The organism is Daejeonella sp. AP26 (assembly GCF_056680515.1).
Map to the genome: position 1 here is coordinate 3,919,685 of NZ_CM155286.1, position 230,686 is coordinate 4,150,370.

The 230,686-nt window shown below is 42.8% G+C and carries 202 protein-coding genes and 1 tRNA gene (1 of these 203 only partly in view); 100 read left to right on the top strand and 103 right to left on the bottom strand.

Annotated elements, in window-relative coordinates:
- The 4 genes from AC1MCB_RS16660 to AC1MCB_RS16675 form a co-directional block, all read right to left on the bottom strand.
- A protein-coding gene (locus AC1MCB_RS16660) for a hybrid sensor histidine kinase/response regulator transcription factor (protein WP_479965846.1) crosses the window boundary here: on the bottom strand, nt 1–4,130 show its 5' portion. It extends 64 nt beyond the left edge of the window; the window shows 4,130 of its 4,194 coding nt (coding positions 1–4,130); it begins with the start codon at nt 4,128–4,130; its stop codon lies off the left edge, out of view.
- A 742-nt stretch (nt 4,131–4,872) separates the two neighbouring features.
- Nucleotides 4,873–5,301 carry an endonuclease domain-containing protein gene (locus AC1MCB_RS16665; protein ID WP_479965847.1) on the bottom strand — a complete coding sequence of 143 codons (429 nt, stop codon included), beginning with the start codon at nt 5,299–5,301 and terminating at the stop codon, nt 4,873–4,875.
- 303 nt (nt 5,302–5,604) lie between these two features.
- On the bottom strand, nt 5,605–6,387 hold the full coding sequence (locus tag AC1MCB_RS16670; RefSeq protein WP_479965848.1) for an HAD-IIA family hydrolase: 783 nt from the start codon (nt 6,385–6,387) through the stop codon (nt 5,605–5,607).
- Nucleotides 6,388–6,660: 273 nt separating this feature from the next.
- Entirely contained in the window at nt 6,661–7,851 is a 1,191-nt protein-coding gene (locus AC1MCB_RS16675) for an MFS transporter (protein WP_479965849.1), read from the bottom strand.
- 1,132 nt (nt 7,852–8,983) lie between these two features.
- Here AC1MCB_RS16675 and AC1MCB_RS16680 point away from each other — a divergent pair.
- A complete protein-coding gene (locus AC1MCB_RS16680) occupies nt 8,984–9,682 on the top strand; it encodes a DUF6629 family protein (RefSeq protein WP_479965850.1) in 699 nt (232 codons plus the stop codon).
- A gap of 62 nt (nt 9,683–9,744) precedes the next feature.
- Here the strand turns inward: AC1MCB_RS16680 and AC1MCB_RS16685 are convergent, their stop codons facing one another.
- The 5 genes from AC1MCB_RS16685 to AC1MCB_RS16705 form a co-directional block, all read right to left on the bottom strand.
- A complete protein-coding gene (locus tag AC1MCB_RS16685) occupies nt 9,745–9,933 on the bottom strand; it encodes a hypothetical protein (protein ID WP_479965851.1) in 189 nt (62 codons plus the stop codon).
- A gap of 348 nt (nt 9,934–10,281) precedes the next feature.
- Nucleotides 10,282–10,755: a pyridoxamine 5'-phosphate oxidase family protein gene (locus tag AC1MCB_RS16690; protein ID WP_479965852.1), complete on the bottom strand. Its 474-nt coding sequence runs from the start codon at nt 10,753–10,755 to the stop codon at nt 10,282–10,284.
- Nucleotides 10,756–10,873: 118 nt separating this feature from the next.
- Nucleotides 10,874–11,380: a hypothetical protein gene (locus AC1MCB_RS16695; protein WP_479965853.1), complete on the bottom strand. Its 507-nt coding sequence runs from the start codon at nt 11,378–11,380 to the stop codon at nt 10,874–10,876.
- Nucleotides 11,381–11,506: 126 nt separating this feature from the next.
- Nucleotides 11,507–11,707, bottom strand: coding sequence for a BON domain-containing protein (locus tag AC1MCB_RS16700; protein WP_479968753.1), 201 nt, complete (start codon nt 11,705–11,707; stop codon nt 11,507–11,509).
- Nucleotides 11,653–12,126, bottom strand: a complete 474-nt coding sequence (locus AC1MCB_RS16705) for a BON domain-containing protein (protein ID WP_479965854.1) — start codon at nt 12,124–12,126, stop codon at nt 11,653–11,655. The genes AC1MCB_RS16700 and AC1MCB_RS16705 overlap by 55 nt, the downstream gene beginning before the upstream one ends.
- Before the next feature lie 500 nt (nt 12,127–12,626).
- On the opposite strand from AC1MCB_RS16705, the gene AC1MCB_RS16710 reads away from it, so the two are divergent.
- Nucleotides 12,627–12,968, top strand: coding sequence for a hypothetical protein (locus AC1MCB_RS16710; protein WP_479965855.1), 342 nt, complete (start codon nt 12,627–12,629; stop codon nt 12,966–12,968).
- A 457-nt stretch (nt 12,969–13,425) separates the two neighbouring features.
- On the opposite strand, the gene AC1MCB_RS16715 is transcribed toward AC1MCB_RS16710, so the two are convergent.
- Complete coding sequence (locus AC1MCB_RS16715) at nt 13,426–13,935, bottom strand: PIN domain-containing protein (RefSeq protein WP_479965856.1); 510 nt, start codon at nt 13,933–13,935, stop codon at nt 13,426–13,428.
- Nucleotides 13,932–14,996, bottom strand: a complete 1,065-nt coding sequence (locus AC1MCB_RS16720) for a helix-turn-helix domain-containing protein (RefSeq protein WP_479965857.1) — start codon at nt 14,994–14,996, stop codon at nt 13,932–13,934. Before AC1MCB_RS16720 ends, AC1MCB_RS16715 begins: the two co-directional genes overlap by 4 nt.
- A gap of 172 nt (nt 14,997–15,168) precedes the next feature.
- On the opposite strand from AC1MCB_RS16720, the gene AC1MCB_RS16725 reads away from it, so the two are divergent.
- From AC1MCB_RS16725 to AC1MCB_RS16775, 11 genes are all read left to right on the top strand, one after another.
- Entirely contained in the window at nt 15,169–15,447 is a 279-nt protein-coding gene (locus AC1MCB_RS16725) for a multiubiquitin domain-containing protein (RefSeq protein WP_479965858.1), read from the top strand.
- Nucleotides 15,422–16,606, top strand: coding sequence for a ThiF family adenylyltransferase (locus AC1MCB_RS16730; RefSeq protein WP_479965859.1), 1,185 nt, complete (start codon nt 15,422–15,424; stop codon nt 16,604–16,606). The genes AC1MCB_RS16725 and AC1MCB_RS16730 overlap by 26 nt, the downstream gene beginning before the upstream one ends.
- A complete protein-coding gene (locus tag AC1MCB_RS16735) occupies nt 16,581–16,928 on the top strand; it encodes a ubiquitination-like system serine protease family protein (RefSeq protein WP_479965860.1) in 348 nt (115 codons plus the stop codon). Before AC1MCB_RS16730 ends, AC1MCB_RS16735 begins: the two co-directional genes overlap by 26 nt.
- Nucleotides 16,929–17,223: 295 nt before the next feature.
- Nucleotides 17,224–17,652 carry a very short patch repair endonuclease gene (locus AC1MCB_RS16740; RefSeq protein ID WP_479965861.1) on the top strand — a complete coding sequence of 143 codons (429 nt, stop codon included), beginning with the start codon at nt 17,224–17,226 and terminating at the stop codon, nt 17,650–17,652.
- Between the two features lie 130 nt (nt 17,653–17,782).
- On the top strand, nt 17,783–18,019 hold the full coding sequence (locus AC1MCB_RS16745) for a helix-turn-helix domain-containing protein (RefSeq protein WP_479965862.1): 237 nt from the start codon (nt 17,783–17,785) through the stop codon (nt 18,017–18,019).
- The gene (locus AC1MCB_RS16750; protein ID WP_479965863.1) at nt 18,020–19,612 is read left to right on the top strand and encodes a DNA cytosine methyltransferase; all 1,593 of its coding nucleotides are present in this window, start codon (nt 18,020–18,022) and stop codon (nt 19,610–19,612) included.
- The gene (locus tag AC1MCB_RS16755; RefSeq protein ID WP_479965864.1) at nt 19,605–21,092 is read left to right on the top strand and encodes an ATP-binding protein; all 1,488 of its coding nucleotides are present in this window, start codon (nt 19,605–19,607) and stop codon (nt 21,090–21,092) included. The genes AC1MCB_RS16750 and AC1MCB_RS16755 overlap by 8 nt, the downstream gene beginning before the upstream one ends.
- Nucleotides 21,093–21,094: 2 nt before the next feature.
- Entirely contained in the window at nt 21,095–24,067 is a 2,973-nt protein-coding gene (locus tag AC1MCB_RS16760) for a Z1 domain-containing protein (RefSeq protein ID WP_479965865.1), read from the top strand.
- Between the two features lies 1 nt (nt 24,068).
- Complete coding sequence (locus AC1MCB_RS16765; RefSeq protein ID WP_479965866.1) at nt 24,069–25,031, top strand: PD-(D/E)XK motif protein; 963 nt, start codon at nt 24,069–24,071, stop codon at nt 25,029–25,031.
- Nucleotides 25,021–27,399 carry an AIPR family protein gene (locus tag AC1MCB_RS16770; RefSeq protein WP_479965867.1) on the top strand — a complete coding sequence of 793 codons (2,379 nt, stop codon included), beginning with the start codon at nt 25,021–25,023 and terminating at the stop codon, nt 27,397–27,399. Before AC1MCB_RS16765 ends, AC1MCB_RS16770 begins: the two co-directional genes overlap by 11 nt.
- Nucleotides 27,400–27,404: 5 nt before the next feature.
- Complete coding sequence (locus AC1MCB_RS16775; protein ID WP_479965868.1) at nt 27,405–27,809, top strand: EcoRII N-terminal effector-binding domain-containing protein; 405 nt, start codon at nt 27,405–27,407, stop codon at nt 27,807–27,809.
- A gap of 347 nt (nt 27,810–28,156) precedes the next feature.
- Here the strand turns inward: AC1MCB_RS16775 and AC1MCB_RS16780 are convergent, their stop codons facing one another.
- Both AC1MCB_RS16780 and AC1MCB_RS16785 read right to left on the bottom strand, forming a co-directional pair.
- Nucleotides 28,157–29,956 carry a hypothetical protein gene (locus tag AC1MCB_RS16780; protein ID WP_479965869.1) on the bottom strand — a complete coding sequence of 600 codons (1,800 nt, stop codon included), beginning with the start codon at nt 29,954–29,956 and terminating at the stop codon, nt 28,157–28,159.
- A 39-nt stretch (nt 29,957–29,995) separates the two neighbouring features.
- Entirely contained in the window at nt 29,996–30,523 is a 528-nt protein-coding gene (locus AC1MCB_RS16785; RefSeq protein ID WP_479965870.1) for a helix-turn-helix domain-containing protein, read from the bottom strand.
- Nucleotides 30,524–31,272: 749 nt separating this feature from the next.
- On the opposite strand from AC1MCB_RS16785, the gene AC1MCB_RS16790 reads away from it, so the two are divergent.
- Genes AC1MCB_RS16790 through AC1MCB_RS16800 form a run of 3 tightly spaced genes read left to right on the top strand, consistent with a single transcriptional unit; the run spans nt 31,273 to nt 37,677 of the window.
- Nucleotides 31,273–35,010 (top strand): SusC/RagA family TonB-linked outer membrane protein, encoded by a 3,738-nt coding sequence (locus AC1MCB_RS16790; RefSeq protein ID WP_479965871.1) that lies wholly within the window; start codon nt 31,273–31,275, stop codon nt 35,008–35,010.
- An 11-nt stretch (nt 35,011–35,021) separates the two neighbouring features.
- Nucleotides 35,022–36,374 (top strand): RagB/SusD family nutrient uptake outer membrane protein, encoded by a 1,353-nt coding sequence (locus tag AC1MCB_RS16795; protein WP_479965872.1) that lies wholly within the window; start codon nt 35,022–35,024, stop codon nt 36,372–36,374.
- 10 nt (nt 36,375–36,384) lie between these two features.
- Nucleotides 36,385–37,677, top strand: a complete 1,293-nt coding sequence (locus AC1MCB_RS16800; RefSeq protein ID WP_479965873.1) for a TlpA family protein disulfide reductase — start codon at nt 36,385–36,387, stop codon at nt 37,675–37,677.
- 35 nt (nt 37,678–37,712) lie between these two features.
- Here AC1MCB_RS16800 and AC1MCB_RS16805 read toward each other — a convergent pair whose 3' ends face one another.
- The 4 genes from AC1MCB_RS16805 to AC1MCB_RS16820 all read right to left on the bottom strand — a co-directional run bounded on the left by AC1MCB_RS16805 (nt 37,713) and on the right by AC1MCB_RS16820 (nt 40,189).
- Nucleotides 37,713–37,982 carry a hypothetical protein gene (locus AC1MCB_RS16805; RefSeq protein ID WP_479965874.1) on the bottom strand — a complete coding sequence of 90 codons (270 nt, stop codon included), beginning with the start codon at nt 37,980–37,982 and terminating at the stop codon, nt 37,713–37,715.
- Nucleotides 37,983–38,190: 208 nt separating this feature from the next.
- The gene (locus AC1MCB_RS16810; protein WP_479965875.1) at nt 38,191–38,559 is read right to left on the bottom strand and encodes a hypothetical protein; all 369 of its coding nucleotides are present in this window, start codon (nt 38,557–38,559) and stop codon (nt 38,191–38,193) included.
- Nucleotides 38,560–38,939: 380 nt separating this feature from the next.
- Nucleotides 38,940–39,530 (bottom strand): cyclic nucleotide-binding domain-containing protein, encoded by a 591-nt coding sequence (locus tag AC1MCB_RS16815; RefSeq protein WP_479965876.1) that lies wholly within the window; start codon nt 39,528–39,530, stop codon nt 38,940–38,942.
- The gene (locus tag AC1MCB_RS16820) at nt 39,527–40,189 is read right to left on the bottom strand and encodes a TetR/AcrR family transcriptional regulator (RefSeq protein ID WP_479965877.1); all 663 of its coding nucleotides are present in this window, start codon (nt 40,187–40,189) and stop codon (nt 39,527–39,529) included. Before AC1MCB_RS16820 ends, AC1MCB_RS16815 begins: the two co-directional genes overlap by 4 nt.
- An 897-nt stretch (nt 40,190–41,086) precedes the next feature.
- Between AC1MCB_RS16820 and AC1MCB_RS16825 the strand changes: the two genes are divergently transcribed.
- The gene (locus tag AC1MCB_RS16825) at nt 41,087–41,311 is read left to right on the top strand and encodes a hypothetical protein (RefSeq protein WP_479965878.1); all 225 of its coding nucleotides are present in this window, start codon (nt 41,087–41,089) and stop codon (nt 41,309–41,311) included.
- On the opposite strand, the gene AC1MCB_RS16830 is transcribed toward AC1MCB_RS16825, so the two are convergent.
- The gene (locus AC1MCB_RS16830; protein ID WP_479965879.1) at nt 41,304–42,389 is read right to left on the bottom strand and encodes a Fic family protein; all 1,086 of its coding nucleotides are present in this window, start codon (nt 42,387–42,389) and stop codon (nt 41,304–41,306) included. The two genes, AC1MCB_RS16825 and AC1MCB_RS16830, sit on opposite strands and share 8 nt — an antisense overlap.
- Nucleotides 42,390–42,652: 263 nt before the next feature.
- Between AC1MCB_RS16830 and AC1MCB_RS16835 the strand changes: the two genes are divergently transcribed.
- Nucleotides 42,653–42,871 carry a hypothetical protein gene (locus tag AC1MCB_RS16835; protein ID WP_479965880.1) on the top strand — a complete coding sequence of 73 codons (219 nt, stop codon included), beginning with the start codon at nt 42,653–42,655 and terminating at the stop codon, nt 42,869–42,871.
- Nucleotides 42,872–43,597: 726 nt separating this feature from the next.
- On the opposite strand, the gene AC1MCB_RS16840 is transcribed toward AC1MCB_RS16835, so the two are convergent.
- The 3 genes from AC1MCB_RS16840 to AC1MCB_RS16850 form a co-directional block, all read right to left on the bottom strand.
- Nucleotides 43,598–45,412, bottom strand: coding sequence for a SusD/RagB family nutrient-binding outer membrane lipoprotein (locus AC1MCB_RS16840; protein WP_479965881.1), 1,815 nt, complete (start codon nt 45,410–45,412; stop codon nt 43,598–43,600).
- A gap of 17 nt (nt 45,413–45,429) precedes the next feature.
- On the bottom strand, nt 45,430–48,831 hold the full coding sequence (locus tag AC1MCB_RS16845) for a SusC/RagA family TonB-linked outer membrane protein (protein ID WP_479965882.1): 3,402 nt from the start codon (nt 48,829–48,831) through the stop codon (nt 45,430–45,432).
- Between the two features lie 107 nt (nt 48,832–48,938).
- Entirely contained in the window at nt 48,939–50,189 is a 1,251-nt protein-coding gene (locus AC1MCB_RS16850; RefSeq protein WP_479965883.1) for an ROK family protein, read from the bottom strand.
- Nucleotides 50,190–50,885: 696 nt separating this feature from the next.
- Here AC1MCB_RS16850 and AC1MCB_RS16855 point away from each other — a divergent pair.
- Nucleotides 50,886–52,061, top strand: a complete 1,176-nt coding sequence (locus tag AC1MCB_RS16855) for a bactofilin family protein (RefSeq protein ID WP_479965884.1) — start codon at nt 50,886–50,888, stop codon at nt 52,059–52,061.
- 568 nt (nt 52,062–52,629) lie between these two features.
- Here the strand turns inward: AC1MCB_RS16855 and AC1MCB_RS16860 are convergent.
- Nucleotides 52,630–53,418, bottom strand: a complete 789-nt coding sequence (locus tag AC1MCB_RS16860; protein ID WP_479965885.1) for a M90 family metallopeptidase — start codon at nt 53,416–53,418, stop codon at nt 52,630–52,632.
- A gap of 482 nt (nt 53,419–53,900) precedes the next feature.
- On the opposite strand from AC1MCB_RS16860, the gene AC1MCB_RS16865 reads away from it, so the two are divergent.
- The gene (locus AC1MCB_RS16865; RefSeq protein ID WP_479965886.1) at nt 53,901–54,299 is read left to right on the top strand and encodes a ribosomal maturation YjgA family protein; all 399 of its coding nucleotides are present in this window, start codon (nt 53,901–53,903) and stop codon (nt 54,297–54,299) included.
- Nucleotides 54,300–54,312: 13 nt separating this feature from the next.
- On the opposite strand, the gene AC1MCB_RS16870 is transcribed toward AC1MCB_RS16865, so the two are convergent.
- Entirely contained in the window at nt 54,313–55,524 is a 1,212-nt protein-coding gene (locus AC1MCB_RS16870; protein WP_479965887.1) for an MFS transporter, read from the bottom strand.
- 200 nt (nt 55,525–55,724) lie between these two features.
- A complete protein-coding gene (locus AC1MCB_RS16875; RefSeq protein ID WP_479965888.1) occupies nt 55,725–56,150 on the bottom strand; it encodes a nuclear transport factor 2 family protein in 426 nt (141 codons plus the stop codon).
- A gap of 264 nt (nt 56,151–56,414) precedes the next feature.
- Between AC1MCB_RS16875 and kduI the strand changes: the two genes are divergently transcribed.
- From kduI to AC1MCB_RS16905, 6 genes are read left to right on the top strand one after another with little or no spacing between them, the layout of a single operon-like run.
- Nucleotides 56,415–57,245: a 5-dehydro-4-deoxy-D-glucuronate isomerase gene (kduI, locus tag AC1MCB_RS16880; RefSeq protein ID WP_479965889.1), complete on the top strand. Its 831-nt coding sequence runs from the start codon at nt 56,415–56,417 to the stop codon at nt 57,243–57,245.
- Nucleotides 57,246–57,253: 8 nt separating this feature from the next.
- A complete protein-coding gene (locus AC1MCB_RS16885) occupies nt 57,254–58,972 on the top strand; it encodes a glycoside hydrolase family 88 protein (protein WP_479965890.1) in 1,719 nt (572 codons plus the stop codon).
- A 40-nt stretch (nt 58,973–59,012) separates the two neighbouring features.
- Nucleotides 59,013–60,413, top strand: coding sequence for a glucuronate isomerase (gene uxaC, locus AC1MCB_RS16890; protein ID WP_479965891.1), 1,401 nt, complete (start codon nt 59,013–59,015; stop codon nt 60,411–60,413).
- A complete protein-coding gene (locus AC1MCB_RS16895; protein ID WP_479965892.1) occupies nt 60,413–61,432 on the top strand; it encodes a PfkB family carbohydrate kinase in 1,020 nt (339 codons plus the stop codon). Before uxaC ends, AC1MCB_RS16895 begins: the two co-directional genes overlap by 1 nt.
- Complete coding sequence (locus AC1MCB_RS16900; protein WP_479965893.1) at nt 61,422–62,090, top strand: bifunctional 4-hydroxy-2-oxoglutarate aldolase/2-dehydro-3-deoxy-phosphogluconate aldolase; 669 nt, start codon at nt 61,422–61,424, stop codon at nt 62,088–62,090. The genes AC1MCB_RS16895 and AC1MCB_RS16900 overlap by 11 nt, the downstream gene beginning before the upstream one ends.
- Before the next feature lie 34 nt (nt 62,091–62,124).
- Nucleotides 62,125–63,432, top strand: a complete 1,308-nt coding sequence (locus tag AC1MCB_RS16905) for an MFS transporter (RefSeq protein WP_479965894.1) — start codon at nt 62,125–62,127, stop codon at nt 63,430–63,432.
- A 47-nt stretch (nt 63,433–63,479) separates the two neighbouring features.
- Here the strand turns inward: AC1MCB_RS16905 and AC1MCB_RS16910 are convergent, their stop codons facing one another.
- Complete coding sequence (locus tag AC1MCB_RS16910) at nt 63,480–64,487, bottom strand: LacI family DNA-binding transcriptional regulator (protein ID WP_479965895.1); 1,008 nt, start codon at nt 64,485–64,487, stop codon at nt 63,480–63,482.
- Nucleotides 64,488–64,789: 302 nt separating this feature from the next.
- Here AC1MCB_RS16910 and AC1MCB_RS16915 point away from each other — a divergent pair, with 302 nt between their 5' ends.
- From AC1MCB_RS16915 to AC1MCB_RS16925, 3 genes are all read left to right on the top strand, one after another.
- The gene (locus AC1MCB_RS16915) at nt 64,790–65,608 is read left to right on the top strand and encodes an SDR family oxidoreductase (protein WP_479965896.1); all 819 of its coding nucleotides are present in this window, start codon (nt 64,790–64,792) and stop codon (nt 65,606–65,608) included.
- A gap of 1 nt (nt 65,609) precedes the next feature.
- A complete protein-coding gene (uxuA, locus tag AC1MCB_RS16920) occupies nt 65,610–66,803 on the top strand; it encodes a mannonate dehydratase (RefSeq protein WP_479965897.1) in 1,194 nt (397 codons plus the stop codon).
- Nucleotides 66,804–66,956: 153 nt separating this feature from the next.
- Entirely contained in the window at nt 66,957–67,412 is a 456-nt protein-coding gene (locus AC1MCB_RS16925; protein WP_479965898.1) for a pyridoxamine 5'-phosphate oxidase family protein, read from the top strand.
- A gap of 38 nt (nt 67,413–67,450) precedes the next feature.
- Here the strand turns inward: AC1MCB_RS16925 and AC1MCB_RS16930 are convergent, their stop codons facing one another.
- The 4 genes from AC1MCB_RS16930 to AC1MCB_RS16945 all read right to left on the bottom strand — a co-directional run bounded on the left by AC1MCB_RS16930 (nt 67,451) and on the right by AC1MCB_RS16945 (nt 71,505).
- Nucleotides 67,451–69,760, bottom strand: coding sequence for a M28 family peptidase (locus tag AC1MCB_RS16930; protein ID WP_479965899.1), 2,310 nt, complete (start codon nt 69,758–69,760; stop codon nt 67,451–67,453).
- A 167-nt stretch (nt 69,761–69,927) separates the two neighbouring features.
- A tRNA-Pro gene (locus AC1MCB_RS16935) sits at nt 69,928–70,001 on the bottom strand.
- A 494-nt stretch (nt 70,002–70,495) separates the two neighbouring features.
- A complete protein-coding gene (locus tag AC1MCB_RS16940) occupies nt 70,496–70,993 on the bottom strand; it encodes a hypothetical protein (RefSeq protein WP_479965900.1) in 498 nt (165 codons plus the stop codon).
- A 140-nt stretch (nt 70,994–71,133) separates the two neighbouring features.
- Entirely contained in the window at nt 71,134–71,505 is a 372-nt protein-coding gene (locus tag AC1MCB_RS16945) for a SpoIIAA family protein (RefSeq protein WP_479965901.1), read from the bottom strand.
- A 373-nt stretch (nt 71,506–71,878) separates the two neighbouring features.
- Between AC1MCB_RS16945 and AC1MCB_RS16950 the strand changes: the two genes are divergently transcribed.
- Complete coding sequence (locus tag AC1MCB_RS16950; RefSeq protein ID WP_479965902.1) at nt 71,879–73,012, top strand: NHL domain-containing protein; 1,134 nt, start codon at nt 71,879–71,881, stop codon at nt 73,010–73,012.
- Between the two features lie 159 nt (nt 73,013–73,171).
- Nucleotides 73,172–74,281, top strand: coding sequence for an NHL domain-containing protein (locus tag AC1MCB_RS16955; RefSeq protein WP_479965903.1), 1,110 nt, complete (start codon nt 73,172–73,174; stop codon nt 74,279–74,281).
- A 73-nt stretch (nt 74,282–74,354) separates the two neighbouring features.
- On the opposite strand, the gene AC1MCB_RS16960 is transcribed toward AC1MCB_RS16955, so the two are convergent.
- The 4 genes from AC1MCB_RS16960 to AC1MCB_RS16975 form a co-directional block, all read right to left on the bottom strand.
- Nucleotides 74,355–74,927, bottom strand: coding sequence for a pentapeptide repeat-containing protein (locus tag AC1MCB_RS16960; protein ID WP_479965904.1), 573 nt, complete (start codon nt 74,925–74,927; stop codon nt 74,355–74,357).
- 21 nt (nt 74,928–74,948) lie between these two features.
- Nucleotides 74,949–75,938 carry a hypothetical protein gene (locus AC1MCB_RS16965; RefSeq protein ID WP_479965905.1) on the bottom strand — a complete coding sequence of 330 codons (990 nt, stop codon included), beginning with the start codon at nt 75,936–75,938 and terminating at the stop codon, nt 74,949–74,951.
- 60 nt (nt 75,939–75,998) lie between these two features.
- On the bottom strand, nt 75,999–76,658 hold the full coding sequence (locus AC1MCB_RS16970) for a hypothetical protein (RefSeq protein WP_479965906.1): 660 nt from the start codon (nt 76,656–76,658) through the stop codon (nt 75,999–76,001).
- A 232-nt stretch (nt 76,659–76,890) separates the two neighbouring features.
- Nucleotides 76,891–78,024, bottom strand: a complete 1,134-nt coding sequence (locus AC1MCB_RS16975) for a hypothetical protein (protein WP_479965907.1) — start codon at nt 78,022–78,024, stop codon at nt 76,891–76,893.
- Between the two features lie 169 nt (nt 78,025–78,193).
- Between AC1MCB_RS16975 and AC1MCB_RS16980 the strand changes: the two genes are divergently transcribed.
- Both AC1MCB_RS16980 and AC1MCB_RS16985 read left to right on the top strand, forming a co-directional pair.
- The gene (locus tag AC1MCB_RS16980; protein ID WP_479965908.1) at nt 78,194–79,204 is read left to right on the top strand and encodes a dipeptide epimerase; all 1,011 of its coding nucleotides are present in this window, start codon (nt 78,194–78,196) and stop codon (nt 79,202–79,204) included.
- An 18-nt stretch (nt 79,205–79,222) separates the two neighbouring features.
- On the top strand, nt 79,223–79,600 hold the full coding sequence (locus AC1MCB_RS16985) for a DUF2784 domain-containing protein (RefSeq protein ID WP_479965909.1): 378 nt from the start codon (nt 79,223–79,225) through the stop codon (nt 79,598–79,600).
- 528 nt (nt 79,601–80,128) lie between these two features.
- Here AC1MCB_RS16985 and AC1MCB_RS16990 read toward each other — a convergent pair.
- The 5 genes from AC1MCB_RS16990 to AC1MCB_RS17010 all read right to left on the bottom strand — a co-directional run bounded on the left by AC1MCB_RS16990 (nt 80,129) and on the right by AC1MCB_RS17010 (nt 82,409).
- On the bottom strand, nt 80,129–80,257 hold the full coding sequence (locus AC1MCB_RS16990) for a hypothetical protein (RefSeq protein ID WP_479965910.1): 129 nt from the start codon (nt 80,255–80,257) through the stop codon (nt 80,129–80,131).
- Nucleotides 80,258–80,262: 5 nt separating this feature from the next.
- On the bottom strand, nt 80,263–80,628 hold the full coding sequence (locus tag AC1MCB_RS16995) for an IS200/IS605 family transposase (RefSeq protein ID WP_479965911.1): 366 nt from the start codon (nt 80,626–80,628) through the stop codon (nt 80,263–80,265).
- Nucleotides 80,629–80,912: 284 nt separating this feature from the next.
- On the bottom strand, nt 80,913–81,818 hold the full coding sequence (locus AC1MCB_RS17000) for a prohibitin family protein (RefSeq protein WP_479965912.1): 906 nt from the start codon (nt 81,816–81,818) through the stop codon (nt 80,913–80,915).
- A gap of 76 nt (nt 81,819–81,894) precedes the next feature.
- A complete protein-coding gene (locus tag AC1MCB_RS17005; RefSeq protein ID WP_479965913.1) occupies nt 81,895–82,086 on the bottom strand; it encodes a DUF6358 family protein in 192 nt (63 codons plus the stop codon).
- A gap of 5 nt (nt 82,087–82,091) precedes the next feature.
- Complete coding sequence (locus tag AC1MCB_RS17010) at nt 82,092–82,409, bottom strand: rhodanese-like domain-containing protein (RefSeq protein ID WP_479965914.1); 318 nt, start codon at nt 82,407–82,409, stop codon at nt 82,092–82,094.
- A gap of 355 nt (nt 82,410–82,764) precedes the next feature.
- Between AC1MCB_RS17010 and AC1MCB_RS17015 the strand changes: the two genes are divergently transcribed.
- The 4 genes from AC1MCB_RS17015 to AC1MCB_RS17030 all read left to right on the top strand — a co-directional run bounded on the left by AC1MCB_RS17015 (nt 82,765) and on the right by AC1MCB_RS17030 (nt 87,585).
- Nucleotides 82,765–83,886, top strand: a complete 1,122-nt coding sequence (locus AC1MCB_RS17015; protein ID WP_479965915.1) for a DUF4407 domain-containing protein — start codon at nt 82,765–82,767, stop codon at nt 83,884–83,886.
- 238 nt (nt 83,887–84,124) lie between these two features.
- Nucleotides 84,125–85,957 carry a M61 family metallopeptidase gene (locus AC1MCB_RS17020; protein ID WP_479965916.1) on the top strand — a complete coding sequence of 611 codons (1,833 nt, stop codon included), beginning with the start codon at nt 84,125–84,127 and terminating at the stop codon, nt 85,955–85,957.
- 43 nt (nt 85,958–86,000) lie between these two features.
- Nucleotides 86,001–87,296: a M20/M25/M40 family metallo-hydrolase gene (locus tag AC1MCB_RS17025; RefSeq protein ID WP_479965917.1), complete on the top strand. Its 1,296-nt coding sequence runs from the start codon at nt 86,001–86,003 to the stop codon at nt 87,294–87,296.
- A 100-nt stretch (nt 87,297–87,396) separates the two neighbouring features.
- A complete protein-coding gene (locus AC1MCB_RS17030) occupies nt 87,397–87,585 on the top strand; it encodes a hypothetical protein (RefSeq protein ID WP_479965918.1) in 189 nt (62 codons plus the stop codon).
- Nucleotides 87,586–87,591: 6 nt separating this feature from the next.
- On the opposite strand, the gene AC1MCB_RS17035 is transcribed toward AC1MCB_RS17030, so the two are convergent.
- From AC1MCB_RS17035 to AC1MCB_RS17055, 5 genes are all read right to left on the bottom strand, one after another.
- On the bottom strand, nt 87,592–88,080 hold the full coding sequence (locus tag AC1MCB_RS17035) for an N-acetyltransferase family protein (RefSeq protein ID WP_479965919.1): 489 nt from the start codon (nt 88,078–88,080) through the stop codon (nt 87,592–87,594).
- 1 nt (nt 88,081) lies between these two features.
- Entirely contained in the window at nt 88,082–88,648 is a 567-nt protein-coding gene (locus AC1MCB_RS17040) for a thiamine pyrophosphokinase (protein WP_479965920.1), read from the bottom strand.
- Between the two features lie 34 nt (nt 88,649–88,682).
- Nucleotides 88,683–89,318 carry a thiamine phosphate synthase gene (locus AC1MCB_RS17045; RefSeq protein WP_479965921.1) on the bottom strand — a complete coding sequence of 212 codons (636 nt, stop codon included), beginning with the start codon at nt 89,316–89,318 and terminating at the stop codon, nt 88,683–88,685.
- Nucleotides 89,319–89,392: 74 nt separating this feature from the next.
- Entirely contained in the window at nt 89,393–91,036 is a 1,644-nt protein-coding gene (gene pafA, locus AC1MCB_RS17050) for an alkaline phosphatase PafA (RefSeq protein ID WP_479965922.1), read from the bottom strand.
- Between the two features lie 123 nt (nt 91,037–91,159).
- A complete protein-coding gene (locus tag AC1MCB_RS17055) occupies nt 91,160–93,529 on the bottom strand; it encodes a TonB-dependent receptor (protein WP_479965923.1) in 2,370 nt (789 codons plus the stop codon).
- Nucleotides 93,530–93,910: 381 nt separating this feature from the next.
- Here AC1MCB_RS17055 and aspS point away from each other — a divergent pair, with 381 nt between their 5' ends.
- The gene (gene aspS, locus AC1MCB_RS17060) at nt 93,911–95,656 is read left to right on the top strand and encodes an aspartate--tRNA ligase (protein WP_479968754.1); all 1,746 of its coding nucleotides are present in this window, start codon (nt 93,911–93,913) and stop codon (nt 95,654–95,656) included.
- Between the two features lie 42 nt (nt 95,657–95,698).
- Here aspS and AC1MCB_RS17065 read toward each other — a convergent pair whose 3' ends face one another.
- From AC1MCB_RS17065 to AC1MCB_RS17075, 3 genes are all read right to left on the bottom strand, one after another.
- Nucleotides 95,699–98,134, bottom strand: coding sequence for an outer membrane beta-barrel protein (locus AC1MCB_RS17065; protein ID WP_479965924.1), 2,436 nt, complete (start codon nt 98,132–98,134; stop codon nt 95,699–95,701).
- A 280-nt stretch (nt 98,135–98,414) separates the two neighbouring features.
- Complete coding sequence (locus AC1MCB_RS17070; RefSeq protein ID WP_479965925.1) at nt 98,415–101,684, bottom strand: S41 family peptidase; 3,270 nt, start codon at nt 101,682–101,684, stop codon at nt 98,415–98,417.
- Nucleotides 101,685–101,893: 209 nt separating this feature from the next.
- Nucleotides 101,894–102,337 carry an OsmC family protein gene (locus AC1MCB_RS17075; RefSeq protein WP_479965926.1) on the bottom strand — a complete coding sequence of 148 codons (444 nt, stop codon included), beginning with the start codon at nt 102,335–102,337 and terminating at the stop codon, nt 101,894–101,896.
- Nucleotides 102,338–102,434: 97 nt separating this feature from the next.
- Between AC1MCB_RS17075 and AC1MCB_RS17080 the strand changes: the two genes are divergently transcribed.
- The 3 genes from AC1MCB_RS17080 (at nt 102,435) to AC1MCB_RS17090 (ending at nt 104,867) form a co-directional block, all read left to right on the top strand.
- A complete protein-coding gene (locus AC1MCB_RS17080; protein WP_479965927.1) occupies nt 102,435–103,022 on the top strand; it encodes a Uma2 family endonuclease in 588 nt (195 codons plus the stop codon).
- A 67-nt stretch (nt 103,023–103,089) separates the two neighbouring features.
- Nucleotides 103,090–104,118 carry a glycosylasparaginase gene (locus AC1MCB_RS17085; protein ID WP_479965928.1) on the top strand — a complete coding sequence of 343 codons (1,029 nt, stop codon included), beginning with the start codon at nt 103,090–103,092 and terminating at the stop codon, nt 104,116–104,118.
- Complete coding sequence (locus AC1MCB_RS17090) at nt 104,118–104,867, top strand: copper homeostasis protein CutC (protein ID WP_479965929.1); 750 nt, start codon at nt 104,118–104,120, stop codon at nt 104,865–104,867. Before AC1MCB_RS17085 ends, AC1MCB_RS17090 begins: the two co-directional genes overlap by 1 nt.
- Here the strand turns inward: AC1MCB_RS17090 and AC1MCB_RS17095 are convergent.
- Entirely contained in the window at nt 104,864–105,784 is a 921-nt protein-coding gene (locus tag AC1MCB_RS17095; protein WP_479965930.1) for an alpha/beta fold hydrolase, read from the bottom strand. The genes AC1MCB_RS17090 and AC1MCB_RS17095 overlap by 4 nt on opposite strands.
- 70 nt (nt 105,785–105,854) lie before the next feature.
- On the bottom strand, nt 105,855–107,375 hold the full coding sequence (gene gltX / locus AC1MCB_RS17100) for a glutamate--tRNA ligase (protein WP_479968755.1): 1,521 nt from the start codon (nt 107,373–107,375) through the stop codon (nt 105,855–105,857).
- 67 nt (nt 107,376–107,442) lie between these two features.
- On the opposite strand from gltX, the gene AC1MCB_RS17105 reads away from it, so the two are divergent.
- The 3 genes from AC1MCB_RS17105 to AC1MCB_RS17115 are packed head-to-tail and all read left to right on the top strand — an operon-like array spanning nt 107,443 to nt 109,575.
- Nucleotides 107,443–108,669, top strand: coding sequence for a sensor histidine kinase (locus AC1MCB_RS17105; RefSeq protein ID WP_479965931.1), 1,227 nt, complete (start codon nt 107,443–107,445; stop codon nt 108,667–108,669).
- The gene (locus tag AC1MCB_RS17110) at nt 108,647–109,153 is read left to right on the top strand and encodes a DinB family protein (RefSeq protein WP_479965932.1); all 507 of its coding nucleotides are present in this window, start codon (nt 108,647–108,649) and stop codon (nt 109,151–109,153) included. The genes AC1MCB_RS17105 and AC1MCB_RS17110 overlap by 23 nt, the downstream gene beginning before the upstream one ends.
- Complete coding sequence (locus AC1MCB_RS17115) at nt 109,150–109,575, top strand: hotdog fold thioesterase (protein ID WP_479965933.1); 426 nt, start codon at nt 109,150–109,152, stop codon at nt 109,573–109,575. The genes AC1MCB_RS17110 and AC1MCB_RS17115 overlap by 4 nt, the downstream gene beginning before the upstream one ends.
- Before the next feature lie 373 nt (nt 109,576–109,948).
- Here the strand turns inward: AC1MCB_RS17115 and AC1MCB_RS17120 are convergent, their stop codons facing one another.
- Together AC1MCB_RS17120 and AC1MCB_RS17125 are read right to left on the bottom strand one after the other, a co-directional pair.
- Nucleotides 109,949–110,314, bottom strand: a complete 366-nt coding sequence (locus AC1MCB_RS17120) for a DUF6249 domain-containing protein (RefSeq protein ID WP_479965934.1) — start codon at nt 110,312–110,314, stop codon at nt 109,949–109,951.
- 158 nt (nt 110,315–110,472) lie between these two features.
- A complete protein-coding gene (locus AC1MCB_RS17125; protein ID WP_479965935.1) occupies nt 110,473–110,982 on the bottom strand; it encodes a hypothetical protein in 510 nt (169 codons plus the stop codon).
- Nucleotides 110,983–111,207: 225 nt separating this feature from the next.
- On the opposite strand from AC1MCB_RS17125, the gene AC1MCB_RS17130 reads away from it, so the two are divergent.
- From AC1MCB_RS17130 to AC1MCB_RS17140, 3 genes are all read left to right on the top strand, one after another.
- Entirely contained in the window at nt 111,208–111,789 is a 582-nt protein-coding gene (locus AC1MCB_RS17130; protein WP_479965936.1) for an RNA polymerase sigma factor, read from the top strand.
- On the top strand, nt 111,786–112,277 hold the full coding sequence (locus AC1MCB_RS17135; protein WP_479965937.1) for an anti-sigma factor family protein: 492 nt from the start codon (nt 111,786–111,788) through the stop codon (nt 112,275–112,277). The genes AC1MCB_RS17130 and AC1MCB_RS17135 overlap by 4 nt, the downstream gene beginning before the upstream one ends.
- A gap of 222 nt (nt 112,278–112,499) precedes the next feature.
- On the top strand, nt 112,500–113,357 hold the full coding sequence (locus AC1MCB_RS17140; protein ID WP_479965938.1) for a DUF2911 domain-containing protein: 858 nt from the start codon (nt 112,500–112,502) through the stop codon (nt 113,355–113,357).
- A 51-nt stretch (nt 113,358–113,408) separates the two neighbouring features.
- On the opposite strand, the gene AC1MCB_RS17145 is transcribed toward AC1MCB_RS17140, so the two are convergent.
- From AC1MCB_RS17145 to AC1MCB_RS17185, 9 genes are all read right to left on the bottom strand, one after another.
- A complete protein-coding gene (locus tag AC1MCB_RS17145; protein WP_479965939.1) occupies nt 113,409–115,124 on the bottom strand; it encodes a sodium:solute symporter family protein in 1,716 nt (571 codons plus the stop codon).
- A gap of 108 nt (nt 115,125–115,232) precedes the next feature.
- Complete coding sequence (locus AC1MCB_RS17150) at nt 115,233–115,415, bottom strand: hypothetical protein (protein ID WP_479965940.1); 183 nt, start codon at nt 115,413–115,415, stop codon at nt 115,233–115,235.
- 1 nt (nt 115,416) lies between these two features.
- Complete coding sequence (locus tag AC1MCB_RS17155; RefSeq protein ID WP_479965941.1) at nt 115,417–117,873, bottom strand: PIG-L family deacetylase; 2,457 nt, start codon at nt 117,871–117,873, stop codon at nt 115,417–115,419.
- A 128-nt stretch (nt 117,874–118,001) separates the two neighbouring features.
- Nucleotides 118,002–118,733 (bottom strand): polysaccharide deacetylase family protein, encoded by a 732-nt coding sequence (locus AC1MCB_RS17160; protein WP_479968756.1) that lies wholly within the window; start codon nt 118,731–118,733, stop codon nt 118,002–118,004.
- The gene (locus AC1MCB_RS17165; RefSeq protein WP_479965942.1) at nt 118,703–120,505 is read right to left on the bottom strand and encodes a glycoside hydrolase family 9 protein; all 1,803 of its coding nucleotides are present in this window, start codon (nt 120,503–120,505) and stop codon (nt 118,703–118,705) included. Before AC1MCB_RS17165 ends, AC1MCB_RS17160 begins: the two co-directional genes overlap by 31 nt.
- Before the next feature lie 438 nt (nt 120,506–120,943).
- Complete coding sequence (locus AC1MCB_RS17170) at nt 120,944–121,528, bottom strand: carboxymuconolactone decarboxylase family protein (RefSeq protein WP_479965943.1); 585 nt, start codon at nt 121,526–121,528, stop codon at nt 120,944–120,946.
- A gap of 85 nt (nt 121,529–121,613) precedes the next feature.
- The gene (locus AC1MCB_RS17175; protein WP_479965944.1) at nt 121,614–122,159 is read right to left on the bottom strand and encodes a peroxiredoxin; all 546 of its coding nucleotides are present in this window, start codon (nt 122,157–122,159) and stop codon (nt 121,614–121,616) included.
- 164 nt (nt 122,160–122,323) lie between these two features.
- Nucleotides 122,324–122,950: a class I SAM-dependent DNA methyltransferase gene (locus AC1MCB_RS17180; RefSeq protein WP_479965945.1), complete on the bottom strand. Its 627-nt coding sequence runs from the start codon at nt 122,948–122,950 to the stop codon at nt 122,324–122,326.
- A complete protein-coding gene (locus AC1MCB_RS17185) occupies nt 122,950–123,582 on the bottom strand; it encodes a response regulator (RefSeq protein ID WP_479965946.1) in 633 nt (210 codons plus the stop codon). The genes AC1MCB_RS17180 and AC1MCB_RS17185 overlap by 1 nt, the downstream gene beginning before the upstream one ends.
- 83 nt (nt 123,583–123,665) lie before the next feature.
- Here AC1MCB_RS17185 and AC1MCB_RS17190 point away from each other — a divergent pair, with 83 nt between their 5' ends.
- A complete protein-coding gene (locus AC1MCB_RS17190; RefSeq protein WP_479965947.1) occupies nt 123,666–125,645 on the top strand; it encodes a tetratricopeptide repeat-containing sensor histidine kinase in 1,980 nt (659 codons plus the stop codon).
- Between the two features lie 158 nt (nt 125,646–125,803).
- Here AC1MCB_RS17190 and AC1MCB_RS17195 read toward each other — a convergent pair whose 3' ends face one another.
- On the bottom strand, nt 125,804–126,400 hold the full coding sequence (locus AC1MCB_RS17195; RefSeq protein ID WP_479965948.1) for a hypothetical protein: 597 nt from the start codon (nt 126,398–126,400) through the stop codon (nt 125,804–125,806).
- A 260-nt stretch (nt 126,401–126,660) separates the two neighbouring features.
- Between AC1MCB_RS17195 and AC1MCB_RS17200 the strand changes: the two genes are divergently transcribed.
- On the top strand, nt 126,661–126,852 hold the full coding sequence (locus AC1MCB_RS17200) for a cold-shock protein (RefSeq protein ID WP_479965949.1): 192 nt from the start codon (nt 126,661–126,663) through the stop codon (nt 126,850–126,852).
- A 519-nt stretch (nt 126,853–127,371) separates the two neighbouring features.
- On the opposite strand, the gene AC1MCB_RS17205 is transcribed toward AC1MCB_RS17200, so the two are convergent.
- Both AC1MCB_RS17205 and AC1MCB_RS17210 read right to left on the bottom strand, forming a co-directional pair.
- A complete protein-coding gene (locus tag AC1MCB_RS17205) occupies nt 127,372–129,741 on the bottom strand; it encodes a S9 family peptidase (protein WP_479965950.1) in 2,370 nt (789 codons plus the stop codon).
- Between the two features lie 239 nt (nt 129,742–129,980).
- Nucleotides 129,981–132,551 (bottom strand): M14 family metallopeptidase, encoded by a 2,571-nt coding sequence (locus AC1MCB_RS17210; RefSeq protein ID WP_479965951.1) that lies wholly within the window; start codon nt 132,549–132,551, stop codon nt 129,981–129,983.
- 110 nt (nt 132,552–132,661) lie between these two features.
- Here AC1MCB_RS17210 and AC1MCB_RS17215 point away from each other — a divergent pair, with 110 nt between their 5' ends.
- A complete protein-coding gene (locus AC1MCB_RS17215) occupies nt 132,662–133,192 on the top strand; it encodes a GNAT family N-acetyltransferase (RefSeq protein ID WP_479965952.1) in 531 nt (176 codons plus the stop codon).
- An 18-nt stretch (nt 133,193–133,210) separates the two neighbouring features.
- Nucleotides 133,211–133,948: an EcsC family protein gene (locus AC1MCB_RS17220; protein ID WP_479965953.1), complete on the top strand. Its 738-nt coding sequence runs from the start codon at nt 133,211–133,213 to the stop codon at nt 133,946–133,948.
- Between the two features lie 53 nt (nt 133,949–134,001).
- On the opposite strand, the gene AC1MCB_RS17225 is transcribed toward AC1MCB_RS17220, so the two are convergent.
- Nucleotides 134,002–134,550: a DinB family protein gene (locus AC1MCB_RS17225; protein WP_479965954.1), complete on the bottom strand. Its 549-nt coding sequence runs from the start codon at nt 134,548–134,550 to the stop codon at nt 134,002–134,004.
- Between the two features lie 50 nt (nt 134,551–134,600).
- Entirely contained in the window at nt 134,601–135,860 is a 1,260-nt protein-coding gene (locus tag AC1MCB_RS17230; protein ID WP_479965955.1) for an FAD-dependent oxidoreductase, read from the bottom strand.
- A gap of 73 nt (nt 135,861–135,933) precedes the next feature.
- Here AC1MCB_RS17230 and AC1MCB_RS17235 point away from each other — a divergent pair, with 73 nt between their 5' ends.
- Complete coding sequence (locus tag AC1MCB_RS17235) at nt 135,934–137,598, top strand: amidase (protein ID WP_479965956.1); 1,665 nt, start codon at nt 135,934–135,936, stop codon at nt 137,596–137,598.
- 446 nt (nt 137,599–138,044) lie between these two features.
- A complete protein-coding gene (locus AC1MCB_RS17240) occupies nt 138,045–139,442 on the top strand; it encodes an aldehyde dehydrogenase family protein (RefSeq protein ID WP_479965957.1) in 1,398 nt (465 codons plus the stop codon).
- A gap of 70 nt (nt 139,443–139,512) precedes the next feature.
- On the opposite strand, the gene AC1MCB_RS17245 is transcribed toward AC1MCB_RS17240, so the two are convergent.
- The 5 genes from AC1MCB_RS17245 to AC1MCB_RS17265 all read right to left on the bottom strand — a co-directional run bounded on the left by AC1MCB_RS17245 (nt 139,513) and on the right by AC1MCB_RS17265 (nt 143,003).
- Nucleotides 139,513–139,905, bottom strand: coding sequence for a VOC family protein (locus AC1MCB_RS17245; protein ID WP_479965958.1), 393 nt, complete (start codon nt 139,903–139,905; stop codon nt 139,513–139,515).
- Between the two features lie 161 nt (nt 139,906–140,066).
- The gene (locus tag AC1MCB_RS17250) at nt 140,067–140,669 is read right to left on the bottom strand and encodes a MiaE family protein (RefSeq protein ID WP_479965959.1); all 603 of its coding nucleotides are present in this window, start codon (nt 140,667–140,669) and stop codon (nt 140,067–140,069) included.
- Between the two features lie 108 nt (nt 140,670–140,777).
- Nucleotides 140,778–141,350 (bottom strand): nicotinate (nicotinamide) nucleotide adenylyltransferase, encoded by a 573-nt coding sequence (gene nadD, locus AC1MCB_RS17255; protein ID WP_479965960.1) that lies wholly within the window; start codon nt 141,348–141,350, stop codon nt 140,778–140,780.
- 148 nt (nt 141,351–141,498) lie between these two features.
- Entirely contained in the window at nt 141,499–142,077 is a 579-nt protein-coding gene (gene gmk, locus AC1MCB_RS17260) for a guanylate kinase (protein WP_479965961.1), read from the bottom strand.
- Between the two features lie 50 nt (nt 142,078–142,127).
- Nucleotides 142,128–143,003: a YicC/YloC family endoribonuclease gene (locus AC1MCB_RS17265; protein ID WP_479965962.1), complete on the bottom strand. Its 876-nt coding sequence runs from the start codon at nt 143,001–143,003 to the stop codon at nt 142,128–142,130.
- Nucleotides 143,004–143,148: 145 nt separating this feature from the next.
- On the opposite strand from AC1MCB_RS17265, the gene AC1MCB_RS17270 reads away from it, so the two are divergent.
- Nucleotides 143,149–143,907 (top strand): peptidase associated/transthyretin-like domain-containing protein, encoded by a 759-nt coding sequence (locus AC1MCB_RS17270; RefSeq protein ID WP_479965963.1) that lies wholly within the window; start codon nt 143,149–143,151, stop codon nt 143,905–143,907.
- On the opposite strand, the gene AC1MCB_RS17275 is transcribed toward AC1MCB_RS17270, so the two are convergent.
- From AC1MCB_RS17275 to AC1MCB_RS17290, 4 genes are all read right to left on the bottom strand, one after another.
- Nucleotides 143,897–144,655 carry a lysophospholipid acyltransferase family protein gene (locus AC1MCB_RS17275; RefSeq protein ID WP_479965964.1) on the bottom strand — a complete coding sequence of 253 codons (759 nt, stop codon included), beginning with the start codon at nt 144,653–144,655 and terminating at the stop codon, nt 143,897–143,899. The two genes, AC1MCB_RS17270 and AC1MCB_RS17275, sit on opposite strands and share 11 nt — an antisense overlap.
- Before the next feature lie 23 nt (nt 144,656–144,678).
- Nucleotides 144,679–145,407, bottom strand: coding sequence for a ribonuclease III (rnc, locus tag AC1MCB_RS17280; protein WP_479965965.1), 729 nt, complete (start codon nt 145,405–145,407; stop codon nt 144,679–144,681).
- Between the two features lie 70 nt (nt 145,408–145,477).
- The gene (fabF, locus tag AC1MCB_RS17285; protein ID WP_479965966.1) at nt 145,478–146,731 is read right to left on the bottom strand and encodes a beta-ketoacyl-ACP synthase II; all 1,254 of its coding nucleotides are present in this window, start codon (nt 146,729–146,731) and stop codon (nt 145,478–145,480) included.
- 19 nt (nt 146,732–146,750) lie between these two features.
- Complete coding sequence (locus AC1MCB_RS17290) at nt 146,751–146,987, bottom strand: acyl carrier protein (RefSeq protein WP_377163853.1); 237 nt, start codon at nt 146,985–146,987, stop codon at nt 146,751–146,753.
- A 147-nt stretch (nt 146,988–147,134) separates the two neighbouring features.
- Between AC1MCB_RS17290 and AC1MCB_RS17295 the strand changes: the two genes are divergently transcribed.
- The 9 genes from AC1MCB_RS17295 to AC1MCB_RS17335 all read left to right on the top strand — a co-directional run bounded on the left by AC1MCB_RS17295 (nt 147,135) and on the right by AC1MCB_RS17335 (nt 157,770).
- Nucleotides 147,135–147,554, top strand: coding sequence for an IPExxxVDY family protein (locus AC1MCB_RS17295; RefSeq protein ID WP_479965967.1), 420 nt, complete (start codon nt 147,135–147,137; stop codon nt 147,552–147,554).
- A 63-nt stretch (nt 147,555–147,617) separates the two neighbouring features.
- Nucleotides 147,618–149,042 (top strand): pyruvate kinase, encoded by a 1,425-nt coding sequence (pyk, locus tag AC1MCB_RS17300; protein WP_479965968.1) that lies wholly within the window; start codon nt 147,618–147,620, stop codon nt 149,040–149,042.
- Between the two features lie 894 nt (nt 149,043–149,936).
- Nucleotides 149,937–153,248, top strand: coding sequence for a vitamin B12-dependent ribonucleotide reductase (locus tag AC1MCB_RS17305; RefSeq protein WP_479965969.1), 3,312 nt, complete (start codon nt 149,937–149,939; stop codon nt 153,246–153,248).
- Nucleotides 153,249–153,397: 149 nt separating this feature from the next.
- Complete coding sequence (locus AC1MCB_RS17310; RefSeq protein ID WP_479965970.1) at nt 153,398–153,577, top strand: hypothetical protein; 180 nt, start codon at nt 153,398–153,400, stop codon at nt 153,575–153,577.
- Between the two features lie 117 nt (nt 153,578–153,694).
- A complete protein-coding gene (locus AC1MCB_RS17315) occupies nt 153,695–154,153 on the top strand; it encodes a DUF1569 domain-containing protein (protein WP_479965971.1) in 459 nt (152 codons plus the stop codon).
- Between the two features lie 233 nt (nt 154,154–154,386).
- Nucleotides 154,387–155,487, top strand: coding sequence for a fatty acid desaturase family protein (locus AC1MCB_RS17320; protein ID WP_479965972.1), 1,101 nt, complete (start codon nt 154,387–154,389; stop codon nt 155,485–155,487).
- A gap of 11 nt (nt 155,488–155,498) precedes the next feature.
- The gene (locus AC1MCB_RS17325) at nt 155,499–156,905 is read left to right on the top strand and encodes a membrane dipeptidase (RefSeq protein WP_479965973.1); all 1,407 of its coding nucleotides are present in this window, start codon (nt 155,499–155,501) and stop codon (nt 156,903–156,905) included.
- A 158-nt stretch (nt 156,906–157,063) separates the two neighbouring features.
- Nucleotides 157,064–157,237, top strand: coding sequence for a hypothetical protein (locus tag AC1MCB_RS17330; RefSeq protein WP_479965974.1), 174 nt, complete (start codon nt 157,064–157,066; stop codon nt 157,235–157,237).
- 149 nt (nt 157,238–157,386) lie between these two features.
- The gene (locus AC1MCB_RS17335; RefSeq protein ID WP_479965975.1) at nt 157,387–157,770 is read left to right on the top strand and encodes a VOC family protein; all 384 of its coding nucleotides are present in this window, start codon (nt 157,387–157,389) and stop codon (nt 157,768–157,770) included.
- A gap of 90 nt (nt 157,771–157,860) precedes the next feature.
- On the opposite strand, the gene AC1MCB_RS17340 is transcribed toward AC1MCB_RS17335, so the two are convergent.
- Nucleotides 157,861–158,874, bottom strand: coding sequence for a YsnF/AvaK domain-containing protein (locus AC1MCB_RS17340; protein ID WP_479965976.1), 1,014 nt, complete (start codon nt 158,872–158,874; stop codon nt 157,861–157,863).
- Between the two features lie 55 nt (nt 158,875–158,929).
- Nucleotides 158,930–159,382 (bottom strand): YsnF/AvaK domain-containing protein, encoded by a 453-nt coding sequence (locus AC1MCB_RS17345; RefSeq protein ID WP_479965977.1) that lies wholly within the window; start codon nt 159,380–159,382, stop codon nt 158,930–158,932.
- Between the two features lie 346 nt (nt 159,383–159,728).
- Here AC1MCB_RS17345 and AC1MCB_RS17350 point away from each other — a divergent pair, with 346 nt between their 5' ends.
- The 3 genes from AC1MCB_RS17350 to AC1MCB_RS17360 all read left to right on the top strand — a co-directional run bounded on the left by AC1MCB_RS17350 (nt 159,729) and on the right by AC1MCB_RS17360 (nt 164,234).
- Nucleotides 159,729–162,251: a M1 family aminopeptidase gene (locus AC1MCB_RS17350; protein WP_479965978.1), complete on the top strand. Its 2,523-nt coding sequence runs from the start codon at nt 159,729–159,731 to the stop codon at nt 162,249–162,251.
- Between the two features lie 170 nt (nt 162,252–162,421).
- Nucleotides 162,422–163,741 (top strand): OmpA family protein, encoded by a 1,320-nt coding sequence (locus AC1MCB_RS17355; RefSeq protein ID WP_479965979.1) that lies wholly within the window; start codon nt 162,422–162,424, stop codon nt 163,739–163,741.
- Nucleotides 163,742–163,802: 61 nt separating this feature from the next.
- Nucleotides 163,803–164,234, top strand: coding sequence for an SRPBCC family protein (locus AC1MCB_RS17360; protein WP_479965980.1), 432 nt, complete (start codon nt 163,803–163,805; stop codon nt 164,232–164,234).
- 3 nt (nt 164,235–164,237) lie between these two features.
- Here AC1MCB_RS17360 and AC1MCB_RS17365 read toward each other — a convergent pair whose 3' ends face one another.
- Nucleotides 164,238–164,714: a hypothetical protein gene (locus AC1MCB_RS17365; RefSeq protein WP_479965981.1), complete on the bottom strand. Its 477-nt coding sequence runs from the start codon at nt 164,712–164,714 to the stop codon at nt 164,238–164,240.
- 86 nt (nt 164,715–164,800) lie between these two features.
- Between AC1MCB_RS17365 and AC1MCB_RS17370 the strand changes: the two genes are divergently transcribed.
- From AC1MCB_RS17370 to AC1MCB_RS17380, 3 genes are all read left to right on the top strand, one after another.
- Nucleotides 164,801–165,244, top strand: a complete 444-nt coding sequence (locus AC1MCB_RS17370; RefSeq protein ID WP_479965982.1) for a nuclear transport factor 2 family protein — start codon at nt 164,801–164,803, stop codon at nt 165,242–165,244.
- A 120-nt stretch (nt 165,245–165,364) separates the two neighbouring features.
- Nucleotides 165,365–165,568, top strand: a complete 204-nt coding sequence (locus tag AC1MCB_RS17375; protein WP_479965983.1) for a hypothetical protein — start codon at nt 165,365–165,367, stop codon at nt 165,566–165,568.
- Between the two features lie 19 nt (nt 165,569–165,587).
- Nucleotides 165,588–165,794, top strand: coding sequence for a hypothetical protein (locus tag AC1MCB_RS17380; protein WP_479965984.1), 207 nt, complete (start codon nt 165,588–165,590; stop codon nt 165,792–165,794).
- A 53-nt stretch (nt 165,795–165,847) separates the two neighbouring features.
- Here AC1MCB_RS17380 and AC1MCB_RS17385 read toward each other — a convergent pair whose 3' ends face one another.
- Both AC1MCB_RS17385 and AC1MCB_RS17390 read right to left on the bottom strand, forming a co-directional pair.
- Nucleotides 165,848–166,249 carry a hypothetical protein gene (locus AC1MCB_RS17385; protein ID WP_479965985.1) on the bottom strand — a complete coding sequence of 134 codons (402 nt, stop codon included), beginning with the start codon at nt 166,247–166,249 and terminating at the stop codon, nt 165,848–165,850.
- Nucleotides 166,250–166,374: 125 nt separating this feature from the next.
- Nucleotides 166,375–166,980 (bottom strand): porin family protein, encoded by a 606-nt coding sequence (locus AC1MCB_RS17390; RefSeq protein WP_479965986.1) that lies wholly within the window; start codon nt 166,978–166,980, stop codon nt 166,375–166,377.
- 493 nt (nt 166,981–167,473) lie between these two features.
- Here AC1MCB_RS17390 and AC1MCB_RS17395 point away from each other — a divergent pair, with 493 nt between their 5' ends.
- The 4 genes from AC1MCB_RS17395 to AC1MCB_RS17410 all read left to right on the top strand — a co-directional run bounded on the left by AC1MCB_RS17395 (nt 167,474) and on the right by AC1MCB_RS17410 (nt 177,342).
- Nucleotides 167,474–169,186, top strand: coding sequence for a glycoside hydrolase family 3 protein (locus tag AC1MCB_RS17395; protein ID WP_479965987.1), 1,713 nt, complete (start codon nt 167,474–167,476; stop codon nt 169,184–169,186).
- Between the two features lie 104 nt (nt 169,187–169,290).
- A complete protein-coding gene (locus AC1MCB_RS17400; protein WP_479965988.1) occupies nt 169,291–172,611 on the top strand; it encodes a UvrD-helicase domain-containing protein in 3,321 nt (1,106 codons plus the stop codon).
- A gap of 15 nt (nt 172,612–172,626) precedes the next feature.
- Entirely contained in the window at nt 172,627–175,506 is a 2,880-nt protein-coding gene (locus AC1MCB_RS17405) for a PD-(D/E)XK nuclease family protein (RefSeq protein ID WP_479965989.1), read from the top strand.
- An 843-nt stretch (nt 175,507–176,349) separates the two neighbouring features.
- Nucleotides 176,350–177,342, top strand: coding sequence for a pyruvate dehydrogenase complex E1 component subunit beta (locus AC1MCB_RS17410; RefSeq protein WP_479965990.1), 993 nt, complete (start codon nt 176,350–176,352; stop codon nt 177,340–177,342).
- An 89-nt stretch (nt 177,343–177,431) separates the two neighbouring features.
- On the opposite strand, the gene AC1MCB_RS17415 is transcribed toward AC1MCB_RS17410, so the two are convergent.
- The 3 genes from AC1MCB_RS17415 to AC1MCB_RS17425 all read right to left on the bottom strand — a co-directional run bounded on the left by AC1MCB_RS17415 (nt 177,432) and on the right by AC1MCB_RS17425 (nt 182,558).
- Entirely contained in the window at nt 177,432–177,905 is a 474-nt protein-coding gene (locus AC1MCB_RS17415) for an Lrp/AsnC ligand binding domain-containing protein (protein ID WP_479965991.1), read from the bottom strand.
- A gap of 300 nt (nt 177,906–178,205) precedes the next feature.
- The gene (locus AC1MCB_RS17420; protein ID WP_479965992.1) at nt 178,206–179,504 is read right to left on the bottom strand and encodes an amidohydrolase family protein; all 1,299 of its coding nucleotides are present in this window, start codon (nt 179,502–179,504) and stop codon (nt 178,206–178,208) included.
- A gap of 45 nt (nt 179,505–179,549) precedes the next feature.
- Complete coding sequence (locus AC1MCB_RS17425; protein ID WP_479965993.1) at nt 179,550–182,558, bottom strand: amidohydrolase family protein; 3,009 nt, start codon at nt 182,556–182,558, stop codon at nt 179,550–179,552.
- A gap of 171 nt (nt 182,559–182,729) precedes the next feature.
- Between AC1MCB_RS17425 and AC1MCB_RS17430 the strand changes: the two genes are divergently transcribed.
- The 6 genes from AC1MCB_RS17430 to AC1MCB_RS17455 all read left to right on the top strand — a co-directional run bounded on the left by AC1MCB_RS17430 (nt 182,730) and on the right by AC1MCB_RS17455 (nt 187,619).
- Nucleotides 182,730–183,176: a cytochrome B gene (locus tag AC1MCB_RS17430; RefSeq protein ID WP_479965994.1), complete on the top strand. Its 447-nt coding sequence runs from the start codon at nt 182,730–182,732 to the stop codon at nt 183,174–183,176.
- Nucleotides 183,177–183,417: 241 nt separating this feature from the next.
- The gene (locus tag AC1MCB_RS17435) at nt 183,418–184,827 is read left to right on the top strand and encodes an anthranilate synthase component I family protein (RefSeq protein WP_479965995.1); all 1,410 of its coding nucleotides are present in this window, start codon (nt 183,418–183,420) and stop codon (nt 184,825–184,827) included.
- 20 nt (nt 184,828–184,847) lie between these two features.
- Entirely contained in the window at nt 184,848–185,486 is a 639-nt protein-coding gene (locus AC1MCB_RS17440) for an anthranilate synthase component II (RefSeq protein ID WP_479965996.1), read from the top strand.
- Entirely contained in the window at nt 185,464–186,276 is an 813-nt protein-coding gene (gene trpC, locus AC1MCB_RS17445; protein ID WP_479965997.1) for an indole-3-glycerol phosphate synthase TrpC, read from the top strand. The genes AC1MCB_RS17440 and trpC overlap by 23 nt, the downstream gene beginning before the upstream one ends.
- A 29-nt stretch (nt 186,277–186,305) precedes the next feature.
- Nucleotides 186,306–186,869 (top strand): NUDIX domain-containing protein, encoded by a 564-nt coding sequence (locus AC1MCB_RS17450; protein ID WP_479965998.1) that lies wholly within the window; start codon nt 186,306–186,308, stop codon nt 186,867–186,869.
- A 12-nt stretch (nt 186,870–186,881) separates the two neighbouring features.
- Nucleotides 186,882–187,619: a lysophospholipid acyltransferase family protein gene (locus tag AC1MCB_RS17455; protein ID WP_479965999.1), complete on the top strand. Its 738-nt coding sequence runs from the start codon at nt 186,882–186,884 to the stop codon at nt 187,617–187,619.
- A 180-nt stretch (nt 187,620–187,799) separates the two neighbouring features.
- On the opposite strand, the gene AC1MCB_RS17460 is transcribed toward AC1MCB_RS17455, so the two are convergent.
- Together AC1MCB_RS17460 and AC1MCB_RS17465 are read right to left on the bottom strand one after the other, a co-directional pair.
- Complete coding sequence (locus AC1MCB_RS17460; protein WP_479966000.1) at nt 187,800–188,519, bottom strand: LytR/AlgR family response regulator transcription factor; 720 nt, start codon at nt 188,517–188,519, stop codon at nt 187,800–187,802.
- A 48-nt stretch (nt 188,520–188,567) separates the two neighbouring features.
- Nucleotides 188,568–189,581 (bottom strand): sensor histidine kinase, encoded by a 1,014-nt coding sequence (locus AC1MCB_RS17465; protein ID WP_479966001.1) that lies wholly within the window; start codon nt 189,579–189,581, stop codon nt 188,568–188,570.
- Nucleotides 189,582–189,846: 265 nt separating this feature from the next.
- Between AC1MCB_RS17465 and AC1MCB_RS17470 the strand changes: the two genes are divergently transcribed.
- From AC1MCB_RS17470 to AC1MCB_RS17485, 4 genes are read left to right on the top strand one after another with little or no spacing between them, the layout of a single operon-like run.
- Nucleotides 189,847–190,017 carry a hypothetical protein gene (locus AC1MCB_RS17470; protein WP_479966002.1) on the top strand — a complete coding sequence of 57 codons (171 nt, stop codon included), beginning with the start codon at nt 189,847–189,849 and terminating at the stop codon, nt 190,015–190,017.
- 6 nt (nt 190,018–190,023) lie between these two features.
- Nucleotides 190,024–190,929, top strand: coding sequence for an ABC transporter ATP-binding protein (locus AC1MCB_RS17475; RefSeq protein WP_479966003.1), 906 nt, complete (start codon nt 190,024–190,026; stop codon nt 190,927–190,929).
- Between the two features lie 3 nt (nt 190,930–190,932).
- Nucleotides 190,933–191,724, top strand: a complete 792-nt coding sequence (locus AC1MCB_RS17480) for an ABC transporter permease (protein ID WP_479966004.1) — start codon at nt 190,933–190,935, stop codon at nt 191,722–191,724.
- Nucleotides 191,725–191,732: 8 nt separating this feature from the next.
- Nucleotides 191,733–192,140: a hypothetical protein gene (locus AC1MCB_RS17485; protein WP_479966005.1), complete on the top strand. Its 408-nt coding sequence runs from the start codon at nt 191,733–191,735 to the stop codon at nt 192,138–192,140.
- A gap of 6 nt (nt 192,141–192,146) precedes the next feature.
- Here AC1MCB_RS17485 and AC1MCB_RS17490 read toward each other — a convergent pair whose 3' ends face one another.
- Both AC1MCB_RS17490 and AC1MCB_RS17495 read right to left on the bottom strand, forming a co-directional pair.
- The gene (locus AC1MCB_RS17490; RefSeq protein ID WP_479966006.1) at nt 192,147–193,523 is read right to left on the bottom strand and encodes a M20/M25/M40 family metallo-hydrolase; all 1,377 of its coding nucleotides are present in this window, start codon (nt 193,521–193,523) and stop codon (nt 192,147–192,149) included.
- 23 nt (nt 193,524–193,546) lie between these two features.
- Nucleotides 193,547–194,518: a glycosyl hydrolase family 18 protein gene (locus AC1MCB_RS17495; RefSeq protein ID WP_479966007.1), complete on the bottom strand. Its 972-nt coding sequence runs from the start codon at nt 194,516–194,518 to the stop codon at nt 193,547–193,549.
- A gap of 132 nt (nt 194,519–194,650) precedes the next feature.
- On the opposite strand from AC1MCB_RS17495, the gene AC1MCB_RS17500 reads away from it, so the two are divergent.
- The gene (locus tag AC1MCB_RS17500; RefSeq protein WP_479966008.1) at nt 194,651–196,219 is read left to right on the top strand and encodes a M28 family metallopeptidase; all 1,569 of its coding nucleotides are present in this window, start codon (nt 194,651–194,653) and stop codon (nt 196,217–196,219) included.
- 732 nt (nt 196,220–196,951) lie between these two features.
- Here AC1MCB_RS17500 and AC1MCB_RS17505 read toward each other — a convergent pair.
- Complete coding sequence (locus tag AC1MCB_RS17505; RefSeq protein WP_479966009.1) at nt 196,952–198,355, bottom strand: MBL fold metallo-hydrolase RNA specificity domain-containing protein; 1,404 nt, start codon at nt 198,353–198,355, stop codon at nt 196,952–196,954.
- A gap of 204 nt (nt 198,356–198,559) precedes the next feature.
- On the opposite strand from AC1MCB_RS17505, the gene AC1MCB_RS17510 reads away from it, so the two are divergent.
- The 5 genes from AC1MCB_RS17510 to AC1MCB_RS17530 all read left to right on the top strand — a co-directional run bounded on the left by AC1MCB_RS17510 (nt 198,560) and on the right by AC1MCB_RS17530 (nt 201,884).
- Nucleotides 198,560–198,751: a hypothetical protein gene (locus AC1MCB_RS17510; protein ID WP_479966010.1), complete on the top strand. Its 192-nt coding sequence runs from the start codon at nt 198,560–198,562 to the stop codon at nt 198,749–198,751.
- Nucleotides 198,752–198,755: 4 nt separating this feature from the next.
- Nucleotides 198,756–198,920, top strand: a complete 165-nt coding sequence (locus AC1MCB_RS17515; RefSeq protein ID WP_479966011.1) for a hypothetical protein — start codon at nt 198,756–198,758, stop codon at nt 198,918–198,920.
- 74 nt (nt 198,921–198,994) lie between these two features.
- Nucleotides 198,995–199,366 carry a BlaI/MecI/CopY family transcriptional regulator gene (locus tag AC1MCB_RS17520; RefSeq protein ID WP_479966012.1) on the top strand — a complete coding sequence of 124 codons (372 nt, stop codon included), beginning with the start codon at nt 198,995–198,997 and terminating at the stop codon, nt 199,364–199,366.
- A 2-nt stretch (nt 199,367–199,368) separates the two neighbouring features.
- Nucleotides 199,369–201,180 carry a TonB family protein gene (locus AC1MCB_RS17525; protein WP_479966013.1) on the top strand — a complete coding sequence of 604 codons (1,812 nt, stop codon included), beginning with the start codon at nt 199,369–199,371 and terminating at the stop codon, nt 201,178–201,180.
- A gap of 209 nt (nt 201,181–201,389) precedes the next feature.
- Nucleotides 201,390–201,884: a hypothetical protein gene (locus AC1MCB_RS17530; RefSeq protein WP_479966014.1), complete on the top strand. Its 495-nt coding sequence runs from the start codon at nt 201,390–201,392 to the stop codon at nt 201,882–201,884.
- Nucleotides 201,885–202,239: 355 nt separating this feature from the next.
- On the opposite strand, the gene AC1MCB_RS17535 is transcribed toward AC1MCB_RS17530, so the two are convergent.
- From AC1MCB_RS17535 to AC1MCB_RS17545, 3 genes are all read right to left on the bottom strand, one after another.
- Nucleotides 202,240–203,004, bottom strand: a complete 765-nt coding sequence (locus tag AC1MCB_RS17535; protein ID WP_479966015.1) for a succinate dehydrogenase/fumarate reductase iron-sulfur subunit — start codon at nt 203,002–203,004, stop codon at nt 202,240–202,242.
- 147 nt (nt 203,005–203,151) lie between these two features.
- Nucleotides 203,152–205,086: a fumarate reductase/succinate dehydrogenase flavoprotein subunit gene (locus tag AC1MCB_RS17540; protein WP_479966016.1), complete on the bottom strand. Its 1,935-nt coding sequence runs from the start codon at nt 205,084–205,086 to the stop codon at nt 203,152–203,154.
- A gap of 42 nt (nt 205,087–205,128) precedes the next feature.
- Nucleotides 205,129–205,914, bottom strand: a complete 786-nt coding sequence (locus tag AC1MCB_RS17545; RefSeq protein ID WP_479966017.1) for a succinate dehydrogenase cytochrome b subunit — start codon at nt 205,912–205,914, stop codon at nt 205,129–205,131.
- Between the two features lie 350 nt (nt 205,915–206,264).
- Between AC1MCB_RS17545 and AC1MCB_RS17550 the strand changes: the two genes are divergently transcribed.
- The gene (locus AC1MCB_RS17550) at nt 206,265–207,149 is read left to right on the top strand and encodes a LytR/AlgR family response regulator transcription factor (protein ID WP_479966018.1); all 885 of its coding nucleotides are present in this window, start codon (nt 206,265–206,267) and stop codon (nt 207,147–207,149) included.
- Nucleotides 207,150–207,328: 179 nt separating this feature from the next.
- On the top strand, nt 207,329–207,985 hold the full coding sequence (locus AC1MCB_RS17555) for a head GIN domain-containing protein (RefSeq protein WP_479966019.1): 657 nt from the start codon (nt 207,329–207,331) through the stop codon (nt 207,983–207,985).
- A gap of 21 nt (nt 207,986–208,006) precedes the next feature.
- On the opposite strand, the gene pdeM is transcribed toward AC1MCB_RS17555, so the two are convergent.
- Both pdeM and AC1MCB_RS17565 read right to left on the bottom strand, forming a co-directional pair.
- Nucleotides 208,007–208,717, bottom strand: coding sequence for a ligase-associated DNA damage response endonuclease PdeM (pdeM, locus tag AC1MCB_RS17560; RefSeq protein WP_479966020.1), 711 nt, complete (start codon nt 208,715–208,717; stop codon nt 208,007–208,009).
- A gap of 15 nt (nt 208,718–208,732) precedes the next feature.
- The gene (locus AC1MCB_RS17565) at nt 208,733–210,232 is read right to left on the bottom strand and encodes a Do family serine endopeptidase (protein WP_479966021.1); all 1,500 of its coding nucleotides are present in this window, start codon (nt 210,230–210,232) and stop codon (nt 208,733–208,735) included.
- 369 nt (nt 210,233–210,601) lie between these two features.
- Between AC1MCB_RS17565 and dapF the strand changes: the two genes are divergently transcribed.
- Entirely contained in the window at nt 210,602–211,408 is an 807-nt protein-coding gene (gene dapF, locus AC1MCB_RS17570; protein WP_479966022.1) for a diaminopimelate epimerase, read from the top strand.
- A 6-nt stretch (nt 211,409–211,414) separates the two neighbouring features.
- On the opposite strand, the gene AC1MCB_RS17575 is transcribed toward dapF, so the two are convergent.
- Nucleotides 211,415–212,902 carry a sensor histidine kinase gene (locus AC1MCB_RS17575; protein ID WP_479966023.1) on the bottom strand — a complete coding sequence of 496 codons (1,488 nt, stop codon included), beginning with the start codon at nt 212,900–212,902 and terminating at the stop codon, nt 211,415–211,417.
- 130 nt (nt 212,903–213,032) lie between these two features.
- Here AC1MCB_RS17575 and AC1MCB_RS17580 point away from each other — a divergent pair, with 130 nt between their 5' ends.
- Entirely contained in the window at nt 213,033–215,933 is a 2,901-nt protein-coding gene (locus tag AC1MCB_RS17580; protein WP_479966024.1) for a DEAD/DEAH box helicase, read from the top strand.
- Nucleotides 215,934–215,944: 11 nt separating this feature from the next.
- Here the strand turns inward: AC1MCB_RS17580 and AC1MCB_RS17585 are convergent, their stop codons facing one another.
- Nucleotides 215,945–216,562, bottom strand: coding sequence for a trimeric intracellular cation channel family protein (locus AC1MCB_RS17585; protein ID WP_479966025.1), 618 nt, complete (start codon nt 216,560–216,562; stop codon nt 215,945–215,947).
- Nucleotides 216,563–216,629: 67 nt separating this feature from the next.
- Entirely contained in the window at nt 216,630–217,265 is a 636-nt protein-coding gene (aat, locus tag AC1MCB_RS17590) for a leucyl/phenylalanyl-tRNA--protein transferase (protein ID WP_479966026.1), read from the bottom strand.
- 118 nt (nt 217,266–217,383) lie between these two features.
- On the opposite strand from aat, the gene AC1MCB_RS17595 reads away from it, so the two are divergent.
- Entirely contained in the window at nt 217,384–217,923 is a 540-nt protein-coding gene (locus AC1MCB_RS17595; protein ID WP_479966027.1) for a hypothetical protein, read from the top strand.
- Between the two features lie 137 nt (nt 217,924–218,060).
- Entirely contained in the window at nt 218,061–218,537 is a 477-nt protein-coding gene (locus AC1MCB_RS17600; protein ID WP_479966028.1) for an OsmC family protein, read from the top strand.
- Between the two features lie 53 nt (nt 218,538–218,590).
- Here the strand turns inward: AC1MCB_RS17600 and AC1MCB_RS17605 are convergent, their stop codons facing one another.
- The 9 genes from AC1MCB_RS17605 to hflX form a co-directional block, all read right to left on the bottom strand.
- Nucleotides 218,591–218,995, bottom strand: coding sequence for a hypothetical protein (locus AC1MCB_RS17605; protein ID WP_479966029.1), 405 nt, complete (start codon nt 218,993–218,995; stop codon nt 218,591–218,593).
- A 480-nt stretch (nt 218,996–219,475) separates the two neighbouring features.
- On the bottom strand, nt 219,476–220,678 hold the full coding sequence (locus AC1MCB_RS17610) for a family 1 glycosylhydrolase (RefSeq protein WP_479966030.1): 1,203 nt from the start codon (nt 220,676–220,678) through the stop codon (nt 219,476–219,478).
- Nucleotides 220,679–220,741: 63 nt separating this feature from the next.
- A complete protein-coding gene (locus tag AC1MCB_RS17615) occupies nt 220,742–221,470 on the bottom strand; it encodes an SDR family NAD(P)-dependent oxidoreductase (protein ID WP_479966031.1) in 729 nt (242 codons plus the stop codon).
- Nucleotides 221,471–221,954: 484 nt separating this feature from the next.
- Nucleotides 221,955–222,404, bottom strand: coding sequence for an IS200/IS605 family transposase (locus AC1MCB_RS17620; protein WP_479966032.1), 450 nt, complete (start codon nt 222,402–222,404; stop codon nt 221,955–221,957).
- A 182-nt stretch (nt 222,405–222,586) separates the two neighbouring features.
- Nucleotides 222,587–223,249, bottom strand: a complete 663-nt coding sequence (locus tag AC1MCB_RS17625) for a TonB family protein (RefSeq protein WP_479966033.1) — start codon at nt 223,247–223,249, stop codon at nt 222,587–222,589.
- Nucleotides 223,250–223,282: 33 nt separating this feature from the next.
- A complete protein-coding gene (locus AC1MCB_RS17630; protein WP_479966034.1) occupies nt 223,283–223,981 on the bottom strand; it encodes a peptidoglycan DD-metalloendopeptidase family protein in 699 nt (232 codons plus the stop codon).
- Nucleotides 223,978–224,607: a PAQR family membrane homeostasis protein TrhA gene (gene trhA, locus AC1MCB_RS17635; protein WP_479966035.1), complete on the bottom strand. Its 630-nt coding sequence runs from the start codon at nt 224,605–224,607 to the stop codon at nt 223,978–223,980. Before trhA ends, AC1MCB_RS17630 begins: the two co-directional genes overlap by 4 nt.
- A 5-nt stretch (nt 224,608–224,612) precedes the next feature.
- Nucleotides 224,613–224,990, bottom strand: a complete 378-nt coding sequence (rbfA, locus tag AC1MCB_RS17640) for a 30S ribosome-binding factor RbfA (protein ID WP_479966036.1) — start codon at nt 224,988–224,990, stop codon at nt 224,613–224,615.
- Between the two features lie 65 nt (nt 224,991–225,055).
- The gene (gene hflX / locus AC1MCB_RS17645; RefSeq protein WP_479966037.1) at nt 225,056–226,243 is read right to left on the bottom strand and encodes a GTPase HflX; all 1,188 of its coding nucleotides are present in this window, start codon (nt 226,241–226,243) and stop codon (nt 225,056–225,058) included.
- Between the two features lie 614 nt (nt 226,244–226,857).
- Here hflX and AC1MCB_RS17650 point away from each other — a divergent pair.
- From AC1MCB_RS17650 to AC1MCB_RS17670, 5 genes are all read left to right on the top strand, one after another.
- Nucleotides 226,858–227,475 (top strand): DUF6266 family protein, encoded by a 618-nt coding sequence (locus tag AC1MCB_RS17650; RefSeq protein ID WP_479966038.1) that lies wholly within the window; start codon nt 226,858–226,860, stop codon nt 227,473–227,475.
- A 706-nt stretch (nt 227,476–228,181) separates the two neighbouring features.
- Nucleotides 228,182–228,406 (top strand): nucleotidyltransferase family protein, encoded by a 225-nt coding sequence (locus AC1MCB_RS17655; RefSeq protein WP_479966039.1) that lies wholly within the window; start codon nt 228,182–228,184, stop codon nt 228,404–228,406.
- A gap of 229 nt (nt 228,407–228,635) precedes the next feature.
- Nucleotides 228,636–228,836 carry a hypothetical protein gene (locus AC1MCB_RS17660; RefSeq protein WP_479966040.1) on the top strand — a complete coding sequence of 67 codons (201 nt, stop codon included), beginning with the start codon at nt 228,636–228,638 and terminating at the stop codon, nt 228,834–228,836.
- Nucleotides 228,837–229,420: 584 nt separating this feature from the next.
- Complete coding sequence (locus AC1MCB_RS17665; RefSeq protein WP_479966041.1) at nt 229,421–229,753, top strand: hypothetical protein; 333 nt, start codon at nt 229,421–229,423, stop codon at nt 229,751–229,753.
- A 131-nt stretch (nt 229,754–229,884) separates the two neighbouring features.
- Nucleotides 229,885–230,565, top strand: coding sequence for a helix-turn-helix transcriptional regulator (locus AC1MCB_RS17670; RefSeq protein WP_479966042.1), 681 nt, complete (start codon nt 229,885–229,887; stop codon nt 230,563–230,565).
- The last annotated feature ends 121 nt before the right edge of the window (nt 230,566–230,686 follow it).

Genomic DNA, 230,686 nt, shown 5'->3' on the forward strand with positions numbered 1-230,686 from the left:
TGGTAGATCTTTTTAAATTCCCGGAAAAAGTAAGACTTGTTGTTAAAGCCAGTACGATAAAAGATTTCTGAAACAGTATACTGCGAGCTGATGAGCATTTCTGAGGCATGTTTCAGGCGGACCCTTTTAATAAATTCCGCAGGGGTCATACCGGTTAAAGACTTGAGCCGCCGGTATAATTGCATTTTACTGATGGAAAGTGCCTCTTCGATAGTTGCGGCATTAAGTTCCGGTTCATTCAGATTGTCGTTTATAACTTTCAGCAGGGTTTCCAGGAACTTCTTATCCGTGTCGGCCAGGTCAGCATCCATAAACTGATTATTTATATGCTGGTCTTTGATCAGATGCTTCATTTTGCTCTGGTAGTCCAGTAGCTTCCGGATCCGTACCAGCAAGTAGTTTATATGAAAAGGCTTTGGGATATAAGCATCTGCCCCAACCTGGTAACCTTCCGTCTTATTTTCAATCGATCCTCTTGCCGAGAGGATGATAAAGGGGATCTGTGCGATAGCGGGAGTGTTTTTTACCTCCATGCATAACTGCAGACCGTCCATGTCCGGCATCATCACGTCGCTGATCACCAGGTCTGGTATGGTCTTCCGTAAAAATGCTAAAGCTTCAGTACCGCTGCAGGCTTCGTAAACGATGTAATGCTCCTTTAATATATTCCGCAGAAGGTATCGTAATTCTGGCTTATCTTCGACAATAAGGATACTTTGCCGGCTTTTTTGATGAAGTTCATCAATCAAACTGTTCTTGTTCTCCTCATCAGCCGAGGGCTGTTCGTGGTACTCAATAAGCGATTTAAAAGCGAGGGATGGGGCAGAGGTGATCACAATTTCTTCCTGGCCCTCAGAGGCTACAACTTGTAAAGGAACGTTTAATGTAAAATGGATCCAGTCTGATTCCGTCGAAGCCCTAATATCCGCGTTTAGCAGCAATACGAGCTCTTTTGTGAAAGCTAATCCTATACCCGTGCTGAATATGTGCTTTTGCGGCTCATTACCAATGAAAAAACGGTCAAAGAGTCGTTCCAGCTCTTCAGGCTTTAACTTACATCCTGAGTTGGAAACTATGACAGTTAAAGTTTTACTTTCAGGATCGTAGTTTGATTTAAAAAGGATACTGTCATCAGGTCCGGAGTGCTTAAAGGCATTTGATAATAAATTAAAGAGGATCTTTTCAAACTTATCCTTGTCAATAAAACCAGCAATGCCTTCCTGGATCTCTCTGCGATACATTCGCCGGCTATCAGGTTTATGGTCGGCAAAGAGTGCAGTCAGGCTTTGGAGCATCTTGCTTATATCAACATACTTATCATCCCTGCTTAAATGACCCGCCTCGGTTTTCCGGAACTCCATTAACTGCTGGACCAGGTAAGTAAGCCTAACCGTATGCTGGTGAACAATAGAAAGGAAATAGCTATTTTCCTTATTTTTTGACAGTTCTGCACTTTTAGATTCCAGGAAATGCTCTACCGAACCCATGATCATGGTTAATGGTGTCTGAATCTCATGGGCAATATTGGTAAAGAAGTTTAGACGCTGCTCGTGCTGTAGCTCATCTTTTTGCCTTAGGCGGTGTTCCATCTCCAGCTGGTACTTCATCTGGAATTTGTTTCTTCGGTTTCTATAGAATCCATAAACCGAAGCGATCAGAATCAAAAGATATAAAGTCAGGGCAGGGTAGGTAAGCCAGAAATACTGTTTAACTTCTAAGTCAAGTACCTTTGTCTCCCCGGTCCACACTCCCTCACCGTTAGACCACTTAGCCATCAGCGAATATTTTCCAGGCGGGATGTTACTGTAGATGATCTTTCCCGAAGTACCGGAGTAATGCCAGATCTTATCGTTACCGGTCAGGAAATACGCATATTCACATTTTTCAGCGTTCAGGAAACTGATGGCCTTCACCTGGATCTCGAAGTAATTATTTTTTCGGCTAAGCGAATAAGCCAACGTTGAGCTACTGTCGGGCTTTAGAACAGCTAAAGTGCTGGCATGTTCAAGGTCACCTCCTAGCTGAATGCCCGAGACCAGCAGGTTAGGTCTGAACTTTGTTCCCTGGATGTTCTTCGGAACAAAATAGTTAAAGCCATAGGTTCCTCCAAAAAACAGGCGCCCGTCTGCACCCTTCCATCCCGCTCCGTCACTAAACTCATTGCTCTGCAAGCCGTCCGTTTGCGGGTAGCGGAAGATCTCCAGATCGTCAGGTTTGATCTTGGCAAGTCCCTTGTTGGTACTGACCCAAATGTTTCCGGAACCATCTTCTTCAATAGCATGAATGGTATTATTCGGCAAGCCCTCGGCGGTAGTCAGCTTTTTAAAGATCGGCTTGTTCAGCGATGCTTCTTTTTGATCGATCCAGTTAAGGCCGTAACTGGTTCCAATCCAAATCCGGTTCTTCTGATCTCTGTATAGCGACAGCACGTCATTATTCGACAGGCTGCCTTCGTAGGTCAGGGCCTTAAACGTTTTGAATCTCTTCGCTTTTTTATCCAGCAGACTTAATCCGCCATACCTGCAGGCAACCCAAAGCTGATCATTATCTCCTTCGGCCAGTGCATAAATTATATCGTTGGCGGGCCCGCTGCTGGTATTATTAAAGGTGAACCGATCGAGAAAAGCCAGTGAAAGCTTGCCGGAGGGATCTCTGTTGATCTTCAAATGAATCAGGCCGTAACCACTGGTGCCCAGCCACAATGAATTATCAGGGTCCTGCAAAATGGCATAAACAGAGCCAAATTCAGGGTAGTCTCCGGAGCCTTTAATATTCGCCCATTTCCGGAATATCTTTAGTTTCAGGTCGTAGACTCCCAAACCCCGGCCATCTGTTCCGATATAGATCAGATCATCCCTCCCTTTCTTCAGCGCAAACACCGAGTTGTTGTCCAGCTCAGGAGTAAGGAAATACTGCTTAGCTGACGAAGCATTCTGGTCCTGACCGAAATTTGCATACTTAATAATCCCGCTCCCTTTCGTGCCGACCCACAGATTACCGTTTTCTTCGCAGAAAGCCCTGACCGCTTTATTATAGGGCATCCCATTATCCGAGGTAGTAACCGTACCAAAGAACTTTGTTTTGGGATATAACTTTATCAACCCATTGCCATCGGTACCGTACCAGAGAATCTGTTCGCTTCCAGAGGCCCAGGACGTGATTTTAATATCCTGCATTTTCTTAACCTCATCATTAAGGAAAGAAGAAGGCCTGAAGTTGCGGTCATAAACACTATATCCCTTAGTCGACCAGGCCAGCAGAAAATAGTCGTTATAGCGGACTAAAGACGAGAGCCCATGCTCCATTTGAAGTAAATTTTCCGGTAGTGATGACTTCTGATCAATCCCAAATAAAGTATGGTCAGCCGTGGTGTAAAATATCCGTTTGTCAACATAGAAGAAGTTAACAATAGGGGTTTTTTCGCTGTAGGTTTTCAGCTTTTTGAACTGCCGTTCCTTGTTCGCGCTGAATCTCTCCAGTCCGCCGCTATTGTTTAGGAGCCACAAATTATTCGACTCATCAAACATGAGTTTGCTGATCTTCGACGCTCCATCTTGCCGGGTGGTACCTAACGGAAGCTCACACTTGCGAAAGGTATCAGCAGCAGCATCGTAATAGGTAAGGCCGTATTTTTTCGTCAGACTGAAAACCGTACCCGCATTATCTATGGCCAGTTGATATTCCTGCTCACTGACAGGACTTCGTTGCTCCTGGTTGTAAAAATAGTTGTAGAATTTCCCCGAATGCTTCTCATAGCGCGAGATCCCCTCGATGGTGCTTATCCAAATATTTCTTTTTTTATCCTCAGCAATTTGCTGAATCACGTTACTGCCAATGCTTTTCGAATCATTCTCCTTACTATAGTTAAATACATGAAAAGAAGTCCCGTCATACATGTTCAGCCCATCCCAGGTAGCTACCCAGATGATATTTTCAGAATCCTGGAAAATATGATTGATAGCGCTGTTAGATAAGCCGTTCCGGTTATCAAGGTGCTGTATAAAGAAAGGTTCGGGTTGTTGCGCAGGCGCGATGTAAGGGCTTAGAGTTAGTGCAAAAGCGGTAATCAGCAGCAGACAATACCTGCTAATTATATGCTTAAGCGAAGTAGGCAATTTATATACCTGCACAGGACGGAGAGTGGTTATGTTACAAACTTCAAGCTACAATTAATAATTGGGATTAGGGAATGTGGTAAGGTGGTAATATGTTGATATGATAATGTGGGAATGTGATAATGTGTTTGTATAGGTTAGGGATACTTTGCTAATCATGGCCAAATCTGTGGTGAGTATCTCTTCCTACTTACCGACCAACTCTCTCAAACGACGAAATCCAACAATTTTCATAATGTTCAAAGGGCTCGTCGGTGTTGTCCTCCGCTGGCGGAGGTGGCTGCTTCTATCAGCAGACGGAGGTGGTTTTCCTGTGTTACTGAGAATTCCTTTTCACATGGAATAACTACCACCTCCGCCCTGTGGGCACCTCCGCCAGCGGAGGACACCACTGATGAACGGCAGTAGATGGTAGAAACTTAGAAAATTCGTACAGACATGAATTACGTTCTCTAATAACAAGAGGATCCTGCGAGACCGAGAACCCTCTTCAACGACGAAATCCAACAAACTTTCATAATCTTTAAAACGCCGATCGGTGTTGTCCTCCGCTGGCGGAGGTGGCTGCTTCTATCAGCAGACGGAGGTGGTTTTCCTGTGTTACTGAGAATTCCTTTCACATGGAATAACTACCACCTCCGCCCTGTGGGCACCTCCGCCAGCGGAGGACAGGAAGATGAGTGGCTTGTGCAAGTAGAAGACAGAGAGAATTCGAGTATCTATAAACTTGTGCTTTTTGAATCGAAATCTACAACGGTTAATCGTTCGAAATCCTGCTTTTATGATCAATCCATTCTTCCAGATATCCTAATACTGCATTAATATCATTTAAGACATCTTCATCTGCAAACCGGATGATGGTAAAGCCGACACTTTCAAGATCCCTTTGCCTTTTATCGTCATTTTTGGCGGTCTCTTCCCAATGATGAGTTATTCCGTCAACTTCTATGATTAGCATTAGTTCCATGCACATGAAATCAGCTATATACTGTAATACAGGTCGTTGCCGCCTGAAAGGATAGCCACGCAGTTTACGGGCTTTTAAAACGAATTTCCAAAGGCAGGCTTCTGCTTTGGTCATCTGTTTGCGTAATGAGGAGGCGTAAGGCTGGAGATGAGGATTGTAGCCGTAAAGATTTTCTTTATTAGCATCCATTAAGGAAATTACAAAAAATTGTTGACCCATTGGAATTTTTACCACCTCCGCCCTGTGGGCACCTCCGCCAGCGGAGGACAGCAATGATGAAAGGAAGTAGAGGGTAGAAACTTAGAAAATTCGAGCGGAGATGAAATCGTTCTTTAAATGAACAAAAGAAATCCTGAAAGACTAAAAACTCCTGAGTCAAAACAATTCTCTTTAGGGACGGAAATTCAACAAACTTTCATAGTGTTCAAAACGCTCATCGGTGTTTTCCTCCGCTGGCGGAGGTGGCTGCTTCTATCAGCAGACGGAGGTGGTCGTCCTTGTTTTTTAAATCAATTCCGCTGACTACTCCCCATCCCACCACTTCAAGGGGAACTGAATATTATCCACCGAGCCCACCACCAGGTCCGGCTTAAAAGCATAGTGATTGAGATCATCTTTACGGGCAATTCCCGAAAGCACCAAAATCGTTTTATAACCCATCTGCACACCGCCCTGGATATCGGTTTCCATGGTATCACCAATAACCGTGGTTTCCCTGGTTTCCAATCCCAAATACTTACGGGCCGAGCGCATCATCACCGGGCTGGGTTTTCCCGTCACAAATGCCTTGCGACCGGTGGCTTCTTCGATCATAGCCGTGGTAGCGGCGATCCCCAGGTTATTCCAGCCTGGCTTCTTTGGCGAAGGATCGCGGTTGGTGGTAATAAACTTAGCACCCGCGAGGATCATATCCACAGCACGCTGAACCATCTCCAGCGTAAAGTTGCGGCCTTCACCAAGCACCACAAACTCCGGGTCAGTATTCACCAGCGTAATTCCGTTGTCATGCAGACTGCTGATCAGCCCGCCTTCACCCAGCACATAGGCCGTGCCGCCGGGTGCCTGGTCGCCCAGGAATTTACCGGTTGCCATCGCACTGGTGTAAACATGGTTTTCGGTTACTTCTATGCCCAGCAGCTTCAACTTCCTGACTACCTCCAGCGGGGTCCGCTGACTGTTGTTGGTCATGAAGGTGAAAGGGATGTCGTGCTTTAAAAGATTGGCGATGAACTTGTCAGCACCGTCAATCAGCAGCTCGCCGCTGTAGACCACGCCATCCATATCGATTAAAAGTCCGTTTTTCATAATGGTAATGTGTTAATGTGGTAATTTGATAATGTGGGAATATGTTAATGCGGGTAAGGTAATAAGTGAATGTGAACTTATGGTAAAGATTCTAATTCTGATAATCCCCGGAGCTGTCTACTTCGACTCCGCTCAGCCTGCCGGCAGGCAGGGATGACAGTGAGCCCGTTAAGAATGACAGTGAGCCCGTTCAGGATGTCAATATTTCACGGAACCGTCTCTATTGACCACCCCCATTTGCTAATTTACCAATTCGCTCATTCGCTAATTAGATTACGCCACCGCACACTGCAATTCCTCTTCTTTCACCTCAACGGTTTCCCGCTTTTGTAATTTATATAAGAACACCGCAAAACCGGCTCCGGTAACCGCCATTACGGCACCAACCAGCTGCGGGGATGCAAATCCAAATCCCATAATGATCGGAAGACCTCCCAAAAAAGCGCCCAGTGCATTGCCGATATTAAAGGCGGCCTGTGTGGCCGAGGCAGCCAGCATCTCCGAACCTTTCGCGGTTTTGATCATCAGGACCTGTATGGGTGAACCGATAGCCATCGACAGACTTCCGGCAACGAATGTCATCACCAGCGACAGCACCTGGTTTCCCGAAATAAAGTAAATGGTCACCAGAGTTGCCGACATGCACAGCAGCAGGATTAAACAGGCCTTCACGGGTTCCACGCGGTCGGCCAGCTTGCCGCCGGCGAAATTACCGAATACCATTCCCAGTCCGGCCAGGATGAGGATGTAGGGCACCGTGCTTGCCGAAAATCCTGACACCTCGGTCATTAATGGTGCGATGTAACTGATCCAGGCAAATAAACCGCCCGTCCCGATCGCGGTGATCATCAGGATCAGCCAGGCTTCCTTCCGCTTAAAGAAGCTGAGCTCAGAGCGGATATTTCCGGTCCGGTTAGCAGGTAGGGCCGGCAGCCACAAATGAATGAACAGCAGCGTGATCAAACCTATGGCCGCGATCATACCAAAGCTGTAGCGCCAGGAATATTCATGGCCGATATAAGTCCCGATCGGTACCGATACCAGGTTGGCTACCGTTAAGCCGGCAAACATCATAGAGATGGTTTGAGCCACCTTACCTTTTTCGGCAAGCCGGGTAGCTACTACAGAGCCTACTCCGAAGAAGGCGCCATGCGGTAATCCCGAAAGAAAGCGCGACACCAGCAGCGTCATATTATCGGGTGCAAAAGCCGAAAAGGCATTAAAGACGGTAAACATCGCCATTAAAGTCCACAGGATCTTTTTAGGAGCGAAGTTACTGCTCACCGCCACCAGCAGCGGCGCGCCGATCACCACCCCTAAAGCATAGGCCGAGATCAAATGCCCTGCCTGCGGAATACTGATGTTGAAATCCCTCGCTACGTCAGGCAGCATGCCCATCATTACAAATTCGGTGGTTCCTATGCCGAGGCCCCCCAGCGCTAACGGTAATATCTTCTTATTCAAAACTTTTTTTTTTAAAACCTGTCATCGTTTATAACACTGTTATTGTTCCAAACCCTGTCAGCGTTTGGAACGCTGACAGGGTTAATACCAGGGTGTTATCCTTAATTCCCCACAAAGATAGTGTATAAAGTACACTAACTTTAATCTTTAACGTAATTTGACCGGTTCATGTTTTTAAGAAACTGATTATTAATTTAATCGCGGCCTATTTCCCGCCAAATCAACATTTCCTGCACATTGCAACCTTAGTTCAGGGCGGCGATTCAGTTGCAGTGCTTATCACCTCAATAATTTTAATTACCTTGTAATTAACCGTCTGAATATTTACAAGCTCAGAACCATGGCTATAAAAAAGCGTATAAATCATAAATATGTGCCCAGGCAGTACACCGGGTTTGGCAGTACAGTGCTAAGCATGTACCCTGACATGTCGATCGATTTTTACTTGAATGGGCGTAACGGCTGTAACTCTGCGGATCCCAGAGTCTATACGGATATCAAGGCAGCGCTTTTCAAACTTTGCAATCGTTTTTTGCTCCGCTCAGGATCATGATAGTCCGGCCAGCCAGCCAGCATATCTCTGTAACGCGGGAAATTCCGTCTGAGGCAAAAGACTCCGGTTAGCAAGAATAGAAGTAATTTTTCAGCCTCCCGGCAAACTCAAATGCGCGTTCAGAGAATTATCCACATCAAAAGCGATGTTTATTTTTTTAATGGTATTAGTGGTTAAATTTTTACCTCTCGTCAAGCTTCCTTCTCAGTAAACGCTTAAGAAGTTCAAAGGATGATTACCGTCAATGAGACCTCTGGTTATGGGGATCAATAGCCAGCGAACCGACAAACGAAGCTCATGCAAACAGTTGATGTTAATCACTATTCCTTCGATGTTATTTATCTTTTTTTGTGAAGTTAGCTACATGTCGTAATAAAACCCCCGGGATCCCGAAAAAGCATTTAATTGTGCTGATAGGCTATGTGCTGCTCGTGTTACTTTCTTCTGGAGTGCTGCCGGAGCGATCAGCAAGACGCTGCGATCCCGCCATAGAAGGAGGCCGGGAATTGATGGTATATATGATACGGCCATATTAAACAGGAACGAAATACCAATCAGTTAAACATTAAACCTCAGACTATGTGTTTTTCAACGAGTGCAAGTTTTGGAGCTGCGGCCGTACTCACGGCTATAGGTACGGCTACATACAAGGAGGCTAAACTGCCAGAGCAGAAAATGTTTGCTTCTATTCCGTTGCTTTTCGCGTTCCAACAGGTCGCAGAGGGATTTATATGGTTATCGTTCTCAAACCCCGATTTCCTGATATGGCGGCAACCCTTTACCTATGGATTCCTCGTTTTTGCGCAGGTTATATGGCCTACCTGGATACCGGTTTCTGTGATGATTATGGGAAACGACCAAAAAGTGGCAAAGGTCCTTAAGCTTTTATCACTGCTGGGCGTATTAGTTTCCCTCTATCTGGCTTACTGCCTGTTCTCCTACCCGGTTCATGCTGAAGCAGTAAGTTTCCATATTGCCTATTTTATCGACCTGCCGGACAATGTATGGCGTGATCACGGATTGGGCTATATATTAGTTACAATTTTACCGCCGCTCGTCACGAAGACAAAAAAGATCTGGATGTTCGGATTAACTGTACTCCTTTCATTCCTGATAACTAAGTTATTTTTTACAGAATACCTTGTGTCCGTCTGGTGCTTTTTCGCAGCTATTACCAGCGGGATCATTTATTATATTGTATACAATATCAATAGAGAATCTTTCAGCCAGGCAATACCTTACGCTTCAAGAAACCGCCCAGGACCGCCAATCAGATAACAGGGCATGATACCCCGATTCTTGTAATACATGGACAATCACTATAGAACCTTGAAAACAGGCTACGGCCCTTCTCCCTCGGGCGGCTGTTCATAGTCAGGATTTTCAAACGGATCCTCAAACGGTATCAGATCCGGGTCGTCCTTTGCAATATCAATTGGTTCTTCCGGATCGTTGGTATGCAGTATTTCTGTTTTTGGAAAGTCTGGCAATGGTTTCACCTCTTCCTCTAATGCCTTTTTCTTTTTCATAGCAATTGTAATAATAGTATATCCTTTGTGGCGAAATATCCCATGCGGCTGATCATTATATTCATGTAAGACCAGCTGTGCGGTATGTATAAGTGATAAAGATCGGCTGAATAACTGTTTTAATGAACAGCTCAGCCGAGGATCTTTTAAAAGAAACCCGATAGTGTACTTCGTCCGGAAGCCCCCATTAGTAACATTATATTCTTCCTTTCAAACAAGCGCTTGATGCTCCGGGTCGGCGCGACCTATTATAAGCTTCAAAACGAATATCCATATAGTATTTCTTTCAGCAATGCCGTCATACGGGCTCGCTTATAATTCTTCCATTCCCCGGCCTCAAGCACATTGCTACACGTCCTTCACTCCCATAGTACCGTTCTCAAATCTTCCTGTTTTAATATCCAGGTTTATTTTATAAACAATAAGGTCAATCGTTGTATCAATTTCACTCTCATTATCAGTAATTCCGTGGGATGGGTGACCGGCCGGATCTGTTACAAAAGGCATAAGTGTGTGTATGATAAGCTGCATGGCCTGTTGTCTTTCAGGCTCGCCTGTTATTTCTTCGTACCGGCCCCATGCAATAATGCTTTGCCATCTGAATATGGTTTGAACGTCATCCACTTCAAAACATACCTGCGGGTTCTTGCGCATCATCTCTATTTTCTTACCGTACGAGGAGTGTGCGTACACGGCATTCCCTTTGTAGACGTAATTAACTGGCACAACATAGGTTTCTCCGTCTACGTGGCAGCCGAGGCGTCCTACAGCCTGCGTTTTCAATAGCAGTTCAATTTCTTTATCACTCAGTTTACCTAACATAAGCTGATTGGTTAACGATATAAAAACACAAACCGGGTAATACTCCCGGGCAGCCTTTGCAGCCGCTCAGAAATATGGACGGCCGCACGAGACCAGGATGTTCGGCCACTTAAGTTCGCTAGAGAAAATCTCCGTTTTCATTTAGCTTTACTCTTATACGATTGTCGCCATTCTCAAGCACAATCTTATACACCTTGCTGACGCTGCCCTCCTCATGATAATTAACCAGGTAAATATCCTTCGCCATGGTCCACTTCGGATACTTTGTAACCACCGCCTTTGCCACGGCTGAAGGAATGCGGATATTTTTGAATTTTTCAGCAGTACGTAACAAATTACCATCCTTATCATATGAGGCCAGTATCTGGCCTTCCGGAATGTAAAATGAGACGAAATAAGTGTCGTACTCATCTTCATAAAATTCCGCTTTCTTAACATCATAGATGGCCGTCTTCATTTCAAGCAGTCTTACGGGCTGTGCCAGTTCTACGCTACTTACGGCATCAAGATACTTGTAAATGGAAGCTACCACTTTTACTTCGGGCAGAACTATCTGCGCCGATGATCTCACAGAGAAAGCGGTGAGCAGTATGCCCAAGGCTAAATAGCTCTTTGATTGTTTCATGATTTTTAAATTAAAGGTTAACAGTACTTATAACTGTTCATGGGCTGCACGGATTTCCGGTCGCCGGGCGAATGTTTTAAATCAATCCAAACCCGCTGGCATTTCAATCAGCAGGTTCTTTTTGCATCAGAAAGCAAACTCGGCTTCTTCTATTTCAAGTTTGTTGTCAGCACTAAGCACGCACGGTGCAGCCCATGCTGCGTCTTCCGCATCTTTACTTTCGGAAAACGAGCGCACTTTGCCGGTCAGCGTAACTTTATTGCCAGCCACAGTTACCTTAACTTTGCTGGCATCGATACTGGCGCTGCGGTGGAACGCAGAACTGATCTTTGTTCCAGTTCAGAAGCAGAGATCTTTGGCCTAACGATGATGAAGTTAATTACCGAACGCACCCCTGAAAGATTCCGGATGGCGTTGGTAGCACTCGACCGCTGGTACTCCCATTCGAGCTCACCTTCAAGGGCAACGACACCGTCATCTACTTTGATTTTGAGAAGATCATCAGGCACCGCCGAATGCCACTTTAGCGCATTGAGAACGGCTTCAGCAATTTCTGTGTCTGTTTTACGATAGCTGGGTGACACGCCGATCTGGATGTCTTCGGCAATCGCCTGTACACCCTTTACTTTCTTTGCAGCTGTCTCAGCACTGTGCTTCCTGGAGTATGAATCCACTATTCCTGACAGAGCCACAATACCGTCTTTTACTGCTACCCCGATTTCGGATGAGTTTAGAATGGCTGCCATTTCAATTCCTCCATCACGTCTTGTTGAATTTCGGTGTCTGTATCCATAATTTGTAAATAAATGTGGGTTAATGTTTGGACAAGTTACGGCCGGAAGAAGCTAGCCATCATGACGGCAGTCAGGTGGCTCTCTGATGTTGCTCAACAAATCTCAGCACAGTAGTTGCAATTGAAGCAGCTGGTAAAATCATTGAAAATCAAATGCAGCAGAAGTCAGAGTTGCCCTTTACCAGCCTCAGGCGAAGACACTGAGAAAGCTTTCCGCGAATCTAAGTGACTGAAACCCGCTTTCTTCTCATTTAACTATGCTAGCTGAGATTAGGAGGAGTGGCGATTCTGATAATCGGGGAGACTGCCTGAACCGTATGTATATCTAATGTGACGGATCAGGGTGCTTTAGATGCTAAAAATGATTTTCAGAGAGATCAAGTTGCCCTCGCCTTTAAGAAAATAATTTTCGTTATATTGTGCTGAACCGGGGGGATAAAAACATAAAGCAACATGGCCATTTTAAAAACCTGCGACAAAGAATCCAGAGGACAGGTTGAGAAAACAGTCGTAGTAAAACAGTATAAAGACGGGCGGACAGTGCTGACTGCCTTTCCGGATATGTCGAAAGTTGAACTATCTCCAGCGCAGCTAGCCCACCGGGTGGCCTTCAGGGAAGCGCAGGAATACGCGGTGCAATTTCTTTCCATCCCCGAAAACAAGGCCGCCTATAAGGCCATGTGCAAACCGGGCCAAAAGCCGCATAATCTGCTGGTCGGCGAGCTGCTGTGGAAGGAAAAATCGGTCAAAACTGAGCCGTCCGGAGTTGTGCACGCTTTTGGCAAGGTCAAATAGGAGTCATCTGTGGCCATCCTTAGATTAAACGGCTTCTGATCTAAGGATGGACGAACATGACCTGAACTTGACCTTAAGCGGACCGGATAAAATGAGCAATTCTTTTATCCCCGGCTTTTCCTGGCATTGGGTTTCTTGCTGGGCGGGATCGTTTCGCCGCCCGACGCCGTAAGCGCAGAGCAAATTGCTAATCCGTGCTATGTTGCAAACTTTTAAAATGCCCTTTGGGTCGGTTCGTCATTGTCGCTAGGTATATAATGGTTCTAATTTAAAATTAACCGCATTGCTTTAGAAGAATTTTGGTATATTGGTCAACAATATTTAAAATAGTGGGGTGGTAGAGTCTGGTTTATTACGTCAGCCTGATAAGCTGATGAACGAGAAATCGTTCCAGGGGTTCAAATCCCCTTCCCAATTTTCCCCCGAGAAATCGGGGGTTTTTTATTTTAGTTCCTAATCATCCCGCCCAGCGGGTAAGTCTTACTGTCATCTCTTTTAGCAATTCAAGATTATTTTGGTAAATAATATTGGTTGAGACAAGCTGCTTGAGTTTTGCCATTGCCTCCGACTTACTAATCAAGTTCTGTTCCACCAGTTTGTCAAAGATCCAGAACATGCCATGATACTCAATGCTCTGTTTTTTTGCTTGTCGTCTCACCGCCTTATCGCTGCTAAGTACCATAGCTCCCATTTTGAACGCAACATACAGGACCGTTTTATCACTTTCAGATAAACCAGTTGGAAACCGGAATTTTTTGATTTCCGCCCGGTCTTTCTCTTCCAGCTTATGTAAATAAAGCTTACCGTTATTCTGGTAAGCCCTTAGTAATTCCTGTTGATGATCAAATAATTCATTAAACACATCGACAGAAGTATGAAGTTCAAGGTCGAGCTGAAAAAAGCTGGAGCTGAGCTGCAGGTCGTACAGGTCTATAAAGATACAGGCATCTGTAACGGCAAGCTTCATGCAATAATTAAGCTTTGCTGACGAAATTCTGCAACCTTTTGATTTTTCAAGGTTGCCGCTTTACTTACAGATATCACCTCCTCCGCCAGTGCACGGAATAAGAGCTGGTCGAAGCGGTTAGATGCTTCGGTGCCATGATATTCAACCGGCTCATCAGCTTTCCAATCCATTTGCCGGAAATAGACAAACAATTGCCTACAGTAATTCTCATTTATTATTCCTAAAACTTTCGCGCGCATAATGATGGCCTGCATAGAAATGCCATATTGTTTTTTCAGCGCCCCAAGTTCCTGTATGTGGATTCTGCTTCTGTGTTCTCCCAATTCTCTTTTTATGGCCTCCGCAGGAAATAAAATAGCGCCTGCAAACTGGTGGCACCAGGTCTCTTTTTGCTTTTCAGGAACGTCCGGATTAATAGGCAAAACGAGGTGGGCCAGTTCGTGCATCGCAGTGAATCGCTTCCGGTCATCCTTTTTTACTTTGCTCTCATTGATTGCAATTACAGGCATTTGGTGATTTGTAACCCAGGTTTGCATGCCATCATAAGTATCAGCCGCATCAATAAAGATAACCTTTACGTGGTTATCCTCTAAGAGTTCGATAGTGTTAAAGATAGGGTCAAGCCCCAGCTTCCAGGCTTTTCGTACTTTTTCAGCAGCTTTTTCAACATCTTCAGATGATTCAATTGGCTTCACACCTTCCAGCGGATTGCTGTAACTCCGCGGTACATTCAGTATTTCTTCAAGTTCAATATATCGGGCCAGGTAATCCCGCGCGTGTTCCAATATTCTATTTTCCTCTTTGGCCGGAAGTTTTTGCAATTTCCTGAATTCAATATCACCGAGCTCTACTTTGGTTTCTCTGAAAAAGTAATCGGGCCGTACACCGAGGGCATTAGCGAGGAAGCCGATCATTTCGCTATCTGGCACAACTTCTCCTTTTTCGTACTTATGAAGCGCTTGTCGCGAGATTTTATTTTCAAGTTTATCCGATAAATCCTGTAAGGAAAAACCGTTCATCAGGCGGGCTGACTTGAACCGCTCTGCAAATATTTCTGACATGACTACCTTTTTTGGGTTGACAAAACTAATTTATAAAACAACAATGTCAATCTTTAAAACAATTTATTAACAATCCTAAAAGCATTTTGATTGCTAATGTGGAAAATTATTGACACTTCTGGTTGACAAATGTAATAATGTAATGTATATTTGTCAATCAAAATATACAATTATGAAAGAAGAAGTTAAAAGGGAAGGAAATCCCGGACACAACAAGGAGTTTAAAATCTATGTAAACGGCACAGAGGTGGTTTTTGCGGGCGATGAGATTACACTCCAGCAGGTAATCGAGCTAGCATTCGGACAAATGAGTTCAGATCCAAACGTCAAATATACCGTAACGTTTGAACGCGGTCACGGAAACAAGCCCGAAGGTAGTATGGTAAGAAGTAGTGTTGTTAAAGTAAAGGAAGGAATGGTATTCGATGCGACAGAGACTGGTAGATCTTAATGAGGACCTTCGTCGACTATGGGATGACGGTTATGAACTGGAGGTGAAGGGTACGCAACTATTTATTCATAGCATTCCATATGTTAATCCGGCAAAGAAACTGGGAAAAGGTGTTTTGCTTGTTAACCTCTCCCTAAATGCCGATGAAACTATTAAGCCAGTAACCGATCACGTAGCTTTTTTTCTCGGAGAGCAGCCGTGTGATGAGAATGGTATTCCCTGTTCCCAAATTATAGGAGTGGAAAATAACCCCTATCAGGTTGGTGGAGATATTAAGCATCAGTTGTCTAGTAAACCCCGGCAGTATGATTTAGATTATTATGCGAAGGTTAAACGATATATTGCACTTATTTCTTCTCCAGCCGAGTTTCTTGATCCAAAAGCAACTGCGAGAACATGCCGGGTTATAGAGTCTCATGATGACGAGTCAGTATTTCATTACCGGGATACAAACGCGGGAGAAGCAGAAATTGATACTCTTTCGTCAAAGTTAGAAAATCAGAAGATAGCAATTGTCGGCTTAGGTGGAACGGGGTCCTATCTTCTTGATTTACTTGCCAAAACGCCGGTAAGCGAAATTCATCTGTTTGACGGGGATAAGTTTATTCAGAAGAACGCTTTCAGGGCGCCGGGAGCCGCCTCAATAGAAAAACTGAAAGAACAGCTTTTTAAGGTCGATTACTATCAACAGATTTACAGCAGAATGCATAAGCATATATTCCCGCATCCTGAATATATCACAAATGCTAATCTGCATAGTCTGGAACAGTTTGATTTTGTTTTCCTCTGTCTCGATACCGGAGACATTAAAAAACCAGTCATCGATTTTTTGATGAGTCGTAACATTCCATTCATTGACGTAGGAATGGGAATTCTTAAGAAAGAAGAGAAATTGTTTGGCCATCTGCGGGTGACTACGGGCACATCAGAAACAAAAGACCACATAGGGGAATGCATCCCCCTGACCGAAGCTCAGGAAAATGAGTATTCAAAAAACATTCAAATTGCGGAACTAAACTCCTTAAACGCGGCGTTTGCAGTGATCAGATGGAAGAAACTTTTCGGATTTTATAGTGACTCAGGGAAGGAATATAACAGTGCTTTTGTAATCCGATCAAATAAAATAATCAACGATGAAGTTACAGGTCAAATTTGTTGAGTTAATTCCGACGGACATTGAAGAACAGACACTCTATGTCTCAATGAATTTTCATACTGCATCGCATAAATGCTTCTGCGGGTGCAATAAAAAGGTAGTAACTCCACTTCTTCCAACCGGTTGGACTTTAATTTATGACGGCAAAGTATCGTTAGATCCCTCTATTGGCAATTGGAGTCTCGATTGCCAATCTCACTATTGGATCGAAAATAACGAAGCTGTTTTTGTGGCTGCCCGTGAGAAATCTAACTCAAGGAAATGGAAAACAAACAAACTACTCAAGTCAAGAAAATGGTGGAGTTTTGTTAAATCGTTTTTTTGAGGCCAGAGGAAATTTCGATCTAAAAAGTATCGTAACTTTCGGGGAAAGATGCCACTTATTCCGAGCGAAGATATTCTGGTACATACTCCTGTGCATAATCTCAAGCTTTACCGATGTGCCGCGGTCGCTTATCCGGCGTACGGGCATCGAGGCTTTGCCGTTTTTCTAAGTGGCGCCACCAAATGGAGTTGCCTGAAAAAAAGTTGATTTCCCTCAGAGCTATTGATTTTATCAAAGTTTTGAACCTGTATTATATCCCCGGTAACATTTTCTGAGATTTCCGGTTATTTACTTAATGGATGTTCATTCTAAAGAAACCCGTTCCTACAACATGTCCCGTATCCGTAGTAAGGATACTAAACCCGAACTGCTGGTACGCCGGTTTCTGCATAGCCAGGGTTTTCGCTACCGCCTGCATGTGAAAGATCTGCCTGGTAAACCTGATATTGTGCTCCCTAAATATAAAACTGTCATCTTCATACATGGGTGCTTCTGGCATGGACATCATGGATGCAGGTATTACGTAATTCCTAAGACCCGTACCGAATGGTGGCTTAATAAGATTCAGACAAATAGCTCAAATGATACTAAAGCGGAAGCACAGTTGGTTGCAGATGGATGGAAAATCATTACGCTATGGGAATGCGAACTAAAAAAGAAATTTCTTGAGCAGTCCCTTTTGGCCATTAAAAACACGCTGTCAGAACCCAAGCTGCTTTCTTAATCTCATTACTTCTGTCGCCTTTATTTTCCCGGTTTCCGGTTCTCTAAGCCCTTCAATAGCATCCGGCAAATTTCCTGCAAGTTCACTTATATCCGATTGACTTATAGTCGAATTACTGATAGATTTCGAAATGGATATTCGGAAGAAAATCGGACTTCGTATAAAAGAACTGCGTACAGAATTAAAGCTCACTCAGGAAGCCTTAGCCTTTACTGCTCAAATAGATAAGACATATGTTAATGAGGTTGAAAATGGCAAAAGGAACATTTCCGTCATTAACCTTGAAAAAATAATAACCGCCTTACAAAAGGATTTTAGCACCTTTTTTAATGCCCCTGCTTTTTCCATCATAGAAATTAAAAACTAGATGGAAGAGAACGAACGAATACCAATAATAGACCTTTTTGCTGGCCCCGGAGGTTTGGCTGAGGGTTTCAGTTCTGTCGCTGATGAGAAGGGCAATCGCGTTTTCGATGTTAAACTATCAATTGAAAAGGAACCGTTCCCGCATCAAACTTTAACACTTCGTTCTTTTCTCAGACAATTCCCTTTAAATCAATTTCCTGAGGAATATTATAACTTTCTAAAAGGGAATTTAAAACTTCAGGAATTATATGATACTTACCCAGAAGAGTTTAAAGCTGCGACAGAAGAGGCATGGAGAGCTACGTTAGGTGAAGTATCAATTGATGAAATTGATAAAAGGATTGAGACAGCGTTACAATCAACAGAACAATGGGTGTTAATTGGTGGGCCACCCTGTCAGGCTTATTCGATGGCAGGTCGAGCGAGGGTTGGTGGTATCTCAGAAAAGGATCACAGAGTGCACCTTTATAAAGAGTACCTGCGGATCATAGCCCGGCACCAGCCATCTGTTTTTGTCATGGAGAATGTGAAGGGGTTACTTTCTGCCCAGCTGAACGGCGAGAAGATTTTTACTAAAATTCTTGAGGATCTTAAAGATCCAGCATCAGTTTTTCCTGAATACACTTCCAATAAATACCGGATTCATTCTCTTGTCACATCAGATTTGAAAAATGACTCCGACTTTCTAATCAAATCGGAGAATTACGGTGTGCCTCAAAAAAGACATAGGGTTATATTGCTTGGTATCAGGGAGGATATTGATATAGAAAAACCAGGAAGTCTTTCAAAGACTGAACAGGTTACTTTAAAGTCGATTATTGGGAAACTTCCTCCGGTACGAAGTGGATTATATCGTGAATTTATCGGTTCAGAAGATAGATGGGTGGACGGTATTTTAAAGAAAAAAAGATTTTACAGACCGATTAAGGATACATTTTCTGAATGGAAACGTCTTACGGAACAGTATCAGAAAGAATTAAAAGATTTAGTTCAAAATCAGGGCAAAGATGTATCGATCCCAGAAACTGTAGGACAGGAATTTAAATCTTATAAAGATTTAGCCCTTTCTAAAGATCACCCACTATTTAGCTGGTACACTGATAAAAAAATCGGCGGCATACTTCACCACGTATCCAGAGCACATCTAACGGTCGATTTGAAGAGGTATTTATTTTCCAGCTCATATGCAACTAAGTTTAAAAAATTTCCAAGACTGAATGATTTTAAGGCCTATGGTGATGATTTGATTCCGGATCATGTAAATGTTGAAAGTGGTAAGTTTAATGATAGGTTTCGTGTACAAATGCCAGACTCACCGGCTACGACGGTAACCAGCCATATCTCTAAAGACGGCCATTACTTTATCCATTATGATTCTGTTCAATGCCGCAGCCTAACTGTAAGAGAAGCAGCCAGAATACAAACTTTCCCTGATAATTATTTTTTCTGCGGAAGCCGAACTCAGCAATTCCATCAGGTTGGGAACGCTGTGCCTCCCTATTTAGCATTTCAAATTGCTGGAATTGTAAATGAAATATTGATAAAAGTAGATGTTGCGGATAATCAATTAATGCTTACAGATTCTGATGGCTAGACATATTCTCATTCCACCGCCGCCGGTTTTCTTTGTAAAATCTATTTCCGAGCAGGGTTACACTCTGGCTACTGCAATTTCAGATTTAATAGATAACTCAATCGCTGCTGGAGCATCACGGGTAGAAATATTGATAGATGTCAATACCAGGCCTTTGCGGGTTTTTATAGCTGATGATGGAAGTGGCATGAGTGGGGATATACTTACTGAAAGCATGAGATTTCCCAGCGCTGATCTGGATCTAAATAGGGCTGCTTCCGATTTGGGGCGGTTCGGACTTGGGATGAAAACGGCTTCGTTTTCGCAAGCAAGAAGGTTTACGGTTATTTCCAAATTAAAGGAGGAAGAAAACTTCAATGAAGGGAGAACCTGGGACGTTGAGTATTTAAAGAAGACAGGAGAATGGACGCTCCTACCAGAGACAAAATATGAAATTGATAGTTTGATTAATCAGTATCGTACGTTAAGCAGTTCCTTTCACTCGTTTGACGATTGTTTTGTACCTCAAACACTAATTATTTGGGAACAACTTCATAAACTGGAGAAATTAAAACATAAGAATGAGCTGAATGATGAGCTTGAGGAACTTCGAAGCCACTTGTCTATGGTCTTTCATAGATTTATTGCGTCTTCAAAGCTTGCCATAAGATTAAATAACACACTTGTTGAAGCGTTTGACCCATTTCCGGTTCAGGGAACTGATGTCCAGTCAGTTGCCGAAAGCTATTGGCAAAATGGAAGTTCATATATAAAATTCCAGGGAATTATTCTTCCAAAAAAGGCATCTGAAGAAGCAAAAAGCGATAATTCAATTTGGTGCATGCCAGGTAAAAGTCTTCACGACTTACAAGGGATTTTTGTCTATAGAAATGAACGCTTGATCTCATATGGTGGTTGGTTAAGGTCTATTGCCAGAGGTATTCACCTTCAATATGGCCGGGTGATGATTGAAATTTCAAACGAAGATGATAGGCTGTTTCATTTGAATGTTGCAAAATCTTCACTTAAACTTCCATTCGGGTTGAGAAGGGCTATGACAGAAATGATAAATTCTGTTGCCCTCAAGGCTTCAAAGGAATATAGAGACCGGCTAGCTTCAGGAGTAATTAAGTCAAAAATCATAAATAAAGGATTGCAGCTAATCACTAAACAGACAACATCTGCGGGTGCGGTTTTGGTAATTAACCCTGAATTCGAGTTAATCAAGCAGTTACAAAGACTACTTAACGAAGAAGGTGAAAACAAGCTTGACATACTTATTAGGCTAATTGAAAAGAAGCTCAATGAGGTGTGGAAAGGTGATTTTTCGCAGACGGAAATGGAGAAACCAGTTACAGATATCGACGCACGCAGAATTCAGAGTTTGAAAGAATATTACGAACAAGCAGAATACTCACCAAAGGAAGTAGAAACGTACCTGCTTGAGTCATTTAGAGAAAGTTCCGAATCATTGAAATTTATCAAAACCTTATTCAATTAATCATGGCTTGGGAAAATTTAGCAGAACCTATAAGGAATCGAGTCGAAAAGTTTAAAACGGTAAATGGGTCTATTAACATATCCAAATTAGAGCAGCTTACTGAAACTTACTTTCAGGAACTCAAAGATCTTGAATATTTTGCGCATGAGTTTGATGGAACTGATCAGTTAACTTTAAAAGGATGGCTGGAAAAGATTAAAGCCAGGTTAAGATCAGTTATAATAACCTCTATAGATCCTGATACTGTAATTAGCGATTCTGATAATTATGAGCGATGGATTAATGAGGAACGTATCGGTGAAGACAACTGGCATTATTGGAAACGATATGCACAGTATTTGAAGAAAATTGGAAGACCTACAGATGTAATTAAAAGTACGGGAAAAAGCACGAAGGAAATTATTGAAAGGCTTGGCGATCCAAAAAAGCAAATTGATGAATTGCAAAAAGGTTTGGTTTTAGGTTCAGTACAATCTGGTAAGACAGCGAATTTTAACGGCGTTTTAAACAGGGCAGTTGATGTCAAATATGATGTGATAATTGTGTTTTCCGGTATCATGGAAGACCTTCGTGTCCAAACACAAAAAAGAATAAATAAAGATGTTATTGGTTTAGGAGAAGTTGCTGGCCAGATTAACCAGCCAGTGGGAGTTGGGGAAATCGAGCAGTTCGGTAAAGGTGGAATTTATCAGGTAACGTCTATTACCTCCACAATAACTGACTTTAAAAAATCATTGATTGATGCCAATTTTGATTTTAGTAATCAGAGAATACTAGTCTGTAAGAAAAATGTTGGTGTTTTAACCAACCTTATATACTGGCTTAAATCATCAATGAGACAAGGACAAGATCAGGTTGATATGTCGCTTCTTGTAATTGACGACGAAGCTGATAATGCGTCTCTTAATAATCTGGGACATAAAGGTTTTGAGTACGCCAGCAAAGTTAATGGCCACATAAGGGCCTTACTTAATCTTTTTAAGAGAAAATCCTATTTAGGTTATACAGCAACTCCGTTTGCTAACATCTTGCAAGATCAGAATGAAGGTAATAATAATCTGAATGCCTGGAAAATTCCCTATCGATATAACGGATCTGTTATGGAATTAAATTGTTCACTAGCTCCAAGCCTGTTCCCTGACAAATTTATTTATAAGCTATCAGCACCCACTTCTTATCTAGGCCCTCAAAAATTTTTCTCAAATGGCAGAGAATTGGAAGGAGATAGAAAGATTCCGTTGGTTGAAACCATTCCCACGGTCGATGAAGATCCTATACTGAAGGTTAATGAAGATTTAGAGCTCCGGAAATCATTGGCAGATGCAATTGACTGCTTTATTTTGTCTATTGCTTTGAGGGAATCCAGAATCTCTGTACTTGAGTCACTTCCTGGGTATACAAAACATCAATCGATGTTAATTCATATATCCAGACTTATCAGTGAGCAAAATTTAATAGCTGATAAAGTCAAGAGATATGTTAAATATCTAAAAGAAGCAATCAATGATGATCGCCTGAATGATCCAAATGGAATTTATGAAAAGCTGAAGCTTCAGTGGAATAGATTTTTTGTATATCAGGTAGAAAATATCAGTTCATTTCTACCTGAAAGTTATAATAGAGATGGTCTGATAGCTAAAAAGTGGGATGATATTTCCGAGCTTTTACCTCGTGCTGTAGCGAACATAGAGATCAGAGCGATTAACTCAAGTACTGGGTTAAAACTTGATTATCCTGATAATGCTTCATTGAAATATATTGCGATCGGTGGAAACCGACTATCCCGTGGTTTCACTCTTGAAGGGTTGACCATTAACTATTTCCTCCGTGATACAAACTACTATGATACTTTATTGCAAATGGGCAGATGGTTTGGCTATCGCCCCGGTTATATTGATGCGTGCCGCCTTTTTATTGATTTTGATACTGAGTTAAAGTACAATTATATAACTACGGCTTTAACAGAACTGGAGGAATTAATTGAAAGTATGGAGGTTAAAAGGCTTACTCCTAAAGAATTTGAATTAAGGATAAAAAAGCATCCAGATGTTTTGAAAATTACACGGCAATCCATTTTAAAGAATGCTAAAGAAGTAAAATTATCATTTCAGGATGAAGTTCAACAAACTACAGTGTTTGAGATTGATAGTGTGCGTTTAAAAAATGCCTGGGTTGAGTTTAAACTATTATTCAAAGATCTAATATCATACTCCGACGACTCTGACAAGGATTTTTATTTGTTCACAGTTGATAAGGAGATTTTATATCGTTTTTTTGATTTACCGAATTCGTTCAAGAAGAATGAAGTAATGTGGAATCACATTAAGACTTATATTAATGTATGCAATGAAAACGGAAAGCTGAAAAAATGGCGAGTGGCGATAAAAAGGACTGGTAAGGGAAATCCTATTAATGAAGATGGTATTTCACTTGATTTGACCCAGCGAGGTGGTCCCACGAAAAAAGAAGGGGAGTACTATAGACAATTGAAAAATGAAATGATATTTAGTGCTTCAGGTAAATCAAGAAACATTATGACGTCTGGTATTGATCAGGCTGTCGGCTTATCAACCAGGTCGATTGAAGAAACAATAATTCTCTTTCGAAATCATAAAAGAGAGAAATTCATTAAAGACGGTCTTAGCGAAGCACAGGCCTCGGAAGAGGCGAATAAGACAACCCTTCCTGGTTGGATTTTCAGGAAGATGAGGTCTGAAGAAGAAGGGCTGCTATTAGTATATCTTATGGATCTTAAAATGATATTTAAGGATAATGATTTAGAAGCTGCAGCTCGGGAAAAGAATATTGACTTATCTATTCCATTAATCGGATACGCATTAAGCTTTCCTGAAATCACCAATGATCCTGGAGCAACTTACTTAGCAAATGAAGTTATTCCAGCTGAGGAACCGGAAATAGTTGAGGACAGTGAAACACCAGAAGATATAGATACTGAAGTTACCGAAATAAATTGAAATGATCTTAAACTGGGCAGCACTTTATGAAGATCATTCCGATCTTCCAAGGACTCTCTTTTTTGATGAGAGTTCATTTATATATTTTAGATATGGTCTTAATGAACAGAATCAACGATGTCTGTTTTTTCATTTACCTAGAGACTCTAACAGGTTGCCGGTGATACCTATATTACTTTCAAATTTAGGGTTAGAAGAACGGCTATATGAGGGGAAAGAAACTTTAGTATTATACCTGTTAAATGAAGATTTCCGGAATCAGTTCGATGATTTGATTACCGATATCGTTAACGAAACAAAAAATGTTCCTGAGGCAAATTTAAAGCAAACATTCATTTCAATTTGTAATAAGTGGTTTGAGTTTCTTCAACCAGGGACGACGAGACTTACCGACCAGGATCTAAAAGGAATTTTTGCTGAGTTAGAATTTTTAAAGTATCTCTTATTAGGTTCAGGTTATCCATATAATGAAATTTTGGACTCTTGGAAAGGGCCATATGGTAAAGGTCATGACTTTGAACTTGGCGAGAATCATTTTGAAATAAAGGGAATTGATTCTTCTATGGAAACAGTTCATATATCCAGTGAGTATCAGCTTGACTATCTTAAGGGACAAACATTAATTCTTGTGGTTTCTAGATTTGCAGATTCTCGGGTGCTGGAAAATGTAAGTTCGCTTATTTCTGACATTATTGGAATTTTGAGGTCCCAAACCGGAATAAAAATCAGACTATTCTGGAGTGCACTACATAAAGCAGGAATCGACTGTTCAACATTAGAACTGTACCGATTGCCAGGCTTCTATATACATCAAACCGAATACTATAAGGTATCCATTCCCGGTTTTCCGTCTCTTACTCGGTCATGTTTACCTGATAGCATAAGAAAGGTACATTATGAGCTGGCCTTAAATCAAATTGAAATGCATAAAATACCCAGAATAGACTTCCATTATGACGCTTAATGAGTTAAACTCCTACTATTCGTCTTTGATAAGTAGTATCACCACAGACGATAAAACTATCAATCGTACCGGTCTTTTGGATTATGTGTTGCCCTCCTTAAATGCTTCAAGATTAACTGACTCGGATGAAATTGACTATTCTTATTACCGGCTTGAAAAGGAAAATGTAGAGATAGATGGTTACACCTTTAATGAATCAGGTGAAAGGTTACAGATTTTCCTTTCGAATTTACTTTTGCCTGGTCAAGGTGATATACATATTTCAAGAAAAGATTATTATGATTCATATTTTCTGAAGGCGAAGAATTTTGTCACCCGATCAATTAAAGGTTATCTTAAAGAAATTCAAGAAAGTGATTCCGCAGCAGTTCTTGTAAGGTTTCTGGAAAACTCCCAGTCATTGAAACAGATTGACGTCATAGAGATTTTTCTCATATCTAATACAATCTCTATAGAGCCGAGGGGGCAACAACAAACACCAAAGGCTTTTCAGTTCAATGATGAAGAGATGATAGTAAAGATTTCGAACGGGAATACTTCTGTCCAGAAAAGCATATCATTTAAATTTCAACTTATAGATCTTAATCGGATTTATAGCTATGAAATTTCAGAAGGAAACTCAGAGCCCATTGTTATAACTTTTGAGCCACCATTACACGCAATTAAAGCTGCTGATGATATGAAAGTGTTTGAATCATATTTAGCAGTTATTCCAGCTTCAAAACTGGTGGAATTCTATAAAGATTATAGCTCTAGGCTATTGGAACGGAACGTCCGCTCATTTTTGTCCTTCAAGGGCGCTAATCAGGAAATGAAAAAGACACTTCAGGAAAGTCCTGAAAAATTCATTGCATATAATAACGGCCTTACTATTACATCTACGTCTTCAGAAATTATTTGTGAAAACGGTATATCAATGATCAAGTCTTTGACGGATTTCCAGATAGTAAACGGGGGACAGACAACAGCTTCTATTTATTTTTCTAGTAAAGAAGGTGTTGATATATCAAAAGTGAACGTAACCGCTAAAATTAATATTGTAAAATCTGAAAACAGGGAAGATCTGGATGACCTTATCTCAAATATTTCTAAGTATTCAAACTCTCAGAGTAAGGTTTCTTCTGTAGACTTAAATTCCAGAAGTACACATCTTGTTAGAATAAAGAAACTGTCTGAAAGCATTACCGATTCTTCGGGGAAAAAGTGGTTTTTTGAAAGAGTACGTGGTGAGTTTAATACCTTGTTGAGAATTAATCCAAAACAAAAGACTCAAATTGAGAAAAGCTATCCGAGGTCGAAAAGGTTAAGCAAAGAACAATTAGCTAAATACTTCGTTGCCTGGGGAAATAAGCCCCACCTGGTGCGAAAGGGTGGTGAAAAAGTATTCAGAGATTTTATGAGTTTCATTCAGCTAGACCATAAAGGAGTGCCGGTTGCTCCCGAAAATTTAGATCGTGCATTCTACGAAGATATGATAGCAAAGGCAATCATCTTCAAAGAACTTGAAACTATTTATGGATCAGGACCTAATGCAATTGGTCAAATAAGGTCTACTGTTGTGCCATATGCCATTTCAATTATCCATACTTTAACATCCGTTAGAAAGGTTAACAGATTTGATCTGGGCCGTATCTGGGCAGAACAAATCTTGCCAGCAGACCTGAAGGATTTTTGTACGGATTTGCTACGATCAGTTCATGACTGGTGCAAAAAGTATAGTAAGAGTGATGACGTTGGGGAATATGCTAAGAAAGAGGAGCTATGGAAGGATATATCAAGTAGTGTAGAGTTTAAGAATCTGACAGAGCAATCTGAATTAAAAAAACTGCTGGATAGATATTTACTGGATGATCATGCTTTTAAAAAACGTTATCAGATAATTGAATTATTTGATTTCTCACAAATCATGGAAAATGCGCGTATCCATAGCAACGGAGCTGCTTTTTATAATAGAATACGCTTAAGCTTTGATACGCTTTTAAGTGAACATGAAAAAAATCGATTTGCTCAAATAGTCCAAAAAATCCAGGTTAAGCATAACCTGGAACCAGGCTTGATTGAATTCGAAAAGCAAAAAGTTAGAATGCTCCAGGAGGATAATCCTGAGTGGTTCCTTCAGATAGATTTAAACTCAGAGGGAAGTCTTTTAGAGGCTGTAGATTGTATTACGAACATTTACAATAAAAACGACGGCCGCTATAAAGAAGCCTTCGAGGCAGAGACTATAAAAGCTTTGAAAAAAGGATTTCAGGAACAAAAAGCAGTAGGTTTTAAAAATATTGGGATTTCAATTTCAAAAAATGCGGAGCCTTTAATAACCGACCTATATAAAGTTTCTGAATATCTGATGCACAATGCCCAAGCTTAAAGCAAATGACAGAAAAATTAAGAGAAGCCATTGAAGTTTACGGTGAAAATAACAGCAAGTTCTATAAACGGATATCTGCAAGTGATGCGGGTAAATCTGGTGGTCATCAATCGGGATTATACATACCGAAATCAGGTGCTAATTTGATGTTTGAAAATGTTTGTTCGAAAGGTAAGAATGTAGACAAGATTGCAACAATTGACTGGTTTGAGGATAGCGAGAGTCCCGGTTGCAGATTTATTTATTATGGGCAGGGTACAAGGAATGAATTTCGGATTACCAGAATTAACAAGCGGTTTGAGATTGATCAGTTTATTGTACTAGTCTTGATTAGGAAAGGCTACTATCAAGGCTTCACCTTTTTAGACGAACTTGAAATAGTGCAGTTTTTGTCGAATAACGGTTCTTAGAAATATCTTAAAATTCATCAGGATAAATACAGCTTCTTAAATATGATTGTTATTAATACAATATACATTATTTAGTTATTTTAAAAATCCTTGTTTCACCAACGCCCTTTGTAAATTTATTTGCATCCATTCTTGAGGTTGAAGATACCGCACTGATTCACCTTATAAACGGCACTGGCAACCGTTTGTAATTTCGATCCCGTAATAGCTAGTTCAAAACTAAAGTTCTGATTGACGAAGAATTCTGATATTGGAGGGAAAGGTATTCCATAATAATATCCTGAAGACTGTCAGAACCGAATTCACAGATTTTCGCATGATTTCAAAGGTAGACAGAACAGAAAGTCTTAATCTTCAATAGCACTCCACAAGTCTTTGAAAACAATTTTTTTATCAGCAACCTTAAGTTCTACTGGAAGGGGACGTACAATTACCACATCGTTCTCCTGAAATTTTAAAGCTTCGAAAATTTTTTTAATAGCTCGATCCGTTGGGCCAATCTCAGACCGATTCCTCACAAACTGTGGCCAACTTGCAACCGTCAAATTCTCAGATGTTATTCTGTAACCATAACCTTGCATTCTGGCGAGACTTACTGAAATGCCAAAAAGGTAGATAGCCTTTACTGGCCTGCCTTTAATTGGGCGTAAACCAAGTCGTTTATACAATTCGTTGCTGTTGTGTATCTTGACCCATTTGGTAATCTTCTCTGCCCACTCATCAAGATCCTGGGTAAGGTTACGAGCTTTACTACGTAGCTTTTGTACATCATTGAAAAAGTAGTCTTGCCACTTAATCTGAAACAATGCAAGGTCGCCAGCAAGATTATCATAGACTATAGCATCAATGTCAGTGATGACAATATTGTTTTCCCTTAACTTAATATTACCGTTTATAGTCTGATATTTATTTCCCAAAAATAGCGCATACAGATACTTTCTAATCCAATCCTCTCTATGCACAGAAATGTTATGTCTAACATTTGGGTCACGGTATTCCAAAAGAGGAATTATGGAAAAGAACGGGTTCCTTATTATGCTGGATACAGGACGTAGAACAAAACCATTACTCATACTAATAAGTAAAGGCATAAATTTCGATGTATACCCTTGAAGTAAAGAAGATTCTTGTGCTTTAAACGTTATGATCTCAAGCGCTTTCGAAACCACTTCACGCGAAAATCTATAAATACTGGTAATATCATCGATAAACGATTCTGAATTCGTCCAAATTGTAAGGCTGCTTGGTATTGATATTTCTGGATAGTTGTTAGCAGCGATTTCTATAAATTTCACATGCTTTAAATGAAGACTTACAATATAAATCATAACACTCATCAACTCACTACCTTTAATACCGCCAATTGTAGCGTGAGGGGACATACCCGCCTCATCTCTCCACTCCTTAACTTGTCGGGCAGCTAATACCATGAAATGATTATCGACCTCCAATATTGCCTCGTAACTCACTATTTTTCCCAAGGGGTGGTCATGTGGCTTTAATAATGGTAACATTAAATCGTCAATATCTTTAACTAAGTGGTTAGAAAAGGGTTCATTTCTATCAAGTGAAAGAAAGCTGCCTAACCGATAAAGAATATTACTTAAATTTCCTCTTTCAACGAGTTCCCACCCAGCAAAATGCCTCTCAGAACTTGAAATTATTTTTTGATTCAGATTTTTAAGATTTGAAACTTCCAAAAAATCCAGAAGTTGGGTATTACCGTTATCCGTTTTACAGAAAGTATAGGTGTTTCCGATTTTATTAACTGTTATGAAGCCCAATTTTAGCATTTCTGCTGTTCGTCTTAACAAACTCGTACAACCTAATGCATATAGAAGACTAATTGCATTTTCTCTTGTTTTTTCGGTAGTAGGAAAAATTGAAATTTGATTAATGTTGATAGACTTAAAAAGGTGGCTGGCAGCAAGATTCCAACCCATTTGAATAATATCAACGAAATACTGACTAGAGGCTTTTTCGTCACTTCGACCCTCTAAACTCACGCTGTAAATGTCATTAACCCTAATAGTTTCAATGAAGAGCTGGAAGCGAGTGGCGGGATCTTTTGGTAACTGGATCTCAATTTTTTTGAGTTCCTGATCAGCTAGGATAACAAGTTCTTCGGAAATTTTATTCGAGTCCATAAACAAAGTTCTTCAAATTTCCAACGGATTTGATGTCCCTTAGGCTTTCTGATAAAGCTTCCAATTTTTATTGTTGGGATGGTTTTCAATTTTAATTAGCCCTTCTTTGGCGAGAGCCTTTAGGGTGTTGGTGAGAGACGAGCCTTTATAAGTCCATCCATATTCAGCCTTTATAAAATCCCGAATTTCTTTTATCTTCTGAGGTTTATTTAAAAAGTTAGCTTTTAAGACCCTCTTTTTTATTGCATAGTTTATTGTAGGAGCTTTTTCTAAATATTCATATGCGGTAGAATTGTGTGCTTTGTGGAACCTTGTGATTTGGCTTCTGAGGACGTTTTCATTCGGGCAAAGGAAATCTTTGCCATCCAAGTCTGTAAGTTCCAATCCAAAAAAATACCCTACAGCGATTATTTGATCTATTCCAAAGCTCGCCTTTCCACCCTCTATCGTTGAAACGCTTCCATTTGAAATGCCTGTTGCAAGAGCAAGGTCATGTTGTGACATGCCTATCTCTTCGCGGAGCAGCTTTATCCTCTGGCCTAATTTTTTCCGTTTTGCAATGATCAACGCTTTCAATAAACAAATAGAATCTTCTACTTGATTTAGTTTTCATTAAAATTTTGTATGTAATTAAATCATTTATATATTTGAGTATGAATAAATGATGTATAAATAAATATATAAAGATGTACCTCAAGATTGAGGCATAAACAAAGAGTCTCGTTCTCCAAGTCTGACAAAAATGAACGCGGGACGGTAGGTTATGCCCATGTCTTAGGTAATGCTATATTTGGCATTGCTATAGACTGGGTTTCCTATCGTATTGCTGTGTTCAAGGCGTCAGACCCCGGGGAAACAGCAAGATAGGATCCCATCTATAGTATTCTATAGAAGTTCCCTCCTTTGCAATAGGCTCATTGATAATTTATCAAAATGAGTGTAAAAGGCCACACCTTCGAAAATCCGTTTAGCAAACCACTCCCTGTGGCTCATCAAATCGGTGTGCTCAATTGTGTACGATGCCTTTCAATACTCTCTCAAACATTTAAAAATCCATTAACCTCCACTCTTACCACCATTCAATTCACTTTAATCAAGCAACCCCCTGATTGAAGATTACGGCCGTCGGCGGCAGGGTTCCAGTTTAGTTGATTGATTATTTCCCTGCCTGCCTCGGCCTTTTTTATTTGCCCTTCGCCCATCGTCCTTCGACTCTCCCGATGAAAAATCGGGACAGGCTGCTCAGGACTTCGATGAAAATCGCGATAGGAAGGTGAAGGTGACCTAATCAATTTCTAACCTAACCAACCAAGAAAATGAAAGCAAAAAACAGCTTAAGGGGCATGTTATGGCCTTTGATAAGCGCAATATTCAAACTCAAATACCGGTTTTTTAATAGCAGGAGGCCACAAAAACCTAATAAGAACCCATTTAATATGGATCTTGAAAAGGTTGCCGCAGATAGCAGGCGCATTGCCGAAAAGATGCAGGCCGCGCAGCTGCTGGCAGAGGAAAGTAAGCTTCAAAATAAATCACCTTCAGGTAGTTTTCCGGGGGACCAAAACAATAATGATCCGGAGAACGGTCGCGTTCTCTGTGGCTGGCGGGAGGATGAGGATGATCGTTTCGATGTTAAAGATTATTCATTTACCTCGTACCGCCAGAATCCATACTGTGATCAGCATCCCGAAAAGATGAAGGCGATTATGAAAGCCTTTTTCATGGCGGATCATGATGCCGCACAACTCGAGCAATATGAGTTGGAGAATGGGAGGGTGCAGCAGCTGGCAATTCAGAAACCTGCGATGACCTTGAGACACGCTCTTTACCGCGGGCTAAGAGCGGGCCTGGTGTTGCTTATCATTATGGGTGGACAATCAGGTAGGGTAAAAGCACAGGAGCCATCTCTTCAGTCGGGACTGGCCAATCAACTGATCCGGGGAACGGTAACAGATGAAAGGAACGAGGCGCTTCCTGGTGCCTCCGTACGGATCAAAGCAACCCAGGTAACTACGGCAACCGATCAAACAGGTGCATTCGAGTTGGCTGGTTCTTCAAACGCCGTGCTCATCGTTTCTTTTATCGGGTATAAAACACAGGAGATTCGGCTGGCAGGTTTAAAGCCACCTTATCGGATCATACTTCAAACAATTACCCAGCAAATGGAGGAAGTGGTAGTAAGTACCGGATACCAGGAAATACCACTGGAACGGGCTACAGGTTCCCTTGTAGGTATCAATAAAGAATTGTTTAACCGGCAGGTATCGACCGATGTGATCAGCAGGCTAAAGGCCATTGCCCCATCGCTTTTGTTTGATGAGGGGAGTGGAAAGACGAAATTAAGCATTCGTGGCCGCAGTACCATCTTCGCCAATGACCAGCCTCTGATCGTGGTCGATAATTTCCCTTACGATGGGGACATCAATAATATCAACCCGAACGATATTGAAAACATTAGCATATTAAGGGACGCCTCGGCAGCATCTATCTGGGGAGCAAAGGCCGGTAACGGGGTGATTGTGATCACGACCAAACGCGGCAGCCAGAATCAGCCCTTAACGGTCGAATTGAACTCCAACGTCAATGTGACGGGCAGGCCCGACCTTTTTTACCAGCCGGCCATATCCAGTTCAGATTTTATCGATGTAGAGCAGATGCTTTTTGGCCGTGGCTATTACGATACCGATCTGAGCAATACGACTGCCAGTCCGCCGATATCGCCGGTAATAGACATCCTGAACATGCAGAGAGCCGGTCAGCTATCTCCCGCGGAGGCAAGCACCCAGATCAATGCGCTGAAAAGCCAGGATATGCGTAATGACCTGGACAAATACTTCTATCGCAACGGAGTGAACCAGCAACATGCCTTAAGCTTCAGGGGCGGCAGTACTCAATCGAACTACTATGTTTCTGCCGGTTATGATGATAACCTTTCCAGCTCTGTAGGAAATGGGTATAACCGACTATCCTTAACCGCAAGGCAGAACTTCAGCCCGGTTAAAAACCTGGAGCTGTCTACAGGCATCACGTATGTGCAGAGCAGCAATGAGATCAATAATACGGCGTCTGAGATCTATACCGGTGGCCCGTCCGGTAAGCTGATGTATCCTTACGCCAGACTGGCTGATGAACAGGGGAATCCCTTGTTTGTAGCAAAAGATTACAGCACTTCATTCAAAGACGCGGCCACAGGGCTTGGCATGCTCGACTGGCAATATAGTCCACTGCAGGAACTCGGGTATGCCGACAATAAAAGCAAACTAAGCGACAGCAGGATCCAGGCTGGAATCAAATACCAACTGATACCGGATCTAAGTGCGGAAATAAAATACCAGTACGAGCGGCAATCGGTTGATGGCCGCGATCTTCGCAGTGCGGAAAGTTACTTTGTGCGGCATATGGTGAACCAGTTTTCTGCGGTTAACGGCACCACGGTTTCACGCAATATACCCGCCGGCGGATTCTTAAATCAATCCGGCAGTATGCTCAATGCGCACAACGGTCGGGCACAGGTAAATTACCGGAAAGACTGGTCGGTTAATAACCTGGCGGTGTTGGCAGGAGTGGAGGTACGGGAAGTTAAAATTGACGGTTACCGAAACAGGCTTTATGGATACGACGCTAACCTGGGATCCTCTATGCCGGTAGATTATCTCACCGGTTATTTGCTGTACCCCAGTGGATTTGGGCTGATCCCTTCCGAAGAATCCGTTAGCGGCCTTACAGATCGTTTCCGGTCATATTTTGCCAACGCTTCCTATACGCTTAAAGACCGTTACACCATTTCAGCCAGTGCCCGCCTTGATCAGTCCAATTTTTTCGGCCTGAACAAAAACCAGCGGGCCGTCCCTTTGTGGTCTGCAGGGTTGAAATGGACCCTGGACCGTGAGTCTTTTTACACTATTTCGTGGCTCCCTTCTCTGGCCATGCGTGCCAGCTATGGTTTCAATGGCAACATCGATAAGTCAGTGACCGCATTAACGACGGCATACTTTAGTTCAAATATTTTAACCGGCATGCCAGCCGCCGGTATCAGCAATCCTCCGAATCCTGATCTCGGGTGGGAGAAGACAGGCATTTTTAATTTAGGCGTTGATTTCGCGGTTAAGAACAATGTTGTAACCGGCAGCCTTGAGTACTATCGTAAAAAGGGAGTCGACCTGATCGGCAATAGTCCGCTGGATCCAACCAGTGGCCTGACTTCTTACCGTGGGAACGTAGCAGGCATGAAGGGGCAGGGGATAGATGTTCTTCTAAACAGTATCAACGTAAATAAGAAACTCCGGTGGGAGAGTTCGCTACAATTCAGCTATACAACGGATGAGATCACCCGTTATGATGTAACTCCGGTCTTTGCAGGATATATGGCCGATGCGAGTTTGGGTGGCGGTGCTTCGTTTTCGCCTACTGTCGGCAAACCTCTCTTTGGCATTTACAGTCGTCGCTGGGCGGGCTTGGATCCGCAAACCGGCAATCCAAGGGGATATGTGAACGGCCAGCCAACATCCGATTATTCAACTATAAATGCAACGGCCGGGAGTTCCTTAGACAGCCTGGTCTTTCATGGCAGAGCCCTTCCATCAATATTCGGCGCATTGAGAAACACCGTCAGCTTCCGTCGCTGGTCGGTATCGGCCAATCTGAGCTACCGCTTCAATTACTATTTCAGAAGAAGTTCAATAGAGTATAGTTCCTTATTTAAGAACGGCAGGGGACATAGTGATTACGTTTTACGATGGCAGAAACCGGGCGAAGAAGCATTCACCGATGTTCCTTCTCTCACGTTACCGGCCAACGAAGCAGGCGACAATTTTTACCGGAATTCTTCAGTTTTGGTGGAAAAGGGTGATAATATCCGGCTCCAGGATATAACTCTTGGATATGAACTGGATAGGGAACGGTACAGCAAATTGCCGGTTCAAGCTGTCAAACTCTACCTGTATTTAAACAATCCTGGAATTTTATGGCGGGCGAACAAGGTGGGTATTGATCCCGACTTTCCGCAAATGCCCCTCTCCCGCAGTATTGCCTTTGGTTTAAGATCAACTTTTTAATCAGATTAAATATGAAAACAATATTCACTTATACCGCAGTAGTGCTCATTTGCATAACTGCAGGCGCTTGTAAGAAAGATTGGCTTGAAGAGAAGAGTGATATCTCGCGTATTGTGCCTACCACCCTGGAAGATATGCAGCTCCTGCTCAATAACTCTGTCCTGAACCAGAATTTCACCAGTCTGGCTGAAGTTTCTGCAGATAACTTTGTATTCAGCCCTGCATTACAGCTTTCCAGCTCGACCATAGAACGGAATGCTTACACCTGGCAGCCAGATGTTTTTATAGGCGTTGGGGATATTCTTCAATGGAATAATACTTATAGTCAGGTATTCATTACTAACGTGGCTTTGGAAGGATTGGAAAAAATTAAAGCAACCCAGGGTCAACAAACGCAGTGGGATGATTTGAAAGGGCAGGCGTTATTCTTTCGTGCAAAAGCCTTTTATGATCTCCTGGTGATATTCACTAAGCCCTATGACGTCGCTACGGCCGGTTCCGATCCGGGTATTCCTTTAAGGTTAAAGTCAGATATCGCCGCGCCTACCACAAGAGCAACTCTGCAGGAAAGTTTTGACCAGGTGATCTCGGATCTGAAGCAGTCTATTGCGCTATTGAAGGAAACGCCTGCACATAAAGCTCACCCCTCAAAGGCGGCCGCTATGGCTTTCCTTGCCAGGGTACATTTGTCAATGAGTCAATATGATGAAGCTTTAAAGTATGCTGACGACTGCCTCAACAAGTACAGCACCCTGATAGACTTCAACACGTTAGCAGTCAGTGCTGCAAATCCGTTTAAGGCATTTAATGATGAAACATTTTATTTCTCACGTCAGGCGCAGGTAAGTTCTATTCCGGCCAGTTGGATCGCTCCGGATCTGTATAATTCGTATAGCCCGAATGACCTCCGAAAGGTGCTTTACTTTAAATCTGCCAGTGACGGTTTTTCTTTCAAAGCCAGTTATACAGGTAGTACTACTTTATTCGGCGGATTTGCCAGCAACGAATTGTACCTGATCAGGTCAGAGTGTTACGCCCGAAAGGGAAATATTCAGGCCGCCATGGATGATTTAAATAGATTGTTGCTGAAGAGATATCAAACTGGTTCTTTCATTCCATTAACAAGCGTCTCTGCTGACGAGGCATTGAAGTCCGTACTTCTGGAACGCCGGAAGGAACTTATCGGAACAGCGCTTCGATGGCAGGACCTTCGCCGCCTGAATCATGACCCAAGATTTGCCACTACCCTCATCCATTCTGCTAATGGTCAGGAACATGTCCTTCCTCCCAACTCTCCAAAATACACTTTCCCAATTCCTGATTATATAATCAATGCAACCGGGATTGCTCAAAACCCACGGTAAAATGAAAATCATGACAAAATTAAAGGTGATTCTTATGGGATTGCTGACCGGTACACAGCTTAGCGTCATAGCCCAGGACCAGGCACTTCATATCGGCGATACCATTCCTGATCTGGAGATTACAGGTATATTAAATTATCCTTCTTCAAGCATTCGGCTCTCTCAGCTGAGGGGCAAGGCCGTTATTCTGGATTTTTGTAACACTTCCTGCAGCTCCTGCACAGAGAATATGCCCAGGTTGATGGCGTTAAAAAAGCAGTTTTCTGGGCAACTGGAGGTGATCAGGATCACCCGTAACACGGAAAAGCAGTTAGACGTCTTATACAAACGGTCAGAAATCGCAAAGAAAAGTAAGCTGCCTGTTGCCGTAGCAGATACCCTGTTCAGTAAGTTTTTCCCAGTTAAAATGCCTCATCATGCATGGATCGACGCAGAGGGCGTGGTAAGGGCTATCACCAATGCCCGTAACACAGTTCCGTCCAATATTTTAACCCTTATAAAAAGAGGTGAAATCAATACGACACCGGTCGCATACCTCGAATCTTTTGACACCAAAAAACCCTTATTTGCTGACAGCCGCATCAATTTGAGCGAGCATGCAAAACAATACTCTATGATAACAAAGTACATTGATGGAATTGATGCCCGGCTTGGATTTTCCGTTGATGCGAAGTCCGGAACCTTTACGCGGAGAGCCTTTTATAATCTGCCCTTGAGGTTACTTTTTAAACTGGCTCATGGCGGATTTGATGATAATCGATTTGGTATCCCTTCTGATAACCGAAAGGTGATCCTTCAGGTTAAAGATACTACGCGTTTTGTCCCACCCGCAGATCGAGCGAAGGTGGTACCCTGGGAATGGAAAAACTATTGGTGCTATGAAGGTCAGGTTACAGAAGACAATTCGGGCAAATTGGCAACAATCATGCAGGCTGAGTTAAGCAGCTATTTCAATCTTGATGCAACTGTTGAAAAGCGACGTGTGACAGGTCTTGCCCTGGTTAAAATAAACAATAACAAAGGTCTGCAAAGCAAGGGCGGCTATTCCCGTGGCTCATATAACGTGCAGACACATGAGTTTGCAATTCAAAATTCGGGCGTAAAGGAGCTGGTTAGTATCCTGGAAAGTATTTTTGAATCTTCCATTATAGTAGATGAAACCGGAATTGATCATAAAATAGACATTTCAATTTACAAATCAAATGATGTTAGGATCGTCCGAAAGGCCCTTCAGGCTTATGGGCTGGATTTAGTGGAAAAGCAAGTAGAAACCGAAATGTTGGTGATAAAAGATAGAATGTAAGGTAAAGCACCGCTTATAAGGCGGTGCTTTATAAATTACCTTGGTCGCATTGCGGCCGGGTCGCCAGTTTCCGAAGTAGGTACACCATTTACGATGTTATACTTCTTGGCACAGAAATCCAAACCGTTTGTACAAAGATCACCGGGATCTACAGACTGATACGGTTGGATTAGATTTCCTGACCGGTCTGTAGCATACCATCCGGTTGCTGTAACAGAACTGGTTTCTGCTTTAAAGGCGCTTGCGCCAAATGTGAGTGCCACGCCCAATGCAAGGGCAGCAACTCCGGTATATAACTTTTTCATATTAATGAGATTCATTTTTTTGCCTACTCTTTTGAAGGTTTTCGGCATCCCCTGATATATAAATCCGGTGAAGGGTAAAATTCAATCCACCGACCGGCAGGTCTTTGATCAGACTGACCGTTTTTATATATTTACATTCTGTGTTGAAGGTTTGCTGTTAAGGTGAGCCTCCCGAAAAAGTCATCCTGCTACAGGGTGGCTTTTTCCATTATACAGGTGCACGAACCCCGCGCCGGAATACCGCAAGTTTTTTGCGGTCGATAATTTGTGGATTGGCCCTGGTGCGGGTACTGGAACAGCGGTGAAAATTAGGCATCAGAATGAAAAGAACAAGTAGAGCACAGTCCCGGATAGACCGGAGCGTAAGAAGCACGAACAGCCAGATGCAGATGATCTGCAATGCTGAGAGTAGTTCAATATAAGTGCTCGTTGTCTTCATAACCTTAACTGCTTTGTTTTTACTGCTTTTGGTTCCCGGCGGGCCCCTGGGGCTTTGCCGCCTGTTCTGTAAGGATATTTTTGCTCTATCGCTGAGCGCCTGCGTTCCTTGCTTAAGATCCGGTTTAAATGTTACCATACCGGCCGGATATTATGAGGATGTCCGCTATATCTTAGGGGACGGGCATCCCTTTACTTCAAGCTTAACCGCCCGGAAAGGGCGTTATGAACTTCCGGTATTCCCCGGGCAAATTCGGATGAGGGAAGCTGGTTCTGATTGGGGAACGGCTGATCTGTTTGTTTTCAGTTCCTGACTTCAGGCTGGCTGAAATTTATTAGGGTTTGTCTTCAGTTAAAGATAAGGCGGCTTTGTAGATCGGCAGGCATCAGTACACTACCTTCGGTGGGAATAATACTACCTTCAACAGGCATAATTCCCTTTTTTGTGAAAGAAACTTTGGAATAGTAATTTGCCAGAAGGCATCCAGGTGAACAACAGACGATTTGTCGCTGGTTAGCCTATTTAGTGTGAAGGCGATGATAGCTCAGGGATTTTGGATGCATTTTTAGAAACGATGCGATATCCTTTTGATTGGCCAGGTTGAAAAGTTCCTTATGAGCCATGTTGATGCTCCGGTACTTGTCTTCATTTCGCTGGGCCAACATATTGCGGTGATGCTTATTAAACCTGCTATAATAATCTTCGATGAGTGTCCTTTCCAGAAGCAGGCATTCTCTGTATTGTACCCGCAAAGCGCTAATATCGGCAAATGACAATAGCAGCAAAGTACTGTCTTCGAGCAGTTCAATACTTTCCCCTGCTTCCAGTTGCCTGAAAAAGCTGTTCATGGAAAACATCATATCCCCTTTGAACCAAAACCAGCTGGTTACCTCGCGCTGCAGGTACTGGTCAAAGTAATACACCCGTGCTGTCCCCTTGATAATAAACCAGGCATAGGTAGGTACCTGCTGCTCATACAATAGAATATGGTTTCTGGGATATGACCGTTCTTTCAACACGGAGTTAAGCAAGTTTTTTTGATCGCCTGTAAAGGCAATTTTTTCAGGGTGATAAGATTCCAGTAGCCGGATAAAGTTATCAGAGTTCATATCTTCTCGATTAGTGGGCCGGATTCAGCACATTCACCGGTGATCACACGGCGAATAGCCCTTAAAACCCTGTCGCGGTCACCCTGGCTTTTGAGATCTATTCCGCAGAAAGTACTGCTATTCGATCTTGAGTGGAGTATAGTATAGTAGATACCTCCTACCAGCAGTGCGCTAACGGTACGGATGTCTGACATGGTATCGTCGAGATACATGTCTGATTTCTTAAAAAAAGTGCTGCCTATATGCTCCCTGACTCTTGAAATACTATTCATAATAGAAGTATGTTCATTAACTTCCTTTAAAATGAGCTGCTGCATTTCGTAACTCTCATAAAAGAAAGTGAACTGATCTTGTAAGAGCTTGATCGCTGTTTCCTGGATATCCTTTTTCGATGTGATCTTTTTTTCCTGGATCTCTGTTTTTTGGGATATCCAGTAATCTTTTTCAATTACATATTGTTCGATAAGGTTGCTGATATTTCCAAAGTACCGGTATACAAGTGATGGATCAACATCGGCCTGTTTTGCAACCTTGGTAATAAGCAAGCTTTCAAACCCCTTTGTTCGCAGTAACACACCTACGGCATTGATAAGGCCACGTTTAGTCAGTTCTTTATTTTTGATCTTACCGGATGTTCCTTTAGTGAGTTTTGTTTCCATAAGCTGTAATTTTAAATGACCATTAAATTTAGTGTCTTATTTTTTGCAAATCGTTGACATGCAGCTTTTTCCAGGATAGAAGGGTTATAACCCCCTGTTACTTTATGCCATTGTCCAGTGGATGTCTGCATCTCATAAAACTGATGACTTTGCTCAGAGCTTCCAACAACTTGTAGTTGTAACTTACAACCTGTAGTTGTAGGAAATCCGGCGCCAAATATTTATAGCCGGTCCGAATCTAATTTGGTTATTCTAAATGTCTAAGCCTATTCCGCATAGCTCTAACTTAGAGCCTGGCAGGTTAGAGAATCTTAAATAATTTGTTTATGGTATTTTCGATCTGGTCAGTACTTGTATTTCTTTTGCCTCATAATACTTCCAATTTAGCTGGTTATTTCTACTAAATATCGCTGTTTGCAGCCTCCTTTTAGCATTTGTGCCTGAACGACAGTATTCGGTACCTGAACCGTAGCTTTCACTTCCTAACTGGTATAATTTAAATGAGATAAAGTTCTTTCGAATGCGGAGGTTCCTGGTGTTTTATGTCCGTATTGTCTTTAAATATGGAAGAAAAGAACATTGGAAAGTAATTTATTTGATAGGTGTGGGTTTTTCCGTGATATCATTGACCTTTCGCGTGATAGGTGTTTTTTACTATCCCAATTATTTACAATTCTTGGTTATATGGCTTGACATAACCCAATTATCCTCGATGTTGGGTTGTGTTTGGATCGGTTGCTCCAAATGTGCTTTATTTTGGGTGACATCTACAGCCTTCTTATTACCCTAATTGATCCTTTAGTTTGAGCAGGCTTACAAGATCCGACTCATGGCTGAAATGCCATAACGGAAAGCGAAAAAACATTAAATTCATCCACAGATAAATGATTCCTCGGAATGAAATTAATATACCCGCTCCTTTCAATGTACCTGTTATCGCTTTCGCTTTCCTGCAAAGATTCTTCCTCCCGTTCCCATCGAAGCGGCTGGATGAATTATGCAGGTCATAAGGACGGCAACCGGTATTCTTCGAATGAAGAGATCAATCTTCAAAATGTCGGGGATCTGCAGGTTGCCTGGACGTACAGCAATCTGGATAAGGATACCGCTCTATTTATTTAGGGTTGATTAAAATGTTGATCAGGGATTTGTTTAAATAAAAGTTGTCACGGCCTACTTTTTTCTTAACTACCAGATTTAAGGCTTCTAATTGCTCCAAATAGCGGATAGCAGTGTTACGACTTATTTGCAAATCTTTTATTAGGTACTCAATTTTGGTGTAGGGATAACGAAAGAGATTATTCAGTAAATCCTGAGAATACATTTTTGGGGTTTTTTCGCGGAGAGTCGTTTTGTACTGTTGCATGGCTGCAGAAATCCCATTAATTACCCCAATGGTATTTTTTGAAGTAACGGCAACAGCATTCAGCATAAATAAAATCCATGATTCCCAGTCGTTGGTATTTCGCACAGCCTGTAACAGGTTGTAATATTCATTTTTGTGGTTTATGATATACCGACTCAGATAAAGGACCGGCAGGGAGAGTAGGTCGTTTTTGATGAGGTAAAGTATATTAATGATCCTTCCTGTCCGGCCGTTGCCATCATAAAATGGGTGAATGCTTTCAAACTGGTGGTGGATGATTGCCATTTTTATCAGAGGGTCAATATCAGATAGTTCCTCATTATTCATGTACTCCTCTAAATTATTCATTAGTCCAGCAATGGAATCATAATCCTGCGGGGGCGTATATGCCGTTTCGCCTGTGGCTTCATTTAATAATTTAGTGCCTGGCAATTTTCTGAAACCGGCCTGATTGCTTTCAATGATACTGTGAATCTCCAGCACATGATTGGACGTTAGAATGCCATTAGTTTTAACCAGGTCGAAGCCAACCTTCAAAGCTTGTGAATAAGCATGCACTTCCTTTGCCGCCGATGAAAGAAAAATAGCGCTGCCGGCGTTTGACTGGTATATATCATCAAAAGTCGAGATGATATTTTCTATAGCAGAGCTTTCCCGGGCTTCCTGCAAAGAGAGTGTATCAATAAGAATGTTTTGGTTTGGAATGGATTGGGCAACCCCTTTTAGCTCAGCAAGGTATCGATGGGCTTCAGCAGCTTTTTTTAAAACAGCTTTTGTTTCTACATTCTTTTTGAGGGGCAATAATTCTATAGAACCCATATAATCAATTCCCATTTATTCTGTAAATATAACCCAATTGTTTACAATTTTGGGTTATATAGGTTTAACATAACCCATTTATCTCTAATGTTGGGTTGTGTTCAGACCGGTTGCTCTAAATATGCTCGATTTTGGGTTACGTTTACCGCTTTGCTTATCACCTGATTGCTTCTTTTATTTTGCGCAGGCCCACAGACCATGACTCATGGCTGAATTACGCATAATGAGAAAGCGAAAAATGTTAGATTCATCAATATATCCATAGATCCAGCTTCGGAATGAAACTAACATCGCGGCTCCTTTTATCCTGTCTGCTATCGCTTTCGCTTTCCTGCAAAGATTCTTCCTCCCGTTCCGATCGAAGCGGCTGGACGAATTATGCGCGTCATAAGGATGGCAACCGGTATTCTTCGAATGAAGAGATTAATCTTCAAAATGTCGGGGATCTGCAGGTTGCCTGGACCTACAGCAATCTGGATAAGGATACCGCTAACTAGAGTCACGCAATGGAATGTGCCGTAGGTACATCTGGTCGGTAGAGAATCATCCTATCGAACATGTGCAGCGTGCCGTAGGTAACGGTAAAGCCGGTGGTGGGTTTCACAAAGCGTTCCGATGGAGCGCATATTTGTTCGCTACGCGATTTCTACCGACAAGACGTTCCTATGGAACGAAAAGTAGAATACTGTTGAAGCCAGGGACTTAATCATGAAATAAATTTGTTAGATGGAATTCACAGATTGGATTTGTGTGGCATCTAATCTGTGAATCTGTGGTCAACGTAACGAATAGGTTTTTTTTAACCACAGATACACAGATTGGATTGGGAGATAATCTGTGATGAACTTAGCGAATAGTTTTTTTTCACCACTGATAGCCACAGATTGGCTTTGTGTAGAGGTTTAACCTGTGGTCAACTTATCGAAGAGTTTTTTTCACCACAGATCGGCACAGCGTAACACAGATTTTAATTTGTATGGAAGCTAATCTGTGAGAATCTGTTAAATCTGTGGTCAACTTATCGAAGAGGTTTTTATTACCACCTGAATTTCAACATCAGCGCATGAATACGACCAAAGCTGATTACTGACGACTGATTGCTGACAGCCGACAGCTTATAAAAAAACGACCCCGACAAATCGCCAGGGCCGTTTAACCAAACTAAACCAATATTTAACAGCTATCAGCCCTCAGCTAAGCGCCGGCCGTTCAACTTTGAGAAATTATTGTTTATCCCACCAGATCCGGCCTTTGGTATCCAGTTCGTTAGTGCCATAAGCAGGGTCTTTAGCTTTCATCGCGTTTACTGCTTCATTGAAGTTGGAAGCATTCGGGTTTGAACCGGTGCTTAAAGAGAGTGCACTGCGACGGGGAATGACCAGGTTTTTATTTCCATCCCACAGATTTTCGAGGTAAGCAATACCTGATCCGTTGCCTATGCGATTAGGTTGCCCTGCTCTTACATCTTCAAACTGCGGATAACCGGTACGTTTCCACATAGCCCATGCTTCATCAGGATTAACCAGGAAGTTAACCCATGCCTGCGCATAGATACCCGGTAAGCCTTGATAGGCCGGAGCGAAAGCACCCATCGTTACAGATGCAGCGTTAGGCACATTGGTAGCAACGGCAAGGGCTTTATACTGGTCGAATGAAGCTTTAACACCTTCGGTAAACCACTGCGCTGCGCCTTTTCCTAAGCTGTTTCCGCCTTTTTCGGCAATCTCGGCCATCATCAGACAAGTTTCGGCATACGTGAGGTAGAATGTTCGCATTTTGATGGTATTGCCATCTACATACGACTCGTCAGAATGCATCAGGTTACGGCTTGAACGGGCATCAAATCCTCCGAAACCACCGTTTTTAATAAACAGGCGGGTTTGGATATTAGAAAGGATCCCGAGGTTCTGTGTGCCTGTTGCTCCGATGGTGAATGTTCTGTCGCGCACACCGCCGGTAATTCCGAAGCCGCCATCAGCCGATGCGGGAAATGCGTGCTTGCCCCAATAGCGCACCATGTTTTCAGGCTCCAGCAAGGCCGCTTTTGAAGTCGCATTGCCATTTTGCTGTACGTTGGTATAGCCGCTGTAGTTGGCCCCCAGATCGTTTTCGCGAACCATGAATTGAATACGTGGGTCGTTTGTTGATTTAAGGAACTCGACAAAGGCGAAACCGGCGTTATAATCTAATAGCAAACTGTTTATATCGTCGATGTTATTATTCCACCCCTGGGTTTGGTTGTAGCCAAATGACCCGTCAATGGTCGAGATAACGTTGCCTGCAAAGTTGGTAGAGACGTCTGTGAGCACACTGGCTAAATGTGCGGCATCCCGCTCTTCGTAACGCTGTGCAATTTTGATCCGTAAGGTATTTGCAAAGGCAAGCCATTTATTATAATCGCCACCGTAGAAAAGATCCTGTGTTGACATGTTAAACTGACCGGTCGGGTTGTCTTTTAACAGCGTAGCGGCATCTTTTAATTGCTGATCGAAAACTTTGTACAGATTATAGTCGTAATCGTAGGCCGGAAGAGGATATTTAGCCCCGTCAAATGCCTGCACATACGGCAGCGTTCCGAAGATATCGGAAACACGCCATGCATGATAGGTGTCAACAATATTGGCCATTGCTTTCAGACCCTTGTATTGTGCCTGCTGGGCCTCCGGAAGCGCATTAATGCGGTCTACCAGGCGATGCATATCCCTCCCGACACGGGTGAAATAATCAGAATAGTACGGAAAGCCGGGGTTGGGTCCGGTTGGCTTGGTAGGATCCCAATAGCGGCCAGTAAGTCCCTCGGGAGTTGCCGAATTTGGAACGACATACTGCATGTAGGTCATCACCGTGCCGTACTTGTGCATGGTTCTGTCGCGGCTGCCCAGGTTTATATCTGTGGTAGCCCCTGCGAACAGGAATTCAGGGCTTACTTCGCTTAACCGGTTCGGGTTGGTATTAATGTCAACGAGCTCTTTTTTGCATGATTGACCCAGTGTCGCGACTGCGAGAACCCCAAGAATATATTTATGTATCTTTTTCATTTTTGACGGTTTAATGGTTAGAACCTTACATTTAGTGAGACGGAGAAGTTGCGGTAATAAGGCACCCCGCCAGTGATATACGGGCGGAAAGGATCATTACTTTGTAACGACTCGGGGTTCTGATCGGCATTTAAAGTTTTGTACAGGTAGCCAATGTTACGTGCCGAGAAGCTCAGGCGTGCGTTTTGCACATGTGCTTTGGCAATCAGGCTGGTGGGCAGGTTGTAGCCTAAGGTTATTTCCCTTAGCATCACCCATGAGTTTTCAGAAACTGCTCCACCGGTGTTGAAGTTGGTTCCCCAGTTGTTGGTGTCAACATGATACCATGATGCTTTCCAGGGTTCTACCAGCCCCTGATCATAGGCTTGTCTGAAGGTCAGACCGGCAATGCTGGTACCGTTTTTCAGAGGGCTCATTTCGCCTTCGGCGAACACTACATTGGGAATAACACCATCATACCTTGTCTGCCCGTTATATGAGTCGGTACGCTGAACGCCACCGTACTCCTGATCGCGGCCATAAAGTGATCCTTCCAGGGTTCCCTGGCTCATACCATAACTGTAAGCCTGTGAGTAAACTGAGCCGCCAAAGCGTCCGTCAACCTGGGTAAACAGGTTAAAGTTTTTCCAGCGAAGGGAAGCGTTAATACCGCCCACCAAATTTGGTTCTACCTTGCCGAGAGGAATTCTTGGCTGTGCGTCTGTACGCTCGTTAACGACGTATGCGTAACGCTGCACATCGTATTTAGTGAGCGGGTTGGTGCTTGCCGCTCTGCTGCCTACAGATATCAGAGGGAAACCGGTTTTGGGATCCGTTTTAACCGTTGCCCAAGGTTCGGCAGTTAACACACCAAAGTCGCCGCCTTCATAAGCATACACATTCGCGCCATCGTAGCCACCGCTTAGTTCCCATTCTTTAATGCCCTGACCAAATTCTACAATCTTGCTTTTGTTATGGGCCAGATTAACCGAGAAGTCTAAACCCCAGTCTTTCTTCCGCAGAGGCGCAACGTTAACCAGGAGTTCATAGCCCTGATTCTGGATATTGCCCGCATTGATAAATAATTTATCAAAGCCTGTTTCCATCACACCAGGAAGGTGAAGAAGCTGGTTGAAGGTATTGGTTTTATACCAGGCAACGTCAACGTCCACCAGGTCTTTAAAGAGGCCGAACTGCGTTCCGAATTCAAGAGAACGTTGTCTTTGAGGCTTCAGATTCAGGTTGGGTTTAACGTTCGCGTTAAACTGGTTGGCAACACCAACCGATTGACCGTTCTGGTTGATAATGGTACCAGGTATGTAACCGGAACCGGTAGAGTATGGTCCGGCAACGCCTGCATTTCCTACAAAAGCTAACGACGCCCTTAAGCGACCTGACGACAGCCACGCTGGCATTTTATCAGACATCTGGTCGTAGAAAGAGTACGAAAGATTTGCGGCAGGATAGAATACGGAGTAGTTGTTTGCGCCGGGCACATCTGCCGGATAGGTTAACGTAGATAACCAATCGTTACGGCCTGACAACTCCAGGTTCAGGAAGTCTTTGTAATTTAAGTTCACCACGCCGCCTAAACCGATAGTAAGCGAAGACGGATATGCCGGGCCCGCATAGCCATTGCTGTTATAGTAAATATTTGTCTGGATATCCTGCACCGAGTTTGCCAAAAAGAATTGGTTGGGTACTGACAACCCGCCGCGGGTACTGGCACCATAGTTTTCGCCCAGCTTGTTTCCGTAAATCTCGTTTATTAAGCGGAAGTCAAGGTTCAAATCGTTGTTCAGCACTTTTGTTGCGGCATGAGCCATAAACAACATCGTGTAGTCGGTAGAATAACTGCCGCCTACAGAGTAATACCCACCCTGGTTGTTTAAGCCATTCCCCATTTCTTTAGTTTCGGAATTGATTTTATAGAAGTTTATATTTCCTCTTCCCGAAAGATCTAACCATGGAGCTACCTGCGCTTTAAGTTGTCCGTAGGCTAGTACCGAATTTTCTCTTTTTTCAAAGTCACGTTTGTCAAAACGGCTGAACGTACCGATCATCCGGTCTAGATTTCCATTACCAGGGTTTTTGGTTGTATTATCCGCATTGCGGTAATTTGCATACCAATCTCCATAGTCAATACTTCTGGGTAAGTAGAACGCGTTAAAGCCAAGGTTCTCACCTCCGGGATGGTAATATCTTCCCTGGGAGTAGAAGTTCTCTGCTATGGTGTGAGCATAAGAAGCACCGATCTCTGAAGAAAAGACTTTGTTGATGTCAGCTCCGATTTTTATATCAAAAGCATTTCTGTTCATTTGATTATTCGGCAGCATTCCTTCTGTGGAGCTGTTTGAATAGGAGAAACGGTAGTTGAAACGATCACCCGCACCACTTAAGGCAAGGTTATTATTCACATACGAGCCGTCCTGGTAGAAGGTCTTCCAGTTGTCGGGCTGAGCTGTATAGGGTACCATTTTACTGGCGTCATAAGGGGCCGGATGCATGCTTCCGTCCAATCTGGGTCCCCAGCTTCCGGCGGTTGCCACCTGGGCGCCATCAGGTCCCCAATTGCCTTCCCTGGAACTAACGCTTCCATGACCGAAGACATTCTGCAATGCAAAAGGTGCTTTGTAAATATTTTGAGTCTGATAGGTTGAGTTAAACTCCACACCTAAACCCTGACCCTGCTTCCCTTTCTTTGTGGTAATAACGATAGCGCCATTCAAGCCACGTGATCCATAAATAGAGGTTGCCGCAGCTCCTTTTAATACCGTAATTGATTCGTAGTCATCCGGATTCAGGTTTTTTAACTGCGATCCACCATCAGCGTTATCAGCATCCTGCAGGTTGTTTTGCAGAACATTGCCGTCAATAACGAAAATAGGCTGATTGTTAGCCTGGCCCGGCGAATTACCTAAAACTTTAGCACCCCTGATTTGGATGCTGGGAGAAGTTTGTACACCAGATGCGGTCATTACGTTAATATTTACCCCTGCCACTTTGCCCTGCAAGGCTGCAATTGGATTGACGGTGTTTGTCCGGGCTAAATCGTCACCGGCTACCTTGGTGAGCGCGTAACCCAGGGTCTTGTCGGCTTTCACAATACCAAGTCCGGTGATGGATACTTCGGCGAGTTGCTGGGCAGATTCATCGAGCGTAACGTTAATTACATTAGAAGTACCTACAGTTATTTCTTTTGGGGTGTAGCCGATAAATTTGAATACCAGTATGCTACCAGCTGGCACCGAAATGGAATATTTCCCGTCCGCATCGGCACTGGTTCCATTGGAGGTTCCCTTTTCAGATACGGTGACGGCTGGCAAGGGCCCCTGGGCATCCCGGATAGTGCCCGTAACGGTTTTCTTTACCTTTACCTGGGCAAATCCCAGAGAGCTGCCCAGCAACACCAGGAAAATGAAGAGTAATTGCTTTTTCATGATTTTAATTTAAGTGGTTTAGGGTTGAGTAAGAGGTTAGTAGTTGTTTGTTTCATTATTCATTGTGGTTAATGGTTAGTGATATTTATGATATTTATGGGAGTTTATTAAATCATTGCTTCTGCGGCTACTTCGATCTTTTCTGAGTGCCAGAAATCTACTTTATGCACACCTTTGCCTACATACTCCATAACCAACGCCGCTGCTCCGACCAGTTCGGCATTAAACCCTAATTCTGAAACCTGGAGTTCGGTGCTCCCGGCCAGGCGTGGGATGGCGTATTTATGGATGGCCTGTTGTATGGTTGCAGATAAAATTTTACCCACTACTGCACCGCGGCCGCTTAATACGATAATCTCCGGATTGATAATGTGAATCAAAACGGCCAGGCCTTTCCCAATAGCGTAACCTGCATCAGAGAGGAGCTCAATGGCATATTGGTCGCCCTTGTTGGCGGCTTCAATAATGGCATCGCCAGCTAATTTGGAGGTGTCTTTAAGGCTGTGCTGTAAACTGGAAACACGGCCATTCTCAATACCGGTCATAGCCTTTTTGGCCAGTACCAAAAGGGATGCATCGGTCTCCAGGCAACCGCGTTTGCCGCAACTGCATAATATGCCGCTTTCTGAAGTTGGTATATGACTGAATTCGCCGGCAAAGCCGCTATGGCCCCTGAAAAGTTCGCCATTTAGGATCATGCCCAGACCGATTCCCCAGGCAACATTCACAACCATTACATTGTGTCTATGCTTCGCCTTGCCAAACTTCAATTCGGCCAAGGCTATTAAACATGAATCGTTATCGATGTAAACGGGTAAGCCTGTTTCTGCTGCTAAGTGCTTTTGGAGACTTTCTCCCCCGGCATCTAAAAAAGAGTAGTTAATTCCCTTTTTGACATCTATAAAGCCAGGCATCCCAATGCCAATACCGATTATATTATTTTTATCAAAACCGGAATCTATAATATAGGAGTTAATGAGATGGATGAGTTTAGGCAATGCTGTCGGGTTATTGTACAGCTCCAGGTCGACGGTTTTGATTTCGGCCAGCAGGTTGTGTTTAAGATCGTAAATAGCAATCCGGACGGAAAGCTGATCCATCGACACGGCTACGATCAATTTGGTGCGGGGCTTCAAAGAATACATTAACGGACGGCGACCACCGCTGGAAGGAGCGTAGCCCTCCTCGATAATAAAATTATCGTTAATTAATTCATTTACCGACTTGGCAATAACAGGCAGACTCTTTTTGATTCGTATACTTAGATCTAAGCAGGAAAGGATTTTTTCAAAGTACAATTCATATAGTATTCTTTGCTTTAGTCTCTCAGAAACTGACTTGCTCGAGGTTGTTTGCATTCGACTGGCTATTACTTCATTAGATTATTATGTCAAACATAATATATCTTTTGGATGATTTAACTACTTCTTAAATATTTTTAGAAACTATTATCAATATTTAAGATGTATGCATTCATTATTACCATTTAATTGATATAAAGGGGGATAATGTTTAAATCTGTGTACAGACTGCTGAATATTTTGCCAATAAGAAAGAATTTTTAACTTTTACACTTTAAGCGATTTTCATCAGGATCGCACGATTAACGGAGATTAGAATCTGAGGTATGCGCAGGGTAATCGGGGAGTTTTTCTTTTCACTACAGATAGCAATCATGAGGAAATGATAAAACAGTGGCGCTAATTTGGAGGCCATTTATTTCACGCAAAGGGCGCAAAGAATAAGACGCAAAGATCGCAAAGTTTAATATTGATCTTCCATTTCAGACCTATTGTAAAGGCTTGGCTTTGCGTGTTTTCCTTATTTGCTTCGCGTGCAACCTGGTTAAATGCTAATGATAATTTGTTCGATGGCCCAGCCACAGACTGGATTAGTGTGGACTCTGTGAGAATTTGTGAAATCTGTGGTCAACTTATCGACGGGGCTTTTTTTTTCACCACAGATGGACACAGATTGTGTACCCGTGCTACACATGTTTTTTGATAGCTTTATATACGTACTTTATTCATAAGTGTCTTAACACCAATAAGATCATGAAGAAAATTGTATTGATGTTGTTCTCGCTGACGCCTTTGTGGTGCACCGCTCAGCGGTTTGAATCCGGGGATAAAATTATTATCAGCAAACCGGTTTATGAAGACGTTTACCTTGCGGGGGGGAACATTACCATCAATGCACCCATATATGGCGACCTGGTGATCGCTGGCGGCCAGATAAACATCAATGATTCGGTAAGCAATGATATTATCATTGCTGGTGGTGAGATCACGCTTGCCGGGCATGCTGGTGATGATATTCGTTTGGCAGGCGGCAGGTTGAATATCAACCAGAATGTGACCGGTGATGTGGTGGTAACTGGTGGGACAGTGATTCTGGCCAGAAATTCTACGGTAGGTGGCAGTTTGATTGCCGGTGGCGGTGAAGTGACTGTTGACGGAACGATCACTGGTTATGTGAGGTCGATGGCGGGCTCGTTCGTATTAAATGGCCGTGTTGGCAAATATCTCGACGCTCGCGGAAAGAATATCGTGGTGAACGGGACCGTAGCCGGTGACGCTGTTTTATCTGCCGATGAGATTGGCGTTGGGCAGGATGCAGTTTTTGGTAACAAGGTGCGGTACTGGAGTGCCGAGCCGGTAAATTTTGGACAATCTGTGAAAAGCGATAACGCGGTGGTTGATGAAAGTCTGAGGATAGATAGGGGGGCAGGAAGATACCTCGGCTTTGCAACGATACTGGGTCTGTTATGGTACCTTGGAGCGGCTTTGGTTTTCATTGTGCTGATCCAGTTCCTGTTCGGAAGATATATTCAGAATGCGTCTGAGAATTTGCGGGAAGGTGGCGCTGGCCGTCCTGTTCTTTACGGCTTTCTTTTTTTCGTACTGCTTCCAGTAGCCATATTAGTGGCCATGCTGACCTTGATCGGCATTCCGCTAGCCCTGCTGGTGATGGTTTTATTTATTATCCTGATCCTGCTGGCTTCCGTTATTACCAGTTTGGTACTGGCTAATTATATAAACATTCGCTATTACGATGATCGCAGAATGTGGCGGCAGGTGTGGACTGCGTTCGGCATCTTCATTATCTTGAAGCTGATTACGTTGATCCCGGTATTGGGATGGCTTCTGATACTCATTGCTGTCTGCCTGGCATTCGGCTTGCTGATCGCGGAGTTTCTGCGGGTAAGAAGGGAAAGGGTGGTTTTGTAGGGAGGGTGCAGCACGTGGATTTTCAAGATAAAACAGGATGCAAACTTTTAGGGTTGAGTCCACCACAGATTGCCCGGATTACACAGATGCAAAGAAGGTATGTCTCTTCGATCGTGCTTTTTTTGAAAAAGGATTAAACCTGTGAAAATCGTGTAATTCCATCTAGCAAATTAATTTTATCACTAAGTTGCCGACTTCAATAGTATCCTACTTTTCGTTCCGCTAGGAACGTTTTGCTGGTAGAAATTAATCAGCGAATATGCGTTCCATCGGAACGCTTTGTGAAATCCATTTCAGGCATCAATGCTAATCACAAAGCGTACCTCACGGCACGCTGAACATCTTCAATCTGTGATTCTCTACCAACCAGATGTACCTACGGCACATTCCATGGCGTGAGATATAAATAGCCTCTTAAAGTAAGCGATCCTTGTTTTACCATTTTTACAAATGAAATTCAAATCTGTGGTGCTCCTCTTCAGATTTGTTAGATGGAATTGCACGGACAGTGACTTAAAATTTAAAGGAAACCTGGTGTCCTCCTGAGCGGTCGAAAGACGGCACTTCATTAGATTTCTACCGTTCCCCTCACCCAATCCTGCCTAAAGAACTGGGTTAGCATTTGATAGATCTCCGGATGATTGGTCGCCATTAGGTGGGGCTGCTGAAAGAAGTATTCGGATACGACGGCGAAGAACTCCGCATCACCGGTTAGCGCATAGGGGTTAATGTCGGATTGGCGGTTATTAATCCGTTCGACCTCCCGATGCATCAGGTTTAACCAGGGTTCCAGGGAGCGTTGTTCCATCAGTTGTTCGGGGATCCCGTCGGTTGCACCGTCGGTTTTATCGAGCAGGTGGACGAACTCATGGATGGGGGTATTTGATTTTGACTCGTCGTGGGAGAAGCCTGCCCGTAATGCTGATTTGCTGAGGATCATTTGTCCGTTCATATAGCCTGTGCCCACCATACCTGTCATGTTGCGTCCGCTGCCCTCAAACTGGAAATCTTCATTGAAAGTGCCGGGGTATAAGATGACGTTCGTGATATTCGGATATCGCCAGTCGCCGAAACCAAAGATAGGGATGATGGCGCTTGCCGCGACGAGGATCTTGTCTATCAGGGTAACCTCTGTGCCCACACCTTCAATGTGCACTTGTTTCAGGAATGCCTGGACTCGTTTGCTGAAGTTTTCTTTTTGTTCGTAGTTGAGATTGCGGTAATATCTAATGTGGGTTTGAAGAAGCGTCGTGTAATCCGCCGGAACAGTCTGCTGGGATGTCTTCGACTTTTTAAGCCAGAGGTAAATGACAATAGTGATCAGGATGATTAGTAAGACAATTTCTAAGAGATTCATGGTGCTGATACTTAAAGGTATTGAAAAATGGATTAGGATTTGAAATATGCAATTGTCGCAATCAGGATTTTCAGGATTTCAGGATAATCAGGATTATGGCGGTAGTTTTACGATGCAATTGTCTGAATCAAAATTTTCGGCATTTCAGGATGGATTGGTTAATGGCGGATAAAACATCGTCTAATTACTATTTTTAATATCTGGCCTTCATCTTTTTCGGGTTAATGTTAGTTGGGTCGTTTCTTTAGTAATACGATGATCAACTTATTATCCCGAAGGGATAACCCGTTTATAGAAGAAATAGGTAGGTAAATCATACGACCCTGAATGGGTCGCAGAAAGGCAGTCATGGTAATTGTTCGTAGGTTAGTGAGCATTGTTCATTGTATTTTACTGATATATTTGATTCTGATTATTGCGGCAATGGCTTTAGGGGGCACCTATAACGTTCTAAACCCTCTAACCCCATAACCTTTCTTCTGATGTTTCTATTCAACACCCGATATTTCGTTCTCAGCCTGATCCTTTTCATTACTGAGGTGCTTATCGCGTTGTTTGTTAAAGACAGTTTTATCCGCCCGTACTTTGGAGATTTCCTGGTGATGATGCTGCTGTATTGTATGATCAGGAGTTTTTTGAATATTTCAGCTCCGTTGGTTGTGATGGTAGTGCTTTTGTTTTGCTACCTGATTGAAACCCTGCAATATTTCCAGATCGTGGAGCGGCTGGGTTTGTCAGGCTTTTCACTGGCCAGGACGCTAATCGGTACGGATTTCGCCTGGATGGATATGCTTGCTTATACGCTGGGCGCGCTTGCGATTATGTGGGCCGAAAAAAGGAAGGTTTGGAATTACACATCTGAAATCGCAACCGGTGATTAATTAATAGTAATTTTTAAGGGGCCGGTTCTGCTATCAATGCCACTGTTTTTCTTTTCCCAATCTTATACATAATAAGCATGATCAGGCCGGACAACAGGATTAATATCAGGTAACTGTAACCCAGGTTTTGTTCGTCTTTGGCAGGAATTATAGTGACGATGCCGTAGCTTAAGAGAGAAACGATCACATAGGAAACTCCGCCCGTTAATCCGCCAGCGATGCCTGCATTTTTGGGGAATTTACTCAGGCAATCCGTAAAATAGTTGCTGAAGGTGTAACCTGCTCCGACATGGATGATGAAGGCAAAAAATACCAGGGAATATAAATTAGTGATCCATTGAAGACTAAGCAGCATAGCAAGGGCCAGAAGGGTCTGGAGCAGAATATTGGCAGTCAATTTTTTAAAGAAAGGCCGGCTGAGGGTCGCCTTGCTCATAAATCCGCCAGTCATCCAGGCGAAACCCAGTATCAAAGAGCTGTATCCGGAAACAACCGGTGATAAGTGAAGATGGTTTTCGATAATAAACGGCCCGGTCATGTTATAGATCATTACCATGCAGTAAGCCAGGCCCAGCATTACTAAGCCTAAAGTAAAACTGGCGGTGGTCAGCATCTCTTTGTAAACTTTCACGATCTTCTCTAAATGAAATTCAGCAGCGTGAACCAGCGTTTCGCCACTGTAAATCAGTTCAAGTACGAATAGCACCATAGCCATCCCGGCAAGGAGATAAAAGTTGGATTGCCATCCGAAGGCGTTTTGGAGGTAACCGCCGATAAAGGGCGCTACAATTGGTCCGGTTGACCATATTATGGAAAACAGGCTGAGATAATGCTTCAACTTTTGGCCGGAAAACTGATCGACGAAGTAAGCTCGCTTTGACACGACAATAATTCCCGCAGTGATTCCGTGTATAATGCGCATGAGGTAGATCAGATAGATGTTTTCAGTGGTTGCGACAATGATACAAGCAATCGCGAAAACCACCAGGGAATATAAGCAAGCTTTATATCTGCCGAAGCTATCCAGAAAGCTGCCTACGAATAGCTGTGAACCACCATAGCTGATCAAAAATAAGGTAAGTGTTAGTTGTACTTCAATGCTGCCTACCTGCAGGTCGCGCGCCATGGTAGGTAATGAGGGCAGATAGATATCAGTTGCAAAACCGGATAAAGGCAGTAAAGCGAAAGCGAGGATGGTGGAGATGCCCTGGTTCTTTGTTTTCATTTTGAAGCTGCAAAGCTATCAAAGGAGAGAATAGGGAAAGACATTTAGGGGTAAAATGGGCAAATTAGCAAATTAGCGAATTAGAAAATTAGCACATGGGGTATTTCGGCCTTTTGGGTTTGGCGCTTTATAAAGGCTTTTGTACCTTCAATTATCCCTTATTACTCATTTGCTCATTTACACATTCGCTCATTTGCTAATTATTTAAACGCCTGCCTTGCCAGCAGTTTCCAGTCGCCATGATCTTTTATAAAAGTTAGCATAACGCCGAGTTTAACGGTACCTGGTTTTCCGCCGTCAACGGTATCGGCACTGAGTTTATGGGTCACCACGGCTGTTTTCCCTGAGAGGGTTATCGTTTGATCTGTTAAAGTAATGCTGACAAAATCTGAGATGCCGCTGGTGAAAGACTCGATGAATTCAGTTTTGTTCTGAATCTTCCCACCCGAATGCACATACACTAGTTTCTCTGAGGCGATAGCATTCAGCGCTTGCTGTTGACCGGAGATCATGGCGTTTTTAAGCTGCTCGACTGCAAGGGCCACTTTTCGCTCTTCTTTAGTCTGGCCCGAAACAGTGATCAGAGGTATCATGAGCAATATGGTTAGTTGAATAATTCTTCGCATGATTCGGTTTTCATAAATTTCAAAAGCAAGTAAATCATTTATTATGTGAATCTGAAGAAGTGTTTCCGCTAACGTTTGCGTGAAAAATTCCCGCTAAAGGCTCTTCATGAGGTGAAATTCTCGCTAAACTTGTTGATTACGACGAACAAGAAGTTGGGACATCTAACTCCGGCTTGATCTCTCAAATATTAACCTGATATTTAATAGCCCCACGGACTTGAAGGGATAACCGGGTTCGCGCTCCGGCAGGTAAAAAATTTTCACATGGAACAACGATATCACAATAGCAGTAAGGAAGTACGGTCAATGTCTACTGATGAATTACGAGCTAACTTTCTGATAGAAGAATTGATGCAGGAAGGAAAGATTAATCTGGTTTACAGTCATTACGACCGAATGATAGTGGGCGGCGCGGTGCCGGGAGCATCGGCACTAACTCTCGAAAATCATCCGGAGCTTCGGGCGGATTATTTTCTGGAAAGACGGGAATTAGGAGCCATCAATGTGGGCGGCCCGGGTAGGATCGTTGTGGACGGTGCTGAATTCGAGCTTGATAAGCAAGATTGCCTGTATATTGGCCGCGGAAGCGAATCAGTGAGTTTTTCTTCGACGAACTTGTCAGAGCCCGCGGTGTTCTATTTACTTTCTTGTCCGGCGCATGCTGAATATCCAGTAGCGCTGATGAAGAAGGAGGAGGCTATGCCTGCACTTGTGGGAAGCCTTGAGACTTCAAACGAAAGGACAATCTATAAATACATTCATAAAGACGGCCTTAAAAGCTGTCAGCTTGTGATGGGACTGACCACTCTAAATACCGGCAGTGTTTGGAATACTATGCCTGCACATACACACGACAGGCGAATGGAGGCTTATTTCTATTTTGATGTGATGCCCGGGCAGGCAGTCGTTCATTTTATGGGCGAACCACAGGAAACGCGTCACTTGATGGTTCACAATCACCAGGCAATTATTTCTCCGCCATGGTCGATTCACTCAGGGGCGGGTACGATCAATTACTCTTTCATCTGGGGGATGGCTGGTGAAAACCAGGATTACGCAGATATGGATCCTGTAGGTATTACAGAACTAAGGTAACAGTAAGCATGCAGACAGCTTTAAATTACGGCCTTGCCATCGCTTTTGCCATTACCAGCCTGAAGTACTCTGCCATTGCGAATAGGGTACGCCAGCTAGAAAATTCTGCCACAGAAGAGATTGTCGCCTATGATCATTTGAAAGAAACGCCAACGCATAAGCGTTCAGGTGGCAACATTGCTCATGGAGTTTACCTGCAGGGATTAGCGAACTCCTGGAAGCGTACCGGTAATGGCGAATATTTTAATCAGATCCAGCGGGATGTGGATTCGCTGGTCAGTCCTGTAGGCAAGTTCCTCTTCGATAAAATTGAAGAGGGTAACCATCCTTTAAATTACGGACGGAGTCTGCTGACCCTATATAGAGTCACTGAAAAACATGAGTACTATAAAGCAGCACTCGAATTAAAAGTACACCTGGAAGAGTTGATCAAAGAAAGCGAGCCTGGTACGAAGAATCTCAGTGAGGAAGATCTCTTTATGAGTTTCCCCTTCTACACAGAATTTGCGGTAACCTTCAGTGAGCCGGAGGTCTTCGAAATGCTCGCTAACAGGTTCGCTCTTGCGGACACGAAGCTGAATAAAGCATCTGAAGTAGCAATAGGTTCTATAAGTTGGTTTGGCGCATCGCTGGTCGAGGTGCTTGAAGCATTCCCGGAAGGTCACCCGAGAAAGAATGAACTGCTCGCTTTGTTCCAGCGATTTGCTGATAGAGCTATAAAAGCACAGGATCCGGCTACCGGATTATGGAAGCAGTCGGGCGATATGCCCTCAGAAATTCTTAAGATTAAAAATGCCGAAGCATCTAACCTTGTTATTTATGCTTTAGCGAAGGGATCGCGCCTTGGGTATCTGAGCGATAAGGCGGATGCTGCAGCACTAAAATCTTATCAGACTATACCTGGGAATTCTAAGAAAACAGGCATTGACATTCTCACTGCAGCCAGTAGCGCCTATTTACTAGCCGCCAATGAGATGCTAGTAAAGAAAATTGAACAGGTCGGAAAAAGAAAAACAATACTTCTGGATGGTTATTTCAACAATGAATTCAAAAAGGATGTAACCGGTCGTACGATCAGCTGGCATTACAAGTGGGAGGAGCAAGCCAATGGGGGTTTCTCATTGCTGGGTGAGCATGCGCGTTATATGGGGGCAAAAACCGCGGAGTTGAAGACCGCGCCTGTTACTTCTGCCCTCAAAGGAGCCGATGTTTATATCATTGTTGATCCGGACACAGAAAAAGAAACTGAGCAACCAAATTATGTCCGACCGGAGGACATCAGGAGTATCGCGCAATGGGTGAAAAAAGGCGGGGTGCTTTTGCTAATGTCTAATGATGTTCCCAATGCGGAGTTCGATCATTTCAATCAGCTGGCCGCTAAGTTTGGAATTGTATTTAAAAAGGAAACAAAAATGCCGGTTAAAGGCACGCAATGGGATATGGGGAAGGTAATGGTGCCTGAAGGAAACCGTATATTCTCTGCTGGTTATCCGCTTTACCTTAAGGAAGTCAGCACTCTGAATTTATCTGGTTCTGCAGCGGCTGAGCTGTCGCACGGGGGCGATGTGCTGATGGCGACTTCGAGGTACGGCAAGGGTACCGTCTTCGCAATAGGCGACCCATGGCTGTATAATGAATATATTGATGGCAGAAGATTACCATCAGAGTACAAAAATATGGAAGCAGGTGTGGAGCTGATAAAGTGGCTGCTACAGCAGGCTAAGTAAATATTAAGCGAGCAAGGGCAGCAATAACCGGGAGAGTATTATGAAGCCATTTTTAGACGAGAACTTTTTACTAAACAGCAAAACGGCGCAAAGGCTCTATCATGAGTTTGCAAAGGATATGCCCATAATTGATTATCACAATCACCTGCCACCGGATCAGATTGCGGGCAACATTAATTTTGGTAATATGACCCAGGCCGTATTGTATGGCGACCATTATAAATGGCGGGCAATGCGCGCAAATGGAGTTGATGAGGCTTATATCACCGGCAGTAAGAGCGATTGGGAGAAGTTTGAAATGTGGGCTGCAACTGTTCCTTACACTCTCCGAAATCCTCTTTATCACTGGACTCACCTTGAGTTGCAGCGCTATTTTGGGATCAGTGAGGTACTCTCGCCAAAGACCGCCAGAAAGATCTATGATAGTTGTAATGAGAAACTACGGTCCCCCGAATATTCAGTGCAGGGCCTGTTAGGCAGAATGAACGTGGAGACTCTTTGTACCACCGATGATCCTTTGGACTCGCTTGAGCACCATCAAAATATTAAGAATGCAGGCGTTGCAATGCGGGTTCTTCCGGCATTCCGTCCTGACAAAGCGATGAACGCCGAAAATATAGAGGCATTGAACGCATACATTGATAGGTTAGAGCAGATCGCTAATGTAAACATCAGCAGTTATGATAATTACCTGGATGCATTGATGGGGCGTCATGACTATTTTGCTCAAAACGGTTGCTCAGTTGCAGATCATGGTTTGGAAACTATGTATGCGGAAGACTATACCGAAGCGGAGTTAAGGATCATATTCGATAAGATCAGAGACAGGTCTGTGCTTTCTGCCGAAGAAGTTATAAAATTCAAATCAGCCCTTCTTTTCCAATTTGCGTTATGGAATCATGAAAAAGGCTGGGTTCAGCAGTTTCACCTGGGTGCCCTTAGAAATAATAATTCGAGAATGCTGAAGCTTCTGGGACCGGACACAGGCTGGGATTCCATAGGTGACTTTAGTCAGGCAAAGCCTTTATCGAAGTTCTTAAGCAAGCTTGACCAGGACAACCATCTAAGCAAAACCATTATTTATAACCTGAATCCTGCAGATAATGAAATGCTGGCGACGATGGTTGGCAATTTCAACGATGGCTCTACGGTCGCGAAAGTGCAGTTTGGTTCAGGCTGGTGGTTTTTAGATCAGAAAGATGGCATGACTAAACAAATTAATACGCTGTCGAATATGGGACTTTTAAGCAGGTTTGTGGGTATGCTGACAGATTCACGCAGCTTCCTCTCTTACCCGCGCCACGAGTATTTCCGCAGGATCTTATGCAACCTGTTTGGGGAGGATATTGAAAACGGGGAATTGCCCGACGACATTAGCTGGACCGGAGCTGTGGTTCAGGACATATGTTATAATAATGCTAAGAACTATTTCAATTTTTGATGAAGGGGAAGGTTTTATCTTTCGGCGAGCTCTTGCTGCGCATTTGTCCGGATACGAATGGTCAGTGGACTGAGGAGAATAGGCTTCCTGTTTATATCGGCGGCGCCGAATGTAACGTAGCTACGGCTCTTGCATTATGGAAGGTACCTTCCGCTTATTTCACCGCGCTTCCTGAGAATTACTTTTCAGAACAGATTGTTCGAGCGCTCAAAAAACGGAATATTCAAACAGATAAAATTCGTTATGAAGGTGACCGTGTAGGATTATATTATCTTCCCAAAGGTAAGGATCTGAAGAATGCAGGTGTGATCTATGATCGGGCCGGATCTTCCTTTACCGCGCTAAAACTTGGCTTGATCAATTGGGATGATGTTTTTGAAGGCGTTTACTGGTTTCATTTCAGCGCTATTTGTCCGGCTATCAGCCAGCAGGCTGCTGACGTATGTGAAGAGGCCTTGCAAGCCGCATCCGCCAGAGGAATTAAGATTTCGCTTGATCTAAACTATCGCGCCAAGCTGTGGAAATATGGTAAAACTCCTGTTGAGGTAGTGCCAGGGTTAGCCAGGTACTGCAATCTGATCATGGGCAATATCTGGGCCGCCAACTCCATGCTGGGCATACCTGTTAAGCCGGAACTTGTAGAAGGAGAGGAACGAAGCAAACTTGAAGCCCATGCTAGATTTACTTCTGAAGCCATATTGGAACAGTTTCCGGTGTGCACCGCTGTTGCAAACACGTTCAGGTTTGAAAAGAAGGGCAGTATCAAGTATTTCACCACTCTTTACGCAGACTGCGACCTGCATGTCTCAAAGCAATACAACTCTGAAGAGATCAAAGACATGGTTGGCAGCGGCGACTGCTATATGGCGGGGTTGATCTACGGTTATTATCATGATCATGCGGTCCTGGATATAGTTGAATTCGCCACAGCAGCAGCTTTTGATAAACTTTTTATAGAAAACGACGCCACTTCATCAACTGTAGAGGAGATTAACATCAGGAAAACATATGGATTCTAAAGAAAAATCATTGCAGTTAATCTTAGACCAGGGTATGTTGCCGCTGTTCTTTTATAAAGATCCCGAAGTATCATTAAAAGTGGTTGAAACCTTATACAAGGCTGGTCTTAGGTCTTTGGAGTATACCAATCGCGGAAAAGAAGCGCTGGATAATTTCAGGTTTTTAAGGTCAGAGGCTGAAACCACTTGTCCGGGTATGGAATTAGGTGTCGGAACCATAAAAACGGCTGATGAGGCTAAGGCTTTTATAGACGCAGGGGCGCGGTATTTGGTGGCCCCGATAGTTAACCCGGAGGTGGGGCAATTAGCTACGCAGGCTGGGTTACTATGGATTCCTGGTTGTATGACACCTACGGAGATTAATGCAGCTCAGCAGGCAGGCGCAAGCCTCATTAAGATCTTTCCGGCAAATATTCTGGGTCCTGAGTTTCTGTCATCAATCCGGGAGCTTTTCCAAGGCCAACTTTTTGTGCCCACCGGGGGTGTTGACATAGATAAACAGAACATTAAAAGATGGTTTGATGCCGGAGTTTGTGCGGTTGGTATGGGAAGCAAAATGATCAGTAAACAAGCTTTGGAGGACGGAGATTACGATGGTATATATAAGCTTGCGCAAAGGGCTATTGACGTAATAAATGAAGTAAAGCAGGAGATTTAACCAAGAAACCAATATAACCACCTAACCCTTATACATGAATATACCGCAAATTGGCAAGTACCGGTGGACCATCTGCTCCCTGGTGTTCTTTGCCACTACCATTAACTATCTCGACAGAGCGGTGATCGCCCTGTTAAAGCCATATCTGGAAGAAGAATTTAACTGGACTTCGGTTGACTATGCTAACATCGAAATTGCCTTCAAAATATGCTATGCATTAGGATTGCTTGGAGTAGGAGGAATTATTGATAAACTAGGTACAAAGATCGGATACGGTGTGTCTGTATTGTTATGGAGTATTGCTGCGGTGGGCCATGCCCTGGTAACCACTACCATGGGTTTCATCGGGGTGCGGGCACTTTTAGGTTTAACTGAAGCAGGTAACTTTCCTGCTGCCATTAAGGCAACTGCGGAATGGTTTCCCAAAAAAGAACGAGCCCTTGCTACCGGGATCTTCAATTCAGGGTCAAATGTCGGCGCTATTATAGCACCATTGACAGTGCCCTTTATCGCTGAATCAATGGGATGGCAGTGGGCTTTTATCCTAACCGGGAGCGCCGGTTTTATATGGCTGATATTTTGGTTTATCCTGTATGAAGTTCCTGCAAAACATGTGAAATTAAAAAAAGCCGAATTCGATTACATCCATAGTGATGTTGATGATATGGCTGCTATTTCCATAGGCACAGAACCGAAAGTCGCATGGTCTAAATTACTTAGCTTTAGACAAACCTGGGCTTTTGTAATTGGTAAATTTCTGACAGACCCTGTCTGGTGGTTCTATCTTTTCTGGTTGCCCGATTTCCTTAATAAAGAATATGGTTTGACGGGAACACAGGTTGCTTTACCGGTAGCCCTGGTTTATACTATGTCGAGCGTTGGAAGTGTGTTTGGCGGATGGCTGCCATATAGACTAATACAAGGCGGATGGCAAGTATTCCGGGCAAGAAAAACATCGATGCTGTTTTATGCAATTGCCGTATTACCCATTGTTTTCGCTCAGTACCTCGGCGAGATGAACATGTGGCTAGCCGTGATCGTCATTGGTCTAGCTGCCTCGGCTCACCAGGCGTGGAGCGCCAATATCTTTACAACGGTTTCGGATATGTTTCCCCGGCATACTGTAGCAACAGTTACCGGAATTGGAGGAATGGCAGGCGGTGTGGGAGGTATTCTACTTTCTGTGATGGTACAAAAGGGAATGTTCGGCTACTATGAAAGTATCGGGCAATTAGATAAGGCCTATTTTATCATGTTCCTGATCTGCGGCGCCGCCTATTTGCTGGCCTGGTCCATTATGCACATACTGGTCCCTAAAATGAAACCAATTGAATTAAACTAGAGAAGATTATTGCACCGCTGACCGCGTTATATCGGGTCAGCGGTTTTTTATATTGCTGTAGAGGTTCTTTCTACCAGGTCAGCGCTCAAGATCACTCGCTCATCCCCGTAATTACGGTTGTTTAATGTTTTAAATAATATGGTCGCTGCTTGCCGCCCAATAGCATAAGCCGGTTGGCGGACCACTGTAAGTGGGGGATCTAGAATATGTGCCGTCTCCAGGTTGGAAAAACCAACCACTTTAACATCTTCAGGAATTCTAAGATTCAATTCCTTACAGACATTGTAAGTAGCGATAGCCAGCTTTTCTATCGATGCAAAAATTCCATCGGGACGATTTTCTGACATGAGCAGTTGTTTAATCTTCTCATGATTTTCTTCATTATTATTTCCGCAGAAAACAACATTTTCATCGGTGGCCGCTATTCCATGCTTGCTTAATGCGCCCAGGTAACCTTCCTTCCTTTTTTTGTCAATAGATAAATGCCGGGAAACGGATAGATATGCGATATTTTTACACCCTTGTTGTATTAGATGACTGGTAGCTTTTAACCCGCTTTCATAATCATCCGTGGTAACGTTAGAAAACTCTAAACCCTCCAATACGCGGTCGAAAAAAACAATACTGATATTCTTTGCGTGAAGTTCGTAAAGGTGATCCTTATTATCAGTCTCGCTCGAAAGCGACATTAATATTCCATCTACCCGTCCGCTGGCCAGATGCCGGGCGATTGCTAGTTCCTTCTGGTAATCTTCGTGGGTTAAGTAGATTAGTACATGATACCCTTTTTCCTGGGCAATTTCTTCAATGCCATTGATGGCCAGTGAGAAGAAGTTGTTTGCTATCTCAGGAATCACTACCGCAATGGTCTTGCTTTTTTGTTGCCTTAAACTGCTGGCATAGGGATTCGGGTGATAATTCAATTCTTTTGCCAGTGCAACCACCCTTGCTTTGGTTTCCGCACCGATTTCATAACTGTCTCTTAATGCTTTAGAGACAGTTGAAACAGAAATATTTAGCTCCCTGGCCAGGGTCTTTAGATTTACCGGCTCCATTTACTCAGATTACAAAATTTGAAGAGGTCGCGTCGCCAACGTTATCGTAAAAACATTGGTTTTTTCCGTCCTCACTGTGATATTTTCAACAACTTAAGCATTCAAAAATATTTAAATAATACGCTTCCGCACTATTTAATCATGATTAAATAAGCGGAGTGTATTATCTTGTTTGATAACTGCTACGTGGCACTGCTTCATAGTTCAAAGAAGCCGCCAAAAAGAATTATATTAATAACTGGAATACTATGAAGGAATAACCCGGTTGGTTTTCCTTTTATCACATTGCATAATTAGAGAATATGAAAAATCAATTTTCCCTTGAAGGTAAAGTCATCGTTGTAACTGGAGGCACAGGAATTCTGGGCAAATCATTTATCAACGGGATTGTGGAAGCCGGTGGTGCTGTTGGTGTGCTAGGCCGGAATGCTGAAGTTGCCGAAGAGCGTGCAGAAGAAGTAGTCAGGCAAGGTGGAAAAGCAATCGCTCTGATTGCAGACGCAATGGACGAATCGCAGTTAACCGCGGCACGGGATAAGATGTTAAAGGAATTCGGAAAGATCGATGGCCTTGTGAACGGAGCTGGGGGTAATCAGCCGGAGGGAGTACTGATGCCTGATCAGGGGATCTTCGATATGAATGTAGCGGGCATGAAAAAGGTGATGGAGCTGAATGTGTGGGGTACGTTGATCCCTACGCAGATCTTCGGGAAAACTATAGCTGAAACTTCCGACGCCGGAAGTATAGTAAATATATCTTCAATGAACTCCAAACGCGCAATCACAAGAGTTCTCGGATATAATATGGGTAAAGCTGCGGTGGATTGTTATAATCAATGGTATGCCGTTGAACTGGCTAAACGTTACGGCGACAAGATCCGGATGAACGCGCTTGCGCCGGGATTCTTTCTTACCGAGCAAAACAGGAACTTACTAACCCGTCCGGAAGGTGGTTATTCAGAGCGCGGGCAACTGGTAATTAATCAAACCCCGTTTCAGCGTTTCGGCAATCCGCAGGAACTGGAGGGAGCACTGGTTTGGCTTTTAAGTGATGCTTCGAAGTTTGTTACCGGTGCCATGATCTGTGTAGATGGTGGCTTCTCAATTTATGGGGGAGTTTAGAATGGCTGAGCTCAGTTTTTCGATGCAGCAAAGCATGCGCTGGTATGGACCTGCAGATCCTGTTAGATTGTCGGACATACGGCAGGCAGGCTGTACAGGAGTCGTTACAGCGCTGCATCATATTCCTAATGGTGAAGTATGGACCACTGATGAGATCCTGAAAAGAAAAAGGGAAGTTGAAGCTTACGGGATGATATGGAATGTGGTAGAGAGTGTGCCGGTACACGAAGCTATTAAGACCCAGTCGGTCGGCTTTGAACAATATATCGGGAACTACAAAGAGAGTATTAGAAACCTGTCGGACTGCGGGGTGAATATTATTACCTACAATTTTATGCCGGTGCTCGACTGGACCAGAACAGATCTCGCTTATACTGTAGAAGACGGATCAAAGGCCCTGCGGTTTGAGAAAGCGGCGTTCGTGGCGTTTGATGTGTTTATCCTGAAAAGACCTGGTGCAGAAATCGATTACTCAGAGAAAGATCTGCAGCGTGCCAGGGAGCGATTTGAAACAATGACAGAAGCTGATCGCTTACAGCTTCAACGAAATATCATAGCAGGGCTTCCCGGCAGTGAGGAAAGCTTTACACTAGAGAAGTTCCAAGAGGCGCTGGATAGCTATGAAGGCATAGATGTCTCCAAACTAAGGTCTAACCTGATACACTTTCTTCAGCAAATAATACCGGTAGCAGATGAATGCAATGTAAAATTAGTTATCCACCCGGATGACCCGCCTTACTCTATCCTGGGACTTCCAAGGGTGGTAAGTACTGCTGCTGATGCAGAGCAACTCTTTGAAGCGGTTCCTTCGCTGAACAACGGTCTCTGCTTCTGTACCGGTTCCTTTGGTGTAAGATCAGATAACGATCTTCCGGCAATGGTAGCAAAGTTCGGCAGCCGCATTAACTTTATCCATTTAAGAAGTACCCGCCGGAATGAGTTTGGCGACTTTTATGAGGATAATCACCTGGAAGGTGACGTAGATATGTACGAGGTGGTTAAACAACTGGTGGCCGTTGCCAGAGAACGGAATATTTCTATACCCATGAGACCAGATCATGGGCATCAGATGCTAGATGATCTTAACAAGAAAACCAATCCGGGCTATTCTGCTATTGGCCGACTGAGAGGTCTGGCAGAGCTTCGCGGACTGGAGATGGGAATCATTAAAAGTCTGTATCCTGAACTCAAATAAAGATTCAAATAAGCTTACGATTTCGTTCTTTTCGGTGATTTCAAAACTTCACAGCGTGTCACGGATGAAGACAAGGAAAATGAAATAAAAAGTTACAACATCAACAGTATTTATTTGTTATGCAATAAGCGTTTACTTATTAAACGACATGCTATGCTGGGCGAGCTCAATGAGACTGAAATACAGGAGATCTTAAAAACTTCATACATAGGCCGGATTGGTTGCACTGACGGTGATGAGGTCTATATAGTACCCGTGAATTACCGGTATGAAGATAATAGTGTTCTGTGTTATTCGCTGGAAGGATTGAAAATAGCCCTGATGCGTAAACATCCTACTGTCTGCTTTGAAGTGGACCAGATTAAAAACTCCTTCAACTGGAAGTGTGTAATTATTAACGGTGCTTTTGAAGAAATAACCGATCCGCAGGAACTTAATGAAATTAGACCCCGGTACACCGAATACATGCTCCGAAAGAAAGTTAGCCTTACTGCGTTGCCCGAAACTGATGCCAAAGAAGTTGCGGTTCCAACCCACAGTCATGATCAGGTTTTCTACAGGATACGCTTTAAGAAAGTGACCGGCCGTTTTGAGAATGGCTTCAATTAGTTGACTTCGACGGCTTCTACATCTTGAGTTTAATTAACTCAATTCTCTGAGACCGTATCCTCAAGTTTTATCCGCGGCCCCCCTCTTATGTTTTTCTTAATGATCACGGCACCGTCCAAGGGACGAAAGGTAGGCATCATCCACGATTCTCTTTCTGGAATATGGAAGAGCGGGTGGTTCAACAGGTCGAAAGATGATTCATAGACAGTCATTTCTATAGGCGTATCGCGGTTAATGCTGAATTCCATCTCTAAGGGCTCGTTATTTAAAACATAATAGCTGACAACCACCCTGCTCTTTTCAGACGCAGAGCCTGGCTTGGTAATCTTCTTTACTCCATTCGCAGTAAAATCATGAAGGATCATATTTTCGTTAGATGTGATCAGATAGGAATTAACCTTTCGGTTTGGTACAATACTATATTTCAGGTGCCGTGCATCACCGGCAAGGCTATCTCTCAGAAGAGTGATTACCGGTTCGGCTAATTTTTTTACTGGAGCTGGATAGACATAAGTCAGGCGAGGATGATCGGCCCTTAACTCATTGATAGTACGCTCACTGCTTTTAAGAAATTTCTTAGTCCAGTCATCCAGCCGCTCATCATAGGTTGTCCAAACGGCGGTCCGGGCATCTGCGTCCAGCATGTATAACAGGCTGTTTGGTTTCGCTTTTCCCTTGCTGTATCCTGAGTTACTTTGACCGTAAATTAAAAATACGACAGCTATAACCGCCATAAACATAGCCCAGTAGCGTTTCTGCCTGTATGAAGCAAATTCGGGAAGCATGAGCATAAAGAGCACTACGGTTAACACTGAGCTTCCGGAGAGAAGTGCCATTCCAAGGCCTACAGGCAATGCAGTTATAAAGGGCGTGAATATTACCAACGCCGGTACGCCGAGAATAAAATTTAACATCCAACTGGTCTTCCCGGTAAGAATATAATAACCCAGCACGATCAAACTGCATAGCACGGGGATAATGAAGAAACCGCTTCCCGCTACACCGATCATCAAAGCGGAGATGACTAAAAGCAGGATAAACACAGGAACAACAAAATAACTGAGCAGCTTACTCTCCGGAAGATCATCGCCATAAAAGAAAAAGCAAAGAGCCAGACTAAAAAACGCGGTGAAGCCGATATAGGCATGCCCGTTATAAGTAAAGCCCTGCGGGATATCTTTATATTGGGGGTTAATGATCAGAATCCCCTGCCATATCAGGAAGGTGCCGAGGCTTGACAGTATCAGGGCAGTGAAGAATGGCCAGAAACCTCTCAGCATGTCTTTAACAGACAAAACTTTTTTTTTAATACCAATTGTGATAAGGATGATCAGGGAGATGAAAGCAATGATCATTAATACGGCGTTCCACGCAAACGGATAATTGATGAACCCGAGCGGAGTATTAAAATACACATGGTCGGTATCTGACTTCAGATCATTTAGGTCTGCGTTGGAAAAATAGGAGAGTAAAGGCATCAGGTAAGTTCCCTGGTGAATTAAAGTCTCGGAACTCAAATGTGCAAGATCATCCTGTTGGGTGTGGTAATTAAAATGATCGTCAATGAAGGCAAAGTTAAATCCTTGAATATCTCCAATTTCCCTGAAGACTGTAAAGTCCGTATCATTCGGCAACATTTTGTAAATGCTGTACATTAGCGAATTGGCAACCGGGTAGTCCGGACCGGCGGCTTTAAATCCCCTGATCATCGCCGAATTACCGCCGTTGGTTTCCATCAGCATGTACGAGGGGCCACCAGTGCCACGAGCTTCAAAATTCAGTATGAGACCGGTATCCTTTAACCATGGATGCTTCCTTACAAAAAGCCCTGCGCCATTAAGTCCCAGCTCTTCGCCATCTGAAAATAAAATGATGATATCATTTCTATGTATCGCCTTGCCTTCTATGAATGCCCGAAGGCCTTCCAGTATGGTTGCCACACCAGAGCCTGCATCGGCAGCCCCATACGAATGAACGGCGCAGTCGTAATGAGAAAGCAGCATTAAAGCTTTACCGTTGCCGCTGCCTTTCAAACGGGCTACGATATTCCTGGCTTTTACAAGAGATCCCCTCTTTGAAAATGCATAGCCCTCCTGGATATCTGGTTCGAGACCTAGCTGTTTTAATTCATTAACAAGGTAGGCTGCAACCGTATCGTGATTGACCGAACCTGCGTAATGGGGAGCCTTTGAGATTTGAGCAACATGCTCCAATGCCCTTTTTGTGGAGAACTCAGATAAAGGCACGTTGTCTTCAGGCAGACCATGGGGCATGGCAGAACGAAAGATCCAATAAACAATGGCGCAAATAAGCAAAGGAGATAAGAGGAACTGAAGGTTCTTGTTCATATTCCTGGCCTTGGGTTAAATAAAAGGACTGTTAACTAGGTAGCACGTAACGGGTACAGGAATTTACGATTTTAAATTTAAATGTTAATAATGTGGTTACTTACAAATCAATTGGATAAGATGCTGCCAGAACGGTCAGTTCTTCGCCGTTATTCCTCGTCTTTTTGTCGGGATGGCGGGATTCGAACCCACGACCTCCAGCACCCCATGCTGGCGCGATACCTGGCTACGCTACATCCCGAGGAGGCAATGCAATGTGTAACTATCCTTTAGATAACTACGGTTGCAAATATAAAATTTAGAAGGAAAAATTCCATTATAAGTTACCTGTAAGTTGCGAAATCGATAGCGCATTCATTTAGCTTTTTCGGTTAGTTACTAGTAGAAATGCAAGAAACAGCAATGAAAAGAATAATGGAATAAGCAGAAGATGCCTTAAAGTGATTATGAAATACGTGTCATAAAAATTAAAGTCAAGGATAGTCCCCTGTGTTACAAAAAAATATCCGCACATGAGTAGTTGAAGACCTAAGAAGAGCAAAATCATGGGGTATCTTATCGCCTTTTGTAGTATTCTCATAAACAGACATGATATTAAAAATTTAAGGAAGACATTACGGGATATCCGATAGAGGTCTACAATATATCGCTAATTAATCAAAAGCTTAAAACGATCCACTACCATAGTTTGGACATCCAAAAAATGAGTAATCCATAAACAAATTGGGCTGGCTTTTAATTTTCAGTCTTACCTGAAACGACACTGATTGGGTAATATAACACCAGCGAAGAAGGATTAATTGATAATTCTTCATCAAGAACGCTTAAAACACGAGTGATGGCCTGTGTGGGAGAATAATCAACCTTTCCTGTATTGCACGTGCGCCAGTTATCCAACTCCACGGTTAAAATAAAGATTATTGCTTTTCCTTTATAAGTCTGATTAGAACCAAATGAGTAGCCTTTGATAAAACTAAAGCTTTCTTTCATTTCTGCTTCTACTTCATTTAAAAGTTTCAAATTTTCTACTGTATTATTCGAACCGACCGAAGCTTTGACAATTGCGTAATTCCAGTTACAGTCATTCGAAACCGTGTTTGGAATGCGATAGTTTTTTGCAATAAAGGATTTAAATGATTTAATAGAGGTTGCCTGGGCAAACACGGTATCGGAAGTAAAAACTAAAGTCATCAAAACCAGCATGACTTTGTATTTATGGGCAAGGCGTGTCAAAAGTTTTATTATATGTAAGTTGTTCACGTTTCAACGAAAATGAATTTTAAACATATCATTATAATCCGGAATCGCATGACAAAAAGGGTGAACGGTATATATTATTGAGGGAACGGTTTCGCTGCTCAGGTTCTTCTAATTTACCTAAACGGCTCCGATACCCAGTCTCTGGCGGCATCGTATTCGCTTAACTTATAGCCCCTTACTTCTCCATGCACCAGCGGACCCAGGATTTGATAACCTTTGCGTACCCATTGCTGGTCGGTGACAATTGCCATGTGGTTCCATTTATTAAAATGGCGGAAGCTGATCCGTAGATAATCAATAAATGCGCCGACACTATAATTATCGATGTCGGTTTCCAGCAGAACCAGAAAATTGATGCGCCCGTATTCTGAGGCAACTTCATCCACCCTGAACATCACAACCTTTTCAAATTCTTCTTTACTTATTGCGCCCCACGCCCGGTAAGCTGCCACATGCGGAGGGAAATCACTCAGTATCTCGACCATTTTTGATTCTTTAACGAGGTGCAAGGGGAGTAGGAATAACGCTCTCGAGTGCTATGGGAACAACTCGCAGGGCGGAAAGGTTTCGACTGAGCCTTTAACAAATCAGATACCGGAGAGACCTTTTTTAATGGCGGTCAGGATAGACGATTAAATATGCTTACTATGTCATCGTTCGATCAGGATATAGTGAGCATCCCTGTAATCACATGGCTAGGATATCACCAATAAAAACCTGACTCTAGAATGTGGGGGACTTTCAAACAATTCCTTTAATCCTCTGGTACTATTGAATGGATTGTGCAAAGTTCTGATTTTGAAGAAATTACTTGACAAGAAAGTCAATTATGGGTAACTTCTAATATAATCTATCACTATGAAAAAGAAATTTTTATTAAGCCAGTTTCTGGTTTTAATGATGGTATTTGCCATTTCGTCGTGTGAACAATCAGGGGTCGAACCTGACAACCCTAAGCCAGCCGACACTGAAGGGGACGGCTTATTATTACATGCCGGAAGCATTCGCGGGTCGCTGGATGGCCCTGCTCTTCAGGCGCAGTTTGACAGTCCATATCTTCTGGCTGAAGGTCCTGATAAATCCTTGTATGTATATGATTGGGGGTTCTGGCTGGAAGTGGTGGGAAATAATCCCGAAAACAGAAAAATTCGTAAAATAAGTGCCGATGGTCGGATGACTACGATTTTTGATTTAAGCAAATCTGGCTACGGCCTCAGGGAGGGGTTCAATGGGATGACTGTTGATAAAAACGGAAACATATATGTATCACATGAGAACCAGATCAAGAAGATTAGTCCTGATGGGAAGGTCGTAACAGTTATTGCAGGAACCGGGGAGGGGGCTGAAGTACCGATGAAGGACGGGCCGGCGTTACAGGCAACATTCCTTGGTCCCGCTGGCTTAACTTTCAGTAAATCAGGTTGCTTATATATCATGGACAGCGGAAATAATGCAGTCCGGCTGCTGGTTAATGGCAAAGTTTCAACCGTTGCAGGTGGAATTCGAGATTATCTGGGTCCTGATGACGAACAAGATGCACCTCCTGATGACGGTGTAGGGCCGAAAGCAGAATTTGACCACCCCTTGTTTATAGCCGTGGATAACAATGACAACGCCTATGTAACAGGGGGTAAGTTCGAATTGATCAGAAAAGTTACACCTGGCGGTGTGGTTTCTGACTTTCTTAAAAAATGGTATGAGTTTGATTCAGATTACTATGAAACTTATACAGGCATCACCTTTGCCAGAAATGGCAAATTGTATGTAAATCATAACCGTGCAAACGGAAAAGGCGCTCCTTTTCATTTTTCAACCAATGAGTTAACACTATCTGGTGAGTTGATTCCAATAGTCTCCAGAACATATGATCAGCAATATCCGGAAAACAATGTTCCCGGTTTATATTTTCCGACCGGCCTGGCGGTAGTTGGCGACACCATTTACACGACATCCACCAGCGATCATCTTATTAGCAAGATAAAATTAAAATAACTTTAAAGGTAATTATAAGTACCACGTGGAGTATCTGAAGATGTTATTTAAAAGAATTGCCGGATAAAATGATAACTAGCCTTGTTATATCTTTCCGATAGTGCCTTGTACACAATTGCCGGTAGATCAATTGGATAACTTATCTAAAAATCCAACACTATGAAAAAGAAATTTTTATTAAGCCAATTTCTGGTTTTAGTGATGGTATTTGCCATTTCGTCGTGTGAACAATCAGAGGTAGAACCAGAGAATCCCAGGCCAGCCGATACGGAAGGGGACGGCTTATTACTGCATGCTGGAAGCATTCGCGGATCGCTGGATGGCCCTGCTCTTCAGGCGCAGTTTGACAGTCCATATCTTCTGGCTGAAGGCCCTGAAAATTCATTATATGTATATGATAGAGGTTCGGATGGCGAAAATAGAAAGATCCGTAAAATAAGTGCTGATGGTCAGGTTACCACCATTTTTGATGTGAACAAAGCTGGCCTTGAGAATGGCTTTGGTGGGATGACCATTGATCAAAAAGGATATGTATATGTATCGAATGGATATCAGATTAAAAAGATTAGTCCAGACGGGCAAAATATAATCGTTATCGCAGGAACCGGGGAGGGCTATGAAGTGCCGATGAAAGATGGGCCGGCATCACAGGCAACATTTGCTGGTCCCGCTGGCTTAGTTTTCGGTAAGTCAGGTTGTTTATACATCATGGACGCCGGAAATAATGCAGTCCGGCTTCTGGTAAATGGCAAAGTTTCAACTGTAGCAGGCGGAATTCGAAATCATCAAGGTTCATACGATGAAGTAAATTCATTTCCGGAGGACGGGGTAGGGCCGAAAGCAGAATTTGACTTCCCCTTATTTATAGCCGTTGATGACCATGACAACCTCTATGTAACAGGAGGCAAGTTCGAGTTAATCCGAAAAGTTACACCCGGGGGTGTCGTATCTACTGTTAATGACAGAGCAATGCTTTCGTATAATTCAAATTCGTCTGAAACCTACACGGGTATCACCTTTGCCAGGAATGGCAAGTTGTATGCAAATTGGCAGTTTCAACACTTTTTACAGCGCAGAAGTTCGTATTCAGTTGTTGAAGTCACATTAGCTGGTGTATTGACTCAACTTGTCTACAGCAGCTACAGTGAGGATTTTCCTGAAAATGATATCCCCGGTTTGAATGCTCCTTACGGGCTGGTAATAATTGGCGATACTCTTTACACGGCATCTACCGGGGATCATCAAATTAAAAAGTTAAAACTCAAATAATTTAAGGTATTATAAAGTGCACTTGGTGTTTCCCTAGGAGTTATTTGCAGAAATTGGGCAAAGAGTTAATAAGCTAGCTTATTTCTATATCATGCCTGTCTAATAGCCCGGCAACGCCCTGTAGAGAGAATTTGGCCTTCCTTAATCGGTTCGATTCAGGGTGGATGGAATAATTATAAGCGGTGCGGAGATCGGCTTTTTCTAAATTGGTGTTATCAAAAGTTGCTCTTGTGAGATCACAGCTGTCAAAAGCCGACTGGCTGAGATCAGTCTCTGAGAAATCAGCTTCCTGAAGGCTTGTGTTTTTGAAGGTTGTTTTTTTAAGCTTCAGCTTGTAAAAAGATGCCAGGTTGAGATTACAGTTTTCGAAATAAACCGAGAGAAGAAATTCGTTGCAATTCTGGAAGTGAAGGCCTAAAAGTTTGCAATCTTTAAACTTTACATCCTGAAACGCAGTTCTGTTTACATTTGCCAGACTCAGGTTGCAGTCGGTAAACTGGCAGTCTGAAAAAGTTATGTTCGAGAGGTCGGAGTTTTCAAAATTGCAATTGATGAATGTGCACCTTTCGTAATCGCCCTTTGTAAGGGCCTCCTTACTGAAGTCGGTTTTTTGAAAGGTCTTATCTTCAATATATACTTTGCTCATGCTTGTTGTGGACAGAAGTCCTTATGATTGATCAGCGAATTTAATATCTCCTTCCGGGTTATAATTTCCATCGGCATCAAGGAGAAAACTGATTGGGTTTTCAGGATCTTTGATGATCTCGAAAAGGGTGATTCCCCATGGTTTCCAAAAGTTCTCGAGCACCTGTGCATAAGGTTTGGCTGTCCAATGATCGAACAGGGGTTTGCTGCTTAACCCGCGCAGGGGCATTGCCTCTATGTAAACCATGTCTGCCGTTGGAATTATGGTGTATTCAGGCAAACGGTTGAAAAGATAGTTGGAATAATAGAACCGGGCGATCACTTCTTCGTACTGAATGGCTTTCAGTTGATGTCCTTTGATCTTTTCAAGAACTTCTTCATGATAGATCGCGTTAGCGCCATTATCCTGGAGACAGGCGATAATGCCAAAGTTATTCATGGCCAGCGAGAAGGTGAGCGTATTGATCTCATCGCGGTAGTTAAAAACATCAGCCAGATTATCGACTTTTAACAAATTGATAGTCCATGGCGTCCGGTTTTCAAATTCCATAGGCCGGATGAGCGATTGAAGCATCGTATGCAGATTGCCGAACTTATGGATCAGGCCTTCGGATAGCAGGAATGGTTCGCCGTTAGCCTGCTGCTGGCGCATACCTATGCGCAGTTCATTGTAAATAATGCCATACACTAACTTGCCAATCCATTGAAAGAGCTTGATTTGTGGGAGGCTTTTTACTGCTTCATACCCTAAATTATAGGCTTCCTTTATCTCCGTTTCAAGAGAATCAAGAACTTGTTTGACAGCTGCAGAACAAGGCACCTTCAGGTCACCGTAAGTGGCCATGCTTTCGTCGAGTAATTTTAAAGGTTTATTAGTTAATTGAAACTGCTCCATCAACCAGTTCGGGAACACGGTTATTTCTTCACCGGGCTGGGTTTCAACTCCGCTTAAAAAGCATTTGCTACCTCTGAAATCTAGTTTTTTAAAAGGATTGTAAAGTGAGTGATCCATTAGCGGCAAAGGTAAACCGAAAATTGGTTTACGATGTAATTTGTTCAGAGGTTTATGCCACTAGTTACGGTAGTATGACCGTAATTCGGTGGATATCCTCTGCACGGCTTCTCCGGAAAGTTGAAAAAGAAAGTCCATAGTTTCGGGTTCCATAGCCGGACTTCTTGCAAAATAAAGACTCGGATCAACCGCCCTGGGGTCGCCCTGTATATTATCAACGTAGGTTGCAGAATAGTTGTAGTTTGGGGCGAAGCTTCGTTTGAATTTTTTGCCGGGGGTACCTTTCACCTCGAGGTTTACTGAAATGCGCGCATTGGAGCGCCTTTGAACTTGCACTATGTCTACAGAAGCACGGACTGTTTGGTAAATTGGTTTACCAGCAGCATCTGTACCGGTTTGAACCACCCTTGATAACGTTCTACGGCTTCGTCTTTCGTCCCGGGGCCACAGGGTGAAGTTATCGATATTTAAGTCAATAACTACTTCCGGCTCTTCATCAGCTTCGGCGAGTGTAAAATCGACGCTTTGAAAATTCTCGAGCTGATCAAGAACTTTCAAACGGTAGTAGTCCATATTAACAAAGTTTAAATCAGAATTTCTATTCGGAATCCCAATATTGAACGTAACCGGAACCACACGCTCAGGCGCTCGTTTGCTTTTGCCGGTAGTACCGCAGGCAGCGATAGTAAACAACAAAAAGATAAGGAGTATCGGTTTCATGTTGCGAGTATTTAGTACTTAGTATTTAATAGTTAGATCTGGCATCTGATGAAAGCATCGACATGATTAGATCACCAATTTATTGGACGTGTCCAGCTGATATAGGTTTAAAATCTAATATGTTAGCCCACTTAAGTATCAAGACCCTGCTTACTGATATCTATTATAAACTTCCTGATTTGGTCAGCTACTCATGTCTAAGTACTTAATACTAACTACTGTGTACTCCCCTCTAATATCTACTATAAAACTTCCTGATCTTATCAGTAAGCTGAGCATATAAGGGTTTCGTAAATTCAAGAAATAATTCCTGCGGTGGGGGCGGAAGGCTTTCACGTTTATTAATCAGTAATTTTTCTTCTTTGCTTAATGCGCGCTCATCACCTTTATAACTTCCCCACTTATCCTGCCAAACGAAGGTGCCCTGCATCTTCTCCTGGGTAAGCGTGTTTTTGGTGTGCCAGTCGGTTACTACAACGTCTAACAACCCTGCCGAGCTAATGGTTTTTTCAAAGGTGCTGACCTTTGCTTTGACCGTACCGAATACATCTTTGCCATCGCTGGTGCCTACTTTCACACTGTCGCGCCGTACTTCTTCAACCTTTTCTTTTACATAGGTTTGGCCGACTACAAAGTCGTCGAAATTTAAACTTAGTACCTGGTCTGGGATCAGGTCTTCCCGGCGTGCTTCTTTCGGCGTGTAAAATTTGATGAAGCTGCGGCGCTCGTAATTTTCGAGGTATTCGTAGATCTTATTTTGAAAATATTCATTAGTGTATTTGTAAACACCGCGGCTAAGCTTTACCGGCTCAACAACCACCTTGATGACAGCGGCCCAGTACGCTTCGTCCATTTTTTGCACAGCATCTTTAAAACCTCCCGCGAGTTGATCAGCTTTTTCGAAATCATAGTAAGCTTGTTTTGCATCCAGGCGGTTTTTCTCCTCAAGAAGCTTCAAGCCCCTTGCGTAGCGAATTGTCGCAGCATTTAATTCAGCCTCTGCAATCTCGGAAATGTATTTTTCGGGAAGCTGAACGGCTGTGCGGCAAGAAGGACATCTTTTGATCGCGTCTGACAATGCGTTTAAGGCTTGATATTCGTTGATCACGGTTTCCCAGCGGAGTACATTAGATGATAGCTTAGCTTCCCGAATATTTTGCAGGTGATCAGAGGCAGCAAAGCTGTACGCCTGAGTAAGAGCTTTCAAAGCTTTCCGATTGTTGGGATCTTTCTGCAAACGGTTCACTGCCTTGTAAACGGCCTGATCATAATTCCCTTTTTCAAGAGAACGTTTGCCGGCGCTACAACCTAAAATTAAAAGACAAAGGATTAACAGAGATAATCGGGAGACTCGTGGGGGTATCATAATGAAAGTTTATACTTTGGGAAATGCGATGCTATATACCGCGACAATTTTATTTGAACATTTCAGCGCTTTCATTTATCGTTTTGTCACCAAAACAAGATGACTATGCACTTGCATATTAACAAATTCGCACATTTGCATATTGCCGCTCCCTTATAGACGAAAAATAATGAAGATAGGTTACAAATCCTTTGATTTAGAATTAAAATATCCCTTTACGATCGCCCGTTTCTCGCGGACATCGACCCCGGTTATGCTATTGGAGATTTCGTATGATGGCTTAACCGGACACGGTGAAGCCTCAATGGTACCTTATATGGGGGAGAATATTGAAACGGCCGCGGAATTCCTGTCAAAGGTTGACTTGTCGTGGTTAAAATATCCCTTTCACTTCGAAGAAGTGACTGCATATCTTGACCAAATATCTGCCGGTGATCCCAATGTAAAAGCGGCCATTGACATTGCTTTGCATGACCTGGCCGGTAAAATCAACAATATCCCCTGCTATCAAATGTTTGGTGCTGATCCGGCGTTGATGCCAGAAACATCTTATACGCTGGGTATTGATTCTCCGGAAGTAATCATTCGCAAATTGCAGGAGGCTGGAGATTGCAGGATCATAAAAGTGAAGTTGGGTCGGGATAACGACAAAGAGCTGATCGATACGATCAGGTCGGTCACGGGTAAGCCGCTATTTATTGATGCTAACCAGGGGTGGAGAACCAGGGAGCAGGGATTGGAAATGGCTTGCTGGCTGGCCGAGCAGGGGGCAGTGCTTATCGAGCAACCACTGTCTAAAGACGACCTCGACGCGAATGCCTGGATTACGGAAAGGAGTCCTATACCTATTCTTGCCGATGAAGCGGTACAGCGCCTTGCTGATATTGAAAAAATCAAAGGAGCTTATCATGGTATTAATATGAAGCTTATGAAAAGTGCCGGCATGAACGAAGGTTATCGCATGATTAAAAGGGCAAAGGAACTAGATATGAAAGTTTTGATAGGGTGCATGAGCGAAACTAGCTGTGGCACGCTCGCCGCTGCTGCCCTAGCGCCCCTTTGTGACTGGGCTGACCTGGATGGCCCTTTCCTTACAAGCAATAATCCTTACCGTGATCCTGAATTTAAAGACGGGAAATGGGTGTTGACTGAGGATGTGGGGCTGGGTATTAGGTTTTAGGCATTAGGTATCTTCATCATGTATATTTTGGTGGATCTGTTTTTTACTTTCCTGCATATTGCCATTATCGGCTTTAATATCCTGGGCTGGATCTGGCCGAAAACCCGTAAAGCACACTTTATCTGTGTGATACTAACCTTGTTTTCCTGGTTAATTTTAGGGCTCTGGTTTGGTATAGGCTATTGTCCGATCACAGACTGGCAATGGCAAGTGAAAGAACACCTGGGTGAAACGCATCTTCCTAACTCATTCATCAAATACTTTGCGGATAAGATCAGTGGGAGAGATATCAATGCTGATTCTGTGGATACATTGACAGCTGGAGGTTTTGGGTTTGCTGTGGTGATGGCGGGGTATTTTAGGATTAGGAAGGGAACCCAAAAAATCAAAAATTGAGTGGTGGGTGATTCCATAGATGAACCTATACTTCTTTGACCACGAGGCAATATTTCATATTGATCCTAGCGGCTACCGACATTTTGCCCGAATGTGATCCAAGCCGGGCGATACCTCTTAAACTCCGAATTCCGATCTTTATCATCGTAAATGGAGTTGGCCTGTAGCCGTGATGGTGATTACCTTAGATGTCGGATGTTTTTACCTTCATTTCAAGCCGATCGATTCGTCGTAGACTCCGCATACCGATCAATAATTATTTTATAGAATAGCGATTTTACACGCAGTAATGTACTAGTATGTGAGTGTCATAAATTCACGTGCGCTAAGCTGCCTCGTAGAGGCAATAGGTCGGTAGTACAAACGATGTACGTAATTCATTGCCCCGTAAGGGCAAAAGATAACTTGCGCGCTAGTAAGTGAAATTAATTTATCACCATGGCTCGTGTAGGCAAACTAGTCCTTAATTGGATCACTCTGTGAAGTGAGCCTGGTCGTCAAAACATTAATAATAGCTGGTTTCAACGCTCATTCTAGCTCTTTGTATACATAACGATCATCATATTCAATTTCAAACTGATTTAAAAAGCTTTTATACTCGTCCACAAACGTCTTTCTGCGATGATGTACCTGCTGGTTTTCAATGTAACGTGCCACAGAGCTTATTTGAGATCGCGAATATGAAAAAGCACCATAACCTCTTGCCATCGAAAAACAGAAGTGTTCAATTTTTGACTGTTTATCCACTCAGATGATTCGCCTTTGACCATTCTTATTAAATCTGATAGGCTTTGGTTGGGTCTGAATCCAAAGAAAACATGCAGATGATCAGACATGCTGTTGACGGCGATTAACTTATGTCCGTTGTTTTGGATAATACCTGTAATGTACTGATTTAAGCGTTCCTGCCATTCAGGTTTGATTACAGAATCTAACAGCAAAAATACAGTGAATGTGAAGTTGCGTATAGGTATTTGCCAATTTTGGATTTGTGAAGTTGAGAGTGATTTAGCCTTAGCTGTATACAATATAACATTTATTAAAATATCCCGTACCTGAAGATTAAGCAATTATACGGAAGTTAGAAGATTATATTCACAGCACTACGTCGATTTCTTGGGTAGGAGCACTCCTTTTGCCCCTACGGGGCAACTTTTAAAATTATACTATTTCTACCGACATTTTGCCCCCAACGGGGCATTTATAAGCGTTTTAAGTGGTGTCCGAATTAATGCAACGCAAAGCTGATTCGAATGTCATTACCCAATCACCATTCTTTAAAATTATTCATTGCACAAAATAGAAATTTCTCCTAATTCCCCCCAAGAATAATCGGCGTGCCCTTGCTATTACCCATGATGAGGACCTTGGTGTTTGGTGATTTTGCGATCTCTTTTTGGGCAAGAATGCTTTCGTATTGCAGCTGCTTATCACTTAAACCAGTAGAAAGAATCCGCTGATAATCAGCGATACCTTGTGCTTCCACCCTTTTGCGCTCTGCTTCCTGACGTTCCTTCTGAAGTACGAAGGTCATCTTCTGAGCTTCCTGCTCAGCATTGATCTTCGACTCGATAGTAGTTTTAACAGAGGCAGGCAGGGTGATGTTGCGGACAAGCAACTGCTCTAACTCCAGACCACGTGCGGAAAAACTCTTGTTAATCGTGTTGAATATTTTAGCCTGAAATTCATCGCGTTTGCTGGAGAACAGGGCAACTGCGTCGTACGCTACTGCATTATCACGAATAGCGGTTCTGGAAATCGGCCTTACTACTTTATCCAGGTAGTCTGTTCCAATCTCACGCAGGATAATGGGGGCAGAAGCTGCCTTCACACGGAATAGCACCGAGAGATCAATTACAACCTCCAGTCCGTCTGCAGATAGGACCCTGAGTGCATCATCTGCAGACGGACTTCCTTCATCAGTGGCTCCGGACATGGTGTAATTTTGTGTTTTTACATCAAAGGTGGTGATCTCGGCAACCGGATTCACTACATTTAAGCCGCTGTAAAGCACATCATTGTCAACCTTGCCAAAGATTGATTTAACCCCAACCGTACCCGCATCAATCACTTTAAACATGGAAGTTAGAGCGCCGGCAATAATAACGACCAAACCGGCTATCCGGATGAGGTTGCCAAATCGTGCGGACTGGTCATGTTGACGGGAAACGAAGATGCCGGCCAAAAGGACCAGAACTCCCAATACTATTAGAAACATTTGAGTAGGATTAAGCTTTAAAGATAGAAATTAACTTATGACACCAGTGCGCATAAATAAAAAGCGATGGAGCTGCTTATTTATGCTTTTTAGTGAATTCTCTAACGTTTTTTACCAGGCGCACTTTTAGATAAATGCACATAGCAATCGCGAAGATTGCGATTACTCCGTAAGCGTAAAAGTTATTTTTGAAGGACCATACGATGGAAAAGCCCAGAGTGATGATGGCAATATTTAAAAAAATATTGGCTATTACTTTCTTTACCATAGGAATTAATAAACCTGCATGTCAGGATCGTATTCTGCTGCCCAGGCCAAAATCCCACCTTTAAGATTATATAAATTGGTAAAGCCGTACTTTTGTTCCAGTTGCATAAGGGCTGCAGCACTGCGCGCTCCGCTGCGGCATTGAATTACAACCGGCTTGTCTTTGGAGATCTTTCCGGCTTCGATCAGAACGCCGGCAAGCGGGATATTTTCTCCATTGATATTCGACATTTCATATTCAAAAGTTTCACGAACATCTATCAACTGGAAATCTTCTTTATTGTCGAGCTTTTGTTTTAATTGTGCTACTGTAATTTCTTTCATGATATTGATGACTGATTAGTCAAAGGTATTGATTTTTAAGGATAACAATTAAGACCATCAATTGGTGTATTGATTTATGATAATGTGATGGTAAACTATTCAGATAATTATATTTGTAGTGGCTGTGTAACATGTTTAACTCCCGCTCGTTTTATTAATGATTTATTTCGATTTTTAACACCCTGATAATTAAGGAGAAAGAGGTTGCGTAAGGCTGGTAAAACACGAGGACAGTCTCATGATGTACTGGTGATCTGACCTTAAGTGATTGGTAAGAAACAATGTTTTTACTTGCTTAAGGATTGGCATGATATTGAAACAGGGAAGCTAACGGCTTTAATAGCATAAACGATTAATGAAAAGAATAACTGACTTTTTTTGGTTCTGTTCCGGAGCTCATGTGGGCACCTTGCAAAAATTCCCGACAGAACACAATAAATATGTGGGCATAGGCGCCACTATATTTTTCACGGCACTTTTCGCAGCTCTATCTGGTGGATATGCGATGTACTTTGTTTTTTCAGGGAGTGCGGGCGCGGTGTTTTTTGCTCTTTTCTTTGGAATAATCTGGGGGCTGGCCATCTTTAATATGGACCGCTATATAGTCGCCAGTATCAGCAAGAGCGGAACCACTAATCAGCAGATAATGCAGGCTACGCCGCGGATATTGCTTGCCATTATGATCGGTCTGGTTATTTCAAGGCCGCTGGAGTTAAAGATCTTTGATAAGGAGATTCGTCAAAAACTAAAAACCAGCTACTTGAACGGACAGCGATCCAAGATTGACACGTTGAATAAAACCTTCAATCTGAAATACGGATCAGAGCTGGGTAAGATTGATGAGCTAAAGAAGGAACGGGATTCGCTTCAGGCAGATATTAAGCAAAGCCGCTATATTTTGAATCAGGAGGTATTTGGAGATAAAACAAATCAGACCTCTGGAATAACAGGTTATGGGACTTATGCGAAGCAGAAAGAATCGCTGGTTGTGCAAAAAGAACAGCGTCTTGAAGCGGTGAGGACGGAGATCGCGAGCATGGACAATTTCTTTAATCGTCGAAAGGAACTTGACGGAATTTCTGAACAGCGTATGTTTAGCGGCAGGCAGCTCGACAGCCTGTCAAACGTCGCGGGGTTCGCTGATCGAAATTGGGCTTTGGGTCAGCTCACCTTTAAGGAAGATGGCTCAAGAGATCTTGATAATTACCTGGCGATATCTTTTATAGGGTTTTTGTTCATACTCTTTGAGTGCTTACCCGTTTTTGTGAAACTGATGAGCAATAAGGGTCCTTACGATTTTGCTTTGGAAAACGTTGAGGAGTCAGCTGTTCACGGCGCTTACAGAGGAAAAGACTACGATATTGCTGTCACGGATGGAGTGTACGAGACTAAGGTAGACACAGAGATTGAAAAGCAAAAGGAGCTCATACGAAGAAGATCTACACGAGAATTGCGTGAGTACGATGTGGAAGTCTGATTTTGACTTTAAGTTCAGACCTTTTGGTGAGCTTCTCTTCGGCATCACGGTCTCCAGACGTTTGATAGGCTGCAAGGGATCCTCGAAATGACGCAGTAGTGGAAATTCCTGCTTCTTAAAGGACCAGTAAACTTCTTTGTAAAATGTTTGATGCATGCGCCTGCATTAAGAGCATCAGCATAAAGTCTATTTCTTTTTATCAGCTATTAAATTTAATTTCAGCGGCATATTAATAATTATGATCCGACTAAAGTTTTTTGCCGCTGCTTTCTTATTGTTTTCAACAGGTCTGGCTTTCGGTCAGAACGAACTTCAATACGAGATATCTTTTCCAAACGCTGTTCACCATGAGGCTGAAGTAAGTTTACTTGTTCCGCAGATTCCGGCTGGTCCGCTTACGGTGCGCATGAGCCGTTCTTCTACGGGCAGATACGCAACCCATGAGTTTGGCAAGAATATCTATAATCTGCAGGCATTTAATACTTCCGGAAAACCTCTTAAGGTTAATCAAATCGAGGGTGACGTTTACCAGGTGGCGGAGCATGACGGAACTGCTCGAATAACTTATACCATATTTGGGAATTGGGTTGATGGTACCTACCTGGCCATTGATAAGACCCATGCTCATATGAATATGCCTGCCACCTTTCTATGGGTGAAGGGGATGGACGACCGGAAGATCACCGTTAAATTTAATGACCTGGAAACCTACGGGTGGAAGGTTGCCACACAGCTTATCCCGGGCAATAACGATACTTATTCTGCACCGAACCTGCAATATTTTATGGATAGCCCGACGGAGCTTTCAGCTTTTAAATCAAGCAGCTGGGAAGATATCGATTCCGATAAATCAAAACAAACTATCAGGGTATCGATACATAGCATTGACAACCAGATCGTGGTTGATAATTATACTAACATGATCCGCCGTATGGTTGATGAGTCGAAAGCAGTTTTCGCTGAGCTGCCAAGGTTTGATTATGGGGAGTACACTTTTTTACAGGATGTAAATAAGGAGAATGGCGGTGATGGAATGGAACATCGTAATTCTACTGTTATTGTGGAGCGTACAGACAAAGTGGAAGGCAATGAAGATGACCTGCTAAGTACTTTTTCTCATGAGTTTTTTCACGCCTGGAATGTGGAACGTATCCGTCCGAAAACATTAGAGCCTTTTAATTTTGAGCATGCTAATATGAGCCATGAACTTTGGTTTGCGGAAGGTTTTACGCAATACTATGGTTCGCTGATTTTGAAAAGGGCTGGCTTCCGCGACTTGGATTCTTATTGCAAAACTATTGCCGGCCTTGCTAATAATGTGTTGAATATGCCGGGGGCTAACACGTTTTCGGCACCGCAGATGAGCAGGTATGCTGTGTTTGCTGACGCTGGTGTGGCGGTGGACCAAAACAATCAGGTAAACATGTTCACTTCTTATTATACCTACGGGGCAACAATCGCTCTTGCTTTGGATCTTCGGTTGAGGTCTGAATTTAAGTTGACCCTTGACGATTACATGCAGGCGGTTTGGAAGGCCCATGGCAAAACTGAGATACCCTACACAATGGAGGACCTGGAGAATGTGCTGGCTAATTTAACCAACAAAACTTTCGCTGGTGACTTCTTCACCCGCTATGTGCATGGCATCGAAAAGAACGATTATGTGAAATTACTTGCGAAAGCTGGCCTGGCACTACGCCGCGCGTCCCCGGAGCAAGCATCTCTGGGCATGTTACGCCTTGTTGCGGCCAACGGAAAGCTAAGGCTAGCAATGAACACCTTGAAGGGCTCGGCAGCCTATCAGGCGGGCTTGGATAACGGAGATTATTTCCTGAAGATCAATAGTGACGAGTTGAAAGTGCCAGCTGATTTGACCACGTTTTTAAGCAAGTACAAGCCAGGTGAGGAAGTAACATTAACATTTGAGCACCGCAACGAAGTACAAACAGCCAAAGTAAAGCTTCAGCCTAATAACGCCTTTGAAGTGGTGCTGATTGAGACCACCGGTAAGAAGCTCACTACAGAGATGAAAAAATTCAGAGCTTCATGGCTGAACAGCCAGGTTAAATAAGTTTGTATTAGCTCTTCAAAAAACTCACCCATATTTAGACTAAATGAAAAAAATTTTAGGAACTGCACTGTTGCCATTGCTGGTTATGTCGGCCTGTACGGTTCAAAATCCAGACCGGTTGGTCAATACTAACAATGTGGAAAGGATTATTCGTACTCTCTCTGCAGATGATATGCAGGGTAGGGGAACATTCACGCCGGGTATAGAAAAGGCCGCTGAGTTTATAGCAAATGAATTCAAGGAGATTGGGTTAAAGCCTTTAACAGATACAGGTAACTTCAGGCAAGAGTTTACCATGACTCGTATAAAACCCGGTGTGCAGGAAGTATCTGTAAATGGTATCAGTGTGGCAGGGACTTCAGTGCTAACGGTAACTGAAAATGCTTCTGTCAAGTGGACAGAGAGTTCGGGAATTGAAGTACTTAACGTAAAGGCTGGTGAAAGCTTTTTTGATCGGTACAGGGCAATTTCCCGGGCGGATAAATCTGTTTTAGTTTTAGTTGATGCGTCACACGCTGATGCATTCAAGCGCCTTTACGAATTCAGCAAACGTGGTAAAATAGTAGATGAAGCTACCGAAGGCAGTGCAAAGGTTTTTATACTGGGATCAAATGAAGCAGCTACGTTTTCTGTTAAAATCACAAATACTATTGAAAAACTGAAGCTGGCTAACGTTGCCGGAATTCTGCCAGGTAAATCCAGGGAGAAAGAGTTCGTTGTTTTCAGCGGACATTATGATCATATTGGCATAGTTAAAGGTCAGGCAGACACGATTGCAAATGGTGCTGATGATGATGCTTCCGGGATAACAGCCGTCATTTCGCTGGCCAAATACTATAAAAAGCTAAACAGTAATGAGCGTACGCTGATCTTTGTTGCTTTTACAGCCGAAGAGATAGGTGGTTTTGGTTCCCGTCATTTCTCAGAGCAGTTGAATCCGGATGATGTGGTCGCGATGTTTAACATTGAAATGATTGGCAAGGAATCAAAGTTTGGCAAAAACGCTGCGTTTATCACCGGCTTTGAAAAGTCTGATTTTGGTGAGATACTTCAGCGTAACCTGGCCGGCACAGCCTTTACCTTCCATCCTGACCCTTATCCTAAACAGAATCTTTTTTATAGAAGCGATAATGCAACCCTGGCGGCTTTGGGAGTACCTGCACATACTATTTCTACCGACCAGATTGACACGGATAAATTCTATCATACGGTAGGTGATGAGTTCTCAACCCTAGATGTAAATAATATAACGGCGACTATAAAAGCTATTGCTTTAAGCTCCAGAAGTATAGTGGAAGGGAAGGATTCTCCTAAAAGAATACCGAAGCTTGAGAAGTAATTTTTAGAGGGTTTCAATTTTTACGACAAGCCTGAGAAAGTGTAAAGCACTTTTTCAGGCTTTTATGTTTTTGTATATTTAGATACCTAAAGCATCGGTCATGATAAATATCCGTAAAAGATACATTGTTGACGAGAACAATAATAGAATTGCCGTTCAGCTAGATTTGGATACTTATGAAAAGATTGAAGAGATCCTTGAAAAGCACTGCTTGAAGCAGGAGATTGAAAATCAAAAAGATGATATTGTGTGTGATAAGTCCAGCGGAGTTTACAATAAGTTTGGCTAGGCTTAGTTATAGTTCCTGCCTCATGATGTAATCGTTCAGCACAAATTGCTGATAAGGAATGTCGACTATTTTATGAACTGCAAAACCTAATTTAATATAAAAATGATAAGCAGAATTATTGCGATTAACATTCAGCTCCAGTGTTTTCCCGCCAAGTTCTTTAACGATCTTCATCACTTCGAAGATCAAGGCCTTTCCGGTGGCTTTACCTTGTTCTGAAGGCAGAACGTAGAGCTTTTCCAATTTATAGACCGAGTTTTCGGGATCCGTGAGTGAATATGCTGCAAATGCTACTGGTGTTTCGTTCCTTTCGGCAATCAGGAAAGTCATACCTTTATTCATCTGCATTTCCAGTGCATCTTCGGAGTACATATTTTCAAGCATAAACCTGATTTGTTCCTCAGGAATGACCCCGGTATAGGTTGGCCACCAGGTTTGATGAGCAAGCCGGTTAATTGCCTCAATATCTTTCAAGTTTGCCTGCCGAATAATCATTTTAGATCGTTTCAGAGATAAATAAAAAGGGTTGGTCGAATGTCAAGGTATAGAATCCGTCCTTCTCGGTTTCAAGAACAGTATCGCTGATGTGCTTTAAACCTGAGGTTTGCAGGTTCTGCACGTCATGAAGAAGGACGATTTTTTCGCCTGCAGACTGCCATTTGCTAAAGCCGGAATGCACCGGGAAGATCTTATGGTTAGATATGAAGATCACAATATTGATGTCTGCTTCATATAACGCATAATCTTTGAGGGCGAATTCATTAGTAACAATGTTAACTGCCGGGAATTGCTCGCTCACCAAAAACTTTAACGCATCTTCAAGCTGCTCTGATGAACTAGGGATTATCCTTGTATTCTCCTGAGCATAGAAATCAAGATTGGATGTCAATACTCCATCGATCTTGATACCGAGTGATTCGGTGTGATCGTACATATCTTCGGCTACAATAACCATTGGACTCCACTCTAAGAGCTGACCAAGGTTTTCTGCAAGGAATCCCTCGAGACTCATAATGAGTAAGGCTGGTTCTTGTTTTTCGCGTACTATGTGGTGAGATGACATGCAGCAAAAATAGCGAAGGAATCTTTATAATGCGTTACACGATCTTTTTATAGATCTGGCGGAACGCCTCCCCCGGATCAGATGACATATTCACAGCAGCGGAAACAGCAATCCCATAAATTCCAGTTTCCAATAATGCATCCACATCTTCTACTTTAATGCCGCCCACAGCGACTAATGGGAGGTTTAATTCTGCCTCGGACATCTGCGCCATAATTTCCCTGTAACCTTCAAAACCGAGTAGTGGGTAATCATTGGGCTTAGTTTCAGTTAGAGCAAACGGTCCGCAGCCGACATAATCAACAACTCCGGAAAGTGCTATCCTGCGGATATCGTCAAAAGAGTTAGCTGAAGCTCCTAGAGTTTTTTCATCCGTGATGATCTCACGGATAGCCGCAAAGTCTGCCTCCATATCTTCAAGGTGCACACCCTGAGCATCTACTTTATCAAGTAAATGATAGTGGTTTGTTAAGATCAGCGTTGCCCCCCAGTCGTCGCAGATGGACGCAACGTGGTGGATTTCAGGGATCATTTCTTCATCTGTCTTGCTCAGGCAACGATATTGGATCCAGTTAGCACCAGCTTCACAAGCTATTTGCGTTTGTTCTGCGTGACTGCGATGTGGGAGATCCTGCGTTAAGTAGTGGAACCTGGAAATGTATTTCCTCATAAAATGATATATTAGCTATTCTGAGGGAACTGAAAACATTTCCGGTTCCCTCAGAATGAAAAGATCTTAAATTCCTATTTCAGGGCTTCTGCAATGGGCTGACCAATAGAGCCATTGGGCACCTGGATCTTCAAAAGGGCTGCCATCGTGGCCGCAATATCTGTCATTCCCGTTGCTTTGTATGTTTTTCCCGGTTTTATTCCCCAGCCCATAAAGACTAATGGAATGTGCGAATCATAGGGATTCCAGGAGCCATGGGTAGAACCAGTAGTGCTGTAACCGCTGTAATAACCTGGTTTCAATATTAGTTGTATTACCCCGCTCCGCTCTCTGTTATAAGCATTGATGATTTTTTCTTTGAGTATCTTTGGAATAGCAGCTGCTCCGACTTCGTCCATATCAAGGGCATAGGCCACGCCCGGTTGTGTGCGTAAAAATGAAACGGTTAAGTTTCTTATTTCAGACTCCTTTAGTTTTTCAGCCTCAATAAGCTGATTGTTGAAAGTCACCTGGTAGTTACTGAAGCTAAGAGCCAGGTTCTTAGTTTTAAACTCGTCTTCCAGTGCAGCGTTCAAATCCTTCAATACCTGGCTGGTCGGCCAAAAGCCTGCGGCCAGCTTATTGTCAATCATAAAGTTCGGGTTATGTGCAACTCCGTGGTCTGCTGTTAAAAAAGTTGTATAATTTCCCTTACCAAGCTTTTCGTCAAGATAGTCCAGGAGGTCAGCCATATCCCTGTCGAGGCGTAGGTAGGTATCTTCAACGCCTATAGAATTGGGACCTAACTGATGACCAATATAATCAGGAGAAGAAAAACTTACCGCCAAAAAATCCGTTACGCCATTATTGCCAAGATTTTCATTATCGATAGCTGCCTTCACCATATCAAGAGTAAGCGAATTTCCGTAAGGTGTACTGCGAATAATACCTACCCCTTTGTCGATCATGTTTGAGGTCTTTACTGGAAAGGTACTTTCAGTGGTTCCGGAAAACTTTCCTTCGTAGCGATTATTTTGAACTGAACTCTGGATATAGCTCTTAATAGGGTAAAGCGTGTTCCAATCTTTCTTCAAATATTTCTCAGGAAGATTCTGACTGTTTAACTTTTTAACCCAGGCTGGTAATCCCTGCATGTAGTAGGTAGAGGTAATCCATCCACCACTTGCATCATCAAACCAATAAGCGGCGTCCGCCGAGTGACCAGCTGGTAATATAGCTCCACGATCTTTTAAAGAAATCCCGATAACTTTTGAGCGGAAATTAGTGGCTAATTTCAATTCATCGGTAATTGTACTTGTTAGCATATTCCTTGGAGACATCTGGCCTGCTTTGGAGGTACTGCCTACAGTTTGCACTGTTGTATCACCTGCACAATACATTGTTTTCCCGGTAGCCTGAATGATAAAGTCATTACCGGCAATACCATGCAGTGCAGGTACAGAGCCGGTGTATACTGTTGTATGCCCGATACCGGTTACGGTTGTTACATAATCGATATTGGTGTTTTCAGCTGCGAAGCCTTCATTCAACATCCGTTTAAATCCACCCGCCTGATAACGATCATAATAGCGGTATAGAAAGTCCCAGCGCATCTGGTCAACCATAATACCGACCACCAATTTTGGCCGGGCTAACGGTGCTTCTGTTGGCGATTTAATCTTTTGAGCTGAAACACTAAGAGGTAATAAAAGTGCAATTAGCAAGTGTCTGATCTTCATTGTATCTGGATTTTAAATCCGGCTAATATCGGTTATTACAATTAATTGCAATGTGAAATTTGTGTTATATAGATATTCGGAAGAACCGCGGACTAAATAGCAGCCTCTATCCGCAGTATTTTTTTAAAATCTCAAATTCAGGGATAAAAGAAAGTTCTGTTTAGCCTGAGGGTAATAAAAGTTTTCTGTTGTTGAAACTGCTTCGTAAACGTAGCTGAATGTATAGCCGTTTGTTTCGTATAACTCGCCAAGTACATTATTTACCAGTAACGTTAACCCAATATTTTTAACTCCCTTAAGAGCAGTATTGTAGTTTAAGCGGAAGTCGTTGACAAAGAATGGATTAATGCAACGGCTGTTGTTAGACGTGTTATCAAGATATTGCTTGCTAACATACTTGCTTAATAATGCGACTTCTAAGTTTGCCAGCGCATTAAAACTTAATTCACTCGAACCGACAAAAGAGGGTGAAAAAGTGATCTCGGTATCCGTATAATCATTTTGAGCTTGAATACCAGTATCATAGTTATCTACGAACTCCGAAAAGCTCTTGATCTTATTCCGGCTTAACGCTGCGGTAGCGGTCCAGGAGAACCGGTTGCTGATCTGCCACTTTCCATCGAACTCCAGGCCTAAACGATAGCTGTCGGGTACGTTCTGACGAATATACTCGCCTACATCATTAACTTTTCCTGTAAGCACTAACTGATCTTTATAAAACATCGCAAAGCCGTTGATACCAGTACTGAAGTTTTGACTGCCAAGACGATATCCGGCTTCAATGTTTTTCAGGTTTTCTGATCTAGGCGCTGCCAGAACAGGGGCATTAACATAATCATCCCGGTTGGGCTCTTTATTGGCTACGGCGAAGGAAGTGTATAGGGTACTGCGATCATTTAGCTGATAGCTGACTCCCACTTTAGGATTGAAGAAGTCTAATTTATCGGAAATGTCAAGAGTACTTCGGTTTTTATCCGTTCCATCGATGGTGTAATCTAAACGACGGTATTGAAGGTCAGCAAAAAAACTTGCTTTACCAACCTGGTAAGAAGCCTTTCCGAAAATATTGAAGTCAGTCTTGAAGCCTTTCCCATTATAATAGCGCTCGCGAATATTGCTGTTGGATGCATACTGTGCCCATATAACCTCACCAAAATGCCCTCCGTCGTATTCGTTGTAGGCTCCGCCAAGTGTAAAATTGAATCGGTGGGATGGAGTATAGACCAGTGAGTAGGTTGCGCCATAAAAATCATTGTCTAACCAGCGACGACGGATCAGATCAGATGACTCTATTGTTTCACCTCCAATAATCACATTGTCGATGCCGTAATCTGATAGACTTGCTTCTTCTCTATATTCTTCATAGTATCCACGGCCACGAGTATAATGTAACGCGGCATTAGCAGCCACTTTTGGCGAGAAGGAGTGAGAATATAAAAGCTGGTAATGATCCTGCGTGTAATTGTCAGTCTGATCATCATAAGTAAAACCATTATAGGTACGGTTGCTCTCTAACAGGTTTTGAGGAACGCCATTCCAGGCCTGGTAGGTTTTCTCAGTTCCTGAAAATACGTTGGCTCGCAACAGGCTGTTCTTACCATAGTAGGCGCCACTCAAGAAATAGGATTTCAAGCGCGAAGAAGCCCGGTCAATATATCCATCAGAATTAATACGGGATAGTCGGCCGTCGAAACTAAATTTGTTGTTAATCATTCCGGTTCCCACATTCACGGTATTCTTTAATGTGTTGAAAGAACCATAAGTGTTGTTCAATTCTGCGTAGGCAGAATCCCGGCGGTTGCTGGTCTGAATGTTCAGGCTGGCACCGAAAGCTCCGGCACCGTTGGTAGATGTTCCAACACCCCGCTGTATCTGGATATTATTTATTGAAGATGCAAGATCCGGAAGGTTTACCAGGAAACTCCCCTGGCTTTCAGAGTCATTATACGGAATTCCATTGATGGTCATATTGATCCGTGTTGGGTCACTCCCACGGATGCGGATTCCGGTGTACCCAACACCAGCGCCTGCGTCGGAAGTAACTACCGCCGATGGGGTATGGTTAAGTAAGAAGGGAAGATCCCGACCTAAGTTGTTCTTTTCAATTTCCGCTTTGCTGATATTTTGATAAGTGCTCGCTGACTTTTCGGAAGCACGGGTGGCATAAACGATCACTTCATCAGCCATCAGATTCGTTTGTTCAAGGTGGAAGTCGGCGGTTAGGTTTTCGTTGACCGTAATAGCTCGCTCAATTGTTTTGTAACCAAGGTAAGATACCCGAAGTGCTTGAAGACCTTGCTTTGTGTTATGAAAACTAAAATCACCATTAACATTGGTTCTCACGCTGACAAGAGAATTGTTCAGATTTACACTTGCGCCACTGAGCGGCAGCCCGGAATCTTTGTCAGTAATTTTTCCACTCACAGAGAATTGTGCCATCGCAAATGCGGGCAACAGTACCGTCACAAGGACGATCATTAGAAAATTTTTCACGCTTTATGTTATAATTAGTTAAACATCCTGCATACAGGGGTTATATGCAGATATTAACTTTACCTCTCCCTACGCCGGCATTACCCGGATCAGGTGCTCTTGAAAGTGGCAGTTGCAGGTGTGTTAAGTTGCAGACCTTACTGCTGCTAAACACTGCTACTATACTTTCTCGATGGGTATGATCTCAGCCTGTTTTTTGTGTTTGTTTCACAAACAAGGCACCCCTTATTGACAGGACAAAGGTACTACCATTTTTGGAAATAGAAATAAAATTGCTAAATGATTAGATCGAGGGAGCAGGAGCCAGGCAAAGGACGCTGGTGTACAGCCGCAATATCGGCAAAAATCATACTTTTGCAGGAAGTTAAAATTGATATTGAAATGCACAGAAGTCATACCTGCGGGGAATTAAGTATTAAAGATTTAGGTAAAGAAGTAAGCTTGGCCGGTTGGGTGCAAAAATCCCGGGACTTGGGAGGAATGACCTTCATTGATATGCGTGACCGTTACGGTATAACTCAATTAACTTTCGACTCTGAAGACAATGCTGGTCTGAGAGCACAGGCACGTGAAGTCGGCCGTGAGTTCGTAATTAAAGTGACCGGCAAAGTTATCGAGCGTTCAAGCAAGAATTCAAAGATAGCTACCGGGGAAATTGAAATTAAGGTCACTACCCTTGAGATACTAAATCCAGCAAAACTACCACCTTTTCTTATTGAAGATGAAACCGATGGTGGTGATGATTTGCGCATGAAATACCGGTACCTTGATCTCCGCCGGAATCCCGTAAGAAACAACCTGGTTCTCCGTCACAAGATGGCGCAGGAAGTGAGAAAATATTTAGATGACCTTGACTTTATCGAGGTAGAAACACCGGTGTTAATCAAGTCTACGCCCGAAGGTGCACGTGACTTTGTGGTGCCGAGCCGAATGAATCCGGGCGAGTTTTACGCGCTACCACAATCTCCTCAAACCTTTAAGCAATTGTTAATGGTCTCTGGTTTTGACCGCTATTTTCAGATTGTAAAATGTTTCCGTGATGAAGATCTTCGTGCTGACCGCCAGCCAGAGTTTACTCAGATAGATTGTGAAATGGCGTTTATTGAGCAAGAGGATATTCTTAATGTGTTCGAAGGTTTGATCCGCCAGCTATTTAAGAACGTAAAGGGTGTTAACCTGATTGAAGTTCCGAGAATGAAGTATGCAGAAGCCATGCGTCTTTACGGCTCCGATAAACCCGATACCCGCTTTGAGATGAAGTTTGTGGAACTTAACCACCTGGTTAAAGGGTTTGGGTTTCCAGTTTTTGACAATGCCGAACTTGTTGTTGGTATTAATGCTAAGGGAGCTGCCGAATATACACGTAAGCAACTGGATGAGTTGACCGATTTTATCAAGCGTCAGCAAATTGGCGGTACGGGACTGATCTATATGCGGCACAACGCCGATGGAACATTAAAATCCTCTGTCGATAAATTTTACAACGAAGAAGAACTTAAGAAGTGGTCTGAAGCATTTCAATCAGAAGCAGGTGATCTGATACTGGTTATGGCAGGCGCCACTGAGAAAGTTCGCAAGCAACTTAATGAGCTCCGCCTGGAGATGGGAACCCGTTTAGGGCTGCGCGACAAAAATACCTTTGCACCGCTATGGGTGCTTGATTTCCCCTTACTCGAATGGGATGAAGAGAATGAGCGTTACCACGCAATGCATCATCCATTCACTTCACCTAAGCCGGAAGATATTGTACTGCTTGATACCAGGCCGGGTGAAGTTAGAGCCAATGCGTACGATCTTGTAATTAATGGAACGGAGATCGGGGGTGGGTCAATTCGTATCCACGATCGTAAATTGCAGTCCTTGATGTTTGATCATTTGGGCTTCAGTAAGGAGGAAGCGCAAAATCAATTCGGATTCTTAATGGATGCTTTTGAATACGGAGCTCCCCCACACGGAGGCATTGCTTTCGGCTTTGACCGTTTGGTATCTATTTTTGCAGGTCTGGATTCAATACGCGACGTAATCGCCTTTCCAAAGAATAACTCCGGAAGAGATGTCATGATAGACTCTCCTTCTATAATTGATCAAAAGCAGTTGGACGAACTGAAGATCAAAACCGTTAGTTAAGTGTCAGAAACACTGGCATCCATTATCAGGTTGCCGGTGTTTCTACGGAGTTACCCTACTTCGTTCTTCCTCCGAAGCTGTCTTACGTTCACGTTTGCCGGTTAGTTTATCATTACCAAACTGGTGAGAATAACTAACCTTAAATGTCCGTGGCTCAAATCTTCCTTTAAATGAAGTATTTACATTTTGTTCAGGTAGAATTGAGTAAACGGTAAATTCGCCAGTATTTAATACGTCACTGATATTGAAGCTCAGTACATTCTTTTCTCCGTTCAACTTTTTTTGTATGCCCAGATTAACTATTCCAAAGGGCTTTAAGATCGCTTTACCGAACAGATCGGAAGTCAAATAGAAACCTGTCACTTCTACTGAAAAATCTCTCGGCAGTTTAAAGTTATGAGTTGATACTGCCTGCAAATTTTGCTTCTCAATCCTTATAGGTTCGTTATTAAATTTAGCATTCACCTGCTGCCACCTGGCGATCACATTATTCTGAACATTCCACCAGGTGGTTAGGTCTACAGGAAGCGCTAACGTGGCAGAAATAGTCTTAATGTCTTCCAGGTTTTCTGACGTTAAAATCTCACGATTAATAGTCGAATCAATGTGTGATTGGAATCGTGCGATAGCAAATTTATCTTGACTATATGCAATGGAAAATATATAGCTTTTATAATTATACGAGCTGCTGATCGAATTGGAAATGGATGGCTGTAAAGCCGCGTTGCCCGAAAAGAAGGTGTTCGGATCAATAAAAATAACAAATGGGGCCATATCATTAAAAGTAGGCCGGGTGATACGTTTTGCATAGGTAAGGTTCCAGGATCGCTTATCACTTATTTTACGGGAGATGTAGAACGTCGGAAAGAGTTTCCCGTAGTGACGGTCAACTATGTTCTGCTGTTCCACGCTACCCAGGTTAGAACTGGTATACTCATACCTCAGGCCAACTTTCATATCCACTTTCGAATTCAGCGGCAGATTCAATGAGGTATAAGCAGCAGCAATTTGTTCTTTGAGGTTATATCTTGCCGTTAGCGAGTGGTCTCCAATCCAGGAATCGCTGATTAGCCGGTCAACCCGAACATCATTGGTGAAGCGGTAAATTCCGGCTTTCACACCCACTTCAAGGTCCATTTTTCCGCCAATCTTCTTAGAATAATCAGCATTCGATACCCACATCGAAATGGGGGTTTTCTTTCCACTTTTGGTTTCATTGTCAAAAAGGAAACCGCCGGAACCACTGTAATAGGAGTTCAAATAGTTTGACGGATTGTTCTGGTCATAATGCAGGTAGTCAAGATTAATACTAATTACTCCTGTATCCTTAAACGTATGCTGTGCATTCAAATTCATCGAGTAGTTTTTCCATCGGTTCAGCTCATCATTGATTATACTAAGAGTAGTATCAAGCTGACTATTGTATAAGATGCGTACATCGTTGACCGCATCCATGGTCCACTTTCTGTCATTGAGCGTAAAAAGACCTCCCAGTACAGTCTTTTTGGTTACCTGGTAATCTACACCCAGTCGGCCATTATGCATATTTACAATTGGATCCCGTTCTGAAACCGACGCATTTTCAACGGATACCCCATCGTTCCAAACCTGCCGGTAAGAGTTAAACGACTGCAACTGACTGTTTCTGGTAAAGGAATAGTCTCCATAAAAATTCACTTTGGCCTTTCGGTGGTTAAAGTTGAGGCTCGCCAATGATATTTCGCCCTTGCCGTAGCCCATACTTAGAGAATAAGAACCATTTGTGCCCAGGTCCGGATTGTTAACCATGACAATATTAATGTAGCCTGCATTTCCCTCGGCATCATACTTCGCGGGTGGCGTAGTAATTAGTTCAATTTTTTCAATGTTTCCGGCATTCATGCCATCCAGAAGCTGGACCACAGCAGATAAGGGCATATTACTTACTTTCCCATTAATCATGACGACCACACCATCCTTTCCATTCATCGAAATAGTATTGTTTTGCTTATTTACAATAATTCCGGGTGATCTTTCAAGAACATCAAGCGCAGTTCCCCCTACTGCAACAATGCTACTTTGGACATTAATAACCATCCGATCAGCTTTGAGTTCGTACAATGGTTTTTTTGCCGATACAACGACCTCATCAAGGTTCACACCCAGTTCTTTCAGTTGGATAGGTGCTCGCCGGAGTTCTCCAGCCGCAGTTATATTGAACGGCTCCGTATAAAATTGCAGATAACCTATAAAACTCGCTGTGATACGGTATTTTCCTGGCAGAATGTTCTCAAAAAAATAGCTCCCTTTAGCATCAGAAATAGTTCCTTTTACCATAACTGAGTCAACAGACTGGATTAATATCACATTCGCAGACGGAAACGGTTTGCCCGATATGTCCGTTATCAATCCCTCTATTCTTGTTTGAGAGAAGCTGGCATTGAGGATGTGCGTAGTGAAAAACAGCAACACACATAGTGATTTGAGCGATGTTTTCATTTTTGATTTTCTGGAAAGCGGTTGAACTCAAGAAAACTATATGAAACGCGGCAACTGGCCTTAATGACGGGGCTAAGATTTAGAAAGAACGTAAGGATTAGAGGATCAGGAATATCTCTGAAGTATCAGATGAAATGACAGGTTGATACCTGCACGCTGCTATTAAAGTTAATTTAATATTTCCAACAGGTGAAAAATAGAATGTAACATTTTAAGGTCTGTACAAATAAAAAACGCTGACAATTGCTTGCCAGCGTGTCAATCAAGTACATACAGGCTTCTAATTTTTAACTCTTACGGGATAAGCTGGACGCACAGGCGCTATCTGCGGATTTTTAGCCAATTCTTTCAAAGCGACCTCGATAGCTTTTTCAAGTTGAGGGTCCTTGCCTTTGAGCACTTCTGCTGGCCATTGCTCCACCTCTATGTCCGGTGCGACCCCCACATTCTCCACAATAAAACCATCTTTGGTCCAGATAGCAACATTAGGTGCAGTGACAGAACCTCCGTCAATAAACTCCGGAAAGCCTAAAATGCCAACTAGACCACCCCAGGTACGTTTTCCAACAAGGGTACCTACATCGAATTTTCGAAACATCCATGGCAACATATCTCCACCAGAACCGGCTGTTTCATCAATGATCATCACTTTGGGTCCCTGGATAGACGCGCTAGGAGATTTCAGGTCCTTGCCGTAACGCATATTCCAATGCGCCTGGTAAGGTTTCTGAAGCAGGTCAATGTAATAATCGGCAAGCTGACCGCCCCCATTAAAGCGCTCATCAATTATAATAGCCTTTCTGTTGGCTTGCGGATAGAAATATCGTTTGAAATATTCATGACCCAATTCAGCAGTGTTTGGAACATACACATAGGCAACCTGTCCTTTCGTAGCCTCGGTTACTTTTTTAAGATTCTCTTCAACCCAGTCTCTGTTCCGTAATGCATATTCATTATCAACGGGCACCACTTTTACCACCTTTGAACCGGTATAGCTAGGGTTGGGGCCAATGGTTAACTCAATAATTTTCCCGGCGGTATTCTCAAAGAACTGGTAAAGATTTTCCGAAGATTTGATGTCACGACCATCAATTGCCAAAAGGTAATCTCCAACCTTCGCGTTTACACCAGGCTCTGTTAAAGGAGATCGAAGGTTCGGGTTCCAGTTTAAACCGCCATAGATTTTTTTAAAGCGGAAGCGATCATTCGCCACAGTGTAGTCTGCTCCAAGTAATCCACCGGGTACCCGGGCAGGATTATTCAACCTGTCGCCAGCACCGGAAATACGGTGATGACCAACCGACAATTCACTGCACATCCATTGAATCAACATATTCAAGTCGCTCCGGCTTGCAAGGTCGGGCAGAAATACTTCGTATTTTTTCTTCATAGCCGCCCAATTAGTTCCATGCATTCCCGGATCGTAAAAATAATCACGATTTACACGCCATGCCTCATCAAATATCTGGGGCCATTCGGCTGCCGGATCAATTTTTATCTGTAACTCTGATGTATTAATGAGGCCTTTGCCCGTTTCAGGCTTTTCGCCGGAGTTGCTGATAAACCAGGAATCGCCCTTTACATAAAGCATCTTTTTGCCATCGGCGGATAGAGTATAACCGTTCATCTCGGTAACTTCCGAATCCTTGCGCTTTTTCAGATCATACGAATGCAGGGTGCCGGGACCATTATTATCATACCCGTAAGAAATATATAATACCTTACTTTCATCCTCTATCCCCAAATTGCCAAGATTACCGGCGGGTAAAGGCAGATCAACAATCCGGTTTTGAATCCCTTCCCAGTCAATACGTAAAGGCTTTGTTTTACTTTTCGCCGCGGGTTCAGCCTGCTTTTTATTTTTCTCGGGCTTATCCGAAGTAACCTCTTTTTTGGTACCCTCTTCGTCGCTTTCTTTAGCAAAGGGAGAAAACGTTTCTTTTTGAAGAGTTATAAGGTAGATCGAACTGCTGGCTCTCATATCTGCATTTGATTGGTCAAACCAATTGATAACTGGTCCTGCATTGGTAGACGCGAAGAAGAAGAGGAACTTGCCTTCCCTGTCAAACTTAGGTTCAGCTGCATCACTTAGACCATCGGTAAGGGCAGTTGACTTACCCTCATCCACAGAGTATATGTAAATTCGTTTGAATTGGGTCTCGGTCACTTTGGTATAAGCCAGCCATTTTGAATCCGGTGACCAGTCACTGGCAATTTCCCTAAACGGTCCGGGAACATATAATTCATCGGAGTCAATCTTTTCTGACTTACCTGATGCAACATCCAAAATATATAGATTTCGCCCGTTGTCTGTAAAGCTGATTTTCTTACTATCCGGCGACCATTTAATAAAGGCATAGAAACCGGTCCCTGTGAGCTTATACGGTTTCGCGTTACCTTTCCCATCCTGTGGAATTATATGCAGCTGGTATTCGCCGGATACATCAGAGAAATAAGCGATAGACTTGCCATCTGGTGACCATGAAGGATACTTTTCATGCGCTGCCGTAGTCGTTGTAAGATTACGCGGATCCCCCTTTTCCGCAGGAGCCGTTAGAATGTCACCCCGAAAGTCAAAAACAGCCCGGATACCAGATGGAGAGATGTCCGCGCTCCGGATATAACTTCCACCTTTTACAAACCGCGGTCTCAACTCTAATAGATCCGCAGCAATGCCGACTGTAAGCTTAGATGACCGCGATGAAGAAGGGTCGAAACTATGCAGATAACCCGCTTGTTCAAATATTATCTTTCCGTCTCCGCCTGACGCATTGAGAATCGGGAAGTCCTTAAATTCTGTGAGTTGTTTTACTGCATTTGATGCTATGTCATAGGAATAGAGATTGAATTCTCCGTTACGATCACTCCTGAAATAAATGGTATTGCCTATCCAGATAGGACCGGTATCATTACATCCTGATTCAGGCTGCGGAATTTTGACAACTGAATTATCAGAGAAAGAAATAATCCAGATAGTAGCTATGGTGCCCCCCCGGTAGTTTTTCCACTGTTTAAACGCGTCATAAATCGGAGTATACGCCATTCTTGTCCCATCAGGTGAATACACCGCATGGTTGGCGTTCGGAATGTTGAGCTTTTGGGCTAGTCCACCGCTTTGCGCTACTGTAAATAAATGTGCATACCGGTTGGTGAAAACTTCCCTTTGAGAGCTGAATAGAACCGATTTACCATCTACTGTGAAACCTTTCACAAGGTCTGCACCTGGGTGCCAGGTTAAGCGCCTTGGATTCCCACCTTCTACCGGTATTGTGAAAACATCGGTATTCCCATCGTACTGTGCACTAAAGGCGATCACTTTGCCATCCGGGGAGAACATCGGGCTTGATTCAATGCCTTCGTCAACCGTTAGTCTGCGCGGTTGTGATCCATCAGAATTAGCTACCCAAAGGTCTTCGGCATAGATGAATGCGATATGATCTTTACTGACACTAGGCTGCCCCAGCATCCTTGTATCTTTGATATCAATTGCAGACGCAAATAGCGGCCACAAGAAGAAGCCACTAAAAACAATTGTTAATAGTCTTTTCATAAAAACGGGATTTATAAGTTGATTTAGGGAATGGCTTGAGCAACCGTTTTAAATTATCAACTCTAATCTACACGTATGACGGCATAATAGCAATAATGCAGAATGAAAACGCTGACAGGAATTGTAGATCCTGTCAGCGTCTGTATAAAGTAGTTGATCGCTTAGATGAAGGTTACCGTATAAACCCGTCAGGGTTTTACGGATCCATATCAACCGGTAAAACTAACCTGCAGTGTGATTGGAACTGCTGACAAAGCTTTTGAAACCGGGCAGCCAGCTTTCGCCTTCTCAGCAAGCTCTTTAAATTGAGCTTCATTCATTCCATCGACTGCTCCCTTCAAATCAAGGAAAATTCCGGTGATTTCGTAGTCATTACCGATCTTATCAATTGTTAGGGTGGCAGTCGTTTCCAATTCTTTGGCAGTGAACCCTGCACCATCGATCTGAAAACTCAGAGCCATATTAAAGCAACCTGCATGTGCAGCCGCTATTAATTCTTCCGGATTTGTGCCTGCTAGGCCTTCCTCATTCTCAAACCGCATTTTGGTATTATAAGGAGTGTCTTTTAAAACTCCGCTGGGTCCGTTCAACGTACCACTGCCTTGCAGTCCGCTGCCACTCCATTTTGATGTTGCTCTTCTTTTTAGTGCCATGATAGGAAAAGTTTTTTAAGTTTTTAATTGTTTAATTAACTCTATTTAAGCCATCGGGTTTTAATCAGACCCAAGATTAAACCTTGATTTTTTCAGGTTGAAGATACTCAATTCAAATTCAGTAAATTTGAATATGCTTACCGCTGAGAAAAAGAAATATACAAAGGAAGATTACCAGTCACTGGATGAACGTGTGGCATTTCAGCTTATCAACGCAGATTTAGTTATGTCGCCATCCCCCACCAGTTATCATCAGATATTAGCAGCCCGGCTTTATAAACTGATTGACTCGTATCTTGAACGGTCCCATGTTGGAGGAATTTGTTTGTTTGCGCCTTTGGACGTGCATCTGGACGATGAAAACATTTTTCAGCCAGATTTAATTTACATCTCTGAAGCGAGGACAGCGGATTTGATCCAAGATTATATCGTAGGCGCTCCTGATTTAATAGTCGAAATACTCTCTCCCGCCACCGCTTATTACGATCTACGCCAAAAAAAGGATATTTACGAGCGCTACGGTGTTAAAGAATATATAATCATTGACCCCATACAGATGAACGCTGAAGTGTATAATCTCGAAAATGGGCGGTTCATGCTAACGCAAAAAGCCGGCAATTTTGAGCTGCTGCAATCACGTCTTTTAAAAGATCTTGAAATTGATCTCGGCTTGCTCTTCAAATAATTCTCCATTCCTGCATTTGTCTACTGTTGATGGTACTCCCGTATTGTGGATTTACTATATTTAACCCATGTTTAATCGCCGAAAATTCATAACCACAACTTCCGTCGCTGGTGCTTCCCTGATCGCAGGTAATGCTTTTGCAGATGTGATCCCAGAAGATAGATCGATAAGAAATGTCGAGAACAATCCGATAGTAATATCAACCTGGGATTTCGGAATCGCCGCTAATGCTGCTGCATGGAAAGTGTTAAAAAATAGTGGACGAGCTTTGGATGCCGTGGAGTTGGGCGTACATGTTCCAGAAGCGGATCCGAAAAATTCAAGTGTTGGTTTTGGTGGTTTACCTGACCGAGATGGTAAGGTCACTTTAGACGCCTGCATTATGGATGAATTTGGGAACTGCGGGAGCGTTGCCGCACTCGAGCATATCCTTCATCCAATTTCTGTTGCACGGAGAGTAATGGAGAAAACGCCACACGTGATGTTAGTTGGCGACGGCGCATTACAGTTCGCCTTAGAACAAGGGTTTAAACGAATCAACCTGTTAACTCCTGAGTCAGCCAAAGCCTGGAAAGAATGGCTAAAGAAAGCAGAATACAAACCGGTTATAAATATTGAGAACAAATCCTTCAGCCCCCGCAGATTGCCCGGTAACGAGTATAATCACGACACGATAGGCATGCTCGCAATGGATGCAAAAGGAAATCTTTCCGGCGCCTGCACAACCAGTGGTATGGCCTATAAAATGCATGGTCGGGTAGGCGACTCTCCGATCATTGGTGCAGGCCTATATGTTGACAATGAAATTGGAGGGGCCACGTCAACCGGGGTCGGTGAAGAGGTCATCCGTAATGTGGGCAGTTTCCTGGTAGTTGAGTTGATGCGGCAGGGCTATCCTCCTGAGGAAGCTTGTAAAGAGGCCGTCATGCGAATTATTAAGAAGAAACCGGAAACGGCTAAAGAGATACAGGTAGGCTTTCTTGCCTTGAATAAGAAGGGTCAGTATGGCGCCTATGCGATCCAGAAAGGATTTAGCTTTGCAGTATGTAATAAGGAAAATCAGGAGCTTCTGATCAAGGGCAACAGTTACTATTAATGGACTTTGAACTAGAGATATGCGTTAACTCCATCCAGTCTGCTCTGGCAGCCCAGCAGGGTGGTGCCACCCGCGTTGAGCTTTGCGATAACATGGCCGAAGGGGGAACCACTCCTTCAGCAGGGATGATCAGCTTGTGTAAAAAGATGCTCGATATTCCGGTATTTCCAATAATACGGCCGCGGGGTGGTGATTTTTTGTATTCTGAAGACGAATATGAGGTGATGAAGCAGGATATATTGTTTTGCCGGCAAACGGGATGTGAGGGTGTTGTTATTGGTATCTTGAAAACAGATGGAAATATTGATACTCAACGCTGTGCAGAACTTATTGCTTTAGCAAGGCCGATGCAGGTAACTTTTCACAGAGCTTTTGACCGCTGTAACGACCTGGATCAAGGGCTGGAGGCCATTATATCATTAGGTTGTGAACGACTGCTTACCTCCGGTGGTGAAGTTACAGCTCCCGAAGCAGCTGATAAATTAGCTGAGTTGGTCAGCCAGGCAAGCGGGCGTATCGGTATAATGCCTGGTTCGGGCGTTAATGAAAATAACATAGCTTCGCTAGCCATCAAAACAGGAGCTCGGCAATTCCATAGTACCGCAAAAGAAATAGTCACATCTGCCATGCAGTTCAAAGCAACAGGAAACCTTGCCGACCACGATGGAAGTTTCCCAATTATGCAAACCAGTGCCGAAAAGGTTCGGATGATGAAAGAGGCACTCTCCTCTTCCATCAGTTCCATTTAGCGTATACTCTTCGGAAAATATTTGCTGAGGTATTGGTTGATGGCTGTTTCAAGCTCGGTCTTAGCCTCAACAAAAGGCAGATGACCGCAATCGGCTTTAACAAGCAACTGCTTCGGAAATTGGATCAATTTATAGTGTTCTGGTCCTATAGCATAATCTTTGTTTCCACCAAATACTAGGACCGGAATCTTTATAGTTTTTGTTAGTGGAGAGAAATTTGCAAAATACTCCGGGTAGTTATTTACCTGGGCCGAAAAATCGCTGTTCCAGTTAGAGATTTGATTCATAACCGCGATCATCGTGTCGGAAGAGGCTTTCTCTTTATAATACATCTTATAAACATCTTCCCCGAGCGCACGATGACAGATCATCATCTTTTCCATCAGCGATTTATCCGGGTCATTAATACCTTTTAGTGAGTCTGTAGGTACTCGACTGCTAGCATAGGCGATAACTCCCTTTAAAGATTCGCGAACGTTTACGGTGCCATTTATCATCATGATACCTGCAACCGCATTGGGGTATTTGGCCGCATAGGATGTTTGGATGCCCGCCCCAAAAGAGTGCCCGAGTACAAGCCATTTTTTAATTTGTAGAGCTTCTCTGACTTCTTCAAAATCTTTAAGCATCCTGGCAAGCGAAAAATCTTTATTCTTAGGGCTGCCAGACCGGCTCACTCCACGCTGATCCAGGTAGATCATTTTAAATTTTTTTTCCAGCATTTCGCCACTGAATGCCTGAAGCCAGTACCCTCCGGAACCCGGACCTCCATGAACATAAAGGCAGGGAATACCTTCGCCCTTAATGGTTACAAAAAGTTCTACGTCATCGCTGGTGGTTATTTTCTTATCGAGGGCTTTAACCGCAACAGATGGTACTAAAAATAAAAAGATCAGCCAGGTAAGTTTAGTTTTCATACTTACTTTGACTAATCTTTTTTTAAGCGGGTTACAGAAGAATTTATTTTTTCATCTTCTACAAGGCAACCTATAAAGTGAACTCGAGAAGCGCTTTGTCAATTCTTTTGCCTATTTCTTCTTTCCCTAAAAGAGCTGCAATATCAAATACTCCCGGACCAAATTTTCCACCAACAAGCATCACCCTAAAGGGCAGCATTAGCTCGCCAACCTTAATGTTTCTGCTTTGCGCCAGATCTTTAAATTTCGCTTCCAGTTCAATAACCGGAGTTAATCCATTAGGAATGCTCTCTTTATACTCGTTGAAAAAAGCCGTTTTATCCTCATTCCATTTAGGTTTCACGGCGTTCAGATCATACTCTTTCGGCTGCTCAAAGAAGAAGGATGCTTGCTCCCAAAAGTCTTGCAAAAATGTTAAACGATCTTTAACCATTGCAATCACTTGCTCCAGGTAGTCATCATCAGTGATGGAGATTCCATTAGAAACCAAGATCCCCAAGATTTCACTCTTCAATTTGCCGGCATCCGTATGTTTGATATATTCATGGTTGAACCACTTTGCTTTCTCAAAGTCGAACTTCGCACCAGCCTTACTCACTCGTTCAATCGAAAACTTCTCAATCAACTCATCCATAGTGAAGATTTCTTGTTCCGTTCCATCATTCCAGCCTAAAAGGGCCAGCATATTGACAAACGCTTCCGGAAGATAACCCATTTCGCGGAAGCCTTTTGTGATCTCTCCGGTAACTGGGTCTTTCCAATTCATTGCATAAACCGGGAAACCAAGGCGGTCGCCATCCCGCTTACTTAGTTTTCCGTTGCCATCAGGTTTTAAGATCAGAGGCAAATGCACCCATTCGGGCATGTCAGATTTCCAGCCTAAATACTCCCATAGTAAAATATGAACGGGCGCCGAAGGCAACCATTCTTCGCCACGAAAAGCATGGCTTATCTTCATCAGGTAATCGTCAACTACCACTGCTAAATGGTAAGTGGGCATGCCATCAGCTTTCAGCAGAACCTTATCATCTACTAAATTGGTTTCAAAACTTACCATACCGCGAATCATATCATTGAAACTTATCGTCTCATCGGAAGGCACTTTAATACGAATTACATGCGGAACATTTTGTTCAAGTAATGCTTTCACTTCCGCTTCAGGAAGGTTTAGCGAATTTCTTAAGCCCTGGCGGTTATCATGACCATATCTGAAATTAGGTATGAGTTGTCGCTGAGCATCCAGTTCTTCGGGAGTGTCAAATGCGTAGTAAGCAAAGCCATCCTTCACTAGTTGTTCTGCGTATTGTCGGTAATTGTCTTTCCGCTCACTTTGTCTGTAAGGAGCAAAAGGACCTCCTTTTTCAGGACTTTCATCAGGGTTTAATCCGCACCATTTTAAGCAATCGGAAATGTATTGCTCGGCACCGTCCACATAACGATTCTGGTCAGTATCTTCTATTCGCAGAATGAAATCGCCGCCATGTTTGCGGGCGAATAGATAATTGAATAAGACCGTTCTTACACCACCTAAATGCAGACCGCCGGTTGGACTCGGCGCAAAACGTACCCTCACTTTTTTATTGCTTAACATGGCGCAAAGATAGGGCTGGACAATCAAATTTATGCGCTTTGCCATTCCTTTTTGTAATTTGGCATCAATGAATCCGTACGAACAGAAAAGGCGTTGGAAATTTATATTGCTGGCATTTGCAATTGTTATTGCAGCTGCTTCTCTATGGTATACCAATTATCTGGTAAAGAATCTTTCTGAATCTGAGCGTACACGGGCTGAAGTCTGGTCGAAAAGTACCCGTAATATTATCGACATGCCGGATGTCAATGATGAATATATTACTTTCATTTACTCCATTCGGGATAGTCTTGCTGTTCCAGCTATTGTTGCCGATTCGGCGGGCAATATCACGTCTTACAGGGGTCTTGATAGTACCAAAACGAACTTTGAATTGGAAGCTGACAGCGTTAAAAAATACGACTCCACGTATTTTAAAAATCAGCTTCGCGAGATGAAGGAGCAGCATTCACCTATAGTCATTGAGCTTGCCAGGGGTGGGAATGAAAAGCTCTATGTCTATTACAAAGATTCCATGCTGCTTACACAGCTTCGCATATTCCCTTATATACAGCTTACGGTGATTGCAATTTTCCTCCTGGTAGCTTACCTCGTGTTCAGTTCTTCCAGACGTTCTGAACAGGATCAGGTGTGGGTAGGTTTGGCAAAAGAAACGGCTCATCAATTAGGCACCCCGATATCAGCCTTAATGGCCTGGGTGGAATTGTTAAAGGCGAAGCTCAATACCGACACTGACCCGATAGTAATGGAGATGGAAAATGACGTCAGACGGCTCGAGATGGTTGCTGACCGTTTCTCAAAGATCGGTTCTAAACCCGTTCTTCAAAATCACGGCGTTCATGATGTAGTGGTCGAATTTGTTGAATACTTCAAAATCCGTGTAAGCGATAAAATTCAATTCGAAGTAACCGGAGATACTCAGGTAGAAGCTCTGGTTAACGTGCCACTGTTTGACTGGGTACTTGAAAATTTGCTTAAGAACGCTGTAAATGCTATTGACGGAAGCGGTAAAATTGAGATAAGTATTGCCGAAAACCTTGTTAAAGAGCAGGTTTTTATTGATATTACTGATACTGGAAAAGGGATTTCACGATTAAAGTTCGACACAGTCTTTCAGCCTGGCTATACAACCAGGAAGCGTGGCTGGGGACTTGGCTTATCTCTTACCAAGCGTATCGTTGAAAATTACCATCAGGGGCAGATCTTTGTTAAAGATTCTGAACTTGGAAAAGGAACTGTTTTTCGTATTGTTTTAAAAAGTAATCTGACCTATGAAGCGACCCCAACCCGATGAGTTTGACCCGTATTATGGGACCTACATCAACACGGTATCCGAGAATGTTTTAGGTGAACTGGAACACCAGGCCGTCTCTTTGCCCGCATTTATAAAGCAGATTCCCGATATGAAAGCCTACTATGCGTATGCAGAAGGTAAGTGGACGGTTAAAGAGGTCGTGGGCCATATGATCGATACTGAACGAATCATGGCCTACCGGGCGTTGCGGATTGCACGGAATGACCTAACTCCACTGGCATCATTTGACGAGAATGACTACGTAGCCAACGCGACTTTTAATGATCGGAGCCTTGCCAGTCTTGCTGAAGAGTTTGAAGCTGTAAGAATCAGCAATATCTACCTGTTTAAACATCTGACTGAAGATGGATTTAGCCGCCGCGGCACCGCAAGCAATAAGCCGGTGAGCGTACGGGCTTTATTATACATTCTGGTCGGTCACGTTAATCATCACCGCAATATAATTGAGGAAAGATATTTATGATCTGGTTTCGTAACTACACGATTGACGAATTGAACGACCGGCCTAAAAATCACATGGGTGCTCTTTTAGGTATTGAATTCACCTCTCTCGGCGAGGACTTTATTGAAGCCCGAATGCCTGTAGACGAACGCACCCACCAGCCTGCTGGTATATTACATGGTGGGGCATCGGTAGCGCTTTCCGAAACTTTAGGCAGCATCGCTTCAAACATGATCATCGACGATTCGAAATATATGGGTGTTGGCCTTGAGGTCAATGCCAATCATCTGAGGCCGGTTAAATCCGGATTTGTTACAGGTGTTTGCAAGCCGCTGCATATCGGTGCTAAAACACATGTATGGGAAATCAAAATGATGAATGATAGGGGTAAGATGAATTGTATCAGCAGACTCACGGTGGCTATTATACCTCTGCAAAAATAGTCTGAAGCTATTACAGGCAATTCCACTATTGCAAAGATCTTCTCCTGCGTTATTAGAAAACGGCCACTCCCTGGCTCGACATACCAATCAGCAAACATTATTTCATTTAACTTAGGTTAGCCGCAATACAACTACTGGACTTTTATCGCTTTGCGCGGATTCAAGATCTCCCTAGCAAACCGGGCTTATTCCTCAGGTTCTTTCAGCCTTAGACGGTTCTGCTTAAGTTATTGGCAGCAAAACGGACACCAGAAGGCTTAGAGTGAAGAGAAGCAGAAGTGAACGAACTCACTCTATGGGCAGACAAAAAAAGAGGCAACCCAGACCATCTGAACAGCCTCTTTGGCTTTCTTGTTGAGAAAGCAAGTCTATGTTATTTATCCAGGGTTTCCTTCTTTTCGATCAGGTAGGAAATAAATAATCCAAGCCCACCAAAAATGCCGATTAAAGAAAAGTAAATAGCTGCACTATCTTCATCACTGCCGTGCTGACCCGATGTGAAGTTAAGAACCGTATGGTCGAGTAGGAAAGCCAAAAATAATCCTAAGCCGGCTCCCATCAACAATAGTCCCCATTTCAAAACAACATAAGGTTGGGGTTGTGCACGTTTCAGACCTGGATCCATGCCGTTTTGAATCATGGCCATCCGTTCTTTGTTTGAGAAATAACGGAGGGAAAAGACAATTGCTAAAAAGCAAATGAATAAGGTAATTGGGATTAAAATTTCTGGGCCGTTCATGACTTTAGTATTAAGGTTATAAAAATGATTTAATGTCTGTAGATTTTCGCAATCTGTAATCTATGACAACATCATTTTTAAACAGGTTACAGCAACCATGATTTTTTTAATGGCGTTAAAAGAAAAGTTCAAAGAGGCAGGGATCGTAAATTAAGATGTTATCCCATTAATGATATTGCAGTTATTTGATTTTTGGGGTTAAAATCAAATAATATTTGGGTATTAATTGGATCTCCGTTATAGCTAAGGCTGATTAGGATTTGTCGGTTTGAACGTTCAGCAAATGAAGCGGGAAACAAATCTTTCAGTTTGCTGATATCTTCACCAACTTTGATTACATTTCCATTGAATACAAATCCGTAGGCGGCGGTTTTAAGGTCAATGTCCACCATTCTGCCAGCTTGCAGATAGATAGTAGCGCCCTTATATATCCACTTGGTACAGGCTAATTTGTTGACCGCTAGAATATCGTCTTTCACCACTGCTGGTTCACCGAATGCAAAAGTGATGTTTCCTTCGGTGGCTGCCAGAGGAATACTGTTGCTTGACTCAACTTTAAAAAAGCTGAACGACGATACATTTACCTGATCAAGATTTAAATTCCGATCTTTCTTTTCGGAGCATGAAATTGTAGAGAGCGTTAAGATAAAGAACACAAACTTCTTCATAGGTTTTGTGAGGTTAAGAGATCAGTCCTCTCATATTTTTTTATAATTTGTAACTTATAAGATTTCAACACATTAGCAGGTTATGAATGTACTTGTTATAATTAGTTTATTGCAAAAAAAGGGGTGAACGGTAGGGATTTTTTAGTAAACGGTAATTGCTAAGCTAAAATAATAGAAGAACACCTGTAACCTTTAGTCTTCATGTGTGGTCAGAGTCATTAACTGATGCAACAAAAACTTACGGACATAGAGCTGATCAAGCTGGTGCTGGCAGGCAATCAATCGGCCTATGCCGAGTTGATCAAACGTCATCAGCGTTTTGTATTTACACTAGCCCTCCGGTTTACTAAAAATCGGGAGGATGCTGAAGAGATTGCTCAGGATTGTTTCGTAAAAGCCTATCGTTCTTTAAATAATTTTCAGCAGACAGCCAAATTCAGCACGTGGATGTACACGATTGTTTATACCACATCTATGACCTTTTTACGCCGGAAGCGACTTGATACGCAGTCAATAGATTCTGAAGAGTCGCACCTGCAACTGGAGAATCATGTTTCGGCTTTTAATGCCGACCAGGTAGAGCAGAAGTCGAAATTTGTTTATTTAAATTTGGCTATTGATCAACTGTTACCCGATGATGCAGCCATAATTACCCTTTTTTATAAGGGCGAACAGTCTTTGGACGAGATCTCCAAAGCACTGGACATGGAAAGTAATACCGTTAAAGTAAAGCTGCACAGAGCACGGCACCGGTTAAAGGAGAAGCTTGAAGGCTTATTACATCACGAAGTAAAGGAGTTGTTATGAATAGGATAGAACAACGAATCTGGGATTACCTGGATGGAACCTGCAATGAACAGGAAAGGAAAGAAGTAAAACATTTGGTGGCAACTGATAGTGAATGCCAGGCAGTATTTTCAGAACTGGAAAGTTTACATCAGGATCTTGCGAAAATAGAATTGGATGAGCCGTCCATGAGCTTCACCAGGAATGTGATGAGTCAGATAGAGTCGATACCGGTCCCGGGGTCTGTAAAATCCTCAGTTGATAAGCGGATCATCTACGGAATTGCTGCTTGCTTCCTGATTTCGATAGTGGCTTTACTGGCCATGGTTTTTAAGCAGATTGATTGGGTTCAGCCAGTGACTAAAGCCTTGCCCGGTTATAAATTGCCGGAGGTGGATTACTCTTTTTACATCAACAGTGCATATCTGCGCCTTTTTTTCTTTGCAGATATAATTCTGGGGCTATATCTTCTTGATGGGCTGTTGCGAAAAAAGATGTTATCAGAATAATTTCGGAAAAATATTTTATAGAGCCCACAACTTTTTTGGGTTATTAGGGTTTATATGTAGAACCATTTTTGGTTTAATTGTGATAAGGTTTAGGTTGAAGCCCTCTGCAAAAGCAGGGGGCTTTTTTTATACCAGCTAATTCAGTTTTTGAATTTTTTAGCGAACTTTTTATGGAATACCTGTAACTTTCTGCTATCATTGGTCAACCATAAATTAAAGTATATGAGAAAAATTGCATTCCCAATGCTACTGACATTGTTCATTGCTCCTGCGATCATGAGTCAGCTGCAGGCACAAACAATTAAAATGCCGCCTGCAAGTCCCCTGCAAACCATTAAACAAGAGTTTGCCCTTTCTGAAATTTCAATTTCGTACTCTCGCCCTTCTGCAAAGGGACGTAAGATAATGGGTGACCTGGTGCCTTTCAACAATCAAGTGTGGCGTACAGGCGCTAATCAACCTACTAAAATAACTTTTGGAGAGGATGTTAAAATATCTGGTAACGCCGTTCCCAAAGGAGAATACGCACTTTATACAATTCCGGCTAAAGACGAGTGGACTATTATTCTGAGCAAGAATACAGCTTTGTGGGGCTCAATGGGTTACAAGCAGTCAGATGACCTGGTAAGGTTCAAAGCTAAGCCTCTAGCATTGCCTTATGACGTTGAATCATTCACGATTAATCTTGCTAATGTAAAGCCTCAGTCTCTGGATGTTCAGCTGATGTGGGAGAGAACCGCTGTGAGTTTTACAGTTAATGCGGAGATCGATAGCCGGATCATGAAACAGATACAAGCAGCGATGTCACCAACAGATAGTCGCCCATATTTTGAAGCAGCTACTTACTATTTTGAAAAAGGTCAGGATTTAAAGCAAGCGCTGGAATGGGCTAACAAAGCTGTTGAACAAAATCCCGAGAGATATTGGGTAGAGCATCTGAAAGCAAAGATCCAAATGAAGTTAGGCGATAAGAAAGCCGCAATTGTCAGTGCAACCAATTCTTTGAAAAAAGCTCAATCACAAAATAATCCAGACTATGTTGTATTGAATGAGAAGCTGATCGCGGAAGCCAGAAAATAAAATGTTTGCATCATTCATTGAAGCCCTTTAGTTGTAAAACTGAGGGCTTTTTTATTTATAGGTGACCACCTCAGCTGGTATTGGGACTGGTCTTTTAGTAATGGATTCTAAGATCCAGGCGATAAGCACTAAGGCCAAACAACCTGCTACGTTGAGCCATAAGAAGGCCATTGCGTCTGTCAGCCAAAGCGTAAACACAATTACTTCGGTTATCAGCGCCGCTTTGAATGTAGCAGATCCTCCGATTCTTTTGAAGTAAAAAGCGACTATGAAGATCCCGAGAATGGTGCCATAGAATAAAGAGCCAAGTATGTTTACGGCTTCTATAAGATTGCCCAGTTTACTGGCATATAATGCCATCAGGATACAAAAGAGGCCCCATACGATGGTTGTCCATCGGGAAATGAACAGGTACTTCTTATCTGAATCTTCTTTATTGATCAGCCTTTTATAAATATCAATGACTGTTGTTGATGTTAGTGAATTTAAGGCGCTTGCCGTTGAACCCATGGATGCCAGAAAGATGATGGCGATAAGTAATCCGATCAGGCCCTGAGGCAGATAACGCGTAACAAAGCTTAGGAAGATATAGTTGTTATCATTTGTATCCGCATTCGGATCGTTCTTCAGCATCAGATCTACAGCCTGCTGACGAATGGCCCTGGTCTTCTCATCGGACGACTGCAAGATCTGCCGGTTGCTGTTAATAGCGGTTTCATCCCCTTGCTTTAGTGACTCATTTAACTGAATGATCTGCTGCTGCTTCTCTTTGAAAATTTCGGAATAATCAGATTTGATCCTGGTTAGCTCGCCGTTGTATTCGCTCTTTTCAACTTTGTTTAACTCGTAGCTGTTGAAGAAGATTGGGGGTTGATTGAACTGGTAAAAAGCAAACACCAGAACACCGATCATCAATATCAGGAACTGCATTGGAATTTTAACCAGTCCGTTCATTAGTAATCCTAAACGACTTTGACTTACTGAAGAGCCGGTAAGGTATCGGCCAACCTGGCTTTGATCGGTTCCAAAGTAAGATAATTGAAGAAAGAAACCACCTATCAGCCCGCTCCAAACCGTGTATTGATTATCCCAGTCAAAAGACCAGTCTATAGCATTGGTCCTTCCCATCTTACCGGCGATCTGCAAAGCATCACCAAAGCCTATATTGGAAGGAAGCAGGTGGATGACCATTACGCCTGCGGTAAACAATCCCAGGAAGATAATACTCATTTGAAGAAGCTGGGTATAAGAGACCGCTTTTGAACCTCCCCAAACGGTGTAGGTAATTACCAGTCCGCCTATAAAAAGAGTAGTGTAGGTAGTATCAATATCTAATATCGTTGAAAGGATGATCGACGGCGCATAGATGGTGATTCCAGTTGACAAGCCCCTTTGAATCAAGAACAGGAAAGCGGTTAAGGCCCTTGTCTTCAAGTCAAAGCGCTTTTCTAGAAATTCGTAAGCGGTATATATGTTTAGCTTATGGAAAATTGGCACGAAGGTGATACACAGAACGATCATAGCTAGTGGAAGGCCAAAATAGAACTGCACGAAGCTCATCCCCTTGGAGTAGGCTAACCCTGGAGCAGATAAAAAAGTAATGGCACTTGCTTGAGTGGCCATTACTGATAATGTCACATGGTACCAGGGTAATGTCTGATTACGTAAAAATCCCTCAACATTCTGGGTGCCCCTGCTTTTGTAAACACCGTAAGTAACGATGGATAGGAGGGTGAAAATTAATACGAGCCAGTCAATGGTACTCATTCAAATGTTTTGGTGAACACGTAGAAAAGTACAATCAAAAGTATCAGCCACAAAATTAACAGGCCATAAAACTGGTTCCAGCTTTTAACGAACGGAGGAAGTTCCGGATCAAACCTCACGGTCTTTGACAAGCACGTTAACAAAAAAACCGGCAGACAACAGGCCCAATATAGCACCAAGCAGTACAAATAAAATTGAACCTGTAATCACCCAGGCGGTTAATACGCCACAGATTACAGCCAGGATATAAAACAAAGAGTAGTTAACTTCAGGATTGTTGTGTTTGTCCATGTTATTTTCGATTTTTATTAGCGATCAAATTTACAAATAATCTGTAAGCGCCCGGTACACCCGCTGGCAATTGTCTGAAAAATACTAAACCAGTATAAATAAACCGGCCTTTACCGTAATCGGCAACTACGAGTGACCCCGGGCTTTGTTTTTCATTTTTATCGTTCATTCCCAAAATCGGCGTGTAATGAGGATCAAGATCTGAGAGAAAATATATCCCCCGTTCCTGCACCCATCCTTCAAAATCTTTGGCCGTAATTTTATTGGGATAATTAAGTACCGGATTATCGGGCGTCAAAATTGAAACCTTCGAATCTTCTTCAGTTACGCGGTCTCTAGAGATCTTAAAAGGATATGGACCGATGTCCGTAAGCACCAGCGGGTTGCTAACGTTGTACTGAACCAAATAAGTTCCTCCCCCTTTTACATAGTCCATTAATTTTTTTTGAACATACTTCAACCTGCTGTTTACGTTGTAAGCTCTGATTCCGGAAATTATGGCGTCGAATCTGGAAAGATCTCCATTGATTATCTGATCTTCATTGATGATTGTTACCTGGAATCCAATTTGTCTCAGCGATTCAGGGATCATATCACCTGCTCCAGAAAGGTATCCGATCTGTTTGCCGGCAGTCTTCAAATTCAGCCTTTCAACCCTTGCTTCTGCGAGGGGAAAAAGTGTTTGGATGGGGATATGTTCATATGATACAACCTTTAATCCCTGGTTGTAAGTTTTCCCTGCAACGGCCAGCTTCATAGAGATAGAGCCGCTATTTACATTACCCGCGGGAGTTAAAGTAAAGTTCACGGTTTGCTCATCCCCTTTATTTACAAGCTTGAAATCAATTTTATCAGGACTGATTTTCCACCCGGAGGGAATTTGAGGCTTCAATGTGCCCGTCGCGTTGTCAAGGAAACCCTTTAATTGTACCTGAATATTCCTTGAACTATTTTCGTTGAATACGTAGGCATTTTCAGTAATGGTGGCTGTAACCGGTGGAGCTATAACCAGGGGTTGATAGACCTCACCACGCACCGGATCGGTCGATTTGAATACAACCGGGCGTTTAAATGAAACGGCCTGTCCATTGATCACGAAGTTAAACCAAATGCTGAGGGGATCGGTATTTTCCGGAGAACCAACCAGTTGCTGATCAGCAAAGGTGTAGGTGCCGACTGAACTCTTTTCTGCCAGCCAATAGGGTTGAGATAGTTTATTGGCTTGCAGGGTATCGGTGTGAAAGACCAGGATGCCCTTGGGTAAGTCGGTAAGTTCAGATTTCATACCTGCAGTCTGCCCGATTGTAAAACTGGCTTTCAAGTCGCTGTTCATGATAGCCTGTGCTGTCACTGCAAACGGCTGCTCAATTGCCTGAACTGGTGCAGCAGCGTTTGCTTCAAACCATAAGCCGGCAGTAGCTGCGATTAGCTCTTTGGTTTCCTTTTCCTTATGTGATCGCCAGTAGGAGTCTTCTAACTGGCTTAAACTTTTTAAGATGTTCAATAAAAGCGGTACCGACGACGAAGGCTCCTCCAACGAGTAAGCGTGGTTAGCCTGGTTAATTAAACCCGCCACTTCATTACTCCCCTTAATGCGATTCCAGGTTTGATCTATCCCTTCGAATAAGTCTTTACGGGCTTCGTCTCCGGCAATAGGAGCAAAGAATTCAAATGACTGCCCTCGCTGACGGGCGCTGCCAAATCCCTGGCTCTTATGGTTTGACCGACTTTCTGCGGCAATCTCACCATATCCTTTTCCAAGCAGAGGGTTGAAAGTACCTACATTAACTTTTAGCTGATCTTCCGAGGTAGTATTTGTTCCACCAAAATTAAAGGTATTCCAGACAACGCGTCTGGCTTGCCAAGGCTTTACATATTTCAGTTGTTCAGGAAAACGCTTAGGGTCGGCTGCTGCGGTAAAGGCTTCATGAGCAATGATAGCAGAGGCAGTATGATGGCCATGTCCGGCACGGCTATCTTCCGGAAAGCGGGTAATGATCACATCGGGCCGAAAACTGCGGATCACCCAAACAGCATCAGCAAGGATCCGCTCTTTTCCCCAAACTTCAAAAGTTTCATCAGCTGTTTTCGAATAACCGAAGTCTTTAGCTCTTGTAAAAAATTGTTCCGCACCGTCGGTCCGACGCGCGGCTAGCAATTCCTGAGTTCGTATTAATCCAAGTAGTTCTCCTTGTTCAGTACCGATCAGATTCTGCCCGCCGTCTCCTCTGGTCAGAGAAAGGTAACCGGTACGAAGTTTCCTTTCTTTTGCCAAATAGGATAAAAGCCTGGTATTCTCATCGTCCGGATGTGCGGCCACATACAACACGCTCCCTACCGTATTTAACTTTTCAAGGGCTAACTTAATCTCTGATGAACTCGGCTGAGGAATATATTGAGCTTGCAATGCAAAAGGAAGAATCAGGAGTAAGCCTGAGAGAAAAGTACGTATGTTCATGCCTGGGTTTTAATCGTTGGTAAAATAGCCAAAAAATCAGAGCATCATAAAAGTGTACAAAGAAATTACAGGATGGGAAGGATGATCTTTAATGTATAAAAGAATAAATAGGATACGAACACTGACACCTAATTAAGCATTCTATCTATTCGTTCGAAAGAATATCCCCGGTTTTTTAATTCCTTGATCAGTTCGGGTAACTTTTGATAAAACTTATCCTTTCTCCCTGGATCGGTGCCGATGTGGATCAGTAAAATAAAGCCATTTAAGCCGTTTGCATCGTCCTCCTCACGGTCAATGATCGATTGGTAGATCTCATCTGATGGCCGGTAACTTTTGCCTAATTCAGGCCATGTGTAATCAGCTGCGGAGCGGGTTCCGGGGGAGAAGTTAACCAGTTGAAGTCCTTCCTGTGCAGTCCAGTTCACAATGGTTGAATTATACCATTCATAGGGAGGCAAAAAGTACGGAGCATCTGCTTTTTGAACGCCATACTGCTGCATTCGCCTGTAGTTATTATTTAAATCTTCGCTGAACTGCTGATATGTTACCAGCAGGCTATCCCTTTTTGTCCAGTCGCAATATAGAAGGTGCTTGTCGGAGTGTGCTCCCAGATAATGGCCTGCCGCTTTCAACTTTTTGATAAGCGGCTTAAATTCAAGTGTTGAGTAAAATGTTCCTGTCAAAAAGAAGGAGGACTTAATTTTCTCAGCCTTTAATGTTTGTAGAATATTGGCGCCTCCATCAGCGAATTCATTACCTGTAAATACCAGGGCAATCTTCTTTGACAGAGTATCACCCCTGATAATAGTCCCGTATTTATCTATAACTACTTTTTTGAGGCATTCACCTCCCGGGATTCTTTTTCTTTAGCGGCCAGTAAGTAGATTAATGAAGCTGTTCCATCCATGGTAGGCTCGTTGGTACTGTAGTCGCCATAATCATCGTGATATACCACCAGGTCAGATTGGAACTCAGCATATTCATCAGGTTGATACAAGGTAATACCGATCAGGTTATTATAAATGCTGCCATAAACGGGACCATCGATCAGGCCCCCGTCAACAGGGAATTTATACTTTGCTGTCAAAGCAGAATGCGGATCTTCCGGCGTATCTCCATGCGACGGTAATCCATAAACCATACTTGTACCCCAGGGGTTAACGCCGAATAGCCAGTCGAAACTTGCCTGTTCTAATTCCAGATAGGTCTTATCACCGCTTAATTCGCGATATAAATAACATTGAATGGCGAACGATGTAGTCAGGTTGTTCGAGCACCAGATGAACGGAATTCCACGATAAAATCCATTTTCCTGAGACTTGTTCCACACCTTTTCTATTCCTTCTTTGTAATACGCAATCAGTTGATTCCGGTTCTCACCATCTGATTTCTTGGCAAGTTCATAATGGCCGAAATTATGGAACGGATACCATTGATAGTGCCGGGCAGTATCAGCTCCCATCCATGGTGTAACAGTTTCCTGCTTCCCAAAATCGAAAGCTCGTGTGTAGTATTCTTTCTCCCCGGTAAGTTGGAATAACGCTGCAGAGCCCAATTCCATATCATCAACCCAATTGTCCTCTTCATAAAAATAGGGAGCGCCATGCGGCGCTGTCTGAGCTACACCGGGTTTGTCCATTCCCAGCTTATAAGCCGATAATGCCTTCTGTTTGAAGAGATCTGACAATAGTTTATCTTTTTGATCATAGAGTTGCGATGCCAACGCAAATGAGCTGGCAAACTTACCTGCTATTGAAGCTACACCTGTCGCCCTGTTCTTGTGCTTTTTGAGCCCCTGGGGCTGTCCGCTTGCAAAATAGACAGGCCTTGCCTTTCCCGGTCCCATGCCATAGTCAACCAGGTCATCGGTTGGCAGCCTGAAGCTCGTATGATCGCGGTCATCAGCAAGCTGATTAAATAGCCAGTCTTCTTTAGGATGCATTTTTAGCAGCCACTGTAAACCCCACCGAGCTTCGTCCAGAACATCAGCTGTGCCGTTAGTACCCGTTAAGCCGTTCGATAAATGCTGATCAGAGAAGACATTTGGAAAATCGCGATAGGCTGCCAGAAGATGATAAGTCGCGTTCGCGGAAGTAGTTGAATACTGCAAATAATCCGAAGCGTCATGCCATCCGCCAGACACGTCAATAATTGTGCTATCCGGCATCGGACCGTACATGGTATAGCCATCGAAGGTGTGGCATGAATCTTTTAAATACGGGTTGAACCCGCTGCGTTGCTGACGCATATAGCGGAGGGCAAAGTCGGCCAGTCCGGCATAAACATCATTGGAGATTCGAAAGAAGGGTGATTTGACCTTTCCTGATTGGATGTAATAAGTGCCTGGTGCTTTAACTTCGGAAAAGTTTAACCGGCAAGTTTCGTTAAATGGTCCGTAAGCACCAAAAGCCTTACCAACCTTAGATTTGAAAACCACTTTGTTGGTAGCCGAATCAATAACCTTAAAAGTTTTCAGCTTATTTGGCGATTTAGAAGCCCAGACAGCTACCTTCGGACTATTAACAGAATACCCAAGCTGGTTAATTCTGATCCAGGAAGTCTGTGGCTTTTTAACGTTAAAAGATGTCAAAACAAGGAACAGAAAACTTAGCTGTATAATTCTTTTCATAAAACCAGTTTAAGTACAATATAACGGAAAGCCTAAATTTAAATTTAAAAGTCAAGCTGTCCGTGAATGCGAAAATGCCCGTTAAATGAAGTTAAAAATTCTGCCAAATAAATTACCCAGTACTTAATTCTCAGTTTCCCGGTTCTAGGTGTGGATCGTTTTAATGATTATGGGTGGTAATTGATGTTAAAAAGAAACGGTCAGATAAGTTAATTATCTGACCGTTTAACCCAAAAATTACATAAAAAACTTATTCCTTAAAGGGACTTCAGGGTCGAAATACATCACTGCATGTCTTTAAAATACCTGATTGAGTGCCGGCTTCAAGGTTGATTAACCTTTAAGCTTTAAAATTACAAAATTACTTTTGTGATTTCAATATGTTTACCGCACATTTTAATTTTTTTATTGACAGTTTCTTTTTTGATGCTTATGAAGTTAATAAATGATCTTTCCGGTGGCTGTAATTATCGAAGCAAGTCTCACAGCATCAAAAATTCGTTCCTCAGAGGTGCCCAGTTTGATGAGCGAATCCTCGTGTGAATTGACACACATCTCGCAGCCATTGACCGCGGAAATTGCCAGACTCATAAGTTCAAAAAATTCTTTTCCTGTAGCCGGTTTCATCATGATTTGCATGCGAATCCGGGCAGGTATCTGTGTGTATTTTTCTTTTTGAGTAAAGTGACGGAAGCGGTAGAAGACATTATTCGAAGCCAATAGCGAAGCACAAGCAGCCGCCTCAGCAATCTCTTCCGCTGTAGCTTCATTATCAAGAGCAAATTTTTTGAAGAAATTAATCAGCACGTTATTCCGCTCATTAACGGCTACGCTGATTCCCAACAAGGCAATTTCCTTTGGAGATAAGTGTTCAGAGGTTAGTGTGCTGCTAAAATTTAGCTTAAGGTCCCGCAGGTACCGAGAATTGCCTTCTTCCAACAGGGTCAGGCTATCTGTACGGTAGTCACTTTCAAAATTTATATTCGCAAGCAATTCCTGGATCACTTCAGTACTTTCATTCATTTTTATAGAATTTATAGGTTCATAAAAAAACTCCTCTTCATCCTTGCTATTGAAAGGATAGAGAGGAGCTCGCAATAATTTAATATTAAACAGTTAACGTTTCCTGGCCTTTTTCCCAGTTACAAGGGCAAAGTTCATCTGTTTGCAAACCGTCCAGAACACGTAAAACTTCCTTAACGTTACGGCCAACATTTAAATCATTTACACTTACCCAACGGATCACTCCAGTTGGATCAACGATATAAGTAGCACGATAAGCAATCTTCTCAGTCGGCTCTAAAATACCCAGTTCTTCAGCTAATGACTTTGAAGTATCAGCCAGCATCGGGAATTTAAGATCACGTAAATCATCATGGCTATGTCTCCAGGCAAGGTGGACGTTTTCGGTATCAGTAGATGCACCTATCAGGCGTGCATCGCGATCGCGAAACTCACCAAAGGCGTTATTGAATTCCTTAATCTCGGTAGGGCAAACAAAAGTAAAATCTTTTGGCCACCAGAATATTACCGTCCATACGTTATCTTCATTGGTAAAATAGTCAGAAGAAATGGTTTCGAATTCTTTGCCTTTTTCAATACTTACTACTGCTGTCTTTTCAAAAGAAGGGAATTTTTGTCCTATGCTAATCATAATTTATACTTGTTATGGGTTATTAAAATCTGACGCAAAGGTAAGCCTATTGGCCTCGCCAACCAATCATCGGGAAGTAATTACTCATACTTTTTACTGATAGCATATAGACATAATCTATATCACCTGAAAAATCATTGATGCAAACTATAAAGCAATAAGTCTTATAACTTGATTCTTTCGAACAGGTATGACACCAGCCTGGGAGAGGCATTTCGATCTTCAGTATCAAACCATTCTTGCAGGCTGATGCAGTTGAAGTGATTATTAAACGCCGCCTCCATGTACTCGGATATGTGATGAACAAAGTATTCGAGGTGTAGAACATTCCCGCCTTCTTCAAATTTTGCGCGGCTTCCCTGCAACTGTTTGTAGGGATGAAGTTCGCAGATGTAGAACTGCCCGCTGGGATTAAGATGTGCGGCTGCCTGCCCGAATATAAACGCAAGATCAGCAATATGTTCTAACACAAGGCTGCAGGTTATCAAATCAGCAGGCTGCATATTCCACGGCTTTGTGATGTCCGCCTGTCTTATAGTTACTTTAGGGTCGGAGATCTTTTGTCGCATCAAACTTAACATCTCATCGGAGAAATCAGTTGCTGTAAGCTTCTTGCAATGATCGGCTAACCAGGCTGTATTTTTGCCGGTACCACAACCAATTTCTATGATGTGGTTACAGTTGATTTCTTTTAAAACGTCGCGAATCACAGTTTTTTCCAGATCGCGGGTTTTATTACCGACCGTGTCGTAGGTCTGAGCCCAACGGTTATAAGCCGCTCTGGTTTCCATTAGTGGCTGATAAGTTTTTGAGAATAGGCATATTTAACTAAACCGACTGTATTTTTAGAATTGGTCTTACGGAGCAGATTCTTTCTGTGTGTTTCTATGGTGCGTTCGCTCACAAAAAGTTTTTCCGAAATCTCCCTTGTGGTCATCTCCAATACCAGCAATTTTAATATTTCAAGTTCGCGGGCCGAAAGTTCATGACTTTTTTCTTCCGGTCTTTTTAAGCCGCGAATTAATATTTGATTAATTTCCGGACTCCAATATTTACCTCCATTGGCCACAATATTAATAGCCTGAATGATCTCTTGTTGAGCGTATTTTTTCAATATATATCCGTCGGCACCAGCGGAAATTACTTCCTGCACCATATCCGCTTCATCGTGCATGCTCAGCACAATAACGCCTAACTCTGTCCTCATTTTTTTGGCTTCCAAAACCAATTCCACGCCGCTCATTCCGGGCATGCTGTAGTCGGTGATGAGCACGCGAATATCTTCCTTTCGAAGATAGGCCAGCGCATAGTTAGCATTGGTCGTTTTAGCCACCACGTGCAAATTATCCTGCTGCTGAAGCAAGGCTTCCAGGCCGTCGAGCATGAGGGCATGGTCATCTACAATTAAAACCGTAATACTCATTCGTATGTGATGCAAAATTAGAACTAAAAAATTTCAACTATCAATATTTAATCATTAATTAGTTGAACGGAATATACATACTTATGCGAATTTTCTTCATCGTCTTTTTTCTAGTTCCATTTTTTTCACCCGGGCAACAGTTGCCGGCCTTAAGAACTCTTGAAAAACGACTTCAAGTGCAGCCTGACGGAATTGAAAAGATTCATTCTTATCATCAGCGGATTACAGCTTTACAGGGACAAGATCCAAAACTTTCGCAAAAGCTAATAGATCAGTTATTCATTTTATCCAGCCGATTGAAATCTCCGGAAGGAAAGGCATGGGCAAACTACCAGCAGGCGTTTTACTTTAACCTGAAGGGGGAGTATGATTCCCTGAAAACCTACGCTGACCGGTGCTTACAACTTGCCCGAAAGAACAAACTGCCTAAAGCCGAGGCTTCCGGCCTGCATCTGGTAGCTACCTATCATTGGCAGATCGGGAATTTCGATCAGTCACTCAATAGCCACTTCTCCGCTCTTAAGATCCGCGAAGCTATAAAGGATTCGTTAGGAATCGGCTCAAGTCTGGCCAGCCTCAGCGTGGTGAATATGAGTAACAATAAGCTGAAAAAGGCTAAATCATACATTCAAAAGGCTCTCACCATCGGCAGGCGCCTTAACGATGATAAACTTATCCTCCGTGGTTTGCACACACTGGCTAATATTTACGGCATGGAAGGAAATTATGCGGCAGCTCTGAAAGTAGATTATGAAGCCTTAAAGATCTGCGCCAGGACCAACAATCGCCGGAACTATTCAGAAATTTATTCCAATATGGCCCTTTGCTTTTTTTATATGGGAAACTATGATGCCTCCCTGAAATATCATTACAAAGTATTGGAGCTTGATCGATTTTTTAGGGATGATAAACAAATTGGAGATACGTACCTCAACCTGGCCTCAGTGTACAGCGCGAAAAAGGAATATCCGAAGGCTGAAGCACTCCTCGGTGAAGCCCTTCTGCTTTTTAAAAAAACACATTATAAGTATGGGTCTCGAAACGCTTACCAGTCGCTAACTAAACTCTATGAGCAAAAAAAGGATTATCAAAAAGCGTTTGACGCTTCGCAGAAATATTTGAAGGTGGCAAATCAGATCAGTAATGAAACCAACGATCGAAACATTGCCAGGCTCAACATTCAATATGAGACAGACAAAAAAGAGCAACAGATCAAAGATTTGAACCAGCAGTCAACTATACAGAAACTGCAGATTGAAAAAAGAAATGTCTTGCTGGCCACCGTAGTAGGATTGGTGATCGTTAGCGGCATCTTCATTTATATGATTTTTAACAGTCGGAAGCTATTGGAAAGCGCCCGATTGCAGAAGGCAATACATAAGCAACAAGAGCTTTCCGCAAAGGCTGTTTTCGATGCGGAAGATGATGAACGCCGCCGGATAGCTGCCGAATTGCATGATGGCGTTGGACAGGTATTGTCATGTGCGTTGATGAACCTGAACGGCTTGTGTAAAGAGTTGCCTCAAATGACAGTCCAGCGCAAGCTGGCCGAACGAACACTCGCCCTTGTAACCGAAAGCTACGACGAAATGCGGGCGATCTCTCATCAGATGATGCCCAATGCCCTGTCGAAAAAAGGATTGGCACATGCGCTAAAGGAGCTTGCCAGCAAGGTGGATAGTAGAGGGCTCAGCGTGAACCTTGACACTGGCGGACTCGTAATTTTACCTAATCCGCATACCGAGACTGCTTTATATCGCGTAATCCAGGAAGCCCTTAACAATGTCATTAAACATGCGAAAGCTACCAAACTTTATATCTCGCTGATCAGTGACCAAGACGGAATTTCTGTCACCATTGAAGATAATGGCTGCGGTTTTAATGTTTCAGACTTTGAGAGTAAGAAAGGGATCGGCTTAAAAAATATTCAATCGAGAGTGGCCGCCTTAAAAGGAACTGTTGAGTTTGAGTCAAGCCCAGGAAGAGGAACATTGGTGACCATTGACTTGCCTGCTGCATTAACAGAGAAGCCAGAGGTGCCTCCGGCTTTACTAGAAGTATAAGTTCTTACCCGATCACTTGTCGGGGAGACAGAACTTGCAGAAGAAGAGAGATCAATTGGATGTTACCAGACGGTTGAAAGTGGAATAAACTGGATAGTATACACTAAAAGCCACACGGTTTCCCACGTGGCTTTTTAGAAGAGAGCATTTCACAGGCACTATCTGTATCTGAAGCCGGAAGCGGATTTTCCTGCGGAGTAAATTACGCCGTCTACCGACGTTCCGTTGCCCTGGATCTTTTTAATCATCCGCTCTATATCTTCCTCGATCGAATTATTGATCAATCCACCGGTCACATAGGATTTCCATTTGATACCACCGCCTTTACTTGTCAAGACCTCATAATCCTGTAAAGGTTCAGCCAGAATATAGGTATCCAGACCATTTATCTTCTTCACCCGGCCAATACCTTTGGTCGAAGGGGTTGGTGTATCTTTAAAACGAATGCCTACAACCCGCTTACCCGATGAGTAAATTACCGCATCAATGCGCGAATTCTCTTTCATTGCCCTTCTGACAAACTTGGATGCTTTATCGGCAATGCTTTCGTTGACCATTCCCCCGGTTACCGCAGAACTGGCGTTGATACCATTGTTCACGTCGCTGATCACTTCATAATCTCTTACCGGTTCGCTTAGCATATAGATCTCGATACCCTGGATCTTACTTACCCGGGCTAGACCCTCTTCGTCTTCTAATTTAAAACTCGAACAGAATAATGCAACTCCAATTAATACCGTACAGATCGTCTTCATAAGATTTAGTTATTTAGTAAAGCTAAATTAGAGCAGCCAGACGATGGAGGATTCAGTATTAATACGGATCGGGAAGGGATAATTCTACGGATTTTCAAAGCTGCAGTGTAACCAAGCCCCGTAGTCTACCCTCAATATAAGCCTGTTGCCCGCGCTTTTAAGGGTTTTGTCTAAATAATATAATATAAAATGCTATTATTACGGTTATAGTAGTAATGCAATAAATTAGTTTACCTTTGTTAAAATTAATAGTAAATAAAATGCAACAAGGTACAGTTAAATTTTTCAATGAAACCAAAGGATTTGGATTCATCACTCCAAACGCAGGTGGTAGCGAAATCTTCGTTCACTCATCAGGTCTTATCGATTCAATTCGTGAAAACGATCAAGTTGAATACGAAGTAGAACAAGGTCGTAAAGGCGAAAATGCGGTAAATGTAAAAGTAATCTAATAAGAATTATATTTATTAATCGTATTAGCCTCCGCTTTTCAAGCGGAGGCTTTTTTTTTGTCCTGGTTTTTTGCAAGACATGCCTGAAGCTTGCTTTGAAAAAATATCTCGTACATGGCAGTCACGTACTTTAACCTACCGACCGGCCGTAATTTAGGTTCGGGACAAGGGCTGCCATTTTCTTCCTTACTATTCCAAATTTTTCCAGGACTAATCATCAGCGGTGTTTATTTATGAATATCGTCAACGTGCTTAGCGGGCAGAGTCCATTACTTCCCAGAGCCACACTGTTCGGGTCTTGCTTTGGTCATGTTCGTGTCAGGCCGTCAAATTGACGGCCTGACACGAACATGATAGGAACAAGGATAATAGAAGTCCATACATTATCTATCTCAAGGCTCTTAACTGATTTGGTTATATTCAGATCAGCAATTACAATCCTCAAAAACTTAGGCAGAATAAAAAAGCCTGATATTTCAACGAATGAAACATCAGGCTCAGTTATTTAGCAGCTATCCGCTAGTTCTTCAAAGTTTCTTCAAATAGTTTAAAGATCCGTTTGTATTCATCCGTCCAGCTGGAAGGCTCCACAAAACCATGATCTTCTACCGGATATACGGCGAGTTCCCAATTATCTTTCTTCAGTTCAATAAAGCGCTGGGTTAGGCGTACAATATCCTGAAAATGAACATTTTCATCCACCATGCCATGCGCCATCAACAGATTTCCTTTCAGGCCATCGGCGAAATAGATTGGAGAGCTTTTGCGATAGGCTTTCTCATCAGTGTACGGCTCATTCAAAATATTTGAAGTATACCCGTGATTATAATGTGCCCAGTCTGTCACAGAGCGTAACGCAGCCCCAGAAGCAAACACATCCGGTGTGGTGAATAATGCCATCAGGGTGATAAATCCGCCATACGAACCTCCGTAAAGTCCAACTTTTTTCGGATTCACACCATATTTGTCAACCAGCAGTTTTACGCCGTCTACCTGATCGGTCAAATCCTTTCCACCCATATGTCTGTAAATGCCGGTGCGATGATCCCGGCCATAACCTGAACTGGCTGTATAGTCTATATCTAAAACCGTATAGCCATTGTCAACCAGGAAATTATGGAACATGTATTCCCGAAAATATTGACTCCACCAGTAGTGCACGTTTTGCAGATAACCTGCACCGTGAACGAAAACAACAGCCGGTTTATCAGGGTGTGCTGTCGCAGGACGATAAAGCCGAGCATGGACATCTGAGCCAAAGCGGTTTTTAAAATTGATCATCTCCGGATCTTTCCAGGCGTAAGCGTCGAACTCTGCAGTGGTAGATTTAGTGATCTTTACAGCTTTTGCTCTGGCCTTATTAGGTTGCAAATAAAGTTCCCAGGGTTTATTTGAGTATGAATAGCGGATCGCCAGCCATCTCTCATCGGGCGAGAGAGTAACTTCATTTCCGCCTTTCATACCGGTAAGCTTTAAAGGTTCGCCACCATTTACCGACATACGGTAATAATGAGTGATCCCCGGATGTTCGATATTGGCTGAGAAGTAAAAGTGTTTTTTATCATTTGATAAGCGAAGCGATTGTACTTCGTAGTTACCCTTGCTAAGCTGCTTTTTAACCCCCGAATTTAAGTTTATTGTATAGATATGGGAGTACCCAGAAGCTTCGCTCTGGAAATAGAATGTATTATTATCGATGAAGCCCACATTACCGGCTCCAAAAGCACCGCCAATCCCCGGGCCGCCGATCCATGCCTCATCACGCTGACGATCTAAAGGACTTAACGTTCCACTTGCTGCATCAAGCTTCATAATCCAGCGGTCTTTATTATCCATAGCCGTGATCACTACCACAGCCTGAGTACCCGGATCGTTCCAGAAAGGGCCAGTGATAGCTACCTTTCTATCATCGTTCTTTTTTTGTCTTTCTTCCAGTTGCTTCGGGTAATCTTTCACATAATCCGGTAGATCTTTAATGCCAGGGATTTTATCTGTAGCAATGCGGTATATACTATCCCGCTGCTGATCGTAAATATAACTTTCGTAAGTTGTTAACGGACTGCCAACTTTGGTACGGGCGGCAATGTCTTCGGTGTATCCCGACCCGGTTACATAGTTGGGTACGATAGTTTGCTTGCTGCCCTCTGGTTGTTTACTGATGCGGAAAGTGAGAAACTTTTCATCAGGACTTAACCGGATATTGTTTATAGAACTCCGTTCATCGAGGTAGAATTCTTTAGGGCGTTTAATCTCCAGGGCCGTTCTTTCGGCTTCATTACGCTTTTTAACATCTTCCTTTTTGCGGATGATTTCAAACTCTTTGGTTTGGTCGAGCTTTAGCCAGTTATCCTGGGCGCTTATCGTGCTCTCGGGACGTTTCTTTGTGCGGGTGAAATTCGTTAGCTGCACTAGCTGGCCTCCTTCAGTTGAGATGCTATACAGGTTGTCGCCACGCTGAAAGATTACTTTACTTTCAGTTTTGCTGAAAGAAGGATTACTTTCCCGTTCAACCGTATTAGTAAGCTGCCTTTCTTTTTTGGTTTTCAGCGAATAAATAACCAGATCGCCTCCGCGTTCAAACAGCATTTTAGTGCGGTCAATATTATAGACAATCGCGCCCCTGTTAAGTGATTTTTTGTTCTCTATATCTACTTTAAGTGGGGTGTGCTTGTTAATGCTTATCTGGTACATTTCGTCAATGGGGGCTTTGTCAGGATTCCAGTGAAAGTAGACGACCTGGCTGTTTGCATCCCACTGAATATTACCTGGTGATACCCCCATCCACTTAGGATCCTGCATGATCTTGTCGATGGTTAATCCAGATTTTACCTGTGCGTATAAGGAAGAAATTGGTGAAAGGAGAATAAAAAGGAAAAGAATTTTTTTCATGTGCGATTAAAATGGTTTAATAAGTTAAATCTGATGTTTTTATTTGACTTGACAAGTAATATCATTGTTTCTATAGCTTGTAAAAGTCTGAATGTTTTGGGTTAGAACGATTACCTGAGTTCCGATAATTGAAATCAAAACAAGCGACCTTCCGAATGGGTGGGTTATCCTTCAGGAAGAATATAATACGGTAGATAAACACTCCTGTAAATTCGATCCGAATCTACAAGTTGTTTACTTTATTCATTTGCAGCGGAGCTTCCGCTTATGGTTGATCCGAAGAAAACTGCATTCATAAAAAGCTTACTGGTACCAAACCAGAATGCCCTAAAATTGGGGTTGTCTGAAAAAGAAATCACTTGACCACGGCCGAAGCTGCTGCAAATGATGGATGCGGATCCTTTCAATAGTTTTTCATTGTCTTTGGAAATATAGCCCGCCAATAAGGGCTTATCGGTATAGGCAACCGGCGTTGCGAATGGACTCTTAGGTTTTTCGAACATCCCGGTCCCTTCTCTAAATACTGGAACAGTATTTTCCCTGATACCATAACCGATCGGATGGGTTTTATCCAGACGAGTTTGAAAAATAGCACCCGGGATGTATTGCGCTCCGGCTACTTCCTGCTGCGTATTGTAATCCCGGAAAGCTGTGGTGTCTTTATTAGATACTTCCTTGTATTTAATTGAGTTTATTCCTGAACCGGTGGTCCAGCGGTTGGCAGTTCCCTGGGCAATTAACACGCCACCGTTCTTAAGCCATCTTTTTATCTCTTCTTTACCTGCGTCGCTGATCGAAGAGTAATTTCCGTCGGCCATAACCAGAACGTTATATCTGTCGAGATTAACACGGTTAAGGGAAGTTAGCTCGAGGAGAGTTGGGGGCATGTTAAAACGCTGATCGAGCAAATGCCATACTTCTCCGGCATCATTGTTATTGACACCGGTACCAGTCAATAAGGCTATTTTCGGCTGCTCAATGTTTTTAAAATTACTGCTGCCAAGGTTTATCCCAGTGGTCATGCCGGTAGTCACCGAATAAACATCTACTGCATTTTCTGCTGCGAGCCTCGAAAGTAATTGATAAAGTTCATCGGCGCCTATCGTTTGACTATTCGTTTGCACCAGGATGGTCCCGTAATCAAAGGTCCTGCTGCCAGTTGATAAATTCATAGTGAAGTTACGCTGAGAAACTTTAGCTCGCACTCCGGCCTTTAACAAGCTGTTCAGTAACTTTGGAGCGTAAAATTCGTTCCATTCGAACAAGTAAGCATACGGGCTCTTTGCTCCGTACATCGTTCCCTGCGGCAGTGTAAATTGCTCAATTTTAGAACCCGTTAAGTTGTTCAATGAAGAGACCTCGGCGTAGGGGAGGTTGAAAGCCAAAGGAAAAGTCCAGGCGGAGATATCATAAAATAAGCTATCGCGAAATTTCGTTTGTTTGCTGAAGATTGCCTTAATGGTGGTGTATTGGGGCTGATTAAGGGGCACCACAAACGACTCCCCCTTTTTGAATTCCTTACCGGCTTGCGAAGTAGTATTCGCCAGGCTGTAAACTTGTATTTGATGGCGGCGCAGAATATCCAGTAGATGCCAGGACGTTCCTTTATTGGCTGAGTTTCCAAACACATAGCCCTTTACCGGGTCAGATTTAGCTTGGGATAGTGCATTTTCGTAGAACTCGCGCTGATTATTGAGTAATTCTACGCGCATTTCCTGTGCAGCTTTCAAGGTTGAGAAAGAAGTAACAACCTGGTTGCGGATAGTGAAGGGAAAAGTGAGAACTCCGTTTACGCTTTCCTGCGCATGACCACGAGAACTTGCTTGTTCAAAAAGAATCCCGATGGCCCCGTTAATGTCAGGGTAGGTAGAACCTTTGCCATAATAAAAATCATCGTAGGCTTCCCTGGTGAAATACAAAGAGCCGATCTTATCTAGTGCTTCCGCATGGTAGTTACCAATTTTGGCAGTTAAGTCTTGGTTCTTTTGGGGCGTTAAAGGGTTAGTTCTTGATGGAATGCCTGGCTGGAAAAAGAACGTGGAGTTAGTTCCCTGCTCATGATGATCCGTCAGTATCAAAGGCTTCCACTCGTGAAACTTTTGCAGACGTCCTTTAGATTCATTGTGCTGTAGTGGCAGCCAGTCGCGATTCATATCAAACCAGTAATGATTTGTACGGCTGCTCGGCCATGGTTCAGCAAATTCCCTCGAATTGATATCACTTACCAGCGTATTGCTTTTGTTGGCGTTAGCCCAGGAGGCAAAACGCTGTATCCCGTCAGGATTGATAGCTGGGTCAATAAGTATCACGGTATTCTTTAGCATCTGGTCGACATCGGCACCCTGGGCTGCGGCTAGGAAATAGGAGACCATCAGGTTAGCGTTCGCGCCGCTGGGTTCATTACCATGTACGCTGTATCCCAGCCAAACCACCGCCGGCATATCCTCTACATTGATACCGGATGATTGAGCAGGATCACTCAGCTTTAAGTGCTCTTTCCTGAGGCTTTCAATATTTTTCTGATTATCTGATGAAGTTATTGTCAACAGCAAACAGGGCCGGTTCTCATAAGTCCGTGCGTATTCCTGCAACGTAACACGTTCGGAAGTCCGATCCAGCTCTTTCATGTACGCAACGATCTGATCGTGGCTTACATGCTGATCTCCTACCTGAAAGCCCAGGAACTGTTGCGGACTGGGCACTTTTTTATCATAGGTAACATTCTGGGACAGGTAATAGGATAGTGGAACCTGTGACAGTGCAATGGTGCCGGTGAGGGAGAAAAAAAGAAGTAGGAATAGCTTACGCATGTGGGGAGTTTGAATTGCAAGTTAATAAGTTTCTGTATTTTACCAGCTGGCGACGTCAAATAGCTATAAATTAGCGTTGCACTGATTTCTGCAAAAGTCTATTTTTAATTATGATCGTATTATCAACATGTGCACTTCGTGGTTTCAAACATGGCGATGAGACTTCATTACAGCAGAATGCCAACAATATAGCTGTTTCCCAAAATCTCAGGGATTCATTTCCTAACCCATTTTCAACAAATGATGCCTTTCACTGGATTAGCCTGAACAGAGGTTCTCAGATTCCTTTAAATCTGGCCATTACCGTAAATGACCGGGTGGTTGGAGGAATCGGGATTATTCAGCAAACAGATATTTACCGATTAAATGCAGAGATAGGTTACTGGCTTGGTGAGCCATTTTGGAACAAGGGAATCATGAGCGAAGCGGTAAAAGCTATGGTAGATTATACTTTCGCCCATTTTCAGATCATCCGAATTTATGCCGGTGTTTTCGATCATAATTATGCATCTATGCGCGTGCTTGAAAAGGCAGGGTTTCGCAAAGAAGCAATCCACAGGAAAGCGATCATCAAAAACGGACAGATACTGGATGAACATTTGTATAGCATTTTAAAATTTGGCGAAGAAAAAGCGCTTTGAAATTATTAAGAGAAAATCATGACACCCTACGAACATAATGCGCAGCATGAGTTGCTTTTATGGCAGCAAAAAATTCAGAAGAAACCGTCTTTCGTCAATAAACTGGCAAAAAACGTCCAGACTCGTATTAACAGTTACATTCCCGAGAAAATACATAAAGGTATTACTGTTACTATCCGGAAGATGGTCGAAGGGGTGCTTTTCGGTGCGAAATATACCAATCCGGACATCAGGACAGAGGGATCCCTACAGCTTCGGGAGGCTCATGTAAAAGAACGGATTGAATTTTACCGTAAAACAGCCTCTGCGGAGGGCGCAGTTACCGGGGCTGGCGGAATTTTACTGGCCTTCGCTGACTTTCCTTTGCTAATTGGTATTAAACTGAAACTGCTTTTCGAAATAGCAGCCTTGTATGGCTATGACGTGAAGAACTATAAAGAGCGCGTATATATTCTGTATATATTTCAGCTGGCTTTTTCAAGCCAGCAGGGCAGAAATGAAGTGTATAAGCATATTCAAAACTGGCAGGGCTACAGCAGCACACTGCCGGATAATGTATCTGAATTTGACTGGCGGTCTTTTCAGCAAGAGTACCGGGATTATATAGATCTGGCAAAAATGGCTCAGCTGATTCCGGTAATCGGCGCTGCTGTTGGTGCAGTTGTCAATTATAAGCTGATCAATCAGCTTGGCGAAACTGCTATGATGTGTTACCGAATGAGAAAAGTGAGTGCCTTGAAAATTTTGAAGCAGTAAACAATAACCAGACTTACGAATCGAATTGCCCCTAAGCCTGGTTAATCATAATATTAGAAAAGCCTTTCCTGCGGAGGAGTAACTCCCATCAATCTTAAATATACCGTGCACTGTCCGCGGTGGTGGGTCTGATGCTCAAACGTTTTATCTATCCAGTCAAGTTGGCTGGTTGTAACTTTAAAGCTTTCCATGGTCACCTTGTTACCAAACTTTGACACATCCATCTTTTTAATCCCATTAATAACAAAATCATAACTGTCCATAACAGTTTTAGTGAGTGCGGCTTTCGTTTTTAATTCATCCATTTTCTCCAAATCTTTTTCAGGGTTCATAATCTTTGCGCCTGTTCCGAATGAAGATAAACCCATATTGGCATTTGCGAGGTGCAACATTTGCTCAGCAAAGCTGCGCATTTCAGGGGTAGGCTTAAATGACATCCCTTTCTCGGGCATGGCATCGATATATTCTTTGGTGTAGAGCTTGGCTCTTTCCCAGTCCTTAATAGCCTGGTTTCTCAAACTATCATTAGTTAAACTTTGAGCAAAGCTGCTGGCAGAAATAAGGATCGCCAGTAAAGTGAGAGTTAACTTTAATGCTTTCATATCAGTCTGTGATTAAGATTAATACTAAAGATAATCCTTTTTTCAAAAAATTAGTTCAGCAGGTTTCCGCTTAAATCGACCCGCCTATTAAAGGGTTGCAGGTAAGTATCCGTGAGCACTGCAAACTCACGGCGGGTAATAGCTCGCTTGGGATCGAAAGTGCTGTTGAACTTATGGCTGTCTTTCCAGCCTTTTTCAATTTCGCGGCGAAGTTCCTCGCCACGTGTTGCTGTAAACATTAACAGTTTAATAGTATCATCTATGGTCAGACTGTCTTTTTTATGGTCAGCGAACCAGATCTGGCTTCGCGAATAGAACTCTTTCATAGGCAGGCGTAATTCTTCTGATGAAATTGTTCCCAGTGTATCGAATACAAAGCCTTCTTTGCCGTCAATATGGGTGGGCCTGGCTTTAAGGATCCCGCTTAGGCCTGTATGCTGAAAAGCGATGGCGTGACGATCATCAAAGTCAATATCACGGTATGGGATTAAGCGTGCATCGTACGCTAGTAGTTCACCCTGAGTTATCCGGATGTTCAGGTTTTTAGAGGTTGTTTTAAAGAATGCACAAAAGGCTGCTGATGCACCTGCAGCCTGTCCGGCAAGCATCGCTTCAGGATGTAAATCTTTGGTGGCCTGTGGTACCAGGAAGATGTTTTCCAGCCCAACTGGCAGTAGTGTAGCTGCGGGAATCAGGTAACTCGCATCTTTATTGCTGCGCTTCACGGTGCCATTTGCCATACTTGTACGGAACAAGCGGGGCGCAGATTGGGGGATGTTCAGCCAATTGCTGATCATTATGATAGTTTTTTGCGGTTCTATTTTAAGTAGGGCAGAAATTGACTGAGTTTTACTAGCATCAATGATCACATCCGTTTTAATGGTGCGACCATTCTGGAGTTTAATTTCCCACCCTTTGCCGTCTTTCTTTATCTCCCTGATACCGTTATTGAGCATAACAGTTAAATTTTTAACCGTATCAGTGATAGACTTGATGAGTTTAGAAGAATCTTCTGGACGGATGCGTTCCCGTTTAACAGAATCTTTCACACCTTCGTCAGCCTCTTTTTTGTAGATGTAATGATCCCGGATTCTTTCAAGAACCACCAGATCGCCGGAAGAAAATTCAGGGCTAAGGGACTGGCCTTGTTCGAGAATCAAAGCTTTAACACCGGACCGAGCGGCTTGGATACCTGCAGAAACCCCTGCCGGACTACCTCCAACAATGGTTACGTCAGTACGGATGGTTTGTGCAGATAGGCTTAGAGAACCGAAAAGTAAGAAAAGGATAGAGGCTAAATTTCTAATCATAGTGATATGTACGCTTGGGCTGAAAATACGGTTTCTTTAATTAAATTTAATGCCATTGTCAACGTGATCGTTTATGAAATTATTTAAGAGTAAAAATATAGTAATCGCTTCGGCCCTTATTTTAAGTTTTTCGCTAGGCGGATTTATTACGAAAACACTTGATGATCATAAGATCACGCCCAATATGGTTAAGCAAGCTCAGGCTTTGTTCGGACTTGAATTTACGGATACAGAAACTGATTCAATGCTTAAAGACCTTGACGACCAGCGGAAGAATTTGGTGGCTATACGTAAACTGGAAATCCCAAACTCTGTTTCACCGGCACTCCAGTTTAACCCGGTACCTGCCGGTTATAAGTTTCCGGATAAGGTCAATTATTTCAAATCTGGAGATGTGAGTGAAGTTTCGCTATCTGCCGACAGGCAAGAGCTAGCCTTTTACAATGTCAGAGAACTTGCCTGGCTCATAAAGAATAGAAAGATCACTTCAGTGGAACTAACCAGGTTTTTCATTAATCGCTTGAAAAAGTATGATTCCACACTTCTCAACGTGATCAACTTAACTGAAGACCGCGCTTTAAAACAAGCCGCTAAAGCAGATGCAGAAATAAAGGCGGGAAAGTATCGCGGCGTTTTACATGGTATTCCCTTCGGAGCTAAGGATCTGCTGGCTGCCAGGGGAGCGAAAACTACATGGGGATCGGTACCGTACAAAGACCAGCAGCTAGATCTGGATGCTACCGTTATAACACGTCTTGAAAACCAGGGCGCAATCTTAATTGCTAAAACTACCCTGGGTGAGTTAGCGATGGGGGATGTATGGTTTGGGGGTAAAACCAAAAACCCATGGAATATTAAGCGTGGATCCAGCGGATCTTCTGCCGGCTCAGCTTCTGCGGTTGCCGCGGGTTGTTTGCCGTTTGCAATTGGCTCTGAAACCCTGGGATCTATTGTCTCACCTTCAACCGAATGTGGAACCACCGGTTTGCGTCCAACCTTCGGCCGCGTCAGTAAGCACGGTGCAATGGCTCTGAGCTGGAGCATGGATAAGCTCGGCCCTATTGCACGCAGCGCGGAAGACTGTGCCATTGTTTTTAATGCCATACTCGGCGCCGACGGTAAAGATCTCAGTGTTATCGAAGCGCCTTTCAATTATACCTCGCCAGGAAAAAGCCTTAAAGGAATGCGTATTGGATATATAAAATCGGCATTTTCTGCAAAAGGAGTAAACGATAGTCTCAGTGTGCAAAAATTGAAAGATCTGGGAGCCGAACTTATACCGATAGAACTTCCTGAAATGCCCTACAGCGATATGCTTATTATTCTGATGGCGGAAGCTGGTGCGGCATTCAACGATCTTACTTTGAGCAACCGGGATGACTTGCTTGTTGAGCAAGGTCGAAGTGCATGGCCGAATGCTTTTCGCACAGCAAGATTTATTCCTGCGGTGGAATACATTCAAGCAAACCGTGCACGAACTATGCTCATCCAAAGGCTTTCCGGAACATTTAAGGGACTTGACCTGTATGTAGCGCCTTCATTCGGCAATAACTTGCTTGCCACCAACTTGAGTGGTCATCCTGCGGTAGTATTACCTAATGGTTTTAATAAAGATGGTTTGCCAACCAGTATCACCTTTACCGGTCAGCTTTTTGGCGAGGGTAAACTATTAAAGGCTGCAGAAATTTATCAGCAGGCGACGGGATTTCATAGGAAGCATCCGTCGATGAACTTTTAAGATTAGCATAGTAAGGAGCTTTTAATTTTTTTTAATTATTTCAAGGATCTCATCATCAAATTGAACAGAATCCAGAAACTGAAAAATTGGCTCTCTATTTTTATTTAAAAGCTTCACAACAGACTTGGTCGATTGATTTCCGGTTTTACCATCCCGAGCATATTGAGTTTAGTGAAACCGAAGAGAATAAGCGCTCTTCGACCTATTATATTCTTGAAAAAATTGAGGTCAATAAAACCCGCCTTACCTTAGATTATTATCTTGCTAAAAGTATATCCACCAGTTTTATATTTAAATTGTTGAAAAAAAGGAAATTGGAGGCTTCTTTTCACCGATCATTAAAAAATATTGAAAAGGTGGTCAAAGAAATTAACTTGCCGACACAAGTGGGAACACAAAAAATCCCATCATGAACTGTTCACCTCACGATCAATAATCTCTATCACTTGAAGCTAACTGTACAAGAAACCTTTCAGCTCCAGAAAGAGCATAGTTTTTCTCTAAGAAGCACCAACTCATCACAACGAAAGGACAAACTCCGAAAATTAAAAAGTGCTATTCATTTTTTCGAATCTGCCATTTTTGAAGCATTACAAAAAGATCTTGGTAAAGCTGATTTTGAATCTGCCTTATCAGAGGTTTATATAGTCTATTCGGAGATTGATAACGCCATAAAAAATCTTGACCAGTGGATGAAACCACAAAAAGTAGGTGCTCCACTCTCCAGCTTACTGAGTAAAAACAAGATCTACCTGGAACCTAAAGGAGTTGCCCTTATTATTGCCCCCTGGAACTACCCTTTCCAGCTTCTGATGAGCCCACTGGTATCGGCCATAGCTGCCGGTAACTGCGTCATGCTTAAACCATCAGAGGTTAGCCCATATACAAGCAAGTTGCTTGCTAAAATAATCACCGAAAACTTTGATGAAAAAGAAGTGGCCTGTTTTGAGGGTGACAGCACAGTTGCCGGACAGCTGCTTGAACTGTCTTTTGACCATATTTTCTTTACAGGAGGGACAGAGGTTGGCAAAGTCGTGATGATGGCAGCGGCAAAACATCTCACCTCAGTTACGCTGGAACTGGGTGGCAAGTCTCCGGCGATTATAGATGAAACCGCCAACCTGGAGAAAGCTGCTGCAAAGATTATGTGGGGAAAGTTTCTCAATTCTGGACAAACTTGCATTGCACCCGACTACGTGTTGATTAAACCGGCGCAGCAAGAAGAATTTTTGCACTTCGCTAAGCTTTCGCTCCAGAAGCATTACTATGCAAATGGTAAACTGGATGAACTAAGTTACGGCAAGATCATCAATCAACGTCACTTCGATCGTTTAAGTGGCTTGCTGAAGGATGCCGTGGCTGACGGCTCTACTGTTGCAATCGGCGGCACCTCATATCCGGATAAGCAGGTTATTGAGCCTACCGTGGTTTATAATGTTAAAGCTGATTCCGGTTTGATGCAGGAAGAGATTTTTGGGCCTCTGTTACCAATAGTCAATTACAAAGACTTGGAGGATGCAATCAAATTCGTAAATGCGAGGCCCAAGCCACTGGCTTTATATATATTCTCTGAGAACGAGAGCGCCGTTGAACGCATCATAAAAGAGACCTCGGCAGGGGGAACAACCGTAAACGATATCGCCATTCACTTTGCCAATTCTGCTTTGCCGTTTGGCGGAGTGGGGGCAAGTGGCATGGGGAGTTCGCACGGTTTTTACGGATTTAAGGCCTTTTCGCATGAGCGTGCGGTAGCCTACCAGTCACGGATAGATTTTAACCGGTTTGCCTATCCCCCTTACGGCGAGAAGAATGGTCTGTTAAAGTGGCTTAAAAAAATACTTTGATTCGCCAATGGGCTGAACAAACCTCTTTGGTCAACATATCTCAACTGGACAAAGAATCAATATTATGAACTCAGTTCTTCGAGCTATGAACAGCCAGGCGGTTTCCTTCGGTATCTGTAAAGAAACCACAAAAGCCAATTTCTGGAGATATTTGAAAAGCCGGCCCGGTGACTTTGCCGCCGTTCTCTTCAACGCGTTTTAGAAAAGCGTCGCAACCACCGGTCTCATTAGCGTTCAAGTACACGAGTGTATTATTCTCGCCTGGATTATATCCCTCACCTTGCACTAAGGCACCACCCACATCTTTGCGGTCCATGGCCTCGGTAAAGATCATTCCCATCTTTAAACCAGGGGCTGTTTCTTCATCTATCTGAATCTGAGCTGGTAATACCTTCTCGTAGAAGTTCTTTGCCCGTTCCAGATCTGATACAGGAATCTCGAGCCAGTTGATAAGATTTGCCATTTTTTAATGCTAATATGTTAATTTGTCAATGTCAGAATCTAATTCAATTTATGAATTAAAGACCAGTATTGAAAACGAAAGCTCTGACAATAGCAATTCGTTCAAATGGAATAAAGCGATAACCATTGCCAAATTAGCACATTAACAAATTAGCAAATTGACTACCCGTGGATGGTTTCTTTCTTCCCGTAATTTTGAATAACCTGGGCTTCGTACGCAAGGAAGTCTTTCCAGCGTTTCTCTACGTCGATGTTACCGGCGTACTTTCTGGCCAGCGTAATGAACATGGTATAATGACCTGCTTCGCTGATCATCAATTCATGATAAAAATCTGCCAGCTGCTTGTCGTTTATATTCTCTGACATCACTTTGAAGCGTTCACAGCTTCTTGCTTCAATCATCGCAGAAAGCAATAACCGATCAATTAAATTCTGCTGCCTGCTGCCTCCTTTGACCATGAACTGCATCAGCTCATTCACATAATTATCTTTGCGCTCGCGCCCAAGGGTATAACCTCTTTCCAGGATGATATCATGTACCCGTTTAAAGTGGTCCATTTCCTCCTGAACCAGCATAGCCATTTGTTGTACCAGGTCAGAAAGATTAGGATTCTGAACGATTAAAGTGATGGCATTACTGGCCGCTTTCTGCTCGCAGAAAGCATGATCCGTCAGGATCTCTTCAATATTACTTTCAACTATATTTTTAACCCAGTTAGGGTCAGTTGGAAGCTCAAGCTTTAGGATGGTCTTTTCGTTACTCACAGGGGCAAAGTTAAGGATGTTTGTGAAAGGAAGGAATAGTTGACGTATTTGTACCCGACTCCCCGGACCAAGCTTTTAACCAAATTTCAATATTGTCCGAATTATTTTTTACCTGTACAAATTCTTCCCCTCTATAAATTCTAACACTTCATCCGGAACAAAGAACTGCACATTCTTGCCTTCTTTAACCGACTTGCGGATAAAAGTGGCAGACAATTCCATCAGTGGCGTTTTAGTAATCGTTATTGACGGGTGATCAGCATATTCATGGTTTTCATAACCCGGGCGAGGGTAGATATGGATATGGTAATCCCGTAAGATCAACTCGTAATTTTTCCATTTCTTTAAGGAGACCAGGTTGTCCGATCCCATGATCAGACTAAACTGATGTTCCGGATATTTTTCGTGCAGGTAGGCCAGGGTATCAATGGTGTAAGATGGCTGCGGTAACTTCAACTCTACATCACTCACACGAATATTCTCAGCATTCTCTGTAGCCAGCTTAGCCATTTCAAGCCGGTCGTACATATTGATCAGGTCACTCTTCTCCTTAAGCGGATTGTGCGGCGAAACCACCAGCCATACCTGGTCAAGATGAGTGTGATTAGCCATATAATTGGCAATGATCAAGTGGCCGATATGAATCGGATTGTAAGAACCGAAGAAGAGACCGATTTTCATTCTGTAGTAATTAGTAGTTAGTAATTAGTAGTTAGTAGTTAGATAGTACATCGGTCAGTCTAACTCTACTCATACAGTAAATGAGAAGTCTCATTTAAGCTCTAAATACATCTAATATGTAATCTTAAATTATCAGGAAATATCTGATTTACGCTTGAACCCTACTCAGGAAATTACTCACCAGTTCCAATGCTTCAGAACAAGCAGTTTCAAGTTCATAGTTTTTCAGGATCACATCAAAGCGATCTGCATACTTTAACTCTTTGTCAGCTTTTACAATACGTTCTGCAAGCTTCTCTGCACTATCTGTCCCACGGCCGGTAAGTCGTTCGATTAACACTTCGAGTGAAGGTGGCTGAACAAAAATTGCCAGTGCCTGATCGCCAAACTTTTTCTTAATGTGTAATCCTCCTTCAACGTCGATATCAAAAATAACGTGCTTACCACTACTCCAGATTCGTTCTATCTCCGAACGTAAGGTGCCGTAAAAAGTGCCGGTATATACTTCTTCAAATTCAATAAACTCCTTCTTTGCTATCTTATGCAGAAATTCTTCTTTGCTGATAAAGTAGTAATCAGATCCGTGGATTTCATCCCCACGCTTTTCGCGGGTAGTTGCAGAAATGGAAAATGCAAGCTCAGGAATCTTACCCAGGAGATGATGTACGATGGTGGTTTTGCCAGCCCCGGAGGGAGCCGAAAATATAATAAGTTTTCCTTCTTGCATGTCGTTATTGAGAGCCTAAGCCATCCCTCAGGAGGTTATAGTTCCCAGTATTATAATACGTTTAATAATTGTTCTTTGATCTTTTCAAGCTCTTCTTTCATACCTACAACGATCTGTTGAATCTTCGCGTCATTTGCTTTAGATCCCATGGTATTAATCTCACGGCCAATTTCCTGAGAAATAAAACCCAGCTTTTTCCCATTAGCGTCAGTACCTTTCAGGGCATCTATAAAATAATCGCAGTGGCTTTTCAGACGAATTTTTTCTTCGGTGATGTCCAGCTTGTCGATATAAAATATAAGTTCCTGCTCAAAACGGTTGTAGTCTATATTTTCTTTGCCAACAGCTTCTGCAAGGTAATGGTCCAGGCGTTCCCGAACCTGAACAAGGCGGTTAGGCTCTTGTACTTCAACCAGTTTCATGCCTTCTAAAATATTACTGATCCGAAAAATAAGATCCTGTTTCAGTACATTACCTTCATCAACACGGAAGTTCTGAAAGTTCTTCAGGGCTTCCTCAAACGTTTTGTAAACAGCCTTCCATTCGTCTTCACTCACTGCATCAGATTCGTATTGTATTACGTCAGGAAAGTTTAAAGCCAGCTGCAGAAGGTTACGGGGCGTGTCACCAAGTTCTGCCGCCGTAGCTTTTAATTGCTGATAGTAAACTTTTAAAAGTTCCTGGTTTATTGTAGCTGTTTTGGAAGTTGCTTCGGGATATTCAACATAGATGCTAATGTTAACCTTCCCCCGTTCGATTTGCTTGCTGCATTCGTTTCGCAACAAAAATTCTTTATCAGAAAAAGCTTTCGGGATTTTCAGTGCCAGCTCGAGGAACTTGCTGTTTAATGATTTGATCTCAACTGTATATTTCGCCTGCGCAAAATCATTAGCAGCCAGGCCATAGCCGGTCATTGATTTTATCATCGGGCAAAGATAAGATTTCTTGGCAAAAGGGTTGAATAAGAATCAAAGCCGACGATATCCATTTGATTTAACATATTTTAGCATCTCGCAGCGTTATCATTGACTAAGTTTACAAATTATTTTTGACGAACACTTGATCCAACCAATGAGACTTGCGCTTTTTACCCTTCTGCTGATCATTGCGTCGAGTCAGTCAAACGCTCAAAACAGAAACATTCAGGGGGTGATCTTTGACGCTGGCACTTCAATTCGGGTGCCCAGAGCCACCATAAGCAATAGCAGTCATCAGACCACATCCCAAACCGATGGGCTCGGAGTATTTACAATTCCGGCATCTATTGGAGATACGCTAAAAGTTTCTAAAGAAGGATTTACAGATCAATCCCTTATTGTTTCTTCTTATCAGGATCTGGTTATCCACCTTTCTAAACCTATTATGCTGAACCAGGTTACCGTTACGGGTCAATCTAAGAAGCAGGAGTTAGATGAAATTAAACGGGAGTACCGTCGAAAAGGATCTTATTATGCCGGCAAACCTCCGCTTCTTTCCTATGTGTTTACTCCATTAACGGCAATATATGAGCTGATCGGTAAAACTCCCGGGCAGGCCAGGCGCTTTAATCAATTCTATTCCAGAGAACTCCAGGATACAGAGGTTGACCGCCGGTTCAATGCATCAACGGTGAAGCCACTCACGCTCTATGAAGGGAAAGACCTTCAGAACTTTCTGGAAACCTATCGTCCGGGTTTTAGTGAACTATCAGGTTGGGCAGATTACGATCTTGTAAAGTACATTCGCGAATCGGCCACCGCATTTGAGGCTGCCGGAAAGCCTGCGCCTAAGGCATTACCCAAACTGCCGAAGGCACCGGATTTGAGTAAGGGAGTTGTGATTAAGTATTAGTTATTTCCCGGCCAACTATCGATCTTTCCATATGCTCGTAAACACGGGTTTTTAAATCAGGAAGGTCCGCTATGGTCAGACCTTTAACTTCGACAGGTTCCAGGAACCTACAGTCTATAAAACCCGGTTTGATTTTTAATGGGCTATTGCGTGAGAATAGCTTCCGCGCATTTAAGATAACCATTGGAGCAATTGGAGTCTGTGTTTCTATGGCAAGCCTGAAGGCACCATCATAAAAAGTCGCCAGCGGCTCAGTGCTTCGGTTCATAGTACCTTCCGGAAATATCAGAACAGATTGACCTTCTAAAAGTTGATTGCGAAGATCCGCCTCACATTGTTTTCTGTTTTCCGGTGATTTACGATCGATCATGATTACCAGTCTGCGATAGATCATCCCGAAGATCGGAATTCGATTCATCTCAACCTTACCAAGCGGCTTGAATGGCTGTGGAACTGCTGTTACCACCGCTACAGAATCAAGATATGAATTATGATTGCTGACAAAGATGTAAGCTTTGTCCTTGTCATAGATGTTACGATTTCTGGCGCGAACCGGGAAAAGACAGAGGATCGCAACCAGCCATCCCCATACTCTTAAAAAGAAAAATGCACCATTATGCCCAGCTTTTCCTTTCACACGCGCCGTTATAATGACGATAAACGGCAGAACAACGATCATCACAATGGTAAAAATGAGCAAACACCAAAATAAGAATACGGCCGAAGCAAAGCGTTTGAAAACACTCATGAGAAGGATGAACGAAAAATGATTTAGATTTTTAGCGCTTCGCAAGCCTTTTCAGCCGCAAGTTTTTCAGCATTTTTCTTATTGTAATCCCGCCCTATTCCACAGATTTCGCCGTCCACATTTACCTGGATAGTAAACAGTTTGACGTTTTCGCCCTCAGAATTGGCTATCACTTCAAAAGTGATGTCTTTACCATGCCGTTGACACCATTCTATCAGCTTGCTTTTAAAATTTGTCTCTGTCAACTCCAGCTGGTGGATATCCACATGAGGTTTAATGATCTGGTCGATGAGAAATTCGCGGGTGTAGTTATAGCCCTTGTCCATAAATATGGCACCCACCAACGCTTCAAAAGCATCGCCAAGCAGAGATCCCTGCTTGTTTGGAAAGTGCACCATCCGGTTATCATACTCAATCAGCTCATCGAGTCCGAGCTTTTTAGACAGCTGGTTTAAATTAACCCGGCTAACTATTTTCGAACGCATCTCGGTAAGGAAACCCTCTTCCTGGTAGGGGTAGCGCTTGAAAAGAACTTCGGCAACTACAGAACCTAAAATAGCATCACCCAGAAATTCCAGGCGTTCGTTGCTATTTTTCGAACCGTTTTTTGTAGGCGTAGACACCGATCGATGACGAAAGGCCATGCGGTATAAGCGGATATTTCCCGGAACAAAACCCAAAAGGTTTTTTAAGGTTTTTATGTAGTGCCGGTGGGGTGATAGATAAAGCTTATACAGTCTGGATACGGGCATATAGGATTTTGGGAGACAATTTAACTAATATAGCTTTTCATCAATCCAAAAACAAGAGCCATACAACAGGCTATTCCTCGTACTTTTTGAAAATAACTGAGGCGTTATGCCCGCCAAAACCAAACGTATTACTTTGCGCCGTCCTTACCACGCGTTTCTGCGCTTTATTGAAGGTAAGATTCAGCTTTGGATCCACCCGAGGATCATCGGTAAAGTGATTGATGGTAGGTGGGATAATATCGTTCACCACTGCAAGAATGGAAGCAATTGCCTCAATGGCACCTGCTGCTCCTAGTAAGTGACCAGTCATAGACTTGGTTGAACTGATATTAAGCCTGTAGGCATCTTCACCGAATAATTCGACAATGGCTTTAGATTCACTGATATCTCCCAGCGGTGTTGAAGTTCCGTGGACGTTGATATAATCAATGTCTGCGGTAGTCAGACCGGCATCCCTTAAGGCATTAGTCATAACTAAGCGAGCACCTAAGCCTTCTGGATGGGGAGCCGTGATGTGATTAGCATCTGCACTCATTCCACCACCAATAAGTTCGGCGTAGATTTTAGCACCGCGTGCTTTAGCGTGCTCTAATTCTTCCAGAATGATAGTGCCAGCACCTTCGCCGGCAACAAAGCCGTCGCGGTCGTTATCAAACGGGCGGGAAGCAGTTGTTGGATCATCGTTTCGTGTTGAGAGTGCATGCATTGCATTAAATCCGCCCATTCCGGCTTCATTAATGATCGCTTCAGAACCGCCGGATAAAATGATATCCGCCATGTTTAAACGGATGTAATTGAACGAGTCAATCAATGCGTTGGTAGAAGAAGCACAAGCTGATACGGTCGAGAAGTTGGGCCCTCTTAATCCGTATTTAATAGAAATATGACCCGGAGCAATATCCAGGATCATCTTTGGAATGAAGAAAGGGTTGAAACGGGGAGTCCCATCACCTTTGGCAAAATTCGAAACTTCGTCAAAGAAAGTTTTTAAGCCACCTATCCCCGAACCCCAAATAACACCGATACGATTAGTGTCGAATTTTTCGAAATCCAGACCGGCGTCTTTTACAGCTTCAGCTGTAGAGGCCAGGGCATACTGTACAAACGGATCTAACTTGCGTGCTTCCTTCTTATCCATGAAATCTTCAGGATTGAAGTTCTTCACTTCACAGGCAAACTTCGTTTTGAAGTGTGTGGTGTCATACTTTGTTATAGGAGCAGCGCCGCTTACCCCGTTGATTAAGCTGTCCCAAAATTCTGGTACAGTATTTCCAATCGGAGTAAGCGCACCTAATCCCGTAACAACAACTCTTTTTAGCTCCATTTATTCGAGGTGGCGTAAATTACTTTACGTTTTTTTCTAAATAGGCAATAGCTTGACCAACGGTACCGATAGTTTCGGCTTGGTCATCAGGAATAGCTACGTTAAATTCCTTTTCAAACTCCATGATTAATTCCACGGTGTCTAATGAATCAGCACCAAGATCATTAGTGAAAGATGCCTCCGGTGTAACTTCGCCTTCGTCAACACCTAATTTTTCAACGATAATTGCTTTAACTCTTGAAGCGATATCAGACATGGTTTTTATGTTTTAATGTTTAAATAATTCTGTGCAAAGAAAATTAAAATCTACCAATATTCAAACCTTTTTGTTTTAAGTCACATCTATCATACAATTTACATCGTAAAGCGTTTTACTTTTGTAATTTTGTTTACTTTTTTCAGTTTGAATAGAACCACCTTAAAATACGAGCTCGATCTTGATTTTGTGCTTATCGCCATCACGGCTCCGCTCAAAGATTATCGGCTGTGTTTTAAAATTAACAAGGGGTTACACATTGAATTAAGCCGCGTAGATGACCTGGAGCTAGCTTTTAAGGCCGATGGTGAACCTTGTTATTTTAGCAGGTATAGTTTTATAGAGCCAAATACCGAAGTCGAATTTAACCTTCTTGCCAATAAAGGAACAGAAGGTTTTTTAATTCTGGAAATGAAGAAAGTTGATTATTTTTTACTTATCCACAATTATATTGATCATGATGACCTCAAGGAGGTTATCGCCGGGTTAAACCGCATCCCCGAAGTCGCTGTCGCAGCAGAAGTAGACCCAAAGAAGCTGAAATCTAAAGAAAATCTCATAATTTAGCCAACTGGTGTAACTATTACACCAACTCAGCTCGTTAAACATTTCAAATTAAATATAAAATATATGGTTCACAACAGAACTAAAATAGTAGCCACACTGGGCCCTGCGTCATCTAGTAAAGAAGTTCTATTATCGATGATTAAAGCCGGCGTAGACGTCTGCCGGTTAAATTTCTCTCACGGAAGCCAGGCTGATCATCAGAAAGTAATCGACGTTATTCGCGAAATCAATCAACAGTATAAAACCAATGTAGGGATCCTCGCCGACCTTCAAGGACCAAAAATCCGTATAGGATTGGTTAAAGATGGTGGTATCAACTTGGTCAGCGGCAATAAAATTGAGATTACTACCCACGAATTGATCGGAGACGATAACCAGATCTATATCACTTACCAAAGTTTTCCAAAAGATGTAAGAGCTGGAGAGATCATCCTTTTAGATGATGGAAAGATTCAAATGCGGGTTATTGAGACTAATAATAACGATACTGTTCTTTGTGAAGTGGTTTATGGCGGTATTCTTACTTCTCGTAAAGGAGTCAACCTTCCGAATACCAAGGTGTCAATTCCTAGTCTGACGGAAGAAGATCTTACAAACCTTGCTTTCGCATTGGAAAACGACGTAGAGTGGATCGGCCTTTCATTTGTGCGTTCGGCAGAAGACATTATTGAATTGAAGCGCATCATCGGTCGCAGTGAGAAAACTGCCCGCGTAATTGCGAAAGTCGAAAAGCCTGAAGCCATAGACAATATCGATGCAATTATAAATGTGAGTGATGCTGTAATGGTTGCACGTGGCGATCTTGGTGTTGAGATGCCAATGGAGCAAGTGCCGATGTTACAGAAAATGATCATCAGGAAGTGTACCGCTGCATCAAAGCCAGTTATTGTTGCTACGCAAATGCTCGAGAGTATGATTACCTCTGCACGTCCGACCAGGGCAGAAGTAAATGACGTGGCCAACTCGGTACTAGACGGTGCAGATGCGGTAATGCTGAGTGGTGAAACGTCAGTAGGCGAATACCCTACTATCGTTATCGAGACTATGCAGAAGATTGTTCGCAACGTTGAAGAAAATGAATATCCTTTCAACATTCCGAAAATACTTAATCCCAATTCAACCACCTATATGGGAGATGCGGTGTGTGGATCAGCAGTCTATCTGGCGGAGAAAACCAACGCTGTAGGTATTATATCAATGACTTCATCTGGATATACAGCTTTCGAAATCTCAAGTCATCGTCCAAAAGCGGCTACGTTTATCTTTACCAGTAATCGTAAACTGCTAAACACTCTGAGTCTTATCTGGGGCGTTAGAGGGTTCTTCTACAATAAGTTTGAAAGTACTGATAAAACCATCAGCGAAGTAAATAAGATCTTGAAGGCCGAACGTCTAATCGAACCGGGCAACGTAGTGATCAATACTGCAGCTATCCCGATCGAGAAAAAAGGTAAGACCAACATGATCAAAGTAACGTTAGTAGAATAATATAACCGTCCTTCGGTTACCGCCCTTATTTATTTAGGAGATCGCTATTGATTTCGAGAATAGGTAAGGGCTTTTTCTTGTCGGGGGCTTAACGCTAATTCCCCGCAGATGCGCGCTGTTAGGAAAGGCTGATTTACGTAGAATCTAAATCTGCGGTCATATGCGGAAAAGTTAAAAGTTTCTGATGTATGATTAAGAATTGGTGAAAAACCCAAAGCTTTCGTGCTAAGCAAAATAAGAAGGAAGCAATAACCGTAAAGTTTAGCTCCTCGGTAAATTAACCTAAAAGAAAATGAAATTTACTAAAAGCGACTCGCAAATGGTGGGTTTAAGCCTTGTTTTTGGACCGGTTTTGAGATCGCGTTAACAGGGTGTTAACAGTATGATAACAGTATCATAACAGTATGCTAATCATATCACGAAATAGTAAGCATACTATGATCACACTGTGAAGATATGATCCGGTCATTATTAACTATACCGAAATATGTCTACCACCTTACATCTGGCAGACACACTTCCCGTATTCCGACTGCTATATGCGCCTTTTTAGGCCATCAAATGCCGGTAGGATTTGGAAGGTATTCGATACAGTATAATAGCCTAAAATTGGTAACATTTAAGGCCCTGGTTTCGTTTATAATTTGACGGTGTTATGCCCGAAAATTGCGGGCAATTTGCTAAATTTTACTTTAGTTTTTAAGTTATCCACAGTCTAAAACGCTTGTTTTGAATGGTTTGGCCGAGAAGAAACGCTGTAGGGCAACTTTGCCGAAACTACTGTGGAAAACATAAATAGCACAGCGAGGTGGGATGCTCTAAATTTGGTTAAAAACCCCCAAAGTTTTTTAGCAACGATAACAAACTTACAATCAATACTATAATATTCCCAAGATGGCTAAATCTTCTACAAAAAGCACGTTTAAAGCAACCGGAAAAGGTCTGGGCTTTTCACGCTACTTCACAAAACCCAATGTGAACGTGTACGATCTGTTCACTTATGAAAAGCGCAGTTCAATAATTCGTAACCCGGCAGGCGATGCTGTTTTTGAAATGAACGATGTAGAAGTACCTTCAACATGGAGCCAGGTAGCCACTGACATTTTAGCCCAGAAATATTTCCGTAAAGCCGGAGTTCCTAAACCCGATGGAACAACCGGTTCTGAAAACAGCATTAAACAAGTGGCGCATCGTATGGCCAATTGCTGGAGACAGTGGGGAGAAAAATACAACTACTTCGCCTCGCCGGAGGATGCTCAGATATTCTACGACGAACTGGCTTATACCATCGTTGGTCAGCATGCAGCGCCAAACTCGCCGCAGTGGTTTAATACCGGTCTGCATTCTTCATACGGAATCACGGGAAAGCCACAAGGTCACTACTTTGTAAATCCGGATACCGAGAAACTGGAAAAATCTACATCTGCATACGAACGTCCGCAACCACATGCCTGTTTCATCTTATCCGTGTCAGACGACCTGGTGAATGATGGCGGTATCATGGACCTTTGGGTTCGTGAAGCACGGATCTTTAAATACGGTTCAGGTGTTGGAACCAACTACTCAGCTATTCGTGGCGAGAATGAAAAACTTTCCGGGGGTGGTTATTCATCTGGCCTCATGTCATTCCTTAAAATTGGCGACCGTGCAGCAGGTGCTATTAAATCAGGTGGTACAACCCGCCGCGCCGCTAAGATGGTTTGTTTAGACATGGATCATCCGGAGATTGACAACTTCGTAAACTGGAAAGTTGAAGAAGAAAAGAAGGTGGCTGCTTTAATTGCTGCCGGCTATTCATCAGATTACGAAGGTGAAGCATACCGTACTGTTTCAGGTCAGAATTCTAACAACTCTGTTCGTATACCTAACTCATTCTTCCATGCTCTTGAAAAAGGAAAGAAATGGGATCTGATTGGCCGTATTAGCGGAAATGTTGTTAAGTCGATCTCTTCAGAGAAATTATGGCAGGATATCGCATTCGCTGCATGGGCTTGCGCCGATCCGGGTGTACAATATGATACTACTATTAACGAGTGGCATACTTGTCCGGAGGGTGGACGCATTAATGCATCTAACCCATGCTCAGAATACATGTTCCTTGATAACACAGCCTGTAACCTGGCTTCTATCAACCTGGCGCATTTCTTTGATCCGCAAACATTAGTTTTTGATGTGAAAGGTTTCGAGCATGCTTGCCGTATCTGGACCGTTGTTCTGGAGATCTCTGTGTTGATGGCGCAGTTCCCTTCTAAAGAAGTTGCGCAGTTATCATACGATTACCGCACATTAGGTCTTGGATATGCTAACCTTGGTTCAATGCTGATGGTTGCAGGTATTCCTTACGATAGCGATAAAGCACGTGCTATTGGTGGTGCAATCACCGCGATTCTTACTGGTACCGCTTATTCAACTTCAGCCGAAATGGCCAGAGAGTTGGGTACTTTCAGTGAGTACGAAAAAAATAAAGAGCACATGCTGCGTGTGATGCGTAATCACCGTTATGCGGCTTACAATACCGATTCATACGAGGGTCTGGAGATCAATCCTCAGGGAATTAACCAGAACCATTGTCCGGATTACTTATTATCTGCAGCTTGTAACTCATGGGATAAAGCAGTAGAGTTGGGCGAGAGATACGGTTACCGCAACGCTCAAACAACCGTAATAGCTCCAACAGGAACAATCGGGTTGGTAATGGATTGCGATACTACAGGTATCGAACCGGATTTTGCACTAGTGAAGTTCAAAAAGCTTTCAGGTGGGGGTTACTTTAAGATCATCAACCAGGGAGTTCCATCCGCTTTGCGTAACCAGGGTTACAAAGAGCATGAGATAGAAGCGATTGTAAATTATGCTAAAGGTTCTGCTACTTTAGATAAAGCTCCGCATATCAATTTTGACAGTCTTACTGCCAAAGGATTCAAGCAGGATGAACTGGAGAAGATCGACAAAGCTTTATTAGCTGCCTTCGAGATCGGATTCGTATTCAACCAGTGGACTTTAGGTGAAGATTGTTTGAAACGCCTGGGCTTCAAGCCGGATCAATATAATTCACAAGACTTCAACTTTTTGCGTGCTATCGGCTTCAACCGTCAGCAAATCGCGGAAGCCAATGAGTTTATTTGCGGTACCATGACCATTGAAGGTGCGCCTTACTTAAAAGAAGAGCATTACCCAATATTTGACTGCGCAAACAAATGTGGTAACAAAGGTGAGCGTTATATCCATGCTACCGGTCATATCCGTATGATGGCTGCTGCACAGCCTTTCTTATCAGGTGCGATCTCTAAAACGATCAACCTGCCAAACGAGGCAACCGTTGAAGAGATCAAAGAGTGCTACGAGTTATCATGGAAATTAGCGCTGAAAGCGAATGCGCTTTACCGCGATGGTTGTAAGTTATCTCAGCCATTATCTACCAAATCATCTGACTCTAAAGAGGACAAATTAGACACGGTTGAAGAAGTATTAGGCGAGGCAGCTAATGTGCGCTTAAGTGACCTGACTCCAGAGCAGGTGTTAGAGGCTGCCAGAGCGATCCTTGCCCGTTCAACAGATACTAACTTCAAACGCCAGCTATCGTCTGTAGTAGAGAAGAAAAGCTTGCCTCACCGCAGAGCCGGCTTCACTCAGAAAGCATCCGTTGGCGGACAGACCATCTTCGTTCGCACCGGTGAATATGAAGATGGAACCTTAGGTGAGATCTTCGTGGATATGCACAAAGAAGGTGCAACCTTCCGCTCTTTAATGAACTGTTTCTCTATTGCGATATCGGTGGGAATGCAGTACGGTGTTCCATTGGAAGAGTTTGTAGACAAGTTTACATTCACCCGTTTTGAGCCAAGCGGAATGGTTAGCGGTCATGAAAATATCAAGAGCGCTACTTCCATCATCGATTATATCTTCCGCATGCTGGGTTACGAATACCTGGGTCGTGAAGACCTGGTACACGTGATCACTGAGCAAAAGGTAGTTTTGGGAAACCCGCAAATGGCTGATGAAGACCGGAATACTGAAGAGAACAACTTCGCACCTGCTCCTAAAGAACCTAGGGTAGCGGCAGATAAAAAACTGAAGCCTGTATTTGATATTTCAGGCGGTGGTCAGTCAGATGCCCCTGCTTGCGGTAACTGCGGACATATCATGGTGAGATCTGGTACTTGTTACAAGTGTTTGAACTGCGGTACGCAGGGAGGATGCTCGTAAGGGGAGATGTGAGAATTTAGATTTGAGATATTCGATAAGCTCTGCCAGAGATGGTGGGGCTTTTTTGATAGACAGACATTTATGGGATGTCAAGATAAATGGTGAAATGGGCCGCAAAAAAACAATGGAAAATGCGTTATCCTCAACACATGAAAACATACTATACGGAAGGAAATATTCATTATGGAAATGAAAAAATTCCGAAGATTGAGCCCGGCGATTTAATTTGTTATGGTTGCTTTAATACTAATAATCCGATCAGGCCGACTGATAAGAACCAGAATGCTGTTAATGAGAAACAAAAGCTGATCAGTATAAGCCAGAGATAGAGACTGCTTAATCCGGCAAGTAGGATGATTTTTAAAATTCTGTTCACTGTTGAAAGATATATACAACTTAGCATTTTGTTTCTACCTTGGACATCCTTGGACATATTAGATAATCAAATGGCACTTCCAAACATATTCAGCACCGAGATCTCTGATCAGATAATAGATAGAATTAATTCCCTTAGCCCTGATACCATGCCACAATGGGGCAAAATGAACGTTGCCCAGATGCTGGCTCATTGCAACGTGACTTATGAGATGGTGTACGAGAATAAACATTCTAAGCCGAACTTCTTTATGGGTTTCATTCTTAAAACCCTGGTTAAAGGAAAGGTAACTAATGAAGTTCCCTATAAAAGAAGTATGCAAACTGCGCCTGCTTTTATCATTAATGACAGCAAAGATTTTGAGACTGAAAAGATCCGACTGGTCAGGTACATTAAAAGGACAATGGAACTAGGGAGAAAGTATTTTAATAAAAGAAGTTCACACTCTTTCGGGGTTCTGTCTTCAAGCGAGTGGAACAATATGTTTTACAAACATCTTGACCATCATTTAAGTCAGTTTGGCGCTTGATCGTTAAAATCACGGCATAAGGTTCCAGACGACCGCCAACTCATCCTGTGCGCTAATAATTGTCTGTAGGGAGCCCGTTCCTTTATTCGATAGCTGGGCTGCTGGCTTTTAAAGGTCATCCATTCTTATGCCCGATAACTGCAGATATTATTTAACAATTCGACACTTATCCATATTTATAATCCTAAAAATTAATATATTTAACAAGTAGTTTTTATGATGAACGTAGGCTTATGTCAACCGCGTATTGTAAAACACCTAAATTCCTGAAAAGTGAAGACGACTCAGCACATTTCATGGAATTAAAAAAGCTTGTGCGCGCGGTTGTTGCAACTCTGCCGCCTTCCAGGCTTCGTACGGCAAGGTTTAAAGCGTTTTTTCTGCCGGCATTTTATTTCATTGTATACTTCTTTTCCCTGTCTCTTACTAATTATCTTCTATATCTTCTGGCTTATTCCATTTTAGGACTGACATTGGTCGTCATGTTTCAAAATCTGATTCATGAGGCCTGTCATGACAATCTTTTTAAAGGCAAGAGAATAAATCAATTGTATATGTTGCTGATGGATCTGATAGGAGGCAATAGTTATATGTGGAAAAAGAGGCACATAAACCTGCATCACAACTATATTAATGTTGACAATTGGGACAGCGATATAGAGAAGAGTAAGTTTTTGAAGGTACACCCTAAGGACACCACAAAAATGCTTAACCGATACCAGCATCTGATGATGCTACTCTATCCTCTATTTGTAGTCAACTGGTTTCTTGTTCGCGATTTCAAAGATTTTTTCAGCAGTAAGACGATCGTTAGGAAGTTGGGAGACATCCCGGTTCAGGAGTACTTCAAACTCTTTGCGTTCAAACTTATTTTTATCAGTTACTTGGTTATTCTGCCTGCCTACATTACGCCATTTTCAGGGATACAAGTGGTATTTGCTTTTTTCCTGATGCTTGTGACAGCCGGGTTTTTCGCATTGTTTATCCTCTTGCCGCCGCATGTAAATACAAGCAATGAGTTCCCCACTGTTGATAAAAATATGAATTTGAAATATAGCTGGTTGCGTCATCAATTTAATACGACTAATGATGTTGACAATTCAAACTGGTTTACCAGGCATATCATGGCGAACTTTAACTATCATTTAGCACATCATTTATTTCCAAATGTCAGTTATGTGTATGCAAGAGAAGTAACGCAGGTTATTAAAAATTATGCATTGAAAGCGAATCTGCCTTACCGGTCTTATCCGCTTTTAGCAACCTTGATAAGTCATTATCAGTTGATCAGGAATAATCAAAGCATTGCAGACGTATTGGAAGATGATATGTAGAATTAAAGAATATGGACACCTCTCAGTTTAGATATTCAGATCTTCATTGCCACCCTAATTTAAAGCCCTATGGCCATAGCTTTGATAAAAAGGAAAGTTTAAGAAGTGACTTATGGGCGACCTTTCTACCAAATTATATCTCAAGGAAGATTCATAAGCTTACCGGGGTAACGAGGTTTTCCCAATCCGATTTTAGCACTATGTCCAGAGCCAAAGCGAAGATTGTTTTTGTTTCGCTCTATCCTTTTGAGAAAGGTTATTTTGTTAATAAGATACCCTTGGTCATTGCCGCCCTAATGGGAGATTGGGGCAGTGAAATCGGGTATAAACGGGTTCGCAATGTTCAAAATCATAGTGATTATTTTAAAGACCTGATTAAAGAATACAACTTTTTTATATCCTGTCGCAATAACCATGTAGTAGATGGAAGACACTGCAAATTTCAAATTGCCAAAGACTGGAAAGACGTCGAATTTGTGCTTGATCAGGATGATACCATCGCTGTTATTCTTACCATTGAAGGCGCTCATGTATTTAATTGCGGGCTTGAAGATTATCAGCAAAAAGTATGTGAAAACGAAATATTAAATAATATAGAAGATTTAAAGAGGTGGGATTATTTGCCCATGTTCATTGGTTTGGCCCATAATTTTAATAATGGCCTGTGCGGACATGCAAGGAGTTTGCAGCGGCTGGGAAAATTGGTTAGTCAGGAAACAAATCTTAATAGTGGGCTGAGTAATTTGGGAATTAAAGTAATTCATGCCTTACTCGATAATAGTAAGAGGAAAAGGATTTATATCGACTTAAAGCATATGAGCTTTAAATCCAGACAAGAGTATTATGAATTGCTAAAATTGGATTATGCCGGTCAAAGAATTCCTCTTATTGTTAGTCATGGCTCTGTAACAGGTCTCCCGATAAAGGAAAGGAGCCGCCAATCATCTGCTGTTGATGTTTTTAATACAAATGATCTGAACTTTTTTGATGAGGAAATAATCTGCATAGCCCGATCAGGCGGCTTATTCGCGATACAAATGGATGCTGGTGTCAACACCAATAAGGTGAAGCTGAAAAGACATCTCGCGAATTTAGCGGCTGGGGAGAGAAATCACTGGCCGGTAATGATCATCTGGAACCAGATCCAGCATATTGCGGAAGTATTGGATCGAGCTGGTCTTTACGCCTGGGATACTGTTTCTATTGGAAGCGACTTTGACGGCAGCATCAACCCTTTTCCCGGGATTCTGACAGCAGAAGGGTTAAAACCCCTGGCCAACAAGCTAGTAGTTTTTGCTGATCAGTATCTTAAGACTGCAGATTTCAACTTACCTCAAAACAAAAATATAACGGCAGAAGCGATAGTTGAGAACTTCGTATTCAATAATACTCTAAGGTTTTTGAAGGAATTTTATTGATATTCTATTTCTGTGTGATCTGCTTTGTAAACCGGGTAGGCGTAAGCTCTTAATTGAGTTAATATTTTTGTTTATTTTGATGTATTGGCGGACGTTTTGAAACAGAACAGACCAAATCACAGGGAGCAGCTATTGCATCGGCTGTTTTATTTGGCGGATTGGGCGGAAAAACCGGAACAGGATCTTTGACCCTTACACTAAACAACGGATCAGATGGTGAACTCTTGTGGCGTTTCTTCAAAACAATGGATGAAGGAATCATGTCATCGACCGATGATCTGGTTGAACGAATGATGCGGAAGGTGTCCCGCAATTTCCCATACTCCAGCTAAAAGACCGCTTTATACCATTAGCCCCGATGAAGATTAACGGGGCTTTTTTGGTAGTAAACTTCAAATTGATCATGGCTGGCACATTTGAATAACTGTAATCTATGCTGCTTATTTATTATCTTTAATAGGAGTTAATTAATCACAAAGACATGAACAACAGAGTAGTACACTTTGAAATTCCTTGTGATGATCCGGAGAAGACAATGGAATTTTTTAAGCAGGTGTTTGGATGGAAATTTGAGCAGTTTGGAAATGAAGACTACTGGTCGGCGACAACTGGCGAGGAAGGTACACCTGGTATAAACGGGGGAATTCTCAAAAAAAGAGATCCGCAACAGCCCGTAGCAAATTCTATTGAGGTTTTTAACCTTGACTGCACAGCGGAGGAAGTTGAAAAAGCCGGGGGAACTATTGTTGTTTCCAAGATGCCTATTCCGGGAATTGGCTGGCTGGCCTATTTTAAAGATCCGGATGGAAACATACATGGATTGTATCAGAATGACCAGGCTGCCGTTTACATTCCGCCATCTTGATAAAAAGTTGCTAAAGGTATATATAAACAGAAGGCCGTAACGCACTCGCATTACGGCCGTCTGTTTAACTAGCCTTAATAAATTAGCTTTTTATATAATTCCAGGGCGCTCTCCCCGAACGTTATCTCTGCGTTTGTCGTCAGTAATATCATCGAGATCATCAGTGTCGCGTTTGTTATTCGAAGTTGTAAGTTCGTCAGTATCAACCTCCGTATTACGCAATGTTTCCCTGACTACTTCCTGAGTTTCGTCCACATTCTTGTAAATATTTACTTCTTCCACAACTCTTGATTGTTTTTCAACCACCGGAACTTCCTTATGTTCAGTGACTTCAATGGTGCCTTCCTTGAAAGTGCAGATATCCTGATCAGTAGCTTCTCTATCGACAGCGTTTCGCTCCACATTAACGTGCTCTTCTCTTAAACGAATGGTTTCTTCAACCGGACGTTCAACAATCCGGCTGTGGATTCGCTTACCGCCAGTGATTACATCTTTCTTCCCAACAGTCATATTTTCTTCGATTATCGGAATAGACGTGTTTTCGTTTATGTCTCTGCCGATGTTCCTCTCAGTCAGGTTAGCATCTCTGTCTGAGTCGAGTCGTCTATTGGTGATATCGGTATCCATGTCATCCCGTATTCCGGACACTCGATCTGAATCCATATCCGTACTTCCAGTTACCCCGGCGCGACCACTGTTAACACCGCCCATTCTATCCATTTCTGAAGTGGTGGTAGTGCCTGTACTTCCATAAGCTGCGGCATATTCATTAACATCCACCGCGCCATAATCGTCCAGAATATCCGCGGCTGTTTCGGCTTCTTCTGCACTCATAGCATGCACTGTTACTACAGTTCCATGAGATGCCGCGCGTGAGTAACTTGAAGCTTGTTCCTCGTCGCCGAACAGATTTCTAAAAAACCGGCTAACCCGATCACCAAAATCCTCATCCTGACTAGTTCGCGTCGTGTCATCTGAATAGTTGGTAGCCGACTGGGCTGCAAGATCTATCCTGTTATCACTAAAGCCGTTTGACAGCAGATGTTGTCTTGCATTTTGTGCTTCAGTGGAGTCTTTGAAAATTCCAATTACTGTTTGTGCCATGATTTGTCTAATTAAAAATGATTAACGGATTAACTGGTGAAAGCTTTTTCTATACTTATTCTATTTTATTTATTTTGATATCTTCCTTACGAATCTTGTCTTTTACATTCACACTAACTTCCCTACTTGTTTTGGTTACGTGAATTTCTTCAACCAACATTAACTTCTTCTCCACAACAACTTCTTCTTTTATTACCGGGATGATCGTTGTATCACCTTCATACCTAATATCGGGTATGGAGTCGATATATTTATTGACCTGAACTCTTCGGATATCGACCCTCTCATGCATGGTTGGGATATCTTCAGAATAATCTTCCTGGCTCACTGTTTTTTTGATCTGATACCTGGCTGTTTCGACCGTCTCTTTATCTATGTTTAAGAACTCTTCTATTACCGGTATTGAAAGATTATCTGTATTATCCACCGTGTCAGGATGATTTTCCGCCCGTCGTTTCGGACTGGTTTTTCTTTCAACTTCCCTGATAACTGTTTTTTTATTTTCCATCGGAATGGTTGATTTTTCAAATATTACGCTCTGCAAAACAATAGACAGGTGCCTATTTTTGTTTTCAATTTTATCAGAAAAGGGAGGATGTGTGCTTCAGACAGCGTAAACTTTGGATGGTTAAACCGATATTGCACAGGGGTATTTCATTACAGGATTCTACAGAAATTTACAATTACATCGTGTAATCTCCTGAATAACACAGCTATTTTACAGTATATTATCAATTGAATTTCTAAATTCACCCTCATCTCAAGAAAGCCAATTTTCAACTAGCCGATTGCTTAGGTTATGTGCATTCTGTTACACGCTTGCCCTGACTTAAGATACTTTAACCCTGTTATTCATGAAAACGATTAAATCATTACTTCTCTTAACATTATCCATAATTGTCTTAGAATCCAATGCTCAGGTGAGTCCGGGTCCGGCATCAATAGCTTTAGATTATCGGCAGACTGCTGCTAAGACGAATAACCTTGTTCACACGAAACTTGATGTGCGCTTTGACTATGCTAAGCAATTTATGTATGGCAAGGCATGGATCACTTTAATGCCATACGCTTACGCCTGTGATTCGTTAATGCTCGACGCAAAGGGCATGGATATCAAAAATCTGTCAATTGTAAAAAGCGGTAAGATCGAGGCATTAAAGTATTCTTATGACAGTTTGCAATTGCACATTAAGCTTGATAAAAGCTATAAACCCGGAGAAAAGTATGTAATCTTCATTGATTATACGGCTAAGCCCAATCTTTTGAAGGCCAAAGGAAGTGCTGCAATAAACGATGCTAAGGGCTTATATTTCGTTAATCCGGATAGCTCGATAAGAGGGAAACCGGTTCAGATCTGGACACAGGGAGAGACAGAAGCGTCATCTGCCTGGTTTCCTACGATCGATAAGCCAAATCAGAAAACGACGTCTGAGATAAGTATGACTGTTCCATCAAAATATGTGACGCTGTCAAATGGCCGTCTGGCTTCGCAGAAGGCGAATGGTGACGCTACCCGTACAGATACCTGGAAGATGGAATTGCCACATGCTCCCTATTTGTTTATGATGGCGGTTGGTAATTTTAAAATAACAAAAGATAAATGGAAAGATAAGGAGGTTAGCTATTACCTGGAACCTGCTTATTCTCCCTATGCCAGACAGATCTTCGGGCATACTCCCGAAATGATAGATTTCTTTTCGAAGAGGTTGGGTGTAGACTATCCCTGGAATAAGTATGCGCAAATAGTGGTGCGTGACTACGTCAGCGGAGCCATGGAAAATACAACGGCGACAGTTCACGGTGACTTCGTACAGCAAACGAACAGGCAGCTAATTGATGAAAATGCCGGTGAAGATGTTATTGCTCATGAGTTATTCCATCACTGGTTTGGTGATTATGTGACAACAGAAAGCTGGAGTAATCTTACGGTTAATGAATCTTTTGCCAACCTAAGTGAAACACTCTGGCAAGAGTACAAATATGGGAAAGATGCCGGCGATTATGTAAATCATAAGGATATGGAAGAATATCTACAAGTTCCAACTGAAGCAAAGAAGGAGCTCGTTCGTTTTAAATACACCGATAAGGAAGACATGTTTGATTTGGTAAGCTATCAAAAAGGGGGACGAATACTGAATATGCTTCGTCATTACCTTACCGATGATGTGTTCTTTAAAGGGCTGAATATTTACCTTAAACAGAATGCTTTTAAAACAGCTGAGGCACACCAGGTACGTTTAGCGCTGGAGGAAGCGAGCGGTAAAGATCTGAATTGGTTTTTTGATCAATGGTACTTTAGTAGTGGTCATCCGCAATTGAAGATCGAGTACAAGTGGGATCCTGCCAAACAGATTCAAGCGGTTTATTTACATCAAACACAGGAAGGGAAACCGTTCGAATTTCCGCTGGCAATTGATGTGTATGCAGGGGGTAAGAAACAACGTCATAATATGTGGATGAAGAGCAAGGCTGACACCTTCGCATTTGAGTTGGCGGTGAAGCCAGATCTTGTGAATGTTGATGCTGATAAAATACTGCTAGCTCAAACAACCGACAAAAAGACCATAGAAGAATATGCTTTCCAATATTTCAATGCACCGCTATACGTGGATCGCTACGAAGCGATAGAGGCTGCTTCTGCTCAGCAAAACGATGCTGCTGCCCGGAAAATCATCATCGCGGCACTGAATGATAGATTTTTCAGGTTAAGGATTAAAGCTATCAATAACCTGGGCCTGGAAAATGCCATCGTGTTAACAGAAGCCATTCCAGTACTAACTGGTTTGGCTAAGTCCGACAGCTCAACGCTTGTACGCGCAGCAGCCATGATGACCCTGGCAAAATTAAGGGATGCTGGCAATCTGGCCTTATTCCGTGAAGGTTTAACGAGTCCGTCGTACTCAGTTCAGGGTGCCGCTTTAATTGGAATTGCCGCCCTGAATCCTGCCGAAGGACTGCCTTTAGCGAAATCTCTTGAGAAAGACAGCAAAGGGCCGCTTATACAAGCCGTACTGGAAATTTATAGCAACTTAGGAGGAGCTCAGGAAAGGGCATTTGTGATTGAAGCATTCGACAAGGCCACCGTAAATGAGCAGTTTCAGTTACTGGAAAGCTTTTTTGTAGTGCTGGCCAACACAAACGATACCCCGACTTTTAAACATAACTTTGAAAAAATATTGAGTTTGATTGAAAAGTATAAGCACTTCGGGATTGGGAGACAATTGCTTCCTTTATTTAATATGCTTAAAGATCAAAAAGTTGCGAAAGCGAAGGAATTGAAAGAGCTAAGCATAGAGTTGAAAATCCAGGCCAATATGGTTAGTAAAGCTATGGCCGAGATTCAGAGTGGAAAATACGATTCGCCGACTGCTTTTTAGCGATCCCTACATGAATATAAAGATTTACCGGTTTAATCACTTGCTTTGAATCCATGATTAGAGCTTCTTATGTAAATGGATTCTGCGCTAAAAACTGAACTGGGATTTTTTTGTTGCTGATGATAATTAAATGACTATTAATTAATCATAACTCACTTAAAACTACGGCGATGGATTTCATTGAAATGTTAAAGAATGAAGTCAGTAACAATTCCATTAACGTAATTAGCCAACAAACAGGAGAAGGTGAAGAGAAAACGAAGGCTGGAATTTTTGCTGCGATACCTGCGGTGTTAGCCGGAATCATGAAAAATGGAGCAACCGGAGGTGCTGGTTTTCTCAACGGCATGCTGACTGGGCAGGCAACTGATATGACGGGAAGTATTTCGGGGTCTAATCTCAACGATCCTGCTTCGCTGTTAAACCAGGGTAAATCAATGCTCGGCAATTTGTTCGGAGAAGATACAGATTCAGTTGCAATTGCGGTTTCTGATTCAAGCGGATTAACCCTGGAAAAATCTTCAGGTTTATTAACAATGGCCGCTCCTGTAATAATAGGTGCTATCACCCAATTGATGAAAAGCAAGGGTTGGAGTATTTGGGATCTGCTGCGAAAATTGTTTGAAAGCAAATCAGAAATAGCATCATCATTGCCGGGAAATCTGGGTTCTACTTTCGGACTGGCCTCTTTGCATACACCTGATTTAAGTTCCTTTGATCTCCCTGGAAGAACCGCCCATGTACCCCCTGTGAATGTACCGCCTGCTACCAGCCGTACCACTGTTCCGCCAGTCAGAGATGTTCAATATAGCGAACCTGCAAGCTCAGGAATGGGATTTCTTAAATGGTTAATTCCGCTGATTCTTATAGCATTGGCAGCATGGTGGTTGTTGGGCCGAAACAATGATAGCAAGTCTGAAGTAACTACCACCGATTCTTTAGACAGAGCGGCAGATACGTCTGCCATGGAAGGCGCAGCGGGTAGTGTTACAGGTGCCTTAAATGAAGCAGGCGACTATGTTTATAACCTCGGAAATCCCGTTCAAAAGAAACTGCCTGATGGAACGGAATTAAGTATCGGAGAAAATTCGGTGGAGAACAGGCTTATTAATTTCATTGAAGATAGTAGCCGTGCGGTTGACAAGACCACTTGGTTCTCCTTTGATCGCCTGTATTTTGAAACTGGTAAAAGCACCTTGAAGCCGGAATCTAAAGAGCAACTTTCAAATATAGCAGCCATTATGAAGACCTATCCTAAAGTTAAGATCAAACTTGGGGGTTATACTGACAGCACTGGAGATGCGGCTGTTAATAAACGGCTGTCGAATGATCGGGCAGTTAGTGCAATGAAAGAATTGACCAGTCTTGGCGTGTCTGCCGACAGATTAGAAGCTGAAGGGTATGGTTCAGAACATCCCATAGCGAGTAATGAGACTCCCGAAGGACGGGCTCAAAACCGTAGGATTGATATCCGGGTCACCGAAAAATAGGTAAATTTATTTAAAGGCTCCTTACAGACAATGTGGGGAGCTTTTTTTTTAAATTGCTGACATGGAAAAAGGACGTGTGATTAAAGAAGTAGTGCTAGATGCTCCCGTTAATAAAGTATGGACTGCCATTACCGACAAAGAGGAGATGAAGGAGTGGTATTTTACCATAGAAGAATTTGTTGCCCGCCCGGGCTTTCAGTTTAAGATGTACGGTGAGAAGAAAGGAATAAAGTTTCCGATCTCCTGCACTGTGAAGGAAGTGGAGCCGAACAGGAGGCTTTCATACACGTGGAGTTACGATGACTTTCCCGCTGAGACACTGCTTACCTTTGAGCTCATGGAAAATGGTGACCAAACAGAATTGCATTTGACACATGAGGGATTAGAAAAGATCCCGCCGGAGAATGCCGATGTTTCGATTGAAAATCACTGGGAGGGCTGGGAGTTTATTATTGGTACTTCCCTAAGGCAATACGTCGAGAAGGAAGTGTGATAACTAATCTTGTTTTTTAGAAAAGATAATTACGGGCTCCCGGTTAGCTAATTTTCTTTCTTCCGTCTGAATCTGGGTGCGAGTTTCTTCAACTTTGTCCAATAGCTTCTGTAACTTATCCTGGGCATTCTTCACGTCCTTTGAACTTCCAGTAGCTTTCCGGGACATTTTTTCTACCTTTTTTACATTGGTTTCTCGACCTGCCTTAAGAGCCTCGGATAAGCGATTGCTCTCTTCAGCGGTTGCCTTTTCAGTTGAAATAAGGTCTGCTATCTTCAGCTCCTGTTTTCGTATATCCGCTTCCTGTTCTGCCTCTGAAATTTTTAGTTCATTCAATTTCGCGGCGCTCTTTAACACCTCTACACGCGCATTTAGCACAGCTACAGAATCACTGGATACCTTAGATATGTAACTTTGAGCAAAGCCAGAGATGCCTGCCATACAAAGGGTAAGCGTGAATAAGCATTTAAATATTTTCATTTTAAAGAGCTTTAATTTTTATATAAAGATACTTAATAGTGAAATTGTGGGAGCATCTTATTATCTTAATTAAAATTTAAACTGCTATGAAAAAGATCTTTATTCTTTTGTTTATATGTCTCGGGATGAGTCGTGTAAACGCTGCTCCGGTGATTGAGACCGATGAGGAAACCCTGGTAAAATTGATCGATAGCTTATCTGCCGCATTGGTCAAACAAGACAAGGCATGGCTGAGTAGTAATTTAACGGAAGAGTGCGGTCTCACGGACCCTACAGGTCAAACATTGAATAAGGATCATATAATAAAAGCGTTTTCTGCTGAAGGCATCTATTCGTTAACTAAAATGGAACCATCAGATATCAAGTACACCATTAATGGAACGGATGCCTCGGGAACTGGAAGTATAAACATTGAAGGAGCTATGTCTACCCCGGACATTGTTGATGTTTCAGGTACCTACGGGCTACAGGCGGAGTTTAAGAAAACCGACTTAGGTTGGAAAATTAGCGCAATAAGAGTAAGCCAATAGCGAACAATTAATAATGCAGGAGGAGAGTGAATTTTTAATAGTCTTCAGTTAAAGTAAAAAAATGTAAACCCTTACTATATTAATTTGTTAACACAGAAGTATTTATCTTAAAACCACGTTATGAAATTGAAAATAATCTTTGCCCTGTTATTTGCCGGAACGGTTATAACAGCTTGCGGTTCAACCCAAACTACCGGTTCAGATACCGATTCGACCGCTATGGATACCACAATGAGAGAGACCGCACCGGCTGACACCACTATGCGCGATTCCGTGCCAGCAGACACTTCGAAACGGGATACCACACGCCGTGATTCCCTATAAAACTTAGATTTAAAATTTAATGGGGAATACAATAAGTGTGAGGAAACACATAATCCTGATATTGCTTATAGCCAGCGGAAGTTTGGTTATGGGATGTTCATCGAATAATTCGAACAGTAGTACTGACAGTGCGGACGTTATGGTATCTGATACCGCAACAAGCGGAATGGGTGCCGATACAACCAGTGCGAAAACTGATTCTCTCAGAGATTCACTGAACCGCTAAAGTAAGTCTCTTTAAAAAAGAAAACCCGTAAGCTATTTAGCTTACGGGTTTTCTTATGGGTTAACTCTTAATGCGCCGTCTCCCGGCCCAGGTTTCATAGAATAAATTGAATCCACAACGTATTTACTGAATCCTCTCCAGGGGAGGGTAGCATGATATTCTTTGTAATGAAGATCAAGAACTTTACCGGAGTTTTTCATTAGTGTTTCGGCTATTTCTTTATTCACTACTGAAAACTCAAATTCATAGGACTGTACAGAACCACTTGTGCCAGGTCGTAAACCGCTTTGAATAAGCTTACCCTCGTAAGTTTTAAACACATTCCCCTTCTTAACCAGGTAATTTAATTCGCCGGATTTAACCCCTTCACCAAAAACATAATAGAATCGGAAGAAAACGAATAAAGTAATAGCGAGGGCTACTACGGCTAGAGCTATCCATGTAAATTTTCTCATTTTTAGTTAATAGTTATTGAAGGTAAAGACTCGGTTATTATTAAATGTACTTAGTATAGATTTAGTATGCAACAAAAAAGCCCGTTAACCTGGAGATTAACGGGCTTAAGTTGAATTTCAAAAAATTAGAATTTAAATCCTAAACCTGCTTGAACAACCTGGTTTTTAAATTCAGGTGTTTCGTTAGTTCCATTTTCATTGTTTTTCTGAAAGTCCAGTGCATAACGTGCGCTAAGGCTGATTTTTGGCGTGATATCAAAACCAGCTCCGATTACACCGCCAGCAATGCTTTTCTTAAATTTATCAGAATCGTCTTCGATACGGGTTTCTTCTACCGAACCAAAAGCACCGTCAAATTTGTTAGTGGTTTTAGAAAGAAAAGATACTTGCGGACCTAAAAATATATTGAACTGTGGCGTTGCTTGAATTTTAGCCAGGATTGGAATTTCAATCCAGTTAGTGGTTTGTGTTAAAGTTCCACCGAAACGATCTGCCTTATAACCCTTCTGAGAGAACATTAATTCAGGTGCGAAGGAAAAGGTATTACCCAAACCAATTTCCATTGTTAAACCTGCATGAAATCCCGGTTTGAATTCAGTCTCAAAACTCTCGTCTCCTGTTTTGATGATGTTAGACATATTAGCACCGGCTTTAACTCCAAAACTTACGTCCTGAGCATGAACTGCACCTGCAGCAAAAACTCCTATAGCAATAATCAATAATTTTTTCATTTTCATGTGTATTAGTTTCACGTAGCGCTTAAGAAATAACTATGCCAAAAACCTTTTTCGGGTTAATATGTACAATCATTAGATGCTATCTTCAAATTCATCAGGTATTTAAAAATTTGGGCTTTTTACTAAGTCGGAGTGGTAGTTAACGCCACTTAGCAACCTTCGCTGTATTAATTTGAATACAATCAGTCATCACTTGCAAAACTCATTGCTAATAGGTTTCTTTATATAATGTTTTGGTACGCTATAGGCTTTGCTTTTCTTCTAACCAGCGCAGTGGCCGTATATTTCTTGCGGCAGTTTTTGAAACCACGTATCGCGAATACTATGCTGGTTTGGCTTTTTAGTATCTCTTTAAGCTTAAGTCTTAACTTTCTGGTACTTTTGTTGGCGATCAGTATTTTTTTAAAGATCCCAGTCAAACTTTAGTTTATTCGTCATTTTTCAACTACTAGAGTCAAATACCATAGCCTAATTTTATCCTATATTAATGAAGTTTAAACACCTGTTAATCATTGTCATCCTTTCAATTCCTGCTTTAGGATCAGCTCAAAACTTAAAACCTTTTATCAAATCAATTGGCGAACCGAACGCCTGGGTCGACTCAATTTATGAGAAATTGAGTCGCAGAGAGCGTATTGCTCAAATGTTTATGGTGCGCGCTCATACAGATAAAGGGAAGCGCTACGAGGATTCCGTTGCCAACGTTATCAAGAAAGAACATATTGGAGGTTTAGTCTTTTTCCAAGGTGGTCCTGGTAGACAGGCGGCTTTGACCAATCATTATCAATCGATTTCAAAGACACCGCTTTTAATAGCCATGGACGCCGAATGGGGCTTAGGTATGCGGTTGGATAGTACAATCTCTTATCCTTATCAAATGACCCTTGGCGCTATCCAGGATACTGGCCTGATCTATAAAATGGGTAAACAAGTTGCTAATGATTTTAAGCGCCTTGGAATGCATATCAACTTTGCACCTGTTGTTGACATTAATAACAATCCTAAAAATCCGGTAATTGGCTATCGCTCCTTCGGAGATAACAAATACAATGTGACATTGAAAGCCGGTGCTTATATGAAGGGCATGCAGGAAAATGGCATTTTAGTGAGCTTAAAGCATTTTCCGGGACATGGTGATACAGATGTAGATTCTCATTATGATCTCCCGCAATTAACCTTTAACCGTACCCGCCTTGATTCTCTTGAGCTGTACCCTTTCCGTGAACTGGTTCGCGAGGGAGCTTCTGGAGTAATGATAGCGCACATGAACATCCCCGAACTCGACAAGACACCTAACCTGCCTTCAACGCTGTCGCAGCCTATAGTTACCGGCATCCTAAAAAATGAAATGTTGTTTAAAGGGCTTGTCTTTTCCGATGCTATGGAAATGAAGGGCGTTGTGAAATTCTTCCCTAATGGTGAAGCTGATCTAATGGCCATAATTGCCGGAAATGATGTAGTAGAACTTTCAGAAAATTCTGAGCGTGCCGTGCGCATGGTCCGAAGAGCTGTTCGAAAAGGACGTATAAGCCGTGAACAGATCACGTCAAGTGTTAAAAAGATCCTGCTTGCCAAGTATTGGGCAGGATTAAACGATTACCAGCCTGTGAAAACAACCGATGTTGCCAGGGAACTTCAACGTCCGGAAGCACTAGCTCTTAAGCAGGAGCTTGCTGATGCGGCAGTTACTGTTTTAAACAGTGACAGTTTGATAAACAATATTGACTATAGCAAGCGGACCGCAATTATTAGCATCGGGCCAAAAGAGCTTACTCTGTTTCAAAAAGAGCTAACCCCTCGTTTCAGTAATGCGATGAATTTTATAGTTGCAAAAAATGCTACCGGTTCTGACCTAACTAACGTTATACAGGAACTTAAGAATTACGATCAGGTGATTCTCGCTTTATATGACACCCGGAAGCGACCAAATCCGGTTTTAGATTACAGCAATGAAGTAAAATTACTGGCAGCTCAAATCGCAGCGATGAATTCAGTAGTAATAGTTTTTGCCAATCCCTATACTATTGCCGGCTTGCCGGGAATCGAATTTGCAAAAACCTTAATCATGAATTATCAGTCAGGCGATGAAATGCAGAAAGCTTCTGTAAAAGTTATAACGCGGCAAATAAAAGCATCGGGGAGAATGCCAGTTACTGTTAATACCTTCTTTAAGAACGGATACGGTATAGCCCAGCAATAAGCCGGATAATTATTTGTTGAAAAGCAGGGAAGTTTCTTTCCTGCTTTTTTTGTTGATTAGCAGATCATATCCTTACTTTAAGAGTTCCTCCTCCTATCAAAAACATGGCTCAAAAACCGCTAAAAATACTTCAGGCATCTGCTGGTTCCGGTAAAACCTTCAGCCTGACGGCTCATTATCTTACCTTGCTATTTGCCAGCGAAACCCGTTACCGGGAAATCCTGGCGGTAACCTTTACCAATAAGGCTACAGAAGAAATGAAGTCCCGGATACTGGAGGTGCTTAAAGGTCTGGCTTTGGGCGACGCAGATGTGGACATTTTTCGGCAGATCGTCCTTAAATCACATACCGACCTGAACGCCGAGAGCCTTCAAATTAAAGCTAACAACATATACAGGCGTATCCTTCACGATTACAGCCGCTTTGCCATCAATACCATCGATGGATTTGTTCAAAAGGTAATCCGGAGCCTCTCATTTGAGCTTGGTCTGGATGCCGGTTATAAGCTGGAGATGAACACAGGGAAGGTAAAGGAGGAGCTGGCCAACAAACTCAATAAAAAACTAGACAGTAATCCGGACCTCCTGGAATGGATCATTAACCTTGCTCTTGACCGTATTCGTGCTGACAAAAGCTGGAACTATCGGGATACCCTATTAAGTCTGGCTGGAGAGATCTTTAAAGAAAGATATCAGCCCTTTGAAAACGCTTTAAAAGAGCACGATCCGAAGCAACTATTCAAAGATCTGCAGGACTTTACTAAGCAGAAGATCGATTATATCGAAGACTCCTTATTGCAACTTGCTAAAGATGCCTTAACGGTCTTTAAGCAATCGGGTGTAGAGCTCCCCGAACTGAAAGGCAAGAGCAAAACCCCTTTAACCAACCTTGAAAAAGTAAGTGATGGTAATTTTGCAAAGATCGGTGCTTTAGCAAAATTAATTGATGATCCGGAGGAGTGGCAGAAAGGCACTTTGTCAATGTCGGTTTCAAACTTGTATGATTCTCTGAATCCCTTACTAAAAGGAATCCAGGAGTTTTACGCGGAACATCTGCCAGCATATGAGATGGCAAAAGCCATCAGTGCAAACCTGTATTATTTAAGGCTGATGCAGGAAATGGCCGGCCTCCTGAAGGACTATCGGCAGGAGAACGGGGCTTTGCTGATCAGCGATGCGCAAAACCTGCTTAAGGGAATCACTGGCAATCAGGATAACAATCCGTCATTTGTATGGGAGAAGCTGGGCAGTCGTTACAGGCATTTCCTGTTTGACGAATTCCAGGATACCTCCTCTATGCAATGGGAGAACTTCCTACCCCTTGTTAAAAATGCTATTTCAGAGGCTAACGGAACTCTGATCGATCATTTGATAGTTGGCGACGTAAAGCAGTCTATTTACCGCTGGCGCAACGGCGACTGGCAGATCCTGCTTCAGCGGGCAAAAGCTGATGTTGGTGCTATACAAGTATTGGATGATTCACTGGCCGAGAACTATCGCAGTGCATCCAATATCATTGATTTTAACAACTTCCTGTTTAAGCATTCGCCTGCCATGCTGCAGCGTGATTTAAATGAGAAAGTTCGTGCTGAAGGAGGCGAAGCAGTATTCGTCGATTGGTGGGAGAAAAATGGATTTAACGACATCATCGTTAAGGCTTATGAACAAAGCCATCAGCTAAAGTCGCCGGTTACAGCTAGCGGTGGTACAATAGAGGTTAATTATCTGCCCGTTGCTAACAATAAATACCGTGATTCTCAGTGCCGCGACAAGACCTTAGAACATCTGGCAGAAACGATCAATGGCTGGATAAGTACGGAGCGTTATACTGCCGGACAGATTTGTATCCTGGTAAGATCTAATAAAGAAGCGCGGTCGGTCATCGAGTTTTTAATGCAGGATCAGCAGAACCGTCAGAATCAAGGTATCCCGGGTCAGTGGAAACCATATGAGGTCTTGTCTGGCGAAGCCTTGCTGCTGATTAATAATTCGGCTGTCAGGCTCCTGATTAATAGCTTACGGGCAATGGTCGCCAAACACGATCAGTCTGCATTATATAAGCTGAATATGCTTCAGTTGTACGCACGTTATCAGCACAAAGAAGTAAAGCCGGAAATTCTACTTAGGCTAAATCAAACGTCCGTAGAAAATCTTAAAGGGTATCTTCCCGACACATTATGCGACAACTGGCTAAGATGGCAGCAACTGCCCTTGTCAGAAATGGTCGAGCTGCTTATAGGTGCATATAAATTAGATACATCCGAGTTGCACCTGCCATATCTTCTGGCTTTCAGAGACATGATCAGCAACTTTTCAAAGCAGGGTGAAAAGGGAATTAATGCCTTCCTTGACTGGTGGCATGAGGAAAGCGAACAAAAAGCGCTCCCTTCTTCCGGACAAAGTAATGCGGTCCAGGTGATGACCATTCATAAATCAAAGGGACTTGCTTTTGACGTGGTCATGATCCCTTTTTGTAGCTGGGACCTCGATGGGATGGCCAATAGCATTTTCTGGGTCGACACTGCCAACACGCCTTACGCGATGTTAAATACGGTGCCGGTGAACTATAAGAAGAGCCTTGCACAATCAGCCTTTGCGCAGGCCTACTTTAAGGAGCTTCTTTTCAATTATATGGATGCGCTTAACATGTTATATGTGGCCACCACCCGTACACGCAAACACTTGTACATTTCTGCGCCTGGTAAAGCACCCGACAAGGATGAGCAGTTCAGCATGGCGGGAGATCTGATTCGGGTTCCCTTGCAAACTTATGCTTCGGAGTTAAATGCTGAATTTAAAGACGATAAGTTTCTGATTGACGAACCCGTTATCAGGCAAGTTAAGCCAGAGCCGGAAGAAATGGTAGCAATAAGCCGTTTTACTTCCGGAAGCTGGAACCTGCGTTCTTATCCATTATCTGATCGACTGAATGAAGCTCTGCGCGATAAAAAAGTCTTTGAACAACTAGATTTATTGAGTGGGAATGTTTCGCAACGCCGGGGTATTATCCTGCATGAGGTGCTTGCCCGGGTTAATGACATCAATGATCTTAAGGAAGCTTTTAATCAAATGCATAAAGAAGGTTTCTTTCGTAAATCTGAAGAACCCGAATTGCTGCAGCTGGCCGAGAGTGTGCTAACAAACCCCGATTTGAAAGCGCTGATGGATAAGCCTTACACAACGTTAAACGAGCAGACGATTATCAGTAGCACCGGCGAAAGTTATCGTCCGGATAAGGTTTTAATAGGAGAAAATGAGGTGGTGGTGATCGATTTTAAATTTACGGGAGAACCAAATCCTTCGCATTATAAACAGGTTGATGATTACCGCAACCTACTTAAAGAGATGGGTTACGAAAACATCGAGGCTTATCTGTATTATGGATTTTTAAAAGAACTTAAAGCGGTGTATTCAACCGTTCAATAACGCTGCAATTTTTATATGAACTCATTTTTAAAAGAAGTCGCAACAGATCTTCACCATCGTTTTGGGGCAGATTTGAAGGATGTAGCTATAGTATTCAACAACAAGCGTCCGATATTATTCCTGAAAAAACACCTGGGAACACTTGCCGGAAGAGCATTCTGGAGTCCTTCATTTTTTACTATCGGGCAGTTCGTAGCAGAGCCATCGAAGCAGGTTGTTGCCGATCAGATTCAGCAATTCTTCATTCTTCACCACGAATTTAACAGGCTGCTTGCGATGGAAGGGAATCCATCAATCACACCGGACGCCTTTTATCCTATGGCAGAGATCATCTTAGGGGATTTCTCCCAGATTGATTATGACCTCGCTGATGCGGATCAATTATTCTCTGAGCTATTTGATATCGCGGTACTCCAAAAGCAGTTCTCCCATTTTACTGAAGAACAGCAACAGTTCTTAGAGCGCTTCTGGGCGTCCTTCTCTACCAATAAGCATCAGGAGCATCAGCAGAAATTTATTGATCTGTGGAAGCGGTTGCCTTTGCTTTATAAAGGATTCCATCAGCATTTAAGTAGTCTTGGCTTATCCACTACAGCCAATTTATACAGGGAATTCGCTCTCGGGCGAACCAGCGAAGCCAGATTTTACGATCAGTATAAAAAGGTTGTATTTATTGGCTTTAATGCGCTGAATAAGTCCGAAGCAATGTTGTTTATGCGTTTGCAGGAGGAAGAAAAGGCATTGTTCTACTTTGATACAGACAGCTATTACTTAGACGACAATCTTCAGGAAGCCGGGTTATTTATCCGAAGGAATCTTCAGCAGCACGGGCTGATTAATGCTTTCAAGCCATCCCATGAATCATTGTCTGTGCAGACAAAGCAGATACAGGTAATTAAAAGCCAGGGACATACCGCACAAGCCAAAGCAGTGAAGGAAATTATTCTTTCAGGAGAAACTGAGATCAATACAGAAGATCCGGAATCAATTGCCATAATAATTGCTGATGAAAGCCTGCTCATCCCTGTGCTGCAAACCATACCACCTGATGCCGGTAAGGTGAACGTTACCATGGGTTATCCGCTGGCTCAATCCACTGTCTTTGGCTTTATAGATTTATGGCTTAATGTGCAGGAGCAACTCAATAAAGAGCAGAAGGACACAGTTTATTATCGCGACGTGGAAGCCTTCTTATCCCACCCGCTAACCTCAGTGAAAGAGAAGGAAAGAGAGCTTCTGCAGAAAACTATTTTAGATAATCAGCTTCTCGAGGTGCCATTAACCCAATTGCATTTTGCAGCTGAATTAGCGCCCAATTTCTTCACCATTAAGCTCCAGGGGCTGCAATGCATTGATGCCTTATTCACTCTTTTAACAAGGGCATTGGAGTTGCGTCAAAAGAGAGGCATGTTGCAGCAACTCGAAGCTAACCTGATCATTTCTGTCGGCAGCCAGTTAAACCTGTTGTACGATGCCCTGGCAGATTACGCCGCGAATATTCCTTTAACCTTTGTGCTTTCCCTTATCCGGAAAACATTGCAGGGCCTTTCGGTGCCGCTTGAAGGTGAACCCTTGAAAGGTATCCAGGTGATGGGATTGCTTGAAAGCCGTTGTCTGGATTTTGACAAAGTGGTTATTCTGGGAGTAAATGAAGGGGTGATGCCGAAACTGAATATTTCGCCAACCTTTATTCCCGACAGTATCCGACGAGCCTATGGCCTGCCGGTAATCGAGAACCAGGACGCCATCTCTGCTTACTTATTCTACCGATTACTTCACCGCTCAACTGATGTAAGCCTGATCTATAACTCTATTGTAGACGAGACGAATACCGGCGAACCCAGCCGGTTTATCAGGCAGCTCGAGTTTGAAAGTAATCTTCGGTTTAATTACCAGCAGCAGGAGCAGGCGGTTAAAATAGAGCCAAGACCTCCCTTGGCAGTAGCGAAGACGGGTAAGGTATGGCAGGCGCTGGAACGTTTCTTACAAGCGCGGGAGACTGAAAAGATATCAGCCACAGTTATTACCACCTACATGAGCTGTCAGCTGCAATTCTTTTACCGCTATATCGCCAAGATCAGGGAGCCTGACACAGTCAGCGAAACCCTTCAGGCTAATCAGATTGGTTCTGTATTTCACCAGGTAATGGAGTGGTTTTACCAGGATCTTTCGAAGGAGAAGGCAGAAATAACATCTCGTGCAATTCAGCAAAAGCGCAAAGATATTCCGCTTTTATGTAAGCAGGCATTGTCTAAAGAGTTATTTAGGAGCAAAGACCGGATCCATAAACCCAACAGTATGCAGCAGATTGTGCTGCGTATCGTTGAAGAATATGTTGACGCGGTTCTATTGCATGATGAACAGGCAGCGCCATTTCGCATTGTAGAACTGGAAAATAAGAGCGATTATAAGTACCGCTTCCCGATAGAGGTGAAAGGAAGTACTCACGAAGTCTTTTTATATGGGATTATCGACCGAGTTGATATAAAAAACGGTATAACCAGGATTGTCGATTACAAAACCGGGAGCAGGGATGAAGTGAAATTTACCTGCCTTGACGACCTGTTTGAACCTGAAGGTAAAAAACAAAACAAGGCCATGGTGCAAACCCTGTTCTATACTTTCATTTACGAACAGGTTAAGGGCCTAAAGCATATAGAACCTAACCTGTATATAATCCGGAAGCTGAAGAACGACGGCACTTTGTTTTTTTCAGGCGGCAGGGGCGGCAAAGTAGTCCTGCAGGCCGAACATCTTGAGGATCTGAAAGGTGGCTTCCAGGTTCAGTTAAAGGCTATGCTGGAAGAACTTTTTAATCCGGAAATACCTTTTACAGATAGCGTAAGTAAAGTAAACTGTGGATTTTGCCCTTATAAGGAGATCTGCCAGGGATAAATATAACGAATCTAAGTGTATCCGGTACTGGATACTATTATCCCAAACATTAAATCAAACTTCAAACTCTAAATTTGATGCATGGCACCATACCGTTTATACCGTAGTCAATTCAAAACACAAACGGCGGAAGAAGCACCTAAGTAAACGCTTACCTGGCAGGAAAGACTACGAATACCCAATTATTTAAACAGCGTTGCTTTTGGCTACCCAGTAGACAACCCCCCAAGGCTGGATAAAACGGCATTCTCCGTGCGGTCAATGAAATAAATAGTGAGAAGGGGGTTCTGTCGCATCTTAACACATTTCCCCTTATCGAAAAGATTGAGGTTCCCTCAAATTTTCCTGGCTAAGCCTGTTTTCCAAAATAATTATCTAGTGGTAAATAACTCTGAAACCGAGACCCTAAAAACTCGCATTTTCTTTTGCGCTTACCATATGCTTACTATGTACTTACTATGTGCTTACTATGTCATCCTTCGATCAGGATATAGTGAACACATGCTAATCACATAGTGAGTATATCGTGAGTACCGATCCGGTCTATAGCGAATCCCTGGCAATTCCAGCAGAGTCATGTCATTCCTGCCTGCCGGCCCGGCCGGCTGAAGCGGCGTCGAAGGAGACTCTGCAGAATTTATTGAAGCAAGAAGCAAATAGGTGGTGGGACACCCTGGAGGCAGCCCTTCGACTCCGCTCAGGGTGACAGTGCCCAATAGGCTATTGATAGCCAAAGAAAAATTTGACATTGTGTCGAAGATGTTGCCGATTAGTGTAGGCGTTACACAGTTTATTCTCAACTTAAAACTTATATTTGCCCTTCCAAATTTTGATTTATTACACATGAGAGAAATACAGTTCAGAGAAGCGCTTCGGGAAGCATTAAACGAAGAGATGCGGAAAGACGAAAAGATCTTTTTAATGGGCGAGGAAGTCGCCGAATATAACGGGGCTTACAAAGTCAGCCAGGGAATGCTGGATGAATTTGGCGCTAAACGAGTGATTGACACTCCAATTGCTGAACTGGGCTTCGCCGGAATCGGTGTTGGTGCAGCAATGAATGGTTTGAAACCCATTGTTGAGTTCATGACTTTCAACTTTTCACTGGTGGCAATTGACCAGGTTATTAACGCTGCGGCTAAAATACTTTCTATGAGCGGCGGAGAATTCTCTTGTCCGATTGTTTTTCGTGGGCCAACGGGTAATGCAGGTCAATTGGGTGCACAACACTCTCAGAACTTCGAAAGCTGGTATGCCAACTGTCCGGGATTAAAGGTGGTAATACCATCAAGTCCTTACGAAGCAAAAGGCTTGTTGAAACAATCCATCATTGATCCTGATCCTGTTATTTTCATGGAATCAGAAGTAATGTACGGTGATAAAGGAGAGGTGCCTGAAGAAGAGTATTACATCCCGTTAGGAAAAGCTAATATTGTCAAAGAAGGTACCGATGTAACTATTGTGACTTTTGGCAAGATGCTTTCACGTGTTGTAATGCCTGCAGTTGAGCAATTAACTAAAGCAGGAATCAATGCTGAGGTGATCGATCTTCGTACAGTACGTCCGATTGATTATGAAACTGTAATCAATTCTGTGAAGAAAACAAACCGGATGGTATTTGTAGAAGAATCATGGCCATTGGGATCTATCGCAACTGAAGTTACTTTCAAAGTGCAGAAAGATGCATTTGATTTCCTTGATGCTCCGGTTCTGCGTGTAGCTTGCGCCGATGTACCACTTCCATATGCTCCGACGTTAATTCAGGAGGCATTACCGAATGCTGAAAAGGTGATTAAGGCTGTAAAAAGTGTGCTTTATCTTAATACAGAAAAGTAAGATTGAATTATTCTATAATTAGAGTCATCCGGAGATATTCGGGTGACTTTTTTATTTAGGGGCTATGTTAATAATTTCCTGTAATAGCATCAAACCAGAGTAATCTGCCTTTTAATGCTTTCTTCGAGCGAAATAAAGGTCTCGGTACGCTGGATTCCTTTTACAGCCTGGATGTTCTCATTTAGCACCTCCCGCAAATGTGTAGTGTCGCGGCAAATGATCTTGGCGAAAATACTATAAGCGCCGGTACAGTAATGCATCTCCACTATTTCTTTGACCTTTTTCAAGCTTTCTACAGCGTCGTGATATTGTGATCCTTTTTCGAGATAAATTCCCAGGAAAGCACAGATATCATATCCTATCTTTTGCGGATCTATAATTAAATTAGCGCCCCTGATAATTCCAAGCTCATGCATCTTTTTCATTCTCACGTGAATAGTTCCCCCGGAAACAATTAACTTCTTGGCGATCTCCGTATAGGGAATCGTCGCATCCTCCATTAAGATGCTGAGGATTTGAGTATCCAGATTATCAAGTTCGAAATTTTGGCTGCTTTTTTCCATATAACTTTGAAATTCTATTATCGATTTCAAAAGTAGTTAACAGAATTGTAAAATTACATTTGTTTCCTTAAAAATCTTGCAACGATTTTTATAACTCCTTACATTTGTACTAAGTAAGTGAGTTATCTCCCCGGTTAGTCGAGAAGAGGTTGTTATCCGGAGATTGTGCTTTATAGAACTGTTAGAAATGCGACAGTTTCTTGAAGAACCTTTTGAACCTACACAGTGTAGTTTTTTTAATTAGTTGGTTAGAATAAGCTCCTGCAGTCCAGGAGCTTATTTTTTTAGCTTCAATTTAATTCACTTCTTTTCACTCTCATATTTTTCTGAATACCTCTTAAACAGTTGTTTATGCAGATTATCCAGATCGAGCGATTTACCCCTGATAAACGCAGTTTCTACATCATTACCAATCATATCTAAAGCGTCTCCATTGGAGATAAACAGAGTAGCATCCTTACCAACTTCAAGGCTTCCTGCGGTTTTATCAATGCCGAGTATCTTAGCGGTGTTTAAGGTAATAGTTGCTAATGCTTGTTCTTTTCCAAGACCATAAGCTGCTGCCGTACCGGCCATAAAAGGCAGGTTGCGTTGCTGCCAATAGCCCTCAACACTGATAGCGAAGTTGACACCTGCATCATGAAGTATCCGCGGTTGCTTGTACGGCAGGTATACATCATCACTTACCCTTTCCGGCAGGCTATGAGGCTGACGGATGATCACAGAAATGTCGTTCTCCTTTAAAAACGCTGTAATTAGATGTGCTTCACCTCCGCCAACAATTACTGGCTTAATTCCAAAACGTTTGAAGAAGTTTACCGATGCAATGATGTCTTTCGCGCCATCAGTTTGCACAAATAGTTTTTTACTTCCTGTGTACAGGCCATTCATCGCGCTAAACCGTGCATTCGTTACCTCAGGCTTTACAATTTGCTGATAAGCCTGGGCTTGCGAAAAGTAGCTCTCTAAATTGCTCAGCGCTTTCTGAATGTTCTCACGTTGAACTTCTGCTGTCGGGGCCATCGGACTTGAAGATATTCTACTGTTTGGCCAGTTTATATGCACCGCCATATCAGTTTTATAAGCGGCGTCTTCCCAGTTCCATCCATCCAATTCAACAACTGTAGACTGCCCGGAGATCAAACCACCCTGCGGGGTAATCTGTGCCAACAGTATCCCGTTCGAGCGGAGTGTGTTCGGCACCTTTGAATCTGTGTTATAAGCAATGATAGATCGTACATGTGGATTTATATCGCCAACTTCCTGGAAATCATGAGTAGCCCGAACAGATGCAACCTCGGTTAGGCCCAGCGTAGTGACAGGGGCGATGAAACCAGGATAGATATGTTTCCCGTTTGCCGTGATCAGTTGAATGTCAGAGCCAAATTTAACTACCCGCGCATCCCCAATGCCGGTTATTTTCCCGTTCGCAAAGGATATGTACCCATCCTCGATCACCTTGCCGGTGCCCGTATGTATGGTAGCGCCAATAATGGCTATTGGCTTACTTTGTGGTTTTGCCGGGTATATGGTCGCCTGTCCGTAGCTGAACTGACTGGCGGCTAGTAATCCCAACAAACTAAATATATATTTTTTCATTCTGATGATTTTAACTGTTGCTAGATCTGATAATGCTGAGATTGATTAATGGGAGTGACCTTCTTCAGAAGCGATTCCTTCTATGCTTTCGCAATCATAAAGGGTTGCTTTGGTAAGCACCGGACGTTGAACTGAAGCTCCTTTTCCTTTCGCTTCCATCATTTTCTGAATTAATCGGGCTTCTTCTTTAACAAGCTCTTTCTGCTTGCGGGCGTCGTCTTCCATGTCCCAGTATGCAATACCATCAACATAAGTTTTTTCTGCCTTGGCGTAGATAGAAAGAGGACTGTCAGACCATAGCACCAGGTCGGCGTCTTTACCGGCCTTAATGCTGCCCACCCGGTTATCTATATGGAGCATCTTAGCAGGATTCAGGGTAACCAATTTCAAGGCTTCCTCCTGAGACATGTTACCGTATTTAACCGCCTTTGCAGCCTCCTGGTTTAACCGGCGAGCCATCTCTGCATCATCGGAGTTAAATCCTGTGAGTACGCCCACCTTGCTCATTAAAACGCCATTGTATGGAATTGCTTCAGCGACCTCATTTTTGTAAGCCCACCAGTCGGAAAAAGTTGATCCGGCGATACCACGCTTTGCCATCTTGTCCGCTACTTTATAGCCTTCAAGAATGTGTGTGAAGGTGTTGATTTTGAAACCCATACTGTCGGCTACATGCATCAGCATGTTGATTTCAGATTGAACATAGGAGTGGCAGGTAATGAAACGCTTATCTTCAAGGATTTCCACCAGCGCATCAAGTTCAAGATCTCTGCGCACATTGTTCCCTTTCTTAGCTTTTGCTGCCTTGTATTCTTTGGCCCTGGTGAATGCATCCACGTAAACCTGCTCAACACCCATGCGGGTTTGAGGGAAACGGGTCAGATTGGTAATACCCCAGTTGCTTTGTTTTACGTTTTCGCCTAGCGCAAACTTGATAAAACCATCGCTGCCGGCAAACTTCATTTCCTCCGGAGATTTGCCCCAGCGAAGTTTGATCAACTGCGACTGACCGCCAATTGGATTGGCAGAACCGTGCAATATGTGTGAAGTGGTAACCCCACCGGCTAACTGGCGATAGATATTTATGTCTTCAGGATTGATAACATCAGCAATGCGGACTTCAGAAGTTACAGCCTGGGTGCCTTCATTGATCCCTCGGGTAGCACCAATATGCGAGTGCTCGTCAATGATTCCGGCGGTTAAATGTTTTCCGGTGGCGTCGATCACTTTTGCTTTACCTGCCGCAAGGTTTTTGCCTACGGATTTAATTTTACCATTCTCTATCAGGACGTCAGCATTGGCTAACTTTCCTTCTGATTCATTAGTCCAGACCGTTGCATTTTTGAATAATACAGCCTCCTGTTTCGGTGCTTCAGTATATCCAAAGGCAAGAAAAGGGTAAGTTACTGCTCCAACAATAAGTGCTGGCTTGGCTTCATCTTTTTTGACAGGTTCTTTAAATGCTTCCGAATAAGTAGCAGTCCAGTTTACATTGCTGCCATCGGCATTAGTGCCGTCACCTTTGAAGACGATCGGTTTCAATGAATGAACGTATCCATTCAAGCGGACATTTCCTGCGGGGCTTTTCTTCGGGTCGAAATAGATACTAACCAAGTCTCCAGAACGGGTGAAGGTAGCTTTTGACTTCAGACTATCCTGTCCTTTGCGTTCTACACTCACATCGTACGAGCCCGGGGTTCCAGCAATCTTCAAAGTCAGAGATGCTGACCCTTCCATCGCCATCGTATATGTTCCGCGCAAATCCGTTATATCCATTTTGCTGACAACAAAACGGTCGCCCTGCACCCAGTTTTCGTAAATGATATTGTCTTTGTTGAAGAGGTTTCCGGAAGTGATAAGAAAGTTTGCAAGTTTTCCTTTTGATAGTGAGCCTACACGATCACTCACACCGAGCATTTCGGCTGGAATCTCTGTTAAAGATCTTAAGGCTTGCTTCTCTGTTAATCCGAATTCGATGGCCTGGCGTAGGTTGGTCCAAAAATCTGCCGGCTTGTCAAGTCCTGAACTTGTTAAGGCAAACTTGATCTGTGCTTTCTCTAATGCAGCCGGGTTTGAAGGAGCTAACTCCCACATTTTCATTTGTGTGAGGCTGATGTTTCTTGCATCTGCAGCATCTTCAACATCGTAAGCTTTTGGGAAATTTAATGGCGCTATGAAGCTTCCACCGGTAGCTTTAATCTCTTTAATACGTAGAAAGTCATTGCCTCCTGATTTGAAGATATATTGTTTTCCGAACTCATCGCCTATTTTATCGGCACGCAATACATCATAAACATCGTCTACTTCGAAGATCTGGGGAAGACGCTGTAACTGGTTGAACTCAGCAAGCGAAATATTGTATTCCGACTTTTGATTTTTGTACCACTCGGCATCATAATAAGTTTGGCGTAGCAATGAAATGGCACCCATTAATGATTGCGGATAATCTGTAGCTGCAGTGCCTTTACTAAACGAGTAATGTGCTGCTGCTTCTCCATTTAAAACAGCATCGTTCGCCTTGCCGGTATTAAGCGTAGCTATCAGCGAGCTTCCGCGGGCAATACCGTCACGAATAATTGATTGCACTGTACCAAAGCCGGCTTTTTTCAGCTCTTCCGCCTTTTTAACGTCAGTGGCGAATATAGTTTTAGCACTCATTTCTGGCCTGATTGATTCGTTCCAGCCATAGGCGCCATTCTTGGTGGAAGTGAACACTTGCTGACGGTTGCGGTTAAAAGCAGCCCTCGGAATCTCGGGCATACCATAGGTACTGAATGCGTCAATAAGAGAAGGATAAATATATTTTCCTTTCAGGTCTATAACTGTATAGCCTTTTGGAACTGACGTAGCTGACCCTACGGATTCGATCTTCTGGCCTTTAACCAGCATAGTGCCGTTTTTGATGGTCTCGTCAGCATTAATAACAATATTTGCATTGGTAAAGGCAACCAGACCCGGACGGATATCATAGGAGCCATTCACCGGGTAACTATCCTGACCATAAGCCTGGCCAAGCATCGTCAGTAAAAAACTAAACAGTAAGATTTTCTTCATTTGCTGAGATTTATTTTGGAAGCACAAAATAGAAGTTAATAAAACGCTGAATCTTGCGAAGGAGTAACTTTTTCGTTACTTATGAAGCCAATACGGTCGCTTCTCAACATTGAGGCACATAATTTTTGTTGTCATTACTATTAATGGTACTTTCAGCCTAAACTTAAAATCATGTATAAAATTCTATTAGGCCTGCATTCAGGTATTCGTTACATCGTAATTATACTATTCGTTCTAGCCCTGATTATGGCATTAATTGGATTGTTTGGTCGTAAACCTTATACTGAAGCTAACCGAAAGATTAATCTTTTTGCAATGATATCTGCTCATATTCAATTGCTTACCGGCCTGGTTCTTTACTTTTTCAGTCCCAAAGTAATGCTAAGCGATATGGGCGCAGCTATGAAAGACACTGTGCTGAGATACTGGACTGTTGAACACATGGTTATGATGATATTCGCGGTAGTACTGATCACTATCGGCCACTCCCGTTCCAAAAAGGCTGTTGACGCATTATATAAGCATCGTGCAATTGCTTTATTTTACGGCTTAGCGTTGCTGGTTATTCTGCTAGCCATATACCAAAGCGGGCGCCCGATATTCGGAAGCAGTATGTAATTGCCTGAAAATTTTGAGGTTTCAATATTCTTTATATTTTTGTAAACGATGATGATACAATTGAATACCCGCAATTGGTGGTGGCCTTCTCTAGAAGAACGCGCCGGTACAGGTATTTAAATTATAATCAACCTAAACTTAATTAAAACCCGACGCTTCAACCACGTCGGGTTTTTTTATACCCGAGTGTTAAGCTTGCAGGTTAGACGAAAACTGTTGCTATTACATAATTCCTGTTTCGATGAAAAGATTTAAACTTTATACCGCACATAAGCGAATGCTTGCCGACACTACAACTCCGGTAAGTATTTACCTGCGACTGCGGGATGTATTTTCAAATAGTTTGTTGCTGGAAAGTTCCGACTACCACAGCCGTGAGAACAGTATGAGTTATATCTGCTTTGATCCGATTGCCGGTATAACGCTTGATGGAACCTCGTTAAAGGCGTATTTCCCCGATGGGACTACTCAGCAAACACCTGCTGAAGGATTAGATCTGAAAAAGAAGGTCTCAGATTTCCGGAGTTCATTTGAGCCGGTCGGGCCTAAAGAATTTAAATTTATTTCCAATGGCTTGTTCGGTTATTTCAGTTATGAGACTGTTGAGTATTTTGAGGATATCAAGCTGAACTCTCAACAGAGTCCGGGTCGCCAAATTCCTCTACTGCAATATCACATATACCGCTACATTATTGCCATCGACCATTTCAAGAATGAGATGCATCTGCTGGAGCACCGGACCGATGAAGAAGCTCCTGATGGGTTAGAAAGGATCGAGTACCTTATTCAAAATAAAAACTTCCCGGAGTATAAGTTTAACTGTAATGGTGAGGAGCAGTCTAATTTAACGGATGAGGAATTTATAGGAATCGTTGAAAATCTAAAGAGGCATATCTATCGGGGTGATATTTTTCAAATCGTACCTTCGCGTGCCTTCTCAAAACCTTTTCTGGGAGACGAATTTAACGTTTACCGCGCCCTGCGTTCTATCAATCCATCTCCCTATCTCTTCTATTTCGATTACGGAAACTTCAAGATATTTGGCTCATCACCAGAGGCTCAGCTTACTATCAAAAATAATGAAGCGGCTATTTACCCCATAGCAGGTACTTTCAAACGGACCGGCAACGATGTACTCGATGCGGAGTTAGCAGAAAACTTAGAAAAAGATCCGAAGGAGAACGCCGAACACATTATGCTGGTCGACCTTGCACGCAATGATCTGAGCAGGCACTGCGAGAAAGTGGAAGTGAAATCGTTTAAAGAAATTCAATATTATTCACATTTAATACACATGGTATCAAAAGTTGCCGGAACTTTGCAAAAGGGGGTAAATCCTTTTGAAGTAGTCGGCGACACCTATCCCGCCGGAACACTTAGTGGAGCCCCCAAACATATGGCGATGCAGCTTATCAATAAGTTCGAGAAAGGAGACCGCAGCTTTTATGGAGGCGCCATTGGGTATATGGGGTTTAATGGAGACTTCAATCATGCAATAATGATCCGTTCTTTCTTGAGCCAGAATAACATATTGCATTACCAGGCCGGGGCCGGCATCGTTGCTGATTCCGATCCGCAGAGTGAATTAAACGAAGTGAACAATAAAATCATGGCTTTACGACGGGCGCTTGAAATGGCGGAAGGTTTGTAGAAAAGATAAGCAGAAACTATATGGCAAACAATATCACCAATTCCGCTATGGAGACTAATAAGAAGATCCTGGTTATTGATAATTACGACTCATTCACTTTCAATCTGGTTCACCTGTTGAATGAAGCAGGTTATGAGGCAACCGTCTGGCGAAACGACAAGTTTGAGCTTGGTGATGTAGCCGCCTTCGACAAAATACTTTTATCACCCGGACCAGGCATTCCCTCCGAAGCCGGCCTTTTGCTTGACGTGATTCGAACCTATGCGCCAACGAAAAGTATTTTAGGTATTTGCCTGGGAATGCAGGCGATCGCAGAAGTGTTTGGGGGTCAATTATATAATCTGTCACGTCCGGTACATGGCAGGGCGACGGTTATAAAAGTTTTAGATAAAGAGGAAAACCTGTTTACCAATTGTCCCGATGGATTCCTGGTGGGGCGTTATCACTCATGGGCTGTAAGTCCGCAGGATCTACCGGTCGATATTAAAGTAACGGCAACAGATATTGACGGAGTTATTATGGCATTGTCACATACTTCGCTGGACGTAAAAGGTGTACAGTTCCATCCGGAATCTATATTAACAGAAAATGGCAGACAGTTAATCGATAACTGGCTTCTTACTCAAAATAATTACAATGAATCAGACAAAGCAGGGTAACATTCTGGATAAGATAGTTGCTAAAAAAAAGGAAGAGATAGCGGTAGCAAAGCGACAGTTATCCGGATTGCAGCTTAAAGAAAGTGAATTGTTTTCGAGAGAGTGTTATTCTCTTCGTAAGTTCATAGAAGATCCTTCGCGCAGCGGAATCATTGCTGAGTTTAAACGCAATTCACCTTCAAAGGGAGTGATCAACAGCCATTCGTCCGTTAAGGAAGTTACAAACGGTTATTCGGCGGCCGGGGCTTCAGCGTTGTCCGTACTGACAGACAGTAGTTTCTTCGGCGGAAGTTACATCGACCTGATTGAAGCGCGGCAATCTAACCAGATCCCGATCCTTCGAAAAGATTTTATACTCGATGAGTACCAGATTCTCGAGGCGAAGGCCTGGGGAGCTGATATTATCCTGTTAATCGCATCAATATTACACCCCGATGAAATCAAAAGAATGGCTTCCCTGGCGAAAAGTCTTGGAATGAGCGTTCTGCTGGAGGTCCATAATAAACGCGAGCTTGAGCATAGCCTGTGTGATGACCTGGATGCCGTGGGCGTCAATAATCGTAATCTTGGAGACTTTTTAGTTTCCCTTCAACATTCCTACGATCTTGTTTCACAGATTCCCGATCAGTTTATTAAAGTTTCAGAAAGCGGCATCAGTGATCCTAAGACTATCGTAGAACTAAAGACAGCGGGATTTAATGGATTTCTTATTGGCGAGAACTTCATGCGTGAACAAAATCCCGGAAAAGCAATGGAGGAGTTTCTGAAAACTATCAAGGAAATACAATAGCAATTATTAGTAGCGATTACCTATAAAATATGAAGAGTGAAACCGAAAACCCCTGGCAGGTCATTTCAAGCGAATCCAAATACGATAACCAATGGATCAACTTAACAGAGCACCAGGTAATTAATCCCGGCGGGGGTAAGGGTATTTATGGGCAGGTACATTTTAAGAATCTGGCCATAGGCATTGTTGTACTCGATGGAGAAGATCAAACCTGGCTGGTAGGGCAGTATCGCTTCCCTTTAAACCAATACAGTTGGGAAATACCTGCAGGCGGTTGCCCCCTGCACTCAGATCCCCTAACAACGGCCAAAAGGGAATTATTGGAGGAAACCGGGATGACTGCAGAATCGTGGACAGAAATTCAGCAGATGCATCTGTCAAATTCCGTCAGCGATGAGCTCGCAATAATTTATTTAGCCCGCCGGTTAAGCTACGGGACAGCTGAGCCTGAAGAAAGCGAAGAACTACAATTAAAAAAGATGCCTTTTGACGACGCATATCAAATGGTAGCAGGCGGTGAGATCACCGATTCATTAAGTGTGGCTGCCATACTAAAGTTGAAAATAATGAAAGCCGAAGGCGATTTGCTTTAGTACTTTTAGCGCATGAATAAATTCCTCGGGTATCTGTTCACACCTATTCACTATATTTATTTCGGATTACTGCTCGGTATATTTCATCCAATTCAGTGGCTCTCGTTGAAACTCGGTGGCTATAAGGCCCATAAAGTTTCGGTCGATATATTGAATTTCTTTTTGATGAGTTCATTATACATCCTGGGCACAAGGATAACCTTCACTAACCATCAGAACCTGCCTACTGACCGACCAATCATTTTTATTGCCAACCACCAGAGTATGTACGAGATTCCACCGCTTATTTGGTTTCTGCGTAAGTATCATGCGAAGTTTATTTCTAAGATCGAACTCACTAAAGGTATTCCCAGTATTTCCTTCAATCTTAAATACGGCGGCGGGGCTAATATTGATCGTAAAGACAGCAAGCAGGCTGTTGCCGAGATCATTAAATTAGGTAATCGTATGAAGGAAAATAATTGGTCTGCCGTTATTTTTCCTGAGGGAACAAGATCTCGCAATGGGCATCCTAAAACCTTTCACATTGGCGGAATCGCTACATTAATTAAAAAAGCTCCTAATGCCTTACTGGTGCCCATTGCAATTACGGGCTCCTGGAAAATAGTTCAGTATGGTATGTTCCCGTTAAGCTTTGGAGAAAAGATAAATTTAACGGTACTGAAACCTTTCGAGCCAACGGGTCTTCCAATGGAAGAAGTGGTGTCACGTGCAGAGAACGCGGTGAAAGAGCAAATGGAAGCAAGTTAATTCCAGCTAACAATTTGAAGAGCGGGGCACCAGATTACAAGATTTTCACAGATTGATGTTTCTTCAGTTGAATCACGATTAAAGAGACAAAAGCTGTGTAAATCCGGGCAATTCCATCAAACAAATCTGCGGGCGAACATCCAATCGGCGCGATTTAAAGAAAATCGGTGTAATCATTTCCTAAATATTCCGATTGTCTACCAGCTTAAAAAAGTATTCCCTGTAAGTGTCTCCAACAGGTATGATCTTATCCGTTATCTGGATACGACTCCGCTCGATGGAGTCAATCTTATCAAGAGCTACGATGTAAGATTTATGAACCCTGACGAATCGGCCGGTAGGTAAGGCATCCTCCATTTTCTTCATATTCTGTAAGGTAATCACCCGTTCAGACTTCGTGAAAATGGAAATATAATCCTTCAACCCTTCAATATACAGGATATCATCGAGGTAGATCTTCTGGATCTTGTGTTCAGTCTTTACAAAAATAAAGTTATGAGGAGTGCTTGCTACGAGGGTTTCGGGTAACGGGAGCGGGGAACTATTTTGCTTCTGCTGAAGAACTTTCTGCGCAGCCTTGTAGAAACGATCAAAAGCTATCGGCTTCAACAGGTAATCGGTTACATCGAGTTCGTAGCCCTCCAGTGCATATTCAGAATAAGCGGTTGTTAAAATCACATCGCACTTGCCGTTCATGATCTTTAAGAATTGCAGACCGGTCAATTCAGGCATCTGTACATCCAGAAACACCAGGTCAATACCGTCATTCTGCACGAGCGACAGTCCTTCAATAGCGCTGGTCGTAGTCTTAACCAATTCCAGGAAAGGTACCTTGGAAATATAATCTTCCAGAATATCAAGGGCTAAAGGCTCATCATCAACTACAAGGCAACGTATCATATCGTAAAAATAGTAATTACTGGTGCTTGGTGTTATAAATTTTTATGGTCACAGTTCTAGCACCAACTCAGAGGTGTAAATCTCCGAATGGTTGCTAATGTCAAGGTTATATCGGTTTTTGTAGAACAAATCCAGACGCCTTTGCACGTTTATTAAACCGATGCCGCCTATCTCGTCTTTATTCAGTTTGCTCACCTTATTTGATAGCTTAAATTTAAGCCTGTTGGGTTCAATACAGATAGAAATATCGATCGGATTATTTTCATCTGTTGCTACTCCATGTTTGAAAGCATTCTCAACAAAGGAGATTAATACCAGTGGCATTATCTTTTGATTTTGCGCCTCGCCGCAGATATTCAGACTCACATAAGCGTGATTCTTAAATCGTAGTCGCTGCAACTCGATGTAATTCTCGAGGTATCTGATCTCTTTTGACAGATCAACCATATCCTCGTTGCTTTCGTAGAGCATATACCGCATAATCTCCGACAATTTTAATATAGCTGCGGGAGTTTGATCTGACTGCTGGTAGGCAAGCGAGTATATGTTATTCAGCGTATTGAAAAGAAAATGTGGATTTATCTGCGACTTTAGAAACGCAAGTTCAGCGTTCAGTTTTTCATTCTCAAGTGTCGTTTTTACCTTTTCATTTACGAACCAGTCTATCATGAATTTAAACGCGGTGCTTAAAAACAGGAAGAAACAGCCAATGAAGGTCGCGCTTAAGAAATAATCCTTAAATGTTAAGTGGTACTGATTTTTATCACCACGCACCAGAACAATATCATTGAAAATTACAGCCAGACCATATTTAAAAATCGCCGCTGCTAATACCAGCAGTACCATGCTGATACCACACCACAGATACTTCTTTTTATTGAGCAGCTTTGGAAGGATGATCAGGTAATTGATATAGAAAATAGCAATGTTAATCAGGCCGAAGTAAATGATCATTACAAAGCCTTTGTAAGATATTTTCCCATTTCCGGCTAATAGCATGAAAAACAATAAAATGGAAACCCATACTGCGGCGTGTAAAAATATCTGTCGGGCTTTAGTCATTTGTCTGGATTACGTGTTACGGCATTCTGACCAACAGAATGTTTTAACAACCGCCAATATAATATTTAGCCCTATGGTTTTCCTGCGATTTCTACCAACATGGCTTTACGATCTGCCAACGCCTTCTAAAATCTTACCAACCAATACTGAACATAGAATACCTGTTCGTCTTTAAATAAGGCGGGTTGGTCTAATAGATTTTAGTGGGCCAGTAATTTAATAGTTCTTTGAATCACCAAACAAACAACCTCTTAAAACTTAGGCCATGAAAAAGCTAAATTCAATCTCGCCCTTTATCGTCCTTCTCACACCGGTCATCCTGATCATTGGCTTACTGATGATGAACCTAGACAATGAAATTCCGGCAGAAAGACAAAATGCCAGTTTGAAATTGCAGGTACCTTCATTTAAGGTAATGGTTAGCAATATCTTCTAATTTAAAGTGACTTCGCAATTTATTATTGAGACCCGTGATCTTTCGTATAAATTCGGGAATCAATTAGTGCTTGATCATGTTTCGCTGAAAGTACCGAAAGGGACTATCTATGGTTTCCTTGGTCCAAACGGAGCAGGAAAAACTACAACTATAAAAATTCTTCTAAACCTGCTTAATTCAGCAGAGAACACTGTTTTCCTGTTTGGGAAAGATATAAAATCAACACGTATCGATGCCTTATCGCGCATCGGCTCATTAATTGAACAGCCCGCCATTTACCCGCATCTCAGCGGTAAAGAAAACTTGTTAAACCGGGCGATGCTTTTAGGGGTTAATAGAAAACGGGTTGACGAAATGCTGCAGTTGGTTGATCTGACCGATAGCGCTGCAAAGAAAGCCGGGAAATATTCCCTGGGAATGAAACAACGACTGGGGATAGCCCTCGCACTTCTGCCTGATCCGGAGCTTTTAATCTTAGATGAACCCACCAACGGTCTTGATCCCAACGGCATTCTCGAAGTGCGTAAATTGGTTCAAAAGCTGACGGCTGAACATGGCAAAACAGTATTTGTATCCAGCCATCTGCTGGCAGAAGTAGATAAGATGGCCAATTACGTTGGAATCATCAATCGTGGTAAGCTGGTATTCCAGGGCAGCATCTGCGAACTCCACAGTGCAAATGCAAGTACGGTTTCTATACAGGTTAATGATACGGTTGCGGCAAGCAATATGCTGCTCAAAAAAGGCTACCCGGCCGACATAGATGACGACAGCATTCAACTTCCTTTTTCAACCAAAGAAGAGATGGGAAGTATCAACAATCTCCTGGTTACCCAGGGCTACACGGTGTTCAGCTTAACGCAAACTAAACACGATCTCGAAAAACTATTTCTTGACATCACCAGGAATTAAAATATGTACCCTTTCCTTATTTCACTGCGATCCGAATTCTTCAAATCACGGAAGACACTTGCTTTTCTATCGGCAATCTTATTACCGCTTATACTGACTATGCTGATCAGCATAGGTTTTTTTGTCAATGCCGAGAAGATGGTTCCCTACACACCCGTTATGCAATGGATGCGATTTACCGGGTCGTTTTTAGGTGTAATGGGATTTTTACTGCTGCCCATGCTGGTTATTTTCCAAACCTATTCAGTCAATAATATGGAGCATAAATCGGATATGTGGAAGAGTCTCTTTTCTTTACCGCTGCCTAAATGGAGTATGTACAGCAGCAAATGGGTATATGCTGTTTTATTGAATGCTTTATGTCTTTCCTTATTTGCCACCTTCGTTTTAGCTGCCGGACAATTACTAAGCCTGCTTAAGCCGGAGTTTAGATTTAACGAATACAGTTTCAGTGCTATCTTATTTAAAATTCATATTAAGATGTTCCTGGCCTCACTGGGCATTTTGTCCATTCAGTTCTTATTAAGTTTAATCTGGGAAGACTTTCTTAAACCCATGGGTATTGGCTTTCTACTAACAGTTTTCGGGATCATCTGCTCGAACCTGGGATGGAAATACACCTTCACAATTCCATATGCCCACCCAATGATCGCATTAAAGAGCATAATGGATTCGGCATCAACCAAAGATCTGGAATTTGAACTGTTCACCAAAGAAGTTTATATAAGCATCGCGATCTCCATAGTGACTTTTATTGCCGGATACTATGTCATCAGCAAGAGAAGTGTGAAATAAGTTCAGCTATGAACAAAATAACTAAAAGACAGGTATTTACATCCGTTAGCGTTCTGTTAGTAAGCCTCTGTTCGCTGTTACTTTATATTTTAATTAATGCTAAAGTCATCGCAGAGTTCACAGTAACAAATAGCACGCTTCGGCGGATTGACTCCCTTTCCATCGAACCGAACGGAAATTTAACAGCTAAATTCGTTAACCTCGAGCCTGATGAGAACATTGAGTATGAAGCCGATATGACAGGTGGTGCAAAAACTGATGGGTCTTATCAATTAAACTATAAATTGAACAGCTCAGCCTTTAAACACCATTTCGGTTATTATAGTAACGGATACCCTTCTGACGGGGTAACAAAAATAGTTATCCAATTGGATACGGTAATAATCACCTATAATACGGGAACTTCATATAAGTGATTACCCTTACCTTACCGCCTTCGGTATCACCACTAAACTTTCATGTCCAACACTATCCACAGACTGCACACCAAAAAAGTAGTTGTCTTTAGAATAGTTAAGGGTAGTCTTTGTATCCGTTACGTAAAACTTGCGCTCCCACGTCGGGCTGCTGGTCTCCCGCATAACTACATAATAGCCGGCTGGTTTTTCACCTTTTGGTGCTTCCCATTTCAAACTTGTTTTGTTAGTCAAACCTGATGTAATTACACCGACGTTCTCCGGTTTTTGCGGTGCCAGTGCTAGGTTGGCTAATACCGCTAAATTCAATCGAGCAACTTTTTGGGTGTATTCATAATCCACGAAATCAGGAGTATCTCCGTATTCAACCCCGTTTTCAGTTCTAAGATCCTGATGCTGACGTTCAAAGTTCTCATTCATTTCGGTTACCCGGATAGCAGCGAATCCTTCTTTAGAAAAAGGGGTATGATCACCACCCCTCAAATAACGGTCGCGACGGTAGATGAGCTTTACATCCAGCTGGTCAACATACCGTTCGCCAACTTCTTTCAGGTAGCGGGCGAACTGCCGTGCGCCACCATCGTTCTCACTGCCGGTACTGGCCCGTGAAGCGGCGGCTTCTGCTGTTTCATTGCCTGCAACACCTTCGCTGAAGACCCGGACACTGCGATTGTCTTTCAGACCTGTTTCCATACCGTAAGTATTTCCGACTATGTCGTTGGTGATCATACCAGCCACATTCCACTTCAGTTCCTTTGCTTTTTTAGCCAGGTTGGTTGCTCCGTATAATCCCTGCTCTTCACCTACCATAGCCACAAAGATCAGCGTGGCATTAAACTTCTGCTTTGCCATTATGCGGGCAATCTCCATCGTAGCGGCAGTACCTGATGCATCATCGTTAGCCCCGGGAGCTTTTATCTTTGCATCCATAACATCCGAAGCTCTCGAATCATAATGCCCGGATACGATAAATACCCGGTCATCTGCCGGATCCGTTCCTGGAAGGATAGCCAGCACATTCTTCATCGAAGTCGGAACAGTTACCCGTCTGCCATCTGCCGGCTGGGTGAACGTATCAAACTCTACCTTCATACGGCCGCCGGACTCTTTCGCATAGCGTTCCATTTCTGCTTTGATCCAGTTACGGGCAGCACCAATACCTGTCTTTTTACTTACGGTATCACTCAGGGTATGGCGGGTTTCAAAACTGACCAACTTCCTGACAATGCTTTCTATATTTTTTGATGATACCTCATCAACCATTCCGCTGATTAGCGGATCTTGCCTCAGAATAGCAGGTTGGGAGAACGCTTTTATCGACACACAGGCAAGGAGGAAAACGGCTATGACGTATTTAGACGGACGTAAGGGGGTACAGGGCATATATCAATTCTTATTGAAAGTTTTTACTTTTTAATTATTCGGATCTCGTCGTTAATAGCCTTTAGCAAAGACTTTTTCGGATCGCTTACATCATGGGATAGCTCCCAGAACATAACTCCACCACAACCTTTCTCTAATGCAAGGCGGGTCTTCGCCTTAATCAGATTCGGCCCGTTATATAAAATGCCGGCTACCGAATCTTTCTGTGCTGCCATCGCATCCTTTTCTAAAATCTTATTGTAAGCCGTTGCCGGATATTTGCCATAAAAAGGCAAGCCGAGCACCGCTTTATGTGCCGGTAAATTCCGCTTATTTATCCAGTAATCCAAACAGTCGATCGCGTGCTGGTAACTGGAATGATTCTTCTCCTTCGAATTATCATAAGACATGATGTTCACCCAATCGACATATTTGTACGTTTCTTTGGGAATTCCGGCACCAATTGAATCATTATTCCCGACCACGGCAATAGTCAGCAGTTTGTTTTTTGTGTTTAATTCTGACCGCAACTCTTTCATCAATTCTATAAAGTACCATGAAGATTTCTCTTTCTGCCCGGCGCCGGTGTTTACAGAGTCATCCGGATACTCCCAATCCAGGTCAAGCCCATCCAGTTTATGCTGATCAATGAATTTGGATACGGCCAAAACAAAGCGCTTACGGCTTGCAGGTTCTGAGGCCAGCTTTTCAAACCGGTAGTCGTTTCCGCCGCCGTCACCAAGGCCCCATCCGCCAACAGAGATGAAAACTTTAACCTGGTGCTTTTTAGCGGTCGCAACAATTGCATTTAACTTTGCTGAATCATTGAAAGGAGCAAGACTGCCATCGCTTTGCGGAATCGCAAATGCATAGTTGAGATGAGTTATCTGATCATACCGGATCTCATTTGGATTAGTTGCGCCAAAGGAGTAAGCAATTACTTTAAAATCCTGGGCTAATACTGCTGCTTTTAAACCAAACAAAAGCATAAAGGTCAACAATAGTTTTTTCATCATCTGAAAGAAGCAGGTATAACTAAATCAGGATTAATCTACAAAGTTAAATTCATGTAACGAATTTGTTAACACCCCCTATAGTAATTGACGACAGGAATAAATAGGTTTGTTATAACGATAACCCAAAGTTACATGAGAAAAACCTTTCTATTTTCTGCACTGCTTTTAACCGGCATGTCCTTTACGGCATTAGCCCAGCAAGCTGTAGATCCTCAAATTACCCAAAAGATCAGAACAGAGGGAATGAATAATTCCAAAGTAATGGAAACGGCATTCTATCTGACTGACGTAAGTGGTCCGAGGTTATCCAATTCGCCAGGCTTGAAAAGAGCAGAAGAGTGGACTGTTAACACCTTAAAGTCATACGGTTTGCAGAACGTAAAACTAGAGCCCTGGGGTAAATTTGGCAAAGGTTGGGAAGTAGAAAAGAATTATTCGGCTATGACCAGCCCGTACTATCATGCCATTATTGCCACGCCTAAGGCCTGGACTCCCGGAACCAACGGTCTGGTTAAGTCTGAGATTGTGATCGTAAAAGCTGATTCTCTAAGCGACCTGGATAAGTACAAAGGGAGTCTGCAAGGTAAGATTGTAATTTTTGACAATGCTGCAGCTTTGACGACTTCCTTCAAATCCGATGGAAATCGTTATACAGAAGAAGAGCTAGCAGAGATGACTGGTCCACCAGCAGAGAGAAACAGTAGCCAGGCTAATACAGCAGAAATGGCTAAAAGGCGCGAAGCATTTGTGAAGATGCGTGCTATGCGGACTCAAATGAGCGAGTTTCTTTTGCAGGAAAATGTAGGCCTGCTATTAAGCAGCGGCCGTGGTAAGCACGGAACCCTCTTCACAAGTAATGGTGCTCCATATGCCGAAGATGCAAAACCAGTAGCCCCTGAACTGGAGATTGCGGCCGAAGATTATCTGCGTTTACTCCGTTTAGTGAAGGCAGGCATCAAAGTGCAATTTGAAGCAGATATCAAAACGCGTTTCTACGACAAGGACACGCAAGGTTATAATGTAATAGCAGAGATACCGGGAACTGATAAAAAGTTAAAAGACGAAGTGGTGATGTTAGGTGCACATATTGATTCATGGCATGCTGCAACCGGTGCAACAGATAATGCTGCAGGAACCGCTGTAATGATCGAAGCTATGCGGATCATCAAATCGTTAAATCTAAAGCCAAAGCGTACCATCCGTATTGCTTTGTGGAGTTCTGAGGAACAGGGTTTGTTCGGTTCAAGAGGTTATGTGGCCAATCACTTTGGCGACCGGACTACCATGGTGTTAAAACCTGCACAGGAGAAAATATCCGCCTATTACAATTTGGATAACGGTACAGGCAAGATCCGGGGAGTATATCTGCAAGGAAATGCCGCCGCTGGTCCAATTTTTCAGGATTGGCTGGCACCATTCAAAGATCTGGGTGCTACAACAGTAACTATCCGCAACACAGGTGGTACCGATCACCAATCCTTTGACGCCGTTGGAATCCCGGGTTTCCAGTTTATCCAGGATGAAGTGGAGTACAACACCCGTACCCACCACACGAACATGGATACCTATGATCGCCTGATCGAAGACGACTTAAAACAAGCCGCAACCATCATCGCGTCATTTGCCTACAACACAGCCCAACGCGCCGAAAAGATTCCCCGTAAAGAATTACCTAAAGCACAGGTGCAAGGATCAAACTAACTCGCTAATACTTATAGGTTAAAAAGGCCTCCTTAATTTATTTAAGGAAGCCTTTTTCATTAGGCTTCATAGCGTCCAATCAAATTTTCTAAACTTCGAGTGACTTCTTCTCCGTTGAACCCGGATAGCCCAACCTGCTGATACAAGTTCCATTCGCATTTCTATCAATTTTAAATCAGGCCAAAACGGAATCGGGGATCTGTCGGGCTTTCTAGTAGTTTCCTAGTAGTTTCGTAGTAGTTTTCTAGTAGTTTACTAGTAGTACCCTACTAGTATAGCCCTATGAAACTACTATGATTATTTAGTGAAGGTTTTTTAATTTATGGTCGAGGCTCAGACTCTTTTAACTACTGAGTTTTACCGTGCAGGAAGCACCTCCGAGCTGAATGGGTATTTGTAAGATTTGCTATAAATAGGTTGCTCCGCCGGAGCATTTGGGCGGACAAATATGTGGCGAACTCCATGCCCGTGATCAACATCAATTCATCGGACCAAAAATTATGAAGAAGTGTCTTTAACGCTGGAGAGCTCCGTGTTAATAGGAATAAGGTCTGCTGCAGGTTAGCTCCGGGAAGGGCGACTCTATGAAAATCTGTGTATCTGTGGTGAAACTCCGCCTGATCCATGTCGGGCGGCTTATGTGCAGCGGTAGTCATTCACCACAGATACACAGATTAAGAATTGTTAAAATTTATCCGGTAATCGGATTGCAGGTAGTCTAACTCTTCCTAACTAATCCAGATCAAATCTCTGGTGTCTTTCCGGGATCTGCACATCTGCGAAACCTTTGGCCATTAATTTCTCCCTGAATCGCTGCTGCACGTCATACTCGCCATGTACCAGGAAAACAGACTGTACACGCGATGGGTCCTGACAAGACACAAATTTTAACAGGTCTTCGTAATCACCGTGGGCACTCATAGATTTGATTGCCCTTACCTCGGCTTTCACATCATATTGTTTTCCGAATATGGAAACAGAGGGTTGCCCTGCAATCAAGCGACCGCCCAGTGAGTTGGGCTCGCAATATCCCACCATCAGAATGGTGTTCTTATGATTGTTGATATTATTTTTTATGTGATGTTTTACCCTGCCGGCTTCAGCCATCCCTGATGCCGAGATGATAACACAGGGTCTTGGGTCGTCGTTAAGGGCCTTCGACTCGACGACACTCTGGATGAATTTCAGGTTCTTGAAACTAAAGATGTCGTGATCTTTTTTCTGCACTTCTTTTACGTCAGGGTTATAGATATCCGGATGATCTCTTAAAACCTGCGTTGCTTTTTCAGACAGCGGACTGTCAATATAATAAAGCACATCCGGCAGGCCTCCGTGAACATCCATGTAGTTCAGAGCATAAATAATCTCCTGGGTACGACCAACACTGAAAGCCGGAATGATCACTTTGCCACCTTTAAGGATACAGGTCTGGTTAATTATTTCCTTTAACTGATCTATGGTTGATCCAAGATCCTTGTGGAGCGTGTCACCGTAGGTTGATTCTAAAAGAATATAGTTTGCTTGCGGAAAGTTTTGTGGTGATCTAAGAAGCATATCCTGGTATCCTCCAACATCTCCGCTGAAGGTTATGGTGGTAACTTTTCCATTCTCGCGAATGCTGAGGTTCACTGCGGCACTGCCCACAATGTGTCCCGCATCAGTAAAAAGCAGGTCTACATCCGGATCTACTGCAAATACTTCTTTATACTCTACGATTTTAAACCACCGGAGAGCTGTAATTACATCTTCATCTGTATAAAGCGGTTTTATGGGCTCCAGGCCTTTCCTGCTGCGGTGCCTATTGGTGTACTCGGCATCCTGCTCCTGTATTTTTGCGGAATCCATCAAAAGTATTCGGGCTAAATCCATAGTTGGGGCGGTGCAATAAATCGGGCCGCTAAAACCTTCTGCGATTAGCCTTGGAATTAAGCCGCAGTGGTCGATATGTGCATGGGAGAGTATCAGCAGGTCTACTTCGGCTGGATTAAAACCAAACTTTTCGTTCATCTCATCGGTATCATCGCCCATTCCCTGGAACATCCCACAATCAAGTAATATGTTAAGACCTTTATTCAGAGAAAGTAAATGTTTGCTGCCGGTAACGTTGCGGGCAGCACCGTGGAAGGAAATATTCATGGGATCAGTGGAGTTAGGACCAATTGAAATGATTAAAGGACAAGGAACAAAGAGTAAAAACTAAGAACACTTTACTTAACAAGACCGATACCAAAGATATTATCCCGGAGCAAACGAGCAATGATTTTTAAAAATAAAGGCGGCAGAAAAGTAATAAACTAAAGAAATAGTTGCATAACTATATTATTAGTTTTAAATTCGATTATGCTTAAGCCGATTACTTATCTTCTGACTGTTTTTGCACTGTGCATGGTTGCTTACTGCAAGATCAACCAAACAAAAGGCGGTCTGAGAACCGGTTTATGGATCACTAAAGAAGGCAATGGAGAGGAAGGCTATAAAAGCAGGGGCTGGTATAGGAGGGTAAAGAAAAAGGTGGAAATATTTTTACAATGACACTTTGTACCAAAAAGACAAGTATTCCGGCAACAGTGTCCGGGTCAGGTTTTATCATCCCAATAGAAAGATTAGGGCAAGTGGGAGTCCACTGCTGGATTATGATGGAAAGCTGGCTCATTGGTATTATAACGGTGACTGGAAATACTTGATGATCAAGGGAATTTAACTAAAACAGTCACCTATAAAAAGGGAGTTTATATTGTTGAAACGCCAGCTAACAGACAAACTAACAACTAACATATGGAGATCAAAGAATTAACGCGGGCCGAGGAGCAGATCATCCAGGTGTTGTGGACACTGGAGAAAGCGTTTGTAAAAGAGATTATTGATGAGCTGCCGGAGCCGAAGCCGGCATATAATACGGTGTCCACCATTATCCGGATCCTGGAGACGAAAGGTTTTGTTTCCCATGAGGCCTTTGGCAAGAGTCATCAGTATTTTCCGCTGATCAGCAAAGAGGAATATAAAAGCTTTGCAACCGGTAAACTGCTTAATAATTATTTCGGTAACTCGGTAGAGAGTATGTTTTCCTTTTTTATAAAAGAGGAAAAGATCGACCTTAAAGAAGCGGATGAGATAATGAAGCTGATGGAAAAACTTAAAAAGAAATAGCTATGGATACCTTAAACTATCTTCTGCTGGTTAACATTTACCTGGTTTTATTCTATGCTTTCTATGCGCTGTTTCTAAAGGATGAGACCTTCTTCAAGCTAAATCGGTTTTACCTGGTAGGTGGCGCAACGATGTCCTTCCTGATTCCTTTTCTCCAGTCTGACTGGATTCGGTCGCTGTTCATCACCAAACAGGTTGAAGAGGTCACACAGAATATAACCTTTGTGTTTGGTGGGCCGGAGCTGGTGATTCAGGCAAAAGATACCACTTGGGAAACCGCGGATGTCCTTCTCTTTGTTTACCTGGCAGGTGCTGCTTTCTTTCTGCTGCGTTTCCTATGGCAGTTGTACGAGGTGCAGGCTTTATTGAAATCTGGTGAAAAAGATCAGGCACTTTCATTTTTTCACACAGTGAAAGTAGGCACTGAGGTTTCAAACCGCGATACGGTATTTGATCATGAGATGGTGCATGCCCGGCAGTGGCATTCGGCTGACGTGATCCTGTTTGAGATTATCAGCATCGTAAACTGGTTCAACCCGGTAATCTACCTGTATCGAAAAGCCATTAAACACATCCACGAGTTTACCGCTGATGAAATTGCAGCTGCAAACGAGGAAAGCAAAGCTGCTTACGCCATGCTTTTAGTGAGCAAAACGTTTGGCATCCCAACGCACCAACTAACCAATAGTTTCTATAACCAATCACTACTAAAACGAAGGATCATTATGTTACACAAATCGAAGTCAACCCGGAATGCCCTGTTAAAATACGGACTTTCGGCACCGCTGTTCGCTGCCATGATGATACTGTCATCGGCAACTGTAAGTAACAAGATTGGGTCTATGGACGAAAGCATCCAGCCTTCAAGTGTAATACAGGTCGCTTCATCTCCAGCCAACACCTATGGCTCGTTAGATAGCGAAGCGATCATCATGCATGAGGACGTCAACAATCTACTATCATTAAACGAAACGAAAAGACCTCGTGAAGGCTCCTTAATGGATACAGTACCTGATGTTACTTTTACCCAGGTGGAAGTTTCTCCAGAACCAGTAGGTGGATTTAAAACCTTTTATGATTACATAATTAAAAATTTCAAATATACTGACGCGGCTAAAGAGAAGAGCGTAGCTGGCAAAATCGTCTTGCAGATGGTGGTAAAAGCAGATGGTAAACTATCTGATATAAAAGTTTTAAGAGGCTTGGGTAGTGGGTTAGATGAAGAGGCAGTCAGGGTGTTAAACCAATCTCTAAAGTGGAAACCAGGGATTCAAAACGGTAAACCGGTAAGCGTTCAATTTACCCTGCCGATCTCGGTCAATCCTCCGGGGCAAAAGACAGGCGCAACTGTTGACAGGATAGAAGATGGCATGTGGGTAAGCGACATTCCTGAAAGTGCTTTGTTCATACTCGATGGAAAGGAAGTAGAACGCGCAGCCATCATCGACCTAGATACAAAGTCGATTAAATCGGTAAATATTTTAAAGGGAGAATCGGCGCTTGAACAGTATGGTCAAAAAGGAAAGGATGGAGTGGTGGAAATATTTTTCAACAACACGCCTCCAGCTACTGCCAGCACCGCAACTAGGAAAATAGGCTCCACCGGATTAACCGTTAAAAACAACAAGATGGACGGAACTAACTATAAGGGCCTGACCGTTCTTGACGGAGTTGAGATTACTAACATAGCCTTAAAGGAGTTAGATCCCAAGACAATTCAGTCAATGACTGTACTAGACGCTGAATCGGCAGTAAAAAAGTATGGAATCAGAGCAAAGGAGGGTGCAATTGAAATTACATCCAAAGAGATGTAAGCAATTATGTGATTTCAAAAAAATAGATAAAAGAATTAAAGGGTCGGGTGTACTGGCCCTTTGATTTGGAATAGCAAGCTTTCAAAAAATCAGATTAACTAAATATTTATTAACTTTAGTAATAGACGGGTTTAAGTATTTGCGTATCTATTCTACGTAAAGTTCCCGGTTAATTGAGTTTTGATCGGCTTGTACTTTAATTCCAATTTATGAAAAACGTAATTTTCTCTCTGGTTATTCTTGCATCTGGATTAATATCTGCTTGTAATCAACCGAAACATGACAGTGATAAAGTGGCCGCAGATAGTATTTCAGCTGCTTCAATGAAAAACCAATGTTACCAGGCGGTTTTTGAAAAAGACACTGGCGAGCTAAGTATAACGACCGGGAAGGACGGGAAAGTTACTGGCGATCTGATAATGAAGTATGGGCTGAAGCCGAATCAAATAGAAAGCGTCGTTAATAAAGGAAAAGTCGATGGAAGCTTTCGCGGGGATACTTTATTCCTAAACTATCTATACACAGCCGGTGAGTTAAATAAAACGCTTTACCAAAACCCATTAGCATTGTTACGGACGGGTGATCAATTGGTAATGGGTGTTGGTGAAATTGAAACTTCTGTTGGCCGGTCTTATTTTGTCGATGGTAAGCCGATTGATTTTGAAAAAGGAAGGTTTAAATTTGATCCTGTTGAGTGTAAGTAGTTACTGATGTAAACATTTACGGTTGGGCAAAAGCCACTGAACCGCATTTCAATGGTTTTCCACTGGCTAACTCCAGGGGCAATTGATCGGGAATCTCGTACCATCCATGACTCAAGCAGTCTTAGATTCCACTTGCTTCAATTGCCTCCAGCTTTAGCTGGAGGATAAATGAATAAAACGGCTCTGTCGGCTTTAGCCAAAATATCGCTTTGTTTAATGATGGTTTAAAGGTTTGAGCCGAAGCCTCTGAAAGGATTTTGATAAAAATCATTAATGATGTAATGGATTTTCTCCCAAATAAAAGCCCCTTCAATAAATTGAAAGGGCTTTTATTTTATAGATGATCAGACAAGTACTAAAATTCGTCTTTAAACAATTTAGCTGTGAAATATTCCCTGTTCATGCGGGCAATATTCGTTACTGAAATTTCCTTAGGGCATTCGGCTTCACATGCACCGGTATTGGTACAGTGTCCAAATCCTTCAGCATCCATCTGTGCTACCATGGCCTGTACGCGTCTGTAGCGCTCAGGCTGACCTTGTGGCAATAAAGCGAGTTGGGAAACCTTCGCAGAGACAAATAACATAGCCGAAGCATTCTTACAGGCTGCTACGCACGCACCGCACTGAATACAGGTAGCACTATTGAATGCCTCATCGGCAACTACTTTGGGAATTGGGATATCATTCGCGTCAGGTACTCCACCGGTGTTAACGGATACAAAACCTCCGGCTTGCTGAATCCGTTCAAAAGCCTGGCGGTTGGTAGCCAGATCCTTAATCACAGGGAAGGCAGCAGCACGCCACGGCTCGATCACAATGGTCTCGCCATCGTGAAAGCTACGCATGTGCAGCTGACAGGTAGTAATACCTTGCTTAGGACCATGAGGACGACCATTAATATGCAGGGAACACATACCGCAAATACCTTCGCGACAGTCATGATCGAAATGGATGGGATCTTCGTTCTTCTTGATCAGTCCTTCGTTCACTACGTCCAGCATTTCAAGAAATGACATGTCGGGAGAAATGTCACTGGCAGGATATGTAACCAGTTTGCCTTTATCTTCTGCATTTTTCTGACGCCACACCTTTAACGTCAAATTCATATTTCCACTCATTTTTCTTAAGTATTAAGTAGTTAGTACATAGTATCCAGATCTGGCCGATCGCATACACTATACTTTCTTCAATTTTAGCATCAAGCATTTAGTACTCAGACTATTTTGTCTGGTGGTTTTTACGTACTAAATACTAATTACTTTGTACTATTTATAACTTCTCTGTGTCAGTTTAACATTTTCAAATACCAGCTCTTCTTTGTGAAGTTCTTCCGGCTGATTGTCGGCTTTGTACTCCCATGCAGATACAAAGCTGTAGTTTTCGTCGTCACGAAGGGCTTCGCCTTCTTCTGTCTGACTTTCTATACGGAAGTGACCACCACATGATTCCTTGCGATTTAAGGCGTCATCAACCATCAGTTCGCCAAGTTCAATAAAGTCGGCTACCCGGTGCGCTTTTTCAAGAGACTGATTCATCTCATTATTAGTTCCCGGAACAATGGCATCTTTCCAGAAGGCCTCCCGAAGCTCCTTGATCAACCCTTTTGCTTTAATCAGCCCTGCTTCGTTACGGGCCATTCCACAATACTCCCACATAATATGACCGAGTTCGCGATGGAAATCGTCTACTGTGCGGGTTCCTTTTAACGATAAAAGCTTTTGTATACGAGCTTCTACATTCTTTTTAGTTTCTTCGAAAGCCGGGTGACTTATATCAACTGCTTTCGGACCAATTGTAGCCAGGTAATCACCAACAGTATACGGGATCACAAAATAGCCGTCAGCTAATCCCTGCATTAATGCAGAAGCTCCTAAACGGTTAGCACCGTGATCTGAGAAGTTTGCTTCTCCTAAACAATATAAGCCTTTAACGGTGGTCTGCAGGTTGTAGTCAACCCATAAACCGCCCATAGTATAGTGTACTGCAGGATATATACGCATCGGCTGCTTGTACGGATTCTCATCTGTGATCTGGTAGTACATATCAAACAGATTACCGTATTTAGCGCGTACGGCATCTTCACCCAGGCGAGAGATGGCTTCTGCAAAGTCAAGGAACACTGCTACTCCTGAGGCTCCTACGCCACGCCCTTCATCTACCATTTCTTTGGCATTTCTGGATGCCACATCACGGGGCACCAGGTTACCAAAGGCAGGGTATTTACGCTCCAGGAAATAATCCCGGTCTTCTTCCTTCAGGTCAGTAACTTTTAGTTCACCTTTACGCAGTTTTTGAGCAAGCTCCACTGTCTTGGGTGCCCAAACCCGTCCATCGTTACGCAACGACTCAGACATCAGCGTAAGCTTAGACTGATGATCGCCGCTCACGGGTATGCAAGTCGGGTGAATTTGAGTGAAGCAAGGGTTTGCGAAATAAGCTCCGCGTTTATGAGCCTTCCAAGCGGCTGTAACGTTACAACCCATTGCATTTGTAGAGAGGTAGAAAACATTTCCGTAACCGCCGGTACATAATAAAACGGCATGACCAGCATGACTTTCGATTTTTCCGGTAACGAGATCGCGGGTTACGATACCTTTAGCTTCGCCGTCAATAGTAACCACATCCATCATCTCGTGACGGTTATATTGCTGCACCTTGCCTAAGCCAATCTGACGGCTTAACGCTGAGTAAGCACCTAATAATAATTGTTGTCCGGTTTGGCCCCGCGCGTAGAAGGTACGGGATACCTGTGCGCCACCAAAAGAGCGGTTATCGAGTAATCCGCCGTATTCGCGTGCAAAGGGTACTCCCTGGGCAACACACTGGTCGATGATGTTGACAGAAACATCGGCTAAGCGATAGACGTTGGCTTCGCGAGCACGATAATCTCCGCCTTTTATCGTATCATAAAATAAGCGGTAGACACTGTCACCGTCATTCTGGTAATTCTTGGCGGCATTGATCCCACCCTGTGCGGCAATGGAATGTGCTCTGCGTGGACTATCCTGGAAACAGAAAGATTTAACATTATATCCTAGTTCAGCAAGTGAAGCTGCTGCCGAAGCACCCGCTAAGCCGGTACCAACTACTATAACGGTATACTTACGTTTATTAGCAGGATTAACCAGCTTCAGGTTGAATTTATGTTTAGGCCATTTTTCGGCTAATGGACCTTCAGGGATTTTAGAATCTAATTTCATTACAGAAATTTATTGTTTGAACCCCTTGCGGGGAATGATCATCTATCTAAACAGAAATATAAAAACTGGCATAGCAGCAAATGCCAAAGGGATCAGCACTCCGAACACCCAAACACCCAGAAAGCGGATCAGGGGAACGTATTTGCTGTTATCCCAGCCCAGGGTCTGAAACGCGCTGCGGAAACCGTGGATTAAATGGAATGATAAAGCAGCCATGGAGATAACATACAAAAGCACATACCACCACTGTTTGAAAGATTCAACTACGATCTTATAAAGATCTTTTGCAATTAATATCTGCTTACCGGCCTGTGCATCCACATAATCAGCGTGTGCAATCTCCGTTCCGTCAAATGGGATAGGGGTTACCACTACATCGGTAGGATTGGTAAGGCTTACTTCGTAACGGGCATGTGGAAGTTCGCCCCAATGATATTGTGCCCAGAAATTACTCATGTGCACAACCAGAAATATCAGGATAATGGTTCCCAGAATCCCCATATTGCGGGAAGTCCACGGACTGTTGGCATCGCCTTTAAAACTGGCATAAGCTATTGGGCGGGCCTTTCTATTACTGATAGTAATAATTAAAGCATAAACTGCATGAATAACGATGGACAGATACAGCAGATAGGAAACGATTTTAATTGGCGGGAAATGCGTCATAAAATACGAGTAGGCATTGAAAGCCTGCCCGCCGTCGTCTTTAAATAGCTGAAGATTTCCGATAAGATGTACAACTAAAAAAAGGGACAGGAACAATCCTGTTAAACTCATTATAAATTTCTTCCCCAGGGAGGAGGAGAAAGTTTTTGCGTAATTACTCATTACCTCGTGAAAATTATTTTGTGATGCAAAAGTATCTAATAAATGCTGAATATTAAGATGTGATCGCCTTTTGCAACTATATTTAAACTATTTAGAAACAGTCTAAAGGTTATGCGGTAATTATTTTAGTATTTTATCTAAACATTAACGATCATTTCAGTCTAGAATATTGAAGAAAGGAATTTTGTTTTGCTTCTGTTTTATCACCTTGACATCTTTAAGAAATAGTTAGCTTAGATATACCCTCAGGCATTAGATATAGACTGTTTCAACAATGAACTTGGGAAAAATGCTTAATCCCGTTTAAGATAGTCCGGGAATCCAACTCCGGGTGAATTAAAAAGATGCTTATGAACCTTGGAAAGTTTTGGCTCTATCTGACGATTTCATTACTAGTATCATCGTTGTTTATTTTTTCAGGTACTGATTCTATATCCGACATTATAAATAGCAGGTACTTTTTTAGTGATCTGGGTATCGCTATAGTGCTGATCTTAGCGGTCCTCCTCTACATTTCCGCGGTTATTCAATACCTAGAAAAGAGGTATAGATGGCAGGAACATTTTGCTGCCCGAGTAACCTATCATGTTCTTGCGGGCGTAATCCTTCCGGCTCTTTTTGTATTTGTAGTTATGTACATCTACTTCTTTTTTATTTATCAGTTTGAGCCAGACGAAGTACATTTTTTCTACACAGAGTATCCCTTTTCTGTACTTCTTATTATTGCGATCAATGTAGGATATAGTGCGTACTTTTTCTTTCAGGATAATCGAAGGCACCGGGACGAAATGCTGGAACTTAAACATCAATTATACACGCTTCAAAACCTTCCTCTCAATCAGGCCGCAACCACCAGAGTGAAAGTTAATGATAATGGCGAAGCTGTTCCTGCCGAAAAGATTCGAACATTTATAGCGGTATCAGGAAATAAAAATATCCCTATTCCGGTCGAAGAGATTTCTTGTTTTTACAAGGACGGAAACTATACGCAACTAAAAACCTTTGCATCAAAAACCTGCCTGCTTAATCATACGCTGGACGATCTGCTAAAAAGTCTTGATGACCAGCAGTTCTTTCGGGCAAACCGCCAGTATATTATTAATCGAAAAGCTTGCGATTACTTTACCAATGAAGACAACGGTAAGCTGGAGCTTTTTCTTCTCCCCAAACATGATCAGGAAGTAATAATCAGTCAAAAACGAGCTGCTGCTTTTAGAGAGTGGATCAATAAATAGTTGCCACAAATATTTCGACCTCTTTTCTAAATACTTCCACAAGTATTTTATGGCTTCCGGTCTGTATTTCCTATACTTTACGGAAAACACATTTGAAACCCATTTTACCTTTATATCGCCGGCAGGGTCAATTTAACCTGCACTGATAATCAGATGACTAAAAATTAATGATCAGAAAAATGAGATACATTATTTTAACATTCGCCGTAATCTCTCTTACACTTACAGGTTGTAAAAAAGAGAATATCACAGGTGACGGACCTGTGCAAACTCAGCAAAGAGTAGTGACTGATTTTCAACGCATCTTCGCAAGCGGAGCTTCGAAAGTATTTATAACAAAAGGTGATCAGATCAGTGTGGTGGTGAAGGCCTACGGAACGTTGCTTCCTTATCTGGAAACCACCGTATCTAAGGGCGTGTTGAAAATAGCTTTTAAAGACGACACCAGGGTCAGAAATGATAATTCGGAGATCTTTATCACCATGCCTTCACTCAACGGAGTGACCACAGGGGGGAGCGGGTTGATTGATATAAGAGGAGACTTTAATGGGAACAATCGTTTTGATCTCAAAATCTCCGGATCTTCGGATGTTAATCTTGAGATGGGCAGCTCTAAGATTTTTTCTGCCAGTATTGAAGGTAGCGGAGACATTAAAGCTTTTGGGTTTGAAGCTGAAGAAGCAGATGTTAAGATTTCTGGCAGTGGCAATACAGAGATTAGGGTATTAAAGAAATTAGATGTGAAGATCTACGGCAGCGGAAATGTATATTATAAAGGTAATCCTGCCATAATTGACAGTGACATTTCGGGGAGTGGAAAGGTTATAAATCAGTGAGATCGATTACGAGTATGAGCTTTACAGGGCCACAACCGAATCCTTCAGTATCCCGAAAATAGTGTCACTTTCATCGCAAGCAAGGCAAAACTTACCGGTAAACTTACCAAAGGCGGGAAGTACCGCCTGGCGTGTGCCGAAATGAAAGCAGGGCAGGGTAAGAAACTGCCGTCCTTTTCCACGGAGCTTGATTCCCGGGTGGATATGTCCGCTAATAATATAAGGAGTGTCAATCTGGATCTTTTTTAGGGCTAAGGGCTCGTGAATGAAAAGAAAAGGTCCAAGATTGTAAGTATCGTGCAATACAAAGCCGGAAGCCAGGTAAAACTTATCGGCGATGATATCATGATTTCCCCTCACTAATATCATCTCGACATCTTTAAACAGATCACGCCATAGTACCATCCAATCCCAGTCGTTGTTATGATCGCTGTGGAACAAGTCGCCTAAAAAAACGATCTTTTTCGGCTTGTAGCTGTGTATAATGTCGCTCAATGCTGAGAGGTCTTCCTGCTCTAATGAACGCGGTATAGCAATACCAGCCTTGCGGAAATGGCCGACTTTCCCAAGGTGAACGTCAGCTACAATGAGCATCTTTTGCTGCTCCCAGAATAGAGCCTTTTGAGGAAGCAATAGAAAATCTTGTCCCAGTAAAGTGTAGTGATAGGGTATTTGAATTGGCATTGGCGCAAAAATAACAAAGCCCTCCCGAAAACGGGAAGGCTTTATCATTAAATAAAGAAATAATTACTTAACCTGGAACTGGTACCTCATCTGGTAACCCTCAGGAGTGATGGCATTTATAGTAGCCATATTATTTCTAGACGCTGACATTGCTGCATCGATATCTTCTGCCTTGTTAACGGCACGACCGTTTATAGAAACGATAATTGTACCTTCTGGTAATTCAATCTGGTCAAAGAAACCTCCTTCTTCAACTTTAGTAACTACCAGACCTGAAGTGATATTATACTTCGATTTCTGTGATGCGTTGACCGGCGCGAAGGAAGCGCCAAGGTTTTTCTTCACGGTTGATCCCGAATTGCCTGTGCCGGCAGCTTTGGTAGTTGACTCACTCTTTAGAGTTACACTAGCGTTACGCTCTTTACCGTCACGTAAATAGGTTAACTGCACTTTATCGCCAGGGCGCAAACGTCCTACGCGTTCCTGAAGATCGGAGGAGTAGTAAATATTTTTACCGTCAACTTTGGTAATGATGTCACCTTGCTTAATTCCTGCTGCATCAGCACCACCACCTGAAACTATTTCATTAACGTACAGACCGTTGATCACCGACAGATTGAATCGCTTGGCTTGCTCGGCATCGAGATCCGTAAACTGTATACCTATATAACCTCTTTTTACAGAACCGAATTCTTTGAAATCGTCAAGAATCTTCTTAGCCAGGTTAATTGGAATAGCAAAACCATAACCTTCATAGTTTCCTGTTTGGGAAGCGATGGCAGCGTTTATTCCTATCAATTCGCCACGGGTATTAACCAGGGCTCCACCGCTATTACCTCGATTAATGGCAGCATCTGTCTGAATAAAGGACTCGATAGCGGTATTTAATGCCGGTTCGCCGGAAGGAGATCTCTCGGATTGGTTCAGAATACCAATTGTACGTCCTTTAGCGCTAACAATCCCCGCTGTTACAGTTGTGTTTAATGCAAATGGATAACCAACGGCAAGCACCCATTCACCCACTCTAACCGCATCCGAGTCGCCCATTTTCACAACAGGGAATCCTTGGCCGTCAATTTTAATTAAAGCCAAGTCTGTATTGGCATCACGGCCAATAACTTTAGCAAGCAGAGACCGTTTATCCGGAAGAACGACATTGATCTTATCAGCATTTTCAACCACGTGATTGTTGGTTACGATATAGCCGTCATCAGAAATCAGAACACCTGACCCGGAACCCATAGATGGACCTTGTGAGCGACGACGGTTACCGAAGAAATCTTCAAACATATCCTGAAATGGATCCCGACTTTGGGCATTGGTCTGAGCACCGTAGGTAGTTTTAATATGCACTACACCAGGAGTTACCGCGGCGGCTGCTTGGGTAAAATCCAGATCGCCTGTTGAAGAGACAACTGAAGCAGGATTATTAGTAAAGTAGACCTTTTGTTTTTCCGCTAAGGTTAATTTGTCGTTGTAATTGTTTTCCACCAGCTTATAGGCGCCAATGGCGACTGCTCCTCCAAGGCAAGCAGTTAAGAAAGTAATACCTATCTTTTTCATTCGTTAATTTGTTTTAAGTGCCAATGATTTAGTCTGCACAGAATTGATCCCTTTTTGGAACCTTACAAGACGCCTCATAATTACTTTTGTTAATTGATTGCTGAAGAATCCTGAAAGGTAATTGCAGGATGTCTTCTGATAAAGTTTAATTAAGATACAATGTTCAAAATTAATACCAGTTAAACGAAATACCGGTATAGGAGGTACTCTAAACTATGTTAAAATATGTTAAAGGTTCAGGAATGAGATTACTTAAAATCAAACACTTCTCTTATTACAAAAGTTAAAGGTTAAAATAGTTTGTTGTCGGCACATATAAGTCTGGAAAGACTGCTGATTTTATTCATAAGATTGCATAAAATATAAACCATGAACATTCGGTTTTTTAAATATCAAGGTGCTGGTAACGACTTTATTATAGCGGACAATCGCGATAACGGCATTAAACATAACAACCCTGCGCTTATCCAGCAGTTATGCAATCGTCGATTTGGTATCGGTGCAGACGGCGCGATGTTTCTTCAGGAAAGGGAAGGCTATGATTTCGAAATGATCTACTACAATTCTGACGGTCAGCCAAGCAGTATGTGTGGTAACGGGGGCCGGTGTATTATCGCCTTTGCTAAGTACCTCGGGATCATACATACAGAAACTAACTTTTTGGCAGTTGATGGCCCTCACTATGCCACAATTTCAGACGATGGCGACTGGGTGAGTCTGCAAATGATTGACGTAGACTCTATAACTGAGGATGCGGAAGCCTTTGTGCTGAATACCGGATCACCACATTATGTATCGTGTGTCAGGGGTCTAAACCAGCTCGATGTTTACACAAAAGGACAGGCCATACGAAATAGCGAGCCTTATGCCGAAAAAGGGATTAATGTGAACTTCGTTGAAGATTTTGGAGATCGGTATTTTGTACGTACTTATGAGCGTGGTGTTGAGGATGAGACCTTTGCCTGCGGCACCGGGGTAACGGCAGTCGCCCTGGCGATGGCCAAAAAGAAGAGTCTGGCGGGCCAGATCAATACTGCAGTAAGCGTTAAAGGCGGACAGCTAAATGTTCGGTTCAATTACGATGGAGCCCGTTTTAGTAATATTTTTTTAGAAGGCCCGGCTACCTTCGTATTCAGTGGCGAGATCGAATATTCAACCGCTATCCCAGCAATTTGAGGGCGTTTAGATCAGGGTGGTTTCATGTACTTTAGCCAATGGGAGGCTAAACCAGAAGGTGCTGCCTTCTTCAAGAACACTATCCGCTCCTATTTTTCCCTGGTGGCTCCCAATGATGCCACTGCATATGTATAAGCCTAAGCCAAGACCCTGCACTACATTCCCATTTTCTTCGATCCTGTAAAAGCGTTTGAAGATAAGTGGGATTTTCGCCTTCGGTATTCCAATTCCAAAATCCTGAACATAGAACTTGACACTGTCCTTATCCTTCACCATTCCGATTGCTATATCTGTAGATCCCGGCGAAAACTTAGCAGCGTTTGAAAGAAAATTAACGATTACTTGCTGTATACGTCTCGAATCGGAGACTACAAAGGCATCCGGTAATTCTCTGATCGTATAAATATGATGCGAAATGTGCTGCATATCTTCAACCGTTTCCCTCACCAGTTCATGCAACGGTGTTAGTTGTTTGTCCAAGACAAGCCGTCCGCTTTGAATTCGTGTAACATCCAGAAGTTCGTTGACAAGGTCAGTTAAACGGTTGACTTGTTTGTTTGCGCTACTTACAAACGGGCGCATAGTGGCGAATTCCTTGCTGCCTTCTACCTTTCGCTCGAGTATTTGCATCGATGCTTTCATACTGGTGATAGGTGTTTTCAATTCGTGGGAAGCAATACTCATAAATTCATCCTTTGCAAGATTCTGATGTTTGATCAGCTTTTGTGAATCCACAAGCTGTTGAATCAGGTCAGAAACGAACCATCCGGCACTTCCCAATATCACCATAATAAATATCACGTTCAGGTAAAGGAGCAAACTGGTGATCACCCGCGAGGCTTCACCCAAGATCCCTGCGAAAGCACGAAGGTGTTGGGTAAGTTTGCTATTAATTTCCTCAATCCTATTTAAATAGTCTTTACGTTTTGCTACGGTGAGCGTATTTAACACGTTATCCTTACGGATCGATAAGCCTATTTGTTGAAGCTCAGCGATATGACGGTCGGCTGCAGCCCATTCATGGACTGTACTCTTGAAGTAAGATACCTGGTTGAAGTTTTTAAAGAGCCAAATCATATTGTCTATATCAGCTGACTGATTTCTGCCTTGAAGAAAGCCTTCCCTGATCTTAGATTTCGGTGAGTTACTCTGCAATCCACTGCGTGCTATACTGTCGCCAATGGGTACTGCAATCTCACTTTTAAATTTCAAAAAGTAGTGGCTGTTGGCTGTATCGAGGTAAGAAATAATATAGCGGGTAGCTTCTTTCTGACCTTTTGAATATTCTGACTCCACATTCGCAAAAGCCCGTATGGTCGAAAGTATCCGGATGGAAAAGTAATTCAACGAAATTATGATGACAGCAGAAAGCAGGATTACCAGGCTGGTAATAAGCGCATAACGACGATTCTCCTGAAATTGCTTCATGCTGGTTATAATTCCCACAGGTGCTTGATTAAGCTTTTTACGTAGCTGATAAGAAAAAGTTAGCATTTATAAGTTAATAATAATTAATTAGTCCGTCGTGCTTCAGTTTTTCGAAGAATTTTCTTTGCGATCGCTAAATTCTGCTTAGGTTTAACATTTTTTAGCTGCTTAGATTGTTTAAATTTTTGTAGAAGGGATGTTAAGAGTTGATAGCAGCAAGCCATGTAAGATCGTTTATGCCATTTGTAAGCATGAATATTTAGGATATTTAATTGAACCTCATGTGGTTCAGTTGAACGCCAATGGCGACTTTTCCCTGACCTTTCAACGCCTTTTTAGTACTACTGCAAAGGAATTTTCAAGCATTCTGGACGAAACCGACTATAAGCTGATTAAGCTTTTGGAAGAAACCGAGCAGGGTCATCTGATTAAACGCTTCCATAAAAAGCCTATCCGGCCCCTTGAATACTTCGGAACGATATTCAACGATCAGCTTTTAGAAGTCTTTAGACCAAAAATTGAAAAGAAAATGGTTGACGCTCTGGCGCTGATGAACGGGAAGGAGCTTTTTTTAATGGGTAAAGAAGGCTGGCCTGTAGAACGGCAGGTTCAGATTGCCAGCGAGCCTGCTTCTGTGTTGTTCCACTTTCGTCGTAACGAAGCAGAAACCCGATATTTCCCAACGCTGAAGTATAAAGGACTTCGTATTGAATTTATGTTCAAAGATGCGATCCTTATTTGTAATCAACCTGCATGGCTCCTGCTGGATGACGTATTATATTATTTCAACGAAGAGCTGGAAGGTAAGAAGCTTCAGCCTTTTTTGAATAAACGGTACATCTCCATTCCCAAAACATCAGAGAAAACCTACTTTGAAAAATTCGTAGCCCCGCTTATTGAAAAGCATTCAGTATATGCCGAAGGCTTTGAAATACGTAACGAGAGATTTGAAGCAACACCCATCCTCAAGGTTTTATATGTAGACGGTGGCCTGTCGCAGCTTCAGCTTTATTTCCGTTATGGAGGTTTTATATTTCCGGCAGGCAGTGACCGGCGGGTTTCGGTACGTACCGAAAAACAAGGCGATAACTACATTTTCCATCGCGTTAAGCGCTCTCTTACCTGGGAGAAAAACAAGCTGGACATTCTTAAAAGCTTAGGATTAAAAGCTGACGGTGCGATCTTTAACAACCTTGAAGTTGAAGGCGATAGCCAAGCGGAGCCGGAGAGCGCTCCTTTCAATGTCATCAACTGGCTTAATGAACATCATGATGAATTGCTCGAGAAAGGCTTCAACTTTGAACAACCTGAAGGAGGCAAACGTTTTGTGCTCGGTACCAGTAAAATCGATCTTGAAATAAAGGAAAATAACGACTGGTTTGATATCAATGCCATCGTCCACTTTGGCCCTTATCAGATCCCCTTCATTCAGCTTAAAAATCATATTCTTAATAGGATTCGCGAATTCAAATTGCCGTCAGGAGAGATTGCTGTTATTCCGGAGAAGTGGTTCGCACAGTTTAGTAACTTGCTTCAGTTCACTGACGGTGCCCATGGCTTAAAACTTAAGAAACACCATATCGGCCTGGTAAATGATTTTTATGACAGCGAGCTTGCCGGTATCACCATGGACCGCAAGCTGCAAAAGCTTGCAGGCTTTGAGGAGATGGATGAGTTGGCTGCCCCGGTAAATTTCCACGGAGTTTTGCGGCCATATCAAACCGCCGGCTATAACTGGTTTCACTTTTTGCGTCAATATAACTTTGGCGGCTGCCTTGCAGATGATATGGGACTGGGTAAGACTGTCCAAACCCTGGCACTGCTTCAAAAAGTGAAAGAAGAGAACGAGGCGGCCGGAACCCATGTGACCTCGCTAATCATTATGCCTACTTCCCTGATCTATAACTGGCAGAACGAAGCGCAGAAGTTTGCTCCACAGTTGCGCATTCTGGTACATACCGGAAGTGTCAGGAGTAAAGACGCCGAGTTGTTCTTTGAGTACGATCTTGTCATCACTACCTATGGCATCACACGCGTAGATGCCGAACTTCTAAAAAGCATCTACTTTCATTATATAATTCTGGACGAAAGCCAGAATATAAAGAATCCGGCATCTAAGTCATTCCGGGCGGTAAAAATGCTTAAGTCAAAGCACAAGCTGATATTAAGCGGGACGCCGGTAGAGAATTCGGTGAATGATCTCTGGACACAAATGTCGTTCATAAACCCCGGACTGCTCGGCAACCAGACATTCTTCCAGACCGAATTCGTATTGCCAATTGAAAAAAGGAAGGACGAAGAAAAAGCCCGTAAGCTGCAGGCGATGATCAAGCCCTTTGTTTTAAGGCGAACCAAGTCACAGGTTGCCACAGAACTGCCTCCAAAGACTGAGAACTTGTTTTATTGCCAGATGAGTGACGAGCAGAGCGAATACTACGAGAAAATTAAGTCGGAATATCGCAATGAATTACTGATGGGACTTGAGGACGGAACCTTCAGCAAATCGCCAGTGCAAGTTTTACAGGGTTTGACCAAATTACGGCAAATTGCCAACCATCCCGGAATGATTGACTCCGGGTATGAAGGAGATTCCGGTAAGTTTGAAAGTGTGATCCATACATTAGAGAACGTTCTGTCGCGTGGACATAAGGTGTTAATTTTCTCACAGTTCGTTAAGCAGCTCGACATCTACCGCCGCCACTTCAATTCAGAAGGTATCGCATATGCCTACCTTGACGGCACGACCAAAAACCGTGGTGATGTGGTTAAAGAGTTTCAGCAGAATGACGACATCAAACTATTTCTGATATCCATAAAAGCCGGCGGTGTCGGTCTGAACTTAACACAAGCCGATTACGTTTTTATTCTTGATCCATGGTGGAATCCGGCAGTAGAACAGCAGGCTATTGACCGGACGCATCGCATCGGGCAAACCAAAAGTGTGTTCATCTATAAGTTCATTACGAAGAATACAGTGGAAGAGAAAATACTGGCGCTTCAAACCCGCAAACAACTAGTAGCCGAATCATTGATCACCACAGAGGAAAGCTTCGTGAAATCCCTGACCGCCGGCGACATCCGCGAGATCCTAAACTAAACGCAATACTCCTATGACTTTGCGGTTCCAACCTTCGGTAACGTCCAGCGGAACTTAACTGCTAGCGTACGAACCAGAAAGATCAGAACAACTCCGGAGATCGCATTAATGTTATCGTCTACGCCTAAAGCTCTTAGAAGAACAAACAAGGCAGCACCAGACAGACAGGCCGTTGCATAGATCTCTTTACGAAAGATCAGCGGGATTTCGTTGATGAGGGTATCCCGGATCACGCCTCCCATCACTGCCGAGAACATCCCCAGAATGATGGCCGCCAGCGGAGATACACCGTGTTCAAGTGATTTCTGAACCCCTACAACCGTATAGAGAGCTATTCCCATCGTATCAAATATAAAAAAGGTGCGTCGAAATTTAAAGATGTAGTATTTATAGAATATAGCGATCAAAACTCCGATTGTTATTACGATCAGGTAGCTGCCATCAGCCACCCATACAGGCCGCGTTCCCAGGATCATATCCCTTAAAGTTCCTCCGCCAACAGCGGTCACAAACCCGGTGAAGGTCACTCCAAAAACATCCCTGTACATATTCTTGTCCGAGGCAGCAAGCGCTCCGGAAATTGCAAATACAAGGGTTCCCAGAAGGTCGATATAGTATGGTAACTGCATTTGCTATTTAAGGATTTGGATAAAGATAGTATTAAGCCAATCCAGTTTGCGTTTCATCAACGTTGGTTTATGTTTCCGATAACATTTCAATGTATTGCTCTCTGGAGATAAATTCAGCACCGAGGCTTTCGAGATGAGAAGTGTACATCTGGCAATCAATCATATGGAAATCGAAGTTTTTGCATAAAGCAATCAAAGCAAATTTTGAAGCATTACTTACCTTACTAAACATGCTTTCGCCGCAAAATACATGATTGATGATTACCCCGTATAAGCCACCAACCATGGTATCATCATGCCAAACTTCTATGGAGTGAGCATACCCTTGTTTATGCAGATTGGTATAAGCATCCTTCATATCTTCCGTGATCCAGGTTCCCGGCTGACCCCTACGATGGGCAGCCGCGCATGCATCCATCACCTCCTTAAAGTTTTGATTATAAGTAAGTTTAAAGCGCTTGCTGCGGATAACCTGTTTCATACTTGATGAAATCTTAACCTTCTCAGGATAGAGTATGAAACGTTGGTGAGGTGAATACCACAGGATTGGGCTATCATCTGAGAACCATGGGAAGATACCATGGCTGTAGGCCAGCAGCAGTCGCTCGACAGAAAGGTCGCCGTCAATAGCTAGTAGACCGTCTTCATCTGCCAAAGCGGGATCAGGAAACCATATTTCGTCATTTTCTAAGCGATAAACCAAGGCTGAGGAAAGTTAATTTATTAGGTAAAGATGCATTTTTGGCCTTCTAAAGTCCATACTTTTATTAAAATTGAGTAGTTAAGGTCCGGAGCCTCTAATAGTCCAACCCATTTTACTAATGAAGCCGCTGGAAAAGATGTTAGCCGGTGGAGACTTGCGGTCAATTGGCCAGGTCACTTCCGTGATTCAGGTAATTCATAATCGGCATGACTTTGATGAGTTATTCAGATATTTATTTCATCCCGACCGCCTGATCGTGATGCGCGCAGCCGATGCCATTGAAAAGCTAACCTTAAGCAGGCCAGAATACCTCGATAGGCATAAGGCGCAAGTTCTGGATCTTTGCAATACCGCCGGAGAGAAGGAATTAAAATGGCACCTGGCATTATTGCTGCCTCGCCTTCCGTTATCTTTCGCTGAGTTCGGACAAGCATGGCAAACGCTTACAAACTGGGCGAAGAACCAAGCAAATTCCCGGATCGTCAGAGTGAATGCTCTTCAGGGCCTTTTTGAGCTGTCCACCCAAAACCCAGATCTGTCCGCAGACCTTCATCACCTATTACTACAAGTGGAACAAGAAAATATACCCTCTATTAATGCCCGAATAAGGATGATCAGGAAACTCTTCGAAAAGCGGCAGCGTAGAGAGAGTAAATAATCTTCATCGTACTCCTTTGGAAAAAGCATCCGGCTGGCTTTGCATATCTTTGATCATCCGAAATCATCGTATTAAAATCTCGGGTTTTTTTATCGCCCGTCGTCACTAACAAACGGTCAGAACCACTAAATCAGGCAATGGGAAAGCAACACAATTATAATCTGACAATTAAATGGACCGGAAACAAGGGAACCGGCACAAGTAGCTACACTGCTTATGACAGAAGTCACTCAGTTCGGATTGAAGGGAAGCCGGAGATCAGCCTTTCTTCAGATCCCGCATTCCGTGGCGATAGATCCCGGTATAACCCGGAAGAGCTGTTCCTTGCATCGTTGTCGTCCTGCCATATGCTTTGGTATCTACATCTCTGTGCGGAAGCCAGCATTATCGTAGTCAATTACTCAGATCAGGCTACCGGTATTATGGAAGAATCCTCAACCGGGGCAGGCAGATTTTCTGGGGTGATTTTGAATCCCGTGGTAACTGTTACGAAGGATTCAATGGTCGATAGAGCCTATCAATTGCATCAGAAAGCTAATGAACTATGCTTTATCGCCAATTCTGTCAACTTCAAGGTTCAGCACTTCCCTGTTTTCAAGCTTGCAGATATTTGAAAGCTGAAGGCTGATTGCTGAACGCTGACCGCTGATATCTGAACCATTATCGCTTAACCCGGTTTCCTCAAGCCTCTGAAGTGTTGACGGTGAATCTGAACGGTGAAATATAAGCGGAAGAATTCGAGAACAACAGCAGTTCTGAACAACCAGTCAAACACCTGGGGATGGTTGAAATACTGGCTGATTAGTGTTAAAAAGCCGAAAGAAAAGACCCAGACAAACAGCCGCATTGGAAATTGAATATAATAGATAAATAAACCCAATTTCCTGATCCGGTACAGAGCGTAGGCTGAAATCAACAGTAACGGATACATCACTAATAACGCGCCCATGCGAATACCCGAAGAGGCAGTCGACCAGCCCTCCGTGTTAGATAGCATATTAAACACTTGCTGGCTTAACAGTATGAAGCTTAAAATATCAAGGAAAGCAAAAAAGCGTAGGGTAGATTTCATCAAAAAGTTCAGCAAGGGATAATCCCGGAGGCTAAAATAGCTTTTTAACAATGCTGCGAACAGATGAATCTAAAATATCTGTCACCAATTCCAAAATCATGTGTAAATGATAAAACCATGTGTAAATGATAAAACAAGGATACTAACTCTTTGTAATTAACGATTATTGGTAAACATCAGGAAGCTCCGCCCGAGCTTGGATGTTTACAGAGCATATTCTATAAACACGGAGCTCCGCCGGACCTCAGGATCCTTAGCGCAAAGATTTAGACTTGTTTATACATTGTTGTCGTTCCCTATAATGCTCCAGAAGAGCAACCTTTTTAAATTGACGAACGCTTAGTGCAGCTCCGGAGGAGCTTCCTGCATTAGTCAATTTCAGCAATAGTGACTTCCAAGTTAGTTTTGCACATGCGTTTATCCAGTATTGCTTTTTCGCTTTTCTATTGCTGCTTTTTTATCACAATCTGTGATGAACTGTCACCGGTAACTGAAATGCAGACCGTAACTTTCCTCTCCAAGCACATCGTTCCACATAGCGATCAACTTTTTGTAGGCTTCGCCAACGGGCCTGATCTTTCTATCCAAATCATATAATCCCAGCGGGTTTACATTGCCGGCATTATTTCTCAATGCCGAGTCCCAGTCGACTTGATCAACCAGGCTATACCAGGTAAAGCCAACGATAGGAAAACCATCCTGTTTAAAGCGATACAAATTCGCCCATTCTTTTTTAAGCCATGCTACCGAGTGGGGCTCAGATATATTGGTCTCGGTGTGCATTACCGGGAGGTTATAGCGATTGAAGTATTGATGGGTGATAATGTAATATCCGAAGATCTCGCCAGAGGGTGAAGTGGTGCCGTCGGCATGTACCGTGTGTTCATTGGTTACATAGTAATCGTTTCCCATAATACAACGGGCCTTTATATAACCGGTCTCAAACCATTGATACTCTTGGTCAGTTAATCCATTTGCCAGCAGGTACTTGTACATCTTCACATTTACCGGATATCCATAGGTAAAGTCGAGTGACAAAAAACGTTTCTCGTTCAGAAAGTCTGCCTGCTCCCGGCAGGCCGGACTTTCCGCATGAAAATACTCGGTAGATTCGCTTTGGATAAAGGTAGCATCTGGCTGAACGGTCAGAATCGCCTGCATGGCTAATACATTTGCTTTGCAAAGATGCTTTAGTGCAGTCACAAAATCCCGGTCGCTGGATAAGCACTCGTTCCACCAGCCATATTGGGCAGAAAACGTAGCGGCTATGAAAATCTCGTTTACGGGCGTATAGAACTGAAGATCGGGAAACCGAAGGGCAAAGGCTTTCGCATATTCAGCAAAGTATTCCGGCCAGTCAGGATTCTGAAAATCACCAATCCAGTCAGGAACACCGAAGTGACAGAGGTCAACTATCGGATTGATCTTCAGTTGCTTCATCTCATTGAAGGTTTCATCAGTGAATGCCCAATCATATTTGCCTGGACCAATATGAGTGCTGTATAAGGGCGGACCGTAGCGAAGAAATTCTATCCCCAACTCTTTGACGAGCTTAAAGTCTTCTCTCCAGCACTTATAATGACCAGTTTTCTCCATTTCATCTATCCGAATCTTCTTTCCATTCTCTATAATCGTTGGGTAACTGTTTTCAATGCCTGTGGCAAACATGAATTTGTTTCTCATAGTTACTGATTTGACATACTGGATTTGAGATTAAGACCTTAGATTGGAGAAGCAATTAGCAGATCAGAGGATATCAAGTCTTCCTCCGTCAACCACCAGCGTGCTTCCATTAATATATGATGCTTCATCGGAGGCTAGAAAGCAGATCGCTGCGGCCAGTTCCTCTGGTGTACCAATGTCGCCTTCAATCTGTTCCTTTCCGCTTTTAACATTGGGGTTTGACCATAGCATGGGCGTGTCAACAGCCCCGGGAGCAACCGCATTAAAACGGGCAGTTTCCGAGGGATATTCTCTGCTCATGCCACGTGTGAAAGCCTCTATTCCGCCCTTGCTGGTAGCATACGGAATTACATTTGGAGTAGTTTGGTGGGCGTGGACAGAACTGAGGTTTACCACAGATCCTTTCTTCATATAAGGGATCGTGTACTTGCAGAACAGGAACAATGAGCGGAGGTTGACTGCCATCAGCTGGTCCCACTGCTCGATTTTCAGCTCTGTAATAGGATCAAAGGTCATCATAGCGGCATTGTTCACCAGCACATCAACCCTTTCATATTTTCCAATCACGGTATCTACACCAGCTTTTACCTGGTCCGAATGCCCGATATCGGTTTCAATGCAAATAGCTTCTCCATTTTCTTTGCGGATCATTTCTACAGTTTCTTCTCCGGCGGCTTTATCCCGGTCGATAATGATCACCGTCCCTCCCTCTGCAGCCATGCGCAGGCAGGTAGCTCTTCCTATACCCGAGCCACCGCCCGTTACAAGGCAAACCTTGTTTGAAAATCTCATTTAAGGAATGTTAAGATGGTTTAATGGAGATAACAATAGGTTGTGTAAGAGGTTTTGATTGGCGGAATTAGGTTTGTTGATTTGAAACTCTTATTTCCCTTCAGGCAATATATGGTGATATTTCTAGGGGCGTTGACCCTAGTTTTGGTGTGTATGCCTTTCAGGCAATTAGTCAGCCTGCGTAATAGAGATGTCCTGGGCTGAAGGCCTTCAATAGCAAAGCTTGAGACAACGTCCCAAGAGGAAAATAGAATAAGCCCCTGGTTTCGGTGTGTATGCCTTTCAGGCAATTAATTAGCCAGTCTGCGTAACAGACATGTCCTGAAGGCCTTCAATAGCAAGTTGGGACAACGTCCCAAGAGGAAAATGGAATAAGCCCTGGTTTTGATGTGTATGCCCCTGCGACACCAATCTATGTAACCGACATGTCTAGGCTGAAAGCCTTTCACAGCTAAGCTTGGGAAAACGTCCCAAGATGAAACAACTAATCGTAAAAATACTTTGCGTCGTATTCACTCATACCAGACTCTTTAAAAAATTCTTCAATTTCTTCCTGATATGTTTTTTTATTGTGATGTTCTTTCTGCTTGACAATATAATTTGAAACGATCTCCACCTTTGAACTGCTAACGGAGAAAGCTCCATAGCCTATCTGCCAGGTAAAGCCTTCTACACCTTCGGCTTTCATCCATTTTGATGAGTCTCTTTTCACTTCCTCCACCACTTTGAACAAAGGGAAGTTTTTTGAAAGTCGAAAAAGTATATGAATATGATCTGGTACGGAATTTATCTTCAATGCCGGGCTTTCCATCTTCTTAAGTATTCCCCCTATATAGTCATGAAGGGAGGATTCTACTTCTTCCTTAATAAATGGAAATCTGCCTTTGGTGCCAAAGACCAAATGAATATACATGCCCGATAATGATTGTCCCATATTATTAAATTAAGTAAATTAATTAAAGCGGGTGTTAAGACGAAGTCATTCTTACTTCCGGAGACAGCTCACTTGTTTTTCTGAACAAATCACTTGCCTGAAGGGCAAACACATCGGAACTAGGGGCAACGTCCCTAGGCAAACCTATGTCATGTGAAGTATTGCCTGAAGGGGCATCTTCTTCACCTGCAATTCACCTCAATACTTTTATCAGCTATGTCACTGCCAAGGCGGCGAACTAAAACGAAATCCTCACAGGCGCTTTCTTTATCACCCTGCTTAAGTTTACGCAGCGCCCGTTTATGCAGACGGGCTATATAATTTTCGTCGTAGCCGAGTTGGGCTTTTAATGAAAGTATTTCCTTTTCATCCCCGGCACTAGTCTCTCCTGCATACTTCTTATCATAAAAATTAAGTATCGCTCTGGTAAGATCGGTTCTGGCATGATAAGCTGAAATTGCAGCTTTTATCTGGTCCCGGTCCCGCCGTTCGCAATCATAATTTCTAAGGGAGAAATTTACCGGGAGCACCAGTGCGGTAGTTGTATCGTATCCCTGCGGTATAATCCATCTGCCGGAACTTAGGCGCACAATTCTTAAGGCTTCAAGATCGAGATCTGTCCCGAAACCTTTTTGAACCTCTGAATCATAGATCCTGCCATTCCTGCTAAGCTTAAAGCTGACATTAACTGTCCCCTGCAGGCAATTATCTTTGGAAAACTCGGGGTAGATCAGGTTATTTTTGATGAAAGCATATAAATTATCCTGCCCGCCTTTAAAATGGGGTTGGGCGGGTTGGAAGATACCTGCCATACCAAACAGGAGGGTAAATAAAGAGATGTACATCACCTCTAATTTAACGAAAATTTTGATGATTTGTTAGAAAGTAAAAGCTAGCAGATCATTGGGATCCGGACAGTTTAGCAGATATTCTTCCCGCTGCGGGAAAGCACATACTCCGGGATAATCACCCTCATAATTGCCCATGTCAAAGATGAGCTGAAGATGTAGATGCGGAGGCCAATGGCCGTTTTCTGCCGCTATACCAAAGTCTGCAAAGTGACTTCCTTTCGAAATCATTTGACCCTTATTCAAGCCGTTTAAGCTGGCCAGGTTTAAATGCCCGTATAAACTATGAATTGTCAGATCGCCGAGTTGATGCGCTAATATGATCGTCGCACCATAATCGCCAAACTGGTTATTGAAGTGAAAGCTATGTACCCGACCTTCCAAGGGATTATAGATTGGAGTTCCGGATGGTCCCCATATGTCAACACCTAAATGTAAACGGCGAGGCTCGGTGTCAACTCCAAAAAGACTGCTGCGGGCGTAAAGAGTGCGGTGTTCATTATAGCCTCCAATTCCGTACCGGCTGTTGCACCGGTTCAACTGCTCTTCAATCCATTCTGAAAAGAGATCGGTATCAGCAATAGTCTCCGGACTTAATGCCGTGTTATTGGCTGTAAAATCAAAGCTCATTAGCCGATCAGTTGCCCGGTTGAAGTCAACCACTTTTCCAATCTTATCAGAATGACTTAACAGGTATTCTTTAAATGCAATGGCTTTGTCAGCGCTCATGAATATAGATACTGGTAGTTGAAAATGTAATGAGATACCGCTCCGGCGATCACAAATAAATGCCAGATCTCGTGGGTGTGAACATAGCGGCTGAGCGGCTTATCCTGGTAGTAAAAGATGGTGCCCGAAATGTAAAATAAACCACCGGTCAAGATCCAGCCGATGGCTGCAAAGGGTAGCTTTTCTACTATATTATTCATCAGCGGAACGATCAGTGCTCCCATACTGATATAGATAGCGAGTGAAATACCGTCATGCCGCAGCCTGTTAAATATTTTCAAGAGGCCGCCTGTAATGGCTATCAGCCACACCACACCAAACAGGGCCCAGCGGATCCAGCCATCAAACACCAGTAAAGAAATCGGAGTATAAGAACCAGCGATCATCAGGTAAATGCAGCAATGATCAAATTTCTGCCAGTACCTCACACTATGCTCGTTATTGGGATAGCCATGATAGATGGCACTGATGCTAAAAAGGAGGAACGAACAGATGCTGTAAACCCAGGCTGCGGTAGTTTCTGTGGGAGTATCTGCCATCTGCAGCAGCGCATAGCCGGCCGGTATAACCAGTATGGCAGGTATTGCATGGGTAAAGAAATTTACTGGTTCGCGGATAGCCCTCATTCGGATTATTGTTCAGGCTCTTCCGGCTGGCGGGGTTCTTTACTAATCTTATCAAAAATCTTATCCATACGTTCCACATATTCGCTGGTATCATCTATAAAGAAGTCAAGCTGCGGAACGATGCGCGCCTGGTCTTTGATGCGCCCACCCAGCTTATACCTGATCTCCCCGGCGTGAGATTTAATGGTAGCTATCGCCAGTTCCTTGTTCGGACTATTAAAGAAACTAAGATATACCCGGGCCAGAGCCAGGTCAGGCGATACCCGCACTTTTGTAACGGTTAGCATAGTGCCCGGAAGGTAGTTCATTCCTTCACGTTGAAATATCTCTGCCAGGTCTTTTTGAATTACACCGGCAAATTTTTGTTGTCGTTTACTTTCCATGAGTGGGTCTTCTATTTAATGACTGGCTGAATGATCAGGCCGGTCATTAAAATTGGGGATGTATTTTAATATAAGAGTTTGTCATACGGATAGCGCTTCGTATGAATTGCTTTGACCTGCTCATAAAGTAACGCTCTGAATTCATCAATATTCTCGCGGTTTAACGCGGAGATGAAGATTGCAGGGCTATTATGTTTATTCATCCAGCTGTTTTGAAAATCAGCGAGCGTTGGTGGCGGCACATCATCCTGCGGATCAAAATCTGCAGGCTTATAAGCATCAATTTTATTGAAAACAGTGATGATCTGCTTATCAATGGCGCCCAGTTCTTTCAGCGTCTCATTAACGGTAAAGATCTGGTCTTCAAAATTACCATGCGAAATGTCAACTACATGAATCAGTATGTCCGCTTCTCGAACCTCATCTAGTGTCGATTTAAAACACTCTACCAGGTGATGCGGAAGTTTCCGGATAAAACCTACTGTATCTGAAAGCAAAAACGGCAGGTTCTCGATCACGACTTTTCGGACGGTGGTATCGAGCGTAGCAAACAACTTATTCTCAGCAAACACGTCCGATTTGGAAATCATGTTCATGATGGTCGATTTCCCCACGTTGGTATAACCAACCAAAGCCACACGAACCAGCTGAGTTCGGTTTTTCCGCTGGGTTTCATTCTGCTTATCAATTTCCTTTAAGCGCTCCTTCAATAAAGAGATCTTATTCAGAATTAATCGTCTATCCGTCTCAATCTGGCTCTCACCCGGTCCACGCATCCCGATTCCACCTTTCTGACGCTCAAGGTGAGTCCACAAACGTGTTAAGCGGGGGAGTAGGTATTGAAGTTGCGCCAATTCCACCTGCGTTTTAGCTTGGGAAGTTTGTGCACGACGTGCAAAAATGTCCAGGATCAGGTTGCTTCGGTCAAGGATCTTTACCTGCAATTCGTTCTCTATATTTCGCAGTTGCGACGGAGATAGCTCATCATCGAATACAACGATGTCGATCTCCTCGGATTTTACAAAAGCGTTAATCTCTTCCAGCTTCCCGGTACCTACAAAAGTCGCTCTATCCGGGCGTTGCATTTTCTGAGTAAAAGAACGCACAGTTTCTCCGCCCGCCGTATCTACCAAAAACTCCAGTTCATCAAGATATTCTTTAGTTTCTTCTTCTTTTTCACCAGGGGTAACAATTCCAACAAGTATGGCTCTTTCAGGCTTTATCGCGGTATCAAAAAATTTTTGTCTCGGCATATGGTATTAACAAGCTACAAAGATAAAGTTTTCAGGGTTAACAGGTTTATCCGGTTACAGTTATCCCGGGACATTATGATTTTGGGAGTATATTCTGAAGAATGTCTGAACTTTGTTATTGTCTGAACTGTGATTTTTATGATTGAATGAAAGAGACTATGATTCAAGGAGGTTATCATCCTTACTATAAATCATAGCCTTCATCAAATCATTTCCTTTAACGCTGAAGCTTTAGCTGCTATGAAATCATAGATTTCATTAAATCTTTCTCATCAGAGTTCAAGACTTAGCCGCTAGATAATCATAGCCTTCATTGAATCATTCCCATCAAAGTGCAAGACTATGCGCGCCGCAGATCATAGCCTTCATCAAATCATTATCATTAAAGTTCAAGACTTATCCACAATAAAATCATAGTCCTCATTAAATCATTCCCGTCAAAGTTCCAGACAACTTTACCGCCGCCCTCGGCGGATCCATGGTTGTCTCCCATTTCAGTTTCCTACTAGTTTCTTAGTAGTTTCCTAGTAGTTTCCTAGTAGTCTGGTAGTAAGATCTTACTAGTAGGTTACTATTAAAGTATTATCATTATATTACAAAAAATTAATTAATGTATGGCAATTTTAAAATATGGTATAAACGGTCCCTTTAGCGGGAAAGTCGGGTCGGTTGTTGGAACCACCTGGAAAGGGAAAGATATTATTCGGTCGAGGCCCAAACCGCCCACCAGTTTCAGTGATCCACAATTGGCAAACCAGATGAGAATGAGAATGGTTCAGGCTTTCCTGGGAAAACTGATTGAACCGCTGCGCATTGGCTTTCGCGATGACTTCATTCTGCCGGCTGCTTATAACAGCGCCGTGTCCTATCACAAAAAGTTTGCTTTCGGAGGCGAGTATCCGGACCTTTTCATCGACCTCCCTAAGGTTAAGATCGCCCAGGGAATGCTTTGGATCCCCGAAGAAATAACCGTGCAAAACGACGATGCCCATATTGAACTGAGCTGGTCGACCAGTCTGGAAGATAACGCCCGGCATGACGACCAGTTATTGGTGGTTCTATGGGATGAGACGAAGAACTTAGCTCAATACAGTCTGCAGGCTTATCGATCTGCGGGGACGTTTATCTGGGAGCCGGCTTCTCAAAGTGCTGGAGGTTATGTGTGGGCGGCATTTGTTCGTCAGGACAGGAGTATGCAGAGTGAGAGTAGGTATTTGGGGGTGCTGGGTTAACGGGGCATTTGTATTTTACCCAAACGATGCCGAAGGTATCGCAGGTTTATAGAGAGCATTTCGGTGGTCAGTTCGACCCCGAAGGTGGTCGCAGGTTCTTCATCGGTTGAATTGTGCTAATTGTATGACCCCTTGAGGGTCGATTCATCCATTATAGGTTTTTCTATAAACCTGTGATCCTGAAGGGATCATTATGTTGTTCTCAGCAAATGACATTACTAAGAGCGGAGCAGATAATTATGAGCTAATGATGCTTACATTTTCACGTAACGATGCCGACGGTATCGAATGTTTGTAGAGAATATTATTGGGTGGTAGTTTGACCCCGAAGGTGGTCGCACTATTCCTATCAGATACCAAATCTGGTAGTTGTACGACCCCTTCCGGGTCGATTCATCCATTATCGGTTTTTCTATAAACCTGTGATCCCTTCGGGATCATTATCATCACCGACGGAATGGAAAATGCCAGCAAGCATTATTCAAAAGAACAGATCCGGAAAATCGTGGTCAATCTGACCAGCCCAAAGGCTGGGAATTTCAATTCTTTGGCGCTAATATCGATGCCTTCGCCGAGGCTGAGAATATCGGGATCACCAGAGACAAGGCAGAGGCTTGGGATTATAATCAAGCGGAGTGAGGGAAATGATGAATAAGATGAGTGTGAATACGAGCGGACACTGCTTCCACTTATTTCTGCACAGTTTATGCAAGCACTAATTAAAAACAGCCTTCCGGAAGTAAAACAATTGATGCGTACCTACAGCGTAGAAAAAGCTTGCGTTTTTGGCAGTGCGGCTCGCGGAACGATGGAGGAAGACAGCGATGTAGACTTTCTTATCCGCTTCCTTCAGATATGGATTTTGAAACCTATGGGACTAACTACTTTGATCTTATGTATTCGCTGCAGGATTTATTGGAAAGGGATGTAGAGCTGGTAGCAGAGGAGACTATTAGTAATTCGTTTTTATTGGAAAGCATTAATCGTGATAATCTGATCGTTTTATAGATCGATTAAAGAAGATGATTTCCTGGAAAGGACGGTACGGGCTAAGAGAGCTAATTAGTTCGGAGAATTGTAAGGTTTACCGGTCAATATCCAATAATAATTCTCTTTGGTGTATATTTGTATAGGAAGTACTTAACAAATTGATGTCTAGCATGGGTGTGCATTTTGTATCAGACGAAGACGGCCGAATTACAGCCGTTCAAGTGCCTATCAACGTATGGAAGGAGCTGGAACGGAAGGCAGATGCTTTTGATGTTGCTGAAAGCATTAGAAAAGGGTTAAAGCAAGTTGAACAAATAGAGAACGGAGAAATTACCGCTAAATCATTTGAGCGCTTGCTGAATGAGCTTTAGCATTATACCCACACCTAATTTTGAAGTCGAACTTAAAAGGCTGTTCAAAAAGTATCCCTCAATTAAATCTGATATTGCTATTCTGGGTGAATCTCTCATGGAGTCTCCACTTCAAGGAATTTTGATTTTTAAAAGTTGCTATAAAATCAGGTTTTCTATTAAAAGCAAAGGGAGTGGGAAAAGCGGTGGCGGTAGGTTAATCACCTTTGTAAAAGTTCAAAATGAGCGCATTTACCTCCTTTCTATTTACGATAAGTCAGAGAAATCCACTGTTTCAGATAAAGATATTCGGAATTTGTTGCGCGATATACTTAGATAGGTTGATGTGGCTTGTGTATCTGACCTTATTTCCTATTGCGTGATTTCCACCAATTATTTATATTCGTTCTGCGTTGTAAACAGGTCTCTCTTTTTCTACACCGCATAGATTTCGCCGTACCCTTTAGATAAGCCGATTCTCGTCCAGCGTTTAGTTTTATGTGTCAACCCACTTAAAAAACGAGGATTTTATAACAGATCCAGTTTATCAACGGATCTGACCAGTATACACACAGATTATTCATTAACACAAAAACCTTACAGCAATGGCAAATCGTCCAATTCGCATTACAGGAATCGAGTCTGACGGCTCCCTGATTTTATCAGATCGTGGCACTACTCAGGTTAATCCGGGAGATACCGTCACCTGGATAATAGATCAAAATTCGGGCGTTGCGGAGATCACCGGAATCGATAATACCGGTCCGGATGATGTGTTTGCACCTAACGATCCGGCACCGGTTGGGAATTCATCAAACTGGCAGGGCATGGTTAATCCGCAAATACCACGCGGCTCTGAAGAAAATTATGTCATCAATTATTCCAGGGGTGGTGGCGGTGGAGGAAGCTTTGATCCTAAAATTCAGGTTAAGCCGTAGTTGCTCTTCCGGTCTCTTAAATGAAAGCCTGTAATTTTATGACAGGCGTTTATTGTTATTATCCCCTGTGGATAGCTATTTTTTTTCTTAAATTATGCTTAATCTGCCAGGTTATCCCCTAAGCATCTCTTATGAAAAAAAATTCTCAACAGAACGAGCGTGTCAAGAAATGTCTTGCACAGATTGCTGCAACTGCGGACATGGTTCCGGGTGTAATTATTGTTCATAGTATCCCTGAATTGCATATCAAATATATGTCGCCGCAAGGCCTGCGCGATTTGGGAATTTCCTTTGAGGAATTACAGAACCTGGGTCCGGAATATCATAACCGGTTTTTCAACCCGGAAGACGCTAAGCTTTACGTTCCGCGGATCCTGGCTTTTATCGAAGGCCGGTCTACCGATGAAAGCATGACGTTCTTTCAGCAGGTAAGAACAGGGGCAGGTGGAAGCTGGCGATGGCACTTCAGCTGTTTGAAAATCTTAATGCGCGATGAATTGAACAAACCCCTTTTGACTATTACGACTTCCTTCCCCGTTGATCCGTTGACTCACGTAACATCCAAGGTGGCCAGGATATTGAACGAGAACAGCTTTTTAAGAAAGCACTTTCATAATTTCTCAAAATTAGGAAAGCGGGAACGTGAGGTTTTAAAGTTGATGGCAATGGGCCAGGCGTCCGGCGAAATTGCAAGTCAACTATTTATCGCTCACTCGACCGTTGAAACACATCGTAAGAATATCAGACAGAAGCTGAAGATCACTTCGCATTATGATATTTCTCAATACGCGCAGGCATTCGATCTGCTCTAGTTTCAAAACCAATACATCCGTTTAGGGCTTTTTTTGTTTCACAAAATTAAGGTACATAATACCCGCTGATGGGTATTGTTTTCTGGTTGGTGAAGAGCCAACTTTAAGTGTCAGGCTTTTT

Excerpts from the sequence above, each read along its gene's own strand:
- AC1MCB_RS16665 (WP_479965847.1), bottom strand. The coding sequence starts at position 5,301 with ATGGGTCAACAATTTTTTGTAATTTCCTTAATGGATGCTAATAAAGAA.
- AC1MCB_RS16670 (WP_479965848.1), bottom strand. The coding sequence starts at position 6,387 with ATGAAAAACGGACTTTTAATCGATATGGATGGCGTGGTCTACAGCGGC.
- AC1MCB_RS16680 (WP_479965850.1), top strand. The coding sequence starts at position 8,984 with ATGTGTTTTTCAACGAGTGCAAGTTTTGGAGCTGCGGCCGTACTCACG.
- AC1MCB_RS16685 (WP_479965851.1), bottom strand. The coding sequence starts at position 9,933 with ATGAAAAAGAAAAAGGCATTAGAGGAAGAGGTGAAACCATTGCCAGAC.
- AC1MCB_RS16690 (WP_479965852.1), bottom strand. The coding sequence starts at position 10,755 with ATGTTAGGTAAACTGAGTGATAAAGAAATTGAACTGCTATTGAAAACG.
- AC1MCB_RS16695 (WP_479965853.1), bottom strand. The coding sequence starts at position 11,380 with ATGAAACAATCAAAGAGCTATTTAGCCTTGGGCATACTGCTCACCGCT.
- AC1MCB_RS16705 (WP_479965854.1), bottom strand. The coding sequence starts at position 12,126 with ATGGCAGCCATTCTAAACTCATCCGAAATCGGGGTAGCAGTAAAAGAC.
- AC1MCB_RS16710 (WP_479965855.1), top strand. The coding sequence starts at position 12,627 with ATGGCCATTTTAAAAACCTGCGACAAAGAATCCAGAGGACAGGTTGAG.
- AC1MCB_RS16715 (WP_479965856.1), bottom strand. The coding sequence starts at position 13,935 with ATGAAGCTTGCCGTTACAGATGCCTGTATCTTTATAGACCTGTACGAC.
- AC1MCB_RS16720 (WP_479965857.1), bottom strand. The coding sequence starts at position 14,996 with ATGTCAGAAATATTTGCAGAGCGGTTCAAGTCAGCCCGCCTGATGAAC.
- AC1MCB_RS16725 (WP_479965858.1), top strand. The coding sequence starts at position 15,169 with ATGAAAGAAGAAGTTAAAAGGGAAGGAAATCCCGGACACAACAAGGAG.
- AC1MCB_RS16730 (WP_479965859.1), top strand. The coding sequence starts at position 15,422 with ATGCGACAGAGACTGGTAGATCTTAATGAGGACCTTCGTCGACTATGG.
- AC1MCB_RS16735 (WP_479965860.1), top strand. The coding sequence starts at position 16,581 with ATGAAGTTACAGGTCAAATTTGTTGAGTTAATTCCGACGGACATTGAA.
- AC1MCB_RS16740 (WP_479965861.1), top strand. The coding sequence starts at position 17,224 with ATGGATGTTCATTCTAAAGAAACCCGTTCCTACAACATGTCCCGTATC.
- AC1MCB_RS16745 (WP_479965862.1), top strand. The coding sequence starts at position 17,783 with ATGGATATTCGGAAGAAAATCGGACTTCGTATAAAAGAACTGCGTACA.
- AC1MCB_RS16750 (WP_479965863.1), top strand. The coding sequence starts at position 18,020 with ATGGAAGAGAACGAACGAATACCAATAATAGACCTTTTTGCTGGCCCC.
- AC1MCB_RS16755 (WP_479965864.1), top strand. The coding sequence starts at position 19,605 with ATGGCTAGACATATTCTCATTCCACCGCCGCCGGTTTTCTTTGTAAAA.
- AC1MCB_RS16760 (WP_479965865.1), top strand. The coding sequence starts at position 21,095 with ATGGCTTGGGAAAATTTAGCAGAACCTATAAGGAATCGAGTCGAAAAG.
- AC1MCB_RS16765 (WP_479965866.1), top strand. The coding sequence starts at position 24,069 with ATGATCTTAAACTGGGCAGCACTTTATGAAGATCATTCCGATCTTCCA.
- AC1MCB_RS16770 (WP_479965867.1), top strand. The coding sequence starts at position 25,021 with ATGACGCTTAATGAGTTAAACTCCTACTATTCGTCTTTGATAAGTAGT.
- AC1MCB_RS16775 (WP_479965868.1), top strand. The coding sequence starts at position 27,405 with ATGACAGAAAAATTAAGAGAAGCCATTGAAGTTTACGGTGAAAATAAC.
- AC1MCB_RS16780 (WP_479965869.1), bottom strand. The coding sequence starts at position 29,956 with ATGGACTCGAATAAAATTTCCGAAGAACTTGTTATCCTAGCTGATCAG.
- AC1MCB_RS16790 (WP_479965871.1), top strand. The coding sequence starts at position 31,273 with ATGAAAGCAAAAAACAGCTTAAGGGGCATGTTATGGCCTTTGATAAGC.
- AC1MCB_RS16795 (WP_479965872.1), top strand. The coding sequence starts at position 35,022 with ATGAAAACAATATTCACTTATACCGCAGTAGTGCTCATTTGCATAACT.
- AC1MCB_RS16800 (WP_479965873.1), top strand. The coding sequence starts at position 36,385 with ATGACAAAATTAAAGGTGATTCTTATGGGATTGCTGACCGGTACACAG.
- AC1MCB_RS16805 (WP_479965874.1), bottom strand. The coding sequence starts at position 37,982 with ATGAAAAAGTTATATACCGGAGTTGCTGCCCTTGCATTGGGCGTGGCA.
- AC1MCB_RS16810 (WP_479965875.1), bottom strand. The coding sequence starts at position 38,559 with ATGGTAACATTTAAACCGGATCTTAAGCAAGGAACGCAGGCGCTCAGC.
- AC1MCB_RS16815 (WP_479965876.1), bottom strand. The coding sequence starts at position 39,530 with ATGAACTCTGATAACTTTATCCGGCTACTGGAATCTTATCACCCTGAA.
- AC1MCB_RS16820 (WP_479965877.1), bottom strand. The coding sequence starts at position 40,189 with ATGGAAACAAAACTCACTAAAGGAACATCCGGTAAGATCAAAAATAAA.
- AC1MCB_RS16825 (WP_479965878.1), top strand. The coding sequence starts at position 41,087 with ATGAAATTAATATACCCGCTCCTTTCAATGTACCTGTTATCGCTTTCG.
- AC1MCB_RS16830 (WP_479965879.1), bottom strand. The coding sequence starts at position 42,389 with ATGGGAATTGATTATATGGGTTCTATAGAATTATTGCCCCTCAAAAAG.
- AC1MCB_RS16835 (WP_479965880.1), top strand. The coding sequence starts at position 42,653 with ATGAAACTAACATCGCGGCTCCTTTTATCCTGTCTGCTATCGCTTTCG.
- AC1MCB_RS16840 (WP_479965881.1), bottom strand. The coding sequence starts at position 45,412 with ATGAAAAAGATACATAAATATATTCTTGGGGTTCTCGCAGTCGCGACA.
- AC1MCB_RS16845 (WP_479965882.1), bottom strand. The coding sequence starts at position 48,831 with ATGAAAAAGCAATTACTCTTCATTTTCCTGGTGTTGCTGGGCAGCTCT.
- AC1MCB_RS16850 (WP_479965883.1), bottom strand. The coding sequence starts at position 50,189 with ATGCAAACAACCTCGAGCAAGTCAGTTTCTGAGAGACTAAAGCAAAGA.
- AC1MCB_RS16855 (WP_479965884.1), top strand. The coding sequence starts at position 50,886 with ATGAAGAAAATTGTATTGATGTTGTTCTCGCTGACGCCTTTGTGGTGC.
- AC1MCB_RS16860 (WP_479965885.1), bottom strand. The coding sequence starts at position 53,418 with ATGAATCTCTTAGAAATTGTCTTACTAATCATCCTGATCACTATTGTC.
- AC1MCB_RS16865 (WP_479965886.1), top strand. The coding sequence starts at position 53,901 with ATGTTTCTATTCAACACCCGATATTTCGTTCTCAGCCTGATCCTTTTC.
- AC1MCB_RS16870 (WP_479965887.1), bottom strand. The coding sequence starts at position 55,524 with ATGAAAACAAAGAACCAGGGCATCTCCACCATCCTCGCTTTCGCTTTA.
- AC1MCB_RS16875 (WP_479965888.1), bottom strand. The coding sequence starts at position 56,150 with ATGCGAAGAATTATTCAACTAACCATATTGCTCATGATACCTCTGATC.
- kduI (WP_479965889.1), top strand. The coding sequence starts at position 56,415 with ATGGAACAACGATATCACAATAGCAGTAAGGAAGTACGGTCAATGTCT.
- AC1MCB_RS16885 (WP_479965890.1), top strand. The coding sequence starts at position 57,254 with ATGCAGACAGCTTTAAATTACGGCCTTGCCATCGCTTTTGCCATTACC.
- uxaC (WP_479965891.1), top strand. The coding sequence starts at position 59,013 with ATGAAGCCATTTTTAGACGAGAACTTTTTACTAAACAGCAAAACGGCG.
- AC1MCB_RS16895 (WP_479965892.1), top strand. The coding sequence starts at position 60,413 with ATGAAGGGGAAGGTTTTATCTTTCGGCGAGCTCTTGCTGCGCATTTGT.
- AC1MCB_RS16900 (WP_479965893.1), top strand. The coding sequence starts at position 61,422 with ATGGATTCTAAAGAAAAATCATTGCAGTTAATCTTAGACCAGGGTATG.
- AC1MCB_RS16905 (WP_479965894.1), top strand. The coding sequence starts at position 62,125 with ATGAATATACCGCAAATTGGCAAGTACCGGTGGACCATCTGCTCCCTG.
- AC1MCB_RS16910 (WP_479965895.1), bottom strand. The coding sequence starts at position 64,487 with ATGGAGCCGGTAAATCTAAAGACCCTGGCCAGGGAGCTAAATATTTCT.
- AC1MCB_RS16915 (WP_479965896.1), top strand. The coding sequence starts at position 64,790 with ATGAAAAATCAATTTTCCCTTGAAGGTAAAGTCATCGTTGTAACTGGA.
- uxuA (WP_479965897.1), top strand. The coding sequence starts at position 65,610 with ATGGCTGAGCTCAGTTTTTCGATGCAGCAAAGCATGCGCTGGTATGGA.
- AC1MCB_RS16925 (WP_479965898.1), top strand. The coding sequence starts at position 66,957 with ATGCTGGGCGAGCTCAATGAGACTGAAATACAGGAGATCTTAAAAACT.
- AC1MCB_RS16930 (WP_479965899.1), bottom strand. The coding sequence starts at position 69,760 with ATGAACAAGAACCTTCAGTTCCTCTTATCTCCTTTGCTTATTTGCGCC.
- AC1MCB_RS16945 (WP_479965901.1), bottom strand. The coding sequence starts at position 71,505 with ATGGTCGAGATACTGAGTGATTTCCCTCCGCATGTGGCAGCTTACCGG.
- AC1MCB_RS16950 (WP_479965902.1), top strand. The coding sequence starts at position 71,879 with ATGAAAAAGAAATTTTTATTAAGCCAGTTTCTGGTTTTAATGATGGTA.
- AC1MCB_RS16955 (WP_479965903.1), top strand. The coding sequence starts at position 73,172 with ATGAAAAAGAAATTTTTATTAAGCCAATTTCTGGTTTTAGTGATGGTA.
- AC1MCB_RS16960 (WP_479965904.1), bottom strand. The coding sequence starts at position 74,927 with ATGAGCAAAGTATATATTGAAGATAAGACCTTTCAAAAAACCGACTTC.
- AC1MCB_RS16965 (WP_479965905.1), bottom strand. The coding sequence starts at position 75,938 with ATGGATCACTCACTTTACAATCCTTTTAAAAAACTAGATTTCAGAGGT.
- AC1MCB_RS16970 (WP_479965906.1), bottom strand. The coding sequence starts at position 76,658 with ATGAAACCGATACTCCTTATCTTTTTGTTGTTTACTATCGCTGCCTGC.
- AC1MCB_RS16975 (WP_479965907.1), bottom strand. The coding sequence starts at position 78,024 with ATGATACCCCCACGAGTCTCCCGATTATCTCTGTTAATCCTTTGTCTT.
- AC1MCB_RS16980 (WP_479965908.1), top strand. The coding sequence starts at position 78,194 with ATGAAGATAGGTTACAAATCCTTTGATTTAGAATTAAAATATCCCTTT.
- AC1MCB_RS16985 (WP_479965909.1), top strand. The coding sequence starts at position 79,223 with ATGTATATTTTGGTGGATCTGTTTTTTACTTTCCTGCATATTGCCATT.
- AC1MCB_RS17000 (WP_479965912.1), bottom strand. The coding sequence starts at position 81,818 with ATGTTTCTAATAGTATTGGGAGTTCTGGTCCTTTTGGCCGGCATCTTC.
- AC1MCB_RS17005 (WP_479965913.1), bottom strand. The coding sequence starts at position 82,086 with ATGGTAAAGAAAGTAATAGCCAATATTTTTTTAAATATTGCCATCATC.
- AC1MCB_RS17010 (WP_479965914.1), bottom strand. The coding sequence starts at position 82,409 with ATGAAAGAAATTACAGTAGCACAATTAAAACAAAAGCTCGACAATAAA.
- AC1MCB_RS17015 (WP_479965915.1), top strand. The coding sequence starts at position 82,765 with ATGAAAAGAATAACTGACTTTTTTTGGTTCTGTTCCGGAGCTCATGTG.
- AC1MCB_RS17020 (WP_479965916.1), top strand. The coding sequence starts at position 84,125 with ATGATCCGACTAAAGTTTTTTGCCGCTGCTTTCTTATTGTTTTCAACA.
- AC1MCB_RS17025 (WP_479965917.1), top strand. The coding sequence starts at position 86,001 with ATGAAAAAAATTTTAGGAACTGCACTGTTGCCATTGCTGGTTATGTCG.
- AC1MCB_RS17030 (WP_479965918.1), top strand. The coding sequence starts at position 87,397 with ATGATAAATATCCGTAAAAGATACATTGTTGACGAGAACAATAATAGA.
- AC1MCB_RS17035 (WP_479965919.1), bottom strand. The coding sequence starts at position 88,080 with ATGATTATTCGGCAGGCAAACTTGAAAGATATTGAGGCAATTAACCGG.
- AC1MCB_RS17040 (WP_479965920.1), bottom strand. The coding sequence starts at position 88,648 with ATGTCATCTCACCACATAGTACGCGAAAAACAAGAACCAGCCTTACTC.
- AC1MCB_RS17045 (WP_479965921.1), bottom strand. The coding sequence starts at position 89,318 with ATGAGGAAATACATTTCCAGGTTCCACTACTTAACGCAGGATCTCCCA.
- pafA (WP_479965922.1), bottom strand. The coding sequence starts at position 91,036 with ATGAAGATCAGACACTTGCTAATTGCACTTTTATTACCTCTTAGTGTT.
- aspS (WP_479968754.1), top strand. The coding sequence starts at position 93,911 with ATGCACAGAAGTCATACCTGCGGGGAATTAAGTATTAAAGATTTAGGT.
- AC1MCB_RS17065 (WP_479965924.1), bottom strand. The coding sequence starts at position 98,134 with ATGAAAACATCGCTCAAATCACTATGTGTGTTGCTGTTTTTCACTACG.
- AC1MCB_RS17070 (WP_479965925.1), bottom strand. The coding sequence starts at position 101,684 with ATGAAAAGACTATTAACAATTGTTTTTAGTGGCTTCTTCTTGTGGCCG.
- AC1MCB_RS17075 (WP_479965926.1), bottom strand. The coding sequence starts at position 102,337 with ATGGCACTAAAAAGAAGAGCAACATCAAAATGGAGTGGCAGCGGACTG.
- AC1MCB_RS17085 (WP_479965928.1), top strand. The coding sequence starts at position 103,090 with ATGTTTAATCGCCGAAAATTCATAACCACAACTTCCGTCGCTGGTGCT.
- AC1MCB_RS17090 (WP_479965929.1), top strand. The coding sequence starts at position 104,118 with ATGGACTTTGAACTAGAGATATGCGTTAACTCCATCCAGTCTGCTCTG.
- AC1MCB_RS17095 (WP_479965930.1), bottom strand. The coding sequence starts at position 105,784 with ATGAAAACTAAACTTACCTGGCTGATCTTTTTATTTTTAGTACCATCT.
- gltX (WP_479968755.1), bottom strand. The coding sequence starts at position 107,375 with ATGTTAAGCAATAAAAAAGTGAGGGTACGTTTTGCGCCGAGTCCAACC.
- AC1MCB_RS17105 (WP_479965931.1), top strand. The coding sequence starts at position 107,443 with ATGAATCCGTACGAACAGAAAAGGCGTTGGAAATTTATATTGCTGGCA.
- AC1MCB_RS17110 (WP_479965932.1), top strand. The coding sequence starts at position 108,647 with ATGAAGCGACCCCAACCCGATGAGTTTGACCCGTATTATGGGACCTAC.
- AC1MCB_RS17115 (WP_479965933.1), top strand. The coding sequence starts at position 109,150 with ATGATCTGGTTTCGTAACTACACGATTGACGAATTGAACGACCGGCCT.
- AC1MCB_RS17120 (WP_479965934.1), bottom strand. The coding sequence starts at position 110,314 with ATGAACGGCCCAGAAATTTTAATCCCAATTACCTTATTCATTTGCTTT.
- AC1MCB_RS17125 (WP_479965935.1), bottom strand. The coding sequence starts at position 110,982 with ATGAAGAAGTTTGTGTTCTTTATCTTAACGCTCTCTACAATTTCATGC.
- AC1MCB_RS17130 (WP_479965936.1), top strand. The coding sequence starts at position 111,208 with ATGCAACAAAAACTTACGGACATAGAGCTGATCAAGCTGGTGCTGGCA.
- AC1MCB_RS17135 (WP_479965937.1), top strand. The coding sequence starts at position 111,786 with ATGAATAGGATAGAACAACGAATCTGGGATTACCTGGATGGAACCTGC.
- AC1MCB_RS17140 (WP_479965938.1), top strand. The coding sequence starts at position 112,500 with ATGAGAAAAATTGCATTCCCAATGCTACTGACATTGTTCATTGCTCCT.
- AC1MCB_RS17145 (WP_479965939.1), bottom strand. The coding sequence starts at position 115,124 with ATGAGTACCATTGACTGGCTCGTATTAATTTTCACCCTCCTATCCATC.
- AC1MCB_RS17150 (WP_479965940.1), bottom strand. The coding sequence starts at position 115,415 with ATGGACAAACACAACAATCCTGAAGTTAACTACTCTTTGTTTTATATC.
- AC1MCB_RS17155 (WP_479965941.1), bottom strand. The coding sequence starts at position 117,873 with ATGAACATACGTACTTTTCTCTCAGGCTTACTCCTGATTCTTCCTTTT.
- AC1MCB_RS17165 (WP_479965942.1), bottom strand. The coding sequence starts at position 120,505 with ATGAAAAGAATTATACAGCTAAGTTTTCTGTTCCTTGTTTTGACATCT.
- AC1MCB_RS17170 (WP_479965943.1), bottom strand. The coding sequence starts at position 121,528 with ATGAATGAAAGTACTGAAGTGATCCAGGAATTGCTTGCGAATATAAAT.
- AC1MCB_RS17175 (WP_479965944.1), bottom strand. The coding sequence starts at position 122,159 with ATGATTAGCATAGGACAAAAATTCCCTTCTTTTGAAAAGACAGCAGTA.
- AC1MCB_RS17180 (WP_479965945.1), bottom strand. The coding sequence starts at position 122,950 with ATGGAAACCAGAGCGGCTTATAACCGTTGGGCTCAGACCTACGACACG.
- AC1MCB_RS17185 (WP_479965946.1), bottom strand. The coding sequence starts at position 123,582 with ATGAGTATTACGGTTTTAATTGTAGATGACCATGCCCTCATGCTCGAC.
- AC1MCB_RS17190 (WP_479965947.1), top strand. The coding sequence starts at position 123,666 with ATGCGAATTTTCTTCATCGTCTTTTTTCTAGTTCCATTTTTTTCACCC.
- AC1MCB_RS17195 (WP_479965948.1), bottom strand. The coding sequence starts at position 126,400 with ATGAAGACGATCTGTACGGTATTAATTGGAGTTGCATTATTCTGTTCG.
- AC1MCB_RS17200 (WP_479965949.1), top strand. The coding sequence starts at position 126,661 with ATGCAACAAGGTACAGTTAAATTTTTCAATGAAACCAAAGGATTTGGA.
- AC1MCB_RS17205 (WP_479965950.1), bottom strand. The coding sequence starts at position 129,741 with ATGAAAAAAATTCTTTTCCTTTTTATTCTCCTTTCACCAATTTCTTCC.
- AC1MCB_RS17210 (WP_479965951.1), bottom strand. The coding sequence starts at position 132,551 with ATGCGTAAGCTATTCCTACTTCTTTTTTTCTCCCTCACCGGCACCATT.
- AC1MCB_RS17215 (WP_479965952.1), top strand. The coding sequence starts at position 132,662 with ATGATCGTATTATCAACATGTGCACTTCGTGGTTTCAAACATGGCGAT.
- AC1MCB_RS17220 (WP_479965953.1), top strand. The coding sequence starts at position 133,211 with ATGACACCCTACGAACATAATGCGCAGCATGAGTTGCTTTTATGGCAG.
- AC1MCB_RS17225 (WP_479965954.1), bottom strand. The coding sequence starts at position 134,550 with ATGAAAGCATTAAAGTTAACTCTCACTTTACTGGCGATCCTTATTTCT.
- AC1MCB_RS17230 (WP_479965955.1), bottom strand. The coding sequence starts at position 135,860 with ATGATTAGAAATTTAGCCTCTATCCTTTTCTTACTTTTCGGTTCTCTA.
- AC1MCB_RS17235 (WP_479965956.1), top strand. The coding sequence starts at position 135,934 with ATGAAATTATTTAAGAGTAAAAATATAGTAATCGCTTCGGCCCTTATT.
- AC1MCB_RS17245 (WP_479965958.1), bottom strand. The coding sequence starts at position 139,905 with ATGGCAAATCTTATCAACTGGCTCGAGATTCCTGTATCAGATCTGGAA.
- nadD (WP_479965960.1), bottom strand. The coding sequence starts at position 141,350 with ATGAAAATCGGTCTCTTCTTCGGTTCTTACAATCCGATTCATATCGGC.
- gmk (WP_479965961.1), bottom strand. The coding sequence starts at position 142,077 with ATGCAAGAAGGAAAACTTATTATATTTTCGGCTCCCTCCGGGGCTGGC.
- AC1MCB_RS17265 (WP_479965962.1), bottom strand. The coding sequence starts at position 143,003 with ATGATAAAATCAATGACCGGCTATGGCCTGGCTGCTAATGATTTTGCG.
- AC1MCB_RS17270 (WP_479965963.1), top strand. The coding sequence starts at position 143,149 with ATGAGACTTGCGCTTTTTACCCTTCTGCTGATCATTGCGTCGAGTCAG.
- AC1MCB_RS17275 (WP_479965964.1), bottom strand. The coding sequence starts at position 144,655 with ATGAGTGTTTTCAAACGCTTTGCTTCGGCCGTATTCTTATTTTGGTGT.
- rnc (WP_479965965.1), bottom strand. The coding sequence starts at position 145,407 with ATGCCCGTATCCAGACTGTATAAGCTTTATCTATCACCCCACCGGCAC.
- fabF (WP_479965966.1), bottom strand. The coding sequence starts at position 146,731 with ATGGAGCTAAAAAGAGTTGTTGTTACGGGATTAGGTGCGCTTACTCCG.
- AC1MCB_RS17290 (WP_377163853.1), bottom strand. The coding sequence starts at position 146,987 with ATGTCTGATATCGCTTCAAGAGTTAAAGCAATTATCGTTGAAAAATTA.
- pyk (WP_479965968.1), top strand. The coding sequence starts at position 147,618 with ATGGTTCACAACAGAACTAAAATAGTAGCCACACTGGGCCCTGCGTCA.
- AC1MCB_RS17305 (WP_479965969.1), top strand. The coding sequence starts at position 149,937 with ATGGCTAAATCTTCTACAAAAAGCACGTTTAAAGCAACCGGAAAAGGT.
- AC1MCB_RS17310 (WP_479965970.1), top strand. The coding sequence starts at position 153,398 with ATGAAAACATACTATACGGAAGGAAATATTCATTATGGAAATGAAAAA.
- AC1MCB_RS17315 (WP_479965971.1), top strand. The coding sequence starts at position 153,695 with ATGGCACTTCCAAACATATTCAGCACCGAGATCTCTGATCAGATAATA.
- AC1MCB_RS17320 (WP_479965972.1), top strand. The coding sequence starts at position 154,387 with ATGTCAACCGCGTATTGTAAAACACCTAAATTCCTGAAAAGTGAAGAC.
- AC1MCB_RS17325 (WP_479965973.1), top strand. The coding sequence starts at position 155,499 with ATGGACACCTCTCAGTTTAGATATTCAGATCTTCATTGCCACCCTAAT.
- AC1MCB_RS17335 (WP_479965975.1), top strand. The coding sequence starts at position 157,387 with ATGAACAACAGAGTAGTACACTTTGAAATTCCTTGTGATGATCCGGAG.
- AC1MCB_RS17340 (WP_479965976.1), bottom strand. The coding sequence starts at position 158,874 with ATGGCACAAACAGTAATTGGAATTTTCAAAGACTCCACTGAAGCACAA.
- AC1MCB_RS17345 (WP_479965977.1), bottom strand. The coding sequence starts at position 159,382 with ATGGAAAATAAAAAAACAGTTATCAGGGAAGTTGAAAGAAAAACCAGT.
- AC1MCB_RS17350 (WP_479965978.1), top strand. The coding sequence starts at position 159,729 with ATGAAAACGATTAAATCATTACTTCTCTTAACATTATCCATAATTGTC.
- AC1MCB_RS17355 (WP_479965979.1), top strand. The coding sequence starts at position 162,422 with ATGGATTTCATTGAAATGTTAAAGAATGAAGTCAGTAACAATTCCATT.
- AC1MCB_RS17360 (WP_479965980.1), top strand. The coding sequence starts at position 163,803 with ATGGAAAAAGGACGTGTGATTAAAGAAGTAGTGCTAGATGCTCCCGTT.
- AC1MCB_RS17365 (WP_479965981.1), bottom strand. The coding sequence starts at position 164,714 with ATGAAAATATTTAAATGCTTATTCACGCTTACCCTTTGTATGGCAGGC.
- AC1MCB_RS17370 (WP_479965982.1), top strand. The coding sequence starts at position 164,801 with ATGAAAAAGATCTTTATTCTTTTGTTTATATGTCTCGGGATGAGTCGT.
- AC1MCB_RS17375 (WP_479965983.1), top strand. The coding sequence starts at position 165,365 with ATGAAATTGAAAATAATCTTTGCCCTGTTATTTGCCGGAACGGTTATA.
- AC1MCB_RS17380 (WP_479965984.1), top strand. The coding sequence starts at position 165,588 with ATGGGGAATACAATAAGTGTGAGGAAACACATAATCCTGATATTGCTT.
- AC1MCB_RS17385 (WP_479965985.1), bottom strand. The coding sequence starts at position 166,249 with ATGAGAAAATTTACATGGATAGCTCTAGCCGTAGTAGCCCTCGCTATT.
- AC1MCB_RS17390 (WP_479965986.1), bottom strand. The coding sequence starts at position 166,980 with ATGAAAAAATTATTGATTATTGCTATAGGAGTTTTTGCTGCAGGTGCA.
- AC1MCB_RS17395 (WP_479965987.1), top strand. The coding sequence starts at position 167,474 with ATGAAGTTTAAACACCTGTTAATCATTGTCATCCTTTCAATTCCTGCT.
- AC1MCB_RS17400 (WP_479965988.1), top strand. The coding sequence starts at position 169,291 with ATGGCTCAAAAACCGCTAAAAATACTTCAGGCATCTGCTGGTTCCGGT.
- AC1MCB_RS17405 (WP_479965989.1), top strand. The coding sequence starts at position 172,627 with ATGAACTCATTTTTAAAAGAAGTCGCAACAGATCTTCACCATCGTTTT.
- AC1MCB_RS17410 (WP_479965990.1), top strand. The coding sequence starts at position 176,350 with ATGAGAGAAATACAGTTCAGAGAAGCGCTTCGGGAAGCATTAAACGAA.
- AC1MCB_RS17415 (WP_479965991.1), bottom strand. The coding sequence starts at position 177,905 with ATGGAAAAAAGCAGCCAAAATTTCGAACTTGATAATCTGGATACTCAA.
- AC1MCB_RS17420 (WP_479965992.1), bottom strand. The coding sequence starts at position 179,504 with ATGAAAAAATATATATTTAGTTTGTTGGGATTACTAGCCGCCAGTCAG.
- AC1MCB_RS17425 (WP_479965993.1), bottom strand. The coding sequence starts at position 182,558 with ATGAAGAAAATCTTACTGTTTAGTTTTTTACTGACGATGCTTGGCCAG.
- AC1MCB_RS17430 (WP_479965994.1), top strand. The coding sequence starts at position 182,730 with ATGTATAAAATTCTATTAGGCCTGCATTCAGGTATTCGTTACATCGTA.
- AC1MCB_RS17435 (WP_479965995.1), top strand. The coding sequence starts at position 183,418 with ATGAAAAGATTTAAACTTTATACCGCACATAAGCGAATGCTTGCCGAC.
- AC1MCB_RS17440 (WP_479965996.1), top strand. The coding sequence starts at position 184,848 with ATGGCAAACAATATCACCAATTCCGCTATGGAGACTAATAAGAAGATC.
- trpC (WP_479965997.1), top strand. The coding sequence starts at position 185,464 with ATGAATCAGACAAAGCAGGGTAACATTCTGGATAAGATAGTTGCTAAA.
- AC1MCB_RS17450 (WP_479965998.1), top strand. The coding sequence starts at position 186,306 with ATGAAGAGTGAAACCGAAAACCCCTGGCAGGTCATTTCAAGCGAATCC.
- AC1MCB_RS17455 (WP_479965999.1), top strand. The coding sequence starts at position 186,882 with ATGAATAAATTCCTCGGGTATCTGTTCACACCTATTCACTATATTTAT.
- AC1MCB_RS17460 (WP_479966000.1), bottom strand. The coding sequence starts at position 188,519 with ATGATACGTTGCCTTGTAGTTGATGATGAGCCTTTAGCCCTTGATATT.
- AC1MCB_RS17465 (WP_479966001.1), bottom strand. The coding sequence starts at position 189,581 with ATGACTAAAGCCCGACAGATATTTTTACACGCCGCAGTATGGGTTTCC.
- AC1MCB_RS17470 (WP_479966002.1), top strand. The coding sequence starts at position 189,847 with ATGAAAAAGCTAAATTCAATCTCGCCCTTTATCGTCCTTCTCACACCG.
- AC1MCB_RS17480 (WP_479966004.1), top strand. The coding sequence starts at position 190,933 with ATGTACCCTTTCCTTATTTCACTGCGATCCGAATTCTTCAAATCACGG.
- AC1MCB_RS17485 (WP_479966005.1), top strand. The coding sequence starts at position 191,733 with ATGAACAAAATAACTAAAAGACAGGTATTTACATCCGTTAGCGTTCTG.
- AC1MCB_RS17490 (WP_479966006.1), bottom strand. The coding sequence starts at position 193,523 with ATGCCCTGTACCCCCTTACGTCCGTCTAAATACGTCATAGCCGTTTTC.
- AC1MCB_RS17495 (WP_479966007.1), bottom strand. The coding sequence starts at position 194,518 with ATGATGAAAAAACTATTGTTGACCTTTATGCTTTTGTTTGGTTTAAAA.
- AC1MCB_RS17500 (WP_479966008.1), top strand. The coding sequence starts at position 194,651 with ATGAGAAAAACCTTTCTATTTTCTGCACTGCTTTTAACCGGCATGTCC.
- AC1MCB_RS17505 (WP_479966009.1), bottom strand. The coding sequence starts at position 198,355 with ATGAATATTTCCTTCCACGGTGCTGCCCGCAACGTTACCGGCAGCAAA.
- AC1MCB_RS17510 (WP_479966010.1), top strand. The coding sequence starts at position 198,560 with ATGCTTAAGCCGATTACTTATCTTCTGACTGTTTTTGCACTGTGCATG.
- AC1MCB_RS17520 (WP_479966012.1), top strand. The coding sequence starts at position 198,995 with ATGGAGATCAAAGAATTAACGCGGGCCGAGGAGCAGATCATCCAGGTG.
- AC1MCB_RS17525 (WP_479966013.1), top strand. The coding sequence starts at position 199,369 with ATGGATACCTTAAACTATCTTCTGCTGGTTAACATTTACCTGGTTTTA.
- AC1MCB_RS17530 (WP_479966014.1), top strand. The coding sequence starts at position 201,390 with ATGAAAAACGTAATTTTCTCTCTGGTTATTCTTGCATCTGGATTAATA.
- AC1MCB_RS17535 (WP_479966015.1), bottom strand. The coding sequence starts at position 203,004 with ATGAGTGGAAATATGAATTTGACGTTAAAGGTGTGGCGTCAGAAAAAT.
- AC1MCB_RS17540 (WP_479966016.1), bottom strand. The coding sequence starts at position 205,086 with ATGAAATTAGATTCTAAAATCCCTGAAGGTCCATTAGCCGAAAAATGG.
- AC1MCB_RS17545 (WP_479966017.1), bottom strand. The coding sequence starts at position 205,914 with ATGAGTAATTACGCAAAAACTTTCTCCTCCTCCCTGGGGAAGAAATTT.
- AC1MCB_RS17550 (WP_479966018.1), top strand. The coding sequence starts at position 206,265 with ATGAACCTTGGAAAGTTTTGGCTCTATCTGACGATTTCATTACTAGTA.
- AC1MCB_RS17555 (WP_479966019.1), top strand. The coding sequence starts at position 207,329 with ATGAGATACATTATTTTAACATTCGCCGTAATCTCTCTTACACTTACA.
- pdeM (WP_479966020.1), bottom strand. The coding sequence starts at position 208,717 with ATGATAAAGCCTTCCCGTTTTCGGGAGGGCTTTGTTATTTTTGCGCCA.
- AC1MCB_RS17565 (WP_479966021.1), bottom strand. The coding sequence starts at position 210,232 with ATGAAAAAGATAGGTATTACTTTCTTAACTGCTTGCCTTGGAGGAGCA.
- dapF (WP_479966022.1), top strand. The coding sequence starts at position 210,602 with ATGAACATTCGGTTTTTTAAATATCAAGGTGCTGGTAACGACTTTATT.
- AC1MCB_RS17575 (WP_479966023.1), bottom strand. The coding sequence starts at position 212,902 with ATGCTAACTTTTTCTTATCAGCTACGTAAAAAGCTTAATCAAGCACCT.
- AC1MCB_RS17580 (WP_479966024.1), top strand. The coding sequence starts at position 213,033 with ATGTTAAGAGTTGATAGCAGCAAGCCATGTAAGATCGTTTATGCCATT.
- AC1MCB_RS17585 (WP_479966025.1), bottom strand. The coding sequence starts at position 216,562 with ATGCAGTTACCATACTATATCGACCTTCTGGGAACCCTTGTATTTGCA.
- AC1MCB_RS17595 (WP_479966027.1), top strand. The coding sequence starts at position 217,384 with ATGAAGCCGCTGGAAAAGATGTTAGCCGGTGGAGACTTGCGGTCAATT.
- AC1MCB_RS17600 (WP_479966028.1), top strand. The coding sequence starts at position 218,061 with ATGGGAAAGCAACACAATTATAATCTGACAATTAAATGGACCGGAAAC.
- AC1MCB_RS17605 (WP_479966029.1), bottom strand. The coding sequence starts at position 218,995 with ATGAAATCTACCCTACGCTTTTTTGCTTTCCTTGATATTTTAAGCTTC.
- AC1MCB_RS17610 (WP_479966030.1), bottom strand. The coding sequence starts at position 220,678 with ATGAGAAACAAATTCATGTTTGCCACAGGCATTGAAAACAGTTACCCA.
- AC1MCB_RS17615 (WP_479966031.1), bottom strand. The coding sequence starts at position 221,470 with ATGAGATTTTCAAACAAGGTTTGCCTTGTAACGGGCGGTGGCTCGGGT.
- AC1MCB_RS17620 (WP_479966032.1), bottom strand. The coding sequence starts at position 222,404 with ATGGGACAATCATTATCGGGCATGTATATTCATTTGGTCTTTGGCACC.
- AC1MCB_RS17625 (WP_479966033.1), bottom strand. The coding sequence starts at position 223,249 with ATGTACATCTCTTTATTTACCCTCCTGTTTGGTATGGCAGGTATCTTC.
- AC1MCB_RS17630 (WP_479966034.1), bottom strand. The coding sequence starts at position 223,981 with ATGAGCGCTGACAAAGCCATTGCATTTAAAGAATACCTGTTAAGTCAT.
- trhA (WP_479966035.1), bottom strand. The coding sequence starts at position 224,607 with ATGAGGGCTATCCGCGAACCAGTAAATTTCTTTACCCATGCAATACCT.
- rbfA (WP_479966036.1), bottom strand. The coding sequence starts at position 224,990 with ATGGAAAGTAAACGACAACAAAAATTTGCCGGTGTAATTCAAAAAGAC.
- hflX (WP_479966037.1), bottom strand. The coding sequence starts at position 226,243 with ATGCCGAGACAAAAATTTTTTGATACCGCGATAAAGCCTGAAAGAGCC.
- AC1MCB_RS17650 (WP_479966038.1), top strand. The coding sequence starts at position 226,858 with ATGGCAATTTTAAAATATGGTATAAACGGTCCCTTTAGCGGGAAAGTC.
- AC1MCB_RS17655 (WP_479966039.1), top strand. The coding sequence starts at position 228,182 with ATGCAAGCACTAATTAAAAACAGCCTTCCGGAAGTAAAACAATTGATG.
- AC1MCB_RS17660 (WP_479966040.1), top strand. The coding sequence starts at position 228,636 with ATGGGTGTGCATTTTGTATCAGACGAAGACGGCCGAATTACAGCCGTT.
- AC1MCB_RS17665 (WP_479966041.1), top strand. The coding sequence starts at position 229,421 with ATGGCAAATCGTCCAATTCGCATTACAGGAATCGAGTCTGACGGCTCC.
- AC1MCB_RS17670 (WP_479966042.1), top strand. The coding sequence starts at position 229,885 with ATGAAAAAAAATTCTCAACAGAACGAGCGTGTCAAGAAATGTCTTGCA.